Source organism: Pseudomonas sp. MWU12-2020 (assembly GCF_023100605.1).
Lineage (GTDB): Bacteria > Pseudomonadota > Gammaproteobacteria > Pseudomonadales > Pseudomonadaceae > Aquipseudomonas > Aquipseudomonas fluorescens_H.
This window is the reverse complement of sequence record NZ_JALMEX010000003.1, coordinates 115,344-346,029: the sequence shown is the minus strand read 5'-3', so window position 1 is coordinate 346,029 and position 230,686 is coordinate 115,344. Positions and strand designations below refer to the sequence as shown.

The window sequence follows — 230,686 nt, the reverse complement described above, 5'->3', positions numbered from 1 at the left end:
ATCTGGAAAACCTCTACGGCCGCAAGATGTACGTCGGCCTGTCACGGGTGGTCAAACCCGGCGTGTGCTTTCTTGCCCATCACGACATTTTCGCCAAAGACGCCCCGGACAGCTTTCAGGCCCGCAGCCTGGAGGCGCAGTTCGCCTGCAACGTCTACCTGAACATGCCGACCGAAGGCGGCGCGCTGCAGATGTGGGACGACGACATCACCCCGGATCAGTTCGACGAGATGCGCGGTGACAGTTACGGCATCGACCCGGCGCTGCTCGGCCCACCGACCCTTGAAGTGCGGCCGCAACCGGGAGATTTCATCATGTTCAATTCGCGCTGCATGCACTCGGTCACCCCGGGCGTGGCGGATCCGCGACTGAGCCTTTCGTTCTTTGTCGGCTATCGCGGCAATGCTTCACCCCTGACCTTCTGGAGCTGAGATGTTATCGAACTACCTGGGCGAGTTTCTGGCGCTGGCCACCATTCACTTTCTGGCCGTGGTCGCTCCCGGCCCGGACTTCGCTGTCACCATCCGCCAGAGCGTACGCTTCGGCCGACTGGTGGGGATCTGCACTGCACTGGGGATCGGCGCCGGTATTTCCGTGCACGTTCTCTACACGTTGCTCGGCGTTGGCGCTCTGATGCACACCACACCGTGGTTGCTGACGGTGGCCAAGGTGATCGGTGGGGCGTACATCTTTTACCTCGGCATCAGCCTGATTCGCAGTAAACCGAAAACCACGCTTGAGGGCGAGAAAAGCACGGACGAACCATTGGTTGCGCAATCGCTGTTCAAGGCGTTCAGCACCGGTTTTCTGACCAATGCCACCAACCCTAAGGCCACGCTGTTCTTCCTGGCGATCTTCACCACGATCATCAGCGCCAGCACCCCACTGGAAGTCCAGGCGCTGTACGGGGTGTGGATGTGCTTCGTGAATGCGCTGTGGTTTGTGATCGTCGCGCTGTTTTTTTCCAGCAGCCGGGTGCGAACCCTGTTCATGCGCATGGGCCATTGGTTCGAACGCAGCATGGGCGTGATCCTGATTCTGTTCGCCGGCAGGCTGGTGCTGTCGATGTAAAAGCCGCGTTCAAAGCAAAGGCCCGATCGGTTGAACGCCGATCGGGCCTTTTTCGTTTGTGCGCCGCTTTTGCATTTCTGTGCGACGGATCCCACTTCAGGGGCTCCCCTTCAACACCTTCGCGGTGTTAGTTTGGAAAAGATTTGTTTCATCTTTCAAACACTTCCCACTCAACTGCCTGCAAAGGAATGCCCCTCGCAATGCATTTTCCCCTCAAGCGTCTGGCTGCTGCCAGCCTGGTTCTGGCCAGTCTCTCGTCGTTCACCCTGCCTGCTCAGGCCAACATCACCCCCGAGCAAAGCGCTGCGCTCCTCAAGACCTTCAGCGATACGACGGTCAGCGATTTTCGTCAGTTTCTCGGTGCCGTAGCCAAGAGCGATCTGAGCAAGACCGACAACCTCGCCCCGGCGATCAATGGTTTTCTCGACAACAAGCCCCTGACCGCCGAACAGCAGAACGAAATCTATCGCCTGCTGGGCATCTACACCCGCGTGAAGTACGGCAAAGCCGCCCTCGAAACCCTGCGCGAACTGGTGGAAATCCCGACCTTCCAGAAAGAAGGCGTGGCCCAGCACGACAATCCGGAGTTCATCAAGATCGCCGAAAAGATCAAGAACCTGGCCGAATCGTTCAACCTGAAGTTCCGCAACGTCGACAACCGCGTCTATGAAATTTCCCTCGACGGCAGCGGCGACGAAGTTGTGGGCATTCACGCGCATGCCGACGTGGTGCCGGTCACCCCGGAAAACTGGGTGCTGAAGGACGGCACCAAACTCGATCCGTTCAAAGTCACTCTGATCGGCGACCGCATGTATGGCCGCGGCACCGAGGACGACAAGAACGGCATCGTCGTCGCGATGTACGCGATGAAAGTGATCAAGGAAGAAAAGCTGCCGCTGGCACGCAACTTCAAACTGCTGGTGGACACCACCGAAGAAACCTCCGGCGACGCGATCCCGTATTACTTCGAACACAACCCGACGCCGAACTACAACATGGCGCTGGACGGCGGCTATCCGGTGGTCATCGCCGAAAAAGGCTACGGCATCGTCATGGCCAACTTCCCACTGCGCAAGGCTGAAGGCAGTGGCGCAGAAATCATCTCGATGACCGGTGGCCTGGCGACCAACCAGATTCCATCGGTTTCGGTTGCGACCCTCGTCACCGACAAGCCTGAGCAACTGGCGGCGAGCCTGCAAAAGGCCGGCAACGAGTACGCGAAAAAACACGGCAGCAACTTCGAAGTCGCAGCCAAGGTTGACGGCAAAGACGTCAAACTGACGATTACCGGCGTATCCGCGCACTCCTCCGAGCCCGAGTCCGGCGTCAATCCGGTCGCGCGGATGCTCGACTTCATCAACAGCCTCGACGGCAAGGTGGCGCTCAAGCACAACCAGATCACCGACGCTGCACGCTATGCGTCCAACAATTGGGGCCTGGATTACCTGGGCAAGAAACTCGGCGTGGGTTTCTCCGATTCGTTCATGGGCCCGCTGACCACTTCCCTGACCTATGTGGGCGTGGACGACAAAGCCTTCAAACTGGCGGTCAACCTGCGCGTGCCGAAGGGTAAATCACCGGAGGTACTGAAGAAGGAAATCGCTGACAAACTCACGGCCTGGAGCAAGAAAACCCACGTCGCCGTGGACTTCACCTATTCGATCGCCGAACCGATGTACCGCAATCCGGAAGGCGAATGGGTGAAAGCACTGCTGGCGGTAGCCACTGAAAACCTGGGCATGAAGCACGAGTTCGGTACGTCTGCCGGCGCAACGTCGGTGCACGAATTGCCGAACGGCGTGCAATTCGGCCTGGCGCGACCTGAAGTCAAATACACCGGGCATACCGATGGCGAGTTCAAGACGGTTGACCAGTTCCTGCTGGACCTGCAGATCGTCACGGAAATGATGGGGCGTGTCGGGCAGCTGCCGAAGCTCTGATAAGACACGGGGCCCGTGATTCAGCGGGCCTGACGTGAAAACAAAAAAGGACCCGAAGGTCCTTTTTTGTTGTGCGACAAATACTGCGCAAACAAAAACGCCGATCATCACTGATCGGCGTTTTTGTGAAATTGGAGCGGGAAACGAGACTCGAACTCGCGACCCCGACCTTGGCAAGGTCGTGCTCTACCAACTGAGCTATTCCCGCAATGGCGTCCCCTAGGGGACTCGAACCCCTGTTACCGCCGTGAAAGGGCGGTGTCCTAGGCCACTAGACGAAGGGGACAGGCTACAACTTTCACTAATAAAAACGCCGCTCACTGAGCGGCACTTTTAGAATTTGGAGCGGGAAACGAGACTCGAACTCGCGACCCCGACCTTGGCAAGGTCGTGCTCTACCAACTGAGCTATTCCCGCAAATGGCGTCCCCTAGGGGACTCGAACCCCTGTTACCGCCGTGAAAGGGCGGTGTCCTAGGCCACTAGACGAAGGGGACACGCTACCCGGAACACATGGTGTGTGTTTCGGTGTCCAGATCCGCATCCGAAGACTTGGTTCTGGTTTCACTCAGCCCCGCCCGAAAGCAGTGCCGTTTAAAATTGGAGCGGGAAACGAGACTCGAACTCGCGACCCCGACCTTGGCAAGGTCGTGCTCTACCAACTGAGCTATTCCCGCATTGGCGTCCCCTAGGGGACTCGAACCCCTGTTACCGCCGTGAAAGGGCGGTGTCCTAGGCCACTAGACGAAGGGGACACGCTACAACATTCACTCCCTGCGGCGTTTCGCTGTGTGCTTTACGCTGCAAGTGGCGCGCATTCTATGGATGGTTTGAGAGGTCGTCAACCCCCGAATATAAATTTATTTAAATCAATGACTTCGACCTGCTTTACGGGAGCATTCGGGGTTTTCCGTCGCCCGACGATTGACGCCTATATTCCGCCACTCGCCAAGACGCTATAGTCCACCGCTCAGTGATGGCAATCTGCACTTCCAGCGCCAGCATTCATATAAGCAGTGCGCAGCCGATACAGATTGAAGCTGCCGATCCAACTCGTCGAGCGGCGCTAGGCGCCTAAATGCCAAGCCACTAAACTCGCACGCGAACCCTATAAAGAGGTCTTACCGGTGACACCACTCATGATCACCCTGCTAGTCGTAGCCGGGATCGCAATTCTGATCGCCATTGGCTACATGAACCATGTGGTGGAAAACAACAAACTGGAGAAGGCCCGCACCAAGATCGAACTCAACGATCGCCTGCGCCGCTGCGGCGAACTGACCGAAACTTTCCCCGGCCAGTTCATGACCCCGGCGCTCAAGCTGTTGCTGACCCGTCTGGAACTGAACGTCTGCCAGCGCCTGCTGAACCTGGAAAAAACCAGCGCCACGACCAAAGCACGGATCACCGAACTGAGCGCACTGGTGGCCCAGGGCGAATCGATCCCGGTCAACAACCCACCGGCACCGATCCTGACCGAAGCCAAAGCCAAGGACGTCCGCTTCCTGCTCGAAGCCCTGCACGGCCAGATCACCCGCGCCGCCCACGACGGCTTCCTGCCACCAAACGAAGCCAAGCACTGGATCAAAGAAGTCCGCCACATCCTGGTCCTGCTGCACATCGAATTCTTCAACAACCTCGGCCAACAATCCCTCCAACAAAACCAGCCCGGCCAGGCCCGCCTCGCCTTCGAACGCGGCGTGCAATACCTGCGCAAACAGCAAGACCCGCAGATGTACTCGGAACAACTGCAATACCTGGAAAAACTGCTGGCCCGCGCCAATGCCCAGGTCATGGACAAGATTGCCCCGGTTGAAGGCGAAGTGAACCAGTTGACCGAAGGCCTCAAAGAAGTCGAAGCCGATGCGGACTGGAAAAAGAAAGTGATCTACGACTGATTGTCGAGAGCTGAAGAAAAAGCCACCGAGAGGTGGCTTTTTTGTGGGTGATGGGCTGACTGCCATTGCGAACACTCAGTTAGAGATTGGTTGGCAGTAAGGCCGCCTTCGCGAGCAAGCCCGCTCCCACAGTGGGCATGAGTTTATTCAGTTGGAGATTGGTCGGCTGTCAGGCCGCCATCGCCAGCAGGCTGGCTCCTACAGTGGGGTTGAGGGTGTTCAGTTGGAGATTGGTTGGCTGTCAGGCCGTCTTCGCGAGCAAGCCCGCTCCCACAGTGGGATTGGGGGGAGTCAGTTGGAGATTGGTCGGCTGTCAGGCCGCCATCGCTGGCAAGCCAGCTCCCACAAGATCAAGATCAAGATCAAGATCAAGATCAAGATCAAGATCAAGATCAAAAGATCGCAGCCTTCGGCAGCTCCTACACAGGATGAGCGCAAGCTCGGCTGCAGCTCTTGATCTTGCCGTGCCGGCCCCATCGGCAGGCTGAGTGGAGGGGTTTATCCGGGGGTGGGAGCGCAGCGACCGTTTGGCGCAGCCAAACACATCGAGAGGAGGTGCAGCGAAGCAAACCGGAGGCGATGCCCCCGGATGAATCCCGCAACGAAGGAACCCGAGCCTAAGCGAGGGCCGTACGCCGGGGCCCAGCGTTTTGGTTACTTTTGGGCGTCTGCAAAAGTGACTCGCCGTAAGGGCGAAACCGCCACCCGCAACCCCCGAAGCAACGGATATACCCCCAAACCCCCAAGAACCTGGTCGGCCCAGAGGCCGCCAAGTCAAAGCCGAAAATGCCCAACCATCCCCTTGAGCTCCCCCCCCAACCGCGCCAGCTCAACACTCGAAACCGCATTCCCCCGCATCGCAATCGAAGACTGATCCGCACTCGCGCGAATACTCGTCACACTGCGATTGATCTCCTCAGCCACCGAACTCTGCTCCTCCGCCGCCGCCGCAATCTGCTGATTCATCTGCTGAATCAACGAAACCGCCGCCGCAATACTGCCCAGCGCACTCTCCGTCTGCAGCGCATCACTGACCGCCAGCTTCACCAATTCACCACTGCTCTGAATCTGCTGCACCGACGAATGCGCTGCCGAACGCAAAGCACTGACCAGCCGCTCGATCTCCTCGGTCGATTGTTGGGTACGCCGCGCCAACGCACGAACCTCATCAGCCACCACTGCAAACCCCCTGCCCTGCTCCCCAGCCCGCGCCGCCTCGATCGCAGCGTTGAGCGCCAGCAGATTGGTCTGCTCGGCCACGCTCTTGATCACATCCAGCACCGTGCCGATGTTCTGGATCTGCGCACTGAGGCTTTCGATGCTCGAACTGGCCGACGTCGCCGAATCCGCCAACTGCTCGATCCGCGCCATGCTCTGGCGCACCACCTGCTGCCCACTCTCGACCTTGCCATCTGCCGTTTGCGCGGCCAGCGCCGCCTCCTCGGCGTTACGCGCCACGTCATGCACGGTGGCGGTCATCTGGTTCATGGCCGTGGCCACCTGCTCGGTTTCTTCCTTCTGGCTGTTGACCTCAAGGTTGGTCTGCTCGGTCACTGCGGACAGCGATTGCGCTGAACTGGCCAACTGTTCAATTCCCGCCTGCAAACCGCTGACGATCGTGCTCAGCCCGGCGCCCATCTGCTGCATCGCCAGCATCAGCTGGCCTATTTCATCACGACGGGTGACCTCTACCCTCGCACTCAAATCCCCGGCCGCAATCTGCTGTGCGACCCGCATCACACTGCGCAACGGCGCGACGATCAACCGGGTAATGACCCACGCGGCAATCAGTCCGACCAGCAATGCCAGCGCCGAAGAACCGATGATCAACACCGAGTTCTTCTTCAGTTCCGCCTGCATCGCGCCATCCTCTGCGCCATACGCCTGATCCACGCGCTCCATCACCTGCGCCGCGCGCTGGTGCAGCTGCTCGTAGACGGTTTTTTCCTGGGCCAGCAGGCCGGTGTACTCGGCGAGTTTGTCGTTGAAACCGGCGATGTGCCCGGACACCTCATTAAGGACTGTCAGGTAGCCCTCATCCTTGACCGTGGTCTTCAACTGCTCGGCCTGAGCCTGGGCCTGAGCGGCCTGCTCGATATTGCCCTTGCCGGCACTGTCGGCATCGCCCTTGCGGCTCTGGTCCAGACGAATCCGCGCCTCGTTCATCGCCTGCAGCATCAACCGCGACACCTGGCTGACCTGACTGGCCTGTTCGATGAACTGCGCACCGTCCTTGCCTTCGGTGTCCTTCAAGGTATACGCGCCATCATCGGCCAGCCCGGCTTGCAGCACATCCAGGTTGTTGGCCACGCTGGACACCGACCAACTGGCCATTTCCAGCGCCAGATCCTTGGCCTGGGTCAGCGAGACGAACTCATCGAAAGCCTTGCGATAGGCACCCAATGCCTGCTCGACATCGCCCATCACCGCCACGTTGGCCGGGGATTGCGCCTTGAGTTGCGCCGCCTGGGCCAGCAAACCGTCGACACCTTCGTGCAAGGCATCGACGGTTTTCGGGTTGCTGTGGAGCGCATAGTCCTGCTCCAGCAGTCGCACCTTGAGCAACGCGCTGTTGAGTGACGACATCTGCTTCAGCCCATCGAAACGATGACTGATGGTCTGCAGGGACCAAACACCGATGGCAGCCACCAGCGCAGTCAACAGCAACACCAGCACGAACCCGATACCCAGTTTCTTCGCCATACCGAGGTTGGCAAAACGTCCTTGCACGGCGGAAATCATTGCGCTTAGTCCCCTGCCAAAGTCTGTTGCCGAAGATTCGCAACGGCCATGAAGCAGCACAAGTCTCTGGCGTCGGAATAATGGCAAAAAGCTACGCACGCGTCGTTTTCAGAACGCTTGAGGTCGATTCACACGGGTGCTGCGAAAAAACTGTCGGGCGCGCGGATCACAGGCATAGGCGACATTGATTCGCTGCCACTCACCGACTTCGCCACTCGGACTGAAAGCCCCCGGCGCACACAGGCGCACGCCACTGCACTGCGCCTGACTGTGCAAGCGGGCAAAATCGCTCAGCGGTGCGCGGGCCCAGATGAACAGCCCGCCGCACGGCTTGCCGAAAACCTCCCAGTCGGCATCTTCCAACGCCTGTAATGCGGCAATCCGATCAGTATTGAGGCGCTGACGCTGACGCTGGACCATTTTGCGGTACGCGCCACTGGCCAGGAGACTGGCCAGCACCGCCTCGTTGAAGCTCGAGGAGCCCATGCTGCTGATCATCTTGACCCGCGCCAGACGCGCAATCAGCGAGGGTTCGGCGTACACGAACCCGACGCGCAGCGAGCTGCTGAGCGTCTTGGAAAAACTGCCGACATAGATCACTCGCTCATCGAGTGCCGCCAGGCGTGTGCCGTTACCGGCGTAGACATCGTCTTCGATCACGCGCACATCGTGGGCGTTGCACAACTGCAGGATCTGTTGCGCCACGCCCAGTGTCAGACACGAGCCGGTGGGATTGTGGTGGTGGCTGTTGATGAACATCGCAACCGGCCGAAATTGCCTCAACAGCGTCTCCAGCGCCTGAGGATCAGGCCCGCTCGGGGTGCGACGCACTTCCAGCAATTGCACGCCATGCAGGCGCAACAGCTCGAACAACGGCGCGTACCCGGGGCTCTCGACCACAACGCAATCCCCGGACTTGAATAGCGTGCGTACCAGCAGATCAAGCGCGTGGCTGGCACCGGAAGTCGTCAGGACCTGTTCTTCCCGGGCCTGGACGCCGATCAGCCTGAGGCGCTTGACGATCTGCTCGCGCAGCGCCGGCAGCCCCAGCGGGCTGCTGTAATTGAACAGGCTCGCCATGTCGGTACGGGCCACCTCACGGATCGCGTAACTCAGGTCATCGGACTCCCGCCAGCTTTGCGGCAAGCCACCTTCGCCGAGCTTCAAACAGTTTTCTGCCGGCCCGCAGTCAATTCCGAGCAACCCGCTGCCGTGCGCGGCCACCATGAATCCGGCGCCCTGGCGCGAGGCCAGAATGCCTTGCGCCACCAAGCGCTCGCAGGCCTCCGCCACACACGACTGACTGAGCAGATTGGCGCGCGCAATCTGCCTGACGGAGGGCAGCCGCGTGCTCGGCGCCACACCACTTCGCGAGATCCACTCGGTCATGCCATCAACAATCTGCTGTACGACCGGCACCATTGCCTGTCGGTCAATTCTCAATTCCATGAGCACGCAAACTCCTGTCCGTTTTGCTGGCGGCAGTAAATCACAGCCACGTCCTGCAGGCTGTGCGACAACGCCGTCAAAAGCGACCGTTCTAACCGCTTGATACAAATTGTTTAATGGTTTCACGGAACTGACAGGCAACAACGAGAAAACCCGCACGAAGGCGGGTTTTCCTGGGACTTGCGACAAGACGTCAGAAAGCCGTGACGCCGCCATCCACGGCCAGGGAATGACCGGTGGTGAACGCCGCGCCATCACTGCACAGATACAGCACGGCGCTGGCGATTTCCTCGACTTTGCCGATGCGGCCCACCGGGTGCATCGCATTGGCGAACTCGCCTTTCTTTGGATCGGCCTCGTAGGCGCGACGGAACATATCGGTATCGATCACTGCCGGGCATACGGCGTTGACGCGAATTTTCTTCTTCGCATATTCGATCGCCGCCGATTTGGTCAGGCCGATCACTGCGTGTTTCGACGCCGCATAAATGCTCATCTTCGGCGCCGCACCGAGCCCCGCCACCGACGCGGTGTTGACGATCGCCCCGCCGCCTTGAGCGAGCAACAACGGCAACTGGTACTTCATGCACAACCACACACCTTTGACGTTGACGCCCATGATCGCGTCGAACTCGTCCATCGAGCCGTCAGCCAGTTTGCCTTGCTCGATTTCGATCCCGGCATTGTTGAAGGCGTAGTCCAGGCGACCGTAAATATTGATCACCTCGTCCATCAGATTCTTCACTTCGCTTTCGACGGTAACGTTGCAGCGCACGAAGGTCGCTTCGCCACCGGCTGTACGAATCAGCGCCACCGTCCCCTCGCCCCCTGCCGCGTCCAGATCGGCCACCACCACTTTCAAGCCTTCGGCGGCGAATGCCTGGGCGGTCGCCCGGCCAATACCGTTGGCCGCTCCGGTGACTACGACCACCTGGCCGGAAAACGTCATGCTCATTGTTATGTCCTCGAAGGGAGAGATGCAGGAGGTATTTGCAGAGTCGCAGCATAGCCACCGGGGCGCGCCCCACGTCAGCACTATCAGAAGGCTGTTTATGCCTTCATCCGTCGCAGTGATAAAACCTGTCGGGGGACTATCACTGCACTGGATCATTGCGCATTCGCCGCATCAGCCAACCTTGCAGCATTGGCGTCGAGGGTCTATCAACAAGGCTTCATTCAGTTCGAGTGCCTGCCATGACCAGCCAGACCAATCGCCAGTTCCTCCTCGCCAAACGCCCGGTGGGCGCGGCGACCCGTGAGACGTTTACTTATCAGGAAGTCCCGGTCGGCGAACCGGGCGCAGGCCAGATACTGGTGAAAAACCAATACCTGTCCCTCGACCCGGCCATGCGCGGCTGGATGAACGAGGGCAAGTCCTACATCCCGCCGGTGGCGATTGGCGAGGTCATGCGCGCCTTGGGCGTAGGCCAGGTCATCGTTTCGAACAACACGGGCTTTGCCGTCGGGGACTACGTCAACGGCGCCCTCGGCGTGCAGGATTATTTCCTTGGCGAACCCAGAGGTTTCTACAAAGTCGATCCGAAACTGGCGCCGCTGCCGGTGTATCTGTCGGCCCTTGGCATGACCGGCATGACCGCCTACTTCGCCCTGCTCGACGTGGGCGCACCGAAGGCTGGCGACACCGTGGTGCTGTCAGGGGCTGCGGGTGCGGTGGGCAGCATTGCCGGGCAGATCGCCAAGATCAAAGGTTGCCGGGTCGTCGGTATCGCCGGTGGTGCCGACAAGTGCAAATACCTGATCGATGAACTGGGCTTCGACGGCGCCATCGATTACAAGCACGAGGACGTACTGGCCGGACTCAAGCGCGAGTGCCCGAAAGGGGTGGACGTGTACTTCGATAACGTCGGTGGCGACATCCTCGACGCAGTGCTCAGCCGCCTGGCCCCGAAAGCCCGGGTGGTGATCTGCGGCGCCATCAGCCAATACAACAACAAGGAAGCGGTCAAAGGCCCGGCCAACTACCTGTCATTGCTGGTCAACCGCGCACGTATGGAAGGCTTTGTGGTGATGGACTACGCCGCACAGTACGCCAGCGCCGCGCAGGAAATGGCCGGCTGGATGGCCAAGGGGCAGCTCAAGAGCAAGGAAGACATCGTCGAAGGTCTGCAGACCTTTCCGGAGACACTGATGAAGTTGTTCAGCGGGGAGAATTTCGGCAAGTTGGTGCTGAAGGTCTGAAACTTAACTCGACAACACCCTAAAACCACTGTGGGAGCGGGCTTGCTCGCGAAGAGGCCGTGTCAGTCGATATCAATTTCGACTGAACCACCGCATTCGCGAGCAAGCCCGCTCCCACATTGTTGGATCTTGCGTGTTTGATCAGGCGATTTCGGCCACAACCGAAGCCAGTGCCTTGGCCGGATCCGCCGCCTGGCTGATCGGACGGCCGATCACCAGATAATCGGAACCGGCATCCAGCGCCTGACGTGGCGTCAGGATACGGCGCTGGTCATCTTGCGCACTGCCCGCCGGACGAATCCCCGGGGTCACCAATTGCAGCGACGGGTGCGCCGACTTCAATGCGGTGGCTTCCAGCGCCGAGCACACCAGACCGTCCATCCCGGCCTTCTCGGCCAGTGCCGCCAGACGCAGCACCTGCTCCTGTGGCTCGATATCCAGACCGATGCCGGCCAGGTCTTCACGTTCCATGCTGGTCAGCACGGTCACGCCGATCAGCAACGGTTGCGGGCCGCTGCGCTTATCCAGCTCTTCACGGCAGGCCGCCATCATGCGCAGGCCACCGGAGCAATGCACGTTGACCATCCACACGCCCATCTCGGCAGCAGCTTTCACGGCCATCGCGGTGGTGTTGGGAATGTCGTGGAATTTCAGGTCGAGGAACACCTCGAAGCCTTTGTCACGCAAGGTGCCGACGATTTCCGCGGCGCAACTGGTGAACAGTTCCTTGCCCACTTTGACCCGGCACAGTTTCGGGTCCAACTGGTCGGCCAGCTTCAGTGCGGCGTCACGGGTAGGGAAATCCAGGGCGACGATGATAGGAGTCTGGCAGGCGGACATGGATGGGCTCTCAGGCAAGTCGAAATCGGCGCGCATTGTAGCGGAAGCGGCGGCGGCGCGGCACCCGATGATCGGTAAATCGTCGCCGCTGGCGTGATCAGCTTAGCCTGCAGCGTTATTGTGTCGAATGCGATACACAACCGACACGCCGCCAACAAGCGTGCGCGCTAGCCTCGCCAGCCGCAACACGTCCTTACATCAGCACTTCCCGCTTTACGGCCGGACGCCTATGCTGAAACCACCACCTCGCGCCCATCTTGTGGTTGGCGGGCCTACAGGCAGATGAACAGCCCCATGCACAACACCCAAACGACCGTGATTGATGAGCAGAAAGACGACAAGCGCTGGAGCATCCGCGCGCTGATCGTCGACGACGATGTGCCGATTCGCGAGCTGATGATCGACTACCTGGCCCGCTTCAACATCCACGCCAGCGGCGTCACCGACGGCGCGGCCATGCGCCAGGCGATGCAGGCCGAGCATTTCGACGTGGTGGTCCTCGACCTGATGTTGCCCGGCGAAGACGGCCTGTCGCTGTGCCGCTGGCTGCGCGCAGAATCGGACATCCCGATCCTGATGCTCACCGCCCGCTGCGAACCCACCGACCGCATCATCGGCCTCGAGCTGGGCGCTGATGACTACATGGCCAAACCGTTCGAACCACGGGAACTGGTGGCGCGGATCCAGACCATCCTGCGCCGGGTACGTGACGATCGCACCGAACAACGGGCCAACATCCGCTTCGACAACTGGCGCCTGAACAGCGTCCTGCGCCAGCTGATCGCCGACGATGGCCTGGTGGTGCCGCTGTCCAACGCCGAATTCCGCCTGCTCTGGGTCTTCATCGAACGCCCGCGTCGCGTACTCAGCCGCGAACAACTGCTGGACGCCGCCCGTGGCCGTTCGATCGAAGCGTTCGACCGCAGCATCGATTTGCTGGTGTCGCGCCTGCGGCAAAAACTCGGCGACGACCCGAAAGCCCCACAGTTGATCAAAACCGTGCGCGGTGAAGGTTACCTGTTCGACGCACGAGACATCGGCTGATGCGAGGGCGCTTCGACACGCTGTTCGGCCGCCTGTTTGGCATGCTGTTCGTGGCGATCGTCCTGGCGCACCTGCTGGCCTTTGCCTGGTTTCATCACTATGGGCCACCCCCACCGCCGCCCCCGCCGGAGTTTGCCGAGGGCGTCGACGGCCAACGGCCACCGCCGGATCCACGTTTCGCCCATCGCCCGCCGCGTCCGTGGTTCGGCGGGCCGCTGGTGCCGCTGACCTTCCAGTTCATCTCGTTGATGATCGCCGCGTGGTACGGCGCCAAACTGCTCAGCCGGCCGATCCAGCGCCTGAGCGACGCCGCCGAACGCCTCAGCGAAAACCTCGACAGCCCGCCGCTGGACGAGTCCGGCCCGCGTGAAGCCCGACAAGCCGCGAACACCTTCAACCTGATGCAACAACGCATTCGTGAACAGGTGCAGCAGCGAGCACGCATGCTCGGCGCCGTCTCCCACGACCTGCGCACGCCGCTGTCGCGGTTGAAGCTGCGCCTGGAACAGATCGACGACGAAAAACTGCAAGGCCAGATGCGCCAAGACCTCAACGACATGATCGGCATGCTCGACGCCACCCTCACCTACCTGCACGAACAGCGCACCAGCGAAGCGTTGCAGTTGATGGACGTGCAGGCGCTGGTCGAATCGCTGTGCGAAAACGCTCAGGATCAGGGCGCCGACGTTGACGTCAGCGGCCATTGCGCACCGCTGCAAGTGCAGCCGATGGCGCTGCGCTCGTGCATCAACAACCTGATGGACAACGCCCTGCGCTATGCGGGGCAGGCGCGCATCGAATTGCAGGATCAACGCGAGCAACTGCTGATCCGCGTGATCGACCACGGCCCGGGGATTGCCGAAGACAAACGCGAGGCGGTGTTCGAACCGTTCTTTCGCCTGGAAGGCTCGCGCAACCGCAACTCCGGCGGCGTCGGCCTGGGCATGACCATCGCCCGCGAGGCAGCGCAGCGTTTGGGTGGCCAGTTGAATCTGGAAGAAACCCCGGGTGGCGGCCTGACCGCAATCATCCGCCTGCCGCGCTCCTGAGAAACACACCTATCCCCCTGTGGGAGCGGGCTTGCTCGCGAAGCGGTGTGTCAGTCGACTTCTGTGTTGAATGATCGGCCGCCTTCGCGAGCAAGCCCGCTCCCACAGGTTTCAGTGGTGTTCACTCCATCGTGTATACCCACCGGTACAAATCCCAAATACCCAGGACAACTTGCCCCTTGAGTCTGCACAAGCCGGTACGCGAACCGGTTTGACAGTCCAAGGAGTGAGCCCATGATCGGTAGCGTCAGCAACTACACGAGCTATACCAGCACCAGCAGCACCACCCAGAACGCCCGCAGCCAGCAATTGCAAAAGGAACTGTTCGCCAAACTCGACAGCAACGGCGACGGCGCGGTGGATCAGGACGAACTGAAAAGTGCTCTGTCGCAGAAATCCGACGATGGCCTGCTGGTCAACCTGAGCAAGCAATTCGGCGATCTGGACAGCGACGACAGCGGCAGCCTCAGCGCCGAAGAAATGACCGCGATGGCACCCCCGCCGCCACCTCAGGACCAAGCCCCGAACACCGACCTCGCCGACGCGCTGATTAGCGCCCTCGACACCGATGGCGACGGCGCCATCAGCAGCGACGAACTGAGCACCGGCCTGATCAGCGCAGGCAGCAGCGCCGACAGCAACCAAATATTCTCGGCCCTGGACAAGAACAAGGACGGCACCGTCAGCCAGGACGAACTCACCGCCAGCCTGACCCCACCTCCGCCCCCGCAACAAGCCTCCAGCGACGAACTGTTCAGCCAACTGGATGCCGATGGTGATGGCAACATCAGCGCTACCGAACTGAGCAGTGCCCTGCAGACCAGCGACAACACCTCGACAACCAGCACCGACACCAGCGCCGTGCTGCTCAAGGTGTTGGATAGCGACAGCAGTGGCGGCGTGAGCAGCGACGAACTGAAAGCGGCGATACAGACAGGTCGGGAACGCCCGCCCGAAGAACAGACCGCCAGCACCCAGACCACCAGCGAAGCGCTGAACCGGATGATTGCCAACTTGAGCAAACAATACTCGCTCGACAATGCCGCGCCGGTGGGCAAATACCTGAATGTGGCGACCTGAGATGATGTCGTGATGGGTGATCGTTTCCATGCAGCGGTGTGGGAACGATCATTTGGGTACAGCGGGAAGAGAGTGGTTGGCTGAGAAGGCCTCATCGCCAACAGGCTGGCTCCTACAGTTGGATGGAGTGCATTCAGTTGGAAATTGGTCGGCTATAAGGCCGCCATCGCCAGCAGGCTGGCTCCCACAGTTGGATGGAGTGCATTCAGTTGGAGATTGTTCGGCTATAAGGCCGCCTTCGCGAGCAAGCCCGCTCCCACAGTGGGAATGGGTTTATTCAGCTGGAAATTGGTCGGCTGTAAGGCCGCCTTCGCGAGCAGGCTCACTCCTACAGAGAAGCAAGGTAGTGCACGCCTCGCTCTTCACCACTCAAATGGCCGAGTGTCAGCTCGCCGAAAGCTCTTGATCTTGCCCTACCCGCCCCGTCGGCAGGCTGAGTGGAGGGGTTCATCCGGGGGGTGGGAGCGCAGCGACCGTTCGACGAAGTCGAACACATCGAGAGGAGGTGCAGCGAAGCAAACCGGAGGCGATGCCCCCGGATGAATCCCGTAGCGAAGGAACCCGAGCCACAGCGAGGGCCGAACGTCGGGGCAAGCGTTTTGGGTTACTTTTTAGGCGTTTGTAAAAAGTGACTCGCCGTAAGGGCGAAACCGCCAGCCGCCACACCCAAACCAACGGATATGCCCACAACCCCAAAAAAGCCAAGGCACCTAAACCCGAGCCTGACTCTTACTCCAATCCGTCAACAAACTATAGGCCACCGCCAACAACGTAGGCCCAATAAACAACCCGATAAACCCAAACGCAATCAACCCGCCAAACACCCCAAGCAACACAATCACCAACGGCAGATTCCCACCGCGGCTGATCAGATAAGGCTTCAACACGTTATCCACGCCACTGATGATGAACGTCCCCCAGATCCCGAGAAACACCGCCATCCCATACTCACCCTTCCACGCCAGCCAGGCTGTGGCCGGAATCCACACCAAGGGTGGCCCCATCGGAATCAGACTCAACAGAAAGGTCACGATCCCCAGCACCAGAGCCCCCGGAACCCCGGCAATCAGAAACCCGATCAACGCGAGAATCGCCTGCGCCGCCGCCGTACCGATCACCCCGTTGACCACCCGCTGCACCGTACCGGCCACTAACTCGATGTAGTACCCGGCACGCTCACCGATCAGCCGCTGCAGCAGGCTGTGAACGAACGCCGCCAATCGCGGCCCGTCGCGATAGAAAAAGAACACGAAGACAATGCTCAGGGTCAACTCAAGGATGCCGCCACCGATCTGTGCACTGCGCGCCAGCAACCAGTTACCCACCTGCCCCAGGTAGGGCTTGATCGATACCATCAGCGCCGCGCCCTGCTCATCAATGCTGTTCCAGAGGCCCACCAGACGTTCGCCCACCAACGGGATAGTCCCGAGCCAGACCGGCGCCTCAGGCAGACCGTCGACCTGCACGTCCTTGATGAAGACCGTGGCGTCGCGTACGTGATCGGCCAGGTTGAACCCCAGCCACACCAGCGGCGCCGCCACCAGCAACATCCAGCCCAGAGTCAGAATGGCTGCGGCCAGCGATTCGCGGCCATTGAGCCAACGGGTCAACAGGCGCATCAGCGGCCAACTGGCAAAGGCCAGCACCGCACCCCAGAACAGCGCCGACCAGAACGGCGCCATCACCCACAGGCTGGCACCGAACAGCACCAGCAGGAGGATTTGCACCAACAGCCGATCGTTATTGAGCATGTAAAGTCTCGAAGAATTCAGTTCGTCAAAGAGTAGGCGAACACGCCACGCGCGCACGCCCGGTGCAGCTTATCGCAACAGATCGATGCGCAGGCCAGAGCCGTCGGCGCTCCCCGCCTCCATCCGCGCCGCGCGCACACCCTGGCCGATCAGCGCCTGCCGCCAGGCCTCGGCCTTGGGTCCGGCAATCGTCACGCGCTGGGTGGTGTCGAGGTTCAAGCCACGGGAAATCAGCCGTAGCCAGGTGTCATCCGGATCGCCGGTCAGCTTGGGAAAGTCCAGCTCACCGGTGCTTTTGAGCTGTCGCAACAGCGTGGCCGAGGTCGGCAGCAACTCGCCCAACGGTGCGCCCGCTTCAAACTGTTCGACATGCAGGTAGGCTTTGCGATTGCCGCGGGTGATGCTGTAGAGCGCCACCAGGGTGTTGTCCTTCGGCGCGGCCAGACGCAACAGCAGATAGGCCTGTTGCTCGTCGGCGCCGTACAGCTTGGAATTGCCGAACACTTCATTGGCCCACAGGCTGCTTTCGCCGCAGTCGCGGGCCTGACACCAGAACAACAACTCGGCGTCCTGCTTTTGCAGGGCTTCGCGAGCGGCGGTGAAGGCTTCGGTGGCGGAATGCTCCGGGGGTAACTCATAGGTGACCGAGGTGGTCTGGCCACGCGCCGTGACCTGGCCGTCAAAGCGTAACTGGCCGCTGATCTTGCGGATCGAGCCCAGCGGATAGATCCGCTCAAGCTCCACGGGAGGGCGATAGTCGACGATCTGCGCGTCGGCCAGACGCGGCACGATCTGCAGATCCTGGCTGCCGGGCACGTCGGCGGCGAACGAAACGGAACTGAAGCAGCACAGCGCCAACAGACTGAGTGACCGCATAGTCAGGCTCATCGGATCGGCATGGCTTGGCGGGTCGGGTTCGCAGCGGTATAGAAATCCATCGTGGTTGTCTCCCATTTCAACCCGCCCAGCCTCGACAGTTGCCCGGTGCAAGTCAAGGAATGGCGAAGAAGCGATTGAAACAGTCTGCGACAAGGTCGGCACCGGACTCATCGTTCAGGTGCAAATGATGCCCGCCCGCCAGCTGTTCCTGGCTAAAGGGTAGACGCTCCAGCAACTCCGGATGTTTGGCCAGCATGCCGTCGGCGGCGACCACCAGTTGCGCCGGGCAGGTGATGCGCTGGACGAAGGCCATTGCCTGCTCCTGAGTCAGGCGCAGCGGTGATGGCAGGGTCAGGCGATTGTCGGTGCGCCAGGTATAACCGCCGGGCACCGGCATCAGGCCGCGTTGCGCCAACAGTTCGGCGGCTTCGCGGCTGACCGCCACCAGCCCCTTCATCCGCGCTTCGATGGCACGATCGAGGGTGTTGTAGACCGGCTTGCGCTTCTCGCGCAGATCCAGCTGCGCTTGCAGGGCCATGCCCATGCGCTCGGCGGCATTTTCGCCTTTGTCCGTAGGAGGAATCACCCCGTCGATCAACGCCAGGTGAGTGATGCGCTCCGGCAACGAACCGGCCAGCACCAGCGAAACGATCGCGCCCATCGAATGCCCGAGCAGGCCGAAACGTTTCCAGCCCAGTTGCTCGGCGACCTGCAACACGTCGTGGGCGTAATCCCACAGCGCATAACCGGCGCCATTCGGTCGATGCCCGGAATGCCCGTGCCCGGCCATGTCCAGCGCGATGATGCGCAAGCCGTGGAGCTTGGGCGCCAGGCGCGCGAAGCTGTTGGCGTTGTCGAGCCAGCCATGCAGGGCAATCACCGGCAGACCGTCCTCGGGACCGAACAAGTGCGCCGCCAGTTCGATATGCGGCAGGCTCAGGCGCACTTCTTCGAAGGTCGGGTTCATGCGCAATCCTTCTGTTGGCGGCGCTCCCAGCGCGTAAACAGCTCTTTGAGCAGGCGCGCCGTGTCTTGTGGACGCTCGAGCGGGAACATGTGCCCGCCGGGCATGCTCAGCGCTTCACCCTGCGGCAGGCGCCCGACGAATCGGGTGTGATGACGCATGACCACGCGGCTCTTGTGGCCACGCACCACGGCCAGCGGCACCTGCAATTGGCGCGTGCGGCCCGGACTGGTGTGCGGCACGCCGCGATAGATACTGATTTCGGTGGCGGGGTCGAAGCGCAGACGCAGCTTGTCGCCGACCGCATGCAGCCCGTGTTGCAGGTAGGCATCGAAACATTCCGGATCGAAACCGCGAAACAGCGTCTTGCCGGCAAAATAGCTGCGCGCACTGTCGAGGTCGGCGAATTCTTCGCGCCGGCCCAACGTACGTCCGGCCGGGGTCAGTTTGTCGATGAAGCCGAAACGCTTGGCAGCGCGGATCACCCACTGATCGGTGCGGGTCAGTACCGGCGAGTCGAGCATGACCACACCGCGATACAACTCAGGGCAGCGCAACGCCGCGTGCAGGTGCAACACACCACCAAACGAATGGCCGACGCCCCACACCGGTTGATCCTGCTGCTGTAAATGGTGGATCAGTTCGTCGACCAGGTTGTACCAGTTGTCATCCGCCGGGAAACGCGGGTCATGGGCATGCTGTTCCAGATGCGCGACCCGATACTCGGGCGCCAGCGCCGCGAACAACTTGCCATAGGTGCCCGAAGGAAACCCGTTGGCGTGGGCGAAAAAGATCGGTTGCGACATGCCGGTAAATCCATGAGCGGAAAACATGCCGCTGATTGTCCGCAAGACCGCGCCCCACAGCAATGACCGTAACTGCCAGGAATGATGACAGTCCGGTCATGGCTATGGGCACATCGAACCTCAGCGCGCCGGCGGCTGCTCGCCCAATGGCACCACCGCCATGGTCAACCGCGACACACAACTGGCCTTGCCTTCATCACTGGTCAGGCGGATATCCCAGACGTGGGTGGTGCGACCGATGTGAATTGGCGTGGCCACTGCAGTCACCCGCCCGCTGCGCAAACCGCGCAAATGGTTGGCGTTGATCTCCAGCCCCACGCAGTAGAACTTGCTCGCATCGATGCACAGGTAACTGGCCATCGAGCCAACGGTTTCCGCCAGCACCACCGAGGCGCCGCCATGCAGCAGACCGTAGGGTTGATGGGTGCGGTGGTCGATGACCATGCTCGCCGTCAGCGACGCTTCGTCGAAGGCTTCAAACCGGATATCCAGCACTTCGCCGATGGTGTTTTTCTGGATTGCATTCAACTGCTCGATGTTCGGAGTGGTGCGCCACAAGGTCATCGCAGGCTTCCTTTGTTGTTTTGATCGTCGCTCAATCCTGCCACAGCACCGCCTCGCTGCGCGCGCTCCATTCCTCAAACCGCGCACCGTAGGTGTCTTCGATGACGTTGCGCTTGATCTTCAACGTCGGTGTAAGAAAGCCGTTTTCCACCGCCCAGCTGTCCTTGACCACCACCAGCCGCCGCAGACGCTCGTGCTTGTCGAGCCCGGCGTTGACCTCTTCCAGCAGTTTTTCCAGACTCAAATGCAGACTGCCCCGCGCTTCCTCCTGATTGACCACCGACAGTACACACAAGCCCAGCGGCGCACTCAGACCATCGCCAACCACGCAGACCTGCTCGATTCGCGAGTGCACTGCCAGACGGTTTTCAATCGGCGCCGGGGCCACATATTTGCCTTTGCTGGTCTTGAAGATTTCCTTGAGCCGGCCGGTCAGGCGCAAGCGCCCCTCGGCATCCTGCTCGCCCTTGTCGCCGGTACGCAGGAAGCCGTCCTCGGTGAGGGTTTCGGCGGTTTTCTGCGGTTCCTTGAAATAGCCGAGCATGTTTGCCTGACTGCGCACCTGCACCTCTCCGGACGCGTCGATCCGCACCTCGACCTCCGGGCACGGCTTGCCGATCCAGCCCTGTTTGTACTGGCCCGGCAGGCAGATGTGCGAGTAGCCACAACTCTCGGTCATGCCGTAGACCTCCAGCACATCGAGGCCGAGTTTCTGATACCAGTCGAGCAGGGTCTGCGGCACCGGTGCCGCGCCGGACAGCGCCACGCGCAAGGCATCCAGCCCCAGCCCCGCCAACACCTTGCGCCCGACCCGCTTGCCAATGAACGGCAGACCAAGGAGGAAATCCAGGCGTTTAGCCGGAATCTTGCCGTACACCCCCATCTGGAATTTGGTCCAGATTCTCGGCACGCCGAACATCGCGGTAGGTCGTGCTCGCTTGAGGTCGGTGATAAAGGTGTCGAGACTTTCGGCAAAGAACACGGTTTGCCCGGTGTAGATCGACGCCAGCTCGACGAACATCCGTTCGGCGACATGACACAGCGGCAGGTAGGACAGCAGCCGGTCATGCTCATTGAGTCCGAACAACCGGGTGCCGTGGGTCGTGGCGAAACCGAGATTGGCGAAGCTATGCATCACGCCTTTGGGCTGGCCGGTGGTGCCGGAGGTGTAAATGATCGTCGCCAGTTGCTCGGCAGCCGGGCGCGGATCGTCCTGGATCGGCGAGCTGCGTTGCAGGTCGTCCCAACTGAAAGCGAAGTCGCCCGGCGGATGCAGCGGCAGACTGATGGTTGGCAAATCCGCCGGTACACCGACCGACATGCCCGGCCAGTCATCGAGTTTGCCGATGAACGCCAGCACGCTTTCCGAATGCGTCAGGACCTGATTCACCGAGTCTGCCGTGAGGTTGGGATACAGCGGCACCGAGACGTGCCCGGCCATCCAGATCGCCAGATCGGCGATGATCCAGTGCGCGCAGTTTTTCGAGATCAGCGCGATGTGGCTGCCTTGCGGCAATTCCCGCGCGCGCAGCCAGTGCGCGGCGCAACGGGCCTGATGACCGACATCGGCCCAGGTCAGGGTCTCGACCTGCCCGCCGCCGATGGGCTGCACCAGAAAGCGCTGGCGCGGGTGCCGGGCCTCACGCTCGTAAAACACGTCCAGCGGCAAACGGAATGCGGCAGACATGCGACTCGCTCCTGTTTTTTTGGTCTGGAGCAAGCGTAGTCAACCAAGCAAGTGCTTGGTTGGAAAATTCCAACAAATAATTTCAGCTGAAAATGAGGGCCCTGTGGGAGCGGGCTTGCTCGCGAATGCGGTCTATCAGTGACATTTACAGTGACTGACACAGCGCATTCGCGAGCAAGCCCGCTCCCACAAGGAATCAGCGTCAGGGATGCTTGAGGCTGTTGAGGGTCATCGAGCCGATCAGCAGTTCAGGGCTTTCCAGCTCAGCCAGCCCAGCAGTGCCGACCTTCTCCGGCGGATACCCAGCGCCATGCTGCAGATAGCTCAGCAGATTGCCCACCAACGGGTTGTGACTGACCAGCAGCACATCACTCACCGACACCAGTTGATCGGCCACCTTGTCCGGATCGTTCTCCGGCGTCAGCCAGCCGACCGTGCGAATCTCCGGCTCGAATCCCAGGGCTTCGCGGACAATCTGTGCGGTCTGTTGCGCACGCAGGTAAGGACTGGCATAGATCGCGGTCAGCGGCTGACCAATCAAATGGGCGGCGCTGCTCAAGGCCTCTTTACGACCACGCTCGGTCAGTTCCCGCTCGGAGTCAGGGCACGAGCCATAAGGCACCGCTTCACCGTGACGCAACACCCAGAGTTTCATAGCTTGGGTTCCTCATCGCGGGCCGGGTGCGGCGCTGGCGGCACGGCGTGCGGTGCTTCGCCTTCAGGAGTACGCGGGGTTGGCCAGTCGGCGAACGGCCAGGGTTTCTGGTCGCTGTGAAAGCTGCCGAAACGGCCGATCTGCGCCAAAAACTGGCTCAGGCTGTCGCCGAAATTCATCAGACTGGCGCTCGGCGCGCCATAAATCAAACGATAGATCAGCTGCACCAGCACCACGGCGCCGAGGATGAACTGCGCCACTTGCCAGACCAGCACATAGACGATCATCCACAGCACCCGCAGGAGAATGGATTCGTACTTGGCTTCGGTTTTCGGATCGTTCATGGCTCGCTTCCTGTTGAATCAGTTGAAACCGCTGGTGGAAATAAAGTCGACGTCGGTTTTCGGCTCGGCCCGCATCAGTAGACCGATCACCTGCTCCAGCGTGCGCCCCTCAAACAGGATCGCATGCAGCCCGGCGACCAGCGGCATGTACACGCCCACCTCCTGGGATTTGGCCTTGAGCACCTTCAGGGTGTTCACGCCTTCGGCCACTTCGCCCAGACGCGATACCGCCTCATCCAGGCTCAAGCCCTGACCGAGGGCAAACCCGACCTGGTAGTTGCGGCTCTTCGGCGACGAGCAGGTCACGATCAAATCCCCTACCCCGGCCAGACCGAGGAAGGTCATCGGGTTGGCGCCCTGATTCACTGCAAAACGCGTCATCTCGGCCAGTGCGCGGGTGATCAGCATGCTCTTGGTGTTCTCGCCCATCTCCAGCGCCACCGCCATGCCGGCGATGATTGCGTAGACGTTTTTCAGTGCGCCGCCCAGCTCGACGCCGAATCGGTCAGCACTGGCGTAAACGCGGAAGGTTCGACCATGCAGCGCCGCCTGCACCTGTTTGCACAAATCTTCGTCCTCGCTGGCGACCACGGTGGCGGTCAGCGCGTGCTCGGCGATCTCCCGCGCCAGATTCGGCCCGGACAGCACGCCAATGCGCGCCTGCGGGGCGATTTCTTCGAGGATCTGGCTCATCAGTTTGAAGGTGTGGGCTTCGATGCCCTTGGTCAGGCTGACCAGCATCTTGCCGCTCAGGCGCTCGGCGTGGGCGGCCAGCACCGTGCGCAATGCGCTCGAGGGCAGCGCAACGAAGCACAGCTCGCAGGCGTCGAGGGTTTCCTGCAGATCAGTGACGGCCGTCACCCCCGGCAGAATCTTGATGCCCTTGAGGTAACGCGGGTTCTCGCGGTTGACCCGGATGGCCTCGGCCTGCTCGGGGTCACGCATCCACTGCCGGACTTGATGGCCGTTCTCGGCCAAGAGATTAGCCACGGCGGTACCAAAACTTCCGCCTCCCAGGACCGCAATCGGGCGCTGTTCAGTCATATGCAATCCGTTAATCCATACCAGTGGCGATGCCGGCATTATACGGGGCGACCGAAGCGCGGCCAGCCCCTGCGTCAATTACCGGCACTTGTAGGAAGAAGACCAATAAAACCGAGGAAAATGCCCGCATCGTGACTGGAAAAGTCACTGTCCTCGGTTAACATGCGCGCCAATTCTTTGTGATCAAGGCTGTGTTGTGTCTTTTGCCTCTGCCCCTTCGCGTTCGTCGCTGTTGCTGGCGCTGTTGTTCAGCCCGGTGTTGCAGGCGGACGACCTGTTTGTCGACAGCGAAACGCTGCCGCAGGTGCTGACGGCCACGCGCCTGAAACAGACGCCGGCGGAAGTGCCGGGGAGCATGACCGTCATCGACAGTGAGCTGATCAGTGCCAGTGGCGCGCGGGACATCAGCGAGTTGCTGCGGCTGGTGCCGGGGATGATGGTCGGCAACATCAGCGGCAATCAGGCGGCGGTCAACTATCACGGGACCAATGCCAGCGAAGCGCGGCGCATGCAGGTACTGATCGATGGCCGCTCGGTGTACCGCGCAGGCCTGGCCACGGTGGACTGGAGCGACATTCCGGTGGCCATGGAAGACATCGAACGCATCGAGGTTTTTCGGGGGCCGAACACCGTCAGCTACGGCGCCAACGCGCTGATGGCGGTGGTCAACATCATCACCCGCAACCCGGCGGACAGCCACGGCACGCGCCTGAAGGTCACCCGAGGCCAGCGCGGCATCAACGACTTCTATGCCAGCCAGGGCACGGGGTGGAATGGCGGCGACCTGCGTCTGTCACTGTCCGGCCAGGAAGACGATGGCTTCGACAGCGACCGCACCGGCGCCGATTACCGTGACAGCCGCCGCTTGAACCGCTTCAGCCTCGCCGTCAGCCAGACCCTGAGCGACAACCAGAGCCTCGACTGGCAGATCAACGCGAAGGACGGTACCAACCAGCGGCCCTACACCTACCACCCGGTGTTCTCGGGGATTACCGCTGCCGGGAACAATTCCGACGTGATCGCCAAGGACTACGCCGGCTCGGTGCGCTGGAATCTCGACATCAATCCCGAACACAGCCTTTATATACAAGGTTCGGCCCAGCACTGGGATCGCCAGCAGGTGTGGCGCGCCTGTGATGCCGAAGTGTCGTTCAGCCCGCAGCTGACGCAGCTGTGGCAACTCAACCCGAACTACACCGAACGCCTGGCGCGCAACATCACGCGTTTCACTGGCCCCGGCCCGGAAGCCGGAACGCCACAGGAAATGGCCCTGGCCAATCAGGTGCTCGACCAATGGCGCAACGGTGCCAGCCAGACCCTGTGTGGCGACATCGATCAAAGCGCCCGCGAGTCGCGCTACGATCTGGAATTGCAGGACACCCTCAGCCTGTCCGACAGCCTGCGGCTGGTCAGCGGCATGAACTATCGTTATGACCGGGCCGATTCCGAAACCTACTTCAACGGCACACTGGACGACACCACCTGGCGCGCGTTCGGCCAACTGGAGTGGCGCGCCAGCGAACACTGGCTGTTGCAGGGCGGCGCCATGTTCGAAAACACCCAACTGATCGGCAGTTCGCTGACGCCCAGATTTGCGGTCAACTATCTGATCAACCCGCGCCATGGCCTGCGCGCGGTGTACTCGGAGGCGATCCGTTCGCCGGACATGTTCGAGAACAACGTCAACTGGAGCTATCAGGTGAGCAACCTGCGGCCCTCGGCCTACGGTCAGTCCTCGGCGCGCTACTTCGTCAAGACCCGTGGCCCGGGCGATCTCGATCAGGAACACATGCGCTCGCGCGAACTGGGCTACAACGGCTATTTCGCCGAACTGGGGCTGGCCGTGGACGTGAAGCTGTTCTACGACGAAATCACCGGGATGATCAGCGAGCCGCTGCGCAACAACCAATACATCGCCAGCAACGCCAACAGCTCACGCTTTCGCGGCAGCGAAACCCAGCTCGACTGGCGCCTGAGCATGATCGATCGCCTGCGCTTCACCTACGCCTTCGTCGACGCCGAAGCGAGCAATCCGCTGGACCAGCAATTCACCTCGCGCAACAGCGGCTCTGCCGGCTGGCTGCGCGACTGGGGCCACGGCTGGAACAGCGCCCTGTTCTATTACGGCGACAACGCGCTCAACGGCTACCGCTTCGAACGGGTCGACACGCGCATCGCCAAACGCCTCCCGCTGGGCAAGGCGCAACTGCAACTGGCCGGCGTGCTGCAACAACGGCTCGACAACGAACCGACCACTTTCGTCGACAACAATTACGACGAACGCCGGGTGCTGTACTTCAGCGCCGAGCTGGAGTTCTAGGGTGCGCTTCGGCACGGCAAACAAGACACCAACCCTGGGCCACTGGCTGGCCGGTGCGTGTCTGTTTTTGACCGCGTGGCTGCACGGCATGGCGGTGCAGGCCGCCGACATTCTGTTGACCGGCGCAGAAGAAAGTCCCGGTGTGCAGGCCTTCGTCCAGGCGTTGAGCGAGCTGCGCCCCACCGACAACGTACGTTTCCAGCCACTGGCCAGCCTGCCGGCACCGGGCAAGTTGCCGGCCAATCTGCGGATGATACTGCTCGACCTGCCCAGCCTCGACTGGCGCCTTAAAGAGTCTCAGGGGCCGGCGACGCTGGTGTTGCGCATCAGTCGCCTGCAAGCGCGGCAACGCCTGGGTGGCGCACAACCGCCGCACTTGAGTCTGCTGTGGAGCGACCCGCCGCTGGGGAGGCAACTGCAACTGATTCGGCGGATTCTGCCGCAGGTGCGGCGGGTCGGCGTGCTGTTCGACCAGCACAGCGAATTCCTGCTCAAGGAGCTGCACCAGGCTGCTGCGCCGCTGAACCTGCAAATCGTCAGCCAGCGTTGGGACAACACCCAGGACAGTCGCCCGTTGCAAAGCGTGCTGAGAAACAGTGACGTGTTGCTGGGCCTCGACGATCCCGATCTGTACAACCCGAAAACCGCGAAAAACCTGCTGCTCAGCAGCTACTCCCGGCAAGTGGCGCTGATCGGGCCGAACGCGGCGTTCGTGCGTGCCGGCAGCCTCGCCAGCACTTACAGCGATCAGCCCGACTGGCTGGCGATCCTTGACCGGTTGCTGGATCGTCCCCCGGCGACGTGGCCGCGCACGCTCTACCCCGATCGTTTCAAAGTCTCAAGTAATGTGCAGGTCGCTCGTTCCCTCGGTATCGAGCCAATCGATGAAGCGTCTGTTGCCCGCCAGTTGGCTGAAGGAGAAAGCCACCCATGAATCTGCGTCGCCGCTGGGACATCAACACCCGCACGCAATTGATCAGCCTCGGCCCGGCCCTGCTGCTCACGCTGCTGCTGATCAGTTTCTTTACCTTCGTGCGGATTCAGGATTTGCGTCAGGAGCTCAATCACACCGGGCAACTGATCGCCAATCAACTGGCGCCCGCCACCGAGTACGGGGTGATTTCCGGCAACAACGAAGTGCTGGAAAGCCTGCTCAAGGCGACTCTCGCAACACCGAACGTACGCTTTCTGGAAGTGCAGGACAGCGCCAACCGGATTCTGGCCTACGTTGAACAAGCCGCCGACGCGCACAACCGCCCGCATCAGGTCGAGGTGTTCCAGGCCCCGGTGCGCCTGCAACGAATCGCCCTCAACAGCGATTTTTTCCACGACGCCAAAGCCAGCAACAACGTGACCAGCGAGGATTACCTGGGCCGGGTAATCGTCGGTCTGTCCAACGATGCCTTCAGTCAGCGCCAACAGGAAATTCTGCTCAAGGCCGGGATTCTGGCGTTGTTCGCCCTGCTCTTCACCTTTGTTCTGGCGCGGCGTCTGGCCGGCAGTCTGTCGGCGCCGATCCGCGATATCGGCAACGCGGTCAAGGCGATTCAGCAAGGCGATTACAAGACCCCGCTGCCGATCGTCGATGACACCGAGTTGGGCGCGCTGTCGCAGCACATCAACAACCTCGCCCAGGCACTGGAACAGGCCAGCCGCGAACAGCATCAGGCGATGGCGCAACTGATCCAGACACGTGAAGAAGCGGAAAAGGCCAACAACGCCAAATCCGATTTTCTGGCGATGATGAGCCATGAACTGCGCACCCCCATGAACGGCGTGCTGGGCATGTTGCAGTTGCTGGAAACCACCGACATGACCGAGGAGCAGATCGAGTACGCGGCGCTCGCTTCCGAGTCCACCGAACACCTGCTGAAAGTCATCAACGACATTCTCGACTTCTCGCGGATCGAACGCTCGGAGCTGGAGCTTGAGCACATCCCGTTCAACCTCGCCGACCTGATCGGTGCTTGCGCCCAGTCGTTCCAGCACAGCGCGGTGCAACGTGGCCTCGCCCTGAACCTGCAGATTCCCGAGGACATGCGCGACTTGCAGGTGCAGGGCGACCCGACGCGGATCCGGCAGATTCTGGTCAATCTGGTGGGCAACGCCTTGAAGTTCACCGAGCGTGGCCGGGTCAGCATCGAGGCACAGTGGCAGTCGCTGGATCACGAGTTGCTGTGGTTCACCTGTTCGGTGCGCGACAGCGGCATCGGCATTTCGTCTGAGAGTCTGGAATTGATGTTCAATGCCTTCCAGCAGGCCGACAGTTCGATTTCCCGGCGCTATGGCGGCACCGGTCTCGGTTTGCCGATCGCCCGCACCCTGGCCGAACGCATGGGCGGCACGTTGCGGGCGCAGAGCGAAGAAGGCCTGGGTTCGGTGTTCACCCTGGAAATCCCGCTGGCGCTATATAAGCAGACGCTGCCGACACTGGCGGCGCCGCGCGCGGCCAATGGCAACGGGCATGGCGAGGGGCGCAATGTGTTGCTGGTGGAGGACAATCCGGTCAACCAGACCGTCATCGAAGCGATGCTGCGCAGCCTGGGCTTTACCGTCAGCGTCGCCACCGATGGCGCGCAAGCGGTGCGCAGTGCTGAAGGCAATGATTTCGAAGTGATTCTGATGGATTGCCGGCTGCCGATCATCGACGGCTACGAGGCGACCCGGCAGATCCGCCAACTGCCCGGACGCCGCGAGGTGCCGATCATCGCGCTGACCGCCAACGCGTTGCAGGGCGACCGCGAAACTTGCCTTTCGGCGGGCATGAACGATTATCTGGCCAAGCCGTTCAAACGCAATGACCTACAACAGATTCTGCAGCGCTGGGTGCAGTAGTGACGGTTTTTCGACCATCTGCGACTGGCGTGAAAAGCGAAAGTGCGGCAGTCTTAGGCACCCGAACGAGCCTCAAAAGAGGCTTGAATAAAAATTTCAGTGCACAAGTGTACATTCATGTCCTTGGTGCTGTGACTTTCACCACAACGCAATAGTCTATGAGTAGGCTGCCGGTACGAGGCATGAACGCGTCGATCGGCCGGGAAGATTTGCCCCACCTGCCGCATGGGATTATTGAGGAGCTCGCATGACCAAACAAAACGCCTTTACTCGGGAAGACCTGCTGCGCTGCAGTCGCGGTGAGCTGTTCGGCCCAGGTAACGCGCAACTGCCCGCCCCGAACATGCTGATGGTCGATCGCATCACCCTGATCAGCGAAGAAGGCGGCAAGTACGGCAAAGGTGAATTGGTCGCCGAGCTGGATATCAACCCTGACCTGTGGTTCTTCGCGTGCCACTTCGAGGGCGATCCGGTGATGCCGGGCTGCCTGGGTCTGGACGCCATGTGGCAACTGGTCGGCTTCTTCCTCGGCTGGCAAGGCCTGCCGGGCCGTGGTCGTGCGCTGGGTTCGGGCGAAGTGAAATTCTTCGGCCAGGTCCTGCCGACCGCCAAGAAAGTCACCTACAACATCCATATCAAACGCGTCCTCAAGGGCAAGCTGAACCTGGCCATCGCCGATGGTTCGGTGACTGTCGACGGTCGCGAAATCTACACCGCCGAAGGCCTTCGCGTCGGCGTTTTCACCTCCACTGACAACTTCTAAGGGTTATTCGCATGCGCCGCGTCGTTATCACTGGTCTGGGCATTGTTTCGTGCCTGGGCAATGACAAAGAGACCGTCTCCGCTAACCTGCGTGCAAGCCGCCCTGGCATCCGGTTCAACCCGGAATATGCTGAAATGGGTCTGCGTAGCCAGGTTTCCGGCTCCATCGACCTCAACCTTGAAGAACTGATCGATCGCAAGATCTATCGTTTCGTCGGCCACGCAGCGGCTTACGCCTACCTGGCCATGAAAGACGCCATCACTGACTCCGGCCTGACCGAAGAACAAGTGTCCAACCCGCGTACCGGCCTGATCGCCGGCTCCGGCGGCGCGTCGACCCTGAACCAGATGGAAGCGCTGGACATCCTGCGCGAGAAAGGCGTGAAGCGCGTCGGCCCATACCGTGTAACGCGGACCATGAGCAGCACCGTTTCCGCGTGCCTGGCCACACCGTTCAAGATCAAGGGCCTGAACTACTCCATCGCCTCTGCCTGCGCCACCAGTGCTCACTGCATCGGTACCGCCATGGAACAGATCCAGATGGGCAAGCAGGACATCGTCTTCGCCGGTGGCGGTGAAGAAGAGCACTGGAGCCAGTCGTTCCTGTTCGACGCGATGGGCGCCCTGTCCAGCAAGCGCAACGACACCCCGGAACAAGCTTCCCGCGCCTACGACGCCGACCGTGACGGTTTCGTCATCGCCGGCGGTGGCGGTATGGTCGTGGTTGAAGAGCTGGAACACGCGCTGGCCCGTGGCGCCAAGATCTACGCCGAAATCGTTGGCTACGGCGCAACGTCCGACGGCTACGACATGGTTGCCCCAAGTGGCGAAGGCGCGATCCGCTGCATGCAGATGGCAATGTCCACCGTCGACACCCCGATCGACTACCTGAACACCCACGGCACCTCGACTCCGGTCGGCGACGTCGCGGAAATGAAAGGTGTGCGTGAAGTGTTCGGCGACAAGGCGCCAGCGATCAGCTCGACCAAGAGCCTGTCCGGTCACTCCCTGGGCGCCGCCGGCGTTCACGAAGCGATCTACTGCATGCTGATGATGGAAGGCAACTTCATCGCCGGTTCCGCCAACATCGACGAGCTGGACCCTGAAGTGGCCGATCTGCCGGTGCTGACCAAGACCCGAGAGAACGCCACCATCAACACCGTGATGAGCAACAGCTTCGGCTTCGGCGGCACCAACGCCACGCTGGTGCTGAAGCGCTGGGAAGGCAAGTAATTCCCCCCTGCTGAGCTCCACATGAAAACGCCCCGACTGGTTCGGGGCGTTTTTTTTGGCCGGTTTGAAACCAGCAGCCACAGCGCAAAACCCTGTGGGAGCGGGCTTGCTCGCGAAAGCGTCGCGTCAGTCGACATCAGTCTGTCTGACATACCGCCTTCGCGAGCAAGCCCGCTCCCACAAAGGATGTCACTGCGCCTGAAAATGAAACTTCTGTCATGCAACTTCCCGCCCTGCGACCGAATGTCGCGGATTTAGCGGGCTGCAGCACTGTTGCAAAAACCGCAACAACACCTTGCACAAATCAAGCGTTTACTTAGCAAGCTAACAAATCATATAAAAGAGTCCTGCACACGCCTTGCTGCAGATAACTTGAGATTTGGAGCTAGCAGATGACTGTAAAAGTAACTGAACGCGACGATTCACACATGTCCCATGAAGGCGTAGCCGCCGGTGTACGGATCTGGGATGTGCATCAACAAGACTTGCTGGTCGGCATGTTCCACAACGAGATCGACGCCCACAACTACAAGGCCGAACTCGAACTGCAAGAACAGCAACGGGATCTGAAATCCGCTTAGGCGAATATTGAACCTGTGGCGAGGGAGCTTGCTCCCGCTGGGGCGCGAAGCGGCCCTGTTCTTCAACTCAAGAGCAGGGGCCTGCTACGCAGTCCAGCGGGAGCAAGCTCCCTCGCCACAGTTTGGGTTGTTACAGCTTTACCGATTTACCACATCAGGTCATCAGGGATCTGGTAGGCCGCGTACGGATCATCCTCGGCTGCGACCTCTTCGGTCTGCACGTTGAGCTGCACAATGCGCTGCGGATCACGCTCCTGGATCTTCAGGGCCGCTTCACGGGGGATCACTTCGTAGCCGCCGGCATGGTGCACGATCGCCAGCGAACCGTTGCTGAGCTTGTTGCGCATCAGCGTGTTGACGCAGATGCGCTTGACCTTCTTGTCGTCAACGAAGTTGTAGTAGTCCTCGGTATTGAGCTTCGGCAGACGCGTCACTTCGATCAACTGCTTGACCTGCGCGGCACGGGCCTTGGCCTCGGCCTTCTCCTGCTGCTGACGGTTCAGCTCCTGGTCGCGCTTGACCTTCTCGGCCATGGCTTCCTGAGCGGCGCGCTGCTGCGAATCATCCAGCTCGGCCTGCCCCTTGTGGGCCAGACGCTGTTGCTTCTGCTTGTCTTTGCTGACCTGCTTGGCCTGCTTTTGGTTGACCAGGCCTGCTTTGAGCAACTGGTCGCGAAGGGAAAGGCTCATTAATGCTTACTCACTTGGGCAACGGCTCAGCCGCAGCTGGGCACATTCTTTTCCTGGCGTTTGGCTTCACCCCACAGGGCGTCCAACTCTTCGAGGGTGCAATCTTCCATGGGACGACGGGTGTCGCGCAATGCCTGTTCGATAAATCGGAAACGTCGTTCGAACTTGCCGTTGGCACCGCGCAGTGCGGTTTCCGGATCGACCTTGAGATGCCGGGCCAGATTGACCACGGAAAACAGCAGATCACCGATCTCGTCAGCCACAGCGTCGGGATCGTTTTCGGACATGGCTTCGAGCACTTCATCGAGCTCTTCGCGCACCTTGTCCAGCACCGGCAGTGCATCCGGCCAGTCGAAGCCGACCTGCCCGGCGCGCTTTTGCAACTTGGCCGAACGCGACAGTGCCGGCAACGCGGCGGGCACGTCATCGAGCAGTGACAGCTGCTCGGGCACGGCGGATTTCTCGGCGCGTTCTTCGGCCTTGATCTCTTCCCAGCGCTGCTTGACCTGTTCTTCATTCAGCCGTGGCACATCCAGCGGCGCGTACAGATCGCCGGTGGGAAACACGTGCGGATGACGGCGGATCAGCTTGCGCGTAATGCTGTCGATCACTCCGGCAAATTCGAAGCGCCCTTCTTCCTTGGCCAACTGGCTGTAATAGACCACCTGAAACAACAGATCGCCCAGCTCGCCCTGCAAGTGATCGAAGTCGCCGCGTTCAATGGCGTCAGCCACTTCATAGGCTTCTTCGAGGGTATGCGGGACGATGGTCGCGTAGGTTTGCTTGATGTCCCACGGGCAACCGAACTGCGGATCGCGCAGGCGGTTCATCAGGTGGAGCAGGTCTTCAAGTGAATACATCTGTCATGCCTCTACACAAAACCAATGTGGGAGCGGGCTTGCTCGCGAATGCGGTGTGTCATTCAGCGTAAATATCGACTGACACGCCCTCTTCGCGAGCAAGCCCGCTCCCACATTCGAACAAAGCCATCTTCACGGAGTACGGTTACGCCGCGTCTCGATGATGTTCGGCAACTGCGAAATCCGCCCCAGCAAGCGCCCGAGCGCATCCAGCCCGGGAATCTCGATGGTCAGCGACATCAGCGCGGTGTTGTCTTCCTTGTTCGAGCGGGTGTTGACCGCCAGCACGTTGATCCGCTCGTTGAGCAGCACCTGCGAGACGTCACGCAGCAGACCGGAACGGTCGTAGGCGCGGATGACGATGTCCACCGGATAGGTGAGCACCGGCACCGGGCCCCAGCTGACCTGGATGATCCGCTCCGGCTCGCGCCCGGCCAGTTGCAGCACCGAGGCACAGTCCTGACGGTGAATGCTCACGCCACGACCCTGAGTGATGTAGCCGACGATCGCGTCGCCCGGCAGCGGCTGGCAGCAGCCAGCCATCTGCGTCATCAGGTTGCCGACGCCCTGGATCTGGATGTCGCCACGCTTGCCCGGCTTGTAGCCGGTGGCCTTGCGCGGGATCAGCTCCAGCTGTTCGTTGCCGCGTTCCGGCTCGACCAGTTGCTGCGCCAGATTGACCAGTTGCGCCAGACGCAGGTCGCCGGCACCGAGGGCGGCGAACATGTCTTCGGCGGTTTTCATGTTGGCCTTTTCAGCCAGCTTGTCGAAATCCACCGCCGGCAGACCGAGGCGATTGAGTTCGCGCTCGATCAGGGTTTTACCGGCCGCAACGTTCTGGTCACGGGCCTGCAACTTGAACCAGTGAACGATCTTCGCCCGCGCCCGCGAGGTGGTGACGTAGCCCAGGTTCGGGTTCAGCCAGTCGCGGCTCGGCGTACCGTGCTTGCTGGTGATGATCTCGACCTGCTCACCGGTCTGCAGGCTGTAGTTGAGCGGCACAATGCGCCCATTGATCTTCGCGCCACGGCAGTTGTGACCGATTTCGGTGTGCACGCGGTAGGCGAAGTCCAGCGGCGTCGCGCCTTTCGGCAAATCGATGGCGTGGCCGTCGGGGGTGAAGATGTACACCCGATCCGGTTCGATATCGACCCGCAGCTGTTCGGCCAGACCACCGATATCGCCCAGCTCTTCGTGCCACTCGAGCACCTGCCGCAGCCAGGAGATTTTCTCTTCGTAGTGGTTGGAACCGGACTTGACGTCAGTGCCCTTGTAGCGCCAGTGCGCGCAGACGCCGAGCTCGGCCTCTTCGTGCATCGAGTGCGTACGGATCTGCACTTCGAGAACCTTGCCTTCCGGACCGATTACCGCCGTGTGCAGCGAGCGGTAGCCGTTCTCTTTCGGGTTGGCGATGTAGTCGTCGAATTCTTTCGGGATGTGCCGCCACAGGGTGTGGACGATGCCGAGCGCGGTGTAACAGTCGCGCATTTCCGGCACCAGCACGCGCACGGCGCGCACGTCGTAGATCTGGCTGAATTCCAGACCCTTGCGCTGCATTTTGCGCCAGATCGAATAGATGTGTTTGGCGCGGCCGCTGATGTCGGCGTCGACACCGGTGGCCTGTAATTCGTCCTTGAGCTGGGTCATCACGTCGGCGATGAACCGCTCACGGTCCAGCCGCCGCTCATGGAGCAGCTTGGCGATCTGTTTGTATTGATCGGGTTCCAGGTAACGGAAGGACAAGTCCTCCAGTTCCCACTTGATATGACCGATGCCGAGTCGGTGCGCGAGCGGCGCATAGATGTCGAAGACTTCCCGGGCGACGCGGTTACGCTTTTCGTCGTCAGCGGTTTTCACCGCGCGGATTGCGCAGGTACGTTCGGCCAGTTTGATCAGCGCGACGCGAACGTCGTCGACCATCGCCACCAGCATCTTTCGCAGGTTTTCCACCTGGCCCTGGGTGCCCATCACCATCGACTGGCGCGGGCTGAGGCTGGCACTGATTGCCGCCATGCGCTGCACGCCGTCGATCAGTTTGGCCACCACGGGACCGAAGCGCTGGCTGACCGCCGCGAGTTCGATCTGGCCTTCGCGGACGCCGCGATACAGCACCGCCGCGACCAGCGAGTCCTGGTCGAGCTTGAGGTCGGCGAGGATCTCGGCGATCTCAAGTCCCGTACTGAAACTGCCGCTGCCCTCGGCCCACAGATTCTTCGCGGCGTTGGACTGCTGTTCGGCCTCGCGAGCGAACTCGCAGGCTTCTTTCAAGGCTTCGCGATCCAGCGCCATGTCGACACTGACCGCGTGATCGAGCCAAGCCTCGAGATTGATACTGCCGTCAGTGTTGATCGGCTGGTGTGCTCTCACCTGTACCATGCTGCTTTACCTTCCCTACGACGCAGATTCAATGCGTCAAATCGCTGACCCCCAATGCCCGGATGCGCTCGTGGGGCTAAAGCGAGCGCCGCTCGGACAGGTCAGACGGATTCAGACGAGCCATCCTGGCTCGCTTCAAATAACGCCATGGCCTCGACATGCGCCGTCTGAGGAAACATATCGAGAATCCCGGCACGTTTTAACCGGTAGCCCTGCTTGATCAATTCGACCGTATCGCGCGCCAGAGTTGCAGGGTTGCACGATACATACACCAACCGTTTGGCACCCAGGGTCGCGAGCTTGCGCACCACCTCGAAAGCACCGTCACGCGGTGGGTCCAAGAGTACCGCAGAAAAGCCGTTTCCGATCCACTGAGCATCGGTCAAAGGCTGGGATAAATCGGCTTGAAAAAACTTTGTGTTATGCAAATTGTTACTAGCGGCGTTGGCAGCGGCACGGTCGACCATGGTCTGCACGCCCTCCACCGCCACCACTTCACGCACGCTTTTGGCCAGTGGCAAGGCGAAGTTGCCCAGACCGCAGAACAGGTCGAGCACGCGCTCGTCACCGGTCGGCTTCAGCCAGTCCAGCGCCTGCGCGACCATCGCCTCGTTGACCCCGGCGTTGACCTGGATGAAATCCCCCGGCCGCCAGGCCAGATCCAGATCCCACTGCTCCAGGCGATAGCCCAGCGACTGCGTGGCATCCACCGGTTGTGGCTCGCCTTCACCATGCAGCCACAGTTGCGCTGCATGGAACTGGCAGAAATCCTTGAGGATCGTCAGGTCGGCTTCGGACAGTGGCGCCATGTGTCGCAGCAACACCGCCAGCGATGAACCACTGAACAACTCGACATGCCCGAGCGCCTGCGGTTTGCTCAAACGACGGAGCATCTCCGGCAAACGGGTCATGATCGGTTGCAAGGGCTGTACCAGCACCGGGCATTCGTTGATGGCGACGATGTCCTGGCTGCCGGCGGCGCGGAAACCCACTTCGAGTTTCTTCGCCTTCATGTCCCAACGCACGGCGATCCGCGCGCGGCGGCGATAGCCGAACTCCGGGCCGGTCAACGGCGCCGCCCATTCTTCAGGTTCGACCCCGGCGACCTTCGACAGCTGCTCGGCGAGCATGCGCTGTTTCAGGGCAAGCTGTTCGGCGTGGGGCAAGTGTTGAACACTGCAACCGCCGCAGCGACCGGCATGCTGACACGCTGCCGGGCGACGCAACTCGCTGGCCTTGAACACCCGTTCGGTGCGCGCTTCGACCACTTTGCCGCGGGCGCCGAGCACTCGCGCTTCGACTTCTTCACCCGCGAGGGCGCCGAGGACGAACCAGGTGCGGCCTTCGAAAAACGCGATGCCGCGACCGTCATTGGCCAGGCGCTCGATATTCAAGCGCTGTTTTTTGCCGGTCGGAATTTGCGCGGCCTTGCTGCCGCCGGTGGGCTGGAAGCGCAGGCCTCTCTCGTGCTTGGCCATCAGTTGGGCGCGTCGAAAATGCCGGTCGACAGATAACGGTCGCCACGGTCGCAGATGATCGCGACGATCACCGCGTTTTCAACTTCCTTGGACAGGCGCAGCATCGCTGCCACCGCACCGCCCGAGGACACGCCACAAAAGATGCCTTCTTCGCGGGCCAGACGCCGGGTGACGTCCTCGGCTTCGCTTTGCGCCATGTCGACAATGCGGTCGACGCGGTCGGCCTGATAGATCTTCGGCAGGTATTCCTGCGGCCAGCGGCGGATGCCCGGAATGGCCGAGCCTTCCATCGGTTGCAGGCCGATGATCTGCACGCTGTCGCTCTGCTCTTTCAAGTAGCGCGACACGCCCATGATGGTGCCGGTGGTGCCCATCGAACTGACAAAATGGGTGATGGTGCCCTGGGTCTGACGCCAGATTTCCGGGCCGGTGGTGGTGTAGTGCGCTTCCGGGTTGTCGCCGTTGGCGAACTGATCGAGCACCTTGCCACGGCCTTCGGCTTCCATCCGCTGGGCGAGATCACGAGCGCCTTCCATGCCCTCTTCCTGACTGACCAGAATCAGCTCGGCACCGTAAGCGGTCATCGCCGCCTTGCGCTCGGCGCTGGAGTTGTCCGGCATGATCAGGATCATCTTGTAACCCTTGATCGCGGCGGCCATGGCCAGGGCGATCCCGGTGTTGCCCGAGGTCGCTTCGATCAGCGTGTCACCCGCGTGGATCTGCCCGCGCAGTTCGGCACGGGTGATCATCGACAGCGCCGGACGATCCTTGACCGAACCCGCCGGGTTGTTCCCTTCGAGCTTGAGCAATAGGGTGTTGCTGGTGGCACCGGGCAGGCGCTGCAAACGCACCAGCGGAGTGTTGCCGACGCAATCGGCGATGGTTGGGTACTGCAGGGTCATGGCGTATTCGCAATCCAGACGTGCGGGGGCGCCTATCATACCGGCAAACGTTCGCAGGCCATATCACGCAAAGTGCGGTGCTTATGGTTTATGGGAATAAGGGGTTGAAAGTCGCACCTGGTGGTTCGACTTTTGATGGGTTCTTTTGAATATCCATATAATGCAGATGGCCTCTTCGCGAGCAGGCTCGCTCCCACAGGGGGGCAGCGCTGTCAGACAATTTGTGGTGAACGCAGATCCACTGTGGGAGCGAGCCTGCTCGCGAATGCATCAGGCGGCGCGAAATCACCCTCAGCCACCAACCGCAAATTCAGCCGCAATCCCGCCCCACTGTTCTCTGCCCACAGACTCCCGCCCTGACGCTGTACGGCGTTGCGCGCGATGCTCAGCCCCAGGCCAAACCCACCGTCGCCAGGCCGTGAGCCGTCGAGGCGGGTGAACGGCGAGAAGATCCGTTCCAGATCCGCTTCAGCCACACCGCCGCCCTGATCTTCCAGCCACAGATGCCAGTAATCGCCGTCACGCCGTCCATCGAGGCGCACGATGCCGCCCTCGGGCGAATGACGAATGGCGTTGCGCAGAATGTTCTCCAACGCCTGCGCCAAACTATTGAGATTACCGCGCACCCAGCACGACGACGGCACCGCGCACTGCAATTGCAGGCTCGGCCAGCCGCTTTCATAACAGGCATTGTCGGTGAGCATTTCCCACAGCGCCTGGATCTGGATCGCTTCCTCCGGGAGTGGCGCACGCTCGGTGTCGAGCCAGGCCAGTTGCAGGGTGTCCTCGACCAGCCGTTGCATGCCGTCGACCTCACGGCCGATGCGCTCGCGCAGTTGCCGCAGATCCTGTTCGCTTTCACTGGCCACCCGCAATCGACTCAGCGGCGTGCGCAGTTCGTGGGACAGATCCCGCAGTAGCTGCTGTTGCAGGGCAACGGTGGACTGCAGGCGCTCGGACATCGAGTCGAAAGCCCGCGCCAGCTCGCCGAGTTCGTCCGGGCGCTCGGTAATGCCGCTCGACAGGCGCACATTCAATTGATCGGCGCGCCAGGCGTTGGCCTGTTCGCGCAAATTGTTCAGCGGCACCACCAGCAAGCGATACAGGCCGACGCACAGCAGCAAGGTGAACAGCCCCGGAATCACCCCGTTGGTGATCACCCTCCAGAACACCCGGTATTTACCCGGCAGGAAACGCTCGGGCAACTCGATCACCAGACTGCCGGCAGATGGGTCCTGGGGAAACGGCACCCGCAGCCACGGCCGGCCCTGCTTGTGGATCGGCCAGTCGAGCCCGCGCAAAAAAGTCAGGTGCTGGATTTCCTGTTCATTCAGCGGATCGCTGCTCAACGACTGCAGATTGCGGTCTATCACTCCGACCCAACCCGCCTCGCGCAGCTCCATGCTCTGCAACCAGTTATCGATCCCGTCTCGCTCACCGCGCTGCCACGCCCGTTCGGCTTCAGCGGCATAACGGCTCAGCGTGCCGCGCGCCTCGTCGGAGAGAAACTGGTTGCGCTCCTCCATGTAGCGGCCCCAGGACCAGCTCAGCCAGATCATCAGCAGACAGAACGCCACCAGCAGGCACGCCAGTTTCCAGAACAGCGAATGCCGGCCCGGCAGGTCAGAGACTTTCATCAGGCGCACTCAGCACGTAGCCCTTGCCCCACACCGTGCGCACTTCACGCTCGAGGTAACCGATGGCCTTGAGTTTGCGGCGGATCTGGCTGATGTGCATGTCGAGGCTGCGGTCGTGGGCCGCGTAACCGCGTTGCAGAACGTGCTGATAGAGGAAGGCCTTGCTCAACACTTCTTCATCGTTGCGATTGAGGGTTTCCAGCAGGCGGTATTCGCTGCGGGTCAGGCCGGCGGCTTGCGCGTTATAGAAAACCTCGCACTGTTCATCGTCAAAGCGCAGCGTGTCACTGGCCACCGACGGCGCAACCGCCGCCGGGCGCCGATCAAGGGCCACCCGCCGCAGAATCGCCTCGATGCGCACGTGCAACTCGGCCATGCTGAACGGCTTTGGCAGATAATCATCGGCCCCCAGGCGAAAGCCACTGATGCGATCGGCCTCGGCACCCAGGGCGGACATCAGCAGCACCGGCGTCGAATGGCTCTGGCGCAATTGGGTCAGCACATTCAGGCCATCGAGCCCCGGCAACAGTATGTCCATCAGCACCACATCGAACGGCTGGCGACGCGCGATGTTCAGCCCTTCCTGACCGTTCTGGCACCAGGTCACCTTAAAGCCGCTGCGCCCCAGATGTTCGTGAACATAGGCGCCCAGAACCGGGTCGTCCTCGATGGCAAGAATGCGTGGGAAATCGTTGGAGGCAAGCGTCATGAGTATCTGCAAATAATTCTCAGTTGGCCGATTATTCAAGATTGCCCGCTATCGGGCAACCCAAGGTTGACCTGGCGGACAAACGCGCCATGCGCTGTCGACCGATGACGACATCATTTTTCCGAAGATTGCCTGCCTGCAAATCGCTACACTGCGCCAATGTCGCGTGCCGGATGCACGTAAGAGTCAACAGTTCAGCGGGATGCAGGAGATGGGTGTGCTCAAGAAACTGGGAATCAAAGGTCGCGTATTGTTGCTGACCCTGTTGCCGACCAGCCTGATGGCATTGGTTCTCGGTGGTTATTTCACCTGGATGCAACAGTCCGACCTGCAGACCCAACTGATGCAGCGCGGTGAAATGATCGCCGAGCAACTGGCGCCGCTGGTGGCGCCCGCCATGGGCCACGGCAACACCGATCTGCTGGAACGCATCGCCACCCAGTCTCTCGAACAACCCGACGTGCGCGCCGTCACCTTCCTCGCCCCCGACCGCACACCGCTGGCGCACGCCGGCCCGACCATGCTCAATCAGGCGCCCAGCGGCGACAGTGCGCAACTGCAACGGCGCAGCGGCAATGACGCCACCCGTTACCTCATGCCGGTGTTCGGCAAGCATCGCAATCTTGCCGGCGACGTGATTCCGCAAGAGTCCGACCGTCTGCTCGGCTGGGTCGAACTGGAGCTGTCGCACAACGGCATGCTGCTGCGCGGTTATCGCAGCCTGTTTGCCAGCCTGCTGTTGATCGCCGCTGGCCTTGCCGGCGCGGCCCTGCTCGCCTTGCGCATGGGCCGCACCATCAACCGCCCGCTGAGCCAGATCAAACACGCGGTCGCCCAGCTCAAGGACGGTCATCTGGAAACCCGTCTGCCACCGCTCGGCAGTCAGGAACTGGACGAGCTCGCCTCGGGCATCAACCGCATGGCCGGCACCTTGCAGAACGCCCGCGAAGAACTGCAGCACAGCGTCGATCAGGCCACCGAAGACGTGCGCCAGAATCTGGAAACCATCGAGATCCAGAACATCGAACTGGATCTGGCACGCAAAGAGGCGCTGGAGGCGAGCCGGATCAAATCCGAGTTCCTTGCCAACATGAGCCACGAGATCCGCACGCCGCTCAACGGCATTCTCGGTTTCACGCATCTGTTGCAGAAAAGCGAGCTGACCCCGCGCCAGCTCGACTATCTGGGCACCATCGAAAAGTCCGCCGACAGCCTGCTCGGGATCATCAACGAGATCCTCGATTTCTCGAAGATCGAGGCCGGCAAACTGGTGCTCGACCATATTCCATTCAACCTGCGCGACCTGTTGCAGGACACCCTGACCATCCTGGCGCCGGCAGCCCACGCCAAGCAATTGGAGCTGGTCAGTCTGGTCTATCGCGACACACCGCTGTCGCTGGTCGGTGACCCGCTGCGCCTGAAGCAGATCCTCACCAACCTGGTCAGCAATGCGATCAAGTTCACCCGCGAAGGCACTATCGTCGCCCGCGCCATGCTCGAAGAAGAGCACGAAGACAGCGTGCAGCTGCGCATCAGCATTCAGGACACCGGCATCGGTCTGTCGAGTCAGGATGTGCGCGCGTTGTTCCAGGCGTTCAGTCAGGCCGACAACTCGTTGTCGCGCCAGCCTGGCGGTACCGGTCTGGGTCTGGTGATTTCCAAGCGCCTGATCGAACAAATGGGCGGCGAAATCGGCGTCGACAGCACCCCCGGCGAAGGCTCGGAATTCTGGATCAGCCTGAGCCTGCCCAAAGCCCGCGACGACACCGAAGACCTACCGGCCCCGCCGCTGCTCGGACGCCGTGTGGCGGTGCTGGAAAATCACGAACTGGCGCGCCAGGCCTTACAGCATCAACTGGAAGACTGTGGCCTCGACGTCACGCCGTTCAATACGCTGGAGAGCCTGACCAACGGCGTCACCGGCGCACACCAGACCGATCAGGCCATCGACCTTGCGGTGCTCGGCATCACCAGCAACGACATGCTCCCGGAGCGTCTGAACCAGCACATCTGGGATCTGGAGCACCTGGGCTGCAAAGTACTGGTGCTGTGCCCGACCACCGAACAGACGCTGTTCCATCTCTCGGTACCGAACCCACATAGTCAGTTGCAGGCCAAACCGGCCTGCACGCGCAAACTGCGCCGGGCACTGGCCGATCTGGCCAACCCGCGCCAACCACGCAGCGAACCGGGCGAACCGCTGTCGAGTCGCGCGCCGAAAGTACTGTGCGTCGACGACAACCCGGCCAACCTGTTGCTGGTGCAGACCCTGCTCGAAGACATGGGCGCCAAGGTGCTCGCGGTGGAAAGCGGCTATGCGGCGGTCAAAGCGGTGCAGAGCGAATCCTTCGATCTGGTGCTGATGGACGTGCAGATGCCAGGGATGGACGGACGTCAGACCACCGAAACCATCCGCCAGTGGGAAAGCGAACGGCATTGCACGCCGCTGCCGATCGTGGCCCTCACCGCCCACGCCATGGCCAACGAAAAACGCGCCTTGCTGCAAAGCGGCATGGATGACTACCTGACCAAACCGATCAGCGAGCGGCAACTGGCGCAAGTGGTGCTGAAATGGACCGGTCTGGCCTTGCGTAATCAAGGCCCGGAGCGCGCCAGCGACAGCGCAGCAGGCAGCAATGAGCTGCCGGTGCTCGACCATGAGGAAGGCCTGCGCCTGGCCGCCGGCAAGGCGGATCTTGCCGCCGACATGCTGGCAATGCTGCTCGCCTCGCTGGAAGCCGACCGCGAAGCGATTCGTGCCGCCAGCGAAGCCCGTGATCAGAACGCATTGATTGAGCGCGTGCATCGCCTGCACGGTGCGACCCGATATTGTGGCGTGCCGCAATTGCGCGCGGCCTGTCAGCGCAGTGAAACCCTGCTCAAACAGGGCGATCCCAAAGCCGTGGCGGCGCTGGAAGAGCTGGAGCGGGCGATCAATCGCCTCGCCACTCAGGCCAGGATCAGCGCCTGATCCACGGCAATGCCGGCAGCGGCATTCGCCTTTAAAGTGGTGACCGTCAACCCTGACTCGCCACCCCGTTCCAGGAGGAATTGATGCGCACGATCGTCTTCAGCAGCCAGACCTACGACCGCGACAGTTTCCTCGCCGTCGATTGCCCGACCGGAATAGAACTGCACTTTCAGCCGGCCCGGCTCAGTCTCGACACCGCCGCCCTGGCCGAACAGCAAGAGGTGGTCTGCGCCTTCATCAATGACGATCTCAGTGCGCCGGTGCTGGAGCGGCTGGCGGCCGGCGGCACGCGGCTGATCGCGCTGCGCTCGGCGGGCTACAACCATGTCGATCTGGTCGCGGCGAAACGCCTCGGGCTGGCCGTGGTGCGGGTTCCAGCCTACTCGCCGCATGCGGTGGCCGAACATGCGGTGGCGTTGATTCTGGCGCTCAACCGGCGCCTGCACCGTGCCTACAACCGCACCCGCGAAGGCGACTTCACGCTGCACGGCCTGACCGGTTTCGATCTGGTGGGCAAGACCGTCGGCATCGTCGGCACCGGGCAGATCGGCGCGACCTTCGCGAAAATCATGCACGGCTTCGGTTGTGAGTTGCTGGCGTACGACCCGTATCCAAACCCCGAGGTTGTGGCCTTGGGCGCGCGTTATCTGAGCCTGCCGGAGCTGCTCGCGCAGTCGCGGATCATCAGCCTGCACTGCCCGCTCAATGCACAGAGCAAACACTTGATCAACCGTGAGTCACTGGCACATTTGCAACCGGGGGCGATGCTGATCAACACCGGACGCGGCGGTCTGGTGGACACACCCGCGCTGATCGACGCCTTGAAGGACGGCCAACTGGGCTATCTGGGCCTGGATGTGTATGAGGAAGAGGCGCAGCTGTTTTTCGAGGATCGCAGCGACTTGCCGTTGCAGGATGATGTGCTGGCGCGGCTGTTGACCTTCCCGAATGTGATCATCACCGCGCATCAGGCGTTTCTGACCCACGAGGCGTTGGGCGCGATTGCCGCGACCACCCTGCACAACATCGCGACCTGGGCTGCAGGCGCACCGCAGAACCAGGTCGAGGGCTGAGGATTACCGGCTTATTTCGGCGACAGCGACGAGGCCAGGATCAGCAGGGCCAGCCAGCCAAAACCGAAAAAACGCTGCTTCATCGAATGACCGTTACGCAGCAGGAACCAGACAAAGACCATCGGCAGCAGAAACACCATGATCTTCAACCAGCCTTCCACCGGACGAGAACCGTCGGCGTTGGGCTGAAGTTGAGGGGTTGGCTCGGGCTGCCGACGACGGCGACCGACTGCTGCCGGTGTCACTTTCGGCGCGGGCTCCGGGGCTGGCGGCGGGACGAAGGCTTCAGGCACGGACTTGTTGCGCGGCAGACTGCCAAATGAAATTGTCGTCGCGGCAGCGGCGACCGTCGGCTGCTGCGGATTGTGCCCGTGTTGCTGCGCCATCGGAGCACCACAATGAATGCACGCCTTGACTTCAGAGCTGATGCTCCGCTTGCATTCATAACATTCGATCAGCGCCATGTTCCGTTCCCTCAGATTGAAGGGCGGCAGTTTGCCATGAGCGCCGAGCAATTTGAACCGGATCGAAGGTCACACACGTACGCCATCCTGCAATCCAGCCCGTGCTAGCATGTCGCGCAGATTTGGAGGACCCATGGTCGAACACGATTTCCGCTACACCCTGATGAACCCGCAACACACCCTCACCGAATGCCGCGCCCTCGTACCGGGCCGCTATCAGGTCACCGGCAACGGTGGCTCGATCCGTAACGGTGACGTCCTGTTGGTCACCCTCAAAGGCAGCAAGGACTTGTCCATGCGCCTGACTGTCGACTCCGTACGCCACCTGATCAATCCGCCGGGCCAATGGACCGCGATGACCACGGGCCCGGTATTCGGCGAACTGGCAATCCACACCTGGCAGGTCAACTGCGACAGCTGCGCCAAAGAGCTGAGCTTCGAGTTCGCGGTGGACGCCAAGCTGGGCAAGACCGCCGAGAAACCGGCCGCCACGGCGCGCATCGCCGAGCTGGGCTGGAAAGCCGTCGGCGACAAACACCTGTGCCCCAAATGCCAGGAGCCTGCGTGATGAAACGCCTTGCCCTGCCCCTGTTGGTCGGTGCCGGTCTGGTGGGCTGCGCCGCAGAGCCAGTGCAGTTGCAACAGAACCGCAGCTACATTCTGGAGTGGATCGGCGAGCGGCCATTGATGGATTACAGCCACCTGACCGTGACCCTCGGTGACGATGGCCGCGCGTATGGCAATGGCGGCTGCAACCACTGGTTCGCACCGTACACCCTCGAGGGTGACAAGCTGAGCTTCGGCCCGATCGGCAAGACCCGCAAACTCTGCGCCCCGGCGCTGATGGAGCAGGAACAACGCTTCCTGCAGGCGCTGCAAGGCGTGGAACGCTGGGACATCTCGCCGATCGAGCAGATGCGCTTCTGGCCGGCGGAAGGCAAGCCGTTGCGTTGGTGGCTGGAAGAGGGTTAACCCCCTTAGACGCACACTGAGGTTACTGTGGCGAGGGAGCTTGCTCCCGCTCGGCTGCGCAGCAGTCGCAAAACCGTTAACCGCGCGTTGCCGGAGACACCGAGTCAGCAGGGTTTGGGGCCGCTTCGCGGCCCAGCGGGAGCAAGCTCCCTCGCCACAAAAGCCCATTCAACTCACTTTGTCGCCTGCAACGCCTCCAGCTTGGCCATCACCCCAGCCGCCGTCTGCTCGCCCATCAGTTGCTCACGCACCTTGCCCTTGTTGTCGATGATGTAGGTCACCGGCAAGGCCTCACTGCGCGGCAGGTCGAACAGGTCCGCCGGATCCTGCGCCAGTACGGTGAACTTGATGCCCAGCTTCTCGCTGGCGCTCTTCAGGTCTTCACCCTGCACGTTGTCGAAGTTGACCCCGAACACCCCAATATTCTTGCTCTTGAGTTCGTCAGCCAAATGATTGAGTTCAGGAATTTCCGTGCGGCACGGGCCACACCATTCGGCCCAGTAATTGATGACTACCCATTGTTTATCCAGACGCTCGGACGCCACCTTCTGACCATTCTGGTCAATGCCGTAGTCATTCCCGCAGCCCCCCAGCATCAACGCCCCGATTATCGTCAATGCCGCTGCCAATCGCCGTGTCATGTCGTGTTCCCTGGTCAAAAATTGGATGCGCCTGCGACCCATCGCCTCTGAAGGTTCTGGATTGCGCGCTGCACAGTTAGAATAGCCGCCACTTTACGCCAGAAGCGACCCGCCATGACCGATCTGACGCTTTATCACAATCCGCGCTGCTCGAAATCCCGCGGCGCACTGGAACTTCTCGAGGCCCGTGGCCTGACCCCAAACGTGGTGCGTTACCTGGAAACGCCGCTGGACGCCTCGCAGATCAAGGCCTTGCTCGGCAAGCTCGGCATCAGCGCACGGCAACTGCTGCGCACGGGAGAAGATGAATACAAAATGCTTCAGCTGGCGGACACGAGCCTCAGTGAAGCGCAACTGATCGCCGCCATCGCCGAACACCCGAAACTGATGGAGCGGCCGATTCTCGAAGTCGGCGACAAGGCCGTGATCGGCCGTCCTCCGGAGCAGATCCTGGAGCTGTTGCCGTGAGCGCGCCATACATTCTGGTTCTGTATTACAGCCGCAACGGTTCGACCAACGAGATGGCTCGGCAGATCGCCCGCGGTGTCGAGCAGGCCGGCCTCGAAGCGCGCCTGCGTACCGTACCGGCGATTTCCACCGAGTGCGAAGCCGTGGCCCCGGGCATCCCTGACGAAGGTGCGCTCTACGCCACCCTCGACGATCTGAAGAACTGCGCTGGCCTCGCACTCGGCAGCCCGACGCGTTTCGGCAACATGGCCGCACCGCTCAAGTACTTCCTCGACGGCACCAGCAACCTGTGGCTGACCGGTGCACTGGTCGGTAAACCGGCCGGCGTGTTCACCTCCACCGCCAGCCTGCACGGCGGCCAGGAAACCACCCTGCTGTCGATGATGCTGCCGCTGTTGCACCACGGCATGCTGATCACCGGCCTGCCGTACAGCGAGTCGGCGCTGCTGGAAACCCAGGGCGGCGGCACGCCATATGGCGCCAGTCATCACGCTGGCGCCGATGGCAAGAAAGGTCTGGATCAGCACGAGATGGCGCTGTGTCGCGCACTCGGCGCACGCCTGGCGAAAACCGCGCAAAAACTGGAGGGCTGAGGGTGGCGAAGAAGGCGAAAATCCTGCCCTCGGTGGAGTGGCTCGAACCCCGCGTCAAGGCGATGCGGGCCCTCAGCCTGCTGTGCTTCTTCGGCCTCGCCGGGCTGCTCGCCGCTTACTACCTGGTATTCGCCGACCTGCATGGCGCCCGACCGTGGGTGATTTTGCTGGTCGAGCTGATCCCGTGGATCGTTCTCGCCCCGGCGATGATCATGGGCAGCGCCCGTGGGCATTCGTGGATGTGTTTTGTGGTGAATCTGTATTTCATCAAGGGCGCACTGGCGGCGTATGACCCGAACCGGCAGCTGTTTGGCGTATTGGAGATGGTCGCGAGCCTGGCGCTGTTCTGCTCGGCGCTGCTGTATGTGCGCTGGCGGTATCAGTTGAATCGCAAGCTGGCTGGCGAGGGCGAGATTTCCGTCGCCTGAGCTGACGCCTTCGCGAGCAAGCCCGCTCCCACAGTTTTTGTGTCGATCACAATATTGTGTTTCAACAAGGATCCTGTGGGAGCGGGCTTGCTCGCGAATGGAGCGATGCGGTCTTAATGATTGACGGTGTACGCCAGCATCATCGAAATCTGGCTCATCGGCCGCCCACCACTCTGTTCATGCCACTGGTTGAACGCGTTCTGCACAATCGCCAGATCGCGCAGACTGGTCGGCACCTTGTCGACGATCTTCTGCGCATTCAGCGCCGCGACCACGTCATAGCTCGGCACGAAGGTGTCCTTGCCAACCATGCGCAAGAAGCGTGGCGCCGACAGCCCGCCCAACTGATGGCCGTGCTTTTTCAGGTAGGTCCACAGACCGACGATGTCGGTCACCGGCCAGTCGGCGATCAGTGCGCCGAAACTGCCCTTGTCCTTCTCCACATCGAGAATGAACTGCGCATTGCGCGGCACGCTCTTGAGCTTGCCCAGGTGGCGGATGATTCGCGCGTCCTGCATCAGGCGTTCGAGGTGCTCGGCGCTCATCAGCACGACCTTTTCCGGGTCGAACTTGAAGAACACTTCTTCGAAAGCCGGCCACTTGGCGTCCACCAGGCTGTGCTTGAGCCCGGCGCGGAATACCCGCAGGGCCATGGTCGAGAGGTAACGATCGTCGCTGATCTTGCGCAATTGCGCGGGAGTCTTGGGAACGGGCAGATGGGCTTCCAGTTCAGCCGCCGAACCGAAGCGGTTCAGACAGTATTCGTGCAGCCACTTGTAATCGCGCATGCCCTCTCCTATTGAATGAAACGAAGAAACCCATGTGGGAGCGGGCTTGCTCGCGAAGACTGAGTGTCAGTCGGCGCATATAGCGACTGATACACCGCCTTCGCGAGCAAGCCCGCTCCCACCTGGAATGGGTTTACAGATTGACCACGTTGACGAAGCGCGAAGCCGCCGTTTCGTCGATCTTCAGGCTGGTGAAGTCGAACAGGTTGCGGTCGGCCAGTTGCGACGGCACCACGTTCTGCAGACTGCGGAAGATGCTTTCAGTTCGGCCCGGAGTCTTGCGCTCCCAGTCCTGAAGCATTTCCTTGACCACCTGACGCTGCAGGTTTTCCTGCGAACCGCAGAGGTTGCACGGGATGATCGGGAATTCCTTGAAGTCCGAGTAAGCCTGGATGTCTTTCTCGTTGCAGTAGGCCAGCGGACGGATCACCACGTTACGGCCGTCGTCGGCGCGCAGCTTCGGCGGCATCGCTTTGAGGGTGCCGTTGAAGAACATGTTGAGGAAGAACGTCTCGACGATGTCGTCACGATGGTGACCGAGGGCCATCTTGGTCGCGCCGATTTCGTCGGCGAAGGTGTACAGCGTGCCGCGACGCAGGCGCGAACACAGCGAACAGGTGGTCTTGCCTTCCGGCACCAGTTCCTTGACCACCGAGTAGGTGTCCTTCTCGACGATGTGGTACTCGACGCCCAGCTCTTTCAGATAGGCCGGCAGCACATGCTCGGGGAAACCCGGCTGCTTCTGATCCATGTTCACCGCGACGATTTCGAACTTGATCGGTGCAACCTTCTGCAGGTGCAGCAGCACGTCGAGCATGGTGTAGCTGTCCTTGCCCCCGGACAGGCAGACCATGACCTTGTCGCCGTCTTCGATCATGTTGAAATCGGCGACCGCTTCGCCGGCCAGGCGGCGCAGGCGCTTTTGCAGTTTGTTCTGGTTGACCGTAAGAGTGCCCATGACGCGAAATCCGTGAGGTGTGACGAAAGGCGGGCATTTTACGCAAAAAACCCGCTGGGGGCGAAGGGCCGTGGGTCTGTCCCTATCACCCGATCCCCTGTGGCGAGGGAGCTTGCTCCCGCTGGGGTGCGAAGCGCCCCCAAACCTGCAGCCGCTGTTTTCCTGACGCACCGAACCGGAAGGATTGGCGACTGCTGCGCAGCCGAGCCGGGAGCAAGCTCCCTCGCCACAGAGGTGATCCGGCCTCAACCGTGCAAGACCCTGCCGCGATTACGCCCCCTGTTTACAGCGCGATTTGCTCTAAGCCCCTATCACCTGTGCGGTTAAGTCCTTTCTATACTGCGACATAAGGTCGCACACATCTGAAGACCTGTATTTGCTCGGCCACCTTGGCCCGTAGGCGCTCCGCTGGGGGGCGATGGCAATAACAAGAGGAGTGACTGGCATGATCCATCACGTAGTGGGACTTTTTACCCACCCCGATCAGGAATGGAAGGAAATCCGTGGCGACCAAGAGGAAAGCATCAGCCACATGTACCTGACGCACACGCTGATCCTGGCGGCGATTCCGGCCGTTTCGGCGTTTATCGGCACCACTCAGGTCGGCTGGGTGATCGGCAGCCGCGCGCCGGTGATGCTCACCGTGGAAAGCGCAATCTGGATGACGGTGATGTCGTACCTGGCGATGCTCGGCGGCGTCGCGGTGATGGGCGCGTTCGTGCACTGGATGGCCCGCACCTATGACGCCAATCCGAGCCTGGCCCGCTGCGTGGCCTTCGCCACCTACACCGCGACACCGTTGTTCGTCGGCGGGCTGGCGGCACTGTATCCGCATATGTGGCTGGGGATGATCGTCGGCACGGCGGCCATCTGCTACACGGTTTATCTGCTGTATGTAGGGTTGCCGACGTTCATGAACATTCCGTCGGACGAAGGCTTCCTGTTTTCCAGCTCGGTGCTGGCGGTGGGTCTGGTGGTACTGGTGGCCATCATGGCGTTCACCGTGATTGTCTGGGGCCTCGGCGTGGGGCCGGTGTATACCAACTGAGATGCTTCACCCCCGAGAACAACAAGATCTGCCAATACAGGCCGCCGCAAGGCGGCCTTCTCGTATGGCGGATGACCATTCGGCAGGTCAGCGATTCGCAAGTCCGGGAGGTTGCGGCATACTCGACGCCTCTGGAGATCCATCAAGCATGCCCGAGCAACTCAATACCCGCGTCGAAGACTGTTACCAACTCGCTGAAGCCTTTTTCAAACGTCATTTCCAACGCCCCGTCGTCAGCCTCAAGCTGCGCGGGCAAAAAGCCGGTGTCGCGCATCTGCACGAGAACCTGCTGCGCTTCAATCCGCAGCTGTACCGGGAAAACACCGAACACTTCCTCAAGCAGACCGTGGCCCACGAAGTCGCGCACCTGATCGCTCATCAACTGTTTGGCGACCGCATCCAGCCGCATGGCGAGGAGTGGCAATTGATCATGCGCGGGGTTTACGAACTGCCGCCGGATCGCTGCCACACCTACGCAATCAAACGCCGCAGCGTGACCCGCTATATCTACAAATGCCCGTGCGCCGACAGTGATTTTCCGTTTTCGGCGCAGCGCCATAGTCTGGTACGGCAGGGGCGACGGTATTTGTGCCGTAGATGCCGCAACACCTTGGTGTTCAGTGGTGAGATGCGGGTGGAGTAGTCGGTTTTTGTATTGCCCCGACTGGCCCCTTCGCGAGCAGGCTCGCTCCCACAGGGGGAACGCATTTCAAAATGTGGGAGCGGGCTTGCTCGCGAAAGGGGCGGCACAGACGCTAGAGAATCACCTTGGCACGCCGCAACTCGGCAATCCGCTCAGCACTAAACCCCAACTCCCCCAACACCTGCTCCGTATGCTGCCCCAACCCCGCCCCGGCATGCCGCGGCGCCGGCAGCGCCTCGGAGAACTTCAGCGGACAGGCAATCTGCGCCTGCGTCGTACCGTCCCCCCGCGGCACCTGGGTCACCAATTCACGCGCCTGCAACTGCGGATGCTGCACCGCCTCGCTCAGGTTCAATACCGGCTCGACACAGGCATCAACTCCGGCAAACAACTCGCACAGCTCGGCAAAGTCGTGCTTCTCGAATTCAACTTTCAACGCCTCCTTCAATAACCGCTGCTGCTCGGGTTTCGGCGACAAGCCCTGCGCCGCCAGCTCCGGCCGGCCCAACGCCGTGCACAGTTGCTGCATGAACGCAGGCTCCAGACTGCCCACCGACAGCCAGCGTCCGTCGCGCGAGCGGTAGTAGTCATAGAAGCTGCCGCCATTGAGCATCTGCTCTTCCCAATGCGGTTCCTCGCCACAGGCCAGATACCCGGCACCGGCCATGGCGTTCAGGCTGAAGGCGCAGTCGGTCATGCTCACGTCCAGGTGCGTGCCCTGCCCTGTCTGCTGCCGGGCGATAACCGCCGCCAGCAGGCCGATCACCCCATGCAGCGAACCACCCGCGATATCCGCCACCTGCATGCCCAGCGGCAACGGCCCGCTGTCAGCGCGGCCGGTGTAACTGGCAAGCCCGGCCAGCGCCAGATAGTTGATGTCATGCCCGGCGCGGTCCTTGTACGGGCCGGTCTGGCCATAGCCGGTGATCGACACGTAAATCAGCTTCGGGTTGATCGCCTTCAGTGCCTCGTAACCCAGGCCCAGACGCTCCATCACACCGGGACGAAACTGCTCGAGGACGATGTCGTATTCAGTCAGCAACTGCCGGACCACCTCCAGCGCTTCAGGCTGCTTGAGGTCCAGCGCCAGACTGCGCTTGTTGCGGTTCAGGTAAGCGTGGCTGGCCGACATGCCCTGATCGTGCGGCGGCAACACCCGCAGCAGATCCATGCGCGTCGGTGATTCAATGCGCAACACATCGGCGCCCATGTCCGCCAGCAACAGCGAGGCGAACGGCCCCGGCAGCAGGGTCGAGAAATCCAGAATTTTCAGTGAGGCCAGCGGCGCAGACATGGGCGATCTCCTTGGGCGATACACCCAGCCTAGGCAGCGCTGCCGCGCACGGCAATCACCGGATGCATCAGCGGCAGTGACCGTAATGCTCAAATCGCCGGCAATAAAAAACCTGCCGAGGCAGGTTCTTCAGTGCCTGTGTGGCGAGGGAGCAAGCTCCCTCGCCACAAGGTAGTACCAAACTGCAGTTACTTGACGTTGCTCGGAGCCACGCCTTCAGCCACACCCAGATCATCTTCCGGACGGGTATCCGCGATACCGCGACCGCCCGAGGCCAGCTCGGATTGCAGTACGTCGGTGTCCAGCTCTTTGACCCACTTGGCGACGACGATGGTTGCCACGGCGTTGCCGACCAGGTTGGTCAGGGCGCGGGCTTCGGACATGAAACGGTCGATACCCAGAATCAGCGCCAGACCGGCCACCGGCAGGTGACCGACCGCCGACAGGGTGGCTGCCAGCACGATGAAGCCCGAACCGGTCACACCGGCTGCGCCTTTGGAGGACAGCAGCAACACCACCAGCAGGGTGATCTGGTGCGTGATGTCCATGTGCGTGTCGGTGGCCTGAGCAATGAACACTGCGGCCATGGTCAGGTAGATCGCGGTACCGTCGAGGTTGAACGAGTAACCGGTCGGGATCACCAGACCCACTACCGATTTCTTGGCGCCCAGACGCTCCATCTTGATCAGCATGCGTGGCAGTACCGATTCCGACGAAGAAGTACCCAGTACGATCAGCAGCTCTTCACGGATGTAGCGAATCATCTTCAGCACGCTGAAGCCGTGCATGCGGGCGATGGCACCCAGCACGATCAGGATGAACAGCACGCAAGTGATGTAGAAGCAGGCCATCAGTTGACCCAGCTGCACCAGCGAGCCGACACCGTAGGCACCGATGGTGAATGCCATCGCACCGAAGGCACCGATTGGCGCGAGCTTCATGATCATGTTGATGATGTTGAACATCACGTGGGCGAAGCGATCGATGAAGTCGAGGATCGGACGGCCGTAGTCACCCAGGCGATGCAGGGCGAAACCGAAGATCACCGAGAACATCAGCACTTGCAGGATGTCACCGGTGGCGAACGCGCCGACGATGGTGGTCGGGATCACGTTGAGCAGGAAGCCGACAACGCTCTGATCAGCACCTTGAGCCACGTAGGTGGCAACTTTCGAAGCGTCCAGAGTGCTGACGTCGATGTGCATGCCGTTGCCCGGCTGCACGATGTTGACCACGATCAGGCCGACCAGCAGCGCGATGGTCGAAACGATTTCGAAGTACAGGAGTGCGTAACCACCGGTCTTGCCGACCGATTTCATGCTTTGCATGCCGGCGATGCCGCTGACCACGGTGCAGAAGATGATCGGGGCAATGATCATCTTGATCAGTTTGATGAACCCGTCACCCAGCGGCTTTACCGCGACACCGAACTGCGGGTAGTAGTGACCGAGTGCAATACCGATGATGATTGCGACGATCACCTGGAAATACAGGGATTTGTAGAGTGGCTGACGAGTCGTCATTGCAAGTTTCCTCAAGCGTCCTGCGGGCAACATCCATCTGTCGAGCGCAAAACCTGAATTGCGAACCCTCCTGCACTGGAGGGATTTGTTGTGTCGAGCGGCGCTTCTCCGGCGGGATAGACGCACACTTCTGTCGCTCTTATCGCAAACGCCGTGCCACATTGGTGCAATTCGCTACAAGCCTTTTGATATCAGGCAGTGCAGGGTAATTTTTGTCACTGCCCGGTGACGTGAGTGTGGCGGATTTCCGCCAACTCGTTGGCTCTCGTCCTACAATTTGGCGGAAATCCGCCTTGTTGCCATGCGCATGCCCCGGCTACCATCCGGCGCCAGAGGAAGGATCCGCCGCTTATGCGCGAACGCACCATCGCCAGCCATTTCGCCCGTGCCGCCCTCGGTGGCGCACGCCGTTCGGGCTTCGACTATTCGCCACTGCTGCAGCGACTGGGCATCAGTCCCGAGTTGCTGGATGAGCCGCGGGCGCGAATTGCACCGGAGCAATTCACCCAACTGATCCAGAGCCTGTGGCTGGCGCTGGATGATGAGTACCTGGGCTTCGGCAACGTACCGAGCAAACCCGGCAGCTTCGCGATGATGTGCCACGCCCTGATCCACTGCCGCAACCTGGAGAAGGCACTGCAACGCGGTTTATTGTTTTATAGCCTATTCCCGGGGGCCCCGCGCCTGGACCTCAGCCGCGAAGACGAATGGGTGCGCCTGAGCCTCGATGATTCGCAGCTATGGGACCCGGATCACTTTCTCAGCGAGAGCCTGCTGGTGATCTGGCATCGCCTCGGCAGTTGGCTGATCGGCCAGCGGATTCGTCTGGAGCAGGCCACTTTCAGTTATCCGAAACCGGCGCATGGTGCCGAGTACGACCTGCTGTTCCCCTGCCCGCTGGTGTTTGCCGAGGGCCAAAGCAGCCTGCTGTTTCACAGCCGCTACCTGCACATGCCGCTGTTGCAGGACGAACGCACCCTCAAGCACTTCCTTGAACGCTCCCCCGCCGACCTGCTATCACGTCCGGACGACGGCGACAGTCTCAGCAGCCGCCTGCGCCGCTTGCTCAGCCGCGACAGCGCGCACTGGCCGGATCTGGAAGCGGTGGCCGCGCACCTGCACATCAGCCCGCAAACCCTGCGTCGGCATTTGCGTGAGGAAGGCACCAGTTTTCAGGAATTGAAGGATCAGTTGCGCCGCGACATCGCCATTTATCATCTGGGACGGGCGGATCTGTCGTTGCAACAGATTGCCGAGCAGCTGGGGTTTTCCGAGCCGTCGGCGTTTCACCGGGCGTTCAAGAAATGGACGGGGCTGACACCGGGGGCTTATCGGGCGCAGGAGCAGTAAGCCTCCGCAGAGTTTTACGCCGAGGCGGCAGGCCCCTTCGCGAGCAAGCTCGCTCCCACAGGGGAATGGCGAGCGCCGCCGATTCAATGTGGGAGCGAGCTTGCTCGCGAAGAGGCCCGAAAGGTGCCGACTAAACCGCAGGAAACTGAATCCTGAACGCCGCCCCGCCCATCGGTGAATCCCCGAGCATCAGTTTGGCGTTGTAGCTCTCGATAATGTCCTTGACCACCGCCAGGCCGATGCCCTGCCCGGGGTGCTGTCGATCCAGACGCTCGCCACGCTCCAGAATCCGCGCCCGTTGATTCGGCGGTACGCCCGGGCCGTCGTCTTCGATGCACAACTCGGTCCCGGCCAGACTCTCGCGAACGCTGATGCGCACTTCGCCCAGACACAGGCGATAGGCGTTCTCCAGCAGGTTGCCCATCATCTCCAGCAAAGCGCCCTGCTCGATCGGCACATAGCAGTGCTCCGGCAGATCGAAGGCCACCCGCACACGTTTGTCGCGGTAGACCTTGTCCAGTGTGTCGCACAGGCTTTTGAGCACCGGCTGCAGACGGACCTGGTGGCGCACCAGCCCGCTTTTGCGCAGGCTGGCGCGTTGCAGTTGGTAGCTGATCTGCTGACTCATGCGCTCGATCTGGGTTTGCAGCACCCAGGCTTGATCACGATCTTCGGGACGTTTCGCCATGTCTTCGCTGACCCCTTGCAACACCGCCAGAGGGGTTTTCAGGCTGTGCGCCAGATCATCGAGAGAGTCGCGGTAGCGGCTGCGCTGCTGGCGTTCGCTGAGCAGCAAACGGTTGAGCGAGCCGGTCAGGCGCAGCAGTTCGCGCGGGTGCTGCTCGGTGAGGCTTTCGCGGGTGCCGCTTTCGATTTCGTCGAGTTCCTGGCTGAGCTGGCGCAGCGCCTTGAGGCCCCAGGTCAGGCCGATCCACAACAGCGCCAGCAACACCAGCAATGCGGCACCGAAGCCCAGATAGAGATTTTCGCGCAGGCCTTCGAGGGTGTTTTCGTATTCACGCACCGGTTGCAGGGCAACGATACTGAACGCGGCACTTTTACCGCCAAGCAGTTTGACTTCGACGTCGTAGACGAAGAACTCCTGACCGTCGCTCTCGCGGATCCGCGCGAACTCGTTACCCATGCCGTCGTAACGCGGCTTGTAGTTGATCTGCTCTTCCTGCGTGCCTTTCGAGCGCCAGACCAGTTTGCCTTCGCGATCGTAGATGTAGCCGAGCAAGCGGTTGTCGGTGAGGTTGAAACGCTCATCGGGCAATTGCGCCGGCATCATCAGGCGGCCGTTCTCGATGCGGGCGGCAGAGATCAGCGTGGTGGCGTCCGAAGCCAGCCGCTGCTCGATCGAGTCCTGCAACGCCAGGCTGAACGCGCCCTGCATGGCGGGGAGCAAGCCGAGCATGAACAACACCGCCAACGTGGTGGCGGCGAGCATCAAGCGAACGCGAAGAGAACGAATCAAGTGCAAGGCTCATTGAACAGATAGCCGAGACCGCGCACGGTATCGATCGGCTTGAACCCGCGCGTGCCTTCGAGCTTGCGGCGCAGGCGGCCGACCAGCACTTCGATCACGTTCGGATCGCGCTCGTCGTCGTCCGGATAGAGCTGCTCCATCAAGCGATCCTTGGGCACCACTTGCTGGTGGTGGCGCATCAGGTATTCGAGGATGCGGTATTCGTAGGCAGTCAGCGCCAGCGGCTCTTCATCCAGCGATGCCTGCTTGCGATTGAGGTCCAGCAACAGCGGTCCGGCGACGATGGTGGACTGGGTGAACCCGCTGGAGCGACGCAGCAAGGCGTTGAGTCGTGCATCGAGTTCTTCGAACTGGAACGGCTTGACCACGTAATCGTCGGCACCGGCGGCCAGGCCTTCGACCTTGTCCTGCCAGTTGCCGCGCGCAGTGAGGATCAGCACCGGAAACGTCTTGCCGGTCGAGCGCAACTGCCGGATCAAGTCCAGACCGCCCATGCCCGGCAAACCGAGGTCGATGACCGCCAGATCGAAGTTGAACTGCCCGGTCTGGTACAGCGCCTCTTCGGCATTGGCCACGGACTCGACCACATGACCGCTCTCCGTCAGACGGGTTTGCAGGTGATGGCGCAACAGCGCTTCATCTTCGACGACCAACAGTTTCATAACGCTCTCCCGGGTAAATCAAAAGCTCCAACTTCAACAGCATACCTGTGAGAGCGAGTCTGCTCGCGAAGGCGACGGCACGGGCGACGACTTTCTCATTGCTGTTCGACTGGATGCAAGGTTAGCAAGCCGCCCCTGTACCTGCCCTGAACGCTCGTTGAACCTGCACTGAATCAAATCGACTAGGCTGTCCTGACCACTTTCGATAAGGAGACCGACCATGCGCCTGTTCCTCGCCCTCGCCCTGCTCGCGGCCAGCAGTCTGACCAACGCCGCAATCAAGACTCAGGAGATTCCCTACCAGAGTGCCGACGGCACCAGACTGATCGGCTACTACGCCTACGACGACGCGATCAAGGGCAAGCGCCCGGGGATCGTCGTGGTGCATGAATGGTGGGGGCTGAACGACTACGCCAAACGCCGCGCCCGCGACCTCGCTGAGCTGGGCTACAGCGCACTGGCGATCGATATGTACGGCGAAGGCAAGAACACCGAGCACCCCAAGGATGCAATGGCATTCATGCAGGCCGCGACCCAGGATGCCGCCGCCTCCAGCAAGCGCTTCGAGGCCGGGCTGAACCTGCTGAAAAAGCAGCCACAGACCGACGTGAATAAAATCGCCGCCATCGGTTACTGCTTCGGCGGCGGCGTGGTGCTCAACGCGGCGCGTCAGGGCGAGCCGCTGGCGGGCGTGGTGAGTTTCCACGGCGCGCTGGCGACCACCACCCCGGCGACGCCCGGCAGTGTGAAGGCGAAGATTCTGGTCGAGCATGGTGCGCTGGACAGCATGGTCACCCCGGCCAACGTCACCGCATTCAAATCCGAGATGGACAAGGCCGGCGCCGACTACACATTCGTCAGCCTCGACGGCGCCAAGCATGGTTTCACCAATCCCGATGCCGATCGTTTGAGCCACGGTGAACACGGTGGCCCGGATATCGGCTACAACAAAGCGGCCGATGAAAAATCCTGGGCGGACATGAAAGCGTTCTTCCAGAAAATCTTTGGCTGACATTGCCCCTGTGGCGAGGGAGCTTGCTCCCGCTCGGCGGCAAAGCCGTCGCAAAAACCTGCCGATGCGGTTTACCTGACAGACCTCGTCCACAGTTTTGGGGGGCTTTGCCCCCAGCGGGAGCAAGCTCCCTCGCCACAAAAGTGTGCAGCCTCTACCCAGTCGCGGCTTCAACCGGCAAAATGCCCGCCATGAATTCCAGCCCGATCCTCCCCACCTGCTGCACCGCGCTCGACGCTCACTGGCCGTTGCCCAGCGTGCTGCGCGAGACCGTCCTGTTGAGCACCCGTTTCGACCCGAAACAATTGCTCGGCGACGACTTCCAGCGCAGTGCCATCGAGCCGCCGCCGAGCATTCAGCGTTCGGTTGCCAAGCGCCAGGCAGAGTTTCTTGCCGGGCGGATTTGCGCCCGGGCGGCGTTGCAGCAACTGGAAGGCTCAAGCGTGATTCCGGCGATTGGCGAAGACCGTGCACCGGTATGGCCGGCGCACATCTGCGGCTCGATCACCCACAGCACCGGGCGTGCGGCGGCGATTGTCGCCAACAAGCAGCATTGGCGTGGCTTGGGCATGGACCTGGAAAACCTGCTCGACACCGACCGCGCCGAACGCCTGGCCGGGGAGATCCTGACGCCTGCGGAACTGCAGCGCATGGCCGCCGGTTCGAGGGAACAACTGGCGTTGCTGGTGACGCTGACGTTTTCGGTGAAAGAAAGCCTGTTCAAGGCGTTGTACCCGATTGTGCAGAAGCGCTTTTATTTCGAGCACGCCGAGGTGCTGGAGTGGACAGAGCAAGGGCAGGTTCGGTTGCGTTTGCTGACTGACTTGTCTGGCGAATGGCGTCATGGCACCGAGCTGGAAGCGCAATTTGGGGTGCAGGATGGGCAGTTGCTGAGTCTGGCCAGCATTCCGGCCTGAGGATTTTTCAGCCTGTCCCGCCGCCTTCGCGAGCAAGCCCGCTCCCACCCTTGAAATGCATTCCCCTGTGGGAGCGGGCTTGCTCGCGAAGGCATCATCCCTGCCACCACAAAACTCAGCGGCGTTCCTGATTCCGCGGCCAACTCAGACTGAAGCAGGCCCCGCCCAGACTCTTGCTCTTGTTGATCAGCGCCCGGCCGTCATGCCAATGGATGATCCGCCGCACAATCGACAGCCCCAGCCCATGCCCGCCCGACGCCCGGGTACGGCTGTCATCCAGACGCAGAAACGGCGTGAAGATGCGCTCCCACGCCACCTCCGGCACGCCCGGCCCGTCATCCTCGACATCGACCCGGCAGCGCAACTGCCCGACCTGATAACTCACCGTGACTTTCGAGCGCGCATGGCGCATCGCGTTGCTCACCAGATTCTGCAACGCCCGGTGCAGGAAGCGCGGTTCGGCCTCGACCCAGGCGCCGTCGTTATCGGTGGATGACAGGCACATACCACGCTGCACCGTGACCCCGGCACGCAACGGCGCCAGCTCTTCGATCACCTGATTGACCAGCGCATCGAGGTCGATGCGCTGAAAGGTCAGCGCCGGCGAGCCCTGCTCCAGTCGCGCGTAGGTGAGCATCTCGTCCACCAGCTTATCGAGATCCTCGATGTCGTGATCCATGCCCTCGCGGTACTTCTCCAGCGCCTGCGGGGTGGTGGCCGAGCCGATCATCTCCAGGCCGAAACGCAGGCGCGCCACCGGAGTACGCAACTCATGGGACACCGCGCGCACCAGTTCGCGCTGGATCGCCAGCAATTGCTGCAAGTGCTCGGCCATGCCGTTGAACGCTGCCGCCAGCCGCCCTACCGAGTCAGCGCCCCGGGCCGGCACGCGGGTTTCCAGGCTGCCCTTGGCGATGCGCGTGGCGGCGGCTTCGAGGCCGCGCAAACGCCGTTCGAGCTGGCGCACCAACAGGTAAACGATCAGGCCGATCAGACTCAGGCCGAGCACGGCGATCAGCACCAGCCATTGCGGCGGGTACGGATTCATCTGATACAGCGGGCCGATTTCCAGCACCCACGGCGTGCCGACCATGCCGGCAAACACCCGGATCGAGTCACCACCCTTGCCCAGCGCCATCACCGTGTCGCCCTCGGACACGCGGCGGCTCTGGTCTTCGTCCATGTCGGCCTCATTGACCGTGACCAGTCGCAGATCAAAACCGAAGCCCTTCTCTTCCTTTAACTGCGCCAGCCGCTTGGGTTGTTCGCCCACCGGAAAACGCACCAGCTCATCGGCCAGCAGATAAATGGTCGCACGGGCCAGTTGTTCGCTGATCTGTTGCACGTCGCCGGTGAGCAGCAACTGTTCCTTGTCGCTGACCAGTCGATAGACCCGCGCAGCATGCGGGCCGGTCTGCTCCACCAACGCTTGACCGCGTTGCACCCGGGTGCGCTGTGACAAGTCCAGATCAGTCTCGGAAAACTTCTTCAGCGCCAGCGGAATCCCCAGCAGCCGCTCCCACACCAACAGCGCCCGATGGCGCTCGGTTTCGTTCATCGGTTGCAGGTTGTCGGCCATCAGCGAAAACGTGCCGTGGGCGAGGCGCTCGCGGTACTGCTCGCTGCGCACCTGATTGAGCAGGTGCAGCGCCAGCACACCAAGCACCGCCACCAGAATCAGCGCCGCGCACATGCCGCCGTAGATGCGCAGGAAGATCGAGTTCACAGCGCCAGGTCTACGCAAGCTTCAGGGACGAACAGATAGCCTTTGCTGCGGATAGTCTTGATCAGGCGCGGGTGGTCGGGGTCGTCGCCGATTTTCGGGCGAATGCGCGAGATACGCACGTCGATCGAGCGGTCCTGGCCGTCGTAACCGATGCCCCGCAGCGCAGTAAAGATCTCTTCGCGAGAGAGGATTCGCCCGGCATTCGACACCAGCAGCCAGAGCAGGTCGAATTCGGCGCTGGTCAGTTCGATGCCGCTGTCGCTGAGCCAGGCTTCGCGCAAGGCGTTGTCCACCACCAGCGGGCCGAATTGCAGGCGACGGCTTTTCTCCGCGACGGGTTCGGCTGTGTCACTGCGTCGCAGCAAGGCCTGAATCCGCGCCAGCAACAGCCGTGGACGCACCGGTTTGCACACGTAATCGTCGGCGCCGAGGTCGAGGCCCTGGATCTGGTCGGCATCGTCGGTGCGCGCGGTGAGCATCAGGATCGGCCCGTCATAACGGTCACGCACCTTGCGGCAGATGCTCAGACCGTCTTCACCGGGCAGCATCAGGTCGAGGATCACCAGGTCCGGCTGCTCCTTGATGATCCGCGCCGCCGCCAGCGCGCCGTTGCCTTCAATCTCCACCTGCAATCCATTGGCCTGCAGGTATTCGCGGGTGAGTTCGGCCAGACGCTGGTCGTCCTCGACTATCAATACCTGCCAGGCTTCTTGCTCCACCAGTGACCTCTGCTTGCTGTTTTTATTAATAAGGAAGAATGCTCGGCCTGACTCAATTCCCCTGTGGGAGCGGGCTTGCTCGCGAAGACGGCGGCATGGTCAACATGGATATTGCCTGACCCACCGCTTTCGCGAGCAAGCCGCTCCCACATTTCTCCCGTCTTTTTGTCATCTTTCGGGAGGATAAGAATGGGTAAACACCGCCCGATTGTATAAACGGCGTACAACCAGAACACAAGTCGCCAAATGCGTTCGGACAACCCGGTTTTTTGTGATAGGGTTCGCGCCCTTAAAAATCCGCTGAAGCGTTTTTCCCGAGTGAAAAACAGTGACAAACGGTCTAGCTCAGCAGGTTCGCGGCCTACACGGGAATTCCTGGTTTCTTACACAATTTACGCACAGGCTTATCCACAGCTAGTACGTTGCAAGCCCCCTTGAAACGCATTATCTTGTAGCACGGCGCAAGGAGAGACCCTACATATAGGGTTTTCCGCTCAAACGCCCAACCACATTTCGGACCTGAAACTCAAGCGCTTTATTGCCGGTTTCCGGTTGAACCAAGCAAGTTTTTCAAAGCCCAAACCGCACTTGCGGATGGCACCGTTTTTTAGGTTGGAAACGACCGGAACGGTACGGGTGTTGCAGTCATGACTGTCACCCTGGAAGGAATCCGGCTCGAGCCCTGGCTCGCAGCCAAAAACTTCGGCAAGGATGCGGCGTCATTAGCCTTTTTCCTACTGGTCCGAAGTTGTTATGCCCGACGCCCGTCGGTTGTAGTGCTTCGGACCAGAACGGTGAGCACCATGATGGTGCCCAAACAAACATAGAGAATGTGGAGATCACCCCCCATGCAAACCGACACAACTCGCGAGAACCCGCAGGGCACCTTGCCGCAGGCCGCCGATTCGAATTCGGATCTGGCTGCCACCGCGCCTGGTCAACTGCGCGTGATCAAGCGTAATGGCACTGTCGTTCCTTACACCGATGACAAGATCACCGTCGCTATCACCAAAGCGTTTCTCGCAGTTGAGGGCGGCACCGCTGCCGCTTCGTCGCGAATCCACGACACCGTTGCCCGTCTGACCGAACAAGTCACCGCGACCTTCAAGCGTCGCATGCCGTCGGGCGGCACCATCCACATCGAAGAAATCCAGGACCAGGTCGAACTGGCCCTGATGCGTGCCGGCGAGCAGAAAGTCGCTCGTGACTACGTGATCTACCGTGACGGCCGTTCGAAAGAACGCGCTGCCCACGCTCCGGTCGAAGCTGCGGTCGACGCGCACCCGTCGATCCGTATCACCCGCGCCGACGGCAGCCTTGCGCCGCTGGACATGGGCCGCCTGAACACCATCGTCACCGAAGCCTGCGAAGGCCTGGCTGAAGTCGATGGCGACCTGATCCAGCGCGAAACCCTGAAGAACCTTTACGACGGCGTGGCCCTGAACGACGTCAACACCGCACTGGTGATGACCGCGCGTACCCTGGTTGAACGTGAGCCGAACTACTCGTTCGTGACCGCGCGCCTGCTGATGGACACCCTGCGTGCCGAAGGCCTGGGCTTCCTGGGTGTGGCCGAAAGCGCCACTCACCACGAAATGGCCGAGCTGTACGCCAAGGCGCTGCCAGCCTACGTTGCCAAAGGTATCGAGTTCGAACTGCTGAACCCTGTGCTGGCCACCTTCGACCTGGAAAAACTGGGCAAGGCGATCAACCACGAGCGTGATCAGCAATTCACCTACCTGGGCCTGCAGACCCTGTACGACCGTTACTTCATCCACAAGGATGGCGTGCGTTTCGAACTGCCGCAGATCTTCTTCATGCGCGTGGCCATGGGCCTGGCAATCGAAGAGAAGCAGAAAGAAGACCGTGCGATCGAGTTCTACAACCTGTTGTCGTCCTTCGACTACATGGCGTCGACTCCGACCCTGTTCAACGCCGGTACCCTGCGTCCACAGCTGTCGAGCTGCTACCTGACCACCGTTCCGGACGACCTGTCGGGCATCTACCACGCGATCCACGACAACGCCATGCTGTCGAAATTCGCTGGCGGCCTGGGCAACGACTGGACCCCGGTTCGTGCACTGGGTTCGTACATCAAAGGCACCAACGGCAAGTCGCAAGGCGTGGTGCCGTTCCTGAAAGTGGTGAACGACACCGCTGTAGCCGTTAACCAGGGTGGCAAGCGCAAAGGCGCTGTGTGTGCCTACCTGGAAACCTGGCACATGGACATCGAAGAGTTCATCGAACTGCGCAAGAACACCGGTGATGATCGTCGTCGTACCCACGACATGAACACCGCCAACTGGATCCCTGACCTGTTCATGAAGCGCGTCTTCGATGACGGCAAGTGGACCCTGTTCTCGCCATCCGAAGTTCCGGACCTGCACGACCTGACCGGTAAAGCCTTCGAAGAGCGCTACGAGTACTACGAAGCCCTCACCGAGTACCCGGGCAAGGTCAAGCTGTTCAAGACCATCCAGGCCAAAGACCTGTGGCGCAAGATGCTGTCCATGCTGTTCGAAACCGGCCACCCATGGCTGACGTTCAAAGACCCGTGCAACCTGCGTAGCCCGCAGCAGCACGTCGGCGTGGTTCACAGCTCGAACCTGTGCACCGAGATCACCTTGAACACCAACAAGGACGAGATCGCCGTTTGCAACCTGGGCTCGATCAACCTGCCGAACCACATCGTCGACGGCAAGCTGGACACCGCCAAGCTGCAACGCACCGTGAACACTGCCGTGCGCATGCTCGACAACGTGATCGACATCAACTACTACTCGGTGCCGCAAGCGAAGAACTCCAACTTCCGCCACCGTCCGGTCGGCCTGGGCATCATGGGCTTCCAGGACGCGCTGTACCTGCAGCACATCCCTTACGGTTCCGACGCTGCCGTCGAGTTCGCCGACAAGTCGATGGAAGCGGTCAGCTACTACGCGATCCAGGCGTCCTGCGACCTGGCAGACGAGCGTGGTGCTTACGAGACCTTCAACGGTTCGCTGTGGTCCAAAGGCATCCTGCCACTGGATTCGCAACAGATCCTGATCGAGCAACGTGGCCAGAAGTACATCGACGTTGACCTGAACGAAACCCTGGACTGGGCACCGGTTCGCGCCCGTGTGCAGAAAGGCATTCGTAACTCCAACATCATGGCCATCGCACCGACCGCGACCATCGCCAACATCACCGGCGTCTCGCAGTCGATCGAACCGACCTACCAGAACCTGTATGTGAAATCGAACCTGTCGGGCGAATTCACCGTGATCAACCCGTACCTGGTTCGCGACCTCAAGGCGCGCGGTCTGTGGGACTCGGTCATGATCAACGACCTGAAGTACTACGACGGTTCGGTGCAGCAGATCGAGCGCATCCCGCAAGAACTCAAAGAGCTCTACGCGACCGCGTTCGAAGTGGACACCAAGTGGATCGTTGACGCCGCCAGCCGTCGTCAGAAGTGGATCGACCAGGCCCAGTCGCTGAACCTGTACATCGCCGGCGCCTCGGGCAAGAAGCTCGACGTGACCTACCGCATGGCCTGGTACCGTGGCCTGAAAACCACCTACTACCTCCGTGCCCTGGCCGCGACCAGCACCGAGAAGTCGACCATCAACACCGGCAAGCTGAACGCTGTTTCCAGCGGCGGCAACCACGGCGACGATTCGGTTCTGGCAGCTCCTGCAGGTCCGGCTCCAGTGCCAAAGGCTTGCGCGATCGACGAGCCGGATTGCGAAGCTTGCCAATAAGCTGAGCTGAGTCAGGCGTCGCGAGGCGCCTGATCTCTCCAGGCAAAAGAAACCCCCGACAGACTTCTGGTTTGTCGGGGGTTTTCTTTTGCCCGCCATTTACCTGTAGGAGCTGTCGAGAGCAACGAGGCTGCGATCTTTTGATCTTCAGTGCTGCTGCCACAGATCAAAAGATCAAAAGATCGCAGCCTTCGGCAGCTCCTACAGAGGATGAGTCCACCGCATACGCTTTTCACCTCTCAACAGGATGAGCGCAAGCTCGGCTGCAGCACTTGATCTTGCCGTACCGGCCCCGTCGGCAGGCTGAGTGGAGGGGTTTATCCGGGGGTGGGAGCGCAGCGACCGTTTGGCGAAGCCAAACACATCGAGAGGAGGTGCAGCGAAGCAAACCGGAGGCGATGCCCCCCGGATGAATTCCGCAGCGAAGGAACCCGAGCCTAAGCGAGGGCCGAACGCTGGGGCCAAGCCTTTTGGTTACTTTTTGGCGTCTGAAAAAGTGACTCGCCGTAAGGGCGAAACCGCCAGCCGCAGCACCCAAAGAACCGGATATTCACCCAATCAAAACAGCTGCCACCCAATAGCCGCCCACAAAAAAGCCCCTCAAAAAGAGGGGCTCTTGCACAACCAGAAACCGCAATCAGGTCATCTGAATGATGGTCTGCATGATGGTGCTCTGAGTCGAAATGGTCTTGGCGTTCGCCTGATAGTTGCTCTGGCCCTTGATCAGGTCCACCAGCTCGTTGGTCAGGTTAACGTTGGACTCTTCCAGCGAGTTGGACGCGATCGAACCCAGGGTACCGGTTTCCGGCGCATCGTAACCCGGGATACCCGAAGCGAAAGTCTCTTTCCAGCTAGTACCGCCGACAGCCTGCAGGCCTTGTTCGTTGGTGAAGCTGGCCAGCGCGACCTGGCCGATGGCCTTGCTCTGGTTGTTGCTGAAGTTGGCGAACAGCGTACCGGTACCGTCGATGGTCAGGTTGGTGATCTGGCCAGTGGCGTAACCGTCCTGAGTCGGGATCGAACGCGCGGTATCAGCGTTGAACTGAGTGGTCTTGGCCATGGAAATGGTCACGCCATTGGTATTGGCAGACGCGCCGTTAGGCGTGAAGGTGCCGTTAGTCACGGTACCCGGTACCCAGCCGGTCAACTTCAAGTCACTGCTGATGATCGGGTTGGCCGGGTCCGCCGGGTTAGGCGTGCTGACCTGAGTCAGGTTACCCGAACTGTCGAACGTCAGCGTCGAAGCAGTCGGGGCGGTCTTGGTTGGATCGCTGCCGGTTGCATCCGGATTGCGCCCGTCCACCAGGGTGTAGACCTTCCAGGTGTTTTGGCCGGTTTTCACCATGTACTGATCCATGACGTGCGAGTTGCCCTGAGAGTCATAGATCGGTGTGCTGAACGACTTGGTGTAGGTTTCGAGTTTTGCCGGGTCGAACTTGCCTGCCGCCACTGTGTCGTCGATCACTGGGGCCGACGAGTTCAGGTTGATGGACGAAGTCACCAGCGAAGTCGATTTCGGCGCCAGGTTCGAGGTGTCGATCTTCAGGTCGGTCAACACGCCGTTGATGATCTTGCCGTTGGCATCCACACCATAACCTTGCAGGCGCGAGGTGTAGTCGGTGTTGGTGATGAAGCCGTTATTATCGACCTTGAACGTACCGGCACGGGTGTAGGTGATCGCGCCGTTGTTGCTCATGGTGAAGAAACCGGAACCGTTGATACCCATGTCCAGCACGTTACCGGTGTTGTTGATGTCACCCTGGGTGAACTGCTGGGAGACGTTGGCCAGGCGCACACCGTTGCCGATGACCTTGCTGCCGCTACCCAGGCGAGTGGCCGAGTAGACGTCTTCGAATTCTGCACGGGACGATTTGAAACCGGCGGTCGCGACGTTGGCGATGTTGTTGCCGGTCACGTCCAGTTGTTTGTTGGCTGCATAGAGACCGCTAAGGCCGATATTGAAAGACATATTCCACTCCTTTGTGCCGGTTAGTCGGCTCTATATACCAATGGTTTGTACTTTGGACAGGGCAACGGTGCCCTTGCCGGACAGGTTGAGCATCAGCTCGCCACCGGTCTGGCTGATGGTCACACTGTTGACCGTGGCTGGCAGATAGGTCGCCATATCGGTCGAGGTGCCATTGATCGATGCGTTGGCCTTTACGGTGTAGGTACCGGTCTTGACCAGATTGCCGTCCTTGTCCTTGCCGTCCCAGGTGAAGCTCGCGCTGCCTGCGGCGCGACTGCCCAGATCGATGGTGCGAACGACCGTGCCGCTGCTGTCGGTAATGCTGACGGTGCCGCCGGCAATCGACGACGGAACGGTGACCGAACCGGTCATGCCTTTGCTCGGGTCGTCCAATTGAACGGTGTTGGTCTGCACGATCACGTTGCGGCCCACCAGCGACGACGCCTGAAGGGCCTGCGAGGAGTTGTAGTTGCCGGCCAGCGAGCTGACGGTGCTGTTAAGCGTGGTGATGCCTTCCAGACTGCTGAACTGCGCCAACTGCGCAACGAACGCGCTGTTGTCCTGCGGATCGAGCGGGTTCTGGTTTTTCAGCTGGGTGACCAGCAATTGCAGGAACGCATCCTTGCCCAGCGCCTGGCCGCCGGTGGAACTGTTAGTCGCAGAAGCAATGCCATCGGCGGTCGAACTGGTCTTTTTCGACGAGTTCGCCAGGATGTCATTCATGCTCAAGCTGCTGGTGGTATCGGAAACACTCATGGCAGTCGCCCCTTATTACTGACCGAGGGTCAGCACCTTCTGCATCATGGTTTTGGCGGTGTTCATCATTTCGGCGTTGGTCTGGAACGACCGGCTCGCGGAAATCATGTCAGCCATTTCTTCCACCACGTTGACGTTCGGGTAGTAGACGTAGCCCTTGGCGTCAGCGGCCGGATGGTTCGGCTCGTAGCGCGCTTCGAGGTTGCTCTGGTCTTCGACCACGCCAAGCACCTGTACGCCCTGCCCTGCGGCGTCCTGGCTCTGGAACAGCGAGTTGCTGCCGCTGTTCTGGCCGCCCTGGAACATGGTGGCGAACACCGGGTGACGGGCGCGGTAGGTCTGGTCGATGCTCGATGAGACGGTTTCGGCGTTGGCGATGTTCGAAGCCACGGTGTTCAGACGCGTGGTTTGTGCGCTCATGCCGCTGCCGGCAATGTTGAAAACGCTGGACAGGGACATGGATTACTCTCCGCGCAGGGCTGACACCAGCCCTTTGAATTTGCTGTTGAGCAGAGTGAAGCTGGCCTGGAAGCCGACCGCGTTTTCCGCGTAATTCGACTGCTCGAGCTGAGCGTCCACGGTGTTCTGGTCGATCGAAGGCTGCATCGGCGTGCGATACATCAGCGACTCGTCGCCATTGCCCACGCCTTCAGCTTCGATGTGACGGCTGTTGGTCATGTTCAGGGCGATAGTGCCGTTGGCGTTCTTCTGGCTCTGTGCTTCGAGCACTTTGGAGAAGTCCAGATCCCGAGCCTTGTAGTTCGGGGTATCGGCGTTGGCGATGTTGTTGGCCAACACTTCGGCGCGCTGGGCGCGGAAGCCCAATGCCTTTTCGTGAATGCCGAGCGCTTTATCGAAGCTGATGCTCATGTCGGGAACCTTCGGGTGACCGGTTTTTCGTACCTGAGCTTTAGCAAGCCGCGTGCCAATGCGAGAAACCCCCGAAAACCGGGGCTTTGCAGGGCATTGGCAAAGCGGCAATGCCAGAAAAGCGGCAAACGGCTTCCGCTGGCTGCCGCTTTTCTGCCGCTTGCCCTCCCCTCGCACCTACACCACAGACCCACTGTGGGAGCGGGCTTGCTCGCGAAAGCGTCGAGTCAGTCGATATCTGTTTTTCTGACACACTGCCTTCGCGAGCAAGCCCGCTCCCACAGGGGATTTGTGGTGTGTGAGGGAGATAATTCAGGCACAAAAAAACGGGAGTCCCTGAGGACTCCCGTTTTTTGTATTGCCGATGCAATCACTTCGCCTGGTAAATGATCCCCGGACTGCACTGGACCATCTGGTAATGATCCGGCAAACCGTTCAGCGCCTCGGAAGCGCCGAGGAACAGATACCCGCCCGGCTTCAGCGTACTGTGAATGCGCAACAGGATGTCTTTCTTCACCTCGGCGGAGAAGTAGATCAGCACGTTGCGGCAAAACACGATGTCGAACTTGCCCAGACTCGCATAGCTGTCGAGCAGGTTGAACGAGCGGAACTCCACGCGATTCTTGATCGGCGCCTTGACTGCCCAGCGCCCCGGCCCTTTCGGGTCGAAGTAGCGCTGCAGACGATCGGCGGACAAACCGCGACCGATCGCCAGACTGTCGTACTCGCCGGTCTTGCAGTTGTTCAGCATGCTGCCGGACAGGTCGGTGGCAACGATCTGCACACCCATCTTCAACTGACCGAGGTTGCTGCGCTCGAACTCATCGATCGACATCGACAGCGAATACGGCTCCTGACCGGACGAGCACGCCGCCGACCAGATCCGCAGACGCTGGTTGGGACTGGCCTTGATCGCCTCGGGCAGCACCTTGTTCTTCAAGACTTCAAACGGATAGGTGTCACGAAACCACAGGGTTTCGTTGGTCGTCATGGCATCGACCACCTGCTCGCGCAAACCGCTGCGCGGCTGGGTCTGGATGCGCTGTACCAGCTCACCCAGGGACTTGATGCCTTGCTGCTCCATCAGTTTGTTGAGACGGCTCGAGACCAGGTACTGCTTGTTTTCACCGAGCAAAATGCCACAGGCTTTTTCCAGGAAGACCCGGAACTGTTCGAAATCCAAATTACCCGTAGACAATGATGCCGCCTCTTAAATCGTGTTGACCGCCAGGGGCAGAAGGCCCCTAGCTGATATCTGCTGCTTTGATCCGGTCGACTACCCGGGATGCCAGGTCATCAGGACGGAATTTGGCCAGGAAGTCATCGGCACCGACTTTCTTGACCATCGCCTGATTGAATACCCCCGACAACGAAGTATGCAGGATGATATGAAGCTTTTGCATGCGCGGGTCGCTGCGGATCTCCGCCGTCAGGGTGTACCCGTCCATCTCCGGCATCTCGATGTCGGAAATCATCATCAGGAACTCTTCTTCCGGCTTCTTGCCCTCATCGACCAGCTTGCGCAGGTAATCCAGCGCCTGCTTGCCGTCGTTCAGCGCCACCACTTCGACACCGACCGTCTGCAGGCAACGCGTGACCTGCTTGCGCGCCACCGACGAGTCATCGACCGTCAATACCCGCAGCGACAACGCCTTGCTCTGGGTCTCGACATCGACCACACCGACCGAAATCGCCTCGGGGGTCGGCGCGACTTCCGCCAGCACCTTCTCGACGTCGATGATTTCGACTAACTGATTGTCGACTCGAGTCACAGCGGTCAGGTAATGATCGCGCCCCGTGCCCTTGGGCGGCGGATGGATCTCTTCCCAGTTCATGTTGACGATGCGCTCCACCGAGCGAACCAGGAAACCCTGGGTCTTGGTGTTGTACTCCGTGATGATCACGAACGGATTTTTCTTGTCTTTCAACGCCCCGGAACCGGTCGCCATTGCCAGATCAAGGATCGGAATGGTCGCCCCCCGGATATTCGCCACCCCGCACACGACAGGACTGGACTTGGGCATCAACGTCAGCGACGGGCATTGCAGCACTTCCCGCACCTTGAACACGTTGATTCCGTAGAGCTGTTGACCGTCGAGACGGAACAACAACAGCTCCAGGCGATTCTGCCCTACCAGTTGCGTGCGCTGGTTCACCGAATCCATTACACCAGCCATGCCCAGACTCCTACACCAACGCCAAGTGTTGTTGCGACGCACATTCATTGCTAAACGGCACGGCGCTTGCTTTTTAACTCGTATGAACGCTCAAACGACATTTTTCCGACGCCTGACCTCCCGCACCCGCAAAGCGTTGTGCGCGACGTCTGCCGTCTGCTTGTTTTTCGCTGGCAGCCCTGCCGGTGCTGATACGGTTACCTTGCCTGACATGCTTATCGGCGTCACTCAGGGCTTTCTTGAGTTCACCGTAGAAGACTATCTGGCTACCAGTCAAACCGAAGGCCGCTACGAAATCGAGGTCAACCAGCTCGATCCACGTATGCGCATGCCTATGTGCGACAAGGAATTGACAGCGTCGCTGGAGAGTCCGGCACGTCCGCTGGGCCGGGTCACGGTCAAGGTCCGTTGCGAGGGAAGCTCGCCCTGGACGGTGTTCGTGCCCGCTCAAGTCCGCCTGTTTCGCGAGATTGTCACCACCACCCGACCGCTCAAACGCGCAGGGATTATCGAGCCGCAGGACGTGACCTTGCGTGAACGCGACGTCAGCCAGATCAATCAGGGTTTCCTGACGTCGGTGGATGAAGCCATCGGGCAAAAATTAACCCGACCAACGGTCGCCGATCAGGTCATTACTCTGGTGCATCTGGAACAGGCTGAAGTGGTGCGCAAGGGCGATCAGGTGGTCATCATCGCCCGCAGCGGTACGCTCGCCGTACGCATGCCCGGCGAAGCCCTGGCCAATGGCGGCCTGAAGGAACAGATCCGGGTGAAAAACCTGAACTCCAACCGGGTGATCAAGGCGCAGGTCATCGCGCCGGGCCAAGTGGAAGTGGCCATGTAAAACGCTCACGCAGAAAACTGGCGCCGGCCTCGACGCTTCCCTAAACTGTGCCGAAGCAGGACACGCTTCGACGCATGCAGCTCATTGCAAATGAGCCTAAAGTTTTCCAGGGGATGGCCGAGAACATGGCAAGCGTCCAAATTCCCAGAGGTTTTTAACATGGTCATCGATTTCAGCCGTTTGAACAGCTCCTCGTCACTTACGGGCAGTACACGTACCAGCAACGCCAAGGAAACCGCCGATACCGGCACCTCCGCGCCGCTGAATACCCCGGCCGAAACGGCCAGTACCGTAAAAAGCGGGGAATCGGTACACCTCAGCAATGAGGCTCAACAGTTGCAGAAGGTCACTGACAAGCTGCGCGATCAGCCTGCCGTCGACAAAGCCCGAGTGGCCGAGTTGAAAGCAGCGATTGCCGATGGCAGCTATAAAGTCGACAGCAACCGTGTAGCCAGCAAACTGCTCAACTTCGAAGCCCAGCGCTAGGCTTTTGCCGGCGCCAGGCTTTTGGACGCTTAGAACCCAAGGCCAGCCATGCACGACACTAATTTATTGCAACTGATCACCGACGACTTTGCTCCAGCTCAACAATTGCTGGAGTTATTGCAAACCGAGTCCCTCGCCTTGCACGGTCGCGACATGCCCTTGCTCGAAGATATTCTGGCGCGCAAACAGGCATTGATCATTCTGCTTGAACAGCATGGCCGCAAGCGCAGCGAAATCCTCGCCAGCCTCAATTTGCCGCTCGATCGTCAGGGCCTGGAGCAACTGGCCAGCCAGTCGAGCATTGGCGATCAGTTGCTGTCCCAGAGCGACGTACTGACAGACCTGATTGCCCAGTGCCAGGCGGCCAATGTCAAAAACGGTCAGTCGATCCAGATTCAGCAGGCCACCACGGCCAATCAGCTGAAAATTCTCACCGGGGGCGAGCCACCAGCGTTGTATGACGCCACAGGCACTTTCGCCAAGCCCACCAAGCCGCGTACGCTCAGCCAGGCGTGAGCCATTCGATGTGCCTGCACTATCAACCCGCGAAACATGCTGGCAAAATGCTGGCTAGTCGTAGTCAAATTTTGTCTGGAGATTGAGAAAACGTGCCAAACGCCCTAAGCGCGGATGATACTCCGCAGCCACCAAAGGTGCTGACCACGCCCCTGGAAATCTCCAGCAACCTGCGCCAGCTGCAAGAAAGCCACGATCCGCTGATCATCACCTTTCACGAGCGCAGTCAGCGCTTCCAGAGCTACCTGATCAAGGTTGACCGGGAAACCGCGACGATTGCCCTGGACGAGATGATCCCGCGCGATGGCGAGCGTTTTCTGCTGGCCGGCGAACCGTTCAAGGTCGAAGGCTTCCACGAAGGCGTGCGCATCGCCTGGGAATGCAACGGCACGCTGAACATTGAAGAATCCGAAGGCGACCGCTTCTACACCGGCGAACTGCCGACCGAAGTGGTTTACCACCAGCGCCGCAACGCTTTTCGCGCGGCCCTGAAACTGACCGATCTGGTCAGCGTTGAACTCGGCGGCGAAAAGCTCAAGGCACCGATCAACGGTAAACTGCTGGATATTTCCGCCACCGGTTGCAAGCTGCGCTTTGAAGGCGACATCACCGACCGCCTGCAACTGGGCCAGGTTTATGACCGCATGATCGCCACCCCGCTGTTCGGCAATCAGCCGACTTCGGTCGAACTGCGATATCTGCACTTCGAAGAAAAGCTCAACATCACCTTCGCCGGCCTGCGTTTCCACAACATCAGTGGTCAGGCGGCGCGCAACGTCGAGCGCTTCGTTTATCAACTGCAGCGTGAAGCACGCCGGTTCGATAAAGACGATCTGTGATTCGTACAGGCAAATAGAAAGGGCAGCCCCTCACGGGACTGCCCTTTTTTTATGCCAAAAATCTTTCTGCCAGCAACGGACACCCGTGGCGAGGGAGCTTGCTCCCGCTGGGGCGCGACGCGCACCCCCCACCCTTTATCTGGCAAGCGGGGCCTGCTGCGCAGTCCAGCGGGAGCAAGCTCCCTCGCCACAGTTACAGTGTCTGCCTCTGAACAGCCTTACCCTCACCCGACTCAGGGTCTGGCCCCACTGATGTCCGGTGTCGGTTTATCGCCGCCATCAGCCAGATCAGTTTCCACCGCTGCTTCAGGCTCAACCTCGGGTTCTGGCTCCGGCTCTGGCTCCGGCGTAACCGTGGTCTGCATCTGCTCCTGCACCACCTGCTCATCCACCCGCGGGTCGAGCGCTGCCACCAGCGGCGAACTCGACATGCTGTCCGGCATCGCCACGTGATGCAGAGGTGCGTCGTCGACCTGATGCAGATTGGTCACGGCTTTCGGGCGAATGCGCCACACCAGCACCAGTGCAAAGAAGCTGAAGAACGCGTACAGACTCTGACTGCCGAACAGCTTCATCAGCACACCCGCCAGCAGCGGGCCGATACTCGCGCCGACACCGTAGGTCACCAGCAGCATCGCCGTCAGCGACACCCGGCGATCGCCCTCGACGTGGTCGTTGGAGAACGCCACCGCCAGCGGATACAGGCAGAACTGCACCAGCGAACAGAGGAAGCCAACCACAAACAGCACCTCCAGCGGCACCTGCGGCAGGATCGCCAACGGCAACGCCGCCACCGCCAGGAACCCGGCAAAGCAACGGATCAGCAGCGCCCGGTCATAACGGTCGGACAACCAGCCCAACGGCCACTGCACCAGCAGTCCGGCAAAAATGCAGCTACCCATGAACAGACCAACCTGCTCGGTCGACAGCCCCTGCTGCGACGCATACAGCGGCGCCAGACCGTAGAACGAGCCGATGATCAGACCGGCCCCCAGCACCGTGCTCAACGACTGCGGCACCCGCTTGATAAAGAAGCGCGGCTCCATCGGTGCCGGATGCAGTGGCGCCGGGTGGATCCGTCGAGTCAGCGCCACCGGCACCAGACACAAGGCAAAACACAGCGCGACCAGCATCAGCAGTTCCAGGCCGAGGCCCGGGTGCATGACCAGAATCAGCTGACCCAGCACCAGCCCCAGATACGAAGCGATCATGTAACCGCTGAACACCAGGCCGCGCTGGTTGGCGTCGGCCTGCTCGTTGAGCCAGCTCTCGATCACCATGTATTGGCACATCATGCCCAGACCGACGATGGTCCGCAGCACCAGCCATGCCGGCAGCCAGTCGACCAGACCATGTCCGAGCACCGCCGCGCCGACGATCCCGGCACACGCCGAGTACGCCCGAATGTGTCCGACCCTGGCGATCAGTCGGTGACCAATCTTGCCGCCCAGCACCAGTCCAAAATAGTTGGCCGCCATCAGCGCACCGACCCACAGCCCATCGACATGGTCAGCGGCCAGGCGCAATGCCAGATAAGTAGATAGAAGGCCCGAGCCGATCAACATCATCAGCGAGGCGAAATACAGCGCTCGAAAGGATTTCCAGATTTGGCGCATCGGCGTTCCGAGCGGCTCCTTGCAGTAAGTATCGGGCTATCCAAACGATAGCCCGATGACGACAGTTCGTCAGGCCTGGGCTGCTAGAACACGCCGTTCCCAGGGAGTGATTTCATCAAAGAAGCTGGTCAACTCCATGGTCTTCGAAGCGATGTAGCCTTCGATGAACTCCTGTCCGAACAGTTCCCTGGCCAATTGGCTACGTTTCAGACGCTCGAGCGCGGCATGCAAGGTACACGGCAACGAAAGATTGTCCGGCACTTCGAATTCGCCCTGAATCGCAGCGCTCGGCTCCAGCTCATGCTCGATCCCATGCAAGCCCGCGGCCAGGCTCGCGGCAATCGCCAGATATGGATTGGCATCGGCGCCAGGCAAACGGTTTTCGACCCGCCGGGCCAGCGGCGAACTGGCCGGAATCCGCAGTCCTGCCGCGCGATTGTCGTGGGACCAGCAGGCATTGTTCGGTGAAGCATACGGGTGACACAGACGCTGATAGGAGTTCACGTTCGGTGCAAACAGTGCGGTGAAATCAGCCATGCCCGCCTGCTGCCCGCCGATGAAATGGCGGAACATTGCGGTCGGCTGGCCGCTCTCGTCGCTGAACACGTTGTTGCCAGTGGCGATCTCGACGATGCTCTGGTGAATGTGCATCGAACTGCCCGGCGTGTGTGCCAGCGGCTTGGCCATGCACACCACGCTCAGACCATGCTTGAGCGCGACTTCCTTGAGCAGGTGTTTGAACAGGAAAGTCTGGTCGGCCAGCAACAGCGGATCACCGTGCAGCAAGTTGATCTCGAACTGGCTGACGCCCATTTCATGCATGAAGGTATCGCGCGGCAGACCGAGGGCCGCCATGCATTTATAGACTTCGCTGAAAAACGGCCGCAGACCATTGTTGGAACTGACGCTGAACGCCGACTGACCATCCTCGCGGCGTCCATCCAGGCCTACCGGCGGACGGAACGGCTGAGTCGGATCGGTGTTCGGGGCGAAGACAAAAAATTCCAGCTCGGTCGCCACCACCGGCGCCAGACCGCGCGCGGCGTAACGGGCGATGACTTTTTTGAGTTGGCCGCGGGTCGACAGATTGGAGCTTTCGCCGCTCAGTTCGTCGGCATCGCAGATGGCCAGCGCACGTGGCTCGTCGCTCCATGGCAGAGGGTGAATCATGCTCGGCTCGGCCACCAGTGCCAGGTCGCCGTCATCGCTGCCGTAAAACCGCGCCGGCGGATAACCGCCCATGATGCATTGCAGCAGCACCCCCCGTGCCATCTGCAAACGCCGCCCTTCGAGGAAACCCTCGGCGGTCATCACTTTGCCGCGCGGCACGCCGTTCAAATCCGGCGTGACACATTCAATCTCATCAATGCCGGTCAGTCGCTGTGCGAGTGAACGCTGGCCATCGGTTGTCATGACGCAATCCTTGTTATTGTGCGAGCCGCGAACGGCGACCCGTACAAAATAGGCTCCGGCTGTTCGGAATATCAAGCAGCGTCAAACAAAAACCCGGGTCACGGCAGATAAAGGCTGAACACCCCGCCACCCAGTGCTCCGCCATTGCGAATTTCGGTGTGCCCGACCACGCCATTGCGCTGATGCAACGCGGCAATCCGGTTGGCGAAATACAGACCCAACCCGGTGCTGCCACTGCTGTGATTGATGCCCTGCACGTAATCGGCCTGCCGCTCGAGCATCTCGGTCGGGTAGCCGTCGCCGTCATCGTTGATGCTCAACACCAGTTGCCCGGCCTCGTCGCTGACGGTAATCAGCAGCGACTCGCGGGCATAACGGATGGCGTTGTTGATGCAGTTGCCCAGCACCGACGCAACCAATTCGCGATCAAAGAAACCCAACGGGCTCAGCGGATCGACTTCATAGGTGGCGATGATCCCGCGACTGGCGAACACCTCTTGGTGCGATGCCAGTTGCGCCTCGATGAAATCATCAAGTTCGTGATACGCCGGTTGCAGCGGCATCTGGTTGACGCCGAGCTTGTACAGCCCGAGCAACTGCACCAGCATGCCGTTGAGGTGGGCGAACTCGAAATCGATCACACCCTGCTCCGCCCCACCGCGCTGCCCTTCAGGCAACCGCGCCAGCCACTGGCTGTGGGCCTGCATCAGCATCGCCAGCGAGTTTTTCATATCGTGAACGGTGGAGGCGATCACCGTGGAGAAATCCAGCGCCTGTTCGTCTTGGTTCATTCGCCAAACGCCTTGCTTTTCAGCTTCTGATAACGCGCATAACGCGCGTCGGTGTCGGGCATCAGGCCGACCATTTTCAGGCAGGCCCGACATTCTTCCAGCTCCGTCGACGGCACACTGGTGTCGGTGCCGTGCAGCAGCGACTGGGCCATGTTCAGCGCGATACTGATGTTCTTCGGTTGCAGCTTCAGCGCCTTGCGGAACACCTCGCGGGCCTCCACCAGATTGCCGGTCTTGTACACGCGCACGCCCTGACGGTTGAGGTCGGCGGCGGCGTTGCTCGAACTGAGAATAGTCGGGTCATCGGTGAGCTTGGCGATGTCTTTCATCACCGCCGGATCGTCGCCGTAAATCTCCGCGCAGCTCTTGAGCATCGAAGTGCCCGCCTCGGCCTGACCGAGCATCTGCAACTGCTTGGCGACCAGCAACGCCGCCTCGGGACTCATGAACTGCTCCATGCCGTCGAGGCGCATCAGCGCTTGCTCGGTGAGCTTGTCGGCGGTCTCGGCATCGTTGAGCAGCAGACTGGTGGCCTTCATCAAGCGCGCACGAATCTGCAGGCCCGGGTCAGACGGGTTCTCTTTGGCGACGGCGCTGAGCGTGGTGTTGATCTCCAGCCGCGTGCGCGTGTCGAGACCGCGCTCACTGCCCTTGCTGATCAAGGCATGGGCCAGGCCGAGGTTGCTTTCCGGGTCCTTGAACCGCGACTGCGCGCCCTGCGCCACGGCCTGACGATAGGCCCGGGACGCGGTGTCAAAGTCTTCGTTGGCCATCGCCAGTTTGCCGAGCAACGCCTGCCGGCGCACCGCCAGCGGCGACAAACGAATGGCCTCCTCCAGCACCCGCTGCGCGCCTTTGGTATCGCCCTCGGCGACCAGCACATCGGCCATGCCGTCATACAGCGCCGGCATCATCGGAAACACCTTGAGCGCTTTTTCGTAGACACCCTTGGCCTGCGCCACTTGCCCACGCTTGAACAACAACTTGCCCAGCCCGGCAAACGCCCACGGCAACGGCCGGTCAGCGATGATGCTGTCGTAAAGGCGTTCAAGCGCTTCGTTCTGATTCATGTCACGCAGCGCATCGGCGCGATAACGCAGGCACAGCGGCGAATAACGGATGTCCTGCTTGCACAGCGCAATGCAGGCATTGAGCACCTCGACCGGTTTACCGCGATCAAGGGCTTGCAGAATCGGTTTGAGCAACGTCTTGCGCTGCTCCAGACGCTCCAGGCGCTGCGCCAGGCCGGAGCGGTTGAACGGCTTGGTCAGGTAGGCATCCGGCTCATGCTCCAGGGCACTGAGCACCATCGCCTGACTGGTCTCGGCCGTCACCATGACAAACACCGCTTCATGGCTGATGAGCTTTTCCGACATCAAGTCTTCCAGCACCTGCTGGCCGTTCTTCTTGCCGTCACCGAGGTGGAAATCCTGCAGGATGAAGTCATAAGACTTCTGCGCACACATCTTCAGCGCCTGCTCGCCGGTATCGGCGGTATCCACGTCCTTGACCCCCAGCTCGCGCAGCATCGAGCGTACGGAACTGCGGAAATCCGAGAAATCATCGACGATCAGAAAACTCTTTTGGTGATACGACAGCATCGAGGATTTCCAGGCAATTGAAGTAGGTGAACCGGGGGCGTTTTCACAGGCGCGCAGATGATAGCTGGAGGCCAAATGCTATCAAGCGATTTCGCGCGAGTCTGAGGTCGCCGAATGAGTTATCGGCAAGGAGTGGGGTTCTCTGAAGTGGAGGGGTTCAAGATTCCTTGTGGAGATGTTCAACCCTAAGGCACCGAGCTAAAAGCAGAGTACATCGACCGAAAACGCAGTGCCTTAAACGTTCGGCATCGCCAAGAACACCACAGCCGGCGATAGCCCGGGACCAATCTGCGTTGGTTGCCGCCAATGGAGTGGCACAATCCTCTCGGCCTCGATCTACGCTGGAGACATGATGTAGGAAAGAACACGATGATTCTCTGGTAGCGTCAGCCAAGAAAGCAAACCCATGAGGAGACATGAAATGCCTAAAATCAAGATTTTCGCATCACTTGTTAACGGAGATATGTGGGATCCGCTAGACGAGGAAGCGACATGTGAGGATGCTGTAGAACTGATATGCGGGGACGATATGCGACCACCTCCGACAAGCGTCGTAATTAAGGTCACTACAGAGTCCGGCAAAGTGGTTGAGTTGTGGATTCCTAACTCAAGCAGTGGAAAAACCAGCGTACGGATCGACGGGAAGGCCGTGTAAGCAAAACAGCCTGGTTGGAGCTTCCATGACCAAAATCGTCACGGTAAACGTTCGACTACCCCGATTAATGGAGGTTGGGGAGTATCGAAAGCTGAGGTATGCAGGGAGTAAGCCGAGCCTTCAATTGCTCAAGAAGTGGATCGAAGAAGGTGAGATCGTTGGAGAGATCGTCGGAGGTATGCCGTGAATTTGCAGGCTGCGGTAATAGGATCAAACGATCCGCTACTGAAGAAAATGTTATCCCTAGACTAACGCCAGCAGCCAAATAGTATTTTAGATGGCATATCTAGGGTCACAATACCAACCCACTCCTTTAAATGCTCAAAATTTCGGGTCCAGAAAAAATAGTATGTCGTCCAATGCGCTCTCAACACCCATCGCGCTTCGCCTAGCGCCCTCGTAGAGATCCCTCATTTTATTGAAAGGATTTTCCAGGACAGACCGAAGATCTGGATCCGAAACCTCCTCGACAATGTCTCCCAAATCATTAAGTATTTGAAGCACATAATCGACTTCAAAAGTACTTGCTGTCTTCGGATACAGTCGAATTGAATACCTTGGAAAGGACGCCTGAAACATATCGGATTTTTCTGTTTGAGCCCACTGTAGAGAACCTGACTCAGTTTGTACCGCCAGTGTTTCAACTAGCTTCGCAATTTTTGGATAACTCATAATTCATCGCCTTTGGTAATCTCAGACTTTACTCGGACGAGAAGCTCTTGAATGGCTTCAGAATGTTTAGACACTAGAGAATTCATCTTAGCCGCTGATACCGCGCCGCCTGCTTCAAGAGCTTTCTCAACCAAACGCTCGAGCGCTGAAAACTGAACAATCGCGCTCTGAATACAGCCTTGGTCGGCATCACTCAACAAAGGATTTGATGAGCGAATGCTCACGAGAAACCTCCGCAATTGAGAATACCTATCGGGTAGTAGATGAAGGCTCGGCGAGCGGTGCATACGCTTTATTTCATCCATGATGGCCAGCGCGCTGGAAAAGTCAGCTACCGTGTCTCCCTTTCGCAAATCACCCCTCATGCTTTCTACGGCAGCAGAGGCATGGGCGGCAGCTGCCTTAGCTTTTAGCGAGGTTTTGATTGTGACAAAGAACCCTACGAAAGATATCAGCAAGCCAAGCAAACCCGCATAGTCCCCGATGCGATTGGTTTCCAAGAAACTATTGATCTGGGCAAAATCCATTGTTTTCAGTTCCAAACATAGTCGTGTTAGCTGTTGGTAGCTTGCTGATACAAACAACAACCGAAAAAACCGAATCCCTTCAAAGCCTCTAAAATATGGTGTCCCAGGGCAGGTTCGAACTGCCAACCTTCCCCTTAGGAGGGGGATGCTCTATCCAATTGAGCTACTGGGACACTGAGTTGTCACGGCCGGACACGGCGCGACGGACGGCGTGCATGTTAACGGCCGGCCCTTGATTTGTCATGTCGTCCGTGGGCTTTTTAAGTGTAGGCAGGCGCCTTGCAATGCTGCGGGAAGATTTACCGTGCAATTTGCACTCCCCCAAAAAGCCATCATTGCAGATTGCAACCCGCGCCTTATGAAAAACCCTTCCAAATGCTTGTTTTTAAAGGACTTCACAGCGGTTAGACTGTTGGCACGACGGCTGCTATGTCTGTTCTCATAACAGAACAAACGGAGTCCGCCCCATGAACAGCACTCTCCTGCTCGCAAACGCAATCGCACTGGCGGTTTTGGTTGGCTTTCATTTTGTCCCCGAGAGTGCTGAACCGGTTGCTCAGCGTATGCCGCATTACTTGCAGGTGCAGAAAGCGCCGCAGTGGGCGGTACTGAGCGATCAGAGCGACTTCGCGGCGCAGGCGGTCAATGAGCCTGAGCAAGCACTGCCGACGCGCGACACCGAACGTCTGGTTTTTTGAAATATCTTCAGGAGTACAGCATGTCCAAATCAGCCGCAGGGTTTCTGATCCTCGCCTTATTGAGTGGCGTTGTGCATTTTTCGCTGTTCGAGGAAACCGCAGTCACCCTTCCCCTGATTGGCTGCGGCGTATTTGCAGTGTTGTTTGTGCTGGCTCTGGTGGCCGGGCGCAAGATCAAATTTGATCCGGTGCTGCGTTAAGCCGGATCAAGTTCAGCAATTGCTTAACGGCGTCCGCCAGGTCGCCTGAGTTGTCGATCAGATGCACGGGCAAATCAGTTGCCCTTCTGTCCTTGAACAGCGCATTGCGCGCCAGCCTCGCATCAATCTGCTCAGGCGTCTCCCGACCACGCCTGAGCAGGCGTTCACGCAAGACCTCGTCCTTGACCGTCAGCAGCACCGGCAGCAGTGTCGGGTAGCGTTCAAGCGCCAGACGCAGGTTGGCGCGTGAGCCGTTCACCAGTACGCGTCGCCCGGCACGCAACCATTCGTCCATTTCTGCCGGGATGCCATAAGCCAGCCCATTGGCGTGCCAGGCCAGCGAGAAGCCCCCGGCTTGCTGGCGTCGCTCGAACTCTTCGGGCGTTACGCCGATAGCGTCCTCACCCACGGATTCCGCTGATCGGGTAATTACTCGACGCATGACTTCGCAGTTCAACTCGCGCAAAGGCTCACGCGCGGCCTCGATCAGGCTGTCCTTGCCTGAACCGGAGGGCCCCATCAGATAAATAAGCTTGCCATCCATCCTGAAAACGCCCTCCGGCCGGTGTTTGCCCCTAGTAAATCGGCAAATTGCCACTATCCTGTACAGGTAAGGAACAAGGATCGAAAGCCGCATAGCATGCACGTTCTGACGTCTTTGGACATCAACAGATGTGCACCCGGAAGCGGTCATTGATGCGGACCAAGGCAAAGTTTTCAAACCAGTCCGCATTTCTGATAATTGGTGCTGGCATTACGCCTTTACCCAGCTCAATATTTGTCACAGAATTGACGCCAATGATCTGGCAATTTTGAGGCATGATGCGGGCCTCTTAACAATTCAGGTTGAACCATTTGGCGCGGATGCTTGTCCTACCACACATCCTGCGGCCAATCCCGAGAACCGCTCCCCTGAACTAACCGGTTAAATATATGCGCCCATTGAAACAGGCAATTTATTCCAGCCGTACGGCTGACAAGTTCGTCGTACGTCTGCCAGACGGGATGCGTGAACGCATTGCCGAGGTGGCTCGCAATCATCATCGCAGCATGAACTCCGAAATCATTGCGCGCCTTGAGCAGAGTCTTATTCAGGAAGGTGCACTGGGCGAAGAGTTGAGCATGCGCCTGGACAGCCCTGAGCTTTCGCTGCACGAGCGTGAGCTGCTGCAACGCTTCCGTCAGCTGTCGCACCGTCAACAGAACGCCCTGGTGTCGCTGATCGCTCACGACGCCGAAATGGCCGCAGACGCGTCCTGAGCCACACCGAACATCTCAAGCCAGCATAAGTGCTGGCTTTTTTTTGCCCGAATGTTAATCACGACAATCCGAGGTAGACCTGTAATGAGGGGATTATCCCCGATGGTACCAAGGCCTCTCCTGGGGCCGCTGCGCAACCCATCGGGGATAAATCCCCTCGCCACAGATAAATACACAGGCACAAAAAAGCCCGCCAATTGGCGGGCTTTTGCATTGCGCGAATCAGAGCAGGAAGATCGTCGCCAACCCCAGAAAGATGAAGAAGCCACCGCTGTCGGTCATGGCCGTGATCATCACACTGGCGCCCATTGCCGGGTCGCGGCCCATCTTCGCCAGCGTCATCGGGATCAGCACCCCCATCAACGCTGCGAGCAGCAAATTGAGGGTCATCGCCGCCGTCATTACCACGCCCAGCGACCAACTGCCGTAGAGCAAGTAAGCGACCACACCGATCACCCCGCCCCAGACCAGACCGTTGATCAACGCCACCGCCAGCTCCTTGCGCATCAAGCGCGAGGTGTTGCCCGTGCTGACCTGGTCGAGCGCCATGGCGCGCACGATCATGGTGATCGTCTGGTTACCGGAGTTACCGCCAATACCCGCCACGATCGGCATCAATGCCGCCAGCGCCACCAGCTTCTCGATCGAGCCCTCAAACAGGCCGATCACCCGCGAAGCGACAAAGGCAGTGATCAGGTTGATTGCCAGCCACGCCCAGCGGTTGCGCAGGGATTTCCAGACGGAGGCGAAGATGTCTTCCTCTTCGCGCAGACCCGCCATGTTGAGGACTTCGCTTTCGCTCTCCTCACGAATCAGGTCGACCATTTCGTCAATGGTCAGACGGCCGATCAGCTTGCCGTTCTTGTCGACCACCGGGGCCGAGATCAAGTCGTAACGTTCGAACGCCTGAGCAGCGTCATAGGCGTCTTCGTCCGGGTGAAAACTCACCGGATCGCTGGCCATGACTTCAGAAACCTGTTTGTCCGGATCGTTGACCAGCAGACGCTTGATCGGCAGCACACCCTTGAGCACGCCGTCGTAATCAACCACGAACAGTTTATCGGTGTGCCCCGGCAGCTCCTTGAGACGGCGCAGGTAACGCAGAACCACTTCGAGACTGACATCCTCACGGATAGTCACCATCTCGAAGTCCATCAGCGCACCGACCTGCTCCTCGTCATAGGACAGGGCCGAACGCACGCGCTCGCGTTGTTGCTGGTCTAGCGTCTCCATCAGCTCATGGACGACGTCTCGCGGCAGCTCGGAGGCCAGGTCAGCAAGTTCGTCGGCGTCCATGTCCTTGGCCGCAGCCAGGAGCTCGTGATCGTCCATGTCGGCGATCAGCGTTTCACGAACGGAGTCGGATACTTCGAGAAGAATATCGCCGTCGCGATCAGCCTTGACCAGTTGCCAGAGCGTCAGACGGTCGTCCAGCGGCAAGGCTTCAAGGATGTAGGCAACGTCGGCGGAGTGCAGATCATCGAGCTTGCGTTGCAGCTCGACGAGGTTCTGCCGGTGAACCAGGTTCTCGACCCGGTCGTGATGCGCGCCTTCCTGGCGATGAGTCAGGTCTTCGACGACCTTCTGGCGCTGCAGCAGCTCAACGACCTGAGCCAGGCGATCCTGCAGGCTTTCCTGTGTTTTCTTTACTTCGATTTCGGACATAGGCGAACTCCACTCCCAGCAGCGGGGCACGCCGGAAGGATCAATCAGTCAATTCATGATTGGTGAAACGGGTTACTGAGTAACTACTGGGTAAGTCCATGGAGGTTTTCCATAAGCCCCGGCGGGGCTGACGGGCGCAATGATACACCGCCTGACGGTTTTAAACGTTAAAAAATCGCGGTCGAAACAAGCGCTTGCGCGACAAAGCTGAGCACTGTCCTGACCCGTGCAGATGCGACGACTCATCTTGAAAAGAAAACACACCGGCACTGAAAAATGTAGCGACTACCCTTGAGCGTAGATCGTCATGGAGGACGTCGAATGCTATCCAGAACATTCCGTTTTGTAGTCGCCAGCCTGCTCTGCCTGCCGCCCGCCGGGGTTGCCAACACTCTTCACCGATGCGAAGCACCCGACGGCGGCATCACCTTCACCACCCTGAGTTGCGCGAACGATGAGCAGCGCTCGCTGCAGCAAGTCAAGCCCTACTCACCCGGATCTGTCGTGCCGATCATGCCGGAACACAACCACGAAGAAATATCCGGTATGACAATCAGGGGACGTGAACCAGGCATCGTTGGCCGCCCGGAGGACAAATGCGGCAACCTGATCAATGCCAGGCAGCGCCGCGCAGCGATCATCAATCAACGAGTGATTGCCGGCATGAGCCAACAGGATGTTGAAAGCGCTCTGGGCAAACCGGACAAGGTGAATATTCGAACGTCGACGACGAGCTATCGATACGACCTGAAACGAGGCCGCAGTGCTCAAGTCGATTTTGATGAGAAGGGATGCGTGAAAGGAAAAGCCAAATCGCAGACAACAAAAAGCCCGCGTTAAACGCGGGCTTCTTGAATATGGTGCACTCGACAGGATTCGAACCTGTGACCGCTCGGTTCGTAGCCGAGTACTCTATCCAGCTGAGCTACGAGTGCATTTTGTGTTTTTAGACCAGACCACAACTGGTTGAAGCCGAGTTGCCTGTATTGCTACAAACGACTCTTAAATGGCGCACTCGACAGGATTCGAACCTGTGACCGCTCGGTTCGTAGCCGAGTACTCTATCCAGCTGAGCTACGAGTGCATTTGTGTTTTTAAACCAGACCACAACTGGCTGAAGCCGAGTTCTTTATATCGCTATAAACAACTCTTAAATGGTGCACTCGACAGGATTCGAACCTGTGACCGCTCGGTTCGTAGCCGAGTACTCTATCCAGCTGAGCTACGAGTGCATTTGTTGCGCCGCATTATAGCCCGTCTAATCTCTATTCCAACCACTTTTTCTAATAAATTCAACAACTTACAGAAAAAGCCAGATTACAACGTACTAAGCAAATAATGGCGGAGAACGGGGGATTCGAACCCCCGACACCCTTTTGAGGTGTACTCCCTTAGCAGGGGAGCGCCTTCGGCCACTCGGCCAGCTCTCCGCAACACGGGGCGTATATTAACCACCTTCTTCCCCGTTTGCAAACATAAAAATCGATAAAAATTAATGGCTTGGTTCTTCGTCCTTCTCTTTCTTTATACGCAGGTAAATTTCCTCACGGTGCACGGCAACCTCTTTCGGGGCGTTGACGCCGATACGCACTTGATTTCCTTTGACGCCGAGCACGGTCACGGTGATTTCGCCATCACCGATAATCAGGCTTTCTGCGCACCGACGAGTCAGAATCAGCATACCTTTCTCCTCACGCATTTCATTTCAGGGACAACAGTCTGCAAAAAAAAGGCACCCGACCTACAACCGGAGCGATCGTAGCCCTACATGCCTGAGTATTGACCAGCGCGAGCAAAAGAACAGTTCAGGGGCTCGCGCCATTCAAAAATAAAGGGCGCGGTCAGACCGCGCCCTTCAGGTGACCGGATTACTCGCCCTGACGGGCCGGAGCGTCCAGTTCGAAAGCCGTGTGCAGAGCGCGCACAGCCAGTTCCAGGTACTTCTCTTCGATCACCACGGAAACCTTGATTTCCGACGTCGAGATCATCTGGATGTTGATGCTTTCCTTGGCCAGGGATTCGAACATGCGGCTGGCCACGCCTGCGTGAGAACGCATGCCGACGCCGACGATCGAGACCTTGGCAATCTTGGTGTCGCCCACCACTTCCCGGGCACCGATCTCGCGAGCGGTGTTTTCCAGCACGGTCTGTGCGGCCTGGTAGTCGTTGCGGTGCACGGTGAAGGTGAAGTCGGTGGTGTTATCGTGCGCAACGTTCTGCACGATCATGTCGACTTCGATGTTCGCGGCACTGATCGGGCCGAGAATCTTGAACGCCACGCCCGGGGTGTCTGGCACGCCACGGATGGTCAGCTTGGCTTCATCGCGGTTGAAAGCGATGCCGGAAATGATCGGCTGTTCCATGGTTTCCTCTTCATCAATAGTAATGAGGGTGCCCGGACCCTCCTTGAAGCTGTGCAGTACGCGCAGCGGAACGTTGTACTTGCCGGCGAATTCCACCGCGCGGATCTGCAGCACCTTGGAACCGAGGCTGGCCATTTCCAGCATCTCTTCGAAGGTGATCTTGTCCAGACGCTGGGCGACCGGCACCACACGCGGGTCAGTGGTGTAGACACCATCGACGTCGGTGTAGATCTGGCACTCGTCAGCCTTCAATGCCGCCGCCAGTGCCACGCCCGTGGTGTCGGAACCGCCACGACCGAGGGTGGTGATGTTGCCGTGCTCGTCGACGCCCTGGAAACCGGCGACAACCACCACGCGACCTGCTTTCAGATCACCGCGAATCTTCTGGTCATCAATCTGCAAGATACGCGCTTTATTGTGCGCACTGTCCGTCAGGATCCGCACCTGATTACCGGTGTACGACACCGCCGGCACACCGCGCTTGATCAGCGCCATGGCCAACAGGGCAATCGTCACCTGCTCACCGGTGGAGACGATCACGTCCAGTTCACGCGGAACCGGTTGCGCGTCGCCACTGATTTGCTTGGCCAGATCGATCAGACGGTTGGTTTCGCCGCTCATTGCAGACAGCACAACCACCAGGTCATCGCCGGCATCGCGGAATTTCTTAACCTTGTCGGCGACCTGCTCGATTCTCTCGACAGTACCGACCGAGGTGCCTCCAAATTTCTGTACGATCAAAGCCATTTCAAAGCCGCCTCTGCCCATGAAGGGCGCCCAATAATCACTCGAACAGCCGCCGGGCCCGCCACTAGACTGCGGGCCCGACGGGCCGTCTTATAAACCCTGCTCGACGAATGGAACGGTCAGCGCCAGTGCGCCATCCAGTGCGCCGGCGTCGACACCGCCGCCCTGCGCCATGTCCGGACGACCACCGCCCTTCCCGCCCACTGCCGCAGCAGCCTGTTTCATCAAATCACCGGCTTTGAGTTGGCCAGTCAGGTCCTTGGTTACACCTGCAACCAGTACGACCTTTTCCTCATGGACACTGCCGAGCAGGATCACTGCGCGGCCGAGTTTGTTTTTCAGCTGATCGACCAGCGCCAGCAGCGCCTTGCCATCCTGACCATCCAGACGTGCAGCCAGAACCTTCACGCCCTTGACGTCGACTGCCGAGTTCGACAGATCGTCGCCTGCGGCGCTGGCAGCCTTGGCCTGCAACTGCTCGAGTTGCTTTTCCAGCGCGCGGTTGCGCTCCAGCACGGCCGACAGCTTGTCGATCAGATTGTCGCGGCTGCCCTTGACCAGGTTGGCCGCTTCCTTGAGTTGTTCTTCAGCAGCGTTCAAGTAGGCCAGTGCCGCAGCACCGGTGACTGCCTCGATACGACGCACGCCCGATGCCACACCGCCTTCGCTGATGATTTTCAGCAGGCCGATGTCGCCGGTACGGTTGGCGTGGATACCACCACACAGCTCGACAGAGAAATCGCCGCCCATGCTCAGCACGCGCACGTTGTCGCCGTACTTCTCGCCGAACAGCGCCATCGCGCCTTTCTGCTTGGCGGTTTCGATGTCGGTTTCTTCGGTTTCAACCGCGGAGTTCTTGCGGATCTCGGCGTTGACGATGTCTTCCAGCGCTTTGATCTGCTCCGGCTTGATCGCTTCAAAGTGGCTGAAGTCGAAGCGCAGACGCTGGCTATCCACCAACGAACCTTTCTGTTGCACGTGCTCGCCCAACACCTGACGCAATGCAGCGTGCAGCAAGTGGGTGGCCGAGTGGTTCAGCGAGGTCGCGTGACGCACTTCGGCATCCACGTGAGTTTCCACCGGAGCGCCAATGGTCAGGCTGCCGGAATCCAGCACGCCGTGGTGCAGGAATGCGCCGCCGGTCTTGGTGGTGTCACGGACGTCGAAACGCGCGTTGCCCGCCTGCAGGAAACCGCAGTCGCCGATCTGGCCGCCGGATTCAGCGTAGAACGGCGTCTGATTCAGCACGATCACCGCCTCTTCGCCTTCACTCAAGACGTCGACCGACTGGCCATCTTTATAGATAGCGACGATTTTTGCCGAACCGCTGGTGTCGGTGTAACCGGTGAACTCGGTGGCCACATCAACCTTGACCAGCGTGTTGTAGTCCAGACCGAACGAACTGGCCGAACGCGCACGCACACGCTGAGCTTCCATTTCACGCTCGAAGCCGACTTCGTCGACCGTCAGGCCGCGCTCGCGAGCGATGTCGGCGGTCAGGTCCATCGGGAAACCGTAGGTGTCGTAGAGTTTGAACACCACGTCGCCCGGCACCACGGTACCTTTGAGTTCCAGCAGATCCTGTTCGAGGATCTTCAGACCGTGCTCCAGGGTCTTGGAGAACTGTTCTTCCTCGGCCTTCAGTACGCGCTCGATGTTGCTCTGCTGCTTCTTCAGTTCCGGGAAGGCTTCGCCCATCTCGGCGACCAGCGCCGCCACGATCTTGTAGAAGAAGCTGCCGGTGGCGCCCAGCTTGTTACCGTGACGGCAGGCGCGACGAATGATCCGGCGCAGCACGTAGCCGCGGCCTTCGTTGGACGGCAGTACGCCGTCGGCGATCAGGAAACCGCACGAACGGATGTGGTCGGACACCACTTTCAGCGACGACTGATCGCCATTTTCGCAGCCGATGGCTTCGGCCGAGGCTTTGAGCAGGTTCTTGAACAGGTCGATGTCGTAGTTGGAATTGACGTGCTGCATCACCGCACTGATCCGCTCCAGGCCCATGCCGGTGTCGACCGACGGCGCTGGCAACGGATGCAACACGCCATCGGCGGTGCGGTTGAACTGCATGAACACGTTGTTCCAGATCTCGATGTAACGGTCGCCGTCTTCTTCCGGCGAACCCGGTGGGCCGCCCCAGATGTGGTCGCCGTGATCGTAGAAAATCTCGGTGCATGGGCCGCACGGGCCGGTATCGCCCATGGTCCAGAAGTTGTCGGAGGCGTAAGGCGCGCCTTTGTTGTCGCCGATGCGGATCATGCGCTCGACCGGCACGCCGATCTGCTTGGTCCAGATGTCATACGCTTCGTCGTCGGAGGCGTAGACGGTGACCCAGAGTTTTTCCTTCGGCAGTTTCAGAACGCCGGTCAGGAAGGTCCAGGCGAAGGTAATCGCGTCGTGCTTGAAATAGTCACCGAAGCTGAAGTTACCGAGCATTTCGAAGAATGTGTGGTGACGAGCGGTATAACCGACGTTTTCCAGGTCACTGTTCTTGCCACCGGCACGCACGCACTTCTGGCTGCTGGTTGCGCGGGTGTACGCGCGCTTTTCCTGGCCCAGGAAGCAGTCCTTGAACTGGTTCATCCCCGCGTTGGTGAACAGCAGGGTTGGGTCGTTGCCCGGAATCAAAGAGCTGGAGGCTACACGGGTGTGGCCTTGCTCTTCGAAGAAGCGAAGGAAGGCTTCACGGATTTCTGCGCTTTTCATTAGGTTCTTCCACGGAGGCTGCGGCCAAAGGCCTGTACGAAACGTCAACAGACGAAACGACGGCAAAGGGCCGCATTATATCGGCCCTTCGCGTGGGGTACAGCGTGTTTATACGATAGTAACGGTCAATTGGGCGGCTAACGCTGTCACTTGCGCGAAAACTCGACGAATGTCGCGATCACTTGCTCGATTTGCGAGCGACTGACGTCCATGTGCGTGACCATGCGCAAGCGCGCCGCGGCGCTCAACTTGATCCCGCGTTCGGCGGCAAACGCCTTGAGCGCTTCAGCCTGATCACCCATTTGCACGTAAACCATGTTGGTCTGCACCGGCTCGACGCTGAACCCGGCTTCGCGCAAGCCTTCGGCCAAAAACTGTGCGTTGGCATGGTCATCCGCCAGGCGCTCGACGTGGTGATCCAGCGCATACAGCCCCGCCGCCGCGAGCAACCCGGCCTGACGCATGCCGCCGCCAACCATTTTGCGCAGACGCCGGGCCTTGCCGATCAGTTGCTCAGTGCCACACAGCACCGAACCGACCGGCGCGCCGAGGCCCTTGGACAGGCACACCGACACCGAATCGAAATGCCGAGTGATTTCCCGGGCATCCACCCCGAGCTTGACCGCCGCGTTGTAAAGCCGCGCGCCGTCCAGGTGCAACTGCAACCCATGGTCCTGAGTGAATTGGCGCGCCTGGGCCAGATACTCCAGCGGCAGCACCTTGCCTTGCATGGTGTTTTCCAGCGCCAGCAGACGGGTACGGGCGAAGTGAAAGTCGTCCGGCTTGATCGCTGCCGCCACGTGAGCCAGATCCAGCGAACCGTCGGCCTGCACTTCCAGCGGCTGCGGCTGGATCGAACCGAGCACCGCCGCGCCACCGCCCTCGTACTTATAAGTGTGCGCCTGCTGGCCGACGATGTACTCGTCGCCACGTTCGCAGTGCGCCATCAGGCCCAGCAGATTGCTCATGGTGCCGGTTGGCACGAACAGCGCGGCGGCAAAGCCCAGGCGTTTTGCCAGTTCCGCCTCCAGACGATTGACCGTCGGATCTTCGCCGTACACATCGTCACCGGTGGCCGCCGCAGTCATCGCGTCGAGCATGGCAGGAGTCGGTTGGGTGACGGTGTCGCTGCGAAGATCGATAACGCTCATGAACCTGGCCTCTGGTCAGCAGGGGAAATCCCTTTTCGAAGTTGAATTACTGCGGTCATGGCGCCGATTAATCAACCCTTGAGTGAGAAAAAGCACATTACTTATTGAAAGGACGCAACCCAATGTGGGAGCGGGCTTGCTCGCGAAAGCGGTGTGTCAACCAATCAATTTGCCGGCTGACACACCGCCTTCGTCGGAACGCCGCCCGGAGCAAGCCCGCTCCCACAGGTTCTGTGCAAGGCCGGAAAATCTGTGATAAAAACGCTGCGCCGCCCGAGAAAGGGCGGCAAAAACGTTCTCAGGGCGGGGTGTAATTCCCCACCGGCGGTAATTGCGCGCAATGCGCATAGCCCGCGAGCGCTTGGCGACGACACGGCATTGGCGGTGATCGGCGGCAAGGTCAGCAGACCCGGTGTGATTCCGGGGCCGACGGTCATAGTCCGGATGAAGAGAGAACGGGATTGACACCAAAGGGCCGCCCGCGCGCTTGTGTGCTCGTGCGTACCCTTGAATCCCTTTCGATTCATAACGCCCTGTTTTTCACACAAACAGGAGTCAGAACATGCAACCCACCGCTATCGACAGCAAAACCAAACACCCTCACGGCGAGCGCGTTGCGTTCATCCAGGCCTGCTGGCACAAGGAAATCGTCGACCAGAGCCGTAAAGGCTTCGTCGCCGAAATGCTGGCTCAGGGTTATCAGGAATCGGACATCGACTTTTTCGAAGTCGGCGGCGCCTTTGAAATGCCTCTGCAGGCCAAGTTGCTGGCCAAGACCGGTCGTTATGCCGGCATCGTCGCGGCTGCGCTGGTCGTGGACGGCGGCATCTACCGTCACGAATTCGTTGCCCAGTCCGTGGTCAGCGGCCTGATGCAGGTGCAACTGGAAACCGAAGTGCCAGTGTTCTCGGTGTCCCTGACCCCGCATCACTTCCATGCCGGTGAAGAACATCAGAAGTTCTTCTTCGAGCACTTCGTGCACAAGGGTCAGGAAGCGGCGCGGACTTGCGCGGACACGCTGCAGAAGGTTCGTGCGCTGCGTCGTACAGAGCCACGTGCTGTAGCGGTCTGAGTCTGTCTGGGTCGAGCGCGGCCCCAAACCTCACTCAAATCTAAAAGTGGGAGCGGGCTTGCTCGCGAAAGCGGTGTGTCAGTGACGAATTTGTGTACTGACACACCGCTTTCGCGAGCAACCCCGCTCCCACATGGGGTCTGAAGTGTTCTCAGGATAAGTGTTCGTCAGTGGTCGGCACGATCAGGATGCCGGCACGCAAGCCGTTCTTGACCTTGGGATTGGGGAAGATGATCCGCGCGCCCTCTTCCTCGATGATCCAGCGGGTATTGGCCAGATCTTCGGCCAGCACATAACCCACATCCAGCTCGGAAAAGTTTTCGATGTCCGCCGGCAGGTTCAGGCGGAACGCATCGCTGTGCTTGATGATTTCCCGGGCGACGCTGAACAGCTGCAAACCATCCAGACCTTCTGCAGCCAGATCCGGCTCATTGCCTTCGATGATCTGCTTCAGACGGGTTTCCAGACGTGAAACATCCACCCCTTCGTTCTGCCCGAACGGCCGCGCCTTGCCCAGCTCCAGGGTGAAGGACTCGGCCCCGAGCTTGTCGTAGGTGTAGGAACTGAAAACGATCGACGGTTTGTTCTGCAGCAGCACCGCCTCCATCCCGGCGGCACGCAGGCGCGCCAGTTCGCGGCGCGAATGCTGGCGACCTTCTTTCCACGGGTACAGGGCGAACTGCTCGATCTTCGAACCACGAATCGCCGTGTGCAGGTCATAGTGCAGGCGCTGACGATCCGGCAGGCTGAAGAAACTTGCCGCCAGCCGTTCCAGCTCACAGGCGCGAATGGCTTCGGAACCGCTGGTTTGTTCATGACGGCCGTTGAACAGCCGATTGACGTCCTGCTCGACGAAGCGCTCGCCTTTGCGAATCGCTTCCGGGTTGCCGAACAGGAACAGAATGCGTGCACGCGGCTTCAGATCGCCGCGAGCGATGTCATGCAGCAGCCGATCGAGCAACTCGATCGGCGCTGTTTCATTGCCGTGGATGCCTGCCGACAGCAGCAGGTCCAGGCCATTGTCGCGCGCTTCGGGTGGCCGGACTTCCAGCGCACCCTCGCTCAACCAGCGCATGCGTACGCCTTCGACAGTCAGTTGAGTCTTCTCCGCCGGTTCGCGGCCGGCGAGGGTCAGTTCAAGCAGTTTGCCGAGGGCGAGCATAGAGCGGTTTCCTTAGTGGTCGTGGTTGCAATCCGGGCCGTGCACATGTTCCTCGTCATCGCCGAGGTCAGCCGGTTCCATTTCCAGTTGCAGACTTACCAGATTAGTTGCCAATGGGCGCAGCAGCAGGTTGGCGTACTCTTCGTCACCTTCCTCGACGTCCACGCCGATCAGCAGTTGGCCACGGCCGTCCTGCTGGATCCACAGCTCTTTGCCTTGCCACATGACCGCGACGCGGGTGCACGAGGTTTGCAGTTGCGTGCCGTCGGTGTCTTCAAGGATCAGCTGCAGGGAATCGCTCATGTTTTTACTCTCTTGGGTAGACAAGCCGCGCGCCGCGTTCAGGCGACGCGCCGGCCATCAATTGATCTGGAATGGATAAACCGCGCCCAGTTTAAGGATTTGCGTCAGTTCATCCAGTGCCGTCCGGCATTCAAGCAGCAACTGCGGGTCCGCCAGATCGGTTTCGCTCAGGCGGTCGCGGTAGTGCTTTTCAACCCATGCGGTCAACGAACCGTACAACGGGGCAGTCATGATAACCCCTGGATTGACGGCCGCCAGCTCGGTTTCGTTGAGCGCAACGCGCAGTCGCAGGCACGCCGGGCCACCGCCGTTCTGCATGCTTTGCTTGAGGTCGAAGACTTTCACTTCGCGGATCAGGCCGCCGGAGCTGGTCAGACCTTGCAGGTAGTTCCACACGCGCTCGTTGCCCCGGCACTCTTCCGGCACGATCAGCAGCATCGAACCGTCAGGACGCGACAGCAACTGGCTGTTGAACAGGTAAGAGCGCACGGCGTCGTCGACGGTGACCGCCGAACGCGGCACACAGATCGACTGGAACTTGCCGCCGACTTTGGCCAGTTTGCGCTGCAACTCGGCCAGCATCTGCTCGGTGTCGAGGAACGCATCCTCGTGATAGAACAGCACCTCGCCGTTACCCACCGCGATCACGTCGTTGTGGAATACGCCCTGGTCGATCACCGCCGGGTTCTGCTGCGCGTAAACCACGCCTTCGTCACGCAGACCGTGCAGACGCGCCACCGCTTGCGAGGCTTCCAGGGTCTGACGCGCCGGGTACTTCTGTGGCGCCGGGTAACGGGTGTCGAACGCACTGCGACCGAACACGAAGAACTCGACACCGGCCTCGCCGTACTCACGGCAGAAACGCGTGTGGTTGGCCGCGCCTTCGTCACCGAACTGCGCAACGGCTGGCAGTGCGGCGTGATGGGCGAAGTGCTGCTGATCAGCAAACATCGCGCCGAGCACGCGGCTGGTGGTCGGGTGTTCGATGCTGCGGTGGTATTTGCAGTTGAGGTTGGCGGCGGTGAAATGCACGCGACCGTCAGCGGTGTCGGCACTCGGGCTGACGGTGGCGGCGTTGGCCACCCACATGCTCGATGCCGAGCAACTGGCAACCAGCAACGGCATGGCTTCCTTCGCGGCGCGCTCGATCACTTGCGCGTCGGTGCCGCTGAAACCCAGACGGCGCAAAGCGGCCACGTCCGGACGTTCCTGTGGCGCCAGCACGCCTTGCTGAAAGCCCATTTCCATCAGCGCTTTCATCTTCGCCAGGCCTTGCAGCGCCGCTTCCTTCGGATTCGAAGATTGCTGGCTGTTGCTCTGGGACGCAACGTTGCCGTAGGACAGACCACCGTAGTTATGGGTCGGCCCCACTAGACCGTCAAAATTGACTTCATAGGATTTCATCAGCGAGGCTCCACGAGAATCTGTTGTTATAGGCTTCAAGTAACAATTCAGTCAGACCGAGGCGCGGCCTTCGCGAGCAGGCTCGCTCCCACTTTGGAATGCAACTTCCTGTGGGAGCGAGCCTGCTCGCGAATGGGCATCACACCATTTTCACGCCAGGCGTCAGGGCCGCCGGCAGCGTCAGGCTCGGGGTTTCCAGCGAGGCCACCGGGTACGCGCAGTAATCTGCGGCGTAGTAGGCGCTGGCGCGATGGTTGCCCGAAGCCCCGACACCGCCGAACGGCGCGCTGCTCGCAGCGCCGGTCAGCTGTTTGTTCCAGTTGACGATGCCGGCGCGGCTTTCCAGCCAGAACTGCTGATAACGCGCTTCGGAATCCGACAGCAAACCCGCCGCCAGACCATAAGCGGTATCGTTGGCCTCAGCGATCGCCGCAGCAAAATCGGCGTAGCGAATCACCTGCAGCAACGGACCGAACAGCTCTTCGTCCGGACGCTCGGCCACCGCCGTCACGTCAAGAATGCCCGGGGTCAGCAAGGCCGACTGCGCCTGCGGCTGCGTCATCTCCAGCAACGACACCGCGCCATTGGCCAGCAGATGTTGTTGGGCATCCATCAGCGCTTTCGCCGCGCCAAGGGAAATCACCGAGCCCATGAATGGCGCCGGCTGTTGATCGAACGCACCGACTTCAATCATCGAGCTGACTTCCACCAGACGCTTGAGCAGGCTGTCGCCCCACGCGCCTTGCGGCACCAGCAGACGACGCGCACAGGTGCAGCGCTGACCGGCGGAGATGAAGGCCGACTGAATGATCGTGTAAACCGCCGCGTCCAGATCAGCCACCTGATCGACCACCAGCGGATTGTTGCCGCCCATTTCCAAAGCAAGAATCTTGTCCGGACGCCCGGCGAACTGCTGGTGCAGGTGATTGCCGGTGCGGCTGGAGCCAGTGAAGAACAGACCGTCGATGCCCGGGTTCGCCGCCAGCGCGATACCGGTTTCGCGAGCGCCTTGCAGCAGGTTCAACACACCGGCCGGCAGACCGGCTTCGATCCAGCACTTGACCGTCAGCTCGGCGACTTTCGGCGTCAGTTCGCTTGGCTTGAACAGCACGCTGTTGCCGGCCAGCAGTGCCGGCACGATGTGCCCGTTCGGCAAGTGGCCAGGGAAGTTGTAAGGGCCGAACACCGCCACCACACCGTGTGGCTTGTGGCGCAGCACGGCGGTGGCGTCGCCCAGCGGGCCGCTCTTCTCGCCGGTACGCTCGCGGTAGCTCTGCACCGAGATCGCGATCTTGTTGACCATGCTGGTGACTTCGGTCGCGGCTTCCCACAGAGGCTTGCCGGTTTCCTCGCCAATGGTGCGGGCCAGTTCGTCACTGTGGTTTTTCAGGGCGGCAGCAAAGGCTTCGAGCACGCTGATGCGCTCGTCCAGCGAACGCCGCGCCCAGCCCGGAAATGCCTGACGCGCAGCCTGCACGGCGGACTCGACCTGAGCGGCGGTGGCGCCCTCCCCCGACCACAGCACTTGCTGGGTCACCGGGTTCAGTGATTGAAAAGCTTCGCCCTGACCGGCCAGCCATTCACCTGCGATGTATAGCGAATTCATTATTTCGACTCCCGAGCAGCAGACAACGCCACGGCGCGCACTTGATCGCCGGCGTTGAGTTGAAGACGTTTGGCGGTCTGCGGATCAACCACCAGTGTGCCGGCAGCCAGACGGGCCGGCGCAGCTGTGATGCGGCAGTCTTCGCGCTTGCGGTTATGGATGATGAACGGCGTGGCGTCATCGCCCGGCGTACCGACCGCCAGCACCAGCGCTTCGCTGTCGCGGACTGCGCGGATCTTGCTGGTTTCGCACTCGATGGCCGGGCCGGCGTCGAAGATGTCGACGTAGCCTTGATAGCTGAAACCTTCGCTCTTGAGCATCGCCAGCGCCGGCTCGGTGTCCGGGTGCACCTGGCCGATAACGTTGCGCGCATCCGGCGACAGGAAGCAGGTGTACAGCGGGAATTTCGGCATCAGTTCGGCGATGAACGCCTTGTTGCCAACCCCGGTCAGGTAATCGGCCTGGCTGAATTCCATCTTGAAGAAGTGCCGGCCCAGGCTCTCCCAGAACGGCGAGCGTCCGGCTTCATCGGACACACCGCGCATCTCGGCGATGATCTTGTTGCCGAACAGCTCAGGGAACTCGGCGATGAACAGCATGCGCGCCTTGGACAGCATGCGGCCGTTCAGACCGGTGCGGTAATCGGCGTGCAGGAACAGCGAGCACAGCTCGGAGTTGCCGGTCAGGTCGTTGGCGAGGAACAGCGTCGGAATCTCGCGATAGATGTTCAGCTCTTGCGAGGCGCTGACGGTCAGGCCGACGCGGAAGTTGTACCACGGCTCACGCAGACCGACCGCGCCGGCGATGGCGGAAATCCCCACCACGCGACCGTTGTCGTCTTCGAGCACGAACAGGTAGTCCGCATCGCCACGGCCGGCTTCGCCGCGAAAGGTCTTCTCGGCCCAGCCGACCCGGTGGGTCAAGCGCTCTTCGTTGGCCGGCAAAGTGGTCAGGCCGGTGCCGGTGCTGCGGGCCAGGTCGATCAGCGCGGATAAATCGCTGCTGCGTACGGGACGAACAATCATGCTATCTCCTCAAACGGGCCGCCTTCGCCACCCGTGAAACTCGCTAAGGCGTTAAACCGCCACCAGGCGCACGCTGGCACCTTCACCGACGCCCAGGGCTTCGGCTGCTTCCAGATCCAGGGTCACCGGTTTGCCCGGCGCGTAATCGAGTTCCAGCAGCACCGCGCGGTAATCCTGCAACTGCGCGTTGGCCACCAGATACTGGCGCCCGGCGCCTTTCACCGGCTCGCCGATCTTCACTGGCACCACACGGCTCTGAGCGATCGAACGGATCCCCGAAACACGCGCATGCAGGGTCGGGCCACCGTCGAAAATGTCGATGTAGTGATCGGTCTCGAAGCCTTCGCGCATCAGGATGTCGAAGGTGATCTGCGCACGCGGGTGCACCTGGCCCATCGCTTCTTGAGCGGAATCCGGCAGCAGCGGCACGTAGATCGGGTAATGCGGCATCAGTTCGGCGAGGAACGTGCGGCTCTTCAGGCCACACAGGCGCTCGGCCTCGGCGTAGTTGAGGTCGAAGAAGTTGCGACCGATGGCGTCCCAGAACGGCGAGTCGCCGTTCTCGTCGCTGTAGCCGACGATCTCGGTCACCACCGAATCGGCGAAACGCTCCGGGTGGCTGGCGACGAACAGCAAGCGACCACGGGAGTTGAGCTCAGACCACGGCGAACCCACCAGCTCGCGCTGCACGTAGAAACTGGTCAGCAAGCTGTTGCCGGTCAGGTCATGGCATTGCGAGAGCACGTGGATCTTGTTGTGGATCTTCAGCTCGCGGGACGCGTGGACGAAGGTCTCGTTGCGGAAGCTGTAGAACGGCTCCGAGTAACCGGCCGAGGCAACGATCGCCGAGCAGCCGACCAGTTTGCCGGTGGCGGTGTCTTCGAGGACGAAGAAGTAGCTCTCTTCACCGTTGAAGCTCACTTCGGCGGCGAACGAGGCTTCGCTTGCGGCGATCTTGTCGCTCAGGCGTTCCACGTCATCCGGCAAGGAAGTGACACCAATCGGGCTGTCCGCGGCCAGACGCTGTACCTCGCCCAGATCAGCCATTTGCGCAGGGCGCATCACCAGCATGGTGTCACTCCTTTTCTCTTATAAAAATCACAGAAAAAACACCGAACATTGTGGGAGCGGGCTTGCTCGCGAATGCGGTGTATCAGTCAGCGTAGATGTCGACTGATACACCGCATTCGCGAGCAAGCCCGCTCCCACATTTGATATTGCCCGGTATCAAAAATTGGGTTCGACGCCCGAATCCTCAGGCGTCGAAGGGTCTATCAGGCTTGCGTCAGCGTTGCCGCGGCGCGTTCGAAGCGGTCCAGACCGGCGTCGATGTCCGCGTCTTCCACCACCAGGCTCGGGGCGAAACGAATCACGTCCGGACCAGCCTGCAGAATCATCAGGCCTTCTTTTTCAGCGGCGTTGAAGATGTCCTTGGCCTTGCCTTTCCAGGCTTCGCTCAGCACACAACCGATCAACAGACCGAGGCCACGCACCTGAGTGAACAGGCCGTACTTCTCGCCGATCTGCTGCAGGCGGGTCTTGAATTTGTCGTGCTTGGCGTTGACGCCGTTCAGCACCTCAGGGGTGTTGATCACGTCGATCACTGCCTCGGCAACGGCGCACGCCAGCGGGTTGCCGCCGTAGGTGGTGCCGTGGGTGCCGACGACCAGATGCTTGGCCAGCGCTTCGGTGGTCAGCATCGCGGCGATCGGGAAACCACCGCCCAGGCTCTTGGCGCTGGTCAGGATGTCCGGGATCACGCCGTAATGCTGATAGGCGAACAGGTGGCCGGTACGGCCCATGCCGGTCTGCACTTCGTCGAACACCAGCAGCGCGTTGTGCGCGTCGCACAGTTCGCGGGCACCTTGCAGGTAAGCCAGCTCGGCCGGCAGTACACCGCCCTCGCCCTGGATCGGTTCGAGCACGACCGCACAGGTCTTGTCGGAAACCGCCGCTTTCAGCGCGGCCAGATCGTTGTAAGGGACGTGGGTGATGCCGGTGATTTTCGGACCGAAACCGTCGGAGTACTTCGACTGGCCACCGACGTTGACGGTGAACAGGGTACGGCCGTGGAAGCTGTTGAGCGCGGCGATGATCTCGTACTTTTCGCTGCCGAAACGGTCGAACGCTACGCGACGAGCCAGCTTGAATGCGGCCTCGTTGGCTTCAGCGCCGGAGTTGCAGAAGAACACGCGCTCGGCGAACGTGGCGTCGATCAGCTTGTGCGCCAGGCGCAGGGCCGGCTCGTTGGTGAACACGTTGGATACGTGCCACAGCTTGTTCGCTTGCTCGGTCAAGGCACCGACCAGCGCCGGATGCGCATGGCCCAATACGTTAACGGCGATGCCGCCGGCAAAGTCGATCAGCTCGCGGCCGGCCTGATCCCAGACGCGGGAACCGGCGCCACGCACCGGAATGAAAGCGGCAGGCGCGTAGTTGGGAACCATTACCTGGTCGAAATCGGCGCGTTGTACCGCAGCGTGCTCAACGGACATCGGAGTCTCCTGATGAGGGCCACCCGCCTGAAACTGGCGAGCGATGGGGGGATTGTAAGGACAGTTTTCAGCCCGGCCTTGCCGCCAAGCGACAACTTCTTATAGCGCAAACCCCGGATTTTCCCGGGTTTACGGCAATGCGACATATAGCGTCGCAAAGGCGCAGTTTAAACTGCACGCCGCCGTTTGCGCAGACGTACTCGGGATCTTACGCAAGAGAGTTTTATCGGGTGCGGTATATATGTACCGCACATCGAATCAATGGCCGGTGTTTGCTATGGACCTTTCCCAGGCAAATGGCCTCACCCCATGATTCACGAAACCACCTCCACCCTCGCGACACTGCCCGACGCACTGCTGCTTCCCCGGCAGGACGCACACTATCAACCGCTGCTCCAAGCCATTCCGACATGGTTGAGCAAGGCTGCAGCACACAAGCGCGAAGCTTTGAAACAGGCCAGTCCTCTACTGCCCGTCAGCCTCGTGCGAGCATCGCGCAACGACCATGAAAAGCTGCGCACGCTGAATGCCGCGCACTGGACTGCACACAACCGAGTCGAGCAAAGCCTTGCCCGCCTGCAAGACGCCAAAACCTTCGCCGAACCGTTACTGCGCGCCGAGCTGCAAAAACGCTTTGGCCTGCTGCTGGATGTCAGACAGGTTTTCCTGCGCCTGTACCTGCCAGCTCATGTTCCGTGGCTGCGAATCAAATCGGGCGCCGCGCGCACCTGGACCGTCTCGCTGCTGGACGCCGCGCTGCACAATTTTGAAAGCAGCGAGACCACCGATGACGCTTTCGAACCCGCTTCGGCCTATATCAGCCAGCCTTCACCCGAAGGCCGGTTCCGCATATTGCCGGGCATGCTTGAGTCGATGCCGATCATCGCCTTCACCCGCCTGTGCCGCGAACTGGATATCGGCCGGCGCTACAGCGTGTATCTGCAAGACAACCTGGGCTTGAGCAATCCGCTGGTCGCGGCGGTGCTGCAAGCCAGAGTCTGCGCCAGCGAAAAAGCCGCGCTGGTCGCCGCCCTGCAGATGGCCTACATGCAAAAAAACCTCGGCGCCGATGTGCATCGCCTGATTCTCGGCCTGCTCGATGGCTTGCAGCATTTGCGCCTCAATCGTCAGGCGTGGCAATGCCATGCGCTGACGATGCTGGACGCCAGCCTGACCGGCATCGTGCTGTTCGCGCCGAACCTTGAAGCAGCAAACGCGCCAGCGCGGGTGGTGGTGTACATTCCCGATGACCCGCTGCACCCGGTCAAGGAGTACGCCAGCACCGGCGCCTTCACCGAGGAGCTGGCCCAGCGCCTGCGCGATCCGCAATACCAGGCCTTTTTCAGCCGCTTTATCGAGCATGCCGAGCGCGGTCATTTTTTCGGCCGGTTGAACAAACTCCTCGGCCCTGTCACCTGGCAACCGGTGCAGACCGGCGACCCACGCCCCACCTGGCGCGAGACCGCGACTGAACGCCCGCTCCTGCAAATAGCCGCGACCCCGATCCGCGCTGAGCTGTTCACCTATCTGTACCAACGCAAGCTCGACAAGATGCTCAACGATGCCCGCGTCGTCGCCGTTTCGACCGCCACGGTCGATCGCAAAGCGCGCTGGGCACTCTGGGATTCCTTCACCGAAATCGCCCAGACCTTGCTCAATATGGTCGCTTTCGTCGCCCTGCCATTCGTGCCGTTTCTCGGTGAACTGATGCTCGCCTACACCGCCTACCAGATGCTCGACGAGGCGTTCGAAAGTATCGTCGACTGGGCTGAAGGGCTGCCACGTGAAGCCTTCGGGCACTTCATGGCCGCCGTGGAATCCGTTGTGCAAGTCGGCACCTTTGCAGCCGCTGGCGTCCTCACGGCCGGCGAGTTTCGCGCGCTGCTGCCGAGCGATGTCGTCAAGTTCATCGACCGCTTCATTCCGGTGAAGGCCGCGAATGGCAAGACCCTCTACTGGAAGCCCGACCTGCGCCCCTACGAATTGCCCGGCGCCCTGCCCAAAGACCTGCAAACCGACGCATTGGGCCTGCAACACCACCAAGGCAAGACCCTGCTGCCCCTGGGACAAAAGCGCTATGCCGTCAGCCGCGCCGCCGAAACGGGCGCGCATCGCATCGACCATCCGACGCGTCCCGAGGCCTACAAACCGGCCCTGCGGCACAACGCCGCCGGCGCCTGGCAAACCGAACTCGACCAGCCACTGGGCTGGGACCGCGCCACCGTGCTGAGCCGCAGCAGCCCGTTGATGCAGCGTCTTCCCACAGAGCTGCAAGAACGTCTGCTGAACATCAGCGGCTGCGAAGAAAACGCCTTGCGCCAGATGCATGTCGAGCTCGGTCAGTTGCCACCGCTGCTGGTCGACACGCTCGAACGCTGGCAGATCGACCAGAACCTTCAATTGTTCATCGAACAGGTCGGCAGCCACCGTGCCGAGGACTACCTCAAGGCCGATCCCGCCAGCCAACTGCAACTGCTGTTTGACCACGGCAACTGGCCCGCCGACTGCGGCCTGAAACTGATTGATCGCCAGGGACGAACCCTGTGGCGCAGTCCCGTCGCCGATGTGCCATTCATCCAGATTGAAGGAACACGGCTGGACCATGGCGACCTGCTGAAAACCTGGCTGCAACGTCTGACCCCTGCACAAAGAAACACACTGCTGGGCGAAGCCCCGCAGACACCGGCCCCCACGCCAGAGGCGGGTGCCACGCGCCTGCGCCACACCGTTGCCGAACTGGCGCAACAGCAGCGCCAACGCCTGTTCGAAGATCGCTATCGCCAACTGCAACGGGGTGCCGGCGCGCTGACCCAGGCATTGATGGACGCCGAACCCGGCCTGCCCAGGCATCTGGCCCAGGCGATCGTCGAAACCGCGAGTGACGCCGAGTGCCAGCAACTGCAGCGCTCGACGCTGTCCCCGCGCCTGGTCGAACTGACTCAGGAGGCGGGCCTGCAAGTGCGCGCAAGCCGAGCCCTGGAGGGCCTGACGCTGAAAGCCACAGCGCACAATCTCGACACGGATCGCCTGATCCTGCACACGCTGCCACGCCTGCCGGGCTGGTCGGATTCGTTGCGCCTTGAGGTCAGGCATTACAGCCGCGACGGGCGCCTGCTCGACAGCATTGGCCCGCAGAGCGCTTCCATTCGCAGGACACTGGTGCTGACTGAACAGGGTGACTATCAGCCCTTCGATGAGACCGACCAACCACTGCGCACCTCCGGCTCACTGTCCTCCAGCCTGCTGCAAGCCTTGCCAGACACCGAGCGCTCGGCGCTAAACATCGGCACTGGCGAAATGACCGAGTTCGAACAGCTGATTCGCCAACACTCGCTGCCCCGGGAAACGCTACTGGCACTGCTCGCACAAAACCCGAACCGCAAACCTGCCTACGACCCGACGATCATGCGCTTGCGCGGAGGCGCCACCGGCCATCGGCGCATGCCCACCGACACGCCGACCTTGCAAACACACGCGCACTGGCTGCTGCCGCACTTGCTTCCGGAAGAGCTGGAAGAATTTGTCACCCGCCTGCAACGCCACCCGAATGGCCCGCGCAGCGAGCTGTACCGGTTGATCACCGAGCGTCAGCGCCTGGTCGCAGTCCTCGATCCGTGGGTCGATGCGGTGCCGCAACTGCACCCGGAAACCGGGGTCCAGCTCAACACCGAGCAGTACGCCATCCAGCGCCAGCGCCGACGGCAAATGCGCGTCGACCTCATCGACTGCTGGAAGCAACAGGTGGTGCTGCCGGAAGACACCGAGCACACGATCGATCTGCGCCTGTCCCATCCGATTCTCGGCGAGCTGCCGCAAGTGGAGGTCAATTTCAGTCACGTGGATTACCTGACGATCGAAGGTGTCGCCGGCACTCGGGGGGTGCACGGGTTCCTCAACAACTTCTCCGGCCTGCGGCGCCTGGTGTTGCGCAGCATGCCTCTGGGCGAACTGCCGCAAGCCATCAACCGTTCACCGCAACTGCGCGAACTGGTGCTCAGCGAGTGCGGCATTACCCTGACGCCCGAAACTCAAGCAACACTGGCAGCCCAGACAAATCTGAAAATCCTCGACCTGTTCCACAACCCGCTGGGCCTTGCGCCCAACGTCGAGAGAATGGCCAGGCTGAGTTACATCGACGTCTCGGAAACCGGCATTTCGACGCTGCCGGCCGGCCTGTTGTCGCGCCAGCAACTGCGCACCGCATTGCTCAATGACAACGCGATCGAAGCGTTACCCCCGGCACTTTTCGAACTGCCCAACAACATTCCGGAGGGCTTCGACCTCGGGGGTAACCCGATCGGTGCCGCAGACCGCGAACGGATCAAACATCACTTCAATCAAACCCGTCAGGACTTCGGCGTACTGGCCGAGTCCGCCGACCTGCAGCGCGTGCAAGCGCTGTACACCCAGATGGATCAGGAACAGGCCAGCGAGCTCTTCTACCTGCTGCCCGGCACGCTGGCTGAGGGCCGAGTCGAGCTGACGCGCCGCGAGTCCGAGTTTCGCAACATGAGCGACAGCCTCGCCGACTGGAGCACCGAACACCCCTTGCTGCATCCGATCAGTGGCGACCCCTTTACCCTCGAAGAGGTATTGAACGAGCAGGAAGCGCGCCTCGAATTCAAGAACCGTATCGAACAGAGCTGGCGCCGGGAAACCGAACAGGATGATTTTGATCAGGACAGCCAACCGCTCTACGACCTGAACCTGTCCATGACCATCACCGGTGATCTGCCCGCGCTCAACGCCGACTTTTCCCACCTCACGCATCTCTACATGAGGAGCCGACCGGGACACACCTCCGGCACTGCGGAGTTTCTGCAGACCTTTCCCAACCTGAAGGCGCTGACGCTCTACCAGTTCCGGCTCGAACAGATTCCTGCGGCGATATTCCGGATGGCCGACCTCAGCTACCTGTCGCTCTCGGAATGCCACATCACCCTGACCCGCGAAACGGCTCTGGAGCTGGCGCAAATGGAGCGCCTGGATCATCTGGATCTGAGCGACAACCCACTGGGAGAAATTCCGGATGTCAGCCAGATGAGCGACCTGTCGACTCTGCTGCTGGACAACACCGGCATTACCGGCCTGCCCCGTGGCTTGCTGCAGCTCGAACATCTGGATGTCGTCGCGCTGGATGGCAACGCTATCAGCGATATCCCCAGCGACATCCTCGAACTGCCCGAGGAGCGCGCAGACAAAATCAACCTGCGGGACAACCCGCTCTCTGAAATCAGCATTCAACGGCTGATCGCCTACTTCAGAAAATACCGCATCGACTTTGGCGTGGAGGCGGTCATCGACCGCGCGGAAATGGAGGTGTCGACGTCCGAAGAATCCGAAGCCGACGAGTGATGTTCAGCGCGATTGGCCGGGACGCGTCAACCGCGCTCCGGCGGCACCGACGACAGTTCGAACGGACTGCTGCTGCGCCGCTGGTTGCGATCTTCCCGCGGCGTGGCGCCGAAGAAGTTGCGATAGGCGCTGGAGAAATGCGGCCCCGAGGAGAAACCGCAGGACAGGCCGATCTGGATGATCGACTTGCTGGTCTGCATCAACATCTGCCGGGCCTTGTTCAGGCGCAGTTCCAGGTAGTACTGGCTCGGCACGCGGTTGAGGTATTGCTTGAAGATCCGCTCCAACTGCCGACGGGACACGCACACGTGCTGGGCGATTTCGTCGGTGGTCAGCGGCTCTTCGATGTTGGCTTCCATCAGCAACACGGCTTGCGTGAGCTTCGGATGGCTGGAACCGAGGCGGTTCTGCAATGGGATGCGCTGACGCTCGCCGCCCTCGCGGATGCGCTCGACCACCAGTTCTTCGGACACCGCACCGGCCAGTTCCGCACCGTGATCGCGAGCCAGCACCGCCAGCAGCAGGTCGAGTACCGACATGCCGCCGCACGCGGTCAGGCGATCGCGATCCCAGTCGAACAGGTGACTGGTGGCGATGACTTTCGGGAAGCGCTCGGCGAAATCGTCCTGCCAGCGCCAGTGCACGGCCGCGCGGTAGCCGTCGAGCAGACCGAGTTGCGCCAACGGATACACGCCCGCCGACAGGCCACCGATCACGCAACCGGCCCGCACCAGTTGCTTGAGCGCGCTGCTGAGTGCCGGGGCCAGGGTGGTCGGCGGCTCGTCGGCGAGCAGGAACAGTTTCTGGAAGTTTTCCAGCTTGCCGGTCCAGGCCTCGCCGGGCAATTGCCAGGCGCCTTCGGCCGTGGCTTCGGTGCTGGCTTCGGCCTGCAGGAACGACAGCTCGTAAACCACCTCCGGGTGCACCCGCTGAGCAACACGCAAGGCCTCCTCCGCCAGCGCCAGCGTCAGAGCTTTAGTGCTGGGCCAAATCAGGAAACCAATTCGATGGGCAGTCATGGGCGGGCAATCCGAAACGAAGAACGGTGATGAGGCAAGGGCCAATGCTAGCCCGTAATCGAAACTGTCGCAGATCCATTGTGGGAGCGGGCTTGCTCGCGAATGCGGTAGATCAGACACCAATGATGTCGACTGAAACACCGCTTTCGCGAGCAAGCCCGCTCCCACAGAGGGCCGAGCAAGTCTTCAGGTCGCGAAGCATGACCTAATTTGGTGCATAACGGGAGCGATTACTTGAGGCTACCCGACAGGAATTGTTGCAAGCGCTCGGATTGCGGATTGACCAGCACTTCGCGCGGGTTGCCGCTCTCTTCCACGACACCTTTGTGCAGGAACACCAACTGGTTCGACACTTCACGGGCGAAGCCCATTTCGTGCGTGACCACGACCATGGTGCGGCCTTCTTGAGCCAGCGCTTGCATCACTTTGAGTACGTCGCCAACCAGTTCCGGGTCGAGGGCCGAAGTCGGTTCGTCGAACAGCATCACTTCCGGCTCCATCGCCAGCGCACGGGCGATCGCCACACGCTGCTGCTCGCCACCGGACATGTGCCCCGGGAACGCGTCTTTACGATGGGCCACGCCAACCTTGTTCAGGTAGTGCTCGGCCTTCTCGCGCGCTTCAGCCTTGGACACGCCCAGTACGTGGACCGGCGCTTCCATGATGTTTTCCAGCGCGGTCATGTGCGACCACAAGTTGAAATGCTGGAACACCATCGACAGGCGCGAACGCATGCGCTGCAGCTGTTTCGGATCAGCGGCTTTCAGCGCGCCGTCCTTGTTCGCCACCAGCTTCAGCTCTTCGTTGTTGAGCAGGATCTTGCCCGCGTGCGGCTGCTCAAGCAGGTTGATGCAGCGCAGGAAAGTACTTTTGCCGGAGCCACTGGAGCCGATGATGCTGATCACATCGCCGGCTGCCGCTTTCAGGGACACGCCCTTGAGCACTTCGTGACTGCCATAGCGTTTATGCAGGTCTTGGACTTCAAGTTTGTACATGCGGTCGGTTCTCACAAAAACAGTCAGTCAGTCGTTGAGCAAGCGCCCGTGACGCAGCGCTTCGCGCCCCGCCACCTTGGCCAGCCAGAAACCGGGTTGGGCATAGCGCAGCCGTTCAATGGCAAACAGCACCCCGGACGTACCAGCACACACCGTGCTGACCCGATCGGACACAGGGTCGATCACTTCGAAAATCTCATCCCCGGCGTCAACCCACTCGCCGGGTTTACGCAGAAAACTCACCACACCGGGGTGCGGTGCCAACAGTAATTCAGTGCCTTCGAACGGCATGCCTTCGCACGCTTCGTTGGCCGGCTTCGGCCACTCGCCCGTGATCAGGCCCTGCTCGGCAAGGAACGCCAGAATGCCTTCGGCCCAGGCCACCGCATCCGCGCGGTCGGTATTGGCCTGACCGCCGAGCTCGACGGTAGTCGCCAGGCACGCCAGCGGAATCTGCGCGTCCGGGAACTGCCGCGACAGGCGCAGCCACGGCAACGAGCACGCTTCATCGAAGGAACTGCCGCCGGAATCTTCCGCCAGCAACCCGACCTTCACATTCAGGTGCGCGGCCAGCGAACGCCACTGCGGCCAATGCTGCGGCAGCGCATACATGTGCAGCGCGGCTTCAGCGTCGCAATGCAGATCGAGCACTACGTCGGCGGTGCAGGCGTGGCTGAGCAATACGCGCTGCATGCCTTGCAACTGGCTGCTCGCTTCGGGCAGTGCCGCCAGATGATCAGCCATGGCCTGACGGATCAGGCGAATGTTGGCGTGCGGATCGTCACCGAGACGCTCGGCCAGCGCCGCCGCGACCGGTGCGCTCAGCTCGACGAAATCACGGTTGAAATTCTTGCCGCTGCCCGCCTCGAAACGCCCCTGATGATTGCCTTGCAGCAATTGGCCGAGGCCCAGCGGGTTGGCGACCGGCACCAGTTCGATCACACCGTTGAGCAAGCCTTCGGCTTCGAGTTCGCCAAGGCGCTTTTTCAGCTCCCAGGCGGTGCGCATGCCCGGCAGTTCGTCAGCGTGCAGGCTGGCCTGGATGTAAGCCTTGCGCTCGCCGCTACCGAAGCGGAAGACCGAGATCTTGCGCTCGCTGCCCAAGTGGCTCCACGGCAATACGTGGTCGATGCGTTCCATATCAGTGCTTCCGCGGGGCCAGGTAGCTCAACCAGCGGCGCTCGGCCAGCTTGAACAGCTTCACCAGAATGAAGGTCAGGCACAGGTAGAACACGCCGGCGGTGATGTACGCCTCGAACGGCAGGTAGTACTGCGCGTTGACGGTACGGGCCGCGCCGGTGATGTCGATCAGGGTCACGATGGACGCCAGACTGGTGGTCTGCAGCATCATGATCACTTCGTTGCTGTACTGCGGCAGCGCCCGGCGCAGGGCCGATGGCAACAGAATGCGTTTGTACAGTTTAAAGCGCGACATGCCCATGGCCTTGGCGGCTTCGATCTCACCGTTCGGCGTGGCCTTGAGGCTGCCGGCAATGATCTCGGCGGTGTAGGCGCTGGTGTTGATCGCGAACGCCAGGCACGCACAGAACGTTGCGCTGGACAGCCACGGCCACATGAAGCTTTCACGTACTGCTTCGAACTGCGCCAGACCGTAGTAGATCAGGAACAACTGCACCAGCATCGGCGTGCCGCGGATCACGTAGGTGTAGAGCCACGCGGCGCCGTTGACGATCGGGTTCTTGGAGACGCGCATCAGGCCCAGCGGCAGTGCCGCCAACAGACCGAACAACAGCGACAGCGCGAGCAGTTTGAGGGTGGTCAGCAGGCCGCCGAGGTACAGCGGCATGGCCTCCCAAATGACGTTGTAGTCGAAGATCATAGATCAGCCGCCCTTACGCCTACCGAGTAGCGCTTCTCAAGGTGACGCAGCGCCAGCAACGAGACACTGGTGATCACCAGGTACATCGCCGCCACTGCGAGGAAGAAGGTGAAAGGCTCGCGGGTGGCATCCGCCGCCTGCTTGGCCTTGAACATCATGTCTTGCAGACCGACCACTGAAATCAGCGCGGTGGCCTTGGTCAGCACCAGCCAGTTGTTGGTGAAACCAGGGATCGCCAGACGAATCATCTGCGGCACCATCACCCGGAAGAACACCTGAAAACTGCTCATGCCGTAGGCCATGCCGGCTTCGGCCTGACCTTTCGGGATCGCCATGAACGCGCCACGGAACGTCTCCGACAGGTACGCACCGAAGATGAAACCGAGGGTGCCGATACCGGCGGCCAGCGGGTTCAGGTCGATGTAGTCGTCATAACCGAGCATCGGCGCAACACGGTTGAGCAAGTCCTGACCGCCGTAAAAGATCAGCAGGATCAGCACCAGGTCGGGAATCCCGCGGATCACCGTGGAATACAGATCGCCCAGCCACGCCAGCCAACGAATCGGCGACAGGCGCAACGCGACCCCGATCAGCCCGAGAACGATGGCCAGGGCCATGGACGACAAGGCGAGCTGAAGCGTCAGCCATGCGCCATCGAGGATGACAGCCCCGTAGCCTTTCAACATGATTCAGGTCCTCGAAAGTTGGGATGAAAAAATGGCGCAAACCGCAGAGATCCTGTTGCTTGCGCCATTTCTGACTTGTCGCAGAGACGTGTTACTTGCCGTAGATATCGAAGGCGAAGTACTTGTCCTGGATGGCTTTGTATTTACCGTTTTCACGGATGGCCGCGATGGCCGCGTTGATCTTGTCTTTCAGCGCGTCGCCCTTGCGCACAGCGATGCCCACGCCGTCGCCGAAGTATTTGACGTCGGTGAACTGCGGACCAACGAAGGCGAAGCCTTTGCCGGAATCAGTGTTCAGGAAGCCGTCTTGCAGCAGAGTGGCGTCAGCCACGGTACCGTCGAGGCGACCAGCGGCCACGTCGAGGTAGATTTCGTTCTGCGAGCCGTATGGCTTGATCTCGGCACCCAGCGGGGCCAGGACTTCGCGAGCGAAACGCTCGTGGATCGAACCACGTTGCACGCCGATGTTCTTGCCCTTGAGCTCAGACAGGTTGTCGCTGACAACGGTGCCTTGCTTCATGACCAGACGGGCCGGGGTGTTGTAGTACTTGTTGGTGAAGTCCACGGATTTCTTGCGGTCTTCAGTGATCGACATGGACGACAGGATCGCGTCGATCTTGCGCACTTTCAGTGCCGGGATCAGACCGTCGAACTCTTGCTCGACCCACACACACTTGACCTGCATCTGCTCGCACAGGGCGTTGCCGATGTCGTAGTCGAAACCGACGATGCTGCCATCCGGCGCTTTGGAAGCGAACGGAGGGTAAGCCGCTTCGATACCGATCTTCAGAGGTTTTTCATCAGCGAAGGAATTCAGCGACAGCACGGACAGTGCCAGGGCGCCAAGCAGCACAAGTTTCTTCATCTTGGGACTCCATCGGTAAAGGGCAAAAACGGCAGAGTGAGCGACAGCCCAATATGCGAATGGGTGAATCGGGAAAGCGGCGCAGCATCGGTGGGAAATTTCCCATTGAAACCATCGGGGGTTTCAACGTCAGCCACGATGAGCGAGTGATCGGCATTCTAACGACAGGCCCGAAGCCGATATTTCTTCAATGCGACAACTAATTACAGATGCACAGAGAAACCCGCTTGAGCGCATTGACAGCCTTGCAAATTCATGCAAGAGCGAAAGACAGTGAACCGATCTATGCTGCAAATTGCGGGCCTATTATTCGCAAACCCTTCTAATCCGGCAAGCGCAGCGTTGTGTCTTATTTTTCACCGGGGGTTTTAAGGCTCTAAAACGGGGCATTGCGTTTCCCTTCGCCCCGCTGCGGGGCGGGCGGTTACACATTTGGTTACTCGAATGAGTGCGGGTAACAGCGGGAAAGGGCTTGCGCAGGAAATCGATAATTATTGGTTGGGTGGGTTTGGATTCCGACAGCGAAGTACACCGCCGCCTGACAGATCGCCTTCGCGAGCAAGCCCGCTCCCACAGGTTGATCGCATCCTGTCTGAAAGAATGCAGGCCCACTGTGGGAGCGGGCTTGCTCGCGAAGGGGCCGGCCCTGCCACCCCAAAACTTCCAGACACAAAAAAGCCCCGCCCGGCATCACCGGACAGGGCTTCTACAGAGCTAACGCTTACGCCACATTCATCGTCTTGTGCGTATCAATCAAATGCTGCACCACACCCGGATCCGCCAGAGTAGAGATATCCCCCAACCCATCGTACTCAGCCGTAGCAATCTTGCGCAGAATCCGCCGCATGATCTTGCCCGAACGGGTCTTCGGCAACCCCGGCGCCCACTGGATCACGTCCGGCGAAGCAATCGGGCCGATCTCTTTGCGCACCCAGTTCTTCAGCTCCAGACGCAGTTGCTCACTCGGCTCTTCACCATTCTTCAGGGTGACATAGACATAAATGCCCTGCCCCTTGATGTCGTGCGGCACACCGACCACCGCCGCTTCGGCGACTTTCGGGTGCGCAACCATGGCGCTTTCGATCTCGGCGGTGCCCATGCGGTGGCCGGAGACGTTGAGCACGTCGTCCACACGCCCGGTGATCCAGTAGTAACCATCAGCGTCACGCCGCGCACCGTCACCGGTGAAATACATGCCACGGAAGGTCTTGAAGTAAGTGTCGACGAAGCGGTCATGATCGCCATACAGCGTACGCGCCTGACCCGGCCACGAATCGAGAATCACCAGATTGCCCTCGGCCTCGCCCTCGATGATGTTGCCGAGGTTGTCGACCAGCGCCGGCACCACGCCGAAGAACGGACGTGCCGCCGACCCCGGCTTCAGCGCATGCGCACCCGGCAGCGGACTCATCATGTTGCCGCCGGTTTCGGTCTGCCACCAGGTATCGACGATCGGGCAACGCGACTTGCCGACATTCTTGTAGTACCAGTCCCAGGCTTCCGGGTTGATCGGCTCGCCCACCGAACCGAGCAAACGCAGGCTGCTGCCATCAGCGCCTTCAACGGCGGCGGTGCCCGAAGCCATCATCGCGCGGATCGCGGTCGGTGCGGTGTAGAGGATGTTGACCTTGTGCTTGTCGACGATCTTCGCCACCCGGGTGATATCCGGATAGTTCGGCACGCCTTCGAACAGCAGCGTGGTCGCGCCATTGGCCAGCGGGCCGTAGACGATGTAACTGTGGCCGGTGACCCAGCCGACGTCGGCGGTGCACCAGTAGATTTCGCCCGGGCGGTAGTCGAACACACGCTCGTGGGTCATCGCCGCGTACAGCAGATAACCGCCAGTGGTGTGCTGCACGCCCTTCGGCTTGCCGGTGGAGCCGGAGGTGTAAAGGATAAACAGCGCTTCTTCAGCGCCCATCTCTTTCGGCGCGCAGACGGTGCCCGCCACTTTCATCAGGTCTTCGTACCAGATGTCGCGATGCTGGTTCCACTTGATGTCGCCACCGGTGCGCTTGCACACGATGACTTTCTGGATGCTGCTGGTTTCCGGGTTGGTCAGCGCGTCATCAACGTTGGCCTTCAGCGAGATCTTCTTGCCGGCACGGATGCCTTCGTCAGCAGTGATCACCACTTTCGATTTGCAGTCGATGATCCGCCCCGCCAGCGCTTCCGGCGAGAAACCACCGAACACCACCGAATGAATCGCGCCGATCCGGGTGCAGGCCAGCATGGCGACCACGGCTTCGGGGATCATCGGCATATAGATAGTCACCACGTCGCCGCGATGCACGTCCTGACCACGCAGGGCGTTGGCCAGTTTGCAGACTTGTTCGTGGAGTTCGCGGTAGGTGATGTTGCGGCTTTCGGAAGGGTCATCGCCTTCCCAGATGATTGCGATCTGATCGCCGCGCTCGGCCAGATGACGGTCGAGGCAGTTGTAGGAAACGTTCAGGGTGCCGTCGGCGAACCATTTGATGTCGACATGGTGATCGTCAAAGGAAGTCTGCTTCACCGTGGTGAAAGGCTTGATCCAGTCGAGGCGCTTGGCCTGCTCGCGCCAGAAACCGTCAGGGTTGACGACCGACTGCTGGTACATGGCTTTGTAGGTCGCCTCGTCAGTCAGCGTATTGGCCAGAACCTCGGGACGAACGGGATACAGAGAAGCCGCACTCATCTTTCTTACCTCGGTGAAATAGTTGTTTTTGTATGACCCCGTTGTAGCCGGGCCGGGCCCATAGAACCATTCGACGATGGTAGTAACAAGCCCCTACAAAACATGGCGATACCCAGACAGCAAGCCCGGCGCACTATCCTCAAACACCGCAAACCCCTTGTAGGAGCTTGCCTGCAAGCGATCCAGACAACTCGGTTCCCCAGACAAATTGCATCGCCAGAAAACGCTCTTCCCCACCCTAACGACCGATTGTTACCAAAACCGCGAAAAGTGTTTATCAAAACCCCACCTGTTTACCCCCACCCCACCTCCCTAAAATCCGCACCGCCGACAAGGCAAACCGATTAACAACGTTACAGCCCCCACGAAGGCCGTTAATCAACTTATCCAAGTGATGAAGTTCCACACGCAACCCTAAAAAGGTTGCGTGACCCCACTCGACCTCAAAAAGGTAAATCTGAAATGAAAGCTTTATTGGTTCTGGCCCTCAGCAGTCTGTGCGCAACCGCCATGGCAGACGAGGTCCCGACTGATGTCGCACAGCAACAACCGGCTATCGAGGAATACACTTACTCGACTCACCTGGACATCGCCAACGTAGTTTCCATGAGCGAAGTTCCAAACGTCTGCGAAGTTGTTCCGATGAAAATGGAATACGACGACTCCAAGGGTCAGCGTCACATCCTGCGCTACAGCGTCATGGGTAACGGCTGCACCAATTGATGATTGAGACTGCACCGAATCGGACCGCTCAGCGTCTCATTTGAGGGTCGATTCCAGCCCGACTTCGGTCGGGCTCAGTTGTGTCTGGAGTCGTCAAAAATGCTTGCAAAACACTAGATGTAGTGAAAAACCGGTTTTTTTGTTCATTTTTTGAGCAAATCCACAATCGCGAGATTTTTACGAAAAAAAATCTATCCCCGGCAAAGCCCTGTAAACCCGCACTCTCATCGAAAAACCAGCCTCCTCGACCGCTCCATGCGCGGATTCGCCTCAGCACAGCCGTGTTTTTTTCCCTATAATGCCGCCCTAATCGGGTCAGCAATATTCCCTTACAGGGAGCAAAAGCCATTCTGAAGCCCCGCAGCAGCGTCAACGCTGATCTGCGCCCGTCAGAGGCTCTCGGAAACCCGTACAAAATTCTGTTTTATTGCCTGCCTTAGCTGCTGCAAAAAACGATTCCTTAAGATCCAACGCGGTCTGTACGACCGTGTGAACAACCAACCAATCAGGTTTCACACGGGGCGACAGGCCCTCACGCAGGAGACGACACGTCATGCTGAGCTGGGACGAATTCGACAAAGAAGACAGTGAAGTAGCAACAGTGAAAGGCGCCAACGCCGGCCACGCTACTGAAGCCAACATGGACCGCCTCGACAGCGCCGGCGGTGCCGCAGCGCTGGAAGCCCGCGCCGTGACCGCCGACGACTCGGCCGCCGTGGCCCGCGCCAAGGCAGCACTGGATTCCCTCGACGTCGCCGAAGGCCTCGCCGAACTCGAAGGCGCCTCCGCCCGTGTCGCCGTTGACGAAAAGCGCATGATCAACTGCCGCGCCGACCTCAACCAACTCGTACCTTTCAAGTACGACTGGGCGTGGCAGAAGTACCTGGACGGCTGCGCAAACCACTGGATGCCGCAAGAAGTCAACATGACCGCCGACATCGCCCTCTGGAAAAACCCGGAAGGCCTGACCGACGACGAGCGCCGCATCGTGATGCGCAACCTCGGCTTCTTCTCCACCGCCGACTCCCTGGTTGCCAACAACCTGGTCCTGGCCGTGTACCGCCTGATCACCAACCCGGAATGCCGCCAGTACATCCTGCGCCAGGCCTTCGAAGAGGCGATCCACACCCACGCCTACCAGTACTGCATCGAATCGCTGGCCATGGATGAAGGCGAGATCTTCAACATGTACCACGAGATCCCATCGGTCGCGAAAAAGGCAGCCTGGGGCCTGAAGTACACCCGCTCGATCTCCGATCCGAAGTTCGAAACCGGCACCCCGGACACCGACAAAGAACTGCTGCGCAACCTGATCGCCTACTACTGCGTTCTGGAAGGCATCTTCTTCTACTGCGGCTTCACCCAGATCCTCTCCATGGGCCGCCGCAACAAAATGACCGGCGTCGCCGAGCAGTTCCAGTACATCCTGCGCGACGAATCCATGCACCTGAACTTCGGCATCGACGTGATCAACCAGATCAAAATCGAAAACCCACACCTGTGGGATGCCGAAATGAAGGAAGAAGCGACCCAGATGATCCTGCAGGGTACGCAGCTGGAGATCGAATACGCACGCGACACCATGCCTCGCGGCGTACTGGGCATGAACGCGGCGATGATGGAGGACTACCTGAAGTTCATCGCTAACCGTCGTTTGTCGCAGATTGGTTTGAAGGAAGAGTACCCAGGGACGACTAACCCGTTCCCTTGGATGAGCGAGATCATGGACTTGAAGAAAGAGAAGAATTTCTTTGAGACGAGAGTGATTGAGTATCAGACTGGTGGTGCGTTGAGCTGGGATTGATATCTCAATCTAGCGCAAATTTCTGACTGGCATTTGAAAATAAAAGAGCCCCGACCTAGTCGGGGCTCTTTTATTCCTCAAGAGCTATTACTCAACTAGATTAGGAGCAAACGCCTGTAACTCATTTTTCTCTGTTTGCCGCTCATCATATTCCCGCACCTTATCAAAAAGAATGCCGTACACCACCTTCGAAATCTTAGACGCCAGCAATGGGGGAACTGCGTTTCCAACTTGGTGAAATTGATCAGTTCTGCTGCCTTGAAAAAAATAATTATCTGGAAAAGTCTGGATCCGAGCGGCCTCTCTGACGGACAAACTGCGACACTGAGCTGGATCATAGTGAATGAAATAGTGCCCATCCTTGGAAATATGACTTGTAATAGTAGTGGCATACCTATTCTCGGTCTGCACTCTAAATCGATCGCTAAACTTTCCTGTCTTCCAATTTTTGTGATCGGGCGCCAACCCATCTAGAAAGAATCCCTCATGCCCCTTGGGAGAAGTACCATGAATTTGAGCATAGACTGCTGCGAATAAATATCTGCGTAAATCTGTAGGCATATGCCCACGACATTCATGATTCAACCAATACCCTAAACCTTCATCAAGATACCAATCGTCTAAAATCGGACTTTCGGTAGCCCCATCAGCCAATATATCTTTGCGAACTCTTTTACCTCCAAAGTTCAATGGAGCATTCGCCGTATCAAAAGACTTAGAAAGACCCTGAAGTGCGGCCCACAGCTCTACATTGACAGGGTCCGTCTGACCTTGAAGATAACGCAATTCTTCTTTCACAACATCAATCCAACCGCTTTGGCTGTCTTCAGTTCTTGAAAGCCCGCTGCGAAGTCTAGGTAGATTTTTTATCACCTGACCCACTGATATTTTGGAGTATTTTTTATCTTCAGAAGCGAGCCTCACTAAATCACTTGATACCGGAAGACTATCAGTAGCAATACCCAAGAGAATTACACGATGCCTTGCTTGGGGAATGCCGTAATCCTCAGCTTTAATGATGAAAGATCTAGGATCAATTTTTTCCACATCCTCACCAGGACCAAAGGAGCCCCCAGTAACTAGAGAATAAATACGATACTGCTTTCCCGCGCCATTTGAATGTAGAGCCTGGCCCGGATCTGAAAGGTCCTTCAGAATATTTGAGAATATCCTTTCATTGTTGACCTTAGATGAGAGGATGCCTTTCACATTCTCCATGACGAACATTGTGGGCTGCCTCTCTCGAATGATCCTCAGGTACTCCTTATAAAGAAAGTGCCGGTGGTCATTCTCAGCCTTATAATCGATTTTTGACTGATTTCTTGCACGTCCTACGATCGAGTAGGCCTGACATGGGGGCCCTCCGATCAGCACCCAAGGACGTTTCTCGTTCAACCTAACCTTTAGAACTTCATCTAAAGTGGAATTACCCTGATCACTTCCCAAAGTGATGCATTGGGCCTCCTGCCCCGCCATTTCCCAAAGGTACTCTGTATTGACGGACGGCTTAAACGTGCCTGCAGCATTGGGGTCATTACAAAAATCATAATACTCAAAAAGCAGGTCCGGTCTCTTTTTTTGGAGCAGCCGAAAAAACGCTCGTAGCCGTAGCGTCTCCCAGGCTTTTGGGTCTTTTTCAGCAGAAATGACGATTTCAAAGCGATCACTGCAAGAAGTAAATCCCTCACCAAGGCCCCCCGGGCCAGCAAAGAGATCTACGACTTGGATAGGCTCGGTTAGACAACCTTCGGGCTCAGGGGTCATATCAGCTAGGAGATTCAAATTTATCTGGGAGTCGTTCATGGACATAGTCAGCAAAGAAGTCAGGTCACGCATGATGGCAGGCATCCGAGGTAGCAATACACGCCCGGAGGTAAAAGTCAGACGCATTCTGCATCGGCATGGTTTTAGGTACCGGTTGCACCAACGAAATCTACCTGGAAGACCCGATATAGTGCTATCACGTTATCGGGTCTGCATTTTTGTTCATGGTTGTTTTTGGCATAGACACCTCGGCTGTCATTACGCAACCACTCCCAAAACCAATGAGGATTTCTGGCGAACAAAGCTTGAACAGAACGTTGCTAGGGATGCCAAGAACAAGGAGATCTTACTGGCATCCGGATGGCGCGTTTTCGAGCTATGGGAGTGCGGTATACGCAGACCAGAAGCCGAGATGTTGTGGATTTTGGATGCGATCAGAGATTGTAATCAAAAATCCATCTCTTGGCCTGAGCTTTAAGGGAAATAGCTCAGAGGAGGGTCGTTCAGCCACTAGGAAAACTGAGTACCCATGTGTTTTCCCGATCTCTATTCCAAAGTCCTCTAGGGCATTGCGCGATTGCGTGAGCAGTTTCCTTCATCCAAAAAAAGCTTATAAACGCTAAAAAATCCCGAAAAAAATCAAAAAAAACTTGACGAAACCACCAACATTTTCTAAATATTTAACAAATGTTGTAGGAAAAGCCGATTTATTTGTAGGATTTGAGAGGCCGCCGTGTCAGAAAAGAGAGAAAAATTTGTGAGGCTTGCGGAGCAGCGCGTGAATCGTGCACTCAATGACATTCGCCTGATAGGAAACCTTTCCAACAGAGGTGCTTACAGCTTTACCGAAGAGGACATTAAGAAGATCTTTAGAACCCTACAAAAGGAGCTAGATCAAGCCAAGGCACGGTTCTCTGACTCAGAAAACTCATCCGGCGGCGACTTTAAACTCTAGCCCACTACCCCCATCAAGCAACGCTGATTCCCGACGTTTCTATTGAGAGAATTCATAATGATCGATCAACCGCATTGGAGCTTTTTGGAAAAACCTCAGGGGGCTAAGGCCCGTGATCCCATGCAAGAAGAGTTTTTCCAAGATCAGTCGATTGACGGAATCGATCACGCATTGATTCGCGAGACAGTGCAGAACTCCCTTGATGCACGTATTGGTGATCATCCCGTAAAGATAGTCTTTTCATTAGGCCAGTTAACTGCAGATAGGGCGAAATACTGGTTCCCCAAACAAGTTCAGGCTCACTTTTCTGCAAAGGAGATTCGCCTCAATAATCTCCCAAATTGGGGAGCAGAGGAATGTGCATACCTCACAATCGAAGACTTCAACACAAAAGGGCTTGAGGGTAAAATTGACTCTGCCGACCCAAAGACAGGAGGCAATTTTTATCATTTTTTCCGCGCAGAGGGTGTTTCTAATAAAAGGCCAGGTGAGCGCGGTAGCTGGGGGGTCGGCAAAATCGTAATTCCCCGCTCCAGTAGAGTTCGGTCTTTTTTTGCAATCACACGTAGAGCATCCGATCCTGGCCTGCATCTTATGGGCCAAGCAATCCTTCGTCATCATGAAGTTGAGGGAAAAATCTACACTCCTGATGGTTGGTTTAGCGAAGAAATTAATGGTCTCCAGACACCATTTTCCGACAACGCCATAACAGATCGTCTCAAGTATGATTTCGGCCTGCGCCGAGAAAAAGAACCAGGTTTAGGCTTAGTCATTCCATGGATTTATGAAGACTACCTAACGTTTAATAGATTGGCAGCGGTAATTGCGCGCGAGTATTTTATCCCGATATTGTCGGGGGATCTGATCATTGAGCTGAACGACTCCAGAACAGATCAGTTCGCTAAATTTGATGCAGATAGTCTTAGCGAGCTAAAAAGCGCTGCTCCAGACGATGATGAATTTCAAGACTCAATCTATTTAGCGGGCAGCCTGCTAGGTATGGAGCAATTTGAGGCAATCACGGCTAATGTTAGTCATCCCACTGGTTCTTCAGTGCCGGATTACGATTGGTCCAACTACATCACCGATATTTCGCCACAGGACATTGAGTTAGCCCTTGATCAAGGGAACGTGGTGCACTTCAAGGTTCCGATGATAATACAACCTACGAAAGCCACGCCCGAAACCGGTCATTTCGATGTTCTTCTAAAAAAGAAAACGGGACGCCACTACCCAATATTTGTCAGGGATGGACTACTTATTCCTAACCATCCCACCCGTAAAAAGACGCCAGATCACATAGCGCTTATCTGCGCATCGGCAAATATAGTTGCCGAAACACTTGGAAAGTCTGAGTGCCCTGCGCATACAGATTGGAAGGCAAGCCGAGATAAATTCAGGGAACAACATTACCGAGAGGGAAACAGGCTAATTTCTTTCGTGCGTGATAGCGCTCAGAAGCTAGTAGGTAAACTATCTAACGAACAAGGCAAGCCAGACCATAGCTTGTTAGCAGAACTGCTTCCTCTTCCTGCGAATGATGCACCTTCCAAGCCTACAATGAAAAAGGACGCGGTTAGTCGGGATAAGGAGGAAAAAGAGGTAATTAAACCGATTACCCCCGAAATACCGCCGATTGCCTCACGTTGCTGGAAATTGCAACAAGTAGGAAAAGAGGTTCATCTGCGTGGAAATCCTAGCGGTTTCGAAAATGCAGGAGGATATAGGCTAACCCTACAAGCAGCATACGATATTCATGGCCGCAACCCCTTCAACTCCCATTCTAAATATGACTTTGATTTAATTCGAGCAGCAAGAGAAGGGGTAGATAAGAAAAGCGAGTTCCACCTAGATTTGAATGAACATGTAGAAATTATAGACGGCGATCACGGCCGGTTGACTGTTATGGTTACCAGCCCAGAATTCGAAATTCTCTTCCGACCAGCAGATTTACATCGAGACCTGATAATGAAGGTCAACTCTCTAGCTATGGATGAGTATTTGGATGATGAGGAGATTGCAGAATGAGCCGTCGTTTTAATTTTACCGGGCGTACTAAAATCTACAAAGAGGACGTCAGAGCGATAATCGAGCGACGTGACGACGGACTATTCTGCAACATGGACCTGATGCTGGGTAACTATAATTTAAGAGTAGACGCCTTGGTCGTGATCGAGGCCGAACGCGGTAGAGCGCTACGTCTACGACACGAGTGGGGAACCGCAGGTGTTGCCTTGTCAAGCTGGAAGCGGGGTTCAGAGTTTGATATTAGTTCTATGGGCGACTCTGAAGGCCTTCAGTTTCGTGTACTTGTAGTTGAACCAAAAACCTGCCGCCTCCTTGCTTCCGCTGAAGGAATTAAAGCTTGTAACGAAGGCGAGCTGCAGTTACCTACCCGCTCACTTCTGCCGATTAGGATGGAGGATCTCTCGGGAGGCGTCTGGGAATTGGAAATGGGAGAAATCCCTACTCTCATTCTAGATAGTGGTCTTGGGACTAAACAAGAGCTGAAGTCAAGTCCTATACTCTTCGCGATCCTCCCTGGCGTAATTAGGGCAATCTTGGTGAATCTCGTTCATGAACAATTGGGGACAAGTGATGACGACGACGGCTCCCACGATGGGGAAAATGATTGCAGTACTTGGCTAAATTTGGGGGCCACTTGGGCAGGAGTTTCATTCCCTAATACAGAAAATCATTTAGATATTGACGAATGGGCACAGAAAGCAACAATTGGTTTTTGCCAAGAAAAGAAGTTGCGAAACCGTCTCGCTAAGTTTATGAGTGATGAGGACTAAACATGGAACTATTACAAATGCGCTCTTTCAATGCCGAAGGCATTGAACAAATGCGGACTTTGCTAGCGTTAGCTCGTAGTACTTCCACCTTTTCGGTCCCAGCTCAACTACTAGAAAGCTCGTCCTTCTCCATAGAAGTCGGAGCACCAATTCGTGCAGACATTTTCAGCGCTTCAGCATTCGAATCGAAACTTAAATTGGCAGAGGCTATTGATAATGCGGTTCGCGCAGCATCACTAGACCCAGCAACTTTGGAGCACGATCAAGGGTTCTGGAGTTGGTTGACTTTACGATTTTCTGAAAAATTCATCACTAATAAAGGGAAAATTGGTGAAGACGCGCTCTGGATTTACATGCCTGGTAATTGGCGAAAACTTTACAGGCAAAAAATGGCTCCAATTTGGTTAGCTTATTTAGCTCACCAAGACAACTTAAACCGCCTTAAAGGCGTTCTAGACATTCCAGTAAATAAGACCGGGGAAGTGTATGAACAAGCGATGTCTAGAAAATCAGTTGTAAACAGCCCTGGCATAATTGAGCTATTCACAAAGCTTTACTACGACGATTCAGTAGGAAATCTTAAGCGAGGCAGCGGTGGCAAAGACGGTGGCTCACCCAGAAGGCTATCGACTGTCTTGGATCAGCTTAGTCTGACCTACGATATCGAAGCCTTAGGATGGAGTGGCCTAGCTAACATGCTTCCGAATGACTTCAAAAAATTTATCCCTGACATTTAATTGCGGACTTGACCTTTTCTTTTGAAAACAAAATGGACGCTCTCTGACTGGCGATAATTCTCACTAGCGAGTCAGAGAAACCATTTAAAAAATTAACTATTTATTTACCAAGCCTAAGTTTAACACTCAACAAGCACACGGACATGATGAGCCACGCCTTAATAATCCATACTATTAGCACTCAACTCAGATCACAGACAAAACGTTAATGCAACAACCTCATAAATATTTCACAACGAAGTGCTTCCGTCACTCTTAACAATTTATTCGGATCATCTCTTAACTCTTCTTGCGCGAATTTCTTCACCTTACCAAGCAGCTCCTTGCCCGGAGTTAGCTCAACTTTAAATTGCTCATACCACTCATCAACTGTTTTATTTACCAACTGAATATCTTGATTTCCATCTTTATTAAGACTTAACTCTCGCCTATCTCTAAGAATGAAATTTGCAAGCTTCCTTTTAGTTTCACCCTCTAGTGCAGCAACAAACTCCTTATACTTTCTCTCAGCGACCTCCAAATCAATCGAATATACTTCTTTTATATGCGCCGGCGAGCAAAAATATGATTCTATTTCTTGATACCTGGTCATGAAAAACAGCAACCCCTTACTCTCACAACTTTCTTTCAAGCTTAAAGCCTCTCGATCAGAATCTACTCGTTGATCCCTATCGATATGGACAATAACCTTCACTAAGGGTATCTGCTTTCTAACAAAGCCCTGAAGTATTTTTGCAAAATCAACTTTTGAACACCCTTCATAAGAGTGCAACACAAACTCGTCCTCTCCAAGTCCATTGGCGATAGCAAACTTATTCAAAAATTGTTTTTTTTCATCTATATCATCTACTTTATCTTCAGTAACAATAATATACTTAAGACTTTTCTTTGCAAACAAATAGTCAGCATCGGCAGCGCCTATATCTAATAAAATCTTACTGCCCTTCACTCCTGAACTGGCATTTCCGTTTTGAAAATGCACCACATTCGCCTTATCCTCTAAAGCATCCAAAATATATCTAGAGTGAGTTGAAAAAACCACTCTCAACTCAGGATTTTCTGTTGACCTTCGTGCTAATTCATTCGCAAGCAACTTTTGTTTCGTGGGATGCACATGTGAGTCAGGCTCATCTAAGAGTATGATTTTTGAATTAAAATACTCAATATAAGCGAATATTTGAATAATTTGAAGAAGGCCTGTCCCCACGGAATCGAGAGGCAACTCCAAACCCTCATAAACCACTTCAACTTGAATGTATTCAGATTTATTTTCATCAAACCGCGCAACCACATCAACGTTATTGTAAATACTATTTACAGATTTTTTAAAGGCACGCCATTTTGCATCATCCTTACTGATCGAGTAAAGTATATTCCTAAGATAGTTATTACTATCACCACGAGTCGCAGACTTCTTTACAGTTATTGTTACCTCATACTTTTCCTGAGTAGGCACCCCCGCTATTCCTGGCACGTATACACAATAAGGGTTATCAATATCACTAAGCTGATCTCCAAAATCGCGCCCTTCTAAACTTGTAGTAAATCCGCCATTTTTCCCTCTAGATATCTTAAGCGAGGAAGTTTTGCCATTTGACAAAATAAATTCAATCCAGCTTCGATCCTCTCTTCGCCTCGAACCAATCAAACGCTTGCCATGATATAAATACTCGATATTACTTGTTGGCGTGTAAAGATACTCTCCAGAGTCCAAAGACAGAGTTTTGGTACCCTTACCTGTCCATATCCCCCCTTTTAATTTCAAAGTCTGGCAGCCCGACACAGCAAACTGGACCCCTTGAATAAAACTACTCTTCCCAGAATTATTTGCCCCAATAAAAACGTTTAAAGGCTGTAAAACCACCGTAACATCGTCTATTTTTTTAAACTTCTTTATTTGAATCTTCATAATTTTCCTTGTTGTTTTACGAAAAAAATATAAAAAACAAATTCCGTCATTACCGTTTTTTTGTTGAACGGTTGTTTATATCAGGCCCAGACGCGAAAATATAATTTATGGACACCCATTTAGGAAATCCACTTCCCTCGAAAAGCGAAATGCACCGTAACTGCATAGATACGACAAGGCTTGACCTTCCTGCTCCGTAATACTAACCTCCCAGCGAGCCTAAGAAACTCGACAAACCAGAGCGGTCCTCCGCACCCGACAGTCATGCGGCTTCTTTTCGTCTGCGGTTCCTCTACGCCTGCGAAAAATCCCGTTATGTCGGGAGTGGGCGAATACAAGACCCGAAAGGGGAATATGTCCGGCCCGTCTCTGGTGGGTTTCTTAGCTCCCGACACCCTAACGAATGCCCTAAGAAAGCAGCCAGAGGTAAATGGAAATGCCTGGATACCAAACCTTCATGATGAAGGTGAATCGCTGTACCCGCAGAACGCTCTCGTCGCTTCCGACTCCGGAGGCCCGCCATGTCTGAGCCACTTTTACCGACTCGGTTTACCCGCAATAAAACACACCTGCATGCCCTTCTGGTGGAGAACCAGGCGTGGTTCTGCGTCCATGAACTGGGCCGGTTGATGGGTAAACATCTTGATGAGCGCCAGCTACGCAAACTCGATGCTGATCAGCGTCAGTTGATGTGCGTGGAGCTTTTCGGCGAAACGGAAGAACAGTGGATGGTGAGTGAATCCGGCGTGTACGCCTTGCTGATCTATCACTACTGTCCTGAGTACCGACAGCTTCGTGAGTGGGTGACGCTTCAGGTTGTGCCAACGCTGCGTGATGCTCGTCCGTCGCGATCTGTGGAGCGTCCAACGCTGAGTGTTTTGAGTTGGCCGCAGATGTCACTGAGTACGTTGCACTGGCAGGATGAGCCGTGGATTCGCTTGCGGGATATGCCCTGTTTGTTGGCGAATGATCCGTTTAATCGTCATGAGTCCTGGTGGCGCAAGGCTTCACGATTGTTGCGTGGAGGCTGACGGTTCTGAGTCCGCTGTTTGAGTTTTCAAGCAGCGGATGATTGTGGGCCTGAATGCTTAGGGGAGCTTCGCTCCCCATCGGGGATAAATCCCCTCACCACAAGGGTTGGTGTAAAGGCTTAGTCGTTGACTCGCAGGCTGACATCGCGGACTGGTTTCGCTTAGGTTTGTTCTGGACTAGAGATTGAAGTAGATGTTGAGCGAATGTATAAGCCCTGACCTGATTGGCTCCATGACTCGAAACCATGCAACCAAATCTAAAGGATTCTCGAGAGCCTGCACTCTTGAACACACGGACGAACATCACATGCCGCCAGCCAACTCAATCAAACCAAGTCCATCGCGACTTTTGGTCGCCTCATTTCTAATCGTCTTTTTCTGCATGCTGCATATGGCCCTACGTATCGTTCAAAAGAACGAAATCATGGCCGTTGGAGCAGTCTGGGTCGCAAATGCACTAACCATGGTGCTGCATGTTATTTACTGGAAGCGTTATGGCCTGTCCGTCGGCTTTAAAATCGCGGTTGTGATTCAAATCGTCATTACCATTCTGCCCTTCCTGTTTGGCAATCTCGGTTTTTTGGCTGTTCTGTTGATGCTGGGTGGCGAGATCCATTACTAGTAACCCACCCCGCCTCCCGCTATTAATACCCCTCCCCCACTCAAGGATCCGAGCCCCACCATGAAATTCGATCTCGCCTACTGCCTCAGTCTCGACGACAAGTTGTCGATCTATGACGTTCGCGATCTCAATTTCGATGAGACGGTGGCGTTCGATTCTGCGAAGGAACACTTCCAGTGCCCCAACGATGCCTGTCGTTTGGCGTTTGATGCCTCAAACGAGTTAGGCACCTTCAATGCCAAGAACGTGAATTACGTACGCACGCCACACTTCAAGAATCTGCCCACGACGCAACATGTGGCGGGTTGTCCGTATGTGAGTTTGAGGGCGTCGGCATCCGGGGTTGAGGCGGTGGATGGCGAAACGGATGACGGGCGGGAGGAGCATTTTCCGTCGGAGTTGTTGCTGACGCGGCGTGAGTATGTGCGCAAGCCAGCTGCGCCTGCGGGGGCGGCGGATGTGTTGCGGGATGATCCGGTGCGGGTGGCGCAGGTGAGTTCCAAGGAGTCGCCGGGGCGTGAGACGGCGCCGGACAAGACCAGTGTGTTTGCGCATCCGGTGGAGTGTTTTGTCTCTAACTTCGCCGACAAGGAGTTGCTCAAGCGCATGCCGTTGAAGATCGGCGAGCACACGGCGCCTTATGGCTCGTTCTTCAAGAAGATCGAGTATCTGACGGACAACAAGGGGCTGATTTACTGGGGCAAGATCAAGGAGATCAAGGATTACACCCAGAGTTTTCGCGTCGATTTCGAGCAGAAGGTCTGGTTCAAGCAGGCGGATGAGGCGAAGAAGAAGCCGTATTCGGTGAACGTTTACTTGAGCAAGAAGTTGATCGACAACTACCGCAAGCGCAAGGCGTTTCTGGAAGAGATCAAGCACGCGATCGACAGCGACAAGGAGTTGTTCTGTTTCTTCTATGGCGTGACGCCGGAGTTGAAGCAGGTGCCGAGCAAGAAGAACCCCGAACAGACGTTCGGGGTGTTCAGTGCCAACATCGAGAACCTGGATCACTTCATTGTGCGGGAAGCGCCGGGGTTGGCGTGATGGTTAGCCTTTGGGCAGCTGCAGTTTGGCTTCGCCACGGTGCTGGTTGACCAGCGAGTACGGCAGCACTGACCAATCGGGGTTGTCGCAGTTACGTTGGTAACGGGCGAAGTAAGCGCCCAGGTAAATCCCCTTCGGTGTGAAGTGCCAGTTGGAATAGCCCCAGACACTTTCATCGGTGTAATCGCAGTTGCCATCGTCTTCGGCGGGCTTCTTCATCTCTTCGGGATAGAGCGTGGTGAACTGTTTGACCAGCCACGGCGCCATGACTTTCATCTGATCGTATTCGGTGGCCGCGTTTTTCGGTTCACCGATCCACAGCACATCTTTTAGTTTCAACAATTCGCCGGTGTGGACGTCGAGGTTGATTGGCGAACTGCCGAAATCCGGGTGGGCGCCGCCGCAGCTGTAACCGGTGGAAATGTCCAGGCTGACCACATCCGGCGAGAGAAACTCCGGGGCAGCCCCTTGATCGAACTCGGCGTATTCCCCGCCATCCATCATGCAGCGGTGATAATCGATGACTTCAGTCCAGAGCCGTCCGAGCAAGTGGTTATTGATCCGCTCCTGCTCTTCTTTCGTATAGCCAGACTCGACACTGAACAACGATATCTTCGACTCAGGCTCCGTCCACCATTGCAGGTCGTAGCCCCTCCGGTTTGAGCTTGAGTCCCTGTAAGCGCAAATACTCGTAGGGATCGCTCTTCGGCAAAGTGGCAATAAAGGGCAGCGTAGTTGCGCTCGGCGCAGGAAGTTTGGCATCGGTCAGTTGCACCGGCAGCTTCTTGCCCTTGGGGTTTTGCCATTCGCCCTGCCAACCATTGGCGGTGGATTTCAACTTCAGGGTGGGCAGCGGTTTGTCGTCGCCATAGCGGTTGTTGCCTTCAACGAGATTCAATGTGCTGTCTTGCAGCGAGCCGCTGAGTTCCAGGTCGCGGTGATACTTCTCATAGAAGTAGCGGCCGGTGACTTCGTCCTGCTGCGTGGTGTTGAGCTCCACCACAATCGGCATCTTGCCCAGCGTACCGGTGAACACGCGCCGGCCATCTTCGGCATGGGCGGTGGAAATCAGTGTGAACAGCGCCGCAGCGTATGGCGCCAGGCGCAGCAGTCCCTTGAGCATGGATCGATCCCTGAATGAATGAGGCTGCGAAGTATGCAGAGGATGCGCGCAGGAATCGAGGCTCTACTTGAGCAACATGCCCAGCATCACGACGATTAACAGACCGATATACACCCAAGCATGCAGCCGATCCGGTATCCGTCCGATCCACGGCGTGGCCAAGCGAATCCCGACCAACGACCCCGCCGTCAACACCGCAAACGCCAGCAAATCCACATACCCGACAAACCATGCGCCCAGATCCGTCTCGCTGAATCCGGCCAGTGCCATGTAGGTCAGCGTTCCGGCCACTGCCACCGGCACGCTTAACGGATTCGCCATGGACGTTGATTGAGACATGCTCAACCCGCAGCGACGCAACAGCGGCACGGTCATGACGCTTCCTCCTACACCGAGGAACGTGGCGATGGCGCCGATGCCTACACCGCCGGCGGACGTTTCTGTTCTGCTGAGTCGGCGTGGGATGACGCCTTCGCTGCGGGTGAGGAAGCCGCGTCTGAGCAGGCAGTCGATGATGGTCACGCCGAGGTAGGCGATGAAAGCGTAGCGAATGATTTCGCCGCTGGCCCACACCGCGGCTATCGCGCCGATGATCGCGCCGAGGGCAATGAAGCCGCCGAGCGGCCACAGGTAATGGCGGATCAGGTTGCCGGCGCGGCGGTGTTTGTCGGTGGCGATCAGGGCGTTGACGATCATCACGCAGGTCGAAGTGGCGACGGCGATGTGCATGGCCGATTGGCCGATGGGGTCGTCGGTGCCGTGGCTGGCGCTGAGCATGCGATAGAGCAACGGCACGACGACGAAGCCGCCGCCGAAGCCGAACAGGACGGCGGTGACGCCGGTCAGGCAGCCGAAGAGAGTCAGCAGTAGGTAGAACATGGCGCGTCTTCCGGTGATGGCGAGCTGTCGACGATAGAGCGACGCGGCTTGGCCTGCTTCAGCAACTCAGCCAATAATGTTTGTGTTTACGCCAATCACCGGGACGCCCTCGATGCGCAATATTTCGATCAGTCAGTTGGATGACACTCCGCGCCCGGTGGTGGCGATCGGTACGGATTATTCCCACGGCCATCTGTTGCCATTTCATACGCACCGGCGGGCGCAATTGCTGTACGGCGCGACCGGGGTGATGCAGGTTCGTACTCATGACGGCAACTGGGTAGTGCCGCCGCAACGGGCGGTGTGGATTCCGCCGGGAGTGGCGCATGAAGTGCTGATGCTCGGCGTGAGTACGCGCAGTTTGTACATCGAGCCGGGGGCGGTAGATTTGGGCCAGCGTTGTCAGGTGATCAGCGTTTCACCGTTGATGCGGCACTTGTTGATGGAAGCCGTGGAAGTGCCGCTGACTTATGACCTCGAAGGACGCGACGGCGTATTGATCGACCTGCTGCTGCATGAACTGGCGCGCAGTGCGCCCCTGCCCTTGCACATTCCGCTGCCGACTGACGGAAAGCTCCTCGCTTTGTGTCAGACCTTTCTGCTTCAGCCGAACGCCCATCAGTCGCCGCAACACTGGGCCGAGCAGTTGCACATAAGCTTGCGCACCTTCAACAGATTGTTTCGGCAGCAGACCGGGTTGAGCTTCAGCCAATGGCGGCAACAGGCCTGCGTGGTGCTGGCACTGGCACGTCTGGCGGCCGGTGAAGCGGTAACGCGAATCGCCCTGGACTTCGGTTATGAGAGCCCGGCGGCATTCTCGACGATGTTCCGGCGCATCCTCGGACAGGCACCGTCCGTCTGGTTGGAGGCGGCGAACTAGGGCAAATCAAAAAATGCGTTTGATCCCGGCCGAAAACAACTGTACAAAAACACAGTACATTTTCAATCAGCACTCTTGAGCCCGGAGCACACCATGGCCTCTCTTGCGATGAACCACATCCTCGAACGCATTGCCCTTTTCCAGTTCACCCCGACGCACTGCGTCCAGGCCAGAGCGATGCTGGGCTGGAGCGTGGAACAGCTGTCGCGCGAGGCGCAGGTTGCGGTGGACGATATTCAGCGGTTTGAAGCGCAGCAGGACGTGGCGGATGCGGCGCGGCTGGCGCTCGCGTATCGGTTTGAGGCGCAGGGGTTGGTGTTCTTTCCGGGGTTTGCGCCGGGTCGCAGTGCGAGTATAGGTGCGCCATCGGATGCGGTGGGGCGTGGGGATTATGCGATGGCTGAATAAGGACGTGGAAATTGAGTGAAATCGAAGAAAGCAAAGGTTGCGTTTATAAGGATCTGGAAGGCGTGGATGCGGGTGACATGCAAAATAAGGCCCGGCATGTCACACGATTAGCTGCACTCATCGAAACAGCTCCCATGAGCAAAGCCGACGTAGCTCAAAGACTTGGTTTGAATCCGGAAAGTCTGGAAGAGATTCTCCGGGGGAAATTCCGCGACATAAACGTTTCCACGTTGGTGAGCTATGGGGACTTGATGTCGGAAAACAATCTCGAAAAATAAGGTTCGCCTCTATAGAGGCGAACCGGTTTTAACTCATCAGGCGTTCTGAACCACGCCCTCACTCTCCCCTTCAACCGCCAACCACCACGCACTCCCGCGCTGCGGCTGCATCAGGTTGAACGCCTCGCCCATTTGCGGCGTGGTGATCGCAACACTGCGTTCCCAGGCCAGTGACAGGATGCGATCAAACGGTTCGTGCCAGGCGTGCATCGCCAAGTCGAAGGTGCCGTTGTGGATCGGAAACAGCCAACGGCCCTTGAGGTCGATGTGCGCTTGCAGGGTTTCTTCGGGTTGCATGTGCACGTGCGGCCATTCGACGTTGTAGGCGCCGGTTTCCATCAGGGTCAGGTCGAACGGGCCGTACTGTTCGCCGATGCGTTTGAAGCCGTCGAAGTAGCCGCTGTCGCCGCTGAAGAAGATCCGCGTGTCGCCGTCGATCATCACCCACGAGGCCCAGAGGGTGCTGTTGCCGTCGAACAGGCCACGGCCGGAGAAATGCTGCGACGGGGTGGCGACGAAGCGGATGCCGGCAATTTCAGTGCCCTGCCACCAGTCGTATTGACGGACTTTGCTGGCGTCGATGCCCCACTTGATCAGGGTATCGCCGACGCCCAGCGGGGTCAGGAAGTAATTGGTTTTAACCGCCAGTTTCAGTACCGCCTGGTAATCGAGGTGGTCGTAGTGGTTGTGCGACAGGATCACCGCTTCGATCGGCGGCAACTGGTCGATGCTGATCGGCGGCTGGTGAAAGCGTTTCGGGCCGGCCCATTGCACTGGCGAGGCACGCTCGGCGAAGACCGGATCGGTGATCCAGAATTTGTCGCGCAGTTTCAGCAGCAAGGTCGAGTGTCCGAGGCGGTAGACGCTGTGGTTGGGGGCTGCCAGCAAATCTTCACGCGTCAACGCGTGCACCGGGATTGCAGCGGCGGGACGGGTATTGCGTGGCTTGTGAAAGATCATGTTCCACATGATCCGCAGCATCTTGCGCAGGCCTTCGCGTTGCACCGGCGCATGGTTACGGAACAGTCCTTGATCCTGGCGAGAGGCTTCAGGCGTGGAAGTTTGATCCGCAGGGAAATCTGGATTGGCCATGACTGAGAGACTCCAGAAAAACCGCGCAATTCACGGTTTTTCACGGTGGGACGATAAATGGCCAAGGCACGCACGCATCAGCCGAACTGTCTGGTTTTTAGGTTGCGCGGATTAACGCAACATTACACTGGACGGTGTAGTTTCTAGGTTGCATCAAACCGGATGACAAGTAAACTGCCAAGTGTAATTCCCCCCTTCTCTGCCGAAGCGTACTTATGACAGCTCCAAAGCGCCTCACCGACCGCAAACGCGAAGCCATCATTCAGGCGGCGATTGCCGAATTCCGTGCCAACGGGTTCGAGATCACCAGCATGGACAAGATCGCGGCCACCGCCGGGGTGTCGAAGCGCACGGTTTACAACCATTTCCCGAGCAAAGAAGAACTGTTCGCCGAAATTCTCAACCAGCTCTGGGCACGCATCACTGCCGAACAGGCCGTGACCTATCGCCCGGATCAGCCGCTGCGCGAGCAACTGCAGCAGATGTTGTTGGCTAAACTGCAGATGATGGCCGATGACAATTTTCTCGGTCTGGCGCGGGTGGCGATTGCCGCCACCATCCATTCTCCGGAGCGCGCGCAGGATATGGTGGCGCGCATGGGCGAGCGGGAAGAAGGCTTGACGGTGTGGATTCGCGCCGCTCAGGCGGATGGTCGGCTCAAAACCGTTGATCCTGAGTTCGCCGCGCAGCAGGTGCAGGGGCTGTTGAAGTCGTTTGGTTTCTGGCCGCAGATTTCCATGGGCCAGGCGCCGCTGGATGCGGCAACACAACAAGCCGTGGCCGAGTCGGCAATGGAGATGTTTCTGGCGCGCTACCATCTCTAGACCGCCCCTCTCCTGCACCCACCGCGATTAAATGGCTCGGAAGGACACTGATTATTCCCGCTGGAATAAATGACAATGTCCGACATTTGACCGACGAACGGTCAGCCTGAAAAAGACACTGCAAAGTATTTCAGGATGAATCTGGCGCAGGACATCATGGAAAACCAACGCGGCAAAGGCTTGTCATTCGCCAGACGCATCTATCTGCCTAGGGCCATCGGTCTGGGCGTCGGCTTTTTCAGCGTCGCGGCAGCACTGTATCCGCTGCACATGCCAGCCTGGCTATGGGCGCTGCTGGTGTTCAACGGTTTTATCTGGCCGCATCTGGCCTTTCAGGTTTCGACCCGCTCGAACTTTCCCTACCACGCCGAACGTCGCAATCTGTTGTACGACTCGTTGTGCGGCGGCTTCTGGACCGCGTGTTTTCAGTTCAACCCGCTAACCACCGTGACCATCCTGTCGATGATGACCATGAACAATGTCGCCGCCGGTGGACGACGTCTGTTCGTATTCGGCGCACTCGCCCAGTTCGCCGGGGTGCTGCTGGGCTGGGCAATTTTCGGTTTCAAGTTCAGTCTGACCATGACGCAGATCCAGGTCTGCGCCTGCCTGCCGATGCTCACCCTTTATCCACTGGCACTGGGCATGGTGTCTTATCAACTGGCGATCAAACTCGCCCAGCACAAACGAGCGTTGAGCGCCCTGAGCCGCACCGACAGCCTCACCGGGCTGCTCAATCACGGCGCCTGGAAAGATCTGCTGCACAGCAAATTCGAGCGCTGCCAGCAGCAGCACGTCCCGGACATTCTGGCGCTGATCGACATCGATCACTTCAAGACCATCAACGATAACTACGGGCACATCATTGGTGACGCTGTGCTACGCCATCTGGCCCGTGAACTCAAACTGCTGGCCGAAGGTGAACCGGCGGGCCGGTATGGCGGCGACGAGTTCTGCGTGATCCTGCCCGACCAACCACTGCTCAAGGCCGAGGCGCGGATGGAACAATTGCGCCTGGCCTTGCACCAGTACCGTCATCCCGATGTGCCGGAATTGCGGGTCAGCCTGAGTATCGGCCTGGCGCGCTTTCAGCCTTCCTACACCGATGCGATTGCCTGGCTGGATGACGCCGACAAGGCGCTGTACACCGCCAAACACACGGGGCGCAATACGATCAGCGTGGCGCTGGGTCGTCCGAGCTCAAACGACGCCAGCCAATTCAGCCTTTGAAAAAGCTCTACACATGTTGGCGTGCACTTTCTTGTACAAGATTAATTAGTTTGTATAAGATTGGCGCGTCAGCCTGGATGCTGGCACTTTGCAGTTAATGGCAAATGTTCATCCGGCATTTGCTCTGCCAGCGCGGAAACAGGGACACAAACCTCGTCTTTCCCTACTTCCAGGTACTGCTCACATGTTTTTCAATCGCCATCAGTCCGCTCTCAACGACCTTCAACACACCATCACCGAACAGAATGGCCTGCTCGAAGCCATCAACCGCTCCATGGCGGTGATCGAGTTCGACCTCGATGGCGTGGTGTTGAAGGCCAATGACAACTTCCTAAAAACCATGGGTTACCGCGCCGAACAGGTGATCGGCCAGCCTCATCGCTTGTTCTGCACCCCGGAGTTTGGCCGTAGCGCGCAATACACCGAATTGTGGTCGCGCCTGAAAAACGGCCAGTTCCAGTCCGGCACCTTCGAGCGCGTGGACAGCAAGGGTCAGCCGATCTGGCTCGAAGCCAACTACAACCCGATCAAGGATGCGTCGGGGCGCGTGGTCAAAGTGGTCAAGTTCGCCATGAACGTGACGACCAAGGTGCAGCAGGAAAGCGAGGCCAACGCCAAGCTTCAGGCAATCGACCGGGCGATGGCGGTGATCGAATTCAACCTCGACGGCAGTATTCTCACAGCGAACCAGAATTTTCTGACGCGCATGGGTTACACACTCGCCGAACTCAAGGGTAAACATCACCGCTTGTTCTGCCGACCGGAGCTGGTCAACAGCAGCGCTTACGAGGATTTCTGGCGGCGGCTGAACCAGGGTGAGTTGTTTCAGGGTCAGTTTGAGCGCGTCGACAAGCGCGGGCAGACTGTGTGGCTCGAGGCCAACTACAACCCGGTGTACGACGCCTCCGGGCGCCTGTGCAAAGTGGTGAAATTCGCCACGGACGTCACCACCCGCGTCGAGCAACATGAGCAGGATGCCCGCAGCGCCAGCGCGGCTTATCACATCTCTGTGGAAACCCGGAAAGTCGCCGAGCAAGGCACCCAGGTGATCCAGCAAGCGGCCAGTGAAATGCGGGAGATCGCTGACGACATCGCGCAGTCGTCGACCTTGATCGCGCAACTCGGCGAACGTTCGGAGCAGATCACGGCGATCGTCAACACGATCCGCGCGATTGCCGACCAGACCAACCTGCTGGCGCTCAATGCCGCCATTGAAGCGGCGCGCGCCGGGGATCAGGGCCGCGGCTTTGCGGTGGTGGCGGATGAGGTGCGGCAACTGGCGGCGCGCACCAGCGGCTCGACGGCGGAGATTTCCAACATGATCGGTTTGATCCAGAGCGAAACCCGCCAGGCGATCAAAAGCATGGAAGGCACCCGAGGGCGGGCAGCACAAGGCGTTGAACTGGCGGATCAGGCCGGCAGCGTGATTCTGCAGATCCGCGATGGCGCCAGTGAAGCGGTGCAGGCGGTGAGCATGTTTGCCAATGAGCGGGCGCCGGGCTGAGAGACCGCGTCGCGGCCTTCGCGAGCAGGCTCGCTCCCACATTGGAATGCGTTCCCCTGTAGGAGCGAGCCTGCTCGCGAAAGGGCCATAAGCCTCGATGCAGGACTATAGTGAACTTCAGTCCCAAGTCCTGCCGAGCCCATCATGACCACAGAAAAACCCGACGTCCCCGCGCCCGCCCCCGTCGACCACTTGCGCTTCCACCGCCCCCACGCCCACCTCAACACCACCTTCGGCAACGATGCGTTCGCCCTGCGCGCTGAGGCCTTCGCGCGATTCTTCGGCACGCCGCTGTTCCTCGGTGCGCAAACCGTGATCGTCGCGGTGTGGATCGGCCTCAACGTGTTGGGCGTGACGCAGTTCGACGTCTACCCGTTCATCCTGCTCAACCTGGCGTTCAGCCTGCAAGCCGCCTACGCCGCACCGTTGATTCTGCTGGCACAAACCCGTCAGGCCGCGCGCGACAAAGCGCAAGCGGATGCCGATGCACAGCACCGCGAAGCGCTGGCGGAGGCCAACACCGAACGTCAGGCGCAGGCGGCGAAGACCACTGCGCAACTGCTCGAGTTGTTGGAGCAGAACACCCAGCTCACCAAAATGACCAAAAGCCTGACCGAACGCATTGAGGGTTTGACCCGCGAGTTGCACGAACACATTTGCCAGACTCGCCAGCCCTGATCACGCCAGTCGCAGCGCCCGCCCGAGTTCATCGAACAGCGTGACCACCGAGCGCAACGCCCGGCAGTCCGGGCGGGTGAGCAACCACAGCGCGGTGTCATAACCGTGCAGCGGTTCGCTCAAGGCCTGTAAACCCTCGGTCATCAGAAAGTCCGGCAACGCCGCCACGCCCAGCCCGGCACGCACCAGTTCAGTGACCGAAAGCATGCTGTTGCAGCGATAACTCGGGATCACGCCGGGCAACTGTTGGCGCCGCCAGGCGACGGTCGGGTGATCGGGCAAAAACTCGTCCGGAGCAATCCAGGTCAGCGCCGCCAGATCCGTCGCATCGACGTTTTGCAGGTAACGCGCACTGGCGCAGACCCGGTAGGAAACCTTCGCCAATTGCCGTCCGACCAGGTGTTCCGGCGGCGTACGCGTCAGGCGCAGGGCGATGTCGGCATCGCGGCGGCTGAGGTTGGCGAAATCGTTGGTGGTGCTCAGCTCGATGGTCAGCGCCGGATAGTTCGGCATGAACTGCGCCAACGCCGGTAGCAGCAGACCTTGCAGCACCGAATCGGTACAGGTCAGGCGCACCGTGCCGCTGACCACTTGGCCGCCCTGCTCCACGCCGATCCGCGCCGCTTCCAGTGCCTGCTCGGCGCGTTCGGCCTGCTCGGCCAAAGTCTGCGCGAGGGTGGTTGGCAGGTAACCGGCGCGGCTCTTTTCGAACAATTGCTGACCCAGCGCTGACTCCAGACGACGCACCGCGCGAAACACCGTCGACACATCGACCCTGAGCAACTGCGACGCCCGGGCCAGAGAGCCGCCACGCACCAAAGCGAGGATCAGCGCCAGATCCGGGTAGTCGAGCCGATAGTGCGTCGCTGCATTGATCACTTGGGGAAACGCCAATATTGAGTGCGTGAACGCCAATCTATAGTGAGCCCCGGTGATCGACAACTGCACACAGAGATTCATCACTCACTCAAATCAAGGAAATCCCATGGACGCCATTTCCATCGCCCTGATCGGCGATCACGATCCCCAAGTCACCGCCCACCAGGCGATCCCCGTTGCCCTCGGCCTGATCGCCGAGCAGAGCGGCCGCGATGTGCAATTCGAATGGCTGCCCACCGAGCAGATCCACGCCGATGCTCCGCTGCAAAACTTCGACGGTTTCTGGTGCGTCCCGGCCAGCCCCTACAAGAGTGAAGCTGGCGCACTCAGGGCCATCCGTTTTGCCCGCGAACAACAGCGCCCTTTCCTCGGCACCTGCGGCGGTTTTCAGCATGCGGTGCTGGAATTTTCCCGCAATGTGCTGGGCTGGGCCGATGCCGAGCATGGTGAAACGTCGCCGGACTCGCAGCGAGCGGTGCTTACGCCATTGACCTGTTCATTGGTGGAGGCCGTGGACAGCATTCATCTGGTCGCCGGCTCGTTGATTGCCAAGGCGTACGAAACGTCGGAGATTCATGAAGGCTATCGCTGTCGCTACGGTGTGAATCCGCAGTTCGAAAGAGAATTGCTGACTCATCAGCTACACGCCGTGGGGCACGATTCGGCGGGTGACTTGCGGGCGATCGAATTGAAAGACCATGTGTTTTTTGTCGCCACGCTGTTCCAGCCGGAACGCGCCGCGCTCAAGGGCCAGATCCCGCCACTGGTGCAGGCGTTCGTCGAAGCGTGCGTGGAGCAGCGCCCATGAAGCCGGACCAAACCTGTTTCGCAGTGATTTTCACCTCGACCCGCACCGAGGGTGACAACGGTTACGCCGCGGCCTCCGAGCGCATGATGGAACTGGTCAGCGAGCAACCGGGGTTTCTCGGCATTGATTCGATTCGCGGGGAAGACGGGGTCGGGATCACCATTTCGTACTGGCAGAGCGAGGCGGCGATTCTGGCCTGGCGCGAGCATCCCGAGCACCGGGTGATTCAGGCGCGTGGGCGGGCGCAGTGGTATTCGAAATTTCAGACGCGGGTGTGTCGGGTGGAGCGGGAGTATCGGTTTGGGCAGTGACGATGGCGGCGTGCTGACTGGCCTCTTCGCGAGCAAGCCCGCTCCCACAGGTACAGCGTTTGGGCTTTGAATTTGGTTGTGTTCGCACTGGCCTCATCGCTGGCAAGCCCGCTCCCACAGGAATTTGTGAACGCCACAGATCCAATGTGGGAGCGGGCTTGCTCGCGAAGAGGCCGCAACAGCCACTACAAAACTTCAGCCTTTCACCAGACTGCGCACCGCCACAATCTCCGGCACCTCAACCTTGCTCATATACACCCGCAACGGCTCGGTGATGTTGATCCGGTCATCAATGTTCTGATCCAGCAACAACTGGATCAGCTCACGCTTCAGGGTCATGGTCGTATCCGAAACCCGCGCCCAGACAAATTCGCTGGTAGGAATGATGCCGTCATCAGCCACGTCCATGCCGAACGAATCTTCGCTGAAACGCACAATGTACTGGCCGGTCTTGCGGTTTAGGCCGACAAACCCCTTGAGGTCGTCGGCGGCCTGACAGATGAGTTGGGAAGTGATGCGCATGGTAAACCTCACGAAAAATCATCGATGGTTTACACGCAGGGCAACAGACTCGGCCCGCCCTCTGCCGGGGCGTCTGCCACGGGCAAGCGTACTGCAAACCGCGCCACAAAAGTGCAGGAAAAATCGCTTTTAATACGTTTATGTCGGTCTGGCGATAGCACGCAATCGATTCAGTTGTTAAAAGGTACGTCTTTGAAAATGCCCTGCGAAAGGAACTCGAACATGCCCGCCACTTTCACCAAAAGCGCTCTCATGCTGAGCCTGATGCTCGGTCTCGGCCAGGCCCACGCCGCCGCCCAGACCAACATCGACGCGCTGGCCGCCGCCCATGGCATCCCGCATCCAGCCGTGATCGCCCACCGTGGCGCATCCTTCGATGCACCGGAGTCCACTGCGGCGTCCTACAAACTGGCCCGCGACCTCGGCGCCGATTACCTGGAAATGGACCTGCAACGCAGCAAGGACGGCGTGTTGTTTGCGCTGCACGACAACAACCTGCAACGCACCACCGACGTCGCGACCAAGTTCCCGGAGCGCAAAGACAGCCCGGCTACCGCCTTCACCATGGCCGAACTGAAAACCCTCGACGCCGGCAGCTGGTACAACAAGGCCTACCCGGATCGCGCGCGTCCGACCTACGCCGGCCTGAAGATCCTGACCCTCGACGAAATCATCGACATCGCCCAGGCCAACCCGCAGCACAAGCCGGGCCTGTACATCGAAACCAAGGAGCCGCAGCTGTTTCCCGGCATCGAGCATGACCTCAAAGAGAAGCTGCAGGATCGCGGCTGGCTGAGCCCGGCCGGTTCAAAACTGGCCAAGAGCGAACTCGGCGTCGGCCAGGGCAAAGGCAAGGTGATCCTGCAGACCTTCGAGAAAAACAGCCTCGAACTGCTGCAAAAGGAAATGCCGCAAGTGCCGAAAATCCTCCTGCTGTGGGTTGGCGAAGGCAGCATCGAGCCGAAGTCGAAAGTGACCTTTGCCGAGTCCGGCGAGAAGGACAAGAACGTGTTCTACGGCAAGCAAGAGCCGAAGTCCGAAGCCGAATTCAAGCAATGGGTGGATTTCGCCAAGTCGCAGGGCGCCATCGGCACCGGCCCTTCGGCCAAGCTGACCAAGGGCGGCGACCAGAGCTATTCGGATCTGGTGCAACCGTGGATGAACCAATACACCCACGATCAGGGCATGCTGGTGCACGTCTACACCGTCGATGAGCCGGTGGACTTCGAGAAAGTCATGGCGGCGGGTGTCGACGGCATCTTCACCAACCGCGCCAGCGAACTGTTGAAGTTCTACAAGCGCCCGGCGGCGGCCAGTGTTGATCAGGTGTTGAAGAACAACGGGTTCTGAGTGAACACGCACACCGAGTGGACAGGCCGCCTCTGGCTGGGGCACGACTATAGCCTGATCCACGGAGTGTCGGGGCGCACCGCGCCCCATTCCCACTACGCCCACCAGATCATCCTCGCTCCCGAGCGTCCGGCCACCGTGCTGCTGGACGGCACGCCTGTCACCGCCTCCCCGCTGCTGATTGCTTCCAATGTGCGCCACGCGATTGTCGACGCGCCGGATCCGCTGTTTACCGTTTACGCCGAACCGCTGCTGTTTGATGCGCAGACGCTTGTCGATCGACTGTCTGCCGCCGAACTGTCGCTGCCCGCACTTGATCGCGCGATACGCCAATGTCCGCGCCGCTCGCTGAGCGATCCACGCATCGAACGCGCACTGGCTGCCATCGATGCTTCGCTGATCGACAAAGTCGCGGCGCGCGCCGTGGCTGACGCCGCACATGTGTCGCTGAGTCAGTTGCAGCGGCTGTTCGTCAGTCAGGTCGGTCTGCCGGTGCGCCGACTGGTGCTGTGGCGCCGCTTGCGCCTGGCGATGGCGGCGATTCTGCTGGGCAGCCCGGTGACCGCTGCGGCACATTCGGCGGGGTTTGCCGATTCGGCGCACTTCTCGCGCAGCGTGAAAAAACTCTTCGGCGTCACCGCGTTTCAAGCGTTGCGGCGTATCGATTTGCAACTGCTGGACTGATTCAACGGCGCAGCGCTGGCGGCACCACTGGCTCGCGACTCAACGTGACCGTCGCGAACGGATCAAGCAATTGCGCGGCGTAGTCACGGGGAAAATCCGGGCGGCTGCCAATTCCCAGATCACCTTGGCGGATCTGATAGTCCGGGGTGTAGAAACCGGTGCCCAACAGCCAGTCCCACAGCGTAAAAAACAGCCCGAAATTGACGTCCCCGGCCCGCCCGTACTTCATGTGATGAAAGCGGTGCAGCGGCGCCCAGGCGAAAATCCAGCGCAGTGGCCCCATGCGGATATCGACATTCGAGTGCTGCAAGAGCAGTTGAATGGCAATGGCAAACGCCAGTAACGCCGCGATCTGCGAGGGAATGCCCAGCACCAGCAACGGTAGCAGCCCCGACGTCGCTTCCAGCAGTTGATGCAGCGGATGTTTCATCAAACCGTTGAAACCATACAGTCGCTCGACACTGTGATGCACCGCGTGCAGCCGCCATAACCACGCCACGCGGTGGCTGGCGTAATGCATCAGGCTGATCCCGGCGTCGGCAATGAATATCGCCAGCGCCAGCTGCAGCCATAACGGCCACTCCCGCGGCCATGCGCCGTCAATCGCAAAAAGCGTTACCAGGCCCGGCAATGCCAGCAGGCCCAGTGCATTCAGTGCTTCGTTGACTAATGCGTGCAGGATGTCGCGGCGCCGGTCACCGGCCGGATGGTTCCAGCCCGGCTCATAGGGCAGCGACCATTCGGCAACAAACGAAACGAGCAGCGCGCTGACAAACAGCGGCAACAAGCACAACGTCGACACCTCCGACACCCAAACTCCGAACCCGATGAATCCGCCCCAGAACACTGGCGCGTACAACCCGGCAACCCTGCGCTTCATGTGCACCTCCGTTGATCGAAGGCACAGCATGCGAGCGCGCGGCGAACGGCAATTGAACAAACGACGCAATCGAACAAGGCCAATTAAGGGTGAATTAAGTTGCGCTGGTTAGTCTGGCCCCACTGAAACAGATCAACCCCATTCGATACCCAAGGAACGAAACGATGAAAACTTTGACTGCCCTGTTCGCCGCCGCTGCTCTGACCCTGACCGCTGGCCTGGCCCAGGCTGATGTGCGCGTCGACCAGATCCCGCAACTGGTGAAGGACGGCAAGATCAAGTCGCTGGAGTCGATGAACGCCGAAGCGCTGAAACTGCACCCGGGTGCGACCATCACCGACACCGACCTGGATAACCACTTCAACGGTTACGAGTACGAAGTCGAGCTGAAAACCGCCGATGGCAAAGAGTTCGACGTCGACTTCGATGCCACCACCGGCAAGGTGCTGAGCAACAAGCAAGACACCTGATACACCGCCAAAGCAAAGCCGCACGATCAACAGGTCGTGCGGCTTTTTTGCGTCTGCCGGTCGGCAAATCACGCGGATACCGCCTGAAGGGATGCCAAAGCTGCCATCAGACCGCTAGTATGGCCCCCATTAATCGACGAACGCAGCCGGGAACGATGGGCATGGGGCAGAGCAAAGCAGCAGACATCGCCACCATCGGACGCATTAGCGCGGTGCCGGCCATCCTTCAGGTGATCCGCGAACTGACCGGGATGCGTTTTGCCGCCGTGGCGCGGGTCACCGAGGACTCGTGGACCACGTGTGCGGTGCTCGATCAACTGGAATTCGGCCTGCAAGTCGGCGGCGAACTGGATGTGGTCACCACCCTGTGCCACGAGATCCGCCAGTCACATGTCTCGGTGGTGATCGACAAGGCCAGCGAAGACCCACTCTACCGTGATCACCACACCCCGCGCCTGTACAAATTCGAGAGCTATATTTCGGTGCCGGTGTTCCGCACTGACGGACGGTTCTTCGGCACCATCTGCGCCCTCGACCCGATCCCGGCGCAGCTCAGGTTCAGCACTATCCAGAGCACCATGGAGTCTTTCGCGCGGATGCTCGCGTTGCAGATCGAAGCAGAAGAAAACGCGCAACGCACCGAAACAGCGCTGTTGCAGGAGCGCGAAACCGCCGAGCTGCGAGAACAGTTCATCGCCGTGCTCGGCCATGACTTGCGCAACCCGTTGTTCGCCATCAGCGCCGGCGCCGAAATGCTCCTGCGCAAACATCCGGAACCGGCCATCGAGGTGCGGGTGCGTAATATCCTTGGCAGCGCGCAACGGGCGACGCGGCTGGTGGATGACGTACTCGACTTTGCTCGCGGGCGCTTGGGCAAAGGCATTCCGGTGGATATCCAGCCCTGCACGGACCTGACCGAAGCGGTGCAGCAGGTGGTGACGGAGATCCGCAACGTGCATCCCGGACGTACGATCAGTGCGTCCATTGGCGACTTGCAGGGTGTGCACTGCGACCGTGGACGGATTGCCCAGCTGCTGTCGAATCTGCTGGCCAATGCCGTGGCCCATGGCGACCCGACCGGGGATATCGAAGTCATCGCTCAGGTCGAGCAAGGTGCGTTGATGCTGGCGGTGAAAAATCAGGGGCATATTCCCGATGCGGTCCTGCCGCACCTGTTCCACCCCTACTCGCGCCCTGCCGGCAGCGCGCCCCAGGCCGGCCTCGGGCTGGGTCTGTACATCGCCAGCCAGATCGCCCAGTCCCACGGCGGGCGCTTGCATGTCGCGTCCACCGCCCAAAGCGGCACGCTGTTCACCTTCAGCCTGCCGACAATCTGAAACACACCACAGATCCCTGTGGGAGCGGGCTTGCTCGCGAAGGCGTCGTGTCAGTCAATATTTTCAGTGACTGATACACCGCATTCGCGAGCAAGCCCGCTCCCACATTGGATTTTCAGTGCCTTTGGGAATCAGGCCGAAGTGCTGACCAGCGAACCCGAGCTGCTCGACCCGGAATCCTGCAACGCCTGCAACAACGCCGCCGTCGCGGTCTGCAACGAAGCCGAGGTGCTGGAGATTTGCGACTCGGCGGAGGCCACGTCGGCAGCCTTGGCATCAGCGTCTTCCTGCTTGGCCTGAGCCGCTTGCAGCGCCTGCTGCTGTTCCTGCAATTGCTTTTGCAGCTCGGCGATCTGCTTGCGCAGTTCTTTCACCGAATCCGACTCACCGCTGCTGTCGGAACTGCTGTCGCCCGCCGGAGCCGCGCCACCGCCGGCCGCCACTTTGCTGGTATCGGCGCTGACGCCCGCGCTGCTGGTTGCACTGGTTGAGGTGTCGTCACTGGCGTCGCTGATCTTGGTTTTGCTGGTGGCGGTGGTGACGGTCTGATTGATTGAAACAGAGGTGATGCTGACCATGGGATGGCTCCAATGCCGGTTATAGATAACCGGCCATCGGCGGCAGTCGCACGGATTTGAGATCGACTGTGTACCGACTCGGTAACCGAACCGGTACACGTCGGCTGACGTCAGGCGCTCAGGCGCGCGGTGACTTCATTGAGTTGCCCGGACAGGCCATGCAGGTTCTGGCTGGCGCTTTCGGTGCGCTGCACGCTGTTGAGGTTGGTGCTGGCGATCGAGGTGATCTCGGTCAGGTTGCGCGAGATGTCTTCGGCCACCGAGGTTTGCTCTTCGGCAGCAGTGGCGATCTGGCGGTTCATGTCGCGGATCGCTTCCACGGCGTGGGTGATGCGCTCCAGCATGGCGCCGGCCTGGGTCACTTGCTCGACACTTTCGTCGCTGCGCGTCTGACCGCTTTCGATCGCTTGCGCCGCGTCCACGGCACCGGTCTGCACGTTCTGAATGATCTGGTTGATCTCGATGATCGACTCCGCCGTACGCTGCGCCAGGTTGCGCACCTCGTCGGCGACCACCGCAAAACCACGCCCGGCCTCGCCGGCCCGTGCCGCTTCAATCGCGGCGTTGAGCGCCAGCAGGTTGGTTTGCTCGGCGATGCCGCGGATCACTTCCAGCACCTTGCCGATGCGCCCGCTGTCGGCTTCCAGACGACGGATCACCTCTGCGGTGTTGGCGATTTCGCCACGCATCCGGGTGATGCTTTGGATGGTGCTCTGCATGACCTTTTCACCCTGCTGGGCAGACTGGTCGGCATCGTCGGCAGCCCGCGCCGCATCGGCGGCATGCCGGGCGACTTCCTGGGCGGTCGCGGACATTTCGTTCATTGCCGTGGCCACCTGATCGGTGCGGTTGAACTGCTCGTTGGTACCGCCGGCCATGGTTGTAGCGATGGCGTTCAGCTCGCCGCTGGCGCTGTCCAGATCACTGGCGCTGCGTTGCAGTTGGGTGAAGGTTTCGGCGAGAAAATCACGCAGGGTATTCGCCGCAGCGGCAAGGTTGCCCAACTCGTCCTGACGGTCGTTGGCGACGCGCTCGGCGAGGTGCCCACGGCTCAATTGGGTGACGTAATCGATCAGCTTGCGGATCGGGTCGATCAGGTTGCGGTTGACCAGCCACAGGCTCAGCAAACCGATCAGCAGACCGGAACCGAGCATCACCAGAATCCCCAGCAACACCGTACGGTCGGCGCTTTCGCTGATGCTGGCCGACAACACATCACCCTGTTTGCGCAACTCGGCCACCAGTTCGCTCATCTGATCGCTGGTGGCGCGGTCCACGCCTTTGACGGCGCTGTCGCCGGCCGTTGGATCGCCACCGGCAGCGACGTAGGCATCGCGGCCTTTCTGGTAGGCACTGCCGAGTTGGCGGTGCTCTTCACGCAGACGTTCGATGCGGGTTTTCAGCGCCGGCTCAAGGCCTTTCTGGCCGGCCAGTTCACCGAGAATGTTCTGCACATCGCGCTGACGATCTTCGAACTGGCCCCAGTACTTGGCCAGGTCCGCCGGTTGCTTGCCACGCAGCAAGACGTTTTTCCATTCCTGCACCTGCACCTTGAATTGCAGGTTGGCCTCGTCGATCAGTTGCGAGGTGTGCAACGGGCCGGCGATCAACTGGCTGTAGTTCTGCACGCCGTTGGACAGGAAGTGAAAGCAGGCCAGTGCGATCAACAGCATCGCCAGCAGGCTGCCGCTCAGCAGGGCGAGAATTTGTGCTCTCAGGGATTTTTGCAGCATCGCGAGATACTCAGGACAGGGATGAGGCACGCCCGGTAAGGCGTGGAATTTTGCCGGACATCCGTGTCGGCGAGCCTTGGCTCATGGCCAAGCGCGCGCAACGTAACCTAAGCGTGATCGGCGTACCAGAGCGCTTCTTGAAGAAAATCCGACCATTGGTAGGTGAATTAAGAGACTGTGATCGACCATGGCACAGGGTGGGAGCGGGCTTGCTCGCGAAAGCGGTGTGTCATCCACATCATCACTCAATGATCATCCGCATTCGGGAGCAAGCCCCCTCCCACAGGATTGCCGGTAATGATCACGAGCACTGTCATTTTTCAGTCACACAAGTGTCATGTGTGATTGCGATGATGCGGCTCAGTGAACCTGCCATTCCGCGACCGACACCCCCTCCTCGCAGCGAGCCTCCATGAATCACAGCCTCGATATCAGTCATCGCGATCCTGATTTGTTCGGTTTGCTTTACGGCTTCCGTTTTCGTCCCGGTGAACGTGGCCGCGAAGTCGATTCGGCGACCGCTCTGCGTTGTCTGCAAGACGACAGCGACAGTGATGAATTCCTCTGGCTGCACCTGAACCTGGCGCACGCCGCGTGCGAGCGCTGGATGAAAAGTCATCTGCAATTGCCCGAAGAGTTTTTCGAAGCGCTGCACGAAGGTTCGCGTTCGACACGCATTGAGCACGTCGACTCGGCGTTATTGGCAGTGGTCAACGACGTGGTGTTCAACCTCAGCAGCATGGTTTCCTCGGACGTGTCGACGCTGTGGGTTTGCGTGCGCAGCAAACTGATCGTCAGCGCACGCCTGCAACCGCTGCACTCGGTGGACAAATTGCGCTCGTCGGTGAAGGCCGGCGAATGCTTTCGCTCGCCGTCGGAACTGCTGGTGCACTTGCTGCGCGATCAGGGTGAAGTGCTGACGCAGATCGTGCGCAAGACCAGCATGAGCGTCGATCAGGTCGAGGACGAATTGCTCTCTTCACGCCTGTCGACCAACCGCGCCGAACTCGGCGCCAATCGTCGGGTGCTGGTACGCCTGCAACGCCTGTTGGCGCTGGAGCCGGGTTCGCTGCTGCGCCTGCTCAACCGGCCGCCGCCGTGGCTGCAGAAGGAGGACGTCAAGGAACTGCGCAAGTCCACCGAGGAGTTCGCGCTGATCATCAACGACCTCACCGCCCTCGGCGAGCGGATCAAACTGCTCCAGGAAGAAATCGCCGCCAACCTCAACGAACAGAGCAACCGCACCCTGTTCACCCTGACCGTGGTCACGGTGCTGGCGCTGCCGATCAACATCATCGCCGGTTTCTTCGGCATGAACGTGGGGGGCGTGCCGCTGGCAGGTGATCCGGAGGGGTTCTGGATTCTGGTGGCGCTGGTGGTGACGTTTACCGCGATTGCCGGGCGTTGGGCGTTTCGCAAGCGTGGGGATTACTGACCCCCTGATTCATGTGTTCACCACAGATCTCTGTGGGAGGGGGCTTGCTCCCGAAGGCGTCAGGTCAGCCAAATTGATGTCGGATCTGCCGGCCTCTTCGTGAGCAAGCCCACTCCCACCCAGGATAGCGACCAGCTCGAATATTTCATCCAAAGCCCCCTCCCACACTGGACCTTCATTCTTCTTTAGATCAGTGGTAGGGCTAATAAAGCAAACACTGACCTGCCGCAGCCTCTCTGTAATATTTAGCAACGATCATGACCGACATTCCTTCCCTCGCTCAGGATTGTCCGCTCATGGCTACTCCCTCCCTGACCGCCCGCCAGGCCTCTGCCCCCAGCGGCAGGCCAGCCCTCGACAAGAAAACCGGCCCGTTCACCTACGTGATCTTTTTCGCGGTGCTCGCGATGGGAATGCTGTTCACCGCTTACAGCCTGATGCACGACATGCATGAGCTGGGCACCACCGTCACCACCTGGACCCCGTTTCTGCTGCTCGGCGTGGCGCTGCTGATTGCGCTGGGCTTTGAGTTCGTCAACGGTTTCCACGACACCGCCAACGCGGTCGCGACAGTGATTTACACCCACTCGCTGCCGCCGAATGTGGCGGTGGTCTGGTCGGGGTTCTTCAATTTCCTCGGGGTGCTGCTGTCCAGCGGCGCCGTGGCGTTCGGCATCATCGCCCTGCTGCCGGTGGAACTGATTCTGCAGGTCGGTTCGTCCGCCGGTTTCGCGATGATCTTCGCCCTGTTGATCGCGGCGATCCTGTGGAACCTCGGCACCTGGTGGCTGGGCCTGCCGGCCTCCTCTTCCCACACGCTGATCGGTTCGATCATCGGCGTCGGCGTCGCCAATGCCTTGATGCACGGGCGCGATGGCACCAGTGGCGTGGACTGGGCGCAGGCGACCAAGATTGGTTATGCGCTGTTGTTGTCGCCACTGGTGGGCTTCGGCTGCGCGGCGCTGTTGCTGCTGGCCATGCGCGCCTTCATCAAGAATCGTGCGCTGTATAAGGCGCCGGAAGGCAACAACCCGCCACCGTGGTGGATTCGCGGTCTGCTGATCGCCACCTGCACCGGCGTGTCCTTCGCCCACGGCTCCAACGACGGGCAGAAAGGCATGGGCCTGATCATGCTGATTCTGGTCGGCACCTTGCCGATGGCCTACGCCTTGAACCGCACCATGCCGGCCGATCAGGCGTTGCAGTTCGCTGCCGTCGCCGAAGTCACCCAGCAAGCGCTGGTGAAAAATACCCCGCTGCCAGCCCCGGTCGATCCGCGTCCGGTGCTGTCCGATTACGTGCGCAGCAAGCAAGCCACCCCGCAACTGATCCCCGCCCTCGCCGCCCTCACCGGGCACATTGGCGAAGAGGTCAAAGGCTATGGCTCGCTGTCGAAAGTCCCGGCCGAAGCCATGGGCAACGTGCGTAACGACATGTACCTGGCCAGCGAAAGCATTCGCCTGATGGACAAGAACAAGGTCGGCAACTTCGACGCCGACACCACTGACAAACTGCAGTTGTTCAAGCAGCAGATCGACAACGCCACGCGCTTCATTCCGCTGTGGGTGAAGATCGCCGTGGCCATCGCCCTGGGCCTCGGCACCATGGTCGGCTGGAAACGGATTGTGGTGACGGTCGGCGAGAAGATCGGCAAGACCCACCTGACTTACGCCCAGGGCGCCTCGGCGGAAACCGTGGCGATGCTGACCATCGGCGCGGCGGACATGTTCGGTTTGCCGGTGTCGACCACCCACGTGTTGTCATCGGGTGTGGCCGGGACCATGGTTGCCAATGGCGGCGGGCTGCAGATGAAGACCATCCGCAACCTGCTGATGGCGTGGGTGCTGACCTTGCCGGCGGCGATTCTGCTGTCGGGCAGCCTGTACTGGCTGTTCACCCAGATTTTCTGAACAACCCGGCCCCCCTGTAGGAGTGAGCCTGCTCGCGATAGCGGTGCTTCAGTCACATCTGCATCGACTGACAGCACGCCATCGCGAGCAGGCTCACTCCTACAGTTGATCTGCGGTATCAGTCAGAGCGTCGAACGAATCACCTCCCCCAACCAATCCATGAACACCCGCACCCGCAGCGGCAAGTGCCGTTGCCGCGCATACAGGATAGAAATGCCCATCGCCGGCGCCGTGAATTGCGGCAGCACAGTCAGCAGTTCACCATTGTCCAGATGCGGCTGCATGCCGGTGCGCGGCACCTGGATCAGGCCGAGCCCGCCGAGGCACGCCGACTCATAGGCATCGGTGCTGTTGACCGTGACACTGCCAGCCATCGGCAGGCGCCGCACCTGTCCGTCCTGTTCATACACAAACCCTTCGGAACGCGACCCGAGCACGCCGACGTAATGCACCAGCCGATGCTGCGCCAGATCCTCCAGCGTCTGCGGTACGCCATAGCGTTCGAGGTAAGCGGGGCTGGCGCAGTTGATCATCGGAAAGTCGCCCAGATGCCGCGCCACCACCGACTGATCCGGCTGCGCGCCAATGCGCACCACGCAATCGAAGCCCTCGCTGAGCAGATCGACGCGACGGTCGGTACTGCTGATTTCCAATTCCAGATTCGGGTGGCGCGCCATGAACTCAGGCAGCAGCGGCATGATCAAGCGGCGCGAGAGAATGTTTGGCATGTCGACGCGAATCCGCCCGGTGAGCGACGCCGGATCCTGACGAAACAACCCCTCGATCTCGTCCATGTGCGACAGCAGATCCTTGCTGCGTTCGTACAGCACCAGGCCGTCCTGAGTCGCCTGCACCTTGCGCGTGGTGCGTTGCAGCAAGCGCGTGCCGAGCAGGGTTTCCAGGGCCTGAACGTGCTCGGACACGGTCGAGCGTGGCAGCCCGAGACTCTCCCCGGCGAGGGTGAAACTCGACAGTTCGCTGACCCGGACGAAGGTGCGCAGCAGTTCCAGTTTGTTCATCAGGACACCCGTTGATTGTTCGGCAGAGTCGATCAGTGATTCCGGTTTCAGTCTGTTTATCACCCAATGGCGGATAAATAAACTTTGCTCATCACCACTCACCGCAATCGAGGATTTCACATGAGCCGCAAAATCGCATTGATCACCGGCGCCAGCCGGGGCCTGGGCAAGAACGCCGCACTGCACCTCGCCGCGCAGGGCGTGGACATCATCGGCACCTACAACAGCCGCGCCGATGAAGCCCAGGCACTGGTTACAGAACTGGAACAACGCGGCGCCAAAGCCGTGATGCTGCAACTGGACGTCGGCCGCAGCGAAACCTTTGCCGATTTCGCCTCGCGGGTTGCGCAAGCGCTGCAGCAAATGGAGCGTCCGCGCTTCGACTTCCTGATCAACAACGCCGGGATCGGTGTCCACGCGCTGTTCGCCGAGACCACCCCGGAACAATTCGACCTGCTGATGAACATCCAGCTCAAAGGGCCGTTCTTCCTGACTCAGCAACTGCTGCCGCTGATCAATGACGGCGGCCGGATCATCAACATCTCCAGCGGCCTGACCCGCTTCAGCCTGCCGGGTTATGCCGCCTACGCGGCGATGAAAGGCGCGATGGAAGTGCTGACCCGCTATCAGGCCAAGGAGCTGGGCGCGCGGCAGATCGGCGTGAACATTCTGGCGCCGGGCGCGATCGAGACCGATTTTGGTGGCGGCGCGGTGCGCGACAACGCGGCGTTGAACGCGATGGTCGCGAGCAATACCGCACTGGGGCGCGCCGGGCAACCGGATGATATTGGTGGTGCGTTGTCGATGTTGCTGGCGCCGGGCGCGCAGTGGATCAACGGTCAGCGGGTCGAGGCATCGGGCGGGATGTTCCTCTAAATCCCCGATTCACTAAAAACTTTCTTGGTGAGAGCCTATGTGGCGAGGGGATTTATCCCCGATGGACTGCGCAGCAGGCCCTTCTTTTCTGGATAAAAAGAGGGGCCGCTACGCGCCCCATCGGGGATAAATCCCCTCGCCACAGGTTTTGCATTCGCCACAGGTTGTGCTTATCCCGCGCATACCCGGCGGGTCACGAGGCGCTCGCGCACCACGTCATACCCCCAGTGATACACATAGGTGTACGGCAGGAAAAACAGCAGCACGCCGATGTCCAGCAAGAACGCCTGCCACAGGCTGACCGACAGCCACCAGGCAATCAGCGGAACGCCCATCACGATCAACCCGCCTTCAAACAACAGCGCGTGGACCACCCGCGTCCAGGCGTTGTGCGCGACGTTCAGGCGCTTGAGCATGCGGTCGAAAAAACCGTTGAACAGCACGTTCCACGCCAGCGCCAGCAGAGCGATCAGCACGGTTACGGCGCCCATGTCCAACAGCGGCTTGTCCATGATCCACGCCAGCAACGGCGTGCAGATCAGGATCGCCAGAAACTCGAAACCGATGGCCTGAAAGATACGTTCAACAATGGATTTGTTAGCCGTCATGGCCTGACTCCTTGAGTGAAGAGAGTTGCCATGATCGGCCCTCACACCGATACTTCATAACCAATAACCATCGATCAAGGCGATAGTTCATGGCTTCGCAAGAAGTGTTGCTGGCGTTTGTCCAAGCCGCCACTCAAGGTTCGTTTTCGGCGGCGGCGCGCAAACTGGGGCGCAGTCAGTCGACCATCAGTGCTGCGGTGGCGAGCCTGGAGATCGATCTGGATCTGGTGCTGTTCGACCGCAGCAGCCGCAAACCGACGCTGACCCCGGCCGGTCATGTGATGCTGCAACGGGCCGAGGCGATTCTGGCGGCCACCAGTCGTCTGCAAATGACCGCCCGCCAACTGGCCGAAGGCGTCGAGCCGAAGCTGACCGTGGCGATTTCCGACACCTATCAATCGGCGCGTTTCGAGGCGGCGCTGGTCGGCTTCGAACAGCGCTATCCGGATCTGGAACTGGAATGCCTGATCGCCGAGTGCGACGACTTGATCGAGTTGGTCCAGCGTGGCCGCGCGCACCTGGCGTTTGCCGAAATGCAGGACACCTATCCGCCGGATCTGGTGACCTCGACCGTCGCCGAGCGCACGGACCTGGCGCTGTTCGTCAAACGTGATCATGTGTTGACCGGCATCGAATGTGTCGACCAGCAAGTGCTGGAGCAGCATCGCGAGTTGCGCCTGGCGACCATCGTCAATCCCTATGACAGCCGGGCGAAGGGCCGGGTATGGTCGGCGCCGAGTTACCTGATGCTGATGGAGATGGCGGAAATGGGTTTCGGCTGGGCGGCGTTGCCGCGCTGGCTGGTGGCGCGCTTCGGCAACGACACGCTGGTGGAGTTGACGGTGCGTGGCTGGCCGCGGCCGGTGTATGTCGATGCATTGTGGTCGCGGACTTATCCGCCGGGGCCGGCGGGAAGTTGGTTGCTTAGCAAGATGCTGGAATAGGTGGTGCGCCCCTTCGCGAGCAGGCTCGCTTCCACAAGGATTTTGTGAACACCACAGATCCAATGTGGGAGCGAGCCTGCTCGCGAAAGCGATCGGTCAGGCCGCTGCAATTTCCACCGGCCGGTTCTCCTGAAAATACGCCTGCAACCCACGCATCGCCGGCAATTCCAGCGCCTGCGCCGCATAGCACAAGCCGACCCGGCGAGTCGGCGCCGGCAAGTGCAGCGCACGTACCACCACCCGCGCATGCCCGCTGACGAGCGACTGCGGCAACATCGCCACGCCGACACCCGCCGCGACCATGTGCAGCGCCTGCTGCAACGAGCCCGCATGCCCCGCCACCGCCTCCGGCGAACGCCCGTACAACGCCATCAAGCGCTGATGCGACGGATGCTGCGGGCAGGTGATCCAGTCTTCAATCGGCGCCCATCCGGCCTGCGCCACCGCCATCGGATGCTCCAGCGGCAGCGCCATCACATAGGGTTCTTCCCACAGCGGCAGGAACAGTTCGTCCTCGCAGCACATCTCCTCCACCGCCAGCCGCCCGTCACCGTGACAGCCCTCCTCCAGCGTCAGCAGCAGATTCGGCAAGGCCTGATGGGCCATGCGCACGAAGGCTTCGATGTGGCTGGCGGCGATGTCGCCTTCGATGCCGAGGGTCAGCGGCGCGCGGTTCTCGCCGCCGCGAAACATCCGGCTCAAGGCTTCGGCCTCAGCGACCATGCGCCGCGCCTGCGGGTACAGCAACCGCGCCTCGGCGCTGACCTCGACCCCACGCGGTTGACGCACGAACAGCGTCGCGCCGAGTTCTTCTTCAAGCTGCCTGATGGTCACCGACAGGGTCGGCTGACTGATGAACAAGCGTTGTGCCGCTGCCGTGATGTTGCGTTCTTCGAACACCGCGAGGAAGGCTTTGAGGTGACGGATATCCATAGGTGATTCCGATGACAGACAGAGGAATAAGGCATTTTTCAGCCGAGAACGCGCTAAATATACTGCGCCCGGCATTCAGTCATTTGATTTTCTTATTTCAGGAGTTCACGTATGAGCAAGCCATTGATCATCATCACCGGCGCCAGTTCGGGCATTGGCTCAGCCGCCGCTCGCCGTTTCAGCGCTGCCGGGCATCCGTTGTTGCTGCTGGCGCGCCGGATCGAACGCCTGGAGGCGCTGGAGTTGCCGAACAGCCTCAGCCGTCAGGTCGACATCACTGATCGCGCCGCACTGCTCGCGGCAGTCGCCGAAGCAGAAGCAAAATTCGGCCCGGCCGACGCGCTGATCAACAACGCCGGCGTGATGCTGCTGGGCGCGATGAGCGAGCAGGATCCGGCGCAGTGGGAGCAGATGCTCGACGTCAATGTGAAGGGTCTGCTCAACGGCGTGCATGCCGTCGTCGCCGGGATGGTCGAACGCAAGCACGGCACGATCATCAATGTCAGCTCGGTGGCCGGGCGCAAGACTTTCCCGAATCACGTCGCGTATGTCGGCACCAAGTTCGCGGTGCATGGTTTGTCGGAAAACCTGCGCGAAGAACTGGCGCCGCACAACGTGCGCGTGACCACCATTGCACCGGGTGCGGTGGAGACCGAATTGCTCAGCCACACCACCGATGAGGCGATCAAAACCGGCTATCAGGCGTGGAAGCAGGAGATGGGCGGCACGGTATTGAGCGCCGAGGATGTGGCGACGGCGATTGCCTATGCGTATGAGCAGCCGCAGGGCGTGTGCATTCGCGAGATCGTGCTGGCTGCGACCCGGCAGCAAGCCTGATGGTTTGAGGTCGGCTGCACTGGCCCCTTCGCGAGCAAGCCCGCTCCCACAGTTGACCGCGTTCCAACTGTGGGAGCGGGCTTGCTCGCGAAAGGGCCGGCACTGCGAATGAACATCTCGGATCAATCCAGTTCGCGAAGCCGCCCCTCGATAAACCGCCGCTCCGGCTCCTGCCGGGTCAGTTCCAGGACTCGCAAATAAGCCGCCCGCGCCTGCTCCACCCGACCCAACTGCCGACAAAACTCCGCCCGCGCCGAATGCGCCAGGTGGTAATCCTGCAACTCGCCGCGATCCAGGATCCCCTCGATCAGCGTCAGCCCCGCCAACGCCCCATCGCGCTTGGCCACCGCCACCGCACGGTTCAACTCGATCACCGGCGACGGCGACGCCCGCAACAACACGTCATACAGACCCACGATCTGCTGCCAATCCGTTTCCGTCGCTGACGGCGCTTCGGCGTGCACCGCCGCTATTGCCGCTTGCAGACAATACGGCCCGAAGCGTCGAGTGGTCAGCGCCCGCTCCACCAGCGCGCAGCCTTCGGCGATCAACCCGGCATCCCAGTGCGAACGATCCTGGTCATCCAGCAGCACCAGTTCACCACTGGGCGAAGTGCGCGCCGGCCGACGTGACTCGTGCAACAGCATCAGCGCGAGCAAGCCCATGACCTCCGGTTCCGGCAGCAGCTCCATCAGCAACCGCCCGAGCCGGATCGCCTCGCGGGTCAGCTCTTCACGCGTCACCTCCGCCCCCATCGACGCCGAATAGCCTTCGTTGAACACCAGATAAATCACCCGTAGCACGCTGTCGAGGCGCTCGGGCAACTCGCTCAGGCTGGGGACTTGATAAGGGATTCTGGCGTCGCGAATCTTGGCCTTGGCGCGCACGATGCGCTGGGCAATCGCCGCCGGCGCCGAGAGAAACGCGCGGGCGATTTCCTCGGTGGTCAGGTCGCAGACTTCACGCAGGGTCAGCGGCACTTGCGCATCCGCCGCCAGCGCCGGGTGACAGCAGGTGAAGATCAGCCGCAGGCGGTCGTCTTCCACATCTTCACCACTCCAGTCGCTCTGTTCCAGTTCTTCGAGCTGCGCCAGCAACAGCGGCTGCGAGGCCTTGAAGCGGGCACGGCGGCGCAACACATCGATGGCCTTGAAGCGCCCGGTGGACACCAGCCAGGTACGCGGATTGTCCGGCACGCCGTCGCGCTGCCAGCGCTCGACCGCGACGAAGAACGCCTCGTGCAAGGCTTCTTCGGCGAGGTCGAAATCGCCGAGCAGACGAATCAGCGTCGCCAGAATCCGCCGCGAGTCTTCGCGATAGACCTGCTCGACCCGCACCCGGACGTCAGACATTCAACTGCCGGACCGGGCGCACTTCGACGCTGCCGACCCGGGCCGCCGGAATATGCCCGGCGACCTGAATCGCTTCGTTCAGATCCTTGGCGTCGATCAGGTAAAACCCGGCCAGTTGCTCCTTGGTTTCAGCGAACGGGCCATCGGTGATCGACAGCTTGCCGTTGCGCATACGCACCGTGGTCGCGGTCTGCACCGACTCCAGCGCTTCGGCCGCGACCATCCGCCCGCTGCCCTGAATCGACTCGGCGTAGGCCCAGCATTCGGCGTCTTCCGGGCTGTCGGGCGAGGTGTGCAACAGGCGCTCATCGCTGTAGACCAGGCATAGATACTTCATGGTTTTCTCCTGAATCGAACGGATCAACTATGGCTGAAGATCAGGGCTGCACATCGAACAGCGTGGTGCCGCTCATCGGATCGAACGGTGCCGACCAGTGCTCGTGGACAATCTTCCATGTCCCGCCCACTTGCCGATAACAGGCGGTGGCGCGCATCCAGCAGCTCTGGGTTTCACCCTTGTCGTTGGTACCGCCGCAATTGGCGACCCAATGGGCAAACGCGAGGTTGTCGGCAGTCTCGATGGCGATCTCGTGGAACTCGAAAACGTGCGGGCCGGAACACATCTCCATGCAGGCTTCCCAGTGTGCGCGGTAGGCCGCTTTGCCCTTGAATTGCAGGGCCTTGATCGCGTCGAAGGAGAGAATGTCATCGGCATACAACGCCATGACCTTCTCGACGTTCTTGGTCATCACCGCTTCGCGGTAAGTGTTGATCAGTGCCTGGATTTCAGTCTGTGCGCTCATGGTGTTCTCCGTGGTTTTTGTGGTGAAGACACCCTTAGTCGTTCGGCCATCGAGCAGATCGACAGACGAAACAAAACATTTCCGCCGAAGACAAAATCGCTAGAATCCGAGGCTCATCTTTTGTAGGAAAAAGGAAATTCCCGTGTCAGCCCAACTCGTGCCGTACGACAGCCTGAACGCCTTGCAGCGTCAGCAAGTCGAGGCGATTGAAATTCATCCCGAGCAGATCAAATTCTCCGGCGACATTCACGGCGCGTTGCACACGCTGCTGTCCAAACCCGGTCCTGGCGTAAAGGGTTTCGCGCTGCTGGCCGATCAGGTGCCGGTGGCGTTCCTGCTGCTCAAGCGCCCGCCCGTGCTGCCGGCCTGGGCCAATGAACACAGCGCCACCCTGCACGCCTTGCAGGTCGATCACCGCGCGCAAGGCAAGGGTTACGGCAAGGCCTGCCTGCAAGCGCTGGCCGACGTGGCACGCGAAGCATGGCCGGAGATCAAGGGGCTGGAACTGTCGGTGGACGCCGATAACGACGCGGCGATTGCGCTGTACGCCAGATACGGTTTCGTCGACAGCGGCGAAGCGTACAAGGGCCGGATCGGGTACGAGCGGCGCATGGGGCTGTTTTTCTAAAATCATCAAGGGATGCACGACGATGTTACGGCCTGCCCACGACCGAAAAAAGTACGTAATCCCCTTGTAGGAGCTGCCGCAGGCTGCGATCTTTTGATCTTGATCTTCTTAACAGCAAGATCAAAAGATCGCAGCCTTCGGCAGCTCCTACAGTTTTGAATGGTGTTGGCTTATAGGGTCAGGATCATCTCGTGCCACGCCATCCCGCCATGGTCTGACTCTGACGGCTTGATATAGGCAAAGCCAAACCCGGCATACAGCGGAATGTGCTTCTCTTTGCACATCAGGTGAATCGTCGCTTTATCCATCCCGCGCATGCGTTCGATGAAGTCGGCCATCAGCCGCTTGGCCAGGCCCTGCCCCTGATAGTCCGGGTGCACCACCACCGACATGATCACCACGTTCGGGCCCTTCGGATCATGGCCGATCAGTTCCTTGAACGCCTCGTCCGACATCTGCACGTCGAACGCCGCGCCCGAGTTGATGAAACCGGCGACCACGCCGTCCACTTCGGCGACGATGAAACCCTCTGGCCAAGTGGCAATGCGCGTGGCGATCTTTTCGCGGGTGGCGGCTTCATCGCCTTCGTAGGCAACGGTTTCGATCGCGTAGCAGCGATCCAGGTCGGCGTCGGTGACGTTGCGGATGACGGTGTTCATGGCAGCTCGAAAATCAGCGGAGAAAAGTGCGCAAAGCATAAAGGAATAAGGTGTTCATATCGATCCGCACGGGGGGCGTAAAGCCTGCGTATAAGCGCTTTTCTTCGTGCGGGCGGCGGGCTATTTCTGCGGTGTGTCTCTGATCACCCTTGAGGGGAACCGCTTATGAGCAGCGTTGAAATCGGCCTGTTGATGGTGTTGGGCATCAGTACTTTCGGCTTTATCACCCTGGGCATTGACCTGTTGCGGGCGCGACGGGTGGGCAAGGGTAAACGCGGTTGAAAACATGAGGCGGATCAGTGATCCGCCTCATGTTTTATGGCTCACGCCTTGGTATCGACCGGCACACAGATTTCCAGTTTGCCGGTGTGCAGTCGCGGATTGAAATCGGCGCTGTAGCGTTCCAGCTCCGGGGCATTCAGTTCCACGTAGTGAGAGGTCGGCAGCCAGGTCTTGTAGATGTATTGCAAGGTCTGCGGCAACTGATCGAGCGGGCCCTTGTGCTCAAACACCGCGTACTGCCGGGGCAGCACTTCAACCCACTGGTAGATCTTCTGGTCGAGGTCATCGAGCTTGCTGATTTCCACCCCGGCGATGTAATCAAAGCCACCCTTGCCGTCGAAATTGCTGCAGACGCCGTAGGTCACTTCGTTTTTTTGTCCCTGTATCTTTCCCAGGTGCGGCAAGAACTTTTCCCACAGCGCAGGGATGTCCTTGGCGGTGTCTTGGGTAAATCGACCACGAAATCCTGCGATCAGCAGGAAGTGTCCATGTTCGAAGCGAGGTTCAGCCACTTCGACGCGTTTTTGCTCATCCATGACTCGACTCCTGGAACAAAAGAAGGGGTTCGGCTGCTGAGTATAGAAGCCAAACCCGATTCGCAATGTTACAGGGCGTGCAACTGGTCGGCAGCCCCGGAGCCAACGAACTCGTTATAACCGGATACGATCACGTAAACCGCGAAATAGCAGAAGATCGCCGCCGATGCCATGTAGGAATAGCGCAACAGCTTGTCACCCAGCAGCTTGCCGCCGTGGCTCGCGGCGAAGCACAGACCGGCCGACCACAGCAGCCCGGCGCAGAGGAAACCGCCGAGGAACAGCGCCGAGCTCAGCGGGCCGCCGCCACCGGAGCGGGCGATCAAGGTGCCGCCAACCGCAGCGAACCACAGAATCGCGCTTGGCGAGGACATGGCGAGGAAGATCCCGCGAAAGAACTCCTTGCGATGCGAGTTCTGCCCCACCTCCGCCGTCGCCGCCAACTGCGCCTCGTGGTGAATCGCCGAATAGATCATCTTCGCCGCAAAGTAGATCAGCAGCACCGACCCGCCGATCCACAGCACCCAGCGCACGGTTTCGTACTGCAACAGCACGGTCATCCCGGCCAGCGCCAACACCGCGTAGATCAGGTCGCCGACGCAGGTGCCGAGGCCCAGCGCGAAGCCCTGAAAGTAACCGCGCTGCATCGCCAACGTGATCATTGCGATGTTGGCCACGCCGATATCCAGGCACAGCGAGAGGCTCAGCAAGAAGCCGCTGGTGAATTCCATTAAGCATTTCCTTGGAAAAATTATTGTCGTGCACGCTGGACAGTCCGCCATCGCTGCCCTTATCTTCCGCCACAGGTCACCGCAGTGACCAGCGTCGCTCGGACGGTTCCGGGCGCTTACGTTATCCGAGGCAACAATGGCTGAACAAGGTTCGCCGCGCCGCTTTGCGCGCATTGATCGACTCCCCCCTTACGTTTTCAACATCACCGCCGAGCTGAAGATGGCCGCGCGGCGTCGTGGTGAAGACATCATCGACTTGAGCATGGGCAACCCCGACGGGGCCACACCGCCGCACATCGTCGAAAAACTGGTGCAGGTTGCACAGCGCGAAGACACCCACGGTTATTCCACGTCCAAGGGTATTCCGCGTCTGCGTCGGGCGATTTCCAACTGGTACAAGGAACGCTACGCGGTCGATATCGATCCGGAAAGCGAAGCCATTGTCACCATCGGTTCCAAGGAAGGCCTGGCGCACTTGATGCTGGCGACCCTGGATCAGGGCGACACGGTACTGGTGCCGAACCCGAGCTACCCGATTCACATCTACGGCGCAGTGATTGCCGGCGCTCAGGTGCGTTCGGTACCGCTGGTGCCTGGCGTGGACTTCTTCGCCGAGCTTGAGCGCGCTATTCGCGGCTCGATCCCGAAGCCGAAGATGATGATCCTCGGCTTCCCGTCCAACCCCACCGCGCAATGCGTGGAGCTGGATTTCTTCGAACGGGTGATCGCCCTCGCCAAACAGTACGACGTACTGGTGGTGCACGACCTGGCCTACGCCGACATCGTCTACGACGGCTGGAAAGCCCCGTCGATCATGCAGGTGCCCGGCGCCAAGGACATCGCGGTGGAGTTTTTCACCCTGTCCAAGAGCTACAACATGGCCGGCTGGCGCATCGGCTTCATGGTCGGCAACCCGGAACTGGTCAACGCGCTGGCGCGGATCAAGAGCTACCACGACTACGGCACCTTCACCCCGCTGCAGGTGGCGGCGATTGCTGCGCTGGAAGGCGATCAGCAATGCGTGCGCGACATCGCCGAGCAGTATCGCCAGCGTCGCAACGTGCTGGTCAAAGGCCTGCATGAGCTGGGCTGGATGGTCGAGAACCCGAAGGCTTCGATGTACGTCTGGGCGAAGATTCCCGAAGCTTATGCGCATCTGGGTTCGCTGGAGTTCGCCAAGAAGCTGCTGGCCGAGGCCAAGGTCTGCGTGTCGCCGGGGGTGGGTTTTGGTGAGTATGGTGATGATCACGTGCGCTTCGCGCTGATCGAAAACCAGGACCGGATTCGTCAGGCAGTGCGCGGGATTCGCGGGATGTTCCGGGCGGATGGATTAGCACCGAAAGCCGTCTGACAACACGTCACACTGTGGGAGCGGGCTTGCCCGCGAATGCGGTGGTTCAGACAACATTGATGTCGACTGACACGACGCCTTCGCGGGCAAGCCCGCTCCCACAGGGGTAATGTATTGAGCCTGATACCGTCACCCACAAAAAAACCGCATCGCTGCGGTTTTTTTGTGTCTGCAAGAAGCTGCTTAGACGAACAGCGACAACAGCAGGATAAAGCCCAACGCAACCACCGACAGGATGGTTTCCATCGCGGTCCAGGTCTTGAAGGTTTCGGCCACGGTCATGTTGAAGTACTGCTTCACCAGCCAGAAACCGGCGTCGTTCACGTGGGACAGGATCAGCGAGCCGGCGCCGGTGGCCAGCACCAGCAGTTCACGGTTGACGCCCGGGATCATCCCCACCACCGGCACCACGATGCCCGCGCCAGTGATGGTCGCCACGGTGGCCGAACCGGTAGCGATACGAATCACCGCCGCCACCAGCCACGCCAGCAGGATCGGCGAGATCTGCGCGCTGACCGCCATGTGGCCGATCACGTCGCCCACGCCGCTGGTCACCAGCATCTGCTTGAAGCCGCCACCGGCACCGATGATCAGGATGATCGCGGCGGTCGGCGCCAGGCTCGCGTCCAGCCACTTGAGGATCTGCTGCGAACCGATGCCCTGCTTGTGGCCAAAGGTGTACAGCGACAGCAGCAACGCCAGCAGCAGTGCGGAGATCGGGTGCCCGATCATGTCCATCCAGGTGCGGAAGAAGTGACCGTCCGGCAGCGCCACGTCAGCGAAGGTTTTCAGCAGCATCAGGAACACCGGCAGCAGCACGGTGATCAGGGTGATGCTGAAGCTTGGCAGCTTGGCCGACTCGTCGTTCTCACGGGCCAGTTGATCGACCAGCTCCTGATTCGGCGTGCCGGGAATGTGCTTGGCAATGAACGTACCGAAGATCGGACCGGCAATGATTGCAGTCGGCAGCGCGACGATCAGACCGTAGAGAATGGTCTTGCCGATGTCGGCGCCAAATACCCCGATCGCCAGCAGCGGGCCCGGGTGCGGGGGCACCAGACCGTGTACCGCAGACAGGCCAGCGAGCAGCGGGATACCGATCTTGATGATCGACACACCGGTACGCCGGGCGACGATGAACACCAACGGAATCAGCAACACGAAGCCGATTTCGAAGAACAGCGGAATACCCACCAGGAACGCGGCGAACATCATCGCCCACTGAACCCTTTCCTTGCCGAAGGCGCGGATCAGGGTCTGGGCGATCTGATCGGCACCACCGGATTCGGCCATCATTTTGCCGAGCATGGTGCCCAGCGCAAGGATGATCCCGACGAAACCGAGCACGCCACCAAAGCCGTCCTGGAACGCCTTGATAATGGTGCCGATCGGCATGCCGGACGTCAGCCCGAGAAAGGCAGCGGCAATGGTCAGGGAGATGAAGGGGTGAATCTTGAACTTGGTAATCAGGACAATCAGCCCGATTACCGTGACCACTGCATCAAGCAGCAGAAACGTGTCGTGGGACATGCCAAACATTGGGGGTGTCTCCTGGCTTGTTGTTGTTATTAAAGCGGGTTGAACAGAAATCGTGAGGACTGCGCTATCTGCATGAACACACTCATACCGCCTGTTTCAGACCATGGGCCTGCCACCAGACATGGGCTTGCGCGGCAAGCTCTTCAACACTGTGGATCGAAGCATTCAGCGCCAGGGTCAGCGGCTCGCCGACCGGCGATTCGAGGGTGGCGAACTGGCTTTCGATCAGCGTCGCCGGCATGAAGTGGCCCGGGCGATGCGATACGCGGTCGGCGGCCACTTCCGGGGTCAGCTCCAGGAACACGAAGCCCAGGCCCGGCAAGGCACTGCGCAGCACTTCGCGATAACTGTGTTTGAGGGCCGAACAGGTCAGCACCGGACGCTCGCCAAGGGCGTCGACACGGCGCAGTTCATCGCACAGGCTGTCGAGCCAGCCGGCACGGTCGTCGTCGTTCAGGGGGATCCCCGCGCTCATCTTTTCGATGTTGGCGGCCGGATGAAAAGTATCGCCTTCAATGGCAGTGGCGCCGCTCAATTGGCACAGGGCCTCGCTGACGCACGTCTTGCCGCAACCGGCAACGCCCATGATGACCAGGGCGGTGATGGGATGACTCATATAACACCTCAGCGCGCAGACAGCGCTACCTTTGCTAGCTATGACTCTAGTGCACAGGCAGAAGTTGCCGACGCCTTCTTGTCGTTTTTTTGGGTTGCAGCAGGTTTGCGCCCCAACGCCAAAAAGCGAGATCAGGCAGGACCTCGCTTACGCATTTGCAGCTGCATCAGGACAGCGCTACCTTAGTGCCTTGATTTTTGTTTGGCAAGCCGCCCGATGACCACCCCTAAAAACGATAAAAACACTCGCACCACCGGCCGTCCCACCCTTAATGAAGTTGCCCGCCTCGCCGGCGTGAGCCCGATTACCGCCTCCCGTGCCCTGCGCGGGGTCAGCACCGTGGCCACCGAACTGGTGGAAAAAGTGCAGAAAGCCGCGCTCGAACTCAACTACGTGGTCAACCCTGCCGCCCGCGCATTGGCCTCGGCGCAGAGCCATTCGGTGGTGGTCCTGGTGCCATCGCTGTCCAACCTGTTGTTCATCGATACGCTGGAAGCCATTCATCGGGTACTCACGCCCAAGGGCTTCGAAGTGCTGATCGGCAACTTCCACTACTCACGCGATGAAGAAGAAAACCTGTTGCGCAACTACATGGCCTATCAGCCGCGCGGTTTGCTGCTGACCGGCTTCGACCGCACTGAAAGTTCGCGGCGGATGATCGAGGCCAGCAACATTCCCTGTGTGTACATGATGGAACTGGACAGCGCCGCCGGGGTGAATTGCGTGGGTTTCTCCCAGCTCAATGCCGGCGAAACCGCTGCCGAACATTTGCTCTCTCGTGGGCGCAAGCGTCTGGCCTACATCGGCGCACAACTCGATCAGCGCACTTTGTTGCGCGGCGAAGGTTTCCGCAAAGCCCTGCAAAAGGCCGGTCGCTACGACCCGGATCTGGAAGTGCTGACCCCACGTTCCTCGTCCGTGGGCCTGGGCGGCGAGCTGTTCCTGCAACTGCTGGCGGCGCATCCGGACGTTGATGCGATCTTCTTTGGTAACGACGACCTCGCGCAGGGTGCGCTGCTGGAAGCGTTGCGCAATGGGATCAGGATCCCCGAGCAGGTGGCGATCCTCGGCTTCAACGACTTGCCGATGTCCGAACACATGGTGCCGCGCCTGAGCAGCATCAACACCCCGCGCGAGGCAATCGGCCGGCGCGCGGCGGAGCAGATGTTGACGCTGATGGCCGGCAACAGCGTGGCGCGACCGGTTGAGGATATGGGCTTCGAGTTGAAGATTCGCGAGAGTACTTGACCTCTGAAATCCCTCGGATGGTCACAAATGCCAAGGTGAAACCCAATCTCCCTGTGGGAGCGGGCTTGCTCGCGAAGGCGGTGTGCCAGATAAGCAAATGCCAGCTGACACGACGCCTTCGCGAGCAAGCCCGCTCCTACAGGGGGTTTGTGTTGGGCTCAGTGGCCGAGCAATTCGACGAGGGCCAACGCGCCCTTCTGCAGCGGCTGGCTCTTGAGCCACACCGCGTGCACCGGCAGCACCAGGCCATTCTCGATATTGCGGAAATTCAGCCGCTTCAAGCGCCCGCTGTCCAGCCACGGCTGCACCACCGACAACGGAAAATTGCCCCAGCCCAGTCCCGCCTCGACCATCTCCAGCGCCGCCTCCAGGGTGTCGGTGCGCCAGTGCGATTCGGCCACCAATGGCCGGGTCTCGCTGATCGGCAAGTCGCGGCTGGCGACGACGATCTGCCGCACATGCACCAGGTCTTCGAGAAACAGATCCTGCCCCTGCAACAACGGACTGTCCGCCGCCAGCGTGGCGATCATCCGTTCGCTGCCGACAAACTGAAAACGCTCCAGTACGTTCATGCTCAACCCGGCAAACGCCAGACAGACGCTGACACGACCTCTGTGCAGCATCGCCAGCACGTCGTCCTGCGGTGCGGTCAGCACTTCAATGTCGAGCAGCGGATGGCGCTCGGCAATCACCTTGATCGCGGCGAGCAAGCGGCGCCGGTCAATGTCCGCGACCACGCCAATCGACAACTTGCTCTCCAGCCCCAGTGACAGCTCCACTGCGTGCACTTGCAGCTGCTTGAGCTGCTCGGCGATCAGCCGCGCATGCGGCACCAGTGACAGCGCCATCGCGGTCGGTTGGGGTTCGCGATGGCTGCGGTCGAACAGCGGATAGCCGAGCTCCGCCTCAAGATTGCCGATGCCCATGCTGACTGCCGAAGGTACCCGGCCCAAAGCGCGGGCAGCAGCGGAGAACGAGCCACGCTCGATCACCGCCAGAAACAGTTCGATGCTGTCGCTGTTGAAATTCACTTCACCTACCTATCAGCAAAACTGAAAGCTTCTGACTTTTTCTGTCACGTCTATTGAAGCTATCTTTCGCCGTCTTCGCCAGTCCCGCTGGCCAACACGTTGCAACAAAGAGGCAAATCCCCATGCAAGGCGTCAAACGCAAACTGGTCTACGTGTCGCTATACGAAGTGATCGGCATGACCTTCTCGGCCCTCGGTCTGGCGCTGCTGTCCGGCACTTCGCCCGGCAGCACCGGCCCACTGGCGGTGATTATCACCACCATCGCGGTGACCTGGAATTTCATCTATACCTCGCTGTTCGAGCACTGGGAAAGCCGCCAGAAGTCGCGCACCCGCACGGTCAAACGGCGCATCGCCCACGCCGTGGGTTTTCAACTGACGCTGATCGTGTTCCTGATTCCGCTGATCGCCTGGTGGATGAACATCAGTCTGGTGCAGGCATTCCTGCTGGATCTGGCATTGATCATCTTCATCCCGTGCTACACGTTTGCCTTCAACTGGCTGTTCGATCGCCTCTTCGGCTTGCCGGCCTCAGCGCTGCCCGATTCGGCCGCTGCGGCATAAATCGTTAATTCGTAAGCAGTTATTGCAAAAAATCGGCGGTATTCCCGGGAAAACCGCCGATATTCACAACCCATCCACTCCGGTAGCAGGCTAAGCTTTTCCATCAATAAAAAATGGATCAGCCGATGACTGCTCATGCCCCCGCCGCCGCGCAACGCGACGGCATCGACCCGATACGCGCCGCCGAGATTTCCGCCCGCATCGACCGCCTCCCTGCCGTCGCCACGATCTGGCGTCTGGTGGCGCTGTTGTCGATCGGCGGCTTCTTCGAACTCTACGACCTGTTCCAGACCGCCTACATCAGCCCAGGGCTGATCCGCGACGGGATCTTTGCCACCGGCAATCAGGGCGTGTTCGGTTTCTCCGATCAGGCGGCCTTCGCTTCCGCGACCTTCCTCGGCCTGTTCCTCGGCGCGAGCCTGCTCAGTCCGTTGGCTGACCGTTTCGGCCGCCGCGCAATCTTCACTTTTGCGCTGGTCTGGTACACGGTGGCCACGGTGCTGATGGGCGTTCAAAGCTCGGCGCTGGGCATTATCTGCATGCGTTTTCTGGTGGGCATAGGCCTCGGGATCGAGCTGGTGACCATCGACGCCTACCTCTCGGAGCTGGTGCCCAAACGCATGCGCAGTTCGGCGTTTGCCTTCGCGTTTTTCGTGCAGTTTCTCTCGGTGCCGGCGGTGGCACTCATGTCCTGGTGGCTGGTGCCGCAGGCGCCGTTCGGTGTGTCCGGCTGGCGTTGGGTGGTGTTGGCGAGTGCGGTGTTTGCGCTGTTCATCTGGTGGCTGCGCAAGCGTCTGCCGGAGTCGCCGCGCTGGCTGGCGCAGCATGGGCGGTTCGATGAAGCGAACAGAATTCTCGACAACATCGAAACACGCTGCGAGAAGGATCACCGCCAACCGCTGGATGCCCCCGAAGCCGTCCCGGTGGATGTCGAAGGCAAGGGTCGTTTCGCCGATATCTGGCAACCACCGTATCGCCGTCGGGCACTGATGCTGATCGTCTTTCACGTGTTCCAGGCGATCGGTTTCTTCGGTTTCGGCAACTGGTTGCCGGCGCTGCTTTCCGGCCAGGGCGTCAGCGTCACCCACAGCCTGATGTACGCGTTCATCATCACCCTCGCCTACCCGCTCGGGCCGTTGCTGTTCGTGAAGTTTGCCAACCGTTTCGAGAACAAATGGCAGATCGTCGGCTCGGCGCTCGGCGCGATGACCTTCGGCACTCTGTTCGCGTTGCAGACCAGCGCCTTCGGCCTGATCTTCTGCGGGGTGATGATCACCTTTTGCAATGCGTGGCTGAGTTTCAGTTATCACTCGTACCAGAGCGAACTGTTCCCGACCAACATCCGCGCCCGGGCGGTGGGCTTCTGTTATTCGTTCAGTCGCTTGTCGACGGTGTTCAGCAGCCTGTTGATCGGACTGTTCCTCGACCACTTCGGCACGCCCGGGGTGCTCGCATTCATCGTCAGCAGCATGCTGATCGTGATGCTGACCATCGGCTGGTTCGGCCCGCGCACGCGCAATCTGGCGCTGGAAAACATTGCCCATCGCTGACGGCCGCACGGTCATCCTCTGCCGCCTGACGGCAAGGGATGACCGCTTTGTTGCGCATGCCAGAGCAGCAACTCCTTGAAATAGTGGAATTTGCTGCAAAGGCACGGTAATTGCTCGGATACGCCCGTCAGCAATTATCCAAAGGTCTCCATCATGATGTTGGTCAGTGCCAAACAGCAGCAGCTCATCCACCTGCCCAAGCGGCTGGCGGAAGACGCGACCACGACCGCCGCTGCCGGTCTGCAAAGCGGCCTGCACGGCGCCATGCTGCAATCGCTGCAGAACCAGACCCAGTCGCAAGCCACCGATGCGACTTCAACGGTCCAGGATTCGGCCACGCAGATCGCCTCTCAGCAAGTGGCCGCCGCCACGCGCATCAGCGATAACGTCGACGAAGCCTTCGCCAAGACCCGCGTCGGCCTGCAAACCACCGACGCCACGGCTGCCGGCAGCACTACCGGCACCTCGGCCACCGACGCGTTCAAGGACTACATGAGCAAGTCGCCGGAACAGCGTCTGCGTGACAGTGTCCTTCAGAGCATGGGCATCACCGAAGACGACATCAAAGCCATGCCGCCGGAGAAGCAGCAGGCCATCGGCAAGGAGATCGCCGAGCGCCTGCAGGACAAGATGCAACTGGCGCAGTCGGACAAAGAAAACGGCAATGACGTCAAGGACAGCGACAAACTGGCGAACAAGTTTCTCGCTTCGCTGTGATCTGAAGGTCGCTTAGAAACCAATGTAGGAGTGAGCCTGCTCGCGAATGCGGTGTGTCAGTCACTGGATCAGTAACTGATGAACCGCAATCGCGAGCAGGCTCACTCCTACAGTTGTTGATGGGTGTCAGTTCAGTTGCAACGTATCGTTGAACTGGCTGATCGCATCCACCACATGCCGTGATCCCTGCTGGATCTCCAGAATCACCTCCCCCGCCTCATTCGCCAGTTCCACACCCAGCCCGGTGCGGCTCAGGCTCGACTGCATGCTCGATACCGCACTCAGCGACAGGTCATGGTTTTTGCGCACCACTTCGACAATCTCCAGGGTCGCCTGACTGGTGCGTGCCGCGAGGCTGCGCACCTCGTCCGCCACCACCGCAAATCCACGCCCGTGCTCACCGGCCCGGGCCGCTTCGATCGCGGCGTTGAGCGCCAGCAGGTTGGTCTGATCGGCGATCCCGCGAATGGTCTGGACGATGCTGCCGATGATGTCCGACTGTTTGCTCACCGCATCGATGCTCAGCGCCGCTTCGTTGAGGTCGCGGGAAATGTCCTGAATGATCTGCACGGTTTGCTGCACCACCTGCGAGCCTTTTTGCGCGCAGGCGTCGTTTTGTACCGAAGTGCTGTGGGCCGATTCCGCGGCGTTCTGCAAGGTAGTCATCTGCTGGGTAATGTCGCTGGCGAACTTCACCACTTTGTACAAACGGCCCTTGGTGTCGAACAGCGGGTTGTACGAGGCTTCGAGATAAACCATCTGCCCGGACTTGTTCTTGCGCTCGAAACGGTGCGAGTGATATTCGCCGCGATTGAGCGATGCCCAGAATGCCTTGTATTGCGCCGACTCGGATTCGGCACGGTGGCAGAACATACTGTGGTGATGACCAACGATTTCGTTGAGCGAGTACTGCATGGTTTTCAGAAAGTTGTCATTGGCGGTAATCACGTTGCCTTCGGGCGTGAACTCGATCACCGCCATCGAACGGCTGATCGCCGCCAGCATGCTTTCTTCTTCGTGCTCTTTGTTGACCCGAGCGGTGATGTCCGCCGCGACCTTGATGACACTTTTGACTTGTTTGTCCGGGCCGTACACAGGCATGTAACTGGCTTCGAGCCAGATTTCCCTGCCGCTCTTGTTCAAGCGCAGGAACGTGCCGCTGATCGGTTCACCCCGGGCCAGATCGCGCCACAACTTTGCGTATTCCTCGCTGCGGTAAAACGCTTCTTCGCAAAAGATCCGATGATGTTTGCCGCGCACTTCCTCGGCGCTGTAACCCATGGTCTTGCAGAAGTTTTCGTTGGCATCCAGAACAATGCCTTCGGGGGTAAATTCGATCATCGCCATCGAACGGCTGATCGCTTCGAGCTTGGCGTTGGCTTCGGTCAAGGCGCAGCTGAAACGCTCGATTTCCTGCAGGTCAGCCTTGTGATGTAGGTTGAACATGGTTGTATCACCTTCCGCGCGGTCTTTTGATTTGATGAAAGTCAGGTCTTTCAGAATCCACCACTACGTTCCACAGAACAGGCACACGCATTCCTCCACGGGAGGAAGTTGTCAGGTGATAAATGATGTTCAATCGGAGTGTCCATGCCGCGACGCTCTAATCAAGACATCCTTCTCTTGATAGCCCAGCAGCGGGCCAGCCCTAACGTGCAGAAAACTTCCATGTACAACTTGCTCCTTGTTGGTTCAGTGTCCGGTGCCTTGGGTTGCGCACTCTGGCAGCGTTGAAATCACGGCTAACCGATGACGGTCGACATAGTTAGTTACAGCTAGCATAGCCAGCGCCATGCCGTGCGCAAGGCCACTAGTCGGCCAGTATCTGGCACTTTTTGCACAAGAAACGGTTCAGCGAGCTGTCGCGACTGCCGTCTCCACCACCAGATCCAGCAACGCCTGCACCGCCGCTGGCGGCGTCTGCCCCGCAGGCAGCACCAGCGAAAAGACCCGTTCGATACGTGGTTGCAGGGCAATCACGCGCAAGCCCTGGCGCTCGGCCGGCAAGGTCATTTCCGGCACCAGGGTCACGCCGAGGTTTTCCCGCACCAACGTGAAGGCGCTGCTCCATTCGCGCACCTCGACCCGCACGTCCTGCAGCTGCAACCCGGCTTCGGCGGCGAGGCTGCGGGCGTTGGTCGAGCAACCGCCGGTGGCCAGCACAAAGGGCAGCGCCGTCAGTTCTTGCAGGCTGACGCCCTGCTCGGTTCCTCGCAGCGCCAGCGGATGCCCTGCCGGCACCACCGCTACCCATTCATCCCGACCCAATGGCCCGGCATTGCGCTCGGGCGCCGGGTTGAGCACCACGCCGACATCCACCAGACCGGCCGCGAGCAGGGTTTCGACCTCATCGTCGCTGACCTCCAGCGCCACCACTTCGATCCCCGGATACAGCCGATTGAACTGGCGCAGCAGCGGCGGCAGAAAACTCGCCAGCACCATGGGGAAACTCGCCAGGCGGATCGTCCCGCGCAGCATCGGGCGAACGCTGTCGACAGTCTGGCGAATGGTCTCCAGTGCACCGAGCATCAGCCGCGCCTGTTCGATCACCGGCAAGCCAATGGCGGTGGGCAAGGTCTGTCGGCTTTCGCGGCTGAACAGTTGCACGCCGAGGGTTTCTTCCATCAGCGCCAAAGCCTGGCTCGCGCCGGACTGGGTCATGCCGACCCGCTCGGCAGCACGGGTGATGTTGCCGTGATCCGCCACGGCGACCACCAGCCGCCAATGCATCAGGTTCATCATGCCAGTAGCTGTCCTTATGGCTATTTTCTGAAAGATTAATTTTACCGAAGGTGCGGCGCACTATGACACTGGCGCCAAATCCCTACCAGAGAACTGCCGATGAAGCTGTATTACGCCCCGCAAGCCTGTTCGCTGGCGCCGCACATTGTGTTGCGCGAACTGAACCTGCCCTTCGTGCTGATCCGCGTCGACAACCGCAGCAAGCGCACGGCCAGCGGCGAAGACTTTCTTGCGATCAACCCCAAGGGTTACGTCGCGGCACTGCAACTGGACAACGGCGCGGTACTGACCGAGGGGGCGGTGATCCTGCAGTATCTGGCGGATCTGCAACCGCAATCAGGACTGGCCCCGGCGCCCGGCAGTTTCGAACGGCTGCGTTTGCAGGAGTGGTTGAATTTCATTTCGAACGAGATCCACGGCGGCTTCGGCGCACTGTTCGATGAGCGTCTGCCGGCCGAACCGATCAAGGAGAAGTTGTTCAAGCGTTTTGCCGTGTTGGTCGCGGTGCTGGAGCAGCAGGAGTATCTGCTGCCGAGCGGTTTTAGCGTCGCGGATGCGTTGTTGTTTGTGGTGTTGCGCTGGGCCGGGTTGTTCGGGATCGAGCTGGCGCAGTGGCCGGCGCTGGCGCGGTTTCAGGCGCGGATTGAGCGGCGACCGACCGTGATCGCGGCGTTGGCGGCGGAAGCGGTGTAGGCCTTTAGATCATTCGCGAGCAAGCCCGCTCCCACACTGGATTTGTGGCGCGCCCGCCCCCCTGTGGGAGCGGGCTTGCTCGCGAAGGCGATGGCTCAAACGCCACAGATCAAACAGTTGAAACTCAAAGCCCCGCCGTCACCTTGCTCGCCACCTCCCCCGGCACCCACGCCTTCCACACCTGCGGCTGATCACGCAAAAACGCTTCGGCGACCTGTCGCGGTGGCTGGCGCTTTTCGCTCATGCCGGCCAGCGTCTGGTTCAGCAGATCGATCGGTAAATCGACTTTCTCGAAGAACGACACCAGTTCCGGATACTGCGCCTTGAACGGCGCCGACACGCCAATCGCCAGGCTGGCCGGCATCGAGCGAGTGCCCTTGGGATTCGGATTGTTGGCATCGGCCAGGGTCTTCCAGGCCTCGGCATCGAACGGCGGCTCTTCGAGCTTCACCAGTTTGAATCGCCCGAGCAGCGGTGTCGGTGACCAGTAGTAGAACAGCACCGGTTTGCCGCGTTTGATCGACGATGCCACCTCGGCATCCAGCGCCGCGCCGGAGCCGGTGCGGAAGTTGACGTAGCTGTCGGTCAGCGCATAGGCCTTGAGTTTCTGGCTGTTGACGATCTCCGAAGTCCAGCCGGTCGGGCTGTTGAGGAAACGTCCGCGGCTCGGGTCTTCAGGGTCGCGGAACACGTCCTTGTAGCGCGGCAGATCGGCCACCGATTTCAGCTCCGGGGCCAACGGTTTGATTCCGCGTTCGGGATCGCCCTTGATCACGTATTCCGGCACCCACCAGCCCTCGGTCGCGCCTTTGACCGTATCGCCGAGGCCGAAGACCTTGCCTTCATTGGCGGCCTTGACCCACGCCGGACTGCGCCCGGCCCATTCCTCGCCGATCACCTGAATGTCGTTTTTCGCCAGCGCCGCTTCCAGGCTGACGGTGCTGCCCGGCAGCGTATCGGTCGGGTAGCCGTAGCCTTTTTCGACGATCAGGCGCAGCACTTCGGTGATGAAACTGCCGCTTTCCCAAGTGATGTCACCGAAGTGGATCGGTGCGGTTTTTTCCGCCGCCGAAACAGCGCCGACGCTCAGGCTCAGCGCCAGTAACGAACGGCCGAGCAGGGTTTTGATTGATCTCATGCGGACCTCTTGTCTGTCAGGATTTGGTTGGCGCTGTGGCGGTCGCACAGGGCCTGGGAGCGGGTCATGTAAACGCTGACCGAACGTTGCGAGATGCCCAGCTCGGCGGCGATTTGCGGGTAGGTCAGGCCATCGATCCGCGCCAGCAGAAAGGTCGAGCGGACTTTGCCCGGCAGGCGTTGCAGACTGTGATCGAGGCGCTTGAGGGTCTGGCTCAGTTGGGCGATTTCTTCAGGCGAGAGCGCGACCTCGACGTCGATCTGCTGCGCATGCCGTCGCTCCAGATCCGCCCGTCGCCAGCGCTGATAAAGCAAGCGCTGAGCAATCGTGGTGAGCATGGCGCGGGGTTCACGAATCGCCGTGACACTGGGCGCCTGAAGCAATTGCGCGAAGGTTTCGGCAGCGATGTCTTCCGCGCCGGCGGCGTCGTGCAGCTGCCGGCGCAGGTGAGTGCACAGCCAGCGATAGTGGGCGCGGAACAGAGCGTCGAGATGATTGCGGTGAGCAGTGTTGGCGCCGGACATAAGGGCTCCTGGGTAAGGGTCGCTGAATGTCCGGTGATCCGGTGGCGCGATCCTAGCAAGGCGACTTATGCATTAATAATATTTATATTTCATTTTTATATTCTTTTTGGAGATATAAGAGCAACAGATCGCAGCCTTCGGCAGCTCCTACAATTGGAAAGCGTTCAACCTGTAGGAGCTGCCGAAGGCTGCGATCTTTAGCGCAAGCGGCCATAGCCCAATTCTTCAGCCTCACGCAGATAGTCGAGCACAACCCGATAATCGCTTTCACTGGCCGGCAGCACCTCAGGCAATCCCAACGTCTGCGCCACATCCGGCAACTCACGCAACGCCTGATTCATAACCCGGCGCAACTGTTCGATCTGCTCATCAGTAGCGGTAGCGACCGTGATAAACGGCAACGTCGGGCTCAACGCACTGCGCGCCACAACCCGCAAACCGCTGACTTCTTCCGGCGCATGCTGAGCGAGATAGGCGTAGGTCACGCTGTCGATAGCCGCCAGATCGGCTTGACCGTCCCGCAACCAGCGCAAGCTCTCGCGGTGTGCGCCACTGATGCCGACCGAGGCGAAAAACTGCCCGTCGCGCTGCAGCGGCGCCAGGCGCTGACGCAACAGGTTCATGCCGCTGTTGGAGTCGTCACTGTTGATCACCCCGCGACTGCCACAAAAATCCGCCAGGGTTTCGCGCGAATCGTCAGCACGGCTGAGAATCAGGCTGCAATGATTGCCGGCAGTGGCGTCGGGCAATTCGTAGCGCGGGCGACCGACGATGCGTACCTGATCGCGCAGCAAGGTCATCAGTGGATAGCCGCAGGTTTGGGTCAGCAGCAGATCCGGGGATAACCAGAGTTCGGGGAGCGACAGTCTGGCGGCGTTCAAGCGGGAGTGGCCAAGGTGTTCGAGGATGCGGGAAATCCAGCGTTCGTTGGCCAAGCGGATGGGCTCGGGGGCGGTGTACATCAGCAGTTCGAGATGGTGTTGGGTCATACACGTTATTTCCCTGCAAATACTTACCCCTGTGGGAGCGGCGGTGCGACGATTCGACTTGCTCGCGAAAGCGGTGTGTCAGACACCAGACATGTCACTGTTCTACCGCATTCGCGAGCAAGCCCGCTCCCACAAGGGTTTTGTGGTGTTCTTGAGATTAGTGGAAAGGATGCTGCGGACTGTCGATCGGTCTGAACCCGTGCTGCCGCCACAACTGCCCATAACCCTGCACCAGAAACCCGCCACTGCGCGCCACCCATTGCTCGCGGCGCATGCGGTAGGCCTGGGGCAAGTCGTACCACGCCAGTCCCGGTAGGTCGTGGTGCACCAGATGAAAATTCAGATTCAGAAACAGCCAGCGCCAAGGCCAGCCGGCCTCGTTGAGCACCGTGCGCTGTTCCGGTTGTGCATGCGGACGGTGTTCATAGTAGGAGCGGATCATCGCGATCGACAGTGCCGGTACGCTGATCAGCAGCAGGTAATGCCAGACCGGCAGCACGCTGTAGCGGGCGATGAACCACAACATCAGTACAGTCATGGCTCCGTGGGTCAGCCACATGAGCCAGGCCTGACGCTCGCGGTTTTTCAGACGTTGCAGTTCTTCGGCGGCCAGCGCGATCAATCCCAGCGGAGCACCAATGATGAAGCGGCCGATTACGGTTTTATTCAGCCAGTGCAGGCTGCGTTCGAACAGCGAACTGCCCTGCCAGCGTGCTGCCGTGAGGTAGCGACTTTCCGGATCAATGCCGGGCACGGTCAGGTCTTCATCGCGGTGATGCAGCAGGTGGCTGTCGCGATACAGGGTGTACGGATACCACACCGCAAACGGCGCATAACCGAGGATTTTGTTGAACCGCACCGAGCGGGTCGGATGTCCATGCAGCAATTCATGCTGCACCGACAGCCACAGCACCAGCAACGGAATCAGCAACAAGGTGCTCAAGCCGCGACCCAGCCAGGCGCTATTGAGGATGATGGTGAACCAGCCGCCATACACGCCGATCAACAGCAGCCACGTTGGCCACTCGGTGCGGGCGGTGAAGCGCTGGCGCAGGGTTTCGATCTGCTGGCGATGGTCGGCGTCGAAGTAATTCGGCATGGCGTGGCTCGGAACGGGAATCTTCCCCCTCTGTGCAACGAAGCCGAGCAATCTTGCAGATTATTTTCGCGTTGAAACGGGAGCCCGGGGGACGGGCTCCCGAAGGACGGGATCAATGACCGAAAATATCGACTTTCTTGGCTTTCTTCTCTGCACGCTTTTCAATCGCCGTCTTCACCGGTTTCTTCTTCGCGGCTTTCTTTGAATCCATACCTTTGGACATGATGCGTACTCCACTCACAGGGATGTAGGCTCAGGTATACACCTATCGCGCGGCGCGCGTTCTTTTATAATCGGCGCTTTGCCCGCCGCCAGTCCGATCCCATGCCCGATACCCGATACGTCCTGCTCGACGAGCCTTTGTGGCCGTTGATGAACAAGTTTTACCGCAGCCACCAATCGTCGATGAAGGCGGTGCGCGACGCGCAGTTGTGGGTGGCCCGTCGCGAGGACATCGTCGCCGCATTGTGCTTGCGGCCGGTGGCGGGCGGGTACTGGTTGACCGGGTTGTTTGTTGATCCGGGTTGCCGTGAGCAAGGGATCGCCGGAGAGTTGATCACGGCGGCGGTGAAGGATTTGCAGGAGCCGGTGTGGCTGTTCTGTCATCCGGACTTGCGCGGATTTTACGAGCGGCGCGGTTTCAGTTTCGATCCCGCCCTGCCCTACGCACTGGCCGAACGGTTGAGCCGGTATGCGCGGAGCAAGCCGATGATTGCGATGGGGCTGGAACCATAAAAATCAATTGTGGGAGCGGGCTTGCTCGCGAAGGCGTCGTGTCAGTCGCTGCATCAATTGACTGATACGACGCCTTCGCGAGCAAGCCCGCTCCCACATTGGGATAGAGGTGTTCTCAGGATCAGTCGTCGGCTGTGGGATCGAGATCCGGGAACATTACCTCGGTAAACCCGAACTTGCTGAAATCGGTAATCCGCGACGGATACAAGCGACCGATCAGATGATCGCACTCGTGCTGCACCACCCGCGCATGAAAGCCTGACGCCACGCGCACGATCGGTTCGCCCTTGGGATCGAACCCTTCGTAGCGAATCTGCTGATAGCGATCCACCGCGCCACGCAGGCCGGGTACCGACAGGCAGCCTTCGAAGCCCTCTTCCGTCAGCGGACTCAATGGCGTGATCAGCGGATTGATCAGAATCGTCTGCGGCACTGCTTCGGCGTCCGGGTAGCGTTCGCTGTGTTCGAAACCGAAGATCACCAGTTGCAGGTCGACGCCGATCTGCGGCGCGGCCAGGCCGACGCCTCCGACACTTTCCATGGTCTGGAACATGTCATCGATCAGTTGCCACAGCTCGGGGCTGTCGAACATTTCCGGGGGCACCGGCGGAGCGATGCGCAGAAGGCGTTCATCGCCCATTTTCAAGATTTCACGGATCATGATCAGACTTCGTCGGTATTCGGTTTCAGCGACTGGTCGCGCCCAAGCCCTGAAACGTGTTGTTTGGGATGTTCATCGAGTTCGCCGGGGACTTTCTCGCCCTCGTTCTTGCCCTCGCTGGACATGTGTTCGATCACCGCGTTCATCTCCGCCCCAAGCAGCAGCACGGCGGCGGAAATATAGAAATACAGCAACAGCACGATGATCGCGCCGATGCTGCCATACATCGCGTTGTAGTTGGCGAAGGTTTTGACGTAGAACGCGAACCCCAACGAAGCCACGATCCACACCACCACCGCCAGCACCGAGCCTGGGGTGATGAAGCGGAATTCCTGTTTGACGTCGGGCATCACGTAGTAGATCAGGGCCACGGCGACCATCATCAGAATCACGATCACTGGCCAGCGGGCAATCGTCCACACGGTGACAATGAAATCTTCAAGGCCCACCTGCGCGGCAATCCAGCCCATCACTTGCGGCCCGAGCACCATCAGTGCGGCCGCCACCAGCAACATGCCGGCAATGCCGACGGTGTAGAACACCGACAGCGGAAAACGCTTCCAGATCGGCCGGCCCTCGACCACGTCGTAAGCGGCGTTCATCGCGCTCATCATCAGCCGCACGCCGGCAGATGCCGTGTACAGGGCGATGACGATACCGATCGAGAGCAAGCCGCCCTTGGACTGCTGCAGCTGATCGATGACCGGGTTGACCTGTTCCAGCGCCTGCGGTGGCAGCACCAGTTCCGATTGCAGACGCAGCCAGGTGAAGAAGTCCGGCAGGTGCAGGAAACCGATCAGGGCAATCAGGAACAGAATGAACGGGAACAGCGAGAACAGCATCTGGTAGGCCAGTGCCGAGGCGTAGGTCGACATCTCGTCATCGATGAATTCAGTCACCGTGCGCACCATCACCCGGTGCAGTGGCAGACCTTTCATGTCCGGAAAAATCATTCGCGTCTCCTTTCGCCGCATTACAGGTTGAAGTCGTGGCGACTCAGGGGCGGTTTTTTACATCAAGGTAGCTCACTTGGCGACCCTTGGTGGCTCGCGCAAGCTTTTGACACAAGAACGGCCATCCCTGGATGGCCGCTCATGTGTTGCGTTCAAGGCTGGATTACGCCTTGTCGACACCTTTTTTGATGGCGTCTTTGGCTTTGCCGACTGCTTGCTGGGCTTCGCCTTTTTTCTCTTGAACCTTGCCTTCGGCTTGCAGCTTGGTGTTGTCGGTGGCTTTACCGACGCCTTGCTTGACGTTGCCGACTGCTTCGTTGGCCATGCCTTTTACTTTATCGCCTGTGCTACTCATGGTGTTTCTCCTTGGTGCAATTAGGGGGAAAAGTCAGTACGTAATGATTGACCGGGCAGGTTTGCCACGAGTTTCATTTATTTTTGCTGTTCATTTCGTCGTGCAATGCAGGTTGGGCTTTATGTTTGCCCTTCAAGCCCCGAGAATGCGCACCTATGGGCGCCGCGCGCCAACGATCAGATCCCGCAGGAATGTTATGAAACTCGATAAAAAGCAGGCCATTGCCCGTCGCAACCAGGAACTGGGCGGCGCTGTGCTCGGCACCAACAACTGTCACTTCGCCGAACTGAACCGCAACCGCAACATCTGGTGGTTCGACCTGCCGGTCTCGCGCCTGGCCGTCGGTCAATACGAGTGGATTCACCTGCTGATGCACACCCCGGCCACCGACGAACTGCTGCACCTGAAAGTGCCGACGGTGTTCCTGCGGGAAAAGCTCGAAGGTCTGGTGATTCGCAACGAAGGCAAGCGCAAGGCCGCGTTGAGCCTGGAATTGAGTGCGGACAAGGATTCGTATCTGCAGGACATGCGCCCGACGGGGACCAACGTGAACTTCGCGCCGTTCCGGCAGTAACCGAAAAGCTTCGCGAGCAAGCCCGCTCCCACATTTGACTGTATTCCAACTGGAGGAACGCGGTTGAATGTGGGAGCGGGCTTGCTCGCGAAGGCGGCATCACAGTCACTACAAATTCACCACCTATTCCAACAAAAAGCCCCGCATTTGCGGGGCTTTTTGCTTTAGGCGGCGGACTTGGCCTTGATCTTCTTCAGCTCTTCGTCACGCAACTCGCGGCGCAGGATCTTGCCGACGTTGGTGGTCGGCAGCGCATCGCGGAATTCCACCGAACGCGGCACCTTGTAACCGGTGACGTTGGCGCGCATGTGCTCCATGACGGTTTCCTTGGTCAGGGTCACGCCCGGCTTGGCCACGATGAAAATCTTGATCGCTTCACCCGACTTCTCGTCCGGCACGCCGATGGCCGCGCACTGCAACACGCCCGGCAGGGTTGCCAGCACGTCTTCCAGCTCGTTCGGGTAAACGTTGAAACCGGAGACCAGGATCATGTCTTTCTTGCGATCGACAATGCGCATGTAGCCATCGGGCTGGATCAGCGCGATGTCACCGGTCTTCAACCAGCCTTCGCTGTCGAGGATCTCATCGGTGGCTTCCTGACGCTGCCAGTAGCCCTTCATCACTTGCGGGCCCTTGACGCACAGCTCGCCGATTTCGCCCATTGGCTGCTCGACACCGGCATCGTCGATGACTTTGCACAGGGTCGACGGCACCGGAATGCCGATGGTGCCGATCTGGATGTTCTGGATCGGGTTGACCGTGGCCACCGGGCTGGTTTCGGTCATGCCGTAACCTTCGCAGATCGAGCAACCGGTCACCGCTTTCCAGCGCTCGGCCGCGGCCAGTTGCAGGGCCATGCCGCCGGACAGGGTGACTTTCAGATTGGAGAAATCCAGCTTGCGGAAACCTTCGTTGTTGCACAGCGCGACGAACAGCGTGTTGAGGCCGACGAAACCGCTGAACTTCCACTTCGACAGTTCCTTGACCATCGCCGGCAGGTCGCGCGGGTTGCTGATCAGGATGTTGTGGTTGCCGATCAGCATCATCGCCATGCAATGAAAGGTGAACGCATAGATGTGGTACAGCGGCAGCGGGGTGATCAGGATCTCGCAGCCTTCATTGAGGTTGGAGCCCATCAGCGCCTTGCACTGCAGCATGTTGGCGACGAGGTTGCGATGGGTCAGCATCGCGCCCTTGGCCACGCCGGTGGTGCCGCCGGTGTATTGCAGCACCGCGACATCACTGCTGTGCGGGTTGGCTTCGGCCACCGGTTGGCCCTGGCCCTTGCTCAGCACGTCGTTGAACTTGACGGCTTTGGGCAGGTGATAGGCCGGCACCATCTTCTTCACGTACTTGATCACGCTGTTGATCAGCAGGCGCTTGACCGGCGGCAGCAGGTCGGCGACTTCGGTGACGATGACGTGTTTGACGCCGGTTTTCGGCACCACGGCTTCCGCCAGGTGCGCCATGTTGGCCAGGCACACCAGGGCTTTGGCGCCGGAGTCATTGAATTGGTGTTCCATTTCCCGCGCGGTGTACAGCGGGTTGGTGTTGACCACGATCAGGCCGGCGCGGATTGCACCGAAGACGGCGACCGGGTACTGCAGAACGTTGGGCAGTTGCACGGCGATTCGATCACCGGGCTGCAAGTCGGTATGCTGTTGCAGATACGCGGCAAATGCACCGGACAATTCGTACAGTTCACCGTAGGTGATTGTCTTGCCCAGGTTGCTGAAAGCCGGTTTGTTGGCGAAGCGTTGGCAGGATTGCTTCAACACTGCCTGAATATTCGGGTACTCGTCTGGATTGATGTCGGCAGCAATTCCAGCCGGGTATTTATCCTTCCAAAAGTCTTCGATCATGGAAGCCCACTCCTCAGCAACGCGAATTCTTCACCGCATTTGATGCGATTATTATTGGTGTGTGTTTTGTATTGGTGAATCTGGCTTTCATACAGGCCGAGAAGTCACAAAGCGCGCCGAGAGTAGCAGCTTTGCCGAGGGCCGACTAGAGCCAAAAGCGGCCTTCATGGTCACTTTAATGACTCAAGACTTTCTAACAGTCATTTTAGAGCAAAAATCCTATACCAGCCTGAAAGCCCCGGTTTTCCGGGCCTTCACCGCCCAAAAAGCATCGCGGGCAAGCCCGATCCCACAAGGTTGATGGAGATCCCTGTGGGAGCGTGGCTTGCCCGCGATCCGCGCAACGCGCGGCCATTCACCGATCAGGCGATATCGCGCAACTCCCGCCGCAGAATCTTCCCGACCGGTGTCATCGGCAACGACTCACGCAATACGATGTGTTTCGGCACTTTGTAAGCGGTGAAATTCTCTTTGCAGTACGCCTTCAGCTCCTCAAGGCTGATCCCGGTTTCCCGCGCCACCACAAACAGTTTCACCGCCTCGCCCGAACGCTCGTCCGGCACGCCGATCACCGCGCAGTTGGCGACTTTCGGGTGGGCCATGACCACGTCTTCGATCTCGTTGGGGTAAACGTTGAAACCGGAGACGATGATCATGTCCTTCTTGCGGTCGACGATGCGCACGAAACCGTCCGGGTCGATCACCGCGATATCACCGGACTTGAACCAGCCCTCGGCATCCAGCACTTCGGCGGTGGCTTCGGGTTTGTGCCAGTAGCCTTTCATGATCTGCGGGCCTTTGATGCACAACTCGCCGCGCTCGCCCATCGGCTGTTCGACACCCTCATCATCGATGACTTTCAGCAGCGTACCCGGCACCGGCAGACCGACCGTGCCCAGGCGCGACTGGTCGCCATACGGGTTGGTACAGGCCACCGGCGAGGTTTCGGTCAGGCCGTAACCTTCGGTGATGCGGCAACCGGTGATCTGCTCCCAGCGCTCGGCGGTGGCCTTGACCAGCGCAGTACCGCCGGAGTTGGTCAGCTTGAGGCTGGAGAAGTCCAGGGTCTTGAAGTCCGGGTGATCCATCAGCGCGACGAACAACGTATTCAGGCCGAGCAACGCCGAGAAACGCCAGTTCTTCAGTTCCTTGATGAAGCCTGCGATGTCTCGCGGATTGGTGATCAGCACGTTGTGGTTGCCGGACACCATCATGCACATGCAATTCGCGGTGAAGGCATAGATGTGGTACAGCGGCAGCGGCGCCACCATCACCTCCTGCCCTTCGCGCAGCAGTGGCTGACCGTCAGGCCCCAGTTGCGCAAGACACGCGCGCACTTGTTGCATGTTCGCCACGAGGTTGCCGTGGGTCAGCATCGCGCCCTTGGCCAGGCCGGTGGTGCCGCCGGTGTATTGCAACACGGCGATGTCGTCGAGACCGACTTTCAGCGGCTTGATCCCCAGACCACGCCCCAGGCGCAGCGCACTCTTGAACGAGATGGCCTGGGGCAGCGAATAGGCCGGGACCATTTTCTTCACTTTGCTGACCACGGTGTTGACCAGCCAGCCCTTGGCGGTGGGCATCAGGTCGCCCATCTTCGCTTCGATCAGGTATTGAATGTCAGTGTCCGGCAGCACTTCCTGGACCTTCTGCCCGAACATGTTCAGGTACACCAGCGCACGGGCACCGGAGTCCTTGAACTGGTGGCGCATCTCGCGCGCGGTATACAGCGGGTTGGTATTGACTACGATCAGCCCGGCGCGCAAGGCGCCGAACACGGCAATCGGATACTGCAGCACATTGGGCATCTGCACCGCGATGCGATCCCCCGGCACCAGATCGGTGTGGGCTTGCAGGTAACCGGCGAACGCTGCGCTGTGGCGCTCGATTTCCGCGTAGGTCAGGGTCACGCCCATGTTGCTGAAGGCCGGACGGTCCGCGAACTTCTTGCAGGAACGCTCAAACACCTCGATCACCGACTTGAACTCGCCCATGTCGATGTCCAGTGGTACGCCGGCGGGGCGTTTGTCATTCCAGAAATCAGGTTGCATTGTTCTTGTCCTCTTTACCTGAATCGATCCGGGAGCCGCTTTTCTGTGGTTTCGCGCCGCCCCCTAAAGGGCAGAAAGCAAAAAGCGGAGCTTCACGGACACTAGCAGCTATGGCCAGTGAGGCAAATATGGGCGTAGTCGTCATTGATCGTATGAATCTTCCTGCCGTGGCGTGAGCTGATCGGACGCGCTATACAATGCTACGACTGCGGGCCGTTACCGCTCGATAAAAGGAATTGCCATGATCCACCACGCCTTCTGGCTGGACGCGAGTGACCGCAGCCGCCTGTTCGTCAACCAGTGGCTGCCCGCCGCGCCCGTGAAAGCGCTGATCCTGCTGGCCCACGGCATGGCCGAACACAGTGCTCGCTATGAACGGCTGGCAAATGCGTTCTGTGAACAAGGCTACGGTGTGTACGCCCCGGATCTGCGCGGCCATGGCAAGACCGCCGAACACGGGACCCTCGGGCATTTCGCCGATGACGACGGCTGGTGCAAGGTGATTGGCGATCTGGCCAGCCTCAATCAGCATATCGGCCAGCAGCATCCCGACGTGCCGATCATTCTGCTCGGGCACAGCATGGGCAGCTACATCGCTCAGGGTTACCTGCTGCATCACAGCGCCAGTCTGCACGGGGCGATTCTCAGCGGTTCGAATTTCCAGCCAGTGGCGTTGTACGGTGCGGCGCGGCAGATCGCCCGTTTCGAGAAACTGCGCCAGGGCGGCAAGGGTCGCAGTGCGCTGATCGAATGGTTGTCGTTCGGTTCGTTCAACAAAAAATTCAAACCGGCGCGCACGCCGTTCGACTGGCTGAGCCGCGACCCGGTCGAGGTCGACAAGTACGTCGCCGATCCGCTGTGCGGCTTTCGCTGCACCAATCAGTTATGGATCGACTTGCTCGGTGGCTTGCAGCAGATCAGCAAAGCGTCCAATCTCGCCCAGATCGACCCGGGCCTGCCGCTGCTGGTAATCGGCGGTGAATGTGATCCGGTGAGCGAAGGCAAGCGTCTGACAGATCTGGCCGAGGCGTTGCGGTCGGCCGGCAGCCAGAACCTGCAACTGCAGATCTACCCGCAGGCGCGGCACGAATTGTTCAATGAAACCAATCGCGACGAAGTGATTGCCGATGTGCTGGCCTGGATCAAACAGGCCTTGAGCCATCGTCGCCCTCAACGCAGCGAATAATCTTTTTGTGGATTCACTTTAATCCGTCACAGGAATCAAGACCGATGACCCAGGTTACCAACATCCCTTACGAAGCCCTCGAAGTCGGCCAGACCGCCAGCTATAGCAAGACCGTCGAAGAGCGCGACATTCAGCTGTTCGCCGCGATGTCGGGCGACCACAACCCGGTGCACCTGGATGCCGAGTTCGCCGCGGCCAGCATGTTCAAGGAGCGTATCGCCCACGGTATGTTCAGCGGTGCGTTGATCAGCGCGGCAGTGGCGTGCGAACTGCCTGGGCCGGGCACCATCTACATCGGTCAGCAGATGAGCTTTCAGAAGCCAGTAAAAATTGGCGACACCCTGACCGTGCGCCTGGAAATTCTTGAAAAGCTGCCGAAGTTTCGCGTGCGCATCGCCACTCGCGTGTTCAACCAGCGTGATGAATTGGTAGTGGATGGCGAGGCCGAAATTCTGGCGCCGCGTAAACAACAGACCGTGACCCTGCCGACTCTGCCGGCGATCAGCATCGGCTGATCATCAGGTACACAAAAAAAAAGTGGGAGCGGGCTTGCTCGCGAAGCGGTTATGTCAGCAACATCATCGTTGCATGACACAGAGCTTTCGCGAGCAAGCCCGCTCCCACAGTTTTTTCAGCGTGGCTTACGAACGAGCGCGAGCCTGGTTACGCAGGGCTTTCACCTGGTCGTGATTGCGTTGTACGCCGTGGTACTGACGCTCAACCAGGTCACGGATGCCGACCAAGCCGTGCTTGTTGATTTTCTCGATGGCTTCACGATAAGCCTTCAGCGCATGGTCTTCACCGCGCTCGGCTTCGTTGAGCACCGCTTCTTCATCTTTGCCGGTGAACATGGCTTTGACGTCGACCCAGCGACGGTGCAGGTCACCGCTGACGCTGGTGGAAGTTTCCGGATCACCGCCCAGTTTACGAACCTCGGCCTGCAGCTCGGCAGCGGCAGTGGCGCAGTCGGCGGAGCGGGTCACGAACAGGGTTTTCAGTTCTGGATGCTTGATGTCTTCAGCGCAAGTCTTGAACCCTTCCTGACCGTCTTTGCAGGTTTCGATCAGGTCGTTCAGTACAGAGATGGCTTCTTTATTCATGTCAGTCATTTTTCAATTCCTTGCGGTTGGTTGAAGATGCAAGGGTTATTGCAGTGTGCGTGCCAGCTTTTTCAACAATAAATATCACTTAAAAATCAATAACTTAAAGATAGTTGAACTATCTTTATCACGGTTATTTGCATGAACTGTCATTTGGCCTGCATGCAGAATGCCTGTATTTTCCAGACTGTTTCGACCCCAGATGATTGCCACTGATGAATCCTGAAAAGCTTGAACTACTGATCACCCGTGAAATGCCCTTCGGCAAGTACAAGGGCCGGATCATTGCCGACCTGCCAGGGCCTTATCTGAACTGGTTTGCCCGCGAAGGCTTTCCTCACGGCGAACTCGGCGGACTGCTGGCGCTGATGCAGGAAATCGACCATAACGGCCTGTCGGACCTGCTCGAACCGCTACGCGCCAAACACGGCAAACCTGCCCCGCGCCACTGAAGCGCCCTCCTCCCCTAGAGCCTCGACCATGCCTGACAACACCCGCCGCGCCCGTGACGAAGCTTTCTGGCAAACCTTCGCCGATCGCTACGAAGCGCAAACCGGCCCGCTGAACCTGGAGAACGGTTACTTCGGACGCATGTCGCGCACGGTGATCGAGGACTACCAGCGCAACATCGAAATGATCAACACCAGCAACTCGGTGTATGTGCGCCAACGTTTTGAACAGTACGACAGCCTCGACATCCGTGCGCAACTGGCCGAGTTGATCGGCGTGCGCGCGCAGAGCGTGGCCTTCACCCGCAACGCCAGCGATGCGCTGCAGTCGCTGATCCGTAATTACAATCGCCTGATACCCGGCGATCAGGTGCTGATCAGCGACCTGGAATACGACACCGTCAAAGGCGCCATGCGCTGGCTGGCGCGGCATCGCGGCGTCGATGTGATCGAGATCAACCATGCGCATCCGGCCAGTTTCGACAGTCTGCTGGACAGCTACCGCGAAACCTTCATCCGCTATCCGAAACTCAAACTGATGGCCCTGACCCACGTCACCCACCGCACCGGGCTGGTGATGCCGGTGCAGGCCATCGCCGCGCTGGCGAAACAACACGGCGTGGACATCATCCTCGACGGCGCTCACGCCCTCGGCCAGATCGACTTCAATCTCGAAGCAATGGGCATCGCCTTCGCCGGCTTCAACCTGCACAAGTGGATCGGCGCACCGCTGACCCTGGGCTTTCTGTACATCGCGCCACAGCGGCTGGCCGACATCGACCCGGACATGGGCGAAATGCACTTCCCCGCCAGCGATATCCGCGCGCGCACACCGTACAGCACGCCGAACATTCCGGCACTGATGACCCTGCCGCTGGTATTCGAGGAGCACCGTTCACTCGGGGGCGCCGCAGCCAAAGGCGCACGGCTCAATTACCTGCGCAACCTGTGGGTCAGCGCGGTGCGGCACTTGCCAGGGATCGAGGTCATGACCCCGGACGATCCGCGCCTGTATTGCGGGATCACCTCGATGCGTTTCACTCGCCACGCCGATCAACAGGCAATGGTCGAGCGCCTGCTCAACGAGTACAACCTGTTCACTGTGGTGCGCAACGGCGCAGCGAGCGGGCCGAGCATCCGCATCACCCCGGGACTGACCACCACCGCCGATGACATGCAGTTGCTGACCCGCGCGCTCAACGAACTGCGCTGATCGCTCACACAGTGTACTTGTCGAAGTCCTCGGGTTTGATCTGCGACGAGGCGGCAAAGGTGTCGATGCCGATAGTCAGGTGGCCGAAGAAACCGTCCTCGTGAGAGTCTCGGCCGATCGGCCACACGGTCAGCGTCGAATCTTCGCCGCCCATGTTGCTGTAGTAGCTGTCATCGGCGTTGTTCAAGGGTGCCGAGGCACGCCCGCGATAGTCCCGGGCATTGAGCACCGCGCGTGACACCACTTCGGGGAAATACAGCTGGCCGACCCAGGCCACGTTACGCTCCGCAAGATATTCAGTGCCGGCGACAATGCGCACTGCCACATGAATGTGCAGCGCTCGCCCGGCATAGAACCCCGGATAGATCGTGGTGAATCGTGCCCGTCCCTGTTGATCGCAGAACTGGCTGCCGCGCAGGTAGGTGTCATCGTCGGTACGCGGCACTGAGCCGATGGCATCGGAATCGACCTCCAGATCCGGATTGATCCGGCTCCAACCCGAATAGGCGCCTCGTGCATTGCAGTGCCAGATGTCCACCAGCGCCCCGCTCACCGGCTCGCCGGTCATCGCGTCGACGATGCTCAGGCGCAACAGCAAGGGCAGCCCTTCGGCGCCTTCGCTGATGTTGCGACGCAGCAGTTTTGGATTGCGAAAATACGGCCCGGCGATCTGTTCGGGGGCCAACTGATAGATCGATGATGACGGTGCGGTTGAAGTATCTCGTTCCATGACGCGTTCTCTCTTCCATAAGAGAACGCAGATTAACGGCGCACGAGCGCCGCAGTGCGGTAACTATGTATCGCGCCATTTCTCGGGGCAAAAAAAACGGTGCACCGACCAAGCGCACCGTAAAGCCGTAGAACACACAACGAAGTGTCAGGTAAAGCGTTTAGTCCAGCAGCGCCAGGGCCTCGGCGGTGCATTCCTGAATGCGCGCCCAATCGCCGTTCTTGATCCACTCGGGATCGAGCATCCAGCTGCCGCCCACGCACATGACGTTTTTCAGCGCCATGTAACTCTTGATGTTGGCCGGGCCGACGCCACCGGTCGGGCAGAATTTCACTTCGCCGAACGGGCCGCCGAGGGCCTTGATGGCTGCCACGCCGCCGCTGACTTCCGCCGGGAACAGCTTGAAGCGGCGATAGCCCAGGCCATAGCCTTCCATGATGCCGGAGGCGTTGCTGATGCCGGGCAACAGCGGAATCGGGCTGTCGACGCTGGCTTCGAGCAGGTCACGGGTGATGCCCGGGGTGACGATGAACTGCGAACCCGCCGCTTCCGCCGCCGCGAGCATGTTGCGATCCAGTACGGTGCCGGCACCGGTCACCAGCTCCGGACGCTGCTCACGCAGGATCTGGATCGCCTTGAGCCCGAACTGCGAGCGCAGGGTCACTTCCAGCGCGGTCAGGCCACCGGCGGCCAGCGCGTCGGCCAATGGCAGCACGTCCTGTTCACGGGCGATGGTGATCACTGGCAGGATCCGCGCCTTGGCGCAGAGGCTGTCGATCAGGGCAACTTTGTCCGCCATGGAAACGGTCGGGGATGGATTTTTCATAGCGGCTGATCCTTGGCTCATGGGCACCAGTAAATCTCTAACGTAGGTTGCAGAAACGCGCGTACCGGCATGGCCGCGACGTCGTCGGATGCCAGCGCGGCATTCAGGGTGGTCAGTTTCGACTGACCGGAAATCGACAGAATCTTGTGCTTTGCCGAAGCCAGCAGCGCGCGGCTCATGGTCAGGCGTTGACGCGGCACGCTCGGCGCCAGCATCGGCCAGCAGCGACGGGTGCCGTCAATCTGCAAGGCTTCGGTCAGGTTCGGACTGTCGGGGAACAGCGACGCGGTGTGACCGTCATCACCCATGCCCAGCACCAGCACGTCGATCGGCGGCAACTCGGCCAGCAGCCGATCGGCGTGCTCCGCAGCCTGCTCGACGTTGGCCGCCGCGCTATAAAGGCTTAAGAACGTTGCCTTGGCCGCCGGCCCTTTGAGCAGATACTGCTTGAGCAGGCCGGCATTGCTGTCGGCATGCTCCACCGGCACCCAGCGCTCGTCGGCAAGGGTCACGACGACCTTCGACCAGTCCAGCTCCTGCTTGGCCAGGTGCTGGAAAAACGCCACCGGACTGCGACCGCCAGAGACCACCAGCACCGCGTTGCCGCGTGCAGCGATGGCATCGCTCAGTTGCTTGGCGACGTTCAGCGCCAGACCTTCAGCCAACAGCACCGGGCTCTTGAATGGGTGAGCGTGCACGCCCGCAGGCAGTTTCACATCAGATATCGCCATACCACGACCTCCCGTCCCGCGTGATCAGTGCAATCGAGCTCATCGGCCCCCACGACCCGGCCGCATACGGCTTGGGCGCGTCACCGGATTTTTTCCAGCCGGCGATCAACTGGTCACACCACTTCCACGCGGCTTCGATTTCATCTTTACGGACAAACAGGTTCTGATTGCCGTTCATCACTTCCAGCAACAACCGCTCGTAGGCATCGGGGATCCGTGCGCTGCGCCAGGTGTCGGAGAAATTCAGTTGCAGCGGCCCGCTGCGCAGTTGCATGCCTTTGTCCAGGCCCTGCTCCTTGGTCATCACACGCAAGGAAATGCCTTCGTCCGGTTGCAGACGGATGATCAGTTTGTTGCTGATCTGCAGGCGCTGTTCCGGCGCAAAGATGTAGTGCGACGGTTCCTTGAAGTGGATGACAATCTGCGACAGCTTCTGTGGCATGCGCTTGCCGGTACGCAGGTAGAACGGCACGCCGGCCCAGCGCCAGTTGCGGATGTCGGCACGCAGGGCGACGAAGGTTTCGGTGTCGCTCTGGGTGTTGGAATTCGGTTCTTCGAGGTAACCCGGAACGGATTTGCCTTCGCTGTGCCCGGCGATGTACTGACCGCGCACCACCTGAGTGGTCAGGCCTTCCGGGCTGATCGGTGCCAGCGCCTTGAGCACTTTGACCTTTTCGTCACGGATGCTATCGGCGGACAGGTCGGCCGGCGGGTCCATGGCGATCAGGCACAGCAGCTGCAACAGGTGATTCTGGATCATGTCGCGCAGTTGGCCGGCCTTGTCGAAATAGCCCCAACGGCCTTCGATGCCGACCTTCTCGGCCACGGTGATTTCCACGTGGGAAATGTAATTCTGGTTCCACTGGGTTTCGAACAGGCTGTTGGCGAAACGCAGGGCGATCAGGTTCTGGACGGTCTCCTTGCCCAGGTAGTGGTCGATGCGGTAGGTGCGGTTCTCCGGGAAGAACTGCGCCACGGCGTCGTTCACTTTGCGCGAGGATTCCAGATCGGAGCCGATCGGCTTTTCCAGCACCACACGGGTGTTTTCTGCCAGACCGACTTTCGCCAGGTTCTCGCAGATCGCGCCGTACACCGCTGCCGGTGTGGCGAAGTAGGCAATCATGCGTTGCGTGGTGCCGGCGGCTTCGGCCAGCGCCACATAGTCTTCAGCCTTGAGGAAGTCGACGTGCAGGTAGCTCAGGCGCGCCAGAAAGCGCTCGGCCACGGCCTCGTCCAGCTCTTTGCCGACGTAACGGCGCAATTCGGCGGCGATGAACGCCATGTGCTGCTGCTCGGAACCGGGTTCACGGGCCAGCGCGATGATGCGCGTGTCTTCGTGCAACAGGTCGGCGCCATCGAGGTGATAAAGGGCAGGAAACAGCTTGCGCAGGGCCAGATCGCCCAGAGCGCCGAACAAGGCAAAGGTGCACGGTTCAACCGTAATCGAAGGCATGATGTTTGTTCTTTTATCAAGTTAAGCTACAAATACCTTTTTTCAAGGCATCACTCAAGGGAAAATGTAGTAATAACCACAACATTTTCGCAAAATACAGATTCCGAGTGGTGGTCGGTCGGAGCCATCAGTAGGATAGGCCACCGTTACGGGCCATATCAAAGGCCCAATTTGCATAGCCCGGCGCACCTTTGCGCAGGTGAATTAGGAATTCCATATGGACCGCGTGCGAAATTTACTGGAACAGATCCAGAGTCGCCTTGAAGAGCTGAACAAGGCCGAACGCAAAGTCGCCGAGGTGATCCTGCTCAACCCGCAGCAGGCCACCCGCTTCAGCATCGCCGCCCTCGCCCAGGCAGCAAAGGTGAGCGAGCCGACGGTCAACCGTTTCTGCCGTTCGTTCGGTGTCAGCGGCTACCCCGAACTCAAGCTGCAACTGGCGCAGAGCCTGGCCAGCGGCGCGGCGTATGTCAGCCGTGCGGTGGAGGCCGATGACAATCCCGAGGCCTACACGCAGAAGATTTTCGGCAGCGCCATCGCCTCGCTCGACAGTGCTTGTCAGGCGCTCGATCCGAACCTGATCAGCCGCGCCGTCGACCTGTTGATTCAGGCCCGGCAGATCCACTTCTTCGGCCTCGGTGCTTCGGCGCCGGTGGCGCTGGATGCGCAGCACAAGTTCTTCCGTTTCAACCTCGCCGTCACCGCCCATGCGGATGTGCTGATGCAGCGGATGATTGCTTCGGTGGCGCACACCGGTGAGCTGTTCGTGATCATTTCCTACACCGGCCGTACCCGCGAGCTGGTGGAAGTGGCGCGCATCGCCCGGGAGAACGGCGCTTCGGTGCTGGGCCTGACCGCCGAGAATTCGCCGCTGGCCAAGGCCAGCACCCTGAGCCTGAACATTCCGCTGCCGGAAGACACCGACATCTATATGCCGATGACCTCGCGGATCATTCAGCTGACCGTGCTGGATGTATTGGCGACGGGGATGACCTTGCGCCGTGGGGTGGATTTCCAACCGCATCTGCGCAAGATCAAAGAGAGCTTGAATGCGAGCCGGTATCCGGTGGGTGACGAGTTCAACTGAGTCATTGAAAGCTTAAAAGCCAACCCTCACCCCAGCCCTCTCCCCGAGGGAGAGGGAGCTGACCGAGGTGTCTTGCGCTATACATCGACCTGAAATATCCAGTCGATTATGGATTCAGCACCGCTCTTTCATTTCGGCGTAATTCTTCAGCATCCCCCGATCGGTCCCCTCTCCCTCCGGGAGAGGGCTAGGGTGAGGGTAGCGGTGAACTTGACGCACTCAAGCCGCCGCCCACGCCTGCAAACTCAAGTGCGCCTTCTCTCCCGGCGCCAGATGCAGGCTGTCGGTGCCCCCCGCCGCCGCTTCGACACAGACAAACTCCGTCACTTCATCCCAACTCACGCCCAACAGCGGTCGCGAGCCGGGATGCCAGACCACGGTGTCGCCGCTGTCACCGGTATCGATGCACAACTCGCGCTGCCAGGCGTGATCCTTGAGCTGTAATTCGCCGTCGTGCTGGAACACCCGCTGACAACCACCATCGACGCGCAACTCGCCTTCCTGCTGGCAGGACCGGCGGCTCAACTGGTCGTAACCCTGCGCGCCTTCGAGGCCGGACAGCGCTATCTCACCGACATCGCCAATACGCCAGTAAGCGTGCAAAGCCTGGCTCAACTGGCACGGCATGTCGTCCTGATGCTCGGTGCTCAGGCGTAATTCCATGCGTTCACCGAGGTGCGCGTGCAGGTCGACCTGCCAGTCGCACAACTGCAATTGCCAGTGCAGGCGCACGCCATCTTCGGCGCTGCTGCTGTCGAGCAGCTTCCAGTCGAGCAGTCGTGCCCAGCCATGGGATGGCCAGGCGTTTTCGCTCGGATGGCGGCCATACCACGGCCAGCACACCGGCACGCCGCCACGAATGGCGCCAACGTGCGGCCACTTCGCCGCACACCACAACCACGGTTTCTGCCCGCGTGGCTGAAAGTGCAGCAACTGCGCGCCCTGCCGACTGAACACCGCCTGACACAGCGGATGGTCGATCACCAGCACATCGCGCATCTGATAGCGCTCCCAGGCAAACACCGGTCGTTCGCGCAGGGATTTGAAGAAGCGTTGCAGCGGATGCTCATGCATTGGCCACGGTCCTGAAAATCATGGGGGTACTCAACAATCCACATTGCTCTTGTGGCGAGGGAGCTTGCTCCCGCTGGGCTGCGAAGCGGCCCCGAAACCTTTCACTGCGGTGTGTCATTTAAACCTCATCATCAGGATTTACGACTGCTGCGCAGCCGAGCGGGAGCAAGCTCCCTCGCCACAAATGGGTACGACACAAACCTTGTATACGAGTGTCGCAAAAAAAAGCGGACAGCCTTGGCTGTCCGCAAATATGCGCACATTGAGAGGAGCTTATCGCAGACGCGTTAGAACACCGACTGAATTTTCAGGCCAGCGACCAATGCGTTGTCCACGGCATCAACGCCACCCGGGTGAGTGATGTATTGCAGGTTAGGACGCACCGTCAGCCAGTTGGTGACGTGGAAGCCGTAGTTGATCTCGTAGTTGTATTCGGTATCACGAATCGGCGAGAACACCGGATTGTCGTAGTCCGAAACACCGTTGGAAGCATTCAGCAGTTCGGCGTTTTTCTTCACGTCGTCGTTGACGTGGATACGCGCCGCGCCGATGCCGACGTCATCCTTCGGACGCGCGTCGAACGGGCCTTTGTAGACAAACATCACCGACTGGTAGTTATCGATGAAGTTGGTGTCCTTGTCGTGGAACGTGGCGTTGGCCGCAATGTTCAGACCGCGCGAGGCATCACCGTTATGGCTGGTGAGTTGCTGTTGCGCGACGAACCAGTAGCCGTGTTTGCTGCTGTGTACACGGTAAGCGTCACCGGTGGTTGCCGCGTCGTTGCCGTTGGCGTCTTTAAGTACGTCGTTGGCGTCAGCCGTGCTCTTGTAGTAACCGATACGGTATTCGCCCGGCAGGCTGTTGACCTTCGGCGACCAGACCAGCTCGACGGGCAATACGGTACCGGCAGTACCGCTGCCGCTGAGCTTGAAGCCGTTGCCGTGTTCCAGCTGCGACGGGTTCTGGTTGTACGCACCGATCTGCGCGTAGAGCTCGTCGTTGATGTTGTACTTGACGCGGATCGCGGCCTGGCTGACTGGCCAGTTGTACCAGATGTTGGTCGCCCAGTTACCGACCTGCGAACCGCAGAACGCCAGGTTCTGGAAGTCGCACGGGAAGGTGTTGAAGTCTTCGCCTTCGCCGAAGTAACCGGCCTTGACGTCGAGCTTGTTGTCGAAGAACTGGTGCTGAATCCACAACTGGGTCAGACGTACCATGTGGCCACGACCGTAGACTTCCTGCGAGGACGACAAGGTGCCGGCACGCGGATCGCCAACACGGTCGTTGGAGATGTTTTCGCCATTACGATTGGTCAGCTGGATCTTCGCCTGGGTGTTGTCCCAGCCGAGCAGTTTCTGCAGATCCAGCGCCGCGCCAAGACCAAACTGATCGCTGTAGCGTGCAGTCTTGTCGTCGTTATAGCCGCCGTGCAGGTTGCCGCCAACTTCACCGACATAGTCCATCTTGATGTCGATACCCTGCTCGATCAGCTTGGTACGCTCGCCACCCCAGTCGCCGGTCATCCATTTCGAATCGGAGCTGAATGCATCGTCAGCCATTGCATTGCCGGCCAGCACCAATGCCGCCGCAGCTGACACTTGGCAGATCAACCGGGCATTGACGTGTTTCTTTTTCATCCCTACATCCTCGTCTTTATTGTTATTAACTGTTTTTTTCCAACGTGGTTTACATAAAAAGTGCGGCGAACGACAGGCCGAACACCACTTTTCCCCTGTGGGAGCGGGCTTGCTCGCGAAGGCGTCATGTCAGTCGCCATGTGTGCTGCCCGACACTCCGTTTTCGCGAGCAAGCCCGCTCCCACATTTTTGATCTTCAGCGGCCTTTGAACTGCGCGACATTTGCCGACCGCGCTTCGGTCTGCGCCTGGCCCGCAACGCCCAGACGCTCGCCAGTCTTGGCATCGAACAACAACACTTTCGACGGATCGAATTGCAGGGTCAGGGTCTCGCCCACCTGCGGTGCCACGTCCGGTGCCAGACGGCAGCAGACTTTGGTTTCATTCAGGTTGACGAACACCAGGGTGTCCGGACCGGTCGGCTCGGTGACCTGCACTTCGGCCTTGATGCTCGGCAGACCATTGCCCTCGCCGCTCGCCAGGACGATCTGTTCCGGGCGCAGGCCGAGGATCACTTCGCGATCCTCAAGACCGGCGTCCTGCATGCTCATCGGCAACTCGCAACGGGCCTGGCCGCTGTCGAGCAGTGCCAGCAGACGACCGTCCTTGCGTTGCAGGCGCAGCGGAATGAAGTTCATCGGCGGCGAACCGATGAAGCTCGCCACGAACAGGTTGGCCGGGTCGTTGTAGATCTCTTTCGGCGTGCCGAACTGCTGGATGATACCGTCCTTCATCACCGCCACTTTGTCGCCCAGGGTCATCGCTTCGATCTGGTCGTGGGTCACGTAGACCGTGGTGGTTTTCAGGCGCTGGTGCATCAGTTTCATTTCGGTGCGCATCTCGACGCGCAGCTTGGCGTCAAGGTTGGACAGCGGTTCGTCGAACAGATAGATCTTCGGCCGCCGCGCCAGTGCACGGCCCATCGCCACACGTTGCTGCTGGCCACCGGAGAGCTGGCCCGGCTTGCGGTTGAGCAGGTGTTCGATCTGCAGCAGCTTGGCCACACGCGCGACTTCTTCGTCGATTGCCGACTGCGGCATCTTGCGGATCTTCAGACCGAACTCGATGTTCTCGCGCACGCTCATGGTCGGGTACAGCGCGTAGGACTGGAACACCATGGCGATGTCGCGATCCTTCGGGCTCATGCCGCTGACGTCCTGGTCGCCGATCATGATCGCGCCGCCGGTGATGGTCTCGAGGCCGGCGATGCAGTTCATCAGGGTCGACTTGCCGCAGCCCGACGGGCCGACGAGGATCAGGAACTCACCGTCCTTGATCGACAGTTCGATGTTCTTCAGGGTGTCCGGCAGGCCGGCACCGTAGGTCTTGTTGACGTTGCGAAGTTCGAGCGTTGCCATGATTACCCCTTGACTGCGCCGGCCGTCAGCCCGCGCACGAAATACTTGCCTGCGACCACATAGACCAGCAGGGTCGGCAGGCCGGCGATCATCGCCGCTGCCATATCCACGTTGTATTCCTTGGCCCCGGTGCTGGTGTTGACCAGGTTGTTCAGCGCCACCGTGATCGGTTGCGAATCACCGCTGGAGAACACCACACCGAACAGGAAGTCGTTCCAGATCTGGGTGAACTGCCAGATCAGGCAGACCATGATGATCGGGGTCGACATCGGCAGAATGATCCGCCGGAAAATCGTGAAGAAACCCGCGCCATCCAGACGCGCAGCTTTCACCAACGCATCGGGAATGCTCACGTAGTAGTTACGGAAGAACAGCGTAGTAAACGCCAGACCATAGACTATGTGGACGAACACCAGCCCCGTCGTGGTGCTGGCCAGGCCCATCTTGCCGAGAGTGAACGACGCTGGCAGCAGCACGGTCTGGAACGGCAGGAAGCAGCCGAACAGCAGCAGACCGAAGAACAGCTGCGAACCACGGAAGCGCCACATCGACAGTACGTAACCGTTCAGCGCGCCGATGGCGGTGGAGATGACCACGGCCGGCACGGTGATCTTGATCGAGTTCCAGAAGTAACCGTCAACCGTGGCCCAGGCCTTGACCCAGCCGATGCCGCTGACCACGGTCGGCCAACTGAGCAGGTTGCCGGTGCTGATGTCTTCCGGGGTCTTGAAGCTGGTCAGCAGCATCACCACCAGCGGAATCAGGTACAGCAGGACAGCGAGGATCAACACCGCGTAGATCGCGACGCGACTCAGGCTGAAGGCGGGTTTGGCAGCAAGACTAGTCATGACGCTTGGTCCTCAGCTCGGAGTACAGGTAAGGCACGATGATCGCGAGAATCGCACCGAGCATCAGAATCGCACTGGCCGAGCCCATGCCCATCTGGCCGCGACTGAAGGTGAAGGAGTACATGAACATCGCTGGCAGGTCGGAGGAATAACCCGGGCCACCGGCCGTCATCGCCGCGACCAGGTCGAAGCTCTTGATCGCGATGTGCGCCAGAATCATTACCGCACTGAAGAACACCGGACGCAGGCTTGGCAGCACGACTTTCCAGTAGATGGTCGGCATGCTCGCGCCATCGATCTGTGCGGCACGGATGATCGACTGATCAACGCCACGCAGGCCGGCGAGGAACATTGCCATGATGAAGCCCGAGGCTTGCCACACAGCAGCGATCACCAGGCAGTACACCACGCGATCCGGGTCGATCAGCCAGTCCAGACGGAAGCCTTCCCAGCCCCAGTCACGCAACAATTTGTCCAGGCCCATGCCCGGGTTGAGCAGCCATTTCCACGCGGTACCGGTGACGATCATCGAGAGCGCCATCGGGTACAGGTAAATGGTGCGGATAAAGCCTTCGCGACGGATGCGCTGGTCGAGGAACACCGCCAGCAGCACGCCGATCACCAGGGTGATGCCAATGAACATGCCACCAAATACGGCGAGGTTCTTGCTCGCGACCCACCAGCGATCGTTGTCGAACAGCCGGGCGTATTGCGCCAGGCCGGCCCACTTGTAGTTGGGCAGGAACGTCGAGGTGGTGAACGACAGCACGAACGTCCACAGGATGTAGCCATAGAAGCCCACCAGCACGATGAACATGCTCGGCGCCAGCACCAGTTTCGGTAGCCAGCGCTGCAGTGCATCGAACGGCGAGGCTTTGCTGAACACAGCAACAGAACTCATGGGGAAATCCAGTACAGGGAATAAAAACTACAGTGAGATCCCTTGTGGGAGCGAGCCTGCTCGCGAAAACGGTGGGTCAGTCGACGGATGTAGCAACTGACATGACGCCTTCGCGAGCAGGCTCGCTCCCACAGGGTTCGAGCCTGCTTTCAGTTATTTGGCCGACTGAACCGCCGCGCCCAGCTTCTTGGCCGCATCGGCCGGATCGGCTTTCGGGTCGTTGATGTAGTTGGTCACCACATCAAAGAACGCGCCCTGCACCGCCAGCGTGGTCGCCATGTTGTGCGCCATGCTCGGCTGCAGGCCGCCCGTCTTGGCGTCTGCCAGGAAGTCCTTGGCAGCGGTCTGCGCGCAGGAGTCGAAACCGAGTTTGTCCATGTTGTTCAACATGTCGTTACGAACCGGGATCGAGCCCTTGTTGATGCTGAAGACTTTCTGGAAGTTTTCACCCAGCACCACCTTGGCGATGTCCTGCTGACCGGCCGCAGTACCTTTGTCTTTCTGCTTGAACACCGCCAGGGAGTCGATGTTGTAGGTGAACGCCTTGTCGGTGCCCGGGAAGGCTACGCACTCGTAATCCTTGCCGGCGACTTTCTTGGCGGCAGTCCACTCGGACTTGGCCCAGTCACCCATGATCTGCATGCCGGCCTTGCCGTTGATGACTTTGGCCGCTTCCAGGTTCCAGTCCTGGCCTTTGCCGTCGACGTCCATGTAGGTCGCGACTTTCTTCAGCTCGGTCAGCGCCTTGACCATCTCGGGGCCGGTCAGCGCTTTGTTGTCCAGATCGACCAGGGCTTTCTTGTAACCATCAACGCCCATGACCGAGAGCACCACGGCTTCGAACACGGTGCTGTCCTGCCAAGGCTGACCGCCGTGGGCCAGCGGGATGAAGCCCGCAGCCTTGAGCTTGTCGCCAGCGGCGTAGAATTCTTCGAGGGTGGTCGGGTTCTTGGTGATGCCGGCTTTCTTGAAGACTTCCGGGTTGATCCACAGCCAGTTCACGCGGTGAATGTTCACCGGTACGGCCACATAATCACCGTCGTACTTCACGGTATCGGAGACTTTCTTGTCGAGCAGGCTGTCCCACTTCTCTTCTTTGGCCACGTCTTTCAGGACGTCGGTGTCGAGCAGACCGGTGGAGGCCCATTCCTGAATGTCCGGGCCTTTGATCTGGGCGACGCCCGGCGGGTTGCCGGCAACCGCACGACTTTTCAGTACGGTCATGGCCGTGGCACCGCCACCGCCGGCGACAGCGCCGTCTTTCCAGGTAAAGCCGTCTTTTTCGACTTGGGCCTTGAGCACATCGACAGCGGCTTTTTCGCCACCAGACGTCCACCAGTGCACGACTTCCACCGAACCTTTGGATTCGGCAGCGGACACACTGAGGGGCAGAATTGCGAGCGGGAACAGGGAGGCGACAGAAATGACAGTAGCGAGGCGAGAAATCGCATTCATCTGAGATGTACCTTTCTTGTTGTTATGCATGCAAGTCTGGTGCTTGCGCTGCACAGGAGTTTAAACAGGGCGTTTCCCCCCGCAGGTAACGAAGGGACGCGCAAATGTCACCACATGGTTACACAGGAACGGACCGAGATAATTGCGCCAGAGCCGTTGCCATACTCGGTGACAAGGGTAGACGAGGAATCAGCACCGCCTGCCAGGCGTGGTACAGATCGGGTTTGCCCGGCCAGATATCGGCGCTCGGACGGTTTTGCGGATCGAGTTCGTGATGCCAGCTGCCGTCGCAGCGATCGATGAAATACATCTCGCAGAATTCCCAGAACCGCCGGTACCAGGTTTCGTATTGCGCATCGCCGGTACGCTTGAGCAAAGCACTCGCGGCAGCGCTGGCCTCGGCATGGGTCCAGTGCAAGCGATGGCGGACCACTGCTCTGTTGTCCCAGTCGAGGGTGTAGACGATCCCCGGGGCGCCATCGACGTCCCAGCCGTTTCGGCAATTCTGCTCGAAGAGTTTTTGCGCATCGGTCGCCAGCCAACCGGGCGTGAGCATCCCGGCCTGGACCCGCGCGGCTTCGAGGTGCAGCAGCAGCCGCGCCCACTCGAAACCGTGGCCCGGGGTGGTGCCGTAAGGGCGGAAGCCGTCGGCCGGATTGTCGCGGTTGTATTCGCGCAGCGGTTGCCAGTCGCGGTCGAAGTGTTCGATGACCATGTAGCCATTGGCGGCGGCGTGACCGTGAATCACTCGCTCGACGATGCGTTGCGCACGCACCAGCCAGCGCGGGTCTTCGGTGACATCGGCCAGCGCGAGGAATGCTTCGGTAGCGTGCATGTTGCTGTTGGCGCCGCGATAGGCTTCTTCTTCGCGCCAGTCGCGATTGAAGAATTCGCGCATCGCGCCCTCTTCTTCGCTCCAGAAATAGGTGTCGATGATGTCGATCGCATCATCCAGCAGCGCCTGGGCGCCGGGACGTTGCGCAACCACCGCAGAACTGGCTGCGAGCGCAACGAAAGCATGCAGATAGGCGTTCTTGCCGGTGTTGCCGTCGCGATGTTCGGCGACCGCAAACCAGCCACCGTGCAGCGCATCCCGCAGCGGCCCGCGCAGGGCCGCGATGCCGTGATCGACCAGTTCGGCAAACCCCGGCAAGCCCTGAATGTGGGCCATGGCGAAACTGTGGGTCATGCGCGCGGTATTCATGGTTTCGGCCTGCGCGTTCGCCGGCAAACGGCCGCGCTCGTCGAGGTTGCCGAAACCTTCGGGCAGTCTGGAAGCCTTGGCGAATGCCAGCAGACGCAGGCCTTCGTCGCCGAGCCATTGCTGGTGAGCAGGGGCGTTCAGCCAACTGCTGAAGCCTGGGTGGAAAAGATCCATGGGTGGCCTTTTTTGTTGTTATGACTGCGGGGAGTCTAAACAACGGGCCGCGGTGGGCTTGTAACGAAGGGGGCGGGTTTTGTCACCAGTCTGTGACATAGATCAGAAGTGAAACCTGTGGCGAGGGAGCTTGCTCCCGCTGTGGCGCGAAGCGGCACCCAAAAGACGGCCTGCTGCGCAGTCCAGCGGGAGCAAGCTCCCTCGCCACAGGGGTGGTATCAGTCAACACTGCGCGGCAACTGCAACGTCACCCGCAACCCACCCTCACGCAGATTCTGCAACGTCACTTCACCGCCATGGCTGTGAGCGATGTTGCGCGCAATGCCCAGGCCCAGCCCATAACCCTGCTGCTGCCCGGCCAGGCGAAAGTGCGGCTCGAACACCTGCTCCAACCGCTGCTCCGGGACACCCGGGCCTTCGTCGTCGACGTGCAGGACAAACGCGCGCTCATCGTCATCGATGTGCAGATGCGCGTTCTGCCCGTACTTCAGCGCATTGTCGATCAGGTTGCCGATGCAGCGCTTCAACGCCAGAGGCTTGCCCGGATACGCCGCCAGCGCCTTGCCTTGCTGGGTCACGCGGCCATTGCCGTTGGGCGCCAGATACGGCTCCACCAGACAATCGAGCACATGATTGAGATCCACCGGCTCGATGTTCTCGTGAATGTCGGTGTCTTTCACGCACTGCAGCGCGCCTTTGACCAACAGCTCCAACTCATCCAGATCGCGGCCGAACTTGGCTTGCAGCGTCTCGTCTTCGAGCAGTTCGACGCGCAAGCGCAGACGGGTGATCGGTGTGCGCAGGTCATGGGAAATCGCGCTGAACAACTGGCTGCGTTCGGTCAGGTAACGGCTGATGCGCTCGCGCATGGTGTTGAACGCACGGCCCACTTCCACCACTTCGCTGCCGCCGCCCTCGGCCACCGGCTCGACATCGGCGCCCAGCGACAGATCCCGCGCCGCCCGCGCCAGACGCTTGAGCGGCCGGCTCTGCCAGTGCACCAGCAGGCCGATGAACAGCAGCAAAAAGCCGCTGGTAAGGACGATGAACCACACCTGCTGCGCCGGCAGGCCTTGTTCTTCGAGGCTGGTGTAGGGTTCGGGCAACAACGACGCGATGTACAGCCACTCGCCCGGCGCCATCTGAATCTGCGTCACCAGCACCGGCGGATTCACCGGTTCCAGGGTCAACGCGTAATGCGCCCACGAGCGCGGCAGCTCATCGAGTTTCAGCCCGGCATTGAAGATCCGCAGATCCTCGGGGCTGACAAAGGTCACCGAGATATCAGTGTCATGGCCCAGCGACTGACGCAGCACTTCGTCCACTGCCTCGATCACCGCCGCCTTGCGCGGGGTGATCGGCAGCACGTCCATACCCAGCGGCTTGTCGTTGAGCGTCACCACAAAACGGGTGCCGCCCATGCTGCGCAACTGGTCGAGTACCAGCGGCCGGTACGCCACCGGCAACGAGCGAAAATAACTGACGCTGGCGGTCATCGAATGGGCCAGGCTGCGGGCGCTGGTGACCAGGCCTTCGAGCTGGGTGGCGCGCAGTTGCGAGACCCAGATCACGCTCGACAACGTCTGCGCGAATAGCACCGCGAGCAACGTCAGCAGCAGCATCCGCCCGAGCAGCGAACGCGGCACCGGTACCTTGCCGGCGAGGCTGCGCAGCGACTCAGTGACCATTGCCGGCAACCACATTGGCTGCCAGTTGGTAGCCGCTGCCGCGCACGGTGCGGATCAGTCGCGGCGGTTTTTCCGTGTCGCGCAGACGCTGGCGCAAGCGGCTGACGGCCATGTCGACAATCCGGTCGAGCGGCATCAGGTCGCGGCCACGGGTGGCGTTGCCGATGGTGTCGCGGTCGAGGATTTCCTGCGGATGATCGAGAAACAGCTTCAGCAGCGCGAAGTCGGCGCCGGAGAGAATCACTTCTTCGCCGTCGGTGTGGAACAGTCGATGACTGACCATGTCCAGCCGCCACTCGTCGAACGCCAGCACGTCGCTGCCGCTGCGTTCCTGACCGAACTGCGCACGTCGCAACAGCGCCTTGATTCGGGCTTGCAGCTCGCGGGGACTGAAGGGTTTGCCGAGGTAATCATCAGCGCCGAGCTCCAGCCCGATCACGCGGTCGGCTTCGTCGGAACTGGCGGTCAGCATGATGATCGGCACCTGCGCCTGACGCGGATGCTGGCGCACCCAGCGGCACAGGCTGAAACCGTCTTCGTCGGGCAGCATCACATCGAGGATCACCAGATCGCTGGGCGCCTCGTTGAGTGCCTGGCGAAAACTGGCGCCATCGGCTGTGGCCCGCACCTGGAACCCGGCGCGGGTCAGGTAGGTTTCCAGCAACTCGCGTATTTCCTGGTCGTCATCGACCAACAATATCGACTTGTTGACTGAGCTCACTTCGAAGGCATCCTTGTTGTTGGAATTGGGGCGGATTATGCCTTAAGCACTGATTTTACAAACACCACAAAACACCTGTAGGAACAAAACCTGTGGCGAGGGGATTTATCCCCGATGGGTTGCGCAGCGACCCTGGAAAAGCAGGGCCTGCTTCGCAGGCCATCGGGGATAAATCCCCTCGCCACAAAGGCTCACTCCTACAGTTTGATTGCATTTCAGGTCGGGATTGATTGCTCCAGTGCCACACCGGCACCCACCAGCCCGGAATACGGCGCCGTCACCAGCCACACCGGGATGCCCTTGAAGTAATCGCTCATGCAGCCCTTGTCGGCAAAGCTGCGGGCGAAACCGCTGTTGACGAAGAAATCGGCAAAGCGCGGAATCACCCCGCCTACGATGTACACGCCGCCACGACCACCGGTGGTCAGCACGTTGTTGCCCGCCACACGACCGAGCCAGCAGCAGAACTGCTCCAGCACTTCCAGGGCAATCGGGTCACCGGCGAGACCGGCTGCGGTGATTGCTTCCGGCGTATCAAGCTTCGGTTCATGTCCGTCCACTGCGCAGATCGCGCGGTAGACTCGCGGCAAACCGCCACCGCTCAATGCAGTTTCTGCGCTGACATGACCAATTTCGTTGTGGATGTGCTGCCACAGCTGGGTTTCACGCGGGCTGCTCAGCGGCAGGTCAACATGACCGCCCTCCCCCGGCAACGCGGCAAACTGGCCTTCGCCCAGATCGAGCAAGGTGCCCACGCCCAGGCCAGTGCCTGGACCGATCACCACCGCCGGGCGCAACGGCTCCGGCGTGCCTTCGCAGACCACGCGGAATTCGCCGGGCTGCAAACGGGTCATGCCCAGCGCCATCGCCGAGAAGTCGTTGATCAGCAGCAGTTGCTCGACCTGCAAGGTCTTGCAGAATGCCGTGCGGCTCAGGCGCCAGTGGTTGTTGGTGAACTTGAATTCATCACCACTCACCGGCCCTGCGACCGACAGGCACACCGAACCGATCGAACCCGGCGCCAGACCGAGGCCGCTCAGGTAAAGGCTGATCGCCTCTTCCGGGCTAGCGTGGTCGGCTGTCGCCAGCACCTGAACCGATTCCAGTTGCTGGTTTTTCCACAACGCGAACCGCGCGTTGGTGCCTCCGATATCACCGACCAAAGCCAGTTTCAATTAAGCGTCTCCAGGGCAGAAGTGAAGGCGCTGGCGCCCTGCTCCGCCGAGCTGAAGGCCAAACGCATGAAGCCAAACAGTTCGCGACCGCTACCGATGTTGTTGCCCAACAGGCCTTTGGCAGGTTCACGCGCTGCAAATTCGGCGGCGTCGACCTTGAGTTCCAAAGTGCCTTTGACGCCATCGACGCGGATGATATCGCCCTCTTGCACCCGCGCCAAAGCACCACCGACATAAGCTTCGGGGCTGACGTGAATCGCCGCCGGGATTTTCCCCGATGCGCCGGACATGCGCCCGTCGGTGACCAGCGCGACTTTGAAGCCGCGATCCTGCAGCACGCCGAGGAACGGCGTCATCTTGTGCAGTTCCGGCATACCGTTGGAGCGCGGGCCCTGGAAGCGCATGACCGCGACAAAATCCTTCTCCAGCAGACCAGCCTTGAACGCATCGGCCAAGTCCTGCTGATCCTGGAACACCATGGCCGGTGCTTCGACGATCTGGTTTTCCAACGCCACGGCGGAGACTTTCATCACCCCGCGACCAAGGTTGCCTTCCATCACTCGCAGACCACCTTCCGGCGAGAATGCGCGGGCGACCGGGCGCAGGATGTTTTCGTCGAGGCTTTCGATCGGGCCTTCGCGCCACACCAGCTCACCGTTATCGAGGAACGGCTCTTTGGTGTAGCGGCTCAGACCGTGGCCAAGCACGGTGTTGACGTCTTCGTGCAGCAGGCCCGCTTCAAGCAGCTCACGGATCAGGAACGACATACCGCCAGCGGCCTGGAAGTGGTTGATGTCGGCTTTGCCGTTCGGGTAGACGTGGCTCAGGGTCGGCACGACTTCGGAGAGGTCGGCCATGTCCTGCCAAGTCAATTGAATACCCGCAGCCATGGCGATGGCCGGCATGTGCAGGGTATGGTTGGTCGAGCCGCCGGTGGCGTGCAGCGCGACGATCGAGTTGACCAGCGCCTTCTCGTCGACGATTTCGCCGATCGGCATGAAGTTGCCGTTCTGTTTGGTCAGACGCGTGACCTGATGCGCGGCTTCGCGGGTCAGGGCATCACGCAGCGGGGTGTTCGGATTGACGAAAGACGCGCCCGGCAAGTGCAGGCCCATGACTTCCATCAGCAACTGGTTGGTGTTGGCGGTGCCGTAGAAGGTGCAAGTGCCCGGGCTGTGGTAGGACTTCATCTCCGATTCCAGCAGCTCTTCGCGGGTTGCCTTGCCTTCGGCGTACTTCTGCCGCACGTCGGCTTTTTCCTTGTTGGAAATCCCCGAGACCATCGGCCCGCCCGGGACGAAGATCGTCGGCAGATGGCCGAAACGCAGGGAGCCCATCATCAGGCCCGGCACAATCTTGTCGCAGATGCCGAGCATCAGCGCGCCGTCGAACATGTTGTGCGACAGCGCCACCGCCGTGGACATGGCGATCACTTCGCGGCTCGGCAGGCTCAGCTCCATGCCCGGCTCGCCCTGGGTGACGCCATCGCACATCGCTGGCGTACCGCCGGCGAACTGGCCGACCGAACCGATTTCGCGCAAGGCGTTTTTGATCTGCTGGGGAAAGACTTCGTACGGCTGGTGCGCCGAGAGCATGTCGTTATACGAAGAAACGATGGCGATGTTCGCCGAGTTCATCATCCGCAAGCTGTGCTTGTCTTCGCTACCGCACCCCGCCACGCCGTGGGCGAAGTTGGCGCATTGCAGCTTGCCGCGCATCGGGCCGTCAGTCGCGGCGCCGCGAATCAGTGCAAGGTAAGCCTGACGCGTGGCGCGGCTGCGGGCGATAAGCCGTTCGGTGACCTCAAGAACGCGGGGATGCATGTGTAGAACTCCAGGCTAACGGATGTGGCGACCTGATTGTCTATGCTGATCAAACGCCGTTGTTGTTGGAATGACAGACGGTTTTTTTGACCATTCGGACCAGTTGATTCAGGTCACTCGTTGTAGATAAAACAAAATATTGCCACTAAAAAGGCTTGTTTTCTATTTTTATGCGAATAATCTTGTAATTCCAACAACAAAACGACGGCGGCGCTGTTCAATGACTCTTCGAATCGTAATCAATGGTTTTGGCCGCATCGGCCGTAATGTCCTGCGCGCACTGTATACCCAAGGCTATCGACAGGATTTGCAGATCGTCGCCATCAATGATCTGGGCGACAGCTCGATCAATGCCCATCTGCTCAAATACGACACCGTTCACGGCACATTCGACGCCGAAGTGGCCCATGACAATGAGAGCCTGACGGTCAATGGCGACCGTATCTCGGTCAGCGCGATTCGCAACCCGGCCGACCTGCCGTGGGCGGCGGAAAAAATCGACGTAGTGTTCGAATGCACCGGTCTGTTCACCGACCGTGCCAAAGCCGCCGCGCATCTTACTGCCGGCGCCCGCAAAGTCATCATCTCGGCCCCGGCCAAGGGCGCCGACGCCACCGTCGTTTACGGCGTCAACCACGACATTCTGCGCCAGTCGCACCAGATCATCTCCAACGCTTCGTGCACCACCAACTGCCTGGCGCCGGTGGCGCAGGTGCTGCACCGCGAGCTGGGGATTGAAAGCGGTCTGATGACCACCATTCACGCCTACACCAACGACCAGAACCTGACCGACGTCTACCACACCGACCCGTACCGCGCGCGTTCGGCCACGCAGAACATGATCCCGAGCAAGACCGGCGCCGCCGAAGCGGTAGGCCTGGTGCTGCCGGAACTGGCGGGCAAACTGACCGGCATGGCCGTGCGGGTGCCGGTGATCAATGTGTCGCTGGTGGACCTGACGGTGCAGTTGAAGAAGGAAGCCACGGCCGAGGAAGTCAACGCACTGATGAAGGCTGCCAGCCAGCACTCGAAAATTCTCGGTTACAACACGTTGCCGCTGGTTTCCAGCGACTTCAACCACAACCCGTTGTCGTCGATCTTCGACGCCAACCACACCAAAGTCAGCGGCAAACTGCTGAAGGTGCTGGCGTGGTACGACAACGAGTGGGGCTTCTCCAACCGCATGCTGGATAACTGCCTGGCGCTCTGCAACGCGGAATAATCCCCTTCCCCCATGTGGGAGCGGGCTTGCTCGCGAAGGCGTCGTGTCAGGCAATTGATTTATCGACTGACCCACCGCATTCGCGAGCAAGCCCGCTCCCACAGGTTTTTGATTTCAGTCTGAAATCAACACTTGACCACTCGACTGGATGATAAGCATTATCATTCGCTCGAAATGGATCAGGTTCCCCCGTGAGTCAATCGCGCTTCAATCATGTCTTTCTCTCTCAGCGCACGTCCCTGCTGCGCACGATCGAGCGCATGGTCAACAACCACAGCACCGCCGAAGACCTGTTGCAGGAAACCTACCTGCGCGTGACGCGGGCGTTGAGCGAGCGCGCCATCGATCACCTTGAACCCTTCGTGTTTCAGACCGCGCGCAATCTGGCGCTGGATCACCTGCGTGCGCGCAAGATCCATTCGCGGACCATGGTCGATGACGTGCCGCAGGACGTGGTGCACAGCGTCGCCGCCCCCGCCAGCAGCGCCGAAGACGCCGCCCACGCCGAACAATTGCTGGAGCGCCTGAACGTGAGCCTCAGTCAACTCAGCCCGCGTCAGCAGCAGATTTTCATCCTCAGCCGCCTGCACGGGCACAGCTACCAGGAAATCGCCGACGAGCTGAATGTGTCCCTCAGCACCGTGCAGAAGGAACTCAAGCTGATCATGTCGATCTGCATCGGTGTCGCCGAGCGCTTGAATGGCGCCTGAGGTTGCAGGCGATTTCAGACAGCAGCATCGACTGCACTGATCATCGGGCTTTGTTACCCTTGCCCGACTTTTACGCTTCACTAAAAAAACAGCCGTGCACAGACACTGCCGAGGACACACCGTGACGGATACCCACCGCCCGCCTTCGCCTGCAACGGCGCAGGACGCCGCCCGTGCAATGGACCAGGCTCTGGACTGGCTCATCGTGCTGGGCAGTGCGGACGAAGAGCAGACCCGGCAATTTCACGCATGGCTGGCGGCCGATCCGTTGAATGCCGAGGCATTCGCCAAGGCTCAGGCGATCTGGGACGGGCCGCAAGTGGTGCAGTGTGCGCAGAGTCTCGCGGCGAAGCCTGCGAAAGTCACGTTGCTCAAACGTCTGCGTCCGCACTGGAAACCGTTAGCGACGGCTGCGGTGCTGGTGCTCGGTCTGTTCAGTTTCAGCAACCTGCCGATGCGCCTTCAGGCCGATCATCTGACAGTGGTCGGCGAGCGTCAGCGCCTGCAACTGGAGGACGGCTCCAAGGTGCTGCTCAACACCAACTCGGCATTCTCCAGCACCATCAATGAGCGCCAGCGAGTAGCAAGGCTGTATCAGGGCGAAGCGTTTTTCGAGGTAGCGGCCAACCGGGCTCAGCCGCTGGAAATCGATGCCGGCCCGGTGCAGGCCAGCGTGCGCGACACCGCGTTCGCCGTGCGCTATCTGGACGGCGTGGCGCAGGTCAATGTGCAACGCGGCGATGTCGATCTGCGCGCCACGCACAACGATGCGCGAGTGCGTTTGAGCGCAGGCGAAAGCATCCGCATCGGCCCCAACGGTTTCGATCGTCCGGGTAAGCTCGATGCCGCGACCGACCTGGCCTGGGTCCAGGGCCGACTGGTGTTCGAAAACTGCCCGTTGAATCAGGTGCTGGCCGAACTGCGCCGCTACTACCCGGGCTGGATCATCAACACCAACGAACAGTTGGCCGACGTCAACGTCACCGGCAACTACCGCCTCGACCAGCCGCTGGACGTGGTGCGCTCCCTCGCCCACATCACCTCGGCGCGCCTGCAGGAATTCCCCGCGCTGGTAATTCTGAACTAAATGAGAATTATTTTTACTCGATAGCGAAAGGCCGTTCGTCTCGTTATAGCCAATGCAATTGATTCGCATCTTCGGAGGCGGATCAGCACATATAAAGATTCGTGCGACACGGAGCGCTATCGATGTCCTCTCGCCTTACCCGCCAGACTGCTTCCCCTTCCCGCGTATTGTCGTTGCTGACGGCCGCCATCCTCATGGCCGGCACTGCACCGCTGATGGCTGCCACCGAACAACCGGCGCGCAACATGGGTGATTATTCGTTCTCGATCGGCCAGCAACCGCTGGTGTCGGCGCTCAATGCCTTCACCACTGTCACCGGTTGGCAGGTCGGCTTGCCGGCAGAATTGGGTCAGGGCGTATCGTCGCCGGGTGTGCGCGGTTCGCTGCCGCCGGAAAAAGCCCTGGAGCGCCTGTTGGTGGGGACCAACCTGAGCTTCCGCAAGCTGAGCAACAACAACGTGGTGCTGGAGAAGCGCAACAACAGCGGCGCGCTCAATCTGGATCAGGTGACCATCAGCGCCACCCGCCAGGAACAATCGGTCAGCAGCGTGCCGGCCACCGTCACCGTGCAGACCCGCCAGGATCTGGATCGCAACAACGTCAACACCATCAAGGATCTGGTGCGTTACGAGCCGGGCGTGTCGGTCGGCGGCGCCGGCCAGCGTGGCGGTATCAGCGGCTACAACATCCGTGGCATCGACGGCGACCGCATCCTGACGCAGGTTGACGGCGTCGAAGTGCCGGACGGTTTCTTCAATGGCCCGTACGCCAAGACCCAGCGCAATTACGTCGACCCGGAAATCGTCAAACGCGTGGAAATCCTCCGGGGCCCGGCCTCGGTGCTGTACGGCAGCAACGCCATCGGCGGCGCCGTCAGCTACTACACCCTCGACCCGGACGACATCATCAAGCCCGGCAAAGACGTCGGCGCTCGCCTCAAAACCGGTTACAGCTCCGCCGATGAGAGCTGGCTGAAATCCGCCACCGTCGCCGGCCGTGCCGAGCAGTTCGACGGCTTGCTGCACTTCAGCCAGCGCGACGGTCACGAAACCGACTCCTACGGCAGCAACAACGGCATTGGCCTTGAGCGCACCGCCGCCAACCCGGAAGACGTCAAAGCCACCAACGTCCTGGCGAAGATCGGCTGGAACTACAACGAAGGTTCCCGTCTGGGCCTGACCTACGAGAAGTACAAGGACGATCGCGACACCGATCAGAAAAGCGCCTACGGCGGCCCGTACTTCAATGGCGCGCCGACCATTCCCAACAGTGTGCTGCCCGGCGGCATGTACCAGTGGCGGACCGGCAACGACACCATCACCCGCGAGCGTTTCGGCCTGGAGCACAGCTTCGCCCTCGACAGCCTGCTGGCCGATAACGTGAAGTGGAGCCTCAATCACCAGATCGCCAAGACCGACCAGAGCACCGAAGAGTTCTACTACCCGATGACCCGTAAAGTGCTGCGCACCCGCGACACGATCTACGAGGAAAAACAGTGGGTGTTCGATGCGCAACTGGACAAGGCGTTTGCCATCGGTGACACCGATCACGTGCTGACCTACGGCACCACGATCAAACAACAGAAAGTCACCGGTTCGCGCAGCGGCGACGGCAAGTGCCTGGCGGTCGGTCGTGGCTGCACCGCCATCGGCGCCACCAGCGCGGCGGATGTGCTGAAAAAATCCAGCGACTTCCCGGACCCGACCATCAACACCTACAGCCTGTTCGCCCAGGATCAGATCAGTTGGAACAAGTGGACCTTCCTGCCGGGCCTGCGCTACGACTACACCCAGCTCAAGCCGCACGTCACCCAGGAATTCCTCAACACCGTGGCCGCCGACGGCAACGGCACGGTCAGCGACGAGAACAAGACCTGGCACAAAGTCTCGCCCAAATTCGGCCTGACCTATGCCCTGACCGATAACTACACCTGGTACGGCCAATACGCCGAAGGGTTCCGCACGCCGACCGCAAAAGCGCTGTACGGGCGCTTCGAAAACAGCACCACCGGCTACAACGTGGCGCCGAACCCGAACCTGGAACCGGAAAAAAGCAAAAGCTATGAAACCGGTCTGCGCGGCAACTTCGAGCAAGGCTCGTTCGACGTGGCGGTGTTCTATAACAAGTACCGCGATTTCATCAACGAAGACGCCGTCACCCCCGGCTACGACGAGCTGACCTTCCAGTCGAGCAACATCAAGCACGCGACCATCAAGGGCGCCGAAGTCAAAGGTCGTCTGAACCTCGATGCGTTCGGCGCGCCGCAAGGCCTCTACACCCAGGGCTCGATCGCTTACGCCTACGGTCGCAACAACGACAACGGCGAACCGCTCAACAGCGTCAATCCGCTGACCGGCGTGTTCGGCCTGGGTTACGACCAGGACAACTACGGTGGCCTGCTGAGCTGGACCGTGGTGAAGAAAAAGGACCGCGTCGACGACAGCAACTTCAAGTCGCCGGATGGCGTCAGCAGCCAGTTCAAGACCCCGGGCTTCGGCATTCTCGATCTGGCCGGCTACTACAAAGTCACCGACGACGTCACCGTCAGCGGTGGCATCTACAACCTGACCGACAAGAAGTACTGGCTGTGGGATGACGTGCGCGGTTACGACAGCGTCGGCGAAGCCTCGGTGACGCAACCGGCCAACCTTGATCGTCTGACCCAACCGGGCCGCAACTTCGCGATCAATCTGGTCTGGGACATCTGATCCGGACGGCCCTGCGACGCGCATTGTTCAGCGCATCGCAGGGCTTTTTTTACGGTTTGGCACCTGCCCGTTCGTCTCGTTATCAAGCGCCTCTTTTATCAAGGACACCCCATGACCACATCGGAAAAAGCCCTGCGTTCACAACGCCTGAACCAGATCACCCACGAGCCGCACAGCAAGCTCGACGCCCTGGTCAAGGCCCACGCGCCGTTCGAAACCCGTGCCAACTTCGCGCGTTTCGTGGTCGCGCAATACCTGTTCCAGTCGGAACTGGTAGACCTGTACAACGACGCCGAACTGGCTGCCATCGTCCCGGATCTGTCGGCCCGATGCCGCGCCGAAGCAGCCAAGGCTGACCTGGCGGATCTGGACACCGACATCCCGGCACCGGTGGCCGGTGCGCTGAAAAACCCGAGCAAGGCCCGCGCCCTCGGCTGGATCTTCGTCTCCGAAGGTTCGAAGCTCGGCGCCGCGTTCCTGATCAAACGCGCGGTGGCGCTGGACCTCAGCGAAACCTTCGGCGCCCGTCACCTGGGCGAGCCGGAAGGCGGCCGTGCCGAAGGCTGGAAAAGCTTCGTGCGCACCCTCGACTCGCTGCAGTTCACTGCCGAGGAAGAAGCCGAAGTCGAGCAAGGCGCGATCGACGCGTTCAACCGCTTCACCGTGCTGCTGGAACAGGCTTACGCGACCGCAGCCGAACCGGCCTGATACACCGCAAATTCCCCTTGTGGGAGCGGGCTTGCTCGCGAATGCGCTGTGTCAGTCACCTGATATGTCACTGACACACCGCATTCGCGAGCAAGCCCGCTCCCACATGGGAACAGCGCTAGCCTGTAGAATCCCCCGTTTCGCCTCACAGCAATCCCGAGCCCATGCCGCAACCCGCCTCGTCAAAACTCGCCCGCCTGCTGTTCGGCCTGCTGGCCTACGTCAGCCTCGGCATTGGCCTGATCGCCATCGTCGTGCCCGGCCTGCCGACCACCGAGTTCATTTTGCTCGCCGCCTGGGCCGCGACTCGCAGCTCGCCGCGCCTGAGTGCCTGGCTGGAAAACCATCGGCTGTTCGGGCCGATCCTGAGCAACTGGCGCAACGGCAAGATCATCGCGCGCAAGGCCAAGGTCAGCGCCACCGTCAGCATGCTGCTGTGCGCGACGCTGATGCTGGTGATGCTTGATCACGGCTGGCCGGTATATCTGGCGATTGGCGGAATGAGTCTGGGCAATCTGTGGATCTGGTCACGCCCGGAAGCGATCCCGCCCCCCGCCTGACCGCCCGCTATTTTTGGCAAATGAGCTTTTGTGGTGAGGGGATTCATCCCCGATTGGCTGCGCAGCAGCCACTAATCAGGCTCCGCAGAGTTTCAGTTAAAAATGGTGGTCAGGTTTTGGGCCTGCTGCGCAGTCCATCGGGGATGAATCCCCTCACCACAAAGCCTCATCACCAGCAGCTCCCCGGTGTTCATCAGGCTGAAACTTCCCTGTAATTAATCGCCTTTTCGGCACAATCCCCTGCGCAAACGTTTAGCGCTGACCGTTCGTCGGCAAGCGCCTCATGCGCCCTCGTTGTGCGCCGATGAGCAATGCATGGCGCTGAATGGATTTGGCGAACCGGGTAGTTCATCCCGTGGCCACCTGCTCATTCATTCACGAGATCGCCCCATGTTCGACTCTCTTTCCATTCGCCTGAAAATCGTCCTGCTCTCCGGTCTGTGCCTGCTCGGTGTGGTTGCGCTGATCGTCGGCATAAACATTTACCAGACCAACCAGAACGATGAAGTGGTCAGCGACTCCAGCAGCAAGATGCTCACCGCGAGTGTGCAGAACCTGTTGCAGGCCAAGGCGGCCGAGCAGGCGGTGCGAGTACAGAAGACCTTTGGCGAAAGCCTGACGGTGATCACCGCCCTGGCCGACCAGATCAAGGACATGCGCGTGATGGCCGCCAAGCGTTCGCTGGAGGCCGGGGCCCTGCGTGAAGAGTTGAATCAGAGCCTGAAAACCGCATTCGAGCGCAACGACAAGATGCTCGGCATCTGGCTCGCTTTCGAACCCAACGGCCTCGATGGCAAGGACAGCGAATTCGTCAACGATGCGGCGCGCCAGTCCAACGAAGCCGGGCGTTTTGCGACCTACTGGAGCCGCGCTGCCGGTTCGGCGCTGAACACGATCATGGTCGAAGAAGACATGACCAAGACCACCCTCAGCGTCAGCGGCACGCCGTACAACAGCTGGTACACCTGCCCTCGCGACAACAAGCGCACCTGCCTGCTCGACCCGTACGCCGATACCGTCGGGACCAAGGAAATGTTGATGACCACCATTTCCGTGCCGCTGATCGTCGACGGCAAGGCCATCGGTGTGGTCGGCGTCGACATCGCCCTCGACGCCCTGCAAGCGGCGGCGCTCGACTCGCAGCGCGACCTGTTCAACGGCGCCGGGCACATGCTGATCGTCTCCGGCAGCGGCGTGCTCGGTGCAGACAGTTCCGATGCGAAGAAAGTCGGCAAACAAATCAGCGAAACGCTCGGTGCCGAAGGCAAGGATGTCCTGCAACTGGTCAGCAGCGGCACGCCGAAAATTCTCGAACAGGGCGACCTGATTCGCGCCGTGTACCCGGTCGATCCGATTGGTAACTCGCGGGCCTGGGGCGTGGTCATCGACCTGCCGAAACAGGTGCTGCTGGCCGATTCGGTCAAGCTGCAAGCGGTGCTCGACGATGCGCAGAAAACCGGGGTGATCACGGCGTTGCTGGTGGCGGTAGTTGCCGGTCTGATCGGCCTGCTGCTGATCTGGCTCACCGCGTCGGGCGTAACCCGGCCGATCAACAGCGTTGCTGAAATGCTGAAGAACATCGCCAGCGGTGAAGGCGACCTGACCCAGCGCCTGAACTACAGCAAGAAAGATGAACTGGGCGAACTGGTGAACTGGTTCAACCGCTTCCTCGACAAACTGCAACCGACCATCGCCCAGATCAAACAGAGCATCACCGAAGCGCGTGGCACTGCTGATCAGTCCTCGGAAATCGCCCGCCAGACCAGCGAAGGCATGCAGGTGCAGTTCCGCGAAATCGATCAGGTCGCCACCGCCTCCAACGAAATGAGCGCTACCGCCCACGACGTCGCCAACAGCGCGTCGAACGCGGCCAACGCCGCCAAGGGTGCCGATCAGTCGGCCAAGGACGGCATGTCGATCATCGAGCGCAGCACCCGCGACATCAATCAACTGGCCGATGAAGTCAGCAAAGCGGTGACCGAAGTCGAAGCACTGGCGGTCAACAGCGAGCAGATCGGTTCGGTGCTGGAAGTCATCCGCAGCATCGCCGAACAGACCAACCTGCTGGCGCTCAACGCCGCCATCGAAGCCGCCCGCGCCGGGGAAAGCGGTCGTGGTTTCGCGGTGGTAGCCGACGAGGTGCGCAACCTCGCCAAGCGCACTCAGGATTCGGTGGAAGAAATCCGCATCGTCATCGAACGCATCCAGACCGGCACCCGTGGCGTGGTCGCGACCATGCATTCGAGCCAGACCCAGGCGCACAACAACGCCGGGCAGATCCGTCAGGCGGTGGACGCACTGGGCAAGATCAGCGATGCGGTGACGGTGATCAGCGACATGAACCTGCAGATCGCCAGCGCCGCCGAACAGCAGAGCGCCGTGGCCGAAGAGGTCAATCGCAACGTCTCGGCGATTCGTACCGTGACTGAGACGCTGACCGAGCAGGCCACTGAATCGGCGGCGATCAGCAGCCAGTTGAATGCGCTGGCCAGTCAACAGATGAAATTGATGGATCAGTTCCGCGTCTGAAATCCACCACAGTCCCCTTGTGGGAGCGGGCTTGCTCGCGAATAGGGTGTGTCAGTCACTTTAGATGTTGCTGATACACCGCATTCGCGAGCAAGCCCGCTCCCACAGGGATTTGTGTTGACTCAGGAGATGAGGGTTTTCATCTAAGCCGAGATTCTTTTGCACTATCATCGCCCTCTCTCCCGGAGGGCCTTCGATGACTGATTTACTCACGTCCATTCAAGCCGCACTCGGCTTGCCACACACGCCGATTCCGTACACTGACCGTGGCGCCCTGCCCTCGGCGTTTGCCGTCACCGACCTGGCCTGCGCGAGCATCGCCGCTGCCGGTCAGGCCGTCAGCGAACTGCTCCGGCAACAGACCGGGCACTTGCCTGCCGTGGAAGTTGATCGGCGTCTGGCCTCGTTCTGGTTCGCTTCTTCCATCCGCCCCATGGGCTGGGATTTACCGCCGCTGTGGGACCCGATCGCCGGCGACTACGCGACCCGCGACGGCTGGATCCGCCTGCACACCAACGCCCCGCATCACCGCGCCGCTGCCGAAAGCGTGCTCGGTGCCTGCGCCGATCGTGCAGCGATGGCGGCGAAAGTCGCGCAATGGAGCGGCGCCGATCTGGAGCAAGCGATAGTCGACGCCAAGGGCTGCGCCGCCGAAATGCGCAGCTGGGCGCAGTGGCAGCAACACCCGCAGGGGCTGGCAGTAAATGCTGAGCCGCTGGTGCATTTCAGTGCCGATCACCAACAGATCGCGCAACCCTGGGCAGGCTCAGTCGCGCAACCATTGGCCGGGCTCAAAGTGCTGGACCTGACCCGCGTGCTCGCTGGCCCCACCGCGAGCCGTTTCCTCGCGGGCCTCGGTGCCAATGTGCTGCGCATCGATCCGCCGAGCTGGAACGAGCCGGGCGTGGTGCCGGAAGTCACCCTGGGCAAACGTTGTGCGCGACTGGATCTGCAGCAATCGGCCGATCGTGCATTGTTCGAAAACCTGTTGAAGGACGCCGACATCCTCCTGCACGGCTACCGCGCCGATGCCCTGGAACATCTCGGCTTCGGCGCCGAACGCCGCCGACAACTGGCGCCGGGGCTGATCGACGTCAGCCTCAACGCCTATGGCTGGAGCGGCCCGTGGCACAACCGACGCGGCTTCGACAGCCTGGTGCAGATGAGCAGCGGCATCGCCGAAGCCGGGCAGCGCTGGAAACAGGCTGACAAACCGACGCCGTTGCCGGTGCAGGCGCTGGATCACGGCACCGGGTATTTGATGGCGGCGAGTGCGATCCGACTTTTGACCGAACGCTTAAGGACCGGTCAGGGAGGCTCGGCGCGTTTGTCACTGGCGCGTACGGCCAAACTGTTGATCGAACAGGGGCCGGGGCCGAGCGATCCGTTGCGTGCTGAAGATGAGCAGGATCAAAGCCTGTCGCTGGAACAGACACCGTGGGGGCCGGCGCACCGCTTGCTGGCACCGCTGAAGATCAGCGAGACCCCGTTGCAATGGGCGTTGCCGGCCACCGAATTGGGTTCACATCGCCCGCAATGGTGATGACCATTCGCGCCCTTTCGCGAGCAAGCCCGCTCCCACAGGTGAAATGCGTTCCCCTGTGGGAGCGGGCTTGCTCGCGAAGACGGTTGCACCGACAACACTGGTTCAGGCTCAATCCGCCCGACTCAAAGACGTCCACAACACCTGCGCCGCATACCCCCGACAGGGTCGCCAGACTTCAGCTCGATCAGCCAATTCCCGCGCTGTCGGCCGCACACCTTCCAGCACTTCCAGCGCCCGCAGCAACCCGACATCGCCATGAGGAAAGCCATCCATATCGCGCAACTGCCGCAGTGCGATGTACTGCGCCGTCCACTCACCAATCCCGTGCAACGCCAAGAGCCGTGCCACCCCGCCCTCGCGTCCCGGCGCGAACAACAGCGGATCATCGAGCAGCGCCTGCGCCACGCCCGATAACGTTCGCCCGCGACTTTTCGGCATGCCCAGCGCCGCCAGATCTGCCGTCGCCAACACACTCGCCTGAGGGAAAACATGACTCAAACCCGGCAGCGCCGGGCGTAACGGCGCACCATATTGCGCCACAAGTTTGCCCGCCAAGCGAATCGCAGCCACCACGGTAATCTGCTGGCCGAGCACCGCGCGAAACGCCAGCTCCAGACCGTCCCACGCCCCCGGTACCCGCAGCCCCGGGCGCTCGGCGATCAATCGTGCCAGCAATGGATCTTTCGCCAGATGCCCTTGCATCACTGCCAGATCTGCGTCCAGATCAAACAGCCGGCGCAACCTTGCAACAATCTGCGGCAGCAGCGCCGGATCAGGAAAATCCAGTTCGACCTCCAGCGCATCGCCCGTGCCAGGCCAAACCGAAACCGTGCCATGCACACCGTTCAAACCGATGCTGCGCGAATACACACCATCAGCCACGGTCTCCATCCCGACCACCGCCCGCGCTGCAAGAAAACCGAGCATAGCCTCCCAGTCATACGGCGGCTGATACGCAAGCCTCAACCTCACAACGCTAACAATCCGCTGTACAAGCCATAGGCCGCCAGCCCCGCGCCAATCACCACACAAGTAAAAATGCCCTTCTCGACATGAGTGAACAGCGGCTCGCCCTGCTCATGCTTGGCCTTGGCAAACAGCACCACCCCCGGTGCATACAGCAGCGCCGACAGCAGCAGGTATTTCACCCCGCCGGCATACAACAGCCACACCGCGTAGCACAGGGCGATGCCGCCAATCAGCAAGTCCTTGGTGCGTTCGGCCGAGGCATGTTCGTAGGTTTCGCCGCGCCCGCTGAGCAACACCGCATACGCCGCCGACCACAGATACGGCACCAGAATCATCGACGAAGCGAGGTAGATCAGGCTGGTGTAGGTGCCGGCAGAAAACAGTGTGATCAGCAGGAATAGCTGAATCATCACGTTGGTCAGCCACAACGCATTGACCGGCACATGGTTGGCGTTTTCCTTTTTCAGGAACGCCGGCATGGTCTTGTCCCGGGCCGTGGCGAAGAGGATTTCGGCGCAGAGCAGCGCCCATGACAGCAATGCGCCGAGCAGCGACACCGCCAGACCGAGGCTGATCAGCAGCGCGCCCCACGGCCCGACGATGTGTTCCAGCACCGCCGCCAGCGACGGGTTTTGCAACCTGGCCAATTCGGGCTGGCTCATGATCCCCAGCGACAGCACGTTGACCAGCACCAGCAGCGCCAGCACCCCGAGGAAACCGATCACCGTGGCGCGCCCGACATCGGTGCGCTTCTCCGCCCGCGCCGAATAGACGCTGGCGCCCTCGATGCCGATGAACACGAACACCGTCACCAGCATCATGTTGCGCACCTGATCCATCACCCCGCCAAAGCTCGGGTTGCTGCGGCCCCAGATGTCGCGGGTAAAGATATCGGCCTTGAACGCCACCGCCGCGATGACGATGAACATGATCAGCGGCACGATCTTGGCGACCGTGGTCACCTGATTGATGAACGCCGCCTCCTTGATCCCGCGCATCACCAGAAAATGCACGGCCCACAACAGCACCGACGCACAGCCGATGGCAACCGGCGTATTGCCTTGGCCGAATACCGGAAAGAAGTAACCGAGCGTGCTGAACAGCAACACGAAATAGCCGACGTTGCCCAGCCAGGCGCTGATCCAGTAACCCCACGCCGACGAAAACCCCATGTAATCGCCAAACCCGGCCTTGGCGTAGGCGTAGACCCCGGAGTCCAGCTCGGGCTTGCGGTTGGCCAGGGTCTGGAACACGAACGCCAGGGTCAGCATGCCGATGGCGGTGATGCCCCAGCCGATCAGGATCGCTCCGGCATCGGCGCGGGCGGCCATGTTCTGCGGCAAGGAAAAAATCCCGCCACCAATCATCGAACCCACCACCAGGGCGATCAACGCACCCAGTCGCAGCTTTTGCGTCGGTTGCGACATTCTTGTCTCCCTTAATTCATTTGTAACAACTATTAACTAAACGCCTAATACCACACGACGTTTATCAGGTAATACCGAGAAATACCCATTTATATATAGCGACTGACGCTAACGCCTAGCACGCTAAGACAGTTTTGTGCGCGAATCCTAATAAATCAATTCTGTACTGAAAACAGATGGCGAAAATTTGCCAAAAGCTGAAAAAGAACTAGCGTGTTAATTCGAAAGTAATAAGAGCAATTCCCAACCACATCAGGCAAAAGCCTCTAGGACGGGCTTTCCAGGCGATAGCGTTATGCCTCCAGTTGTTTCATAAGTCATTCATTAACAATGGAATGTGGCCATGCACTGATCTATGTCAGCTGATTGAACAGACAACAGATCTACGCTGTGAACTCTTCTCTCCTGCAATGGAGTCATGCAATGTCTGAAGCTCCCGGAAAACTACGACTAGGTGCACTGGTTGCCTTGGTAGTCGGTTCAATGATCGGTGGCGGGATATTCTCCTTGCCACAAAACATGGCCGCCAGCGCCGACGTCGGCGCGGTACTGATTGGTTGGGCCATCACCGCTGTCGGCATGCTCACCCTCGCTTTCGTCTTTCAAACCCTCGCCAATCGCAAACCTGACCTGGACGGCGGTGTCTACGCCTACGCCAAGGCCGGATTCGGCGATTACATGGGTTTCTCGTCCGCCTGGGGTTACTGGATCAGTGCCTGGCTGGGCAACGTCGGCTACTTTGTTCTGTTGTTCAGCACCCTCGGGTATTTCTTTCCGATTTTCGGCGAAGGCAACACGGTGGCTGCGGTCATCGGCGCTTCAGTGCTGCTGTGGGCCGTGCATTTTCTGGTGCTGCGCGGGATCAAGGAGGCGGCGTTCATCAACCTGGTGACCACGGTCGCCAAGGTCGTGCCACTGCTGCTGTTCGTTCTGATCGCGATCTTCGCCTTCAAACTGGACATCTTCACCGCCGACATCTGGGGTGTGAAAAACCCGGATCTGGGCAGCGTGATGAACCAGGTGCGCAACATGATGCTGGTCACCGTGTGGGTGTTCATCGGCATCGAGGGCGCAAGCATTTTCTCGGCGCGGGCGGAAAAACGCTCCGACGTCGGCAAGGCCACCGTCATCGGTTTCATCACCGTGCTGCTGTTCCTGGTGCTGGTCAACGTGCTGTCGCTGGGCATCATGACCCAGCCGGAACTGGCCAAATTGCAGAACCCGTCGATGGCCGCCGTGCTCGAACACGTGGTCGGTCACTGGGGCGCGGTGCTGATCAGCGTCGGTCTGATCATCTCGCTGCTGGGCGCACTGCTGTCGTGGGTGCTGCTGTGTGCAGAGATCATGTTCGCCGCCGCCAAAGACCACACCATGCCCGAGTTTCTGCGCCGCGAGAACGCCAACCACGTACCGGTCAACGCCCTGTGGCTGACCAACGCGATGGTCCAGCTGTTCCTGATCATCACCTTGTTCTCGGCCAGCACTTACCTGTCGCTGATCTACCTCGCCACCTCGATGATTCTGGTGCCGTACCTGTGGTCGGCGGCCTATGCCCTGCTGCTCGCCGTACGTGGCGAAACCTACGAAGGCTTCGCAGCCGAGCGGCGCAAGGATCTGATCATCGGCGGCATCGCCCTGATCTACGCGGTGTGGCTGCTGTATGCCGGCGGGGTCAAGTATCTGCTGCTCTCGGCCCTGCTCTACGCACCCGGCGCAATCCTGTTCGCCAAGGCCAAGCTCGAACTCAAACAAGCTGTTTTCACCAACGTCGAGAAGCTGATTTTCGCCGCGGTGGTCATTGGTGCCCTGGTGGCAGCCTACGGCCTCTACGACGGCTTCCTGACTCTGTAACACCTGATTGATTGGTTATCTGGAGGATCTGAAATGACCACGGAAAAAGTTAAGTACGGCGTCCATTCCGAAGCCGGCAAACTGCGCAAAGTCATGGTTTGCTCCCCAGGTCTGGCCCACCAGCGCCTGACCCCGAACAACTGCGATGAACTGCTGTTCGACGACGTGCTGTGGGTCGCCCAGGCCAAGCGCGACCACTTCGACTTCGTGACCAAGATGCGTGAACGCGGGATCGACGTGCTGGAAATGCACAACCTGCTGACCGACATCGTCGCCAACCCCGAAGCGCTGGACTGGATTCTTGATCGCAAGGTCACCGCCGACTCGGTAGGCCTGGGCCTGATCAGCGAAGTGAAATCCTGGCTGAAAAGCCTTGAGCCACGGCACATCGCCGAATTCCTGATTGGCGGCGTGTCCGCCGATGATCTGCCGGACAGCTTCGGTGGCAAGACCATCCAGATGTTCCGCGACTTCCTCGGCCACTCCAGCTTCATCCTGCCGCCGCTGCCGAACACCCAGTTCACCCGCGACACCACCTGCTGGATCTACGGTGGCGTGACGCTGAACCCGATGTACTGGCCGGCGCGTCGCCAGGAAACCCTGCTGACCACCGCCATCTACAAATTCCACCCGCAATTCACCAACGCCGATTTCGAGATCTGGTACGGCGACCCGGACAAGGATCACGGCAGCTCGACCCTTGAGGGCGGCGACGTGATGCCAATCGGCAACGGCGTGGTGTTGATCGGCATGGGCGAGCGCTCTTCTCGCCAGGCCATCGGCCAACTGGCGTTGAACCTGTTCAAGAACAAAGCGGTGGAAAAAGTCATCGTCGCCGGCCTGCCGAAGTCCCGTGCAGCGATGCACCTGGACACCGTGTTCAGCTTCTGCGACCGCGACCTGGTGACGATCTTCCCGGAAGTGGTCAACCAGATCGTCGCGTTCACCCTGCGGCCTGACGAAAGCAAACAGGGCGGCATCGACATTCGCCGCGAAGAAACCAACTTCCTCGACACCGTCGCCAAAGCCCTCAACCTGCCGAAGCTGCGCGTGGTGGAAACCGGCGGCAACAGCTTCGCCGCCGAACGCGAGCAATGGGACGACGGCAACAACGTGGTGGCCGTGGAGCCGGGCGTAGTCATCGGCTACGACCGCAACACCTACACCAACACCCTGCTGCGCAAGGCCGGCGTCGAGGTCATCACCATCAGCGCCGGTGAACTGGGCCGCGGCCGTGGCGGCGGCCACTGCATGACCTGCCCGATCATCCGCGACCCAATCGATTACTAAACCTCTGAGCCCTGGCCGCGACTTACAAAGCGCGGCCAGGGGGATAACCGACACCGAAGGAGATCCATCATGGCTTTTAATATCCACAACCGTAACCTGCTCAGCCTGGAACACCACACCCCACGTGAGCTGCGTTACCTGCTCGACCTGTCCCGCGACCTGAAACGCGCCAAGTACACCGGCACCGAGCAGCAACACCTGAAGGGCAACAACATCGCCCTGATCTTCGAAAAAACCTCGACCCGTACCCGCTGCGCGTTCGAAGTGGCGGCCTACGACCAGGGTGCCAACGTCACCTACATCGACCCGAATTCCTCGCAGATCGGCCACAAGGAAAGCATGAAAGACACGGCCCGCGTGCTGGGTCGCATGTACGACGCCATCGAATACCGTGGCTTCAAACAGGAAATCGTCGAAGAGCTGGCGAAGTTCGCCGGGGTGCCGGTGTTCAACGGCCTGACCGATGAATATCACCCAACGCAAATGATCGCCGACGTGCTGACCATGCGTGAGCACGCCGACAAGCCGATCCACGAAATCAGCTACGCCTACCTCGGCGACGCGCGCAACAACATGGGCAACTCGCTGCTGCTGGTCGGCGCCAAGCTCGGCATGGACGTGCGCATCTGCGCGCCGAAAGCCCTGTGGCCGCATGACGATCTGGTCGATCGCTGCAAGAAATACGCGGAAGAATCCGGCGCCCGCATCACCCTGACCGAAGACCCGAAAGCCGCAGTCAAAGGCGTCGATTTCATCCACACCGACGTCTGGGTGTCGATGGGCGAACCGGTCGAGGCATGGGCCGAGCGTATCCAGCAACTGCTGCCGTACCAGGTCAACAAAGAACTGATGAAAGCCACCGGCAACCCACGCACCAAGTTCATGCACTGCCTGCCGGCGTTCCACAACAGCGATACCAAGGTCGGCAAACAGATCGCCGAGCAGTATCCGCACCTGGCCAACGGCATCGAAGTGACCGACGACGTGTTCGAGTCGCCAGCCTGCATCGCCTTCGAGCAAGCGGAAAACCGCATGCACACAATCAAAGCGATTCTGGTCTCGACCCTGGCTGATCTGTAACTGAAATAGCTCCCACTGAAGGAACCGAATCCAAATGTGGGAGCGGGCTTGCTCGCGAAGAGGCCGTGTCAGGCGACATCAAAGGAGCCTGACACACCGCCTTCGGGAGCAAGCCCCCTCCCACAGGGGATTCCGGTTCCGACAGGGAGACCGAGTCGTTTGCCATTTCTCTGCTGAAAAGGATTGCACCATGCGTATCGTCGTAGCTCTGGGCGGTAACGCCCTGCTCCGTCGTGGCGAGCCGATGACCGCTGACAACCAGCGCGCCAACATCCGCATCGCCACCGAGCAAATCGCCAAGATCCATCCCGGCAACCAACTGGTCATCGCCCACGGCAATGGCCCGCAAGTCGGCCTGCTGTCGTTGCAGGCGGCGGCCTACACCTCCGTCACCCCCTACCCGCTGGACGTGCTCGGTGCCGAAACCGAAGGCATGATCGGCTACATCATCGAACAGGAACTGGGCAACCTGCTGGACTTTGAAGTGCCGTTCGCCACCCTGCTGACCCAGGTTGAAGTCGACGCCAAGGACCCGGCCTTCCAGAATCCGACCAAACCGATCGGCCCGGTCTACGACAAAGCCGAAGCGGAAAAACTCGCCGCCGAGAAAGGCTGGGCGATTGCCCCGGACGGCGACAAATTCCGTCGAGTGGTGGCCAGTCCACGGCCGAAACGCATCTTCGAGATCCGTCCGATCAAGTGGCTGCTGGACAAGGGCAGCATCGTCATCTGCGCTGGCGGCGGCGGGATTCCGACCATGTACGACGAGCACCGCAACCTCAAGGGCATCGAGGCGGTGATCGACAAGGACCTGTGCTCGTCGCTGCTCGCCGAGCAACTGGAAGCCGACTTGCTGGTCATCGCCACCGACGTCAACGCGGCGTTCATCGACTACGGCAAGCCGACACAGAAAGCCATCGCCGAAGCGCACCCGGACGAACTGGAACGCCTGGGTTTCGCCGCCGGCTCCATGGGGCCGAAGGTGCAGGCAGCCTGCGAATTCGCGCGCCATACTGGCAAGGTCGCAGTGATCGGTTCGCTCGCGGACATCGAAGCGATCGTCCAGGGCACCGCCGGTACGCGCGTCAGCACGGCGAAGCCGGGCATCAGCTATCGATAACTGGAAACTCCGAGGGCAGGCCCAGGGTCTGCCCTTCTCCCATGCCTTGAAAGGAGAAACCCATGGCCATATTCGAACCGGGTCATTTGCACATCGAGCGGCACGCGTTGAACAAGGACGATGTCAGTTACGACCTGTGCCTCGACTACCAAGTGTTCACCGATCCCAAAGAAGGCAAAGGGATGCAGTTCACCCTGCACGGCAGCATTCAGGGCAAGGACATGAAGGAAACCTTCTTTCTGCCCAAGGACCAGGCCTACAACTTCGCCAGGGACGTGACCAGGATTGTCGAGAAATACGGCATTCCCAAGACCCACAGCAGCATCGGCTCGCAGCACAAGCATTACGATCTGATGTTCGAAGACGTGCGGGTGCAGTTGAATATGAAGTCAGGCGATCCGGTCAAACCGGAACACCTCGAATAACCCGAACACAGCACATTTCCCCTGTGGGAGCGGGCTTGCTCGCGAAGGCGCCGGGTCAGTCACCATTTATGCAGTCTGACCTGGCGCCTTCGCGAGCAAGCCCGCTCCCACAAGGTATCTGTGTAGCGCTGCCAATCGTTGCAGATTTCACCATTGCCCCGCCCCAAGGCATACTTGCCACCCTCCGCACTCCAGAACACTGAACCGCCCCATGCGTATCCACGTCAGCTTCATCGACCGCGTCGGCATCACCCAGGAAGTCCTGGCTATCCTCGGTGGACGCAATCTCAATCTGGATGCGGTGGAGATGATCCCGCCCAACGTCTACATCGACGCCCCGACCTTGAGCCCGCAAGTGCTCGAAGAATTGAAAGATGCGTTGTTTCGCGTGCGCGGTGTCGAAGCGGTGACGGTGGTCGACATCCTCCCCGGCCAGCGTCGGCACCTGCAACTCGATGCGCTGCTCGCGGCGATGACCGATCCGGTACTTGCCCTCGATAGCGCCGGCAAGGTGCTGCTGGCCAACCCGGCACTGATCGCGCTGTATGGGCGTGAACCAGCGGGGGAAAGTGTCTCGGAACTGTTCAACGATCCCGGCCTGCTGGAAACCCTGCTCGAACAAGGCTTCCGCCTGCCGCTGCGCGAGATCACCGTCAACGGCCAGACCCTGCTGCTCGACGCCACACCTATCACCGACGCCGGCGCGCTGCTGACCCTGTATCAGCCGAACCGCATCGGCGAACAGCTCTCGGCGTTGCACCATGACCATGCCGAAGGCTTCGATGCACTGCTCGGCGAATCCCCGGCGATCCGCACCCTCAAGGCGCGCGCGCAAAGAGTCGCAGCGCTTGATGCGCCGCTGTTGATTCAAGGCGAAACCGGCACCGGTAAAGAACTGGTGGCCCGCGCCTGCCACGCCATCAGTGCACGACACAGTGCGCCGTTCCTCGCCCTGAACTGCGCGGCGCTGCCGGAAAACCTCGCCGAGAGCGAACTGTTCGGCTACGCCCCCGGTGCCTTTACCGGCGCGCAGCGTGGCGGCAAACCGGGGCTGATGGAGCTGGCCAACCAGGGCACGGTGTTTCTCGACGAGATCGGCGAGATGTCGCCGTACTTGCAGGCCAAGCTGCTGCGCTTCCTCAATGACGGCAGCTTTCGCAGGGTCGGCGGCGATCGTGAAGTGAAGGTCAACGTGCGGATCCTCAGCGCCACGCACCGCGACCTGGAAAAAATGGTCAGCGAAGGCCTGTTCCGCGAAGACCTGTTCTACCGTCTCAACGTGCTCAACGTCGAAGTGCCGCCGCTGCGTGAACGCGGTCAGGACATTCTGCTGCTGGCGCGTTATTTCATGCAGCAGGCCTGTGCGCAGATTCAGCGCCCGGTCTGCCGCCTCGCCCCCGGCACCTATCCGGCGCTGCTCGGCAACCGCTGGCCGGGCAACGTGCGGCAGTTGCAGAACGTGATCTTCCGCGCCGCGGCGATCTGCGAAAGCAGTCTGGTCGACATCGGCGACCTCGACATCGCCGGCACCTCGGTGGCGCGCCAGACCGACAGCGACGTCGACAGCCTTGAACAAGCCGTCGAATCCTTCGAAAAATCGCTGCTGGAAAAGCTCTACGTCAGCTACCCCTCGACCCGCCAACTGGCCAGCCGCCTGCAAACCTCGCACACGGCGATTGCCCATCGACTGCGCAAATACGGCATTCCCAACAAACCGTAAGCCGTACGCGGTCAAAAATGTGGGAGCGGGCTTGCTCGCGAATGCGGTCTGACATTCAACATTTGCGGCGTCTGACACACTGCTATCGCGAGCAGGCTCACTCCTACAATGATCTGTGATGGATTCGAAATCCGTTCAAAAACGACCTCCATCTGTACTGAAAGCGCTACAGCGGAACGATATCACTACACCCTCCTCCAATCGCCGCTGTGCAAGGCTTTGATCCGCTTCAGCTTTTCTCCCTGCCCCAAGCTGTAGCGATTTCGCTACAGTCATTCGATTCCGGCCACTTCAAAAATCATCCAACCACCTGATTTATATAGATAAATCCAAGATGGCCGCGTTCTTGCTAAGTAACCGTTCATAAAATCAGGGCTTTCCCGCCCAAGCCTTCCACCGCGTCCACCAGACGAGTCTGGCCCCCTTAGGAGTTTCCATGAGCGAGTTGCGTTTTACTGAAGATCACGAATGGCTGCGCACCGAAGCTGACGGCAGCGTTACTGTCGGCATCACCGCTTTCGCGCAGAACGCCCTGGGCGACGTGGTGTTCGTGCAACTGCCTGAGCTGCAGGCTTACGAAAAAGGCGCCGAAGCCGCCACCGTGGAATCGGTGAAAGCCGCCAGCGGCGTGTACATGCCCCTCGACGGTGAAGTTGTGGAAGTGAACCCGGCACTGGACGGCAGCCCGGAACTGGTCAACGAAGATCCGCTGGGCGAAGGCTGGTTCTTCCGCTTCCAGCCAAGCGACGCCTCGGCGGTGGCGAAACTGCTGGACCAGGACGCCTACGACCGTCTGATCAAAGCCCAAGCCGAAGCCTGAGGAGTAACGACATGACCCAAGTAAACCTCGGCACTGCCAACGAATTCATCGCCCGCCACATCGGCCCGCGCGCCGGTGACGAGCAAGCCATGCTCAACAGCCTCGGCTTCGACTCGCTCGAAGCGCTGAGCGCCAGCGTCATCCCGGAAAGCATCAAGGGCACCAGCGTGCTCGGCGTGGACGACGGCCTGAGCGAGGCCGATGCACTGGCGATGATCAAATCCATCGCCGGCAAAAACCAACTGTTCAAGACCTACATCGGCCAGGGCTACTACAACTGCCACACGCCGTCGCCAATCCTGCGCAACCTGTTGGAGAACCCGGCCTGGTACACCGCTTACACCCCGTACCAGCCGGAAATTTCCCAGGGCCGTCTCGAAGCGCTGCTGAACTTCCAGACCCTGATCAGCGACCTCACCGGCCTGCCGATCGCCAACGCCTCGTTGCTCGACGAAGCCACCGCCGCTGCCGAAGCCATGACCTTCTGCAAACGCCTGAGCAAGAACAAGGGCAGCCATCAGTTCTTCGCCTCGATCCACAGCCACCCGCAAACCCTCGACGTGCTGCGCACCCGTGCCGAGCCGCTGGGCATCGACGTGGTGGTCGGCGATGAGCGTGAACTGAGCGACGTCACGCCGTTCTTCGGCGCGCTGCTGCAATACCCGGCGAGCAACGGTGATGTATTCGACTACCGCGAACTGACCGAGCGCTTCCACGCCGCCAACGCGCTGGTCGCCGTGGCCGCTGATCTGCTGGCCCTGACGCTGCTGACCGCTCCGGGCGAGTTCGGCGCCGACGTCGCCATCGGTTCCGCGCAACGCTTCGGCGTGCCGCTGGGTTTCGGTGGCCCGCACGCGGCTTACTTCTCCACCAAGGATGCGTTCAAGCGCGACATGCCTGGCCGTCTGGTCGGCGTGTCGGTTGACCGTTTCGGCAAGCCGGCCCTGCGTCTGGCGATGCAGACCCGCGAGCAACATATCCGCCGCGAGAAGGCCACTTCGAACATCTGCACCGCGCAGGTGCTGCTGGCCAACATCGCCAGCATGTACGCCGTCTACCACGGCCCGAAAGGCCTGACGCAGATCGCCAACCGCGTGCATCACCTGACCGCGATTCTGGCCAAGGGCCTGAGCGCACTGGGCGCGAAAGTCGAGCAAACAAGCTTCTTCGACACCCTGACCCTCGCCACCGGTGCACACACCGCCGCCCTGCACGACAAGGCACACGCCGCGCAGATCAACCTGCGAGTCATTGATGCCGAGCGTCTGGGCCTGTCGGTGGACGAAACCACCACTCAGGCTGACATCGAAACCCTGTGGAGCCTGTTCGCCGACGGCAAGGCCCTGCCGGACTTCGCTGCGCTGGCCGCTTCGGTGCAAAGCACCATCCCGGCGGCGCTGGTACGCCAATCGCCGATCCTCAGCCACCCGGTGTTCAACCGTTATCACTCGGAAACCGAGCTGATGCGCTACCTGCGCAAACTGGCGGACAAGGACCTGGCACTGGATCGCACCATGATCCCGCTGGGCTCGTGCACCATGAAACTCAACGCCGCCAGCGAAATGATCCCGGTGACCTGGGCCGAATTCGGCGCCCTGCACCCGTTCGCCCCAGCCGCACAGAGCGCCGGTTATCAGCAATTGACCGACGAACTGGAAGCAATGCTCTGCGCCGCCACCGGTTACGACGCGATCTCGCTGCAACCCAACGCCGGTTCGCAGGGTGAATACGCTGGCCTGCTGGCGATTCGCGCTTACCACCAGAGCCGTGGCGACGAGCGCCGCGACATCTGCCTGATCCCGTCGTCGGCCCACGGCACCAACCCGGCCACCGCCAATATGGCCGGCATGCGCGTGGTGGTGACCGCGTGCGATGCGCGTGGCAACGTCGATATCGAAGACCTGCGCGCCAAAGCGATCGAGCACCGCGAACACCTCGCGGCGCTGATGATCACCTACCCGTCGACCCACGGCGTGTTCGAAGAAGGCATCCGCGAAATCTGCGGAATCATTCACGACAACGGCGGCCAGGTGTACATCGACGGCGCCAACATGAACGCGATGGTCGGCCTCTGCGCACCGGGCAAGTTCGGCGGCGATGTATCGCACCTGAACCTGCACAAGACTTTCTGCATCCCGCACGGCGGTGGCGGCCCGGGTGTCGGCCCGATCGGCGTCAAGTCGCACCTGACCCCGTTCCTGCCGGGTCACGGCCAGATGGCACGCAAGGAAGGCGCGGTCTGTGCAGCGCCGTTCGGCAGCGCGAGCATTCTGCCGATCACCTGGATGTACATTCGCATGATGGGCGGCGCCGGTCTGAAGCGTGCTTCGCAACTGGCGATCCTGAATGCCAACTACATTTCCCGTCGCCTCGAAGAGCACTACCCAGTGCTGTACACCGGCAGCAACGGTCTGGTGGCGCACGAATGCATCCTCGACCTGCGTCCACTGAAAGACAGCAGCGGCATCAGCGTCGATGACGTTGCCAAGCGCCTGATCGACTTCGGTTTCCATGCGCCGACCATGTCGTTCCCGGTGGCCGGTACGCTGATGATCGAGCCGACCGAAAGCGAATCCAAGGAAGAACTGGACCGCTTCTGCGACGCCATGATCCGCATCCGCGAAGAAATCCGCGCGGTGGAAAACGGCACGCTGGACAAGGACGACAACCCGCTGAAAAACGCTCCGCACACCGCAGCGGAGCTGGTCGGCGAGTGGACCCACCCGTACAGCCGCGAGCAAGCGGTGTATCCGGTGGCGTCGTTGGTCGAAGGCAAATACTGGCCGCCGGTCGGTCGCGTCGACA

Annotated in this window: 206 protein-coding genes, 11 tRNA genes, 2 pseudogenes and 1 riboswitch (2 of these 220 only partly in view); of the genes and pseudogenes, 94 read left to right on the top strand and 125 right to left on the bottom strand. The window is 59.9% G+C overall.

Translation table 11 applies throughout. The annotated features are described in order from the left end of the window. The 3 genes from M0814_RS08960 to M0814_RS08950 form a co-directional block, all read left to right on the top strand. Positions 1-431: the 3' portion of a 2OG-Fe(II) oxygenase gene (locus tag M0814_RS08960; RefSeq protein ID WP_103484751.1), read on the top strand. Its footprint begins 340 nt before the window's first position; only the last 431 of its 771 coding nucleotides appear in the window; its start codon lies off the left edge, out of view; its stop codon occupies positions 429-431. A 1-nt stretch (position 432) separates the two neighbouring features. Further along, the gene (locus M0814_RS08955; RefSeq protein WP_103484752.1) at positions 433-1,071 is read left to right on the top strand and encodes a LysE family translocator; all 639 of its coding nucleotides are present in this window, start codon (positions 433-435) and stop codon (positions 1,069-1,071) included. Between the two features lie 200 nt (positions 1,072-1,271). After that, entirely contained in the window at positions 1,272-3,011 is a 1,740-nt protein-coding gene (locus tag M0814_RS08950; protein WP_103484753.1) for a dipeptidase, read from the top strand. A gap of 132 nt (positions 3,012-3,143) precedes the next feature. Here M0814_RS08950 and M0814_RS08945 read toward each other — a convergent pair. The 6 genes from M0814_RS08945 to M0814_RS08920 all read right to left on the bottom strand — a co-directional run bounded on the left by M0814_RS08945 (position 3,144) and on the right by M0814_RS08920 (position 3,765). Next, positions 3,144-3,219, bottom strand: a tRNA-Gly gene (locus M0814_RS08945). Positions 3,220-3,221: 2 nt separating this feature from the next. Then, positions 3,222-3,297 (bottom strand) — tRNA-Glu (locus M0814_RS08940). Between the two features lie 55 nt (positions 3,298-3,352). Beyond that, positions 3,353-3,428: transfer RNA gene (locus M0814_RS08935), tRNA-Gly, on the bottom strand. A 3-nt stretch (positions 3,429-3,431) separates the two neighbouring features. Continuing rightward, positions 3,432-3,507: transfer RNA gene (locus tag M0814_RS08930), tRNA-Glu, on the bottom strand. Positions 3,508-3,611: 104 nt separating this feature from the next. After that, positions 3,612-3,687: transfer RNA gene (locus M0814_RS08925), tRNA-Gly, on the bottom strand. A gap of 2 nt (positions 3,688-3,689) precedes the next feature. After that, positions 3,690-3,765 (bottom strand) — tRNA-Glu (locus tag M0814_RS08920). A 384-nt stretch (positions 3,766-4,149) separates the two neighbouring features. On the opposite strand from M0814_RS08920, the gene M0814_RS08915 reads away from it, so the two are divergent. Beyond that, positions 4,150-4,908, top strand: a complete 759-nt coding sequence (locus M0814_RS08915; protein ID WP_177434685.1) for a hypothetical protein — start codon at positions 4,150-4,152, stop codon at positions 4,906-4,908. 774 nt (positions 4,909-5,682) lie between these two features. On the opposite strand, the gene M0814_RS08910 is transcribed toward M0814_RS08915, so the two are convergent. The 3 genes from M0814_RS08910 to M0814_RS08900 all read right to left on the bottom strand — a co-directional run bounded on the left by M0814_RS08910 (position 5,683) and on the right by M0814_RS08900 (position 10,054). Continuing rightward, on the bottom strand, positions 5,683-7,650 hold the full coding sequence (locus tag M0814_RS08910) for a methyl-accepting chemotaxis protein (RefSeq protein ID WP_103486656.1): 1,968 nt from the start codon (positions 7,648-7,650) through the stop codon (positions 5,683-5,685). Between the two features lie 108 nt (positions 7,651-7,758). Continuing rightward, positions 7,759-9,099, bottom strand: coding sequence for a PLP-dependent aminotransferase family protein (locus M0814_RS08905; RefSeq protein WP_103486657.1), 1,341 nt, complete (start codon positions 9,097-9,099; stop codon positions 7,759-7,761). 193 nt (positions 9,100-9,292) lie between these two features. Next, a complete protein-coding gene (locus M0814_RS08900; protein WP_103486658.1) occupies positions 9,293-10,054 on the bottom strand; it encodes an SDR family oxidoreductase in 762 nt (253 codons plus the stop codon). A gap of 239 nt (positions 10,055-10,293) precedes the next feature. Between M0814_RS08900 and M0814_RS08895 the strand changes: the two genes are divergently transcribed. Beyond that, on the top strand, positions 10,294-11,298 hold the full coding sequence (locus M0814_RS08895) for an NADP-dependent oxidoreductase (protein ID WP_103486659.1): 1,005 nt from the start codon (positions 10,294-10,296) through the stop codon (positions 11,296-11,298). A 141-nt stretch (positions 11,299-11,439) separates the two neighbouring features. Here M0814_RS08895 and pyrF read toward each other — a convergent pair whose 3' ends face one another. After that, positions 11,440-12,138 carry an orotidine-5'-phosphate decarboxylase gene (gene pyrF, locus M0814_RS08890; RefSeq protein ID WP_003227121.1) on the bottom strand — a complete coding sequence of 233 codons (699 nt, stop codon included), beginning with the start codon at positions 12,136-12,138 and terminating at the stop codon, positions 11,440-11,442. A 294-nt stretch (positions 12,139-12,432) separates the two neighbouring features. Here pyrF and M0814_RS08885 point away from each other — a divergent pair, with 294 nt between their 5' ends. From M0814_RS08885 to M0814_RS08875, 3 genes are all read left to right on the top strand, one after another. Further along, positions 12,433-13,182, top strand: a complete 750-nt coding sequence (locus M0814_RS08885) for a response regulator (protein WP_003227123.1) — start codon at positions 12,433-12,435, stop codon at positions 13,180-13,182. Then, complete coding sequence (locus M0814_RS08880; RefSeq protein ID WP_103486660.1) at positions 13,182-14,231, top strand: ATP-binding protein; 1,050 nt, start codon at positions 13,182-13,184, stop codon at positions 14,229-14,231. The genes M0814_RS08885 and M0814_RS08880 overlap by 1 nt, the downstream gene beginning before the upstream one ends. Positions 14,232-14,465: 234 nt before the next feature. Beyond that, positions 14,466-15,311, top strand: coding sequence for an EF-hand domain-containing protein (locus tag M0814_RS08875; RefSeq protein ID WP_103486661.1), 846 nt, complete (start codon positions 14,466-14,468; stop codon positions 15,309-15,311). Between the two features lie 710 nt (positions 15,312-16,021). On the opposite strand, the gene M0814_RS08870 is transcribed toward M0814_RS08875, so the two are convergent. From M0814_RS08870 to M0814_RS08830, 9 genes are all read right to left on the bottom strand, one after another. Next, a complete protein-coding gene (locus tag M0814_RS08870; protein ID WP_103485473.1) occupies positions 16,022-17,062 on the bottom strand; it encodes an AI-2E family transporter in 1,041 nt (346 codons plus the stop codon). 69 nt (positions 17,063-17,131) lie between these two features. After that, complete coding sequence (locus tag M0814_RS08865; protein ID WP_103485472.1) at positions 17,132-17,938, bottom strand: DUF4892 domain-containing protein; 807 nt, start codon at positions 17,936-17,938, stop codon at positions 17,132-17,134. Between the two features lie 115 nt (positions 17,939-18,053). Further along, complete coding sequence (locus M0814_RS08860) at positions 18,054-18,908, bottom strand: alpha/beta hydrolase (protein ID WP_103485471.1); 855 nt, start codon at positions 18,906-18,908, stop codon at positions 18,054-18,056. Further along, positions 18,905-19,711 carry an alpha/beta hydrolase gene (locus M0814_RS08855; protein ID WP_003227131.1) on the bottom strand — a complete coding sequence of 269 codons (807 nt, stop codon included), beginning with the start codon at positions 19,709-19,711 and terminating at the stop codon, positions 18,905-18,907. The genes M0814_RS08860 and M0814_RS08855 overlap by 4 nt, the downstream gene beginning before the upstream one ends. 120 nt (positions 19,712-19,831) lie before the next feature. Further along, entirely contained in the window at positions 19,832-20,275 is a 444-nt protein-coding gene (locus M0814_RS08850) for a hotdog fold thioesterase (protein WP_003227133.1), read from the bottom strand. 31 nt (positions 20,276-20,306) lie between these two features. Next, positions 20,307-21,962 (bottom strand): AMP-binding protein, encoded by a 1,656-nt coding sequence (locus tag M0814_RS08845; RefSeq protein ID WP_103485470.1) that lies wholly within the window; start codon positions 21,960-21,962, stop codon positions 20,307-20,309. A 202-nt stretch (positions 21,963-22,164) separates the two neighbouring features. Then, on the bottom strand, positions 22,165-22,617 hold the full coding sequence (gene sixA, locus M0814_RS08840) for a phosphohistidine phosphatase SixA (protein WP_103485469.1): 453 nt from the start codon (positions 22,615-22,617) through the stop codon (positions 22,165-22,167). Then, positions 22,614-22,961, bottom strand: coding sequence for a DUF4389 domain-containing protein (locus M0814_RS08835; protein WP_095137170.1), 348 nt, complete (start codon positions 22,959-22,961; stop codon positions 22,614-22,616). The genes sixA and M0814_RS08835 overlap by 4 nt, the downstream gene beginning before the upstream one ends. 18 nt (positions 22,962-22,979) lie before the next feature. Beyond that, positions 22,980-24,005 (bottom strand): NAD(P)H-dependent glycerol-3-phosphate dehydrogenase, encoded by a 1,026-nt coding sequence (locus M0814_RS08830; RefSeq protein ID WP_103485468.1) that lies wholly within the window; start codon positions 24,003-24,005, stop codon positions 22,980-22,982. Positions 24,006-24,201: 196 nt separating this feature from the next. On the opposite strand from M0814_RS08830, the gene M0814_RS08825 reads away from it, so the two are divergent. The 6 genes from M0814_RS08825 (at position 24,202) to M0814_RS08800 (ending at position 31,736) form a co-directional block, all read left to right on the top strand. After that, positions 24,202-26,325, top strand: coding sequence for a TonB-dependent receptor (locus tag M0814_RS08825; RefSeq protein ID WP_103485467.1), 2,124 nt, complete (start codon positions 24,202-24,204; stop codon positions 26,323-26,325). Between the two features lies 1 nt (position 26,326). Then, positions 26,327-27,259, top strand: coding sequence for an ABC transporter substrate-binding protein (locus M0814_RS08820; protein WP_103485466.1), 933 nt, complete (start codon positions 26,327-26,329; stop codon positions 27,257-27,259). Then, positions 27,256-29,160: a response regulator gene (locus M0814_RS08815; RefSeq protein WP_003227145.1), complete on the top strand. Its 1,905-nt coding sequence runs from the start codon at positions 27,256-27,258 to the stop codon at positions 29,158-29,160. Before M0814_RS08820 ends, M0814_RS08815 begins: the two co-directional genes overlap by 4 nt. Before the next feature lie 247 nt (positions 29,161-29,407). Continuing rightward, positions 29,408-29,923: a 3-hydroxyacyl-[acyl-carrier-protein] dehydratase FabA gene (gene fabA / locus M0814_RS08810; protein WP_003227150.1), complete on the top strand. Its 516-nt coding sequence runs from the start codon at positions 29,408-29,410 to the stop codon at positions 29,921-29,923. Between the two features lie 11 nt (positions 29,924-29,934). Then, positions 29,935-31,155 carry a beta-ketoacyl-ACP synthase I gene (gene fabB / locus M0814_RS08805; RefSeq protein WP_007968959.1) on the top strand — a complete coding sequence of 407 codons (1,221 nt, stop codon included), beginning with the start codon at positions 29,935-29,937 and terminating at the stop codon, positions 31,153-31,155. A gap of 392 nt (positions 31,156-31,547) precedes the next feature. Then, positions 31,548-31,736, top strand: coding sequence for a hypothetical protein (locus M0814_RS08800; RefSeq protein WP_003227153.1), 189 nt, complete (start codon positions 31,548-31,550; stop codon positions 31,734-31,736). Between the two features lie 146 nt (positions 31,737-31,882). Here M0814_RS08800 and M0814_RS08795 read toward each other — a convergent pair whose 3' ends face one another. From M0814_RS08795 to M0814_RS08765, 7 genes are all read right to left on the bottom strand, one after another. Continuing rightward, the gene (locus tag M0814_RS08795) at positions 31,883-32,425 is read right to left on the bottom strand and encodes a DUF2058 domain-containing protein (RefSeq protein ID WP_003227155.1); all 543 of its coding nucleotides are present in this window, start codon (positions 32,423-32,425) and stop codon (positions 31,883-31,885) included. A gap of 26 nt (positions 32,426-32,451) precedes the next feature. Then, positions 32,452-33,285, bottom strand: a complete 834-nt coding sequence (mazG, locus tag M0814_RS08790; RefSeq protein ID WP_103485465.1) for a nucleoside triphosphate pyrophosphohydrolase — start codon at positions 33,283-33,285, stop codon at positions 32,452-32,454. Positions 33,286-33,417: 132 nt separating this feature from the next. After that, positions 33,418-35,661, bottom strand: coding sequence for a GTP diphosphokinase (gene relA / locus M0814_RS08785; protein WP_003227159.1), 2,244 nt, complete (start codon positions 35,659-35,661; stop codon positions 33,418-33,420). Between the two features lie 101 nt (positions 35,662-35,762). Next, on the bottom strand, positions 35,763-37,139 hold the full coding sequence (gene rlmD / locus M0814_RS08780) for a 23S rRNA (uracil(1939)-C(5))-methyltransferase RlmD (RefSeq protein WP_103485464.1): 1,377 nt from the start codon (positions 37,137-37,139) through the stop codon (positions 35,763-35,765). After that, positions 37,139-38,041: a cysteine synthase CysM gene (gene cysM / locus M0814_RS08775; RefSeq protein WP_027612303.1), complete on the bottom strand. Its 903-nt coding sequence runs from the start codon at positions 38,039-38,041 to the stop codon at positions 37,139-37,141. Before cysM ends, rlmD begins: the two co-directional genes overlap by 1 nt. A 212-nt stretch (positions 38,042-38,253) precedes the next feature. After that, positions 38,254-39,678: a sensor histidine kinase gene (locus M0814_RS08770; RefSeq protein WP_103485463.1), complete on the bottom strand. Its 1,425-nt coding sequence runs from the start codon at positions 39,676-39,678 to the stop codon at positions 38,254-38,256. Continuing rightward, positions 39,665-40,387: a response regulator transcription factor gene (locus M0814_RS08765; RefSeq protein ID WP_103485462.1), complete on the bottom strand. Its 723-nt coding sequence runs from the start codon at positions 40,385-40,387 to the stop codon at positions 39,665-39,667. Before M0814_RS08765 ends, M0814_RS08770 begins: the two co-directional genes overlap by 14 nt. A 217-nt stretch (positions 40,388-40,604) precedes the next feature. Here M0814_RS08765 and M0814_RS08760 point away from each other — a divergent pair, with 217 nt between their 5' ends. Both M0814_RS08760 and M0814_RS08755 read left to right on the top strand, forming a co-directional pair. Next, a complete protein-coding gene (locus tag M0814_RS08760; RefSeq protein ID WP_003227166.1) occupies positions 40,605-43,358 on the top strand; it encodes a response regulator in 2,754 nt (917 codons plus the stop codon). 83 nt (positions 43,359-43,441) lie between these two features. Further along, the gene (locus M0814_RS08755) at positions 43,442-44,431 is read left to right on the top strand and encodes a 2-hydroxyacid dehydrogenase (protein ID WP_103485461.1); all 990 of its coding nucleotides are present in this window, start codon (positions 43,442-43,444) and stop codon (positions 44,429-44,431) included. An 11-nt stretch (positions 44,432-44,442) separates the two neighbouring features. On the opposite strand, the gene M0814_RS08750 is transcribed toward M0814_RS08755, so the two are convergent. Next, the gene (locus M0814_RS08750; protein WP_003227171.1) at positions 44,443-44,895 is read right to left on the bottom strand and encodes a hypothetical protein; all 453 of its coding nucleotides are present in this window, start codon (positions 44,893-44,895) and stop codon (positions 44,443-44,445) included. A gap of 133 nt (positions 44,896-45,028) precedes the next feature. Here M0814_RS08750 and M0814_RS08745 point away from each other — a divergent pair, with 133 nt between their 5' ends. Together M0814_RS08745 and M0814_RS08740 are read left to right on the top strand one after the other, a co-directional pair. Continuing rightward, the gene (locus M0814_RS08745; RefSeq protein WP_103485460.1) at positions 45,029-45,463 is read left to right on the top strand and encodes a hypothetical protein; all 435 of its coding nucleotides are present in this window, start codon (positions 45,029-45,031) and stop codon (positions 45,461-45,463) included. Further along, positions 45,463-45,867, top strand: coding sequence for an META domain-containing protein (locus M0814_RS08740; RefSeq protein WP_003227175.1), 405 nt, complete (start codon positions 45,463-45,465; stop codon positions 45,865-45,867). The genes M0814_RS08745 and M0814_RS08740 overlap by 1 nt, the downstream gene beginning before the upstream one ends. Positions 45,868-46,040: 173 nt before the next feature. Here the strand turns inward: M0814_RS08740 and M0814_RS08735 are convergent, their stop codons facing one another. Further along, entirely contained in the window at positions 46,041-46,508 is a 468-nt protein-coding gene (locus tag M0814_RS08735) for a TlpA disulfide reductase family protein (protein ID WP_096796797.1), read from the bottom strand. A 114-nt stretch (positions 46,509-46,622) separates the two neighbouring features. Here M0814_RS08735 and arsC point away from each other — a divergent pair, with 114 nt between their 5' ends. From arsC to M0814_RS08720, 3 genes are read left to right on the top strand one after another with little or no spacing between them, the layout of a single operon-like run. After that, entirely contained in the window at positions 46,623-46,976 is a 354-nt protein-coding gene (gene arsC, locus M0814_RS08730; RefSeq protein ID WP_103485459.1) for an arsenate reductase (glutaredoxin), read from the top strand. Next, the gene (gene wrbA / locus M0814_RS08725; RefSeq protein ID WP_103485458.1) at positions 46,973-47,569 is read left to right on the top strand and encodes an NAD(P)H:quinone oxidoreductase; all 597 of its coding nucleotides are present in this window, start codon (positions 46,973-46,975) and stop codon (positions 47,567-47,569) included. Before arsC ends, wrbA begins: the two co-directional genes overlap by 4 nt. Positions 47,570-47,571: 2 nt before the next feature. Continuing rightward, positions 47,572-47,997, top strand: coding sequence for a DUF2069 domain-containing protein (locus M0814_RS08720; protein WP_103485457.1), 426 nt, complete (start codon positions 47,572-47,574; stop codon positions 47,995-47,997). Between the two features lie 113 nt (positions 47,998-48,110). Here M0814_RS08720 and M0814_RS08715 read toward each other — a convergent pair whose 3' ends face one another. Together M0814_RS08715 and ttcA are read right to left on the bottom strand one after the other, a co-directional pair. After that, positions 48,111-48,785, bottom strand: a complete 675-nt coding sequence (locus M0814_RS08715) for a DNA-3-methyladenine glycosylase I (RefSeq protein ID WP_103485456.1) — start codon at positions 48,783-48,785, stop codon at positions 48,111-48,113. Between the two features lie 133 nt (positions 48,786-48,918). Further along, entirely contained in the window at positions 48,919-49,743 is an 825-nt protein-coding gene (gene ttcA / locus M0814_RS08710; protein ID WP_007968702.1) for a tRNA 2-thiocytidine(32) synthetase TtcA, read from the bottom strand. 445 nt (positions 49,744-50,188) lie between these two features. Between ttcA and M0814_RS08705 the strand changes: the two genes are divergently transcribed. Continuing rightward, the gene (locus M0814_RS08705) at positions 50,189-50,791 is read left to right on the top strand and encodes a Yip1 family protein (protein WP_003227189.1); all 603 of its coding nucleotides are present in this window, start codon (positions 50,189-50,191) and stop codon (positions 50,789-50,791) included. Between the two features lie 148 nt (positions 50,792-50,939). Next, positions 50,940-51,434 (top strand): SprT family zinc-dependent metalloprotease, encoded by a 495-nt coding sequence (locus M0814_RS08700; protein WP_003227192.1) that lies wholly within the window; start codon positions 50,940-50,942, stop codon positions 51,432-51,434. 112 nt (positions 51,435-51,546) lie between these two features. Here the strand turns inward: M0814_RS08700 and M0814_RS08695 are convergent, their stop codons facing one another. Both M0814_RS08695 and M0814_RS08690 read right to left on the bottom strand, forming a co-directional pair. Continuing rightward, the gene (locus M0814_RS08695; protein WP_103485455.1) at positions 51,547-52,728 is read right to left on the bottom strand and encodes a CaiB/BaiF CoA-transferase family protein; all 1,182 of its coding nucleotides are present in this window, start codon (positions 52,726-52,728) and stop codon (positions 51,547-51,549) included. Between the two features lie 188 nt (positions 52,729-52,916). Next, a complete protein-coding gene (locus tag M0814_RS08690) occupies positions 52,917-54,251 on the bottom strand; it encodes a dicarboxylate/amino acid:cation symporter (protein WP_103485454.1) in 1,335 nt (444 codons plus the stop codon). Positions 54,252-54,602: 351 nt separating this feature from the next. Between M0814_RS08690 and M0814_RS08685 the strand changes: the two genes are divergently transcribed. Beyond that, positions 54,603-55,601 carry an AraC family transcriptional regulator gene (locus tag M0814_RS08685; RefSeq protein ID WP_103485453.1) on the top strand — a complete coding sequence of 333 codons (999 nt, stop codon included), beginning with the start codon at positions 54,603-54,605 and terminating at the stop codon, positions 55,599-55,601. Between the two features lie 130 nt (positions 55,602-55,731). On the opposite strand, the gene M0814_RS08680 is transcribed toward M0814_RS08685, so the two are convergent. Further along, positions 55,732-57,078 carry an ATP-binding protein gene (locus M0814_RS08680; protein WP_045122590.1) on the bottom strand — a complete coding sequence of 449 codons (1,347 nt, stop codon included), beginning with the start codon at positions 57,076-57,078 and terminating at the stop codon, positions 55,732-55,734. Further along, complete coding sequence (locus M0814_RS08675) at positions 57,075-57,752, bottom strand: response regulator transcription factor (protein WP_103485452.1); 678 nt, start codon at positions 57,750-57,752, stop codon at positions 57,075-57,077. Before M0814_RS08675 ends, M0814_RS08680 begins: the two co-directional genes overlap by 4 nt. Positions 57,753-57,972: 220 nt before the next feature. Between M0814_RS08675 and M0814_RS08670 the strand changes: the two genes are divergently transcribed. Together M0814_RS08670 and M0814_RS08665 are read left to right on the top strand one after the other, a co-directional pair. Then, positions 57,973-58,764 carry a dienelactone hydrolase family protein gene (locus M0814_RS08670; protein ID WP_103485451.1) on the top strand — a complete coding sequence of 264 codons (792 nt, stop codon included), beginning with the start codon at positions 57,973-57,975 and terminating at the stop codon, positions 58,762-58,764. A gap of 191 nt (positions 58,765-58,955) precedes the next feature. Continuing rightward, a complete protein-coding gene (locus tag M0814_RS08665; RefSeq protein WP_103485450.1) occupies positions 58,956-59,681 on the top strand; it encodes a 4'-phosphopantetheinyl transferase in 726 nt (241 codons plus the stop codon). Between the two features lie 115 nt (positions 59,682-59,796). Here the strand turns inward: M0814_RS08665 and M0814_RS08660 are convergent, their stop codons facing one another. Further along, on the bottom strand, positions 59,797-61,407 hold the full coding sequence (locus tag M0814_RS08660) for an ATP-binding protein (RefSeq protein WP_003227208.1): 1,611 nt from the start codon (positions 61,405-61,407) through the stop codon (positions 59,797-59,799). Further along, on the bottom strand, positions 61,404-62,126 hold the full coding sequence (locus M0814_RS08655) for a response regulator (protein ID WP_103485449.1): 723 nt from the start codon (positions 62,124-62,126) through the stop codon (positions 61,404-61,406). Before M0814_RS08655 ends, M0814_RS08660 begins: the two co-directional genes overlap by 4 nt. Positions 62,127-62,974: 848 nt before the next feature. Here M0814_RS08655 and M0814_RS08650 point away from each other — a divergent pair. Next, positions 62,975-65,869, top strand: coding sequence for a ribonucleoside-diphosphate reductase subunit alpha (locus M0814_RS08650; RefSeq protein WP_003227212.1), 2,895 nt, complete (start codon positions 62,975-62,977; stop codon positions 65,867-65,869). A gap of 637 nt (positions 65,870-66,506) precedes the next feature. On the opposite strand, the gene flgE is transcribed toward M0814_RS08650, so the two are convergent. The 6 genes from flgE to M0814_RS08620 form a co-directional block, all read right to left on the bottom strand. Then, positions 66,507-67,838, bottom strand: a complete 1,332-nt coding sequence (flgE, locus tag M0814_RS08645; RefSeq protein WP_103486416.1) for a flagellar hook protein FlgE — start codon at positions 67,836-67,838, stop codon at positions 66,507-66,509. Between the two features lie 30 nt (positions 67,839-67,868). Further along, on the bottom strand, positions 67,869-68,594 hold the full coding sequence (gene flgD / locus M0814_RS08640) for a flagellar hook assembly protein FlgD (RefSeq protein WP_003227214.1): 726 nt from the start codon (positions 68,592-68,594) through the stop codon (positions 67,869-67,871). 15 nt (positions 68,595-68,609) lie between these two features. Next, positions 68,610-69,053, bottom strand: a complete 444-nt coding sequence (gene flgC, locus M0814_RS08635; protein WP_003227217.1) for a flagellar basal body rod protein FlgC — start codon at positions 69,051-69,053, stop codon at positions 68,610-68,612. A 3-nt stretch (positions 69,054-69,056) separates the two neighbouring features. Continuing rightward, positions 69,057-69,464 carry a flagellar basal body rod protein FlgB gene (gene flgB, locus M0814_RS08630; RefSeq protein ID WP_003227219.1) on the bottom strand — a complete coding sequence of 136 codons (408 nt, stop codon included), beginning with the start codon at positions 69,462-69,464 and terminating at the stop codon, positions 69,057-69,059. A gap of 370 nt (positions 69,465-69,834) precedes the next feature. Then, positions 69,835-70,662 carry a protein-glutamate O-methyltransferase CheR gene (gene cheR / locus M0814_RS08625; RefSeq protein WP_003227220.1) on the bottom strand — a complete coding sequence of 276 codons (828 nt, stop codon included), beginning with the start codon at positions 70,660-70,662 and terminating at the stop codon, positions 69,835-69,837. Positions 70,663-70,708: 46 nt separating this feature from the next. Beyond that, complete coding sequence (locus M0814_RS08620) at positions 70,709-71,641, bottom strand: chemotaxis protein CheV (protein ID WP_003227223.1); 933 nt, start codon at positions 71,639-71,641, stop codon at positions 70,709-70,711. Positions 71,642-71,723: 82 nt separating this feature from the next. On the opposite strand from M0814_RS08620, the gene flgA reads away from it, so the two are divergent. The 4 genes from flgA (at position 71,724) to M0814_RS08600 (ending at position 74,326) form a co-directional block, all read left to right on the top strand. Then, on the top strand, positions 71,724-72,485 hold the full coding sequence (gene flgA, locus M0814_RS08615; protein WP_080593261.1) for a flagellar basal body P-ring formation chaperone FlgA: 762 nt from the start codon (positions 71,724-71,726) through the stop codon (positions 72,483-72,485). 159 nt (positions 72,486-72,644) lie between these two features. Then, positions 72,645-72,971 (top strand): flagellar biosynthesis anti-sigma factor FlgM, encoded by a 327-nt coding sequence (gene flgM / locus M0814_RS08610; RefSeq protein ID WP_003227226.1) that lies wholly within the window; start codon positions 72,645-72,647, stop codon positions 72,969-72,971. A gap of 48 nt (positions 72,972-73,019) precedes the next feature. After that, complete coding sequence (locus M0814_RS08605) at positions 73,020-73,487, top strand: flagellar protein FlgN (RefSeq protein WP_025112926.1); 468 nt, start codon at positions 73,020-73,022, stop codon at positions 73,485-73,487. A 92-nt stretch (positions 73,488-73,579) separates the two neighbouring features. Then, positions 73,580-74,326: a flagellar brake protein gene (locus M0814_RS08600; RefSeq protein WP_003227230.1), complete on the top strand. Its 747-nt coding sequence runs from the start codon at positions 73,580-73,582 to the stop codon at positions 74,324-74,326. Positions 74,327-74,559: 233 nt separating this feature from the next. Here the strand turns inward: M0814_RS08600 and M0814_RS08595 are convergent, their stop codons facing one another. The 7 genes from M0814_RS08595 to M0814_RS08565 form a co-directional block, all read right to left on the bottom strand. Then, the gene (locus M0814_RS08595) at positions 74,560-75,942 is read right to left on the bottom strand and encodes an MFS transporter (protein ID WP_103486418.1); all 1,383 of its coding nucleotides are present in this window, start codon (positions 75,940-75,942) and stop codon (positions 74,560-74,562) included. A gap of 69 nt (positions 75,943-76,011) precedes the next feature. Next, positions 76,012-77,253, bottom strand: a complete 1,242-nt coding sequence (locus tag M0814_RS08590) for a glutamine synthetase family protein (RefSeq protein ID WP_177434694.1) — start codon at positions 77,251-77,253, stop codon at positions 76,012-76,014. A gap of 200 nt (positions 77,254-77,453) precedes the next feature. After that, positions 77,454-78,146 carry a HAMP domain-containing sensor histidine kinase gene (locus tag M0814_RS08585; RefSeq protein WP_103486420.1) on the bottom strand — a complete coding sequence of 231 codons (693 nt, stop codon included), beginning with the start codon at positions 78,144-78,146 and terminating at the stop codon, positions 77,454-77,456. Beyond that, entirely contained in the window at positions 78,143-79,747 is a 1,605-nt protein-coding gene (locus tag M0814_RS08580) for a tetratricopeptide repeat-containing response regulator (protein WP_103486421.1), read from the bottom strand. The genes M0814_RS08585 and M0814_RS08580 overlap by 4 nt, the downstream gene beginning before the upstream one ends. A gap of 976 nt (positions 79,748-80,723) precedes the next feature. Further along, positions 80,724-81,074 carry a hypothetical protein gene (locus tag M0814_RS08575; RefSeq protein ID WP_103486423.1) on the bottom strand — a complete coding sequence of 117 codons (351 nt, stop codon included), beginning with the start codon at positions 81,072-81,074 and terminating at the stop codon, positions 80,724-80,726. Further along, positions 81,071-81,616, bottom strand: a complete 546-nt coding sequence (locus M0814_RS08570; RefSeq protein WP_146774676.1) for a hypothetical protein — start codon at positions 81,614-81,616, stop codon at positions 81,071-81,073. Before M0814_RS08570 ends, M0814_RS08575 begins: the two co-directional genes overlap by 4 nt. 81 nt (positions 81,617-81,697) lie before the next feature. After that, positions 81,698-81,774, bottom strand: a tRNA-Arg gene (locus M0814_RS08565). Between the two features lie 294 nt (positions 81,775-82,068). Between M0814_RS08565 and M0814_RS08560 the strand changes: the two genes are divergently transcribed. Together M0814_RS08560 and M0814_RS08555 are read left to right on the top strand one after the other, a co-directional pair. Continuing rightward, positions 82,069-82,299 (top strand): hypothetical protein, encoded by a 231-nt coding sequence (locus tag M0814_RS08560; RefSeq protein ID WP_003227247.1) that lies wholly within the window; start codon positions 82,069-82,071, stop codon positions 82,297-82,299. Between the two features lie 20 nt (positions 82,300-82,319). Next, positions 82,320-82,499 carry a PA3371 family protein gene (locus M0814_RS08555; protein ID WP_003227249.1) on the top strand — a complete coding sequence of 60 codons (180 nt, stop codon included), beginning with the start codon at positions 82,320-82,322 and terminating at the stop codon, positions 82,497-82,499. On the opposite strand, the gene phnN is transcribed toward M0814_RS08555, so the two are convergent. After that, a complete protein-coding gene (gene phnN, locus M0814_RS08550; protein WP_103486426.1) occupies positions 82,474-83,043 on the bottom strand; it encodes a phosphonate metabolism protein/1,5-bisphosphokinase (PRPP-forming) PhnN in 570 nt (189 codons plus the stop codon). The two genes, M0814_RS08555 and phnN, sit on opposite strands and share 26 nt — an antisense overlap. Before the next feature lie 389 nt (positions 83,044-83,432). Here phnN and M0814_RS08545 point away from each other — a divergent pair, with 389 nt between their 5' ends. Further along, positions 83,433-83,759, top strand: coding sequence for an Arc family DNA-binding protein (locus M0814_RS08545; protein ID WP_003178899.1), 327 nt, complete (start codon positions 83,433-83,435; stop codon positions 83,757-83,759). 222 nt (positions 83,760-83,981) lie between these two features. Here the strand turns inward: M0814_RS08545 and mgtE are convergent, their stop codons facing one another. Further along, positions 83,982-85,424, bottom strand: a complete 1,443-nt coding sequence (mgtE, locus tag M0814_RS08540) for a magnesium transporter (RefSeq protein WP_003227256.1) — start codon at positions 85,422-85,424, stop codon at positions 83,982-83,984. Between the two features lie 321 nt (positions 85,425-85,745). Between mgtE and M0814_RS08535 the strand changes: the two genes are divergently transcribed. Further along, positions 85,746-86,264, top strand: a complete 519-nt coding sequence (locus M0814_RS08535; RefSeq protein ID WP_103486427.1) for a cell envelope protein SmpA — start codon at positions 85,746-85,748, stop codon at positions 86,262-86,264. Between the two features lie 18 nt (positions 86,265-86,282). On the opposite strand, the gene M0814_RS08530 is transcribed toward M0814_RS08535, so the two are convergent. The 8 genes from M0814_RS08530 to ltaE form a co-directional block, all read right to left on the bottom strand. Next, positions 86,283-86,359, bottom strand: a tRNA-Arg gene (locus M0814_RS08530). A gap of 72 nt (positions 86,360-86,431) precedes the next feature. After that, positions 86,432-86,508 (bottom strand) — tRNA-Arg (locus M0814_RS08525). Positions 86,509-86,579: 71 nt separating this feature from the next. After that, positions 86,580-86,656 (bottom strand) — tRNA-Arg (locus M0814_RS08520). A 107-nt stretch (positions 86,657-86,763) separates the two neighbouring features. Continuing rightward, a tRNA-Ser gene (locus tag M0814_RS08515) sits at positions 86,764-86,854 on the bottom strand. A 62-nt stretch (positions 86,855-86,916) separates the two neighbouring features. After that, positions 86,917-87,105: a carbon storage regulator CsrA gene (gene csrA, locus M0814_RS08510; RefSeq protein ID WP_002554426.1), complete on the bottom strand. Its 189-nt coding sequence runs from the start codon at positions 87,103-87,105 to the stop codon at positions 86,917-86,919. Positions 87,106-87,292: 187 nt separating this feature from the next. Further along, the gene (locus tag M0814_RS08505; RefSeq protein ID WP_003227260.1) at positions 87,293-88,534 is read right to left on the bottom strand and encodes an aspartate kinase; all 1,242 of its coding nucleotides are present in this window, start codon (positions 88,532-88,534) and stop codon (positions 87,293-87,295) included. A gap of 90 nt (positions 88,535-88,624) precedes the next feature. Continuing rightward, positions 88,625-91,243: an alanine--tRNA ligase gene (gene alaS, locus M0814_RS08500; RefSeq protein WP_103485845.1), complete on the bottom strand. Its 2,619-nt coding sequence runs from the start codon at positions 91,241-91,243 to the stop codon at positions 88,625-88,627. A gap of 146 nt (positions 91,244-91,389) precedes the next feature. Further along, positions 91,390-92,394, bottom strand: a complete 1,005-nt coding sequence (gene ltaE / locus M0814_RS08495) for a low-specificity L-threonine aldolase (protein ID WP_103485846.1) — start codon at positions 92,392-92,394, stop codon at positions 91,390-91,392. Positions 92,395-92,684: 290 nt separating this feature from the next. Continuing rightward, a riboswitch (FMN riboswitch) is annotated at positions 92,685-92,855 on the top strand. Positions 92,856-92,956: 101 nt separating this feature from the next. Here ltaE and M0814_RS08490 point away from each other — a divergent pair. Further along, a complete protein-coding gene (locus M0814_RS08490) occupies positions 92,957-93,466 on the top strand; it encodes a 6,7-dimethyl-8-ribityllumazine synthase (RefSeq protein ID WP_103485847.1) in 510 nt (169 codons plus the stop codon). A 151-nt stretch (positions 93,467-93,617) separates the two neighbouring features. Here M0814_RS08490 and astE read toward each other — a convergent pair whose 3' ends face one another. The 8 genes and pseudogenes from astE to M0814_RS08455 form a co-directional block, all read right to left on the bottom strand. Beyond that, a complete protein-coding gene (astE, locus tag M0814_RS08485) occupies positions 93,618-94,628 on the bottom strand; it encodes a succinylglutamate desuccinylase (protein WP_103485848.1) in 1,011 nt (336 codons plus the stop codon). Between the two features lie 12 nt (positions 94,629-94,640). Continuing rightward, positions 94,641-94,931, bottom strand: coding sequence for a hypothetical protein (locus tag M0814_RS08480; protein ID WP_003227270.1), 291 nt, complete (start codon positions 94,929-94,931; stop codon positions 94,641-94,643). A gap of 57 nt (positions 94,932-94,988) precedes the next feature. Continuing rightward, positions 94,989-96,335 carry an N-succinylarginine dihydrolase gene (gene astB / locus M0814_RS08475; RefSeq protein WP_103485849.1) on the bottom strand — a complete coding sequence of 449 codons (1,347 nt, stop codon included), beginning with the start codon at positions 96,333-96,335 and terminating at the stop codon, positions 94,989-94,991. 139 nt (positions 96,336-96,474) lie between these two features. Further along, positions 96,475-97,944, bottom strand: coding sequence for a succinylglutamate-semialdehyde dehydrogenase (astD, locus tag M0814_RS08470; protein WP_177434693.1), 1,470 nt, complete (start codon positions 97,942-97,944; stop codon positions 96,475-96,477). Further along, the gene (gene astA, locus M0814_RS08465) at positions 97,941-98,966 is read right to left on the bottom strand and encodes an arginine N-succinyltransferase (protein ID WP_103485851.1); all 1,026 of its coding nucleotides are present in this window, start codon (positions 98,964-98,966) and stop codon (positions 97,941-97,943) included. Before astA ends, astD begins: the two co-directional genes overlap by 4 nt. 51 nt (positions 98,967-99,017) lie before the next feature. Beyond that, the gene (aruF, locus tag M0814_RS08460) at positions 99,018-100,037 is read right to left on the bottom strand and encodes an arginine/ornithine succinyltransferase subunit alpha (RefSeq protein WP_007951057.1); all 1,020 of its coding nucleotides are present in this window, start codon (positions 100,035-100,037) and stop codon (positions 99,018-99,020) included. A 48-nt stretch (positions 100,038-100,085) separates the two neighbouring features. Beyond that, a pseudogene (locus M0814_RS29150) lies at positions 100,086-100,184 on the bottom strand (metal ABC transporter ATP-binding protein); the annotation flags it as partial. 56 nt (positions 100,185-100,240) lie between these two features. Then, positions 100,241-101,461 carry an aspartate aminotransferase family protein gene (locus M0814_RS08455; protein WP_103485852.1) on the bottom strand — a complete coding sequence of 407 codons (1,221 nt, stop codon included), beginning with the start codon at positions 101,459-101,461 and terminating at the stop codon, positions 100,241-100,243. A 309-nt stretch (positions 101,462-101,770) separates the two neighbouring features. On the opposite strand from M0814_RS08455, the gene M0814_RS08450 reads away from it, so the two are divergent. Continuing rightward, on the top strand, positions 101,771-106,816 hold the full coding sequence (locus M0814_RS08450) for a DUF6543 domain-containing protein (protein ID WP_247868476.1): 5,046 nt from the start codon (positions 101,771-101,773) through the stop codon (positions 106,814-106,816). Positions 106,817-106,842: 26 nt separating this feature from the next. Here M0814_RS08450 and argR read toward each other — a convergent pair whose 3' ends face one another. The 7 genes from argR to acs all read right to left on the bottom strand — a co-directional run bounded on the left by argR (position 106,843) and on the right by acs (position 114,898). After that, positions 106,843-107,835, bottom strand: a complete 993-nt coding sequence (gene argR, locus M0814_RS08445; protein WP_003227280.1) for a transcriptional regulator ArgR — start codon at positions 107,833-107,835, stop codon at positions 106,843-106,845. 230 nt (positions 107,836-108,065) lie between these two features. Then, positions 108,066-108,830, bottom strand: a complete 765-nt coding sequence (locus M0814_RS08440; RefSeq protein WP_003227281.1) for an ATP-binding cassette domain-containing protein — start codon at positions 108,828-108,830, stop codon at positions 108,066-108,068. 27 nt (positions 108,831-108,857) lie between these two features. Next, positions 108,858-109,970 (bottom strand): M14 family metallopeptidase, encoded by a 1,113-nt coding sequence (locus tag M0814_RS08435; protein ID WP_103485854.1) that lies wholly within the window; start codon positions 109,968-109,970, stop codon positions 108,858-108,860. Position 109,971: 1 nt separating this feature from the next. Continuing rightward, positions 109,972-110,670, bottom strand: coding sequence for an ABC transporter permease (locus tag M0814_RS08430; protein WP_103485855.1), 699 nt, complete (start codon positions 110,668-110,670; stop codon positions 109,972-109,974). Continuing rightward, entirely contained in the window at positions 110,667-111,356 is a 690-nt protein-coding gene (locus M0814_RS08425) for an ABC transporter permease (protein ID WP_003227287.1), read from the bottom strand. Before M0814_RS08425 ends, M0814_RS08430 begins: the two co-directional genes overlap by 4 nt. A gap of 91 nt (positions 111,357-111,447) precedes the next feature. Beyond that, positions 111,448-112,221 (bottom strand): ABC transporter substrate-binding protein, encoded by a 774-nt coding sequence (locus tag M0814_RS08420; RefSeq protein ID WP_003227288.1) that lies wholly within the window; start codon positions 112,219-112,221, stop codon positions 111,448-111,450. Positions 112,222-112,942: 721 nt separating this feature from the next. Beyond that, positions 112,943-114,898, bottom strand: coding sequence for an acetate--CoA ligase (acs, locus tag M0814_RS08415; protein ID WP_047599664.1), 1,956 nt, complete (start codon positions 114,896-114,898; stop codon positions 112,943-112,945). Between the two features lie 462 nt (positions 114,899-115,360). Between acs and M0814_RS08410 the strand changes: the two genes are divergently transcribed. Next, entirely contained in the window at positions 115,361-115,621 is a 261-nt protein-coding gene (locus M0814_RS08410; protein WP_003227290.1) for a DUF2790 domain-containing protein, read from the top strand. Between the two features lie 553 nt (positions 115,622-116,174). Beyond that, complete coding sequence (locus tag M0814_RS08405; RefSeq protein ID WP_003227292.1) at positions 116,175-117,425, top strand: ribonucleotide-diphosphate reductase subunit beta; 1,251 nt, start codon at positions 116,175-116,177, stop codon at positions 117,423-117,425. Positions 117,426-117,512: 87 nt separating this feature from the next. Here the strand turns inward: M0814_RS08405 and dcm are convergent, their stop codons facing one another. Next, the gene (gene dcm, locus M0814_RS08400) at positions 117,513-119,261 is read right to left on the bottom strand and encodes a DNA (cytosine-5-)-methyltransferase (protein WP_247868475.1); all 1,749 of its coding nucleotides are present in this window, start codon (positions 119,259-119,261) and stop codon (positions 117,513-117,515) included. Between dcm and M0814_RS08395 the strand changes: the two genes are divergently transcribed. The 4 genes from M0814_RS08395 to M0814_RS08380 all read left to right on the top strand — a co-directional run bounded on the left by M0814_RS08395 (position 119,227) and on the right by M0814_RS08380 (position 123,679). Further along, complete coding sequence (locus tag M0814_RS08395; protein WP_103485856.1) at positions 119,227-119,667, top strand: very short patch repair endonuclease; 441 nt, start codon at positions 119,227-119,229, stop codon at positions 119,665-119,667. The genes dcm and M0814_RS08395 overlap by 35 nt on opposite strands. 534 nt (positions 119,668-120,201) lie before the next feature. Further along, positions 120,202-122,172 (top strand): hypothetical protein, encoded by a 1,971-nt coding sequence (locus M0814_RS08390; protein ID WP_103485858.1) that lies wholly within the window; start codon positions 120,202-120,204, stop codon positions 122,170-122,172. Then, positions 122,169-122,942, top strand: coding sequence for a hypothetical protein (locus tag M0814_RS08385; protein WP_103485859.1), 774 nt, complete (start codon positions 122,169-122,171; stop codon positions 122,940-122,942). The genes M0814_RS08390 and M0814_RS08385 overlap by 4 nt, the downstream gene beginning before the upstream one ends. A 2-nt stretch (positions 122,943-122,944) precedes the next feature. Further along, complete coding sequence (locus tag M0814_RS08380; protein WP_103485860.1) at positions 122,945-123,679, top strand: hypothetical protein; 735 nt, start codon at positions 122,945-122,947, stop codon at positions 123,677-123,679. 205 nt (positions 123,680-123,884) lie between these two features. On the opposite strand, the gene M0814_RS08375 is transcribed toward M0814_RS08380, so the two are convergent. Then, complete coding sequence (locus M0814_RS08375; RefSeq protein WP_103485861.1) at positions 123,885-125,588, bottom strand: ATP-binding protein; 1,704 nt, start codon at positions 125,586-125,588, stop codon at positions 123,885-123,887. A 521-nt stretch (positions 125,589-126,109) separates the two neighbouring features. Here M0814_RS08375 and M0814_RS08370 point away from each other — a divergent pair. From M0814_RS08370 to M0814_RS08360, 3 genes are all read left to right on the top strand, one after another. Continuing rightward, on the top strand, positions 126,110-126,619 hold the full coding sequence (locus M0814_RS08370; RefSeq protein WP_103485862.1) for a Bro-N domain-containing protein: 510 nt from the start codon (positions 126,110-126,112) through the stop codon (positions 126,617-126,619). Positions 126,620-126,926: 307 nt separating this feature from the next. Further along, the gene (locus tag M0814_RS08365; RefSeq protein WP_103485863.1) at positions 126,927-127,241 is read left to right on the top strand and encodes a hypothetical protein; all 315 of its coding nucleotides are present in this window, start codon (positions 126,927-126,929) and stop codon (positions 127,239-127,241) included. 60 nt (positions 127,242-127,301) lie between these two features. Further along, positions 127,302-128,285, top strand: a complete 984-nt coding sequence (locus M0814_RS08360) for a hypothetical protein (RefSeq protein WP_103485864.1) — start codon at positions 127,302-127,304, stop codon at positions 128,283-128,285. A gap of 3 nt (positions 128,286-128,288) precedes the next feature. Here M0814_RS08360 and M0814_RS08355 read toward each other — a convergent pair. Further along, a pseudogene (locus M0814_RS08355) lies at positions 128,289-129,408 on the bottom strand (hypothetical protein). Positions 129,409-129,471: 63 nt separating this feature from the next. Further along, positions 129,472-130,287, bottom strand: coding sequence for a sulfite exporter TauE/SafE family protein (locus M0814_RS08350; RefSeq protein ID WP_103485865.1), 816 nt, complete (start codon positions 130,285-130,287; stop codon positions 129,472-129,474). A 112-nt stretch (positions 130,288-130,399) separates the two neighbouring features. On the opposite strand from M0814_RS08350, the gene M0814_RS08345 reads away from it, so the two are divergent. From M0814_RS08345 to M0814_RS08335, 3 genes are all read left to right on the top strand, one after another. Beyond that, positions 130,400-131,167, top strand: coding sequence for a helix-turn-helix transcriptional regulator (locus M0814_RS08345; RefSeq protein WP_103485866.1), 768 nt, complete (start codon positions 130,400-130,402; stop codon positions 131,165-131,167). A 93-nt stretch (positions 131,168-131,260) separates the two neighbouring features. Then, positions 131,261-131,575: a hypothetical protein gene (locus tag M0814_RS08340; RefSeq protein WP_103485867.1), complete on the top strand. Its 315-nt coding sequence runs from the start codon at positions 131,261-131,263 to the stop codon at positions 131,573-131,575. Positions 131,576-131,586: 11 nt separating this feature from the next. Further along, on the top strand, positions 131,587-131,853 hold the full coding sequence (locus tag M0814_RS08335; protein WP_247868474.1) for an XRE family transcriptional regulator: 267 nt from the start codon (positions 131,587-131,589) through the stop codon (positions 131,851-131,853). A 36-nt stretch (positions 131,854-131,889) separates the two neighbouring features. On the opposite strand, the gene M0814_RS08330 is transcribed toward M0814_RS08335, so the two are convergent. Then, entirely contained in the window at positions 131,890-132,945 is a 1,056-nt protein-coding gene (locus tag M0814_RS08330; protein WP_103485868.1) for an MBL fold metallo-hydrolase, read from the bottom strand. A 215-nt stretch (positions 132,946-133,160) separates the two neighbouring features. Here M0814_RS08330 and M0814_RS08325 point away from each other — a divergent pair, with 215 nt between their 5' ends. The 4 genes from M0814_RS08325 to M0814_RS08310 all read left to right on the top strand — a co-directional run bounded on the left by M0814_RS08325 (position 133,161) and on the right by M0814_RS08310 (position 137,181). After that, complete coding sequence (locus M0814_RS08325) at positions 133,161-133,769, top strand: TetR/AcrR family transcriptional regulator (protein WP_103485869.1); 609 nt, start codon at positions 133,161-133,163, stop codon at positions 133,767-133,769. A gap of 156 nt (positions 133,770-133,925) precedes the next feature. Continuing rightward, positions 133,926-134,999, top strand: a complete 1,074-nt coding sequence (locus M0814_RS08320; protein ID WP_103485876.1) for a diguanylate cyclase — start codon at positions 133,926-133,928, stop codon at positions 134,997-134,999. 184 nt (positions 135,000-135,183) lie between these two features. After that, positions 135,184-136,503 (top strand): PAS domain-containing methyl-accepting chemotaxis protein, encoded by a 1,320-nt coding sequence (locus M0814_RS08315; protein ID WP_103485870.1) that lies wholly within the window; start codon positions 135,184-135,186, stop codon positions 136,501-136,503. 144 nt (positions 136,504-136,647) lie between these two features. Next, complete coding sequence (locus M0814_RS08310; RefSeq protein WP_103485871.1) at positions 136,648-137,181, top strand: DUF1003 domain-containing protein; 534 nt, start codon at positions 136,648-136,650, stop codon at positions 137,179-137,181. Here M0814_RS08310 and M0814_RS08305 read toward each other — a convergent pair whose 3' ends face one another. After that, a complete protein-coding gene (locus M0814_RS08305) occupies positions 137,182-138,123 on the bottom strand; it encodes a LysR family transcriptional regulator (protein WP_103485877.1) in 942 nt (313 codons plus the stop codon). A 43-nt stretch (positions 138,124-138,166) separates the two neighbouring features. On the opposite strand from M0814_RS08305, the gene M0814_RS08300 reads away from it, so the two are divergent. Then, entirely contained in the window at positions 138,167-138,868 is a 702-nt protein-coding gene (locus tag M0814_RS08300) for a CTP synthase (RefSeq protein ID WP_103485872.1), read from the top strand. Beyond that, entirely contained in the window at positions 138,865-139,179 is a 315-nt protein-coding gene (locus M0814_RS08295) for an antibiotic biosynthesis monooxygenase (protein ID WP_103485873.1), read from the top strand. Before M0814_RS08300 ends, M0814_RS08295 begins: the two co-directional genes overlap by 4 nt. 195 nt (positions 139,180-139,374) lie before the next feature. Here the strand turns inward: M0814_RS08295 and M0814_RS08290 are convergent, their stop codons facing one another. Continuing rightward, on the bottom strand, positions 139,375-139,701 hold the full coding sequence (locus M0814_RS08290) for a DUF2025 family protein (protein ID WP_003227331.1): 327 nt from the start codon (positions 139,699-139,701) through the stop codon (positions 139,375-139,377). A gap of 222 nt (positions 139,702-139,923) precedes the next feature. Here M0814_RS08290 and M0814_RS08285 point away from each other — a divergent pair, with 222 nt between their 5' ends. Both M0814_RS08285 and M0814_RS08280 read left to right on the top strand, forming a co-directional pair. Beyond that, positions 139,924-141,051 carry a glycerophosphodiester phosphodiesterase gene (locus tag M0814_RS08285; protein ID WP_103486056.1) on the top strand — a complete coding sequence of 376 codons (1,128 nt, stop codon included), beginning with the start codon at positions 139,924-139,926 and terminating at the stop codon, positions 141,049-141,051. After that, complete coding sequence (locus M0814_RS08280; RefSeq protein ID WP_103486055.1) at positions 141,052-141,735, top strand: helix-turn-helix domain-containing protein; 684 nt, start codon at positions 141,052-141,054, stop codon at positions 141,733-141,735. A 1-nt stretch (position 141,736) separates the two neighbouring features. On the opposite strand, the gene M0814_RS08275 is transcribed toward M0814_RS08280, so the two are convergent. Then, complete coding sequence (locus M0814_RS08275; RefSeq protein ID WP_103486054.1) at positions 141,737-142,615, bottom strand: sterol desaturase family protein; 879 nt, start codon at positions 142,613-142,615, stop codon at positions 141,737-141,739. Positions 142,616-142,779: 164 nt separating this feature from the next. On the opposite strand from M0814_RS08275, the gene M0814_RS08270 reads away from it, so the two are divergent. Together M0814_RS08270 and M0814_RS08265 are read left to right on the top strand one after the other, a co-directional pair. After that, positions 142,780-143,085, top strand: a complete 306-nt coding sequence (locus tag M0814_RS08270; protein WP_103486053.1) for a PepSY domain-containing protein — start codon at positions 142,780-142,782, stop codon at positions 143,083-143,085. Positions 143,086-143,246: 161 nt separating this feature from the next. Further along, on the top strand, positions 143,247-144,422 hold the full coding sequence (locus M0814_RS08265) for a GAF domain-containing sensor histidine kinase (protein ID WP_103486052.1): 1,176 nt from the start codon (positions 143,247-143,249) through the stop codon (positions 144,420-144,422). Positions 144,423-144,553: 131 nt separating this feature from the next. Here the strand turns inward: M0814_RS08265 and M0814_RS08260 are convergent, their stop codons facing one another. Together M0814_RS08260 and M0814_RS08255 are read right to left on the bottom strand one after the other, a co-directional pair. Beyond that, a complete protein-coding gene (locus tag M0814_RS08260) occupies positions 144,554-145,000 on the bottom strand; it encodes a hypothetical protein (RefSeq protein WP_003227342.1) in 447 nt (148 codons plus the stop codon). A 110-nt stretch (positions 145,001-145,110) separates the two neighbouring features. After that, entirely contained in the window at positions 145,111-146,733 is a 1,623-nt protein-coding gene (locus M0814_RS08255; RefSeq protein WP_103486051.1) for a methyl-accepting chemotaxis protein, read from the bottom strand. Between the two features lie 412 nt (positions 146,734-147,145). Between M0814_RS08255 and M0814_RS08250 the strand changes: the two genes are divergently transcribed. Both M0814_RS08250 and M0814_RS08245 read left to right on the top strand, forming a co-directional pair. Further along, the gene (locus M0814_RS08250; RefSeq protein ID WP_103486050.1) at positions 147,146-148,168 is read left to right on the top strand and encodes a transporter; all 1,023 of its coding nucleotides are present in this window, start codon (positions 147,146-147,148) and stop codon (positions 148,166-148,168) included. Positions 148,169-148,464: 296 nt separating this feature from the next. Then, a complete protein-coding gene (locus tag M0814_RS08245) occupies positions 148,465-150,078 on the top strand; it encodes an inorganic phosphate transporter (RefSeq protein ID WP_003227350.1) in 1,614 nt (537 codons plus the stop codon). 122 nt (positions 150,079-150,200) lie between these two features. Here M0814_RS08245 and M0814_RS08240 read toward each other — a convergent pair whose 3' ends face one another. Next, positions 150,201-151,097, bottom strand: coding sequence for a LysR family transcriptional regulator (locus M0814_RS08240; RefSeq protein WP_103486049.1), 897 nt, complete (start codon positions 151,095-151,097; stop codon positions 150,201-150,203). A 120-nt stretch (positions 151,098-151,217) separates the two neighbouring features. Here M0814_RS08240 and M0814_RS08235 point away from each other — a divergent pair, with 120 nt between their 5' ends. Beyond that, the gene (locus tag M0814_RS08235; protein ID WP_103486048.1) at positions 151,218-151,973 is read left to right on the top strand and encodes an SDR family oxidoreductase; all 756 of its coding nucleotides are present in this window, start codon (positions 151,218-151,220) and stop codon (positions 151,971-151,973) included. Positions 151,974-152,143: 170 nt separating this feature from the next. Here M0814_RS08235 and M0814_RS08230 read toward each other — a convergent pair whose 3' ends face one another. Continuing rightward, a complete protein-coding gene (locus M0814_RS08230) occupies positions 152,144-152,581 on the bottom strand; it encodes a multidrug/biocide efflux PACE transporter (protein ID WP_103486047.1) in 438 nt (145 codons plus the stop codon). Positions 152,582-152,670: 89 nt separating this feature from the next. On the opposite strand from M0814_RS08230, the gene M0814_RS08225 reads away from it, so the two are divergent. Next, on the top strand, positions 152,671-153,525 hold the full coding sequence (locus tag M0814_RS08225) for a LysR family transcriptional regulator (RefSeq protein ID WP_103486046.1): 855 nt from the start codon (positions 152,671-152,673) through the stop codon (positions 153,523-153,525). Positions 153,526-153,621: 96 nt separating this feature from the next. Here M0814_RS08225 and M0814_RS08220 read toward each other — a convergent pair whose 3' ends face one another. After that, complete coding sequence (locus M0814_RS08220) at positions 153,622-154,458, bottom strand: LysR family transcriptional regulator (RefSeq protein WP_045122600.1); 837 nt, start codon at positions 154,456-154,458, stop codon at positions 153,622-153,624. Between the two features lie 111 nt (positions 154,459-154,569). Between M0814_RS08220 and M0814_RS08215 the strand changes: the two genes are divergently transcribed. Next, a complete protein-coding gene (locus tag M0814_RS08215) occupies positions 154,570-155,295 on the top strand; it encodes an SDR family oxidoreductase (RefSeq protein ID WP_103486045.1) in 726 nt (241 codons plus the stop codon). 122 nt (positions 155,296-155,417) lie between these two features. On the opposite strand, the gene M0814_RS08210 is transcribed toward M0814_RS08215, so the two are convergent. The 3 genes from M0814_RS08210 to M0814_RS08200 are packed head-to-tail and all read right to left on the bottom strand — an operon-like array spanning position 155,418 to position 157,450. Next, entirely contained in the window at positions 155,418-156,647 is a 1,230-nt protein-coding gene (locus M0814_RS08210; protein ID WP_103486044.1) for an RNA polymerase sigma factor, read from the bottom strand. Further along, the gene (locus M0814_RS08205) at positions 156,640-156,984 is read right to left on the bottom strand and encodes a YciI family protein (RefSeq protein ID WP_003227360.1); all 345 of its coding nucleotides are present in this window, start codon (positions 156,982-156,984) and stop codon (positions 156,640-156,642) included. Before M0814_RS08205 ends, M0814_RS08210 begins: the two co-directional genes overlap by 8 nt. 40 nt (positions 156,985-157,024) lie before the next feature. Further along, on the bottom strand, positions 157,025-157,450 hold the full coding sequence (locus M0814_RS08200) for a nuclear transport factor 2 family protein (RefSeq protein WP_103486043.1): 426 nt from the start codon (positions 157,448-157,450) through the stop codon (positions 157,025-157,027). 142 nt (positions 157,451-157,592) lie between these two features. On the opposite strand from M0814_RS08200, the gene M0814_RS08195 reads away from it, so the two are divergent. Beyond that, entirely contained in the window at positions 157,593-158,078 is a 486-nt protein-coding gene (locus tag M0814_RS08195; RefSeq protein WP_103486042.1) for a GNAT family N-acetyltransferase, read from the top strand. Positions 158,079-158,248: 170 nt separating this feature from the next. Here M0814_RS08195 and M0814_RS08190 read toward each other — a convergent pair whose 3' ends face one another. The 3 genes from M0814_RS08190 to M0814_RS08180 form a co-directional block, all read right to left on the bottom strand. After that, the gene (locus M0814_RS08190; protein ID WP_103486041.1) at positions 158,249-158,737 is read right to left on the bottom strand and encodes a GNAT family N-acetyltransferase; all 489 of its coding nucleotides are present in this window, start codon (positions 158,735-158,737) and stop codon (positions 158,249-158,251) included. Between the two features lie 323 nt (positions 158,738-159,060). Continuing rightward, entirely contained in the window at positions 159,061-159,555 is a 495-nt protein-coding gene (locus M0814_RS08185; RefSeq protein ID WP_003227370.1) for a GyrI-like domain-containing protein, read from the bottom strand. 68 nt (positions 159,556-159,623) lie between these two features. Continuing rightward, positions 159,624-160,286, bottom strand: coding sequence for a LysE family transporter (locus M0814_RS08180; RefSeq protein WP_003227372.1), 663 nt, complete (start codon positions 160,284-160,286; stop codon positions 159,624-159,626). A 136-nt stretch (positions 160,287-160,422) separates the two neighbouring features. On the opposite strand from M0814_RS08180, the gene alaC reads away from it, so the two are divergent. Beyond that, complete coding sequence (gene alaC / locus M0814_RS08175) at positions 160,423-161,637, top strand: alanine transaminase (protein WP_003227374.1); 1,215 nt, start codon at positions 160,423-160,425, stop codon at positions 161,635-161,637. 183 nt (positions 161,638-161,820) lie between these two features. On the opposite strand, the gene M0814_RS08170 is transcribed toward alaC, so the two are convergent. Together M0814_RS08170 and M0814_RS08165 are read right to left on the bottom strand one after the other, a co-directional pair. Next, a complete protein-coding gene (locus tag M0814_RS08170; RefSeq protein WP_003227376.1) occupies positions 161,821-163,176 on the bottom strand; it encodes a GntP family permease in 1,356 nt (451 codons plus the stop codon). A gap of 82 nt (positions 163,177-163,258) precedes the next feature. Further along, complete coding sequence (locus tag M0814_RS08165) at positions 163,259-163,792, bottom strand: gluconokinase (RefSeq protein ID WP_003227379.1); 534 nt, start codon at positions 163,790-163,792, stop codon at positions 163,259-163,261. A 216-nt stretch (positions 163,793-164,008) separates the two neighbouring features. Between M0814_RS08165 and M0814_RS08160 the strand changes: the two genes are divergently transcribed. Continuing rightward, positions 164,009-165,040 carry a LacI family DNA-binding transcriptional regulator gene (locus M0814_RS08160; protein ID WP_045122601.1) on the top strand — a complete coding sequence of 344 codons (1,032 nt, stop codon included), beginning with the start codon at positions 164,009-164,011 and terminating at the stop codon, positions 165,038-165,040. A 158-nt stretch (positions 165,041-165,198) separates the two neighbouring features. Here the strand turns inward: M0814_RS08160 and M0814_RS08155 are convergent, their stop codons facing one another. Further along, complete coding sequence (locus M0814_RS08155; RefSeq protein ID WP_103486040.1) at positions 165,199-166,071, bottom strand: LysR family transcriptional regulator; 873 nt, start codon at positions 166,069-166,071, stop codon at positions 165,199-165,201. A gap of 122 nt (positions 166,072-166,193) precedes the next feature. Here M0814_RS08155 and M0814_RS08150 point away from each other — a divergent pair, with 122 nt between their 5' ends. The 3 genes from M0814_RS08150 to M0814_RS08140 all read left to right on the top strand — a co-directional run bounded on the left by M0814_RS08150 (position 166,194) and on the right by M0814_RS08140 (position 168,901). Then, on the top strand, positions 166,194-166,634 hold the full coding sequence (locus M0814_RS08150) for a PACE efflux transporter (protein WP_003227382.1): 441 nt from the start codon (positions 166,194-166,196) through the stop codon (positions 166,632-166,634). 125 nt (positions 166,635-166,759) lie between these two features. Continuing rightward, positions 166,760-168,184 (top strand): MFS transporter, encoded by a 1,425-nt coding sequence (locus tag M0814_RS08145; RefSeq protein WP_103486039.1) that lies wholly within the window; start codon positions 166,760-166,762, stop codon positions 168,182-168,184. 156 nt (positions 168,185-168,340) lie between these two features. Then, positions 168,341-168,901: a hypothetical protein gene (locus M0814_RS08140; protein ID WP_103486057.1), complete on the top strand. Its 561-nt coding sequence runs from the start codon at positions 168,341-168,343 to the stop codon at positions 168,899-168,901. Between the two features lie 126 nt (positions 168,902-169,027). Here the strand turns inward: M0814_RS08140 and M0814_RS08135 are convergent, their stop codons facing one another. Beyond that, positions 169,028-170,347: a PAS domain-containing methyl-accepting chemotaxis protein gene (locus tag M0814_RS08135; RefSeq protein ID WP_103486038.1), complete on the bottom strand. Its 1,320-nt coding sequence runs from the start codon at positions 170,345-170,347 to the stop codon at positions 169,028-169,030. Between the two features lie 405 nt (positions 170,348-170,752). Beyond that, positions 170,753-171,643 carry a LysR family transcriptional regulator gene (locus M0814_RS08130; RefSeq protein WP_103486037.1) on the bottom strand — a complete coding sequence of 297 codons (891 nt, stop codon included), beginning with the start codon at positions 171,641-171,643 and terminating at the stop codon, positions 170,753-170,755. Positions 171,644-171,742: 99 nt separating this feature from the next. Here M0814_RS08130 and gstA point away from each other — a divergent pair, with 99 nt between their 5' ends. Next, on the top strand, positions 171,743-172,336 hold the full coding sequence (gene gstA, locus M0814_RS08125) for a glutathione transferase GstA (protein ID WP_103486036.1): 594 nt from the start codon (positions 171,743-171,745) through the stop codon (positions 172,334-172,336). Positions 172,337-172,460: 124 nt separating this feature from the next. Here gstA and M0814_RS08120 read toward each other — a convergent pair whose 3' ends face one another. The 4 genes from M0814_RS08120 to M0814_RS08105 all read right to left on the bottom strand — a co-directional run bounded on the left by M0814_RS08120 (position 172,461) and on the right by M0814_RS08105 (position 176,086). Further along, positions 172,461-173,474: an ABC transporter substrate-binding protein gene (locus M0814_RS08120; protein WP_003227391.1), complete on the bottom strand. Its 1,014-nt coding sequence runs from the start codon at positions 173,472-173,474 to the stop codon at positions 172,461-172,463. Further along, complete coding sequence (locus tag M0814_RS08115; protein WP_003227393.1) at positions 173,471-173,998, bottom strand: sigma-70 family RNA polymerase sigma factor; 528 nt, start codon at positions 173,996-173,998, stop codon at positions 173,471-173,473. Before M0814_RS08115 ends, M0814_RS08120 begins: the two co-directional genes overlap by 4 nt. Before the next feature lie 197 nt (positions 173,999-174,195). After that, complete coding sequence (locus M0814_RS08110; protein ID WP_003227395.1) at positions 174,196-174,987, bottom strand: PhnD/SsuA/transferrin family substrate-binding protein; 792 nt, start codon at positions 174,985-174,987, stop codon at positions 174,196-174,198. Between the two features lie 157 nt (positions 174,988-175,144). After that, complete coding sequence (locus M0814_RS08105) at positions 175,145-176,086, bottom strand: fatty acid desaturase (protein WP_003227397.1); 942 nt, start codon at positions 176,084-176,086, stop codon at positions 175,145-175,147. Positions 176,087-176,410: 324 nt separating this feature from the next. Here M0814_RS08105 and M0814_RS08100 point away from each other — a divergent pair, with 324 nt between their 5' ends. After that, on the top strand, positions 176,411-176,821 hold the full coding sequence (locus tag M0814_RS08100) for a GNAT family N-acetyltransferase (protein ID WP_098965232.1): 411 nt from the start codon (positions 176,411-176,413) through the stop codon (positions 176,819-176,821). A gap of 121 nt (positions 176,822-176,942) precedes the next feature. Here M0814_RS08100 and def read toward each other — a convergent pair whose 3' ends face one another. From def to M0814_RS08085, 3 genes are all read right to left on the bottom strand, one after another. Then, entirely contained in the window at positions 176,943-177,482 is a 540-nt protein-coding gene (gene def / locus M0814_RS08095) for a peptide deformylase (protein ID WP_003227403.1), read from the bottom strand. 2 nt (positions 177,483-177,484) lie between these two features. Further along, the gene (locus tag M0814_RS08090; protein WP_003227406.1) at positions 177,485-178,435 is read right to left on the bottom strand and encodes a YihY/virulence factor BrkB family protein; all 951 of its coding nucleotides are present in this window, start codon (positions 178,433-178,435) and stop codon (positions 177,485-177,487) included. A gap of 163 nt (positions 178,436-178,598) precedes the next feature. After that, positions 178,599-178,790, bottom strand: coding sequence for a CsbD family protein (locus tag M0814_RS08085; protein WP_003227408.1), 192 nt, complete (start codon positions 178,788-178,790; stop codon positions 178,599-178,601). 196 nt (positions 178,791-178,986) lie between these two features. Between M0814_RS08085 and M0814_RS08080 the strand changes: the two genes are divergently transcribed. Beyond that, complete coding sequence (locus tag M0814_RS08080; RefSeq protein ID WP_003227412.1) at positions 178,987-179,364, top strand: hypothetical protein; 378 nt, start codon at positions 178,987-178,989, stop codon at positions 179,362-179,364. Positions 179,365-179,528: 164 nt separating this feature from the next. Here M0814_RS08080 and fadD1 read toward each other — a convergent pair whose 3' ends face one another. Both fadD1 and fadD2 read right to left on the bottom strand, forming a co-directional pair. Next, the gene (fadD1, locus tag M0814_RS08075) at positions 179,529-181,226 is read right to left on the bottom strand and encodes a long-chain-fatty-acid--CoA ligase FadD1 (protein WP_003227414.1); all 1,698 of its coding nucleotides are present in this window, start codon (positions 181,224-181,226) and stop codon (positions 179,529-179,531) included. Between the two features lie 362 nt (positions 181,227-181,588). Next, positions 181,589-183,277: a long-chain-fatty-acid--CoA ligase FadD2 gene (gene fadD2, locus M0814_RS08070; protein WP_103486262.1), complete on the bottom strand. Its 1,689-nt coding sequence runs from the start codon at positions 183,275-183,277 to the stop codon at positions 181,589-181,591. Between the two features lie 241 nt (positions 183,278-183,518). Here fadD2 and M0814_RS08065 point away from each other — a divergent pair, with 241 nt between their 5' ends. Then, entirely contained in the window at positions 183,519-184,463 is a 945-nt protein-coding gene (locus tag M0814_RS08065; RefSeq protein WP_103486263.1) for an alpha/beta hydrolase, read from the top strand. 44 nt (positions 184,464-184,507) lie between these two features. Continuing rightward, positions 184,508-184,978, top strand: coding sequence for a MaoC family dehydratase (locus tag M0814_RS08060; protein ID WP_003227420.1), 471 nt, complete (start codon positions 184,508-184,510; stop codon positions 184,976-184,978). A 126-nt stretch (positions 184,979-185,104) separates the two neighbouring features. Here the strand turns inward: M0814_RS08060 and M0814_RS08055 are convergent, their stop codons facing one another. Beyond that, a complete protein-coding gene (locus M0814_RS08055; RefSeq protein WP_003227422.1) occupies positions 185,105-185,572 on the bottom strand; it encodes a PA2169 family four-helix-bundle protein in 468 nt (155 codons plus the stop codon). A gap of 206 nt (positions 185,573-185,778) precedes the next feature. Between M0814_RS08055 and M0814_RS08050 the strand changes: the two genes are divergently transcribed. Further along, complete coding sequence (locus M0814_RS08050) at positions 185,779-186,015, top strand: DUF3820 family protein (protein WP_003227425.1); 237 nt, start codon at positions 185,779-185,781, stop codon at positions 186,013-186,015. 28 nt (positions 186,016-186,043) lie between these two features. Next, positions 186,044-187,225: an aminotransferase class V-fold PLP-dependent enzyme gene (locus M0814_RS08045; RefSeq protein ID WP_003227427.1), complete on the top strand. Its 1,182-nt coding sequence runs from the start codon at positions 186,044-186,046 to the stop codon at positions 187,223-187,225. A gap of 4 nt (positions 187,226-187,229) precedes the next feature. Here the strand turns inward: M0814_RS08045 and M0814_RS08040 are convergent, their stop codons facing one another. From M0814_RS08040 to zwf, 4 genes are all read right to left on the bottom strand, one after another. Further along, positions 187,230-187,955: an intradiol ring-cleavage dioxygenase gene (locus M0814_RS08040; RefSeq protein ID WP_003227430.1), complete on the bottom strand. Its 726-nt coding sequence runs from the start codon at positions 187,953-187,955 to the stop codon at positions 187,230-187,232. A gap of 160 nt (positions 187,956-188,115) precedes the next feature. Then, complete coding sequence (locus M0814_RS08035) at positions 188,116-188,781, bottom strand: bifunctional 4-hydroxy-2-oxoglutarate aldolase/2-dehydro-3-deoxy-phosphogluconate aldolase (protein ID WP_003227433.1); 666 nt, start codon at positions 188,779-188,781, stop codon at positions 188,116-188,118. A 17-nt stretch (positions 188,782-188,798) separates the two neighbouring features. Next, on the bottom strand, positions 188,799-189,512 hold the full coding sequence (pgl, locus tag M0814_RS08030; RefSeq protein ID WP_003227435.1) for a 6-phosphogluconolactonase: 714 nt from the start codon (positions 189,510-189,512) through the stop codon (positions 188,799-188,801). Beyond that, a complete protein-coding gene (gene zwf / locus M0814_RS08025) occupies positions 189,499-190,965 on the bottom strand; it encodes a glucose-6-phosphate dehydrogenase (RefSeq protein WP_003227440.1) in 1,467 nt (488 codons plus the stop codon). The genes pgl and zwf overlap by 14 nt, the downstream gene beginning before the upstream one ends. Before the next feature lie 226 nt (positions 190,966-191,191). On the opposite strand from zwf, the gene M0814_RS08020 reads away from it, so the two are divergent. Further along, positions 191,192-192,052 carry a MurR/RpiR family transcriptional regulator gene (locus tag M0814_RS08020; protein WP_169432688.1) on the top strand — a complete coding sequence of 287 codons (861 nt, stop codon included), beginning with the start codon at positions 191,192-191,194 and terminating at the stop codon, positions 192,050-192,052. Between the two features lie 219 nt (positions 192,053-192,271). Here M0814_RS08020 and M0814_RS08015 read toward each other — a convergent pair whose 3' ends face one another. From M0814_RS08015 to edd, 11 genes are all read right to left on the bottom strand, one after another. Next, positions 192,272-193,126, bottom strand: a complete 855-nt coding sequence (locus tag M0814_RS08015) for a D-hexose-6-phosphate mutarotase (protein ID WP_003227443.1) — start codon at positions 193,124-193,126, stop codon at positions 192,272-192,274. Positions 193,127-193,413: 287 nt separating this feature from the next. Next, positions 193,414-194,763, bottom strand: coding sequence for a carbohydrate porin (locus M0814_RS08010; protein ID WP_103486264.1), 1,350 nt, complete (start codon positions 194,761-194,763; stop codon positions 193,414-193,416). Between the two features lie 196 nt (positions 194,764-194,959). Then, positions 194,960-196,120, bottom strand: a complete 1,161-nt coding sequence (ugpC, locus tag M0814_RS08005) for a sn-glycerol-3-phosphate ABC transporter ATP-binding protein UgpC (protein WP_003227447.1) — start codon at positions 196,118-196,120, stop codon at positions 194,960-194,962. Between the two features lie 2 nt (positions 196,121-196,122). Continuing rightward, positions 196,123-196,968 carry a carbohydrate ABC transporter permease gene (locus M0814_RS08000; protein ID WP_003227450.1) on the bottom strand — a complete coding sequence of 282 codons (846 nt, stop codon included), beginning with the start codon at positions 196,966-196,968 and terminating at the stop codon, positions 196,123-196,125. Continuing rightward, a complete protein-coding gene (locus M0814_RS07995) occupies positions 196,961-197,869 on the bottom strand; it encodes a sugar ABC transporter permease (protein WP_003227452.1) in 909 nt (302 codons plus the stop codon). Before M0814_RS07995 ends, M0814_RS08000 begins: the two co-directional genes overlap by 8 nt. Before the next feature lie 153 nt (positions 197,870-198,022). Then, positions 198,023-199,324, bottom strand: coding sequence for an ABC transporter substrate-binding protein (locus M0814_RS07990; protein ID WP_003227454.1), 1,302 nt, complete (start codon positions 199,322-199,324; stop codon positions 198,023-198,025). A gap of 118 nt (positions 199,325-199,442) precedes the next feature. Beyond that, positions 199,443-200,702 carry an AGE family epimerase/isomerase gene (locus M0814_RS07985; protein ID WP_003227456.1) on the bottom strand — a complete coding sequence of 420 codons (1,260 nt, stop codon included), beginning with the start codon at positions 200,700-200,702 and terminating at the stop codon, positions 199,443-199,445. A 218-nt stretch (positions 200,703-200,920) separates the two neighbouring features. After that, positions 200,921-202,390, bottom strand: coding sequence for an ATP-binding protein (locus tag M0814_RS07980; protein ID WP_003227458.1), 1,470 nt, complete (start codon positions 202,388-202,390; stop codon positions 200,921-200,923). After that, positions 202,380-203,111: a response regulator transcription factor gene (locus M0814_RS07975; protein WP_003227460.1), complete on the bottom strand. Its 732-nt coding sequence runs from the start codon at positions 203,109-203,111 to the stop codon at positions 202,380-202,382. The genes M0814_RS07980 and M0814_RS07975 overlap by 11 nt, the downstream gene beginning before the upstream one ends. Positions 203,112-203,326: 215 nt before the next feature. Continuing rightward, a complete protein-coding gene (locus tag M0814_RS07970; RefSeq protein ID WP_103486265.1) occupies positions 203,327-204,286 on the bottom strand; it encodes a glucokinase in 960 nt (319 codons plus the stop codon). After that, positions 204,283-206,109 carry a phosphogluconate dehydratase gene (gene edd, locus M0814_RS07965; RefSeq protein WP_003227464.1) on the bottom strand — a complete coding sequence of 609 codons (1,827 nt, stop codon included), beginning with the start codon at positions 206,107-206,109 and terminating at the stop codon, positions 204,283-204,285. The genes M0814_RS07970 and edd overlap by 4 nt, the downstream gene beginning before the upstream one ends. 220 nt (positions 206,110-206,329) lie before the next feature. Between edd and gap the strand changes: the two genes are divergently transcribed. The 8 genes from gap to M0814_RS07925 all read left to right on the top strand — a co-directional run bounded on the left by gap (position 206,330) and on the right by M0814_RS07925 (position 217,176). Then, positions 206,330-207,331: a type I glyceraldehyde-3-phosphate dehydrogenase gene (gene gap, locus M0814_RS07960; protein ID WP_103486266.1), complete on the top strand. Its 1,002-nt coding sequence runs from the start codon at positions 206,330-206,332 to the stop codon at positions 207,329-207,331. A 191-nt stretch (positions 207,332-207,522) separates the two neighbouring features. Next, on the top strand, positions 207,523-208,041 hold the full coding sequence (locus tag M0814_RS07955; protein WP_041068631.1) for a sigma-70 family RNA polymerase sigma factor: 519 nt from the start codon (positions 207,523-207,525) through the stop codon (positions 208,039-208,041). A 121-nt stretch (positions 208,042-208,162) separates the two neighbouring features. Beyond that, positions 208,163-209,128 carry a FecR domain-containing protein gene (locus M0814_RS07950; RefSeq protein WP_103486268.1) on the top strand — a complete coding sequence of 322 codons (966 nt, stop codon included), beginning with the start codon at positions 208,163-208,165 and terminating at the stop codon, positions 209,126-209,128. A 122-nt stretch (positions 209,129-209,250) separates the two neighbouring features. Next, positions 209,251-211,836, top strand: a complete 2,586-nt coding sequence (locus M0814_RS07945; RefSeq protein ID WP_103486269.1) for a TonB-dependent receptor — start codon at positions 209,251-209,253, stop codon at positions 211,834-211,836. A gap of 111 nt (positions 211,837-211,947) precedes the next feature. Beyond that, positions 211,948-212,544 (top strand): biliverdin-producing heme oxygenase, encoded by a 597-nt coding sequence (locus M0814_RS07940; RefSeq protein WP_103486270.1) that lies wholly within the window; start codon positions 211,948-211,950, stop codon positions 212,542-212,544. 164 nt (positions 212,545-212,708) lie between these two features. Beyond that, entirely contained in the window at positions 212,709-213,104 is a 396-nt protein-coding gene (locus tag M0814_RS07935; RefSeq protein WP_103486271.1) for a YbaN family protein, read from the top strand. Positions 213,105-213,494: 390 nt separating this feature from the next. Further along, positions 213,495-215,633 (top strand): methyl-accepting chemotaxis protein, encoded by a 2,139-nt coding sequence (locus M0814_RS07930; RefSeq protein WP_103486272.1) that lies wholly within the window; start codon positions 213,495-213,497, stop codon positions 215,631-215,633. A 196-nt stretch (positions 215,634-215,829) separates the two neighbouring features. Further along, positions 215,830-217,176, top strand: a complete 1,347-nt coding sequence (locus tag M0814_RS07925) for a CoA transferase (protein WP_103486273.1) — start codon at positions 215,830-215,832, stop codon at positions 217,174-217,176. Positions 217,177-217,287: 111 nt separating this feature from the next. Here M0814_RS07925 and M0814_RS07920 read toward each other — a convergent pair whose 3' ends face one another. Both M0814_RS07920 and arcD (M0814_RS07915) read right to left on the bottom strand, forming a co-directional pair. Continuing rightward, the gene (locus tag M0814_RS07920) at positions 217,288-218,151 is read right to left on the bottom strand and encodes a DNA-3-methyladenine glycosylase (RefSeq protein ID WP_103486274.1); all 864 of its coding nucleotides are present in this window, start codon (positions 218,149-218,151) and stop codon (positions 217,288-217,290) included. Beyond that, positions 218,148-219,575 (bottom strand): arginine-ornithine antiporter, encoded by a 1,428-nt coding sequence (gene arcD / locus M0814_RS07915; protein WP_103486275.1) that lies wholly within the window; start codon positions 219,573-219,575, stop codon positions 218,148-218,150. The genes M0814_RS07920 and arcD (M0814_RS07915) overlap by 4 nt, the downstream gene beginning before the upstream one ends. A gap of 423 nt (positions 219,576-219,998) precedes the next feature. On the opposite strand from arcD (M0814_RS07915), the gene arcD (M0814_RS07910) reads away from it, so the two are divergent. From arcD (M0814_RS07910) to gcvP, 8 genes are all read left to right on the top strand, one after another. Further along, on the top strand, positions 219,999-221,426 hold the full coding sequence (gene arcD, locus M0814_RS07910) for an arginine-ornithine antiporter (protein ID WP_103486276.1): 1,428 nt from the start codon (positions 219,999-220,001) through the stop codon (positions 221,424-221,426). A 33-nt stretch (positions 221,427-221,459) separates the two neighbouring features. Continuing rightward, positions 221,460-222,716 (top strand): arginine deiminase, encoded by a 1,257-nt coding sequence (gene arcA, locus M0814_RS07905; RefSeq protein WP_103486277.1) that lies wholly within the window; start codon positions 221,460-221,462, stop codon positions 222,714-222,716. 69 nt (positions 222,717-222,785) lie between these two features. Continuing rightward, positions 222,786-223,796 carry an ornithine carbamoyltransferase gene (locus tag M0814_RS07900; protein WP_003227481.1) on the top strand — a complete coding sequence of 337 codons (1,011 nt, stop codon included), beginning with the start codon at positions 222,786-222,788 and terminating at the stop codon, positions 223,794-223,796. Positions 223,797-223,986: 190 nt separating this feature from the next. Beyond that, on the top strand, positions 223,987-224,916 hold the full coding sequence (arcC, locus tag M0814_RS07895; RefSeq protein ID WP_003227483.1) for a carbamate kinase: 930 nt from the start codon (positions 223,987-223,989) through the stop codon (positions 224,914-224,916). A gap of 62 nt (positions 224,917-224,978) precedes the next feature. Continuing rightward, the gene (locus M0814_RS07890; RefSeq protein WP_003227485.1) at positions 224,979-225,341 is read left to right on the top strand and encodes a DUF5064 family protein; all 363 of its coding nucleotides are present in this window, start codon (positions 224,979-224,981) and stop codon (positions 225,339-225,341) included. A 211-nt stretch (positions 225,342-225,552) separates the two neighbouring features. Continuing rightward, positions 225,553-227,061: a sigma-54-dependent transcriptional regulator gene (locus M0814_RS07885; RefSeq protein ID WP_045122605.1), complete on the top strand. Its 1,509-nt coding sequence runs from the start codon at positions 225,553-225,555 to the stop codon at positions 227,059-227,061. 436 nt (positions 227,062-227,497) lie between these two features. After that, complete coding sequence (gene gcvH, locus M0814_RS07880; protein WP_003227486.1) at positions 227,498-227,881, top strand: glycine cleavage system protein GcvH; 384 nt, start codon at positions 227,498-227,500, stop codon at positions 227,879-227,881. Further along, positions 227,878-230,686, top strand: the 5' portion of a protein-coding gene (gene gcvP, locus M0814_RS07875; RefSeq protein ID WP_177434692.1) for an aminomethyl-transferring glycine dehydrogenase. 59 nt of this gene lie beyond the right edge of the window; the window shows 2,809 of its 2,868 coding nt (coding positions 1-2,809); it begins with the start codon at positions 227,878-227,880; its stop codon lies off the right edge, out of view. The genes gcvH and gcvP overlap by 4 nt, the downstream gene beginning before the upstream one ends.

Coding starts and splice junctions, on each gene's coding strand:
- M0814_RS08955 (WP_103484752.1), top strand. CDS start 433: ATGTTATCGAACTACCTGGGCGAGTTTCTGGCGCTGGCCACCATTCAC.
- M0814_RS08950 (WP_103484753.1), top strand. CDS start 1,272: ATGCATTTTCCCCTCAAGCGTCTGGCTGCTGCCAGCCTGGTTCTGGCC.
- M0814_RS08915 (WP_177434685.1), top strand. CDS start 4,150: ATGATCACCCTGCTAGTCGTAGCCGGGATCGCAATTCTGATCGCCATT.
- M0814_RS08910 (WP_103486656.1), bottom strand. CDS start 7,650: ATGATTTCCGCCGTGCAAGGACGTTTTGCCAACCTCGGTATGGCGAAG.
- M0814_RS08905 (WP_103486657.1), bottom strand. CDS start 9,099: ATGGAATTGAGAATTGACCGACAGGCAATGGTGCCGGTCGTACAGCAG.
- M0814_RS08900 (WP_103486658.1), bottom strand. CDS start 10,054: ATGAGCATGACGTTTTCCGGCCAGGTGGTCGTAGTCACCGGAGCGGCC.
- M0814_RS08895 (WP_103486659.1), top strand. CDS start 10,294: ATGACCAGCCAGACCAATCGCCAGTTCCTCCTCGCCAAACGCCCGGTG.
- pyrF (WP_003227121.1), bottom strand. CDS start 12,138: ATGTCCGCCTGCCAGACTCCTATCATCGTCGCCCTGGATTTCCCTACC.
- M0814_RS08885 (WP_003227123.1), top strand. CDS start 12,433: ATGCACAACACCCAAACGACCGTGATTGATGAGCAGAAAGACGACAAG.
- M0814_RS08880 (WP_103486660.1), top strand. CDS start 13,182: ATGCGAGGGCGCTTCGACACGCTGTTCGGCCGCCTGTTTGGCATGCTG.
- M0814_RS08875 (WP_103486661.1), top strand. CDS start 14,466: ATGATCGGTAGCGTCAGCAACTACACGAGCTATACCAGCACCAGCAGC.
- M0814_RS08870 (WP_103485473.1), bottom strand. CDS start 17,062: ATGCTCAATAACGATCGGCTGTTGGTGCAAATCCTCCTGCTGGTGCTG.
- M0814_RS08865 (WP_103485472.1), bottom strand. CDS start 17,938: ATGCGGTCACTCAGTCTGTTGGCGCTGTGCTGCTTCAGTTCCGTTTCG.
- M0814_RS08860 (WP_103485471.1), bottom strand. CDS start 18,908: ATGAACCCGACCTTCGAAGAAGTGCGCCTGAGCCTGCCGCATATCGAA.
- M0814_RS08855 (WP_003227131.1), bottom strand. CDS start 19,711: ATGTCGCAACCGATCTTTTTCGCCCACGCCAACGGGTTTCCTTCGGGC.
- M0814_RS08850 (WP_003227133.1), bottom strand. CDS start 20,275: ATGACCTTGTGGCGCACCACTCCGAACATCGAGCAGTTGAATGCAATC.
- M0814_RS08845 (WP_103485470.1), bottom strand. CDS start 21,962: ATGTCTGCCGCATTCCGTTTGCCGCTGGACGTGTTTTACGAGCGTGAG.
- sixA (WP_103485469.1), bottom strand. CDS start 22,617: ATGAAACTCTGGGTGTTGCGTCACGGTGAAGCGGTGCCTTATGGCTCG.
- M0814_RS08835 (WP_095137170.1), bottom strand. CDS start 22,961: ATGAACGATCCGAAAACCGAAGCCAAGTACGAATCCATTCTCCTGCGG.
- M0814_RS08830 (WP_103485468.1), bottom strand. CDS start 24,005: ATGACTGAACAGCGCCCGATTGCGGTCCTGGGAGGCGGAAGTTTTGGT.
- M0814_RS08815 (WP_003227145.1), top strand. CDS start 27,256: ATGAATCTGCGTCGCCGCTGGGACATCAACACCCGCACGCAATTGATC.
- fabA (WP_003227150.1), top strand. CDS start 29,408: ATGACCAAACAAAACGCCTTTACTCGGGAAGACCTGCTGCGCTGCAGT.
- fabB (WP_007968959.1), top strand. CDS start 29,935: ATGCGCCGCGTCGTTATCACTGGTCTGGGCATTGTTTCGTGCCTGGGC.
- M0814_RS08800 (WP_003227153.1), top strand. CDS start 31,548: ATGACTGTAAAAGTAACTGAACGCGACGATTCACACATGTCCCATGAA.
- M0814_RS08795 (WP_003227155.1), bottom strand. CDS start 32,425: ATGAGCCTTTCCCTTCGCGACCAGTTGCTCAAAGCAGGCCTGGTCAAC.
- mazG (WP_103485465.1), bottom strand. CDS start 33,285: ATGTATTCACTTGAAGACCTGCTCCACCTGATGAACCGCCTGCGCGAT.
- relA (WP_003227159.1), bottom strand. CDS start 35,661: ATGGTACAGGTGAGAGCACACCAGCCGATCAACACTGACGGCAGTATC.
- rlmD (WP_103485464.1), bottom strand. CDS start 37,139: ATGGCCAAGCACGAGAGAGGCCTGCGCTTCCAGCCCACCGGCGGCAGC.
- cysM (WP_027612303.1), bottom strand. CDS start 38,041: ATGACCCTGCAGTACCCAACCATCGCCGATTGCGTCGGCAACACTCCG.
- M0814_RS08770 (WP_103485463.1), bottom strand. CDS start 39,678: ATGAAAGTCTCTGACCTGCCGGGCCGGCATTCGCTGTTCTGGAAACTG.
- M0814_RS08765 (WP_103485462.1), bottom strand. CDS start 40,387: ATGACGCTTGCCTCCAACGATTTCCCACGCATTCTTGCCATCGAGGAC.
- M0814_RS08755 (WP_103485461.1), top strand. CDS start 43,442: ATGCGCACGATCGTCTTCAGCAGCCAGACCTACGACCGCGACAGTTTC.
- M0814_RS08750 (WP_003227171.1), bottom strand. CDS start 44,895: ATGGCGCTGATCGAATGTTATGAATGCAAGCGGAGCATCAGCTCTGAA.
- M0814_RS08745 (WP_103485460.1), top strand. CDS start 45,029: ATGGTCGAACACGATTTCCGCTACACCCTGATGAACCCGCAACACACC.
- M0814_RS08740 (WP_003227175.1), top strand. CDS start 45,463: ATGAAACGCCTTGCCCTGCCCCTGTTGGTCGGTGCCGGTCTGGTGGGC.
- M0814_RS08735 (WP_096796797.1), bottom strand. CDS start 46,508: ATGACACGGCGATTGGCAGCGGCATTGACGATAATCGGGGCGTTGATG.
- arsC (WP_103485459.1), top strand. CDS start 46,623: ATGACCGATCTGACGCTTTATCACAATCCGCGCTGCTCGAAATCCCGC.
- M0814_RS08715 (WP_103485456.1), bottom strand. CDS start 48,785: ATGCGCGATTACAAGTGGCTGCACGAATACTGTCTGAACCGCTTCGGT.
- ttcA (WP_007968702.1), bottom strand. CDS start 49,743: ATGGGCACTCTTACGGTCAACCAGAACAAACTGCAAAAGCGCCTGCGC.
- M0814_RS08705 (WP_003227189.1), top strand. CDS start 50,189: ATGATCCATCACGTAGTGGGACTTTTTACCCACCCCGATCAGGAATGG.
- M0814_RS08700 (WP_003227192.1), top strand. CDS start 50,940: ATGCCCGAGCAACTCAATACCCGCGTCGAAGACTGTTACCAACTCGCT.
- M0814_RS08695 (WP_103485455.1), bottom strand. CDS start 52,728: ATGTCTGCGCCGCTGGCCTCACTGAAAATTCTGGATTTCTCGACCCTG.
- M0814_RS08690 (WP_103485454.1), bottom strand. CDS start 54,251: ATGACGACTCGTCAGCCACTCTACAAATCCCTGTATTTCCAGGTGATC.
- M0814_RS08685 (WP_103485453.1), top strand. CDS start 54,603: ATGCGCGAACGCACCATCGCCAGCCATTTCGCCCGTGCCGCCCTCGGT.
- M0814_RS08675 (WP_103485452.1), bottom strand. CDS start 57,752: ATGAAACTGTTGGTCGTCGAAGATGAAGCGCTGTTGCGCCATCACCTG.
- M0814_RS08670 (WP_103485451.1), top strand. CDS start 57,973: ATGCGCCTGTTCCTCGCCCTCGCCCTGCTCGCGGCCAGCAGTCTGACC.
- M0814_RS08665 (WP_103485450.1), top strand. CDS start 58,956: ATGAATTCCAGCCCGATCCTCCCCACCTGCTGCACCGCGCTCGACGCT.
- M0814_RS08650 (WP_003227212.1), top strand. CDS start 62,975: ATGCAAACCGACACAACTCGCGAGAACCCGCAGGGCACCTTGCCGCAG.
- flgE (WP_103486416.1), bottom strand. CDS start 67,838: ATGTCTTTCAATATCGGCCTTAGCGGTCTCTATGCAGCCAACAAACAA.
- flgD (WP_003227214.1), bottom strand. CDS start 68,594: ATGAGTGTTTCCGATACCACCAGCAGCTTGAGCATGAATGACATCCTG.
- flgC (WP_003227217.1), bottom strand. CDS start 69,053: ATGTCCCTGTCCAGCGTTTTCAACATTGCCGGCAGCGGCATGAGCGCA.
- flgB (WP_003227219.1), bottom strand. CDS start 69,464: ATGAGCATCAGCTTCGATAAAGCGCTCGGCATTCACGAAAAGGCATTG.
- M0814_RS08620 (WP_003227223.1), bottom strand. CDS start 71,641: ATGGCTGGTGTAATGGATTCGGTGAACCAGCGCACGCAACTGGTAGGG.
- flgA (WP_080593261.1), top strand. CDS start 71,724: ATGAACGCTCAAACGACATTTTTCCGACGCCTGACCTCCCGCACCCGC.
- flgM (WP_003227226.1), top strand. CDS start 72,645: ATGGTCATCGATTTCAGCCGTTTGAACAGCTCCTCGTCACTTACGGGC.
- M0814_RS08605 (WP_025112926.1), top strand. CDS start 73,020: ATGCACGACACTAATTTATTGCAACTGATCACCGACGACTTTGCTCCA.
- M0814_RS08595 (WP_103486418.1), bottom strand. CDS start 75,942: ATGCGCCAAATCTGGAAATCCTTTCGAGCGCTGTATTTCGCCTCGCTG.
- M0814_RS08590 (WP_177434694.1), bottom strand. CDS start 77,253: ATGACCGCCGAGGGTTTCCTCGAAGGGCGGCGTTTGCAGATGGCACGG.
- M0814_RS08585 (WP_103486420.1), bottom strand. CDS start 78,146: ATGAACCAAGACGAACAGGCGCTGGATTTCTCCACGGTGATCGCCTCC.
- M0814_RS08580 (WP_103486421.1), bottom strand. CDS start 79,747: ATGCTGTCGTATCACCAAAAGAGTTTTCTGATCGTCGATGATTTCTCG.
- M0814_RS08575 (WP_103486423.1), bottom strand. CDS start 81,074: ATGAGTTATCCAAAAATTGCGAAGCTAGTTGAAACACTGGCGGTACAA.
- M0814_RS08560 (WP_003227247.1), top strand. CDS start 82,069: ATGAACAGCACTCTCCTGCTCGCAAACGCAATCGCACTGGCGGTTTTG.
- M0814_RS08555 (WP_003227249.1), top strand. CDS start 82,320: ATGTCCAAATCAGCCGCAGGGTTTCTGATCCTCGCCTTATTGAGTGGC.
- phnN (WP_103486426.1), bottom strand. CDS start 83,043: ATGGATGGCAAGCTTATTTATCTGATGGGGCCCTCCGGTTCAGGCAAG.
- M0814_RS08545 (WP_003178899.1), top strand. CDS start 83,433: ATGCGCCCATTGAAACAGGCAATTTATTCCAGCCGTACGGCTGACAAG.
- mgtE (WP_003227256.1), bottom strand. CDS start 85,424: ATGTCCGAAATCGAAGTAAAGAAAACACAGGAAAGCCTGCAGGATCGC.
- M0814_RS08535 (WP_103486427.1), top strand. CDS start 85,746: ATGCTATCCAGAACATTCCGTTTTGTAGTCGCCAGCCTGCTCTGCCTG.
- csrA (WP_002554426.1), bottom strand. CDS start 87,105: ATGCTGATTCTGACTCGTCGGTGCGCAGAAAGCCTGATTATCGGTGAT.
- M0814_RS08505 (WP_003227260.1), bottom strand. CDS start 88,534: ATGGCTTTGATCGTACAGAAATTTGGAGGCACCTCGGTCGGTACTGTC.
- alaS (WP_103485845.1), bottom strand. CDS start 91,243: ATGAAAAGCGCAGAAATCCGTGAAGCCTTCCTTCGCTTCTTCGAAGAG.
- ltaE (WP_103485846.1), bottom strand. CDS start 92,394: ATGAGCGTTATCGATCTTCGCAGCGACACCGTCACCCAACCGACTCCT.
- M0814_RS08490 (WP_103485847.1), top strand. CDS start 92,957: ATGCAACCCACCGCTATCGACAGCAAAACCAAACACCCTCACGGCGAG.
- astE (WP_103485848.1), bottom strand. CDS start 94,628: ATGCTCGCCCTCGGCAAACTGCTTGAACTGACCCTCGCCGGCCGCGAA.
- M0814_RS08480 (WP_003227270.1), bottom strand. CDS start 94,931: ATGAGCGATTCCCTGCAGCTGATCCTTGAAGACACCGACGGCACGCAA.
- astB (WP_103485849.1), bottom strand. CDS start 96,335: ATGAAATCCTATGAAGTCAATTTTGACGGTCTAGTGGGGCCGACCCAT.
- astA (WP_103485851.1), bottom strand. CDS start 98,966: ATGATTGTTCGTCCCGTACGCAGCAGCGATTTATCCGCGCTGATCGAC.
- aruF (WP_007951057.1), bottom strand. CDS start 100,037: ATGCTGGTGATGCGCCCTGCGCAAATGGCTGATCTGGGCGAGGTACAG.
- M0814_RS08455 (WP_103485852.1), bottom strand. CDS start 101,461: ATGTCCGTTGAGCACGCTGCGGTACAACGCGCCGATTTCGACCAGGTA.
- M0814_RS08450 (WP_247868476.1), top strand. CDS start 101,771: ATGATTCACGAAACCACCTCCACCCTCGCGACACTGCCCGACGCACTG.
- argR (WP_003227280.1), bottom strand. CDS start 107,835: ATGACTGCCCATCGAATTGGTTTCCTGATTTGGCCCAGCACTAAAGCT.
- M0814_RS08440 (WP_003227281.1), bottom strand. CDS start 108,830: ATGTACAAACTTGAAGTCCAAGACCTGCATAAACGCTATGGCAGTCAC.
- M0814_RS08435 (WP_103485854.1), bottom strand. CDS start 109,970: ATGGAACGCATCGACCACGTATTGCCGTGGAGCCACTTGGGCAGCGAG.
- M0814_RS08430 (WP_103485855.1), bottom strand. CDS start 110,670: ATGATCTTCGACTACAACGTCATTTGGGAGGCCATGCCGCTGTACCTC.
- M0814_RS08425 (WP_003227287.1), bottom strand. CDS start 111,356: ATGTTGAAAGGCTACGGGGCTGTCATCCTCGATGGCGCATGGCTGACG.
- M0814_RS08420 (WP_003227288.1), bottom strand. CDS start 112,221: ATGAAGAAACTTGTGCTGCTTGGCGCCCTGGCACTGTCCGTGCTGTCG.
- acs (WP_047599664.1), bottom strand. CDS start 114,898: ATGAGTGCGGCTTCTCTGTATCCCGTTCGTCCCGAGGTTCTGGCCAAT.
- M0814_RS08410 (WP_003227290.1), top strand. CDS start 115,361: ATGAAAGCTTTATTGGTTCTGGCCCTCAGCAGTCTGTGCGCAACCGCC.
- M0814_RS08405 (WP_003227292.1), top strand. CDS start 116,175: ATGCTGAGCTGGGACGAATTCGACAAAGAAGACAGTGAAGTAGCAACA.
- M0814_RS08395 (WP_103485856.1), top strand. CDS start 119,227: ATGGACATAGTCAGCAAAGAAGTCAGGTCACGCATGATGGCAGGCATC.
- dcm (WP_247868475.1), bottom strand. CDS start 119,261: ATGCGTGACCTGACTTCTTTGCTGACTATGTCCATGAACGACTCCCAG.
- M0814_RS08390 (WP_103485858.1), top strand. CDS start 120,202: ATGATCGATCAACCGCATTGGAGCTTTTTGGAAAAACCTCAGGGGGCT.
- M0814_RS08385 (WP_103485859.1), top strand. CDS start 122,169: ATGAGCCGTCGTTTTAATTTTACCGGGCGTACTAAAATCTACAAAGAG.
- M0814_RS08380 (WP_103485860.1), top strand. CDS start 122,945: ATGGAACTATTACAAATGCGCTCTTTCAATGCCGAAGGCATTGAACAA.
- M0814_RS08375 (WP_103485861.1), bottom strand. CDS start 125,588: ATGAAGATTCAAATAAAGAAGTTTAAAAAAATAGACGATGTTACGGTG.
- M0814_RS08370 (WP_103485862.1), top strand. CDS start 126,110: ATGTCTGAGCCACTTTTACCGACTCGGTTTACCCGCAATAAAACACAC.
- M0814_RS08365 (WP_103485863.1), top strand. CDS start 126,927: ATGCCGCCAGCCAACTCAATCAAACCAAGTCCATCGCGACTTTTGGTC.
- M0814_RS08360 (WP_103485864.1), top strand. CDS start 127,302: ATGAAATTCGATCTCGCCTACTGCCTCAGTCTCGACGACAAGTTGTCG.
- M0814_RS08350 (WP_103485865.1), bottom strand. CDS start 130,287: ATGTTCTACCTACTGCTGACTCTCTTCGGCTGCCTGACCGGCGTCACC.
- M0814_RS08345 (WP_103485866.1), top strand. CDS start 130,400: ATGCGCAATATTTCGATCAGTCAGTTGGATGACACTCCGCGCCCGGTG.
- M0814_RS08340 (WP_103485867.1), top strand. CDS start 131,261: ATGGCCTCTCTTGCGATGAACCACATCCTCGAACGCATTGCCCTTTTC.
- M0814_RS08330 (WP_103485868.1), bottom strand. CDS start 132,945: ATGGCCAATCCAGATTTCCCTGCGGATCAAACTTCCACGCCTGAAGCC.
- M0814_RS08325 (WP_103485869.1), top strand. CDS start 133,161: ATGACAGCTCCAAAGCGCCTCACCGACCGCAAACGCGAAGCCATCATT.
- M0814_RS08320 (WP_103485876.1), top strand. CDS start 133,926: ATGGAAAACCAACGCGGCAAAGGCTTGTCATTCGCCAGACGCATCTAT.
- M0814_RS08315 (WP_103485870.1), top strand. CDS start 135,184: ATGTTTTTCAATCGCCATCAGTCCGCTCTCAACGACCTTCAACACACC.
- M0814_RS08310 (WP_103485871.1), top strand. CDS start 136,648: ATGACCACAGAAAAACCCGACGTCCCCGCGCCCGCCCCCGTCGACCAC.
- M0814_RS08300 (WP_103485872.1), top strand. CDS start 138,167: ATGGACGCCATTTCCATCGCCCTGATCGGCGATCACGATCCCCAAGTC.
- M0814_RS08295 (WP_103485873.1), top strand. CDS start 138,865: ATGAAGCCGGACCAAACCTGTTTCGCAGTGATTTTCACCTCGACCCGC.
- M0814_RS08290 (WP_003227331.1), bottom strand. CDS start 139,701: ATGCGCATCACTTCCCAACTCATCTGTCAGGCCGCCGACGACCTCAAG.
- M0814_RS08285 (WP_103486056.1), top strand. CDS start 139,924: ATGCCCGCCACTTTCACCAAAAGCGCTCTCATGCTGAGCCTGATGCTC.
- M0814_RS08275 (WP_103486054.1), bottom strand. CDS start 142,615: ATGAAGCGCAGGGTTGCCGGGTTGTACGCGCCAGTGTTCTGGGGCGGA.
- M0814_RS08270 (WP_103486053.1), top strand. CDS start 142,780: ATGAAAACTTTGACTGCCCTGTTCGCCGCCGCTGCTCTGACCCTGACC.
- M0814_RS08265 (WP_103486052.1), top strand. CDS start 143,247: ATGGGGCAGAGCAAAGCAGCAGACATCGCCACCATCGGACGCATTAGC.
- M0814_RS08260 (WP_003227342.1), bottom strand. CDS start 145,000: ATGGTCAGCATCACCTCTGTTTCAATCAATCAGACCGTCACCACCGCC.
- M0814_RS08255 (WP_103486051.1), bottom strand. CDS start 146,733: ATGCTGCAAAAATCCCTGAGAGCACAAATTCTCGCCCTGCTGAGCGGC.
- M0814_RS08250 (WP_103486050.1), top strand. CDS start 147,146: ATGAATCACAGCCTCGATATCAGTCATCGCGATCCTGATTTGTTCGGT.
- M0814_RS08245 (WP_003227350.1), top strand. CDS start 148,465: ATGGCTACTCCCTCCCTGACCGCCCGCCAGGCCTCTGCCCCCAGCGGC.
- M0814_RS08240 (WP_103486049.1), bottom strand. CDS start 151,097: ATGAACAAACTGGAACTGCTGCGCACCTTCGTCCGGGTCAGCGAACTG.
- M0814_RS08235 (WP_103486048.1), top strand. CDS start 151,218: ATGAGCCGCAAAATCGCATTGATCACCGGCGCCAGCCGGGGCCTGGGC.
- M0814_RS08230 (WP_103486047.1), bottom strand. CDS start 152,581: ATGACGGCTAACAAATCCATTGTTGAACGTATCTTTCAGGCCATCGGT.
- M0814_RS08225 (WP_103486046.1), top strand. CDS start 152,671: ATGGCTTCGCAAGAAGTGTTGCTGGCGTTTGTCCAAGCCGCCACTCAA.
- M0814_RS08220 (WP_045122600.1), bottom strand. CDS start 154,458: ATGGATATCCGTCACCTCAAAGCCTTCCTCGCGGTGTTCGAAGAACGC.
- M0814_RS08215 (WP_103486045.1), top strand. CDS start 154,570: ATGAGCAAGCCATTGATCATCATCACCGGCGCCAGTTCGGGCATTGGC.
- M0814_RS08210 (WP_103486044.1), bottom strand. CDS start 156,647: ATGTCTGACGTCCGGGTGCGGGTCGAGCAGGTCTATCGCGAAGACTCG.
- M0814_RS08205 (WP_003227360.1), bottom strand. CDS start 156,984: ATGAAGTATCTATGCCTGGTCTACAGCGATGAGCGCCTGTTGCACACC.
- M0814_RS08200 (WP_103486043.1), bottom strand. CDS start 157,450: ATGAGCGCACAGACTGAAATCCAGGCACTGATCAACACTTACCGCGAA.
- M0814_RS08190 (WP_103486041.1), bottom strand. CDS start 158,737: ATGAACACCGTCATCCGCAACGTCACCGACGCCGACCTGGATCGCTGC.
- M0814_RS08185 (WP_003227370.1), bottom strand. CDS start 159,555: ATGGATGAGCAAAAACGCGTCGAAGTGGCTGAACCTCGCTTCGAACAT.
- M0814_RS08180 (WP_003227372.1), bottom strand. CDS start 160,286: ATGGAATTCACCAGCGGCTTCTTGCTGAGCCTCTCGCTGTGCCTGGAT.
- alaC (WP_003227374.1), top strand. CDS start 160,423: ATGGCTGAACAAGGTTCGCCGCGCCGCTTTGCGCGCATTGATCGACTC.
- M0814_RS08170 (WP_003227376.1), bottom strand. CDS start 163,176: ATGTTTGGCATGTCCCACGACACGTTTCTGCTGCTTGATGCAGTGGTC.
- M0814_RS08165 (WP_003227379.1), bottom strand. CDS start 163,792: ATGAGTCATCCCATCACCGCCCTGGTCATCATGGGCGTTGCCGGTTGC.
- M0814_RS08160 (WP_045122601.1), top strand. CDS start 164,009: ATGACCACCCCTAAAAACGATAAAAACACTCGCACCACCGGCCGTCCC.
- M0814_RS08150 (WP_003227382.1), top strand. CDS start 166,194: ATGCAAGGCGTCAAACGCAAACTGGTCTACGTGTCGCTATACGAAGTG.
- M0814_RS08145 (WP_103486039.1), top strand. CDS start 166,760: ATGACTGCTCATGCCCCCGCCGCCGCGCAACGCGACGGCATCGACCCG.
- M0814_RS08140 (WP_103486057.1), top strand. CDS start 168,341: ATGTTGGTCAGTGCCAAACAGCAGCAGCTCATCCACCTGCCCAAGCGG.
- M0814_RS08135 (WP_103486038.1), bottom strand. CDS start 170,347: ATGTTCAACCTACATCACAAGGCTGACCTGCAGGAAATCGAGCGTTTC.
- M0814_RS08130 (WP_103486037.1), bottom strand. CDS start 171,643: ATGATGAACCTGATGCATTGGCGGCTGGTGGTCGCCGTGGCGGATCAC.
- gstA (WP_103486036.1), top strand. CDS start 171,743: ATGAAGCTGTATTACGCCCCGCAAGCCTGTTCGCTGGCGCCGCACATT.
- M0814_RS08120 (WP_003227391.1), bottom strand. CDS start 173,474: ATGAGATCAATCAAAACCCTGCTCGGCCGTTCGTTACTGGCGCTGAGC.
- M0814_RS08115 (WP_003227393.1), bottom strand. CDS start 173,998: ATGTCCGGCGCCAACACTGCTCACCGCAATCATCTCGACGCTCTGTTC.
- M0814_RS08110 (WP_003227395.1), bottom strand. CDS start 174,987: ATGACCCAACACCATCTCGAACTGCTGATGTACACCGCCCCCGAGCCC.
- M0814_RS08105 (WP_003227397.1), bottom strand. CDS start 176,086: ATGCCGAATTACTTCGACGCCGACCATCGCCAGCAGATCGAAACCCTG.
- M0814_RS08100 (WP_098965232.1), top strand. CDS start 176,411: ATGCCCGATACCCGATACGTCCTGCTCGACGAGCCTTTGTGGCCGTTG.
- def (WP_003227403.1), bottom strand. CDS start 177,482: ATGATCCGTGAAATCTTGAAAATGGGCGATGAACGCCTTCTGCGCATC.
- M0814_RS08090 (WP_003227406.1), bottom strand. CDS start 178,435: ATGATTTTTCCGGACATGAAAGGTCTGCCACTGCACCGGGTGATGGTG.
- M0814_RS08085 (WP_003227408.1), bottom strand. CDS start 178,790: ATGAGTAGCACAGGCGATAAAGTAAAAGGCATGGCCAACGAAGCAGTC.
- M0814_RS08080 (WP_003227412.1), top strand. CDS start 178,987: ATGAAACTCGATAAAAAGCAGGCCATTGCCCGTCGCAACCAGGAACTG.
- fadD1 (WP_003227414.1), bottom strand. CDS start 181,226: ATGATCGAAGACTTTTGGAAGGATAAATACCCGGCTGGAATTGCTGCC.
- fadD2 (WP_103486262.1), bottom strand. CDS start 183,277: ATGCAACCTGATTTCTGGAATGACAAACGCCCCGCCGGCGTACCACTG.
- M0814_RS08065 (WP_103486263.1), top strand. CDS start 183,519: ATGATCCACCACGCCTTCTGGCTGGACGCGAGTGACCGCAGCCGCCTG.
- M0814_RS08060 (WP_003227420.1), top strand. CDS start 184,508: ATGACCCAGGTTACCAACATCCCTTACGAAGCCCTCGAAGTCGGCCAG.
- M0814_RS08055 (WP_003227422.1), bottom strand. CDS start 185,572: ATGACTGACATGAATAAAGAAGCCATCTCTGTACTGAACGACCTGATC.
- M0814_RS08050 (WP_003227425.1), top strand. CDS start 185,779: ATGAATCCTGAAAAGCTTGAACTACTGATCACCCGTGAAATGCCCTTC.
- M0814_RS08045 (WP_003227427.1), top strand. CDS start 186,044: ATGCCTGACAACACCCGCCGCGCCCGTGACGAAGCTTTCTGGCAAACC.
- M0814_RS08040 (WP_003227430.1), bottom strand. CDS start 187,955: ATGGAACGAGATACTTCAACCGCACCGTCATCATCGATCTATCAGTTG.
- M0814_RS08035 (WP_003227433.1), bottom strand. CDS start 188,781: ATGAAAAATCCATCCCCGACCGTTTCCATGGCGGACAAAGTTGCCCTG.
- pgl (WP_003227435.1), bottom strand. CDS start 189,512: ATGGCGATATCTGATGTGAAACTGCCTGCGGGCGTGCACGCTCACCCA.
- zwf (WP_003227440.1), bottom strand. CDS start 190,965: ATGCCTTCGATTACGGTTGAACCGTGCACCTTTGCCTTGTTCGGCGCT.
- M0814_RS08015 (WP_003227443.1), bottom strand. CDS start 193,126: ATGCATGAGCATCCGCTGCAACGCTTCTTCAAATCCCTGCGCGAACGA.
- M0814_RS08010 (WP_103486264.1), bottom strand. CDS start 194,763: ATGAAAAAGAAACACGTCAATGCCCGGTTGATCTGCCAAGTGTCAGCT.
- ugpC (WP_003227447.1), bottom strand. CDS start 196,120: ATGGCAACGCTCGAACTTCGCAACGTCAACAAGACCTACGGTGCCGGC.
- M0814_RS08000 (WP_003227450.1), bottom strand. CDS start 196,968: ATGACTAGTCTTGCTGCCAAACCCGCCTTCAGCCTGAGTCGCGTCGCG.
- M0814_RS07995 (WP_003227452.1), bottom strand. CDS start 197,869: ATGAGTTCTGTTGCTGTGTTCAGCAAAGCCTCGCCGTTCGATGCACTG.
- M0814_RS07990 (WP_003227454.1), bottom strand. CDS start 199,324: ATGAATGCGATTTCTCGCCTCGCTACTGTCATTTCTGTCGCCTCCCTG.
- M0814_RS07985 (WP_003227456.1), bottom strand. CDS start 200,702: ATGGATCTTTTCCACCCAGGCTTCAGCAGTTGGCTGAACGCCCCTGCT.
- M0814_RS07980 (WP_003227458.1), bottom strand. CDS start 202,390: ATGGTCACTGAGTCGCTGCGCAGCCTCGCCGGCAAGGTACCGGTGCCG.
- edd (WP_003227464.1), bottom strand. CDS start 206,109: ATGCATCCCCGCGTTCTTGAGGTCACCGAACGGCTTATCGCCCGCAGC.
- gap (WP_103486266.1), top strand. CDS start 206,330: ATGACTCTTCGAATCGTAATCAATGGTTTTGGCCGCATCGGCCGTAAT.
- M0814_RS07945 (WP_103486269.1), top strand. CDS start 209,251: ATGTCCTCTCGCCTTACCCGCCAGACTGCTTCCCCTTCCCGCGTATTG.
- M0814_RS07940 (WP_103486270.1), top strand. CDS start 211,948: ATGACCACATCGGAAAAAGCCCTGCGTTCACAACGCCTGAACCAGATC.
- M0814_RS07935 (WP_103486271.1), top strand. CDS start 212,709: ATGCCGCAACCCGCCTCGTCAAAACTCGCCCGCCTGCTGTTCGGCCTG.
- M0814_RS07930 (WP_103486272.1), top strand. CDS start 213,495: ATGTTCGACTCTCTTTCCATTCGCCTGAAAATCGTCCTGCTCTCCGGT.
- M0814_RS07925 (WP_103486273.1), top strand. CDS start 215,830: ATGACTGATTTACTCACGTCCATTCAAGCCGCACTCGGCTTGCCACAC.
- arcD (WP_103486275.1), bottom strand. CDS start 219,575: ATGTCGCAACCGACGCAAAAGCTGCGACTGGGTGCGTTGATCGCCCTG.
- arcD (WP_103486276.1), top strand. CDS start 219,999: ATGTCTGAAGCTCCCGGAAAACTACGACTAGGTGCACTGGTTGCCTTG.
- arcA (WP_103486277.1), top strand. CDS start 221,460: ATGACCACGGAAAAAGTTAAGTACGGCGTCCATTCCGAAGCCGGCAAA.
- M0814_RS07900 (WP_003227481.1), top strand. CDS start 222,786: ATGGCTTTTAATATCCACAACCGTAACCTGCTCAGCCTGGAACACCAC.
- arcC (WP_003227483.1), top strand. CDS start 223,987: ATGCGTATCGTCGTAGCTCTGGGCGGTAACGCCCTGCTCCGTCGTGGC.
- M0814_RS07890 (WP_003227485.1), top strand. CDS start 224,979: ATGGCCATATTCGAACCGGGTCATTTGCACATCGAGCGGCACGCGTTG.
- M0814_RS07885 (WP_045122605.1), top strand. CDS start 225,553: ATGCGTATCCACGTCAGCTTCATCGACCGCGTCGGCATCACCCAGGAA.
- gcvH (WP_003227486.1), top strand. CDS start 227,498: ATGAGCGAGTTGCGTTTTACTGAAGATCACGAATGGCTGCGCACCGAA.